Raw genomic sequence first — 230,686 nt, 5'->3', positions numbered from 1 at the left:
GCGTCCCAGCAACAGGATACGGTTACAGGACAAAGTGGCTTCCCCTTTGGGATTGTTCCCCTGACAGGTCAGATGCACCAGAACCAGGCCGGGCAACTAAACAGGGTAAATTGAAACGTTGCACCAGTGGCCAGTCATGGCAGACAACCAATGCCATCATGCCTTCCTGAGCAACCAGGTCGATAAACAGGCGAAAAAGTTGCTGTGCATTGTGGGGATCCAGTGCCGCGGTAGGCTCATCGGCCAGCACCAATGCAGGACGATGCAGAATGGCACGAGCAAAGGCGGTGCGCTGCCTTTCACCAAATGACAATTGCGCTGGCTGTTTGTGTAGCAGAGGTCCAAGTTTCAGCGCATCAACGACCCTGTTCAACATCGCTTTATCCGCTGACTTGCCCAGCAGCTGGCACGGAAGCTGGATGTTGTCCAGCACGCTGAGAAAGGGAAGCAGCCCGCCATTTTGCAGCACAAAGCCCAGATGGCGCGCGCGTATCTCAGCCAGTTCGGCTTGCTGGTTGTGAGTAAGTAAGGAAGCCACATCCAGCGGCGTTTCGCCATCCAGCATAAAACGCCCAATGCTGGCCGGGCGTAACAACAAGCCAATCGCTTCCAGCAGGGTGCTTTTGCCACAGCCACTTTCGCCGGTCACCGCCATGACCTGGCCTGGCCGCAGCCTCAACTGCGGCAGGTAGACAGGATGCGCGTGATCCCCTTCACCACGCACCACACACAGGTTGTCTATGTGTAGCATCAGGGCATCATTTCCAGTGGGACCGGATAGACGCGATCGCGTGGATCGCTACCTTTGGCCAGCTCCACCCAGCGGTCAACATCGGCATTGTATTTCTGGTAATAACGCAGCTTGGTGGAAAGCGTGCGGATGAATTTCTCCTGCGACAAGCCATCCCAGCTTTTCCAGGTCTCTTCATCAAGATTCAACACGTCACTCCGATAGGGCAGGTCTGCCAGGTATTCGCCTAACACGCCGAGATCGTTGATTTTGGCGTTATCCTGCTGCTTAAGCTGGTTCGGGTCGGCACCCATAGTGGCGGCAACGGAACGTAGACGCTCAAACATTTTATTCGGCGAAATCATGCCTTCATTAGCGGCTTGCAGGATCTGGCTCACCACATCACTTAAATCGCTCAGCTGCCCTTTGGTCAGCAGTACACGAACGTCAGTGGTGGGGATGTTTTGCTTGATGAGATCGCGATCGCTGATCCAGGCCTTAAACACCAGCGGAGCCTGAGTGTCGTTCTTTTTACCCAGCCAGGCCAGCTGCATGGCATGACCAATCAGGGCAGTATCCCCCAGCAATTTCTCTTCGGGCGTCTGCTTTTTGCCATCATCTTTAGAGTAGAGTGCGCTGCCGATGGCCGGATCGCCCATATAGGCCGCTTTGACCTGCTCGGTAATGGCACCTGCCAACGTATCAACCTGTTGCCCGAAGGTTTTCAGATCACCGGCATCAACGGATTGGTAGAGATTGGACTGCGTGCTGTCAAAGTTAGACAGGTCGCGGTACTGGCCTTCCGCCTTCGCATGGTCATTCTTGCCTGACGGGGTTTTCAGATGCAGGGTATAAATCGCAATCCCCTTGTTACCGGCTTCCAGGCGCAGCTGTTTCGCATCAAGCCCGGTAGACGAAAGTTTGTTGCTGCCATCAATGGCACCCGCGTCGGTGATCAATACGATGTAACGCGCGCCGAAAGGCGTCCAGTCGATGCTGTCGATTGCAGAAAGAACGCCGGAGTAAGCATCTTCATCAACCAAAGAGCTGGATACTTTGGCTTCTTTCAGGCCCGCGACTTTTTGCAGGAAATCATTGCCGTCCTTCACCTGGTTGGGGTCGGCAAAGATCTTCGAGGTGAACTCAAGGCCGGGTACGGCTTTGGTGTTGGAGCGGAAGGAAACCAGACCAAACTTAACCTGATCCTGCAAGTGTTCCTGTTTAATCTTGTCATAAATTTTGTTGACCGCTTCTTTGGTGCGATCGATATACGGACCCATCGAGATGGTGGAATCGATGACGAAAACGACCGAGGCATTAAAGCCTTTAAGCTGATTAACGTCATCGGCCTGTTTCGCGTTGGGGTCTGCCTTGCTGACAGAAGCGACGTTCAGTAAGCGTGTATAAAACCCACTCTCTGTCATGATCTCTTCGCCACTGAGGATCGGCAACAGGTAGAACTGCTTTTGCAGATCAACAAAGTATTCCGGCTCTTGCGCTAAAACACCGTCAGCATGGCCGTCGCGTTTGAGATGAGCGCGCAACGGCGCAACAATTGAGACGGGGTCCGGCGCAGAGAGAATATCATCCAGGCTTTTCTTGTCTTTGAAGAACACTAACCGGTCGCGGTTCGCCGGGTTGGTAAAGGCCAGGGTCAGCTGCATTTTCCAGTCAACGGTGCAGGACTGGGGTAACCAGCCAATGGTTTTGCCATAGCTATCTGGCCCCACTTTGACCCAGCTTTGGCCGTTCACATCCGCTTTTTGATAGACATAAAAGCTGCTAAATGCGGGTTGCAGTTGGCCCTTATCATCGCCAGCCGTCGTTGCCAGTTTGCAGCCTGGCGTCGTCAGAACCCTTTGAAATAAGGTTTTCTTGCCTTCCTGTAGCAGAGGTTTGTCTCCCTCTGCTGCCAACACCTGGCTGGTCAGAAGCAGGCAACATAACGGCAGGGCGAGCCGAAGAAAATGTCTGGTCATTATTTTCTCAGCTCCGCAAGGCGTTGTTTGGCTTTCTGATTTTCTGGATCGGTTTGCAGCACGGTTTCATACCAGTAAGCAGCGGTATCCGGGTCCGGGGTTTTGAAACATTCGCTTGGCTGGTGACCCTGAGGATCATATTCAGCGGCATAGGCGAGCGCGATCCTGGTATCACCACCCTGGGCACTGTGGGCGTACAGACGCTGGGCCACACCGCACTGCTTCGCCTGTTTGGCTGCCTCAATGATGGCCAGCAACTTGTCACTGTCGAGCTTCTGTTGTACGCAGTTTTGGACAAAATCAAGCTCGGTCTGACTTGTCAGGTTGGCGGGTGAACACGCGTTAGCATCTGCTTTGGCTGCCTCTGCCACTACCGGGGCTTCCGGTTGTTTCGCTGCCGCGGGTGGCGTGGCGTTGTCGCGTCCCATAAACCACCAGAGCGCGCCGGCGGCAATCAGCAGCACCAGCAGCACGGCGATGATGATCGGAACCAGAGAGGTGTTGCGTTTGGGCCGCGCGGCTGTGGGTGTGCGAATGGGTTCATCAGGCGTGGGTTCGGCCTCAGTCTCCGGAACGGTTTCAGGTGCGGTGTCCGGTGTATCCAACACGCTACTGCCACCGTAGTGGGCGGTTTGCCCACGGGCACCAGAAGAGAACAACTCATCGCGTGCCAACTGGAGTGTGGTGATCAGGGTTTTACCGGAGGCCAACTTAGCCTGAATTTGCACCTGACTGGGGCTGGTCAGCAGGGGGTCAAGGATGTCCGGGCCGATACGGAAGCCGCTGCCATTATTGAATGCATACCCGCCATTGATGGTAAACCAGTGTGGCTCCGGGCTCCAGTGGCCGTCAGGCTGTAAGTAATTCTGCTCGTTGTTGCACAACGTAAAGTTCAGATTGGCCAGCAAGGCGTCTTCGCCACGCAGGCGAATCATCAATTGTGCAAATCCCGGCTCTGAAGGTTGGCACGGTAAAATTTTAGCTAGCATGACGGGTTCTCTTGTTTCATTTGGCCGATGATCTGGCCCAGTTGCTGATTTTGTTCAATGGAGATATCACTGGTTGCGCTGTGGCCGGCGTTGTTCAACGTGAGCGCCATTAATGCCGAGAGCCAGTCGCCCAAATAGGCCATCCCCGGTTGAGGCGCGACCGCTGCCAGTTGCGGCAATTCATCGCGGGCAAGCGTGGCCTGGCGGGCAAACACTTTCTTTTTCTCGCCAACGTAGCTGTCAGGGATTTGCGCTTCGGGCAAAGAGAGGTAGCCAAACCAGGCAATAAAGTCTCGCAGCGCCAGTTGAGCACGTTGCGTCTGGCGTGCCAGCAACTGCTCCCGACGTGTTCCCGCCTGTTCCTGACCTGCCAGCGCGCGCTTGAGCGTACCTTCCAGGTCCAGACGTGTGGCTGCGGTAATCAACTCTTCACACAACAAATTGATGGTTTCACTGTTCAGCCCCAGTTGCTGCCAATACGTGGTTTGCTGCGACAGTTCTCTCAAATGCGCGACCCAGGCTTTAAAGGCCTGATGAGCGAATTCGTCATCCTGACCGATGCGTTCTGGCGTGGGTGCAATCGCGGAGGGTTGTTCCTCGACCGAATCCTGACCGAAAGGATTGCTGCCAAACGGGTTGCTCCCAAAGGGATTCGCAGCAAAGGTGTTTTGCGGACGCTCAACCTCGCTGACTTGCGGCACTTGATCCTGATCGCGAATGCTCAGATAGATATTGTTCAGCTCATGGGAAGGCAGATCTAAACGACTGATCATCTCCCCCAAACTCTGCGGGCTGGCGGTTAAGCCCTGCCACAGTTCTTTGGCAATGGCTTGTTTTTTTTCTAACTGGCCGTCGCCGTCATGCTGGTACCAGCGGCCAAGGCGTTTTTCTGCGGTTTCGATGCGACATTGTTTCAGTTGCTCACGCAGGCGATCTAATTTAAACGTCAGGTGGGCGACGCCACGCAGTGCCCCGGTCAGGCGAGAAACGCCGCCATCGTTGAGCTTGAGCATCTCCTGCCATGCCTCATTGGGTGCAGCAACATGGCGTTGGACATTTTGACGGGTGACAAAGGCGCGCCCCATAGTGTCGATGATGTCCTGGTAGCGATCGGTAATCGCCACCTCTTTCAGGCTCTCCTGCCCTGGGACATTTTCAAGCTTCAGGAACGGCGTATCTATGCCTGGTTTACGTACCAGGAAACAGTTATCAAAGGGTTTGCCCGGTGACCACTCTTTCAACCACTCATACTGGGCAAAACGTTCCAGCAGAGTCATATGTATCATGCCTTCCCAGGCTTCATTGAGCTGACTCTCCGTTTTCGTCAGATTGTCCTGGATGCGCACATCGCACATGGTAATGGCCCAGAACAGGCCAGCTTTACTTCTGGCACGTTCTTCAGCCGTTTTGCCTTGCGTCTTCTCGACCCAGCGGGTGAGAACCGGACCCACATCGGAGACGTCACTTTGTTTAGACGAGCTGGCACAGACCACCAGGGCATTCATCTCCTGATTATCGGTGTAGCGCTCAAACAGATAGGCGACTTTGCCGCGTAGCAACAGCTGCGATACCGGATTTTTACCCGACTGAGCCGCATCTTTCAGGGCGAGAAGTTTGAGGCGACCGCGATAACCGGGGAAGTCGAGTAAGTCGACCTGTTCCATCACGCTGTTTGGCGTGACCTCTGCCAGCGGGAAAATGAGCTCCGCGGTCAATGCCGCGAGCTCCGCTTGTGACAAGTGGGCGCTACCGGTTTGTTGGTTCTCTTGCCAGAAACGTATCTCGACCATGCGATCCTGGCTTGAACCGAGGCGATTCAGGCTGTCGACATTCATAATGCTGCCGTTGCTATGCTCGGTAAGCGTTTCTAATGGGGCAAACACCATTTTTGCGTGGTTAAGTTTTGCCAGCACATGGGCCAGGGAACGGTATGTTTCAGTGAGTTCCGGTTGTTCTCCCCACAGCAGAGAAAAAAGGTCTGCACGCTCATGGGGAGTAAGGGTGGGGGCGATTTTAAGCACCTGCGGCCACCAGGCATGCTCAAACTTTTCTACTGATTTTTTGAATGAATCTTTGAGGTAATCCCACAGGGCAACAACGTCCTCCCTGCTGACACCATTGTTGGCATCAGCCTGACCTGCGCGTTGCAGGAAAGGTCGCAGGCGTTCTTCGATGTGGTTTTCATCAAGCTGATAAGTCAGATTTTCATGGTTGAAGTCATTGAACCAGGTATTGGCGAGGATCTTGGCCAGGTCGATTTCACTGAACAGGCGCAAAGGAACCGGATAGCCCTGCGGGGCTTCGGGCGCGTATCGGGTAAAGCGCGTGACCAGACCGGTCGCCTCTTTCCCTCCACCAACCGGATTGACCTCTTTGATAAAGTCCACCACCCGGGTGCCATAGCGTGCTTTCAGTTCGCCATTGCTACCTGCGGCTACTGAAGAGATAAGATAAGACTTACCGGCCTGAGAGATGCCGAAGAAGCCTACCGTCATTGGCGTGCCAGAAACCTGAGAGAGGCTGTTCGCCAGATTACGGGTACGCAGCAAACTCAGATTCAGTTGGTCGGCTTCTGTGTCCAGGCGACGAGAGCCGGTGCGGACATTGTCCACCCAGCCCAGCGCATCCTGACAGCCCCGGGCGATAGCCGCCCATCCTTGTTGAAGAGTAGTTTGTTCGTTGTTCATTATTTTTTTACGCTCCCGCTATCGAGCCAGTGTCGGCTGTCAATGAGTCCTGTATCGGGCATGGTATTGAGTTCCAGCTCGACATCTTTCTTGCCGAAAGATCGGTCGGTGTTGCTGCTGACATCAGCAATGGTCAGACGATCGCTGATCAGCCCTAATTTTTGCGCAGCCTTACCTTTATCAATCGTCAACCTGACTTTGAGATACGGAGAGCCGCTGTCGATGGATTTCGCTTTAGAGAAATTTTCACGCCCAGACTCGGTGAACCGCAGCGTATATAAGGGGGATGCAGACCAGCGCTCTGCGTCCAACTGGCGATAACCCAGGCGCAGGTCGCCGCGCATCACGATGCTTGCGGTGGTTGCTTCACCCTCATCATTCATAAACACCGGCAGGATGATTTGTCCGTCTTCAGATTTGATATCACGGTAGATAACGTCGGCATCGTGGATCAGGTTATCCATATCTATGGTGCCGATATGGCGAATGGTGGAATACGGTTTCAACGCCGAGATACGGAAATGGAAGTTGGGAATACTGTGGTTCGCGCATAATTGCGACAGCATCGCACCCACCGAGGCGGTACTTTTGGGATCGTGAATATGACCGTTTTTATGGAACGGATACCAGGTGCCGGTCTGGTAACCATGCAACGCCAGAATGCGTCCTGGAGGTAACGGCAGGTTGCGACGGACAATCGCCTGAATCCCTGGCAGCTGCGACGGTCGCCCGGTCAGCAGCAGCAGGTCACACTGGTAACAGGACAACACTTCGCACAGCGCGGTCAGCACTTTGTCGATGTTGAATTTGCCTGAGCACATATCGGTGTGCATTTTCGTCAGCGTGATATTGAGGGCAATATCCGCGAGTTTGAAATCCTCTATGCCTCCCGCCTTTTTCACTTCACGACGTACAAAACTATCAACCTCGTCACTGATGCTGTTCGCGGGCAGTAATTCACCGACGCGCTGATTGATCAGCTGATAGGTTTGCTCATTCTGCGGATCATATTGCTCATAGCGGGCAAGGAGGTGCAGCGCCAGTGGCACAAACACTTGCAGGGTCAGTTGCTGGCGCAGAACCGCTTCGGCGGCACTGATATTTTGTGAACCGCACAGTTGGGACAGCAACGTATCTACCGAACGTACATTCGCTTCACGCAGCGCCAGCTCGAAAGCCGGTAATACGTACGACTGAATAACGTCGAGCAGAATGTCATCCCCGGCAATTTTGAAGCTATCGCGGAATCGCTGGTGGGGGATGATATGCACGTTGGCGCCACCGCCGGTCACGCCATTGCGATCCAGGCGGTAATCGGTGATAACCAGGTCTGTTGTGCCGCCGCCGATATCAATTGATGCAATGGTGAGGGTTTCCCGATCCTGACGGTCCGGGCGGCCAAGCGTATTGAAAAAGACTTCCGGATGACCGGCGAAGTTCTGATTGATCTCGGTGTACAGGTACACCAGTTGAGCACAGGACGCTTCATCCCACTCGACACGGATTTTTGGCAGTGGGATCTTGATGTTGCCCTTGCTGTGTTCTTCCTTCTCATCAATATAAGGATCATTCTCACCCGCATGCCAGCGCAGTGATTTCCATACCAGGCCCACGGCCTGACGCATTCTTCCATCAAGAATGCAGCGTTCCGCCATCGGCATACCCGGTGGGACCGTCAGGATGATGTGGCGAAGTTGACGCGGAAGACCGGCATGGCCTTCACGAATACGTTGCTCGGGACTGTTGATCTGGCTGATGGCTTGCGTTAACACTTCCGCCAACATAAAGGTCATCAGTGAGCTGCGGGAATAGCGTGGTGTGAACACCGGGATGCGATCCATCTCATCCTCGATGGTATGCAGGGCATCGCCTTTCTCATTAATTAAATTGGCAAAAGGAGCGGCAGTGGCAAGGGGATTGGTTTCCTGCAATGAGCTGCCGTTAAAGCGCCAGCCCTGACCATAAAATTTCTCATCCCAGAGATAGCGTTTAGGGCTGGAAAGCCCGGTAGAACCCTCGCTCCCCCGGCGGCGTGACGCTAAGCGACTGGCTTCACCCCCAATGCGGGCGATGGTTGGCCACTGGAAAGCATCGTGGCGACCGCTTCGCACGGAATAAAGGTCTTTGCCAAAAAAGGCCTGGGCGAACTCCACCTTACTTTCAAACGGGTCGATATAGATATGTTCAGGTGTGCTAAGGTCGCGCAGCTTCAGCACGTAGTTGTGCATCAGGCCGGATCCTGACTGCCCGTGATCTTCAATCAAAATGCCGCAGGTGCGGGAGTTACCCACATCAAGAATCAGATCGACCGGGATCGGTTTAATGGCGTTCACTTCACGATTGGCAATCACTTTAAACTGGGGTATCGCGATAGAGGCTGCCGTTTGGGTTTGCAGGCCCTCAAGCGGTTCTGCCATCAGGGACAGCAGGTTAAGGTAGTGCGCCAGCGGATACTGCTGGGCGATCTCTTCCTCTCGATCGTCAATATCCCGCCCTTTGCTGGCTTCATTAAAGACATCGACCAGCCAATCTTTGACCCACTCCTGGGTTAAGTACCAGTTGAGCGCGTAAGTGGCAGTGGCTACTGCAAAGGTCGCACCGGCATTCACATCTTCATGATTAGGGCTAAGATCCGCAGCCGATTGTTGTTTAGCCATGATGCGGGTATCAATCGCCAGCGTCATGCGGTGCGTGTGACCATCCAGGTCGACTTCAGGCAGTTTCACAAGGCGAAAACGCGCCCAGTTCAGCGGGCCTTCCTGGTAAATATTGGGCAAACTAAAACGGAACAGGGGCAGCGGCAACCAGACGCTGTCCAGCAGTTTCAGGCTCTGCTCAACAGGAATGTCGTACTGGCTTTTCGCCTTCTCAATTTTGTCTGGCGTCGGCTGATAGAAATGGTAATCACGCGGTTCGTTGTAAATCAGACGTGTCAGTACGCCGTTGGCGAGTTTGACAAATTCGCCCGTCCCGGCAGTCTGGCGTTTGAAGGTCAAACCGAAATCCATAAACTGAATTCCGGAGTCGCCGACCAGAGTGACCTGGCGATCAAAAGAAACAATTTCAGGCAACATAATCTATTCGTCCCTGTTAAGAATGGGTTTGCAGCATACGAATGGGGAAGGTTTTATCTCCCTCATTCTTGCCGACACAATCGGTGTGACCAGCCGCGGGCGCTTTGCACTCTATGGTTGGGCCAATAAAGTTTGAGTCATCGGTACACTTCATCTGCTCAGGATTTGTAATATTGAGCGCGCCTTGTTGCACATTGCCTTTAGCCGCACCGGTACAGGTGACGCCATTGGACTGACGGACGCTGACGGTGCCTTCGCCTTGTTTGAAGTTGTATTGCAACTGCAACGGACGGCCGGTGAGTTTGTCCTGGATTCCGCCGTTGACTCGCCACTGCCCGTTCAGAAACTGCGCAGGTCCATCAGGTAACGTACCAGGAAGCGTCAGTGGTTGACCCTGCACGGGTTGGACGGGGGGCACGCTATTGGGCGTGACCGCAGGATTTTGCGGCTCAACGTTTTGTGGTTCTGGCATCACGGGTGGTGTAGTTGTCGCGGCGGAATCAGGTGCTGGCAGCTCACGGGTGTCCGGCAGCGCCGGTGCATCTGATGTGGAGGTATCCGCCATCGGCGGCTCATCGACACCCCCTGTACCGGTTTGATTCACCTCAGCGCTGCTCGCCACTGCTCCACTGCTGGTCGCATCCGTACTCCCCGCAACAGGAGAGCCGGAGTTGGCTGAAGGATTGACCGCCACGTTTTGGCTGTTGTCCAGGTTGCCGACCGGTTCGCTATGGTTATTCTCAGCGGATAATTTCGGCAGTCCCGGCAGGGAAAGCGACGGAACGCAGCCACGCAGTAATCCCAGGATTAGCGCCAGAGCCAGCAGGGCGACCAGCAGCCAGAGTAACCATCGCCAGTTCCATTTCCGCCGTTGGGTGTGTGTCACCGTCTCAACGGTGTGAACAGCCGTTGGAGCCGCTTGCGCCAGTGGCTGGGTGAGGGGGGCGACGGCTTTTGGCTCGGGTACTGAGCTGGGTTGCAGCCAGTGCATCGGGTTGCTCTGCTCACCTGTTGGATGGACAAAACCCCAGAAGGTGATCACCAGCACGCCGTTAACCAGATAAAGAAAATCATCATCGGGGAAGTTAACGACGGATTTTAATAACTGAGCGAATACCCGCCGATCGCCGCCTGCACCGCTGTTCTCAGCGTTCAGCATCTGCTCACTCAACGCCTGAACCGCCATCTGGAATCCGGTGAACTGCTGACGTGCAGAGGCGCGCTCGCTTTCCGTGGCACTGCGCCAGGGAATGACATCGCCTGCAAAGCTGCTGTACCAATCTGTACGATCGCCACCTTGCTCATTTTGCGGGATGGCAAGATGGCGGGCTAAATCGCGCCCGGCATCAAGACGGTAAATAGCTTCACGGAGTTGAAAGGCCATCTTAAACACCGGATAACCCGTCTCCCCCAGCGCCTTAAAAGACGAGTTGTTTCCGGTACGTAACAGTGGTCCCTGAATCGAATTTCGCATTGTCTAAACCTTGTAGGGCTGTTAATTAACGCAAGTCAGATGACGGTGGCTAATTTTTGCTGGCGCCAGGCGTCCATTCAAAATTCCAGCCATAGTGCTTAGCCAGTGACTCCCGGTCCGGGAAGAAGCTGTTAAGCCGCTCAACTTTGAGGTCGCCATCGACGTTTTTTATTCGCGCGATTGCCGCAACTTCATTGCGTTCACCGCTATTGACCAAAGTGGTTGAGATAGGTGGCTGATTCGGCACAGAGAGCGTGATCGTGGCATCCAGTCCCTGCCAGTTATTCGCGCCGCCGTAAATGAAGCTGTAGATCAGTACCTCATCAATCTCCTGCCATTGGCTGCCGTTGATGAAGAGCCATTCGCCATCTTTGTTGCCGCCATCGCGCAGATCTTTTTGCAACAGCATGAAGGGGGCTTTTTCATAGTCACCCAGGTATTTACTGAGTGCCTCAACACCGGTATTCCTGCCATTTTTCAATTTAATGAACGCGGCAATATCCAGATCTACCGGTTGGTGATTCTGACCTTGCTGCCAGGTCAGATTGACTTTGATACGGCCGAAGTCGTTTGTTTTAGCGAGGCTGACGCTGGGATTATCCTGCGTTAACTCGGTCTTATTTGGCGAGGCTTCGCCAACTGCCGCAGGTGGCGTGTGTTGTACCGGAAGGGCAGCATCGGTGCGGTGGTGATAACAGAACCACCACCATGCGAGAGCAATCAGCAGCAATAATCCCAGCAGCAACCAGGGCAGGAATCTCCACCGCCTCGCTGGTGGTGGCACCTGAGTCAAGGGAGCCGGTACCGGGATGGCCCAATTGATTAATACCGGCTCGCCACCGACGCGATAACAATCCAGATCCTGTGAATGGGTGAGCAGCGTTTGCAATGCCTGAGCCGGTTGGGTTTCCCCACGCGCGGTAAGCTGGTCAATTAAGCCAGCGACCGTGTCCTGATACTGCTGACGCTTACGCTGAGTTTCGATTTGTTCGGTGTCGCTCAGTGCTGACAGCGGAGTGGCAAGACCTTGTCGCGCTGTCCACCACTCCAGATTCCCTTCGGCGCTTCGACGTGCAGTGGCATAAAGCAGCGCGAGGGAAGGCGGAAGATAACGGTGAATAATCGCAACCGTTTCTTCATAAATGGCGAGGGTGGCATCATCAATTTGCGCTGATCTTGTTAATCGTTGCATAGCCCGGATTCATGTTTGTCGTTATTAGCAGCAGATGCTGATTGGCCAGGTGGCGAGCATTAAATGCCGCCACTCAGGTGACGCATTATTGAAGTGCGTTAGCTTGCTCAAGCTCGGCGACGCGTGCTTTGGCTGCGGCAATTTTCTTTTCAATGACCGCGACTTCATCTGCGCTGTTGGCCTGCTGAGACTGACGCTGCAACGCTTCCAGTTGCTTAATTTCTTGCTGGCGTTGCTGATTATTGGCTTTGCTCGATTTGAGCTTTTTCAGCGTTTGAGCCAGATCAGATCGCGCCGCTTTCAACCTGGATTGTTCATCTGCCAATTTCTGGCTGGAGGCTTGTTCCCTGATTTGGGTATCCGCGAGATTTTGTTGGGCAATTTTATTGTCCCGCTGACTTTGCAGCACATGGCGCTCTTGCTCGTCGACTTTTTGTCTATATCCGCCAGAAGTTGTGCAGCTTAACTTGGTGAGAAAGCTGGGATCCTGAGCGTGCAAATCGCAATCCTGAGGAGATGTGGCACATCCGGCGAGTAACAGGGAAGTGACTAATACATAAATTCTCATAAGGGCGTCCATGAATTGAGCGTGCTGAACGAAATGTGTTCAGCAATAAATCTAAACAGGGCCGATAATAATATCGGCCCGTCATTATCAACCTAATGAAATAGCCTGGCGTTGGCTGTACAAGCCATTCGCTTCAGATTCCAGCGCGGTAATCTGGCCATTGAGTTCGCTATATTCGGTGTTCAGTTGTTTCAACTTGGCTTTATCTGCCGCTGTGCTGGTGGTTTGTCCCTGCAACGCGATCTTATAAGCAGCGCTTTTTTCTTTCATATTCTTAATTTTGTCTTTCATGACGCTGATATTGGCATCAACCTGAGACAGTTCTTTTTTGGCACTGGCTTTATCAAAGCCTGCTTTGTCTTTCTGAATGCTAATTTGGGTCAGGGTCGCGCTGTTATCACTGATCACCGCTTTCATCGCTGCGGTAGTTTTGGCGATATCTGCGGTATCTTTATTGATGTCTTTATCCATCGCTTGCAGTCGATCGGCGGTGGTGGCGTAATCTTTTTTCAGACTGTCCAGGTAATAGTTGGTCGCTACACCGGCAGCACAACCGGCAGCACCGCCCACAGCGGCACCCACCAACGCTTTTTTGCCATTTCCGGCCAGAGCCCCTGCCAGAGCACCAATGCCTGCACCCGCCAAAGCCCCCATGCCACAGCCCTGGGCTGCTGAACTGCTAAATAATTGGGATTGTTCGCCACTGGTCAGTCGGGGATCGGGTTTGGTGCTGGAGAGCAGGGAGCTTCCGGTATTAGCACAACCACCAAGCAGAAGGGAAAGAGAAACAAGCAGACAGGTAGTGCTACGTTTAAATTTATTCGACATCTTTTTTCCTTAAATGGTCGAATGGATCAGCGCTTAATGAGTGTGCTGTCCATAGACACTTTTGCTGTTAAAATTTTAAATCAGGATTTGACTGTCATCTGTTAAGGCAAATCCGTGGCGATACATCTCACAGGTGCAGATAAACCTATTTTCTGGAGTGTTCGCTCTTCTCTGAAACCAGATGAGATACGTCGCATCTATTTCCGGAGAGGTTATCGGCGTGTTTGTTGAGATCTTTAGTATCAGAGAAGAAATAGTCGTGTTGTTTTTTTCACCAAAACACAAGGAACAGTCCTAACCCAATATCCCAAAAAGAATTGCGTAGCCAGAGGTTGGAAAACCTCAATGCCAATCGGGAATATTCGTCGAAACAGATGCAAAAGCATCTTTAATTTTCATCGTTGCCGATAGGGATTTTTTTTGTATTTAACTTAAAAAGGAAAGTATTTCAAGACACGATTCATGCTTAATTTCCTTCAGAGGTCAGTGAAATCAACCTGATATGATTAGTATTGTATAGGCTGCACGAGTAGGTATGAAACAATATATTTCAATACAACTAAATTATACACTTTCCCACACCTTACACTTTCTTTACGCATTAACATGACATGTGAGGCTGGATTGCGCTGTTTTCCAGATGAATATTCTGATGTCAAGGTTGCACAGGGTTAGCAACGTGCTCAATTGGCATTAATTTTATCGCCAATAAGGACCGCTGGTCCGATGTCAGGTGTTACCGCAACAGTGTGTAAGCCTTTTATAAGCCCCGTTTTTATGTTCTCCTGTTTGTATTCATCGCAATAAGGACATCAGCATGAAAATCTACTGGTCACTCAGAAGCATCCCCGAGCTATCACAACTTTCTTCAAAAGAGTGTGGCAAACGCTGGAACGATATCTATACCTCAACCTTTCGGCACTGGGAAACATGGGTCGGGCTGCTACTTTGTGCACTGTTATCCGGCGCGGGCGCAAAATTATTGGGTTTCCCCGGAGTTATCGTCATGGGAGCGATTGGCGGCTTTGTTTATAGTCAAATTCTCATTCACGTTGCCCGCAAATATTACAGACATCGTTTGCTGGGTGAACCAGGCTGAGACTTTTAGAAAGTGGTCAACATCCGACAGGAACAACAGATAAAATCAGGGAGGTGTTATGAAGCATTATGTGATTGAATTCGTCTTTAGCGCGGTATGCTTTTCCGTGCTGTGGGGCATGGCCATGTGGTTTGCGCTGTGGAAAAAAGCAGGGATTTCATCCCGAAAAGCGGTCTGCATATCCCTCATTTCAGGCCCGCTTTACGCATCCGGAGTTTTTCTTCTGAGGTATATCAGGCATCTTTTTTGACGTAAATGCAGTATGGCTTCATTGACCTCATCTGACAGGGAAGTAATACCGACGTGTCATACGCGTTGTGTTGGATCGATGAAGCAGTTTGCTGGTTAACATTCATTCAATTTTTTTGAGTTCTTTCAGCAAATCCCTCAGCTTTTACTCACCCGTCGACAGGTCTATTCTCTCTCACATCGAGGCACAACGCCTCACCGATTAAACAAACTTCTGAGGGAATGACCATGAAATCTATCAAAACTTTCGTTGCAGTTGCGGCCCTGTCACTGATTTCTTTCGGCAGCTTTGCGCAGAGCATCACTGCTTCCGCTTCCACCCTGGATGGCGCAGAAGCCAAAATCGCTGCACAGGCCGCACAGCAGGGTGCACAGTATAAAATCACCGAAGCGAACACCAATAACCGTGTTCACATGACCGCAGAACTGTATAAATAACGGATGGTCGCACAGGGAAGTGCCGAGAGGGTCGCCACGAGGCGGCCTTTTTCGCATCCTTAGGCATGATCCCGGTGGTTGCTGGCACATGTGATCCTGGGCCGCGCTCCCGGTAATCTTCAATTTCGGACATCTGATGCCGAAGCTCAAACGCTGCCAGAGGTATCTCCCACCAGTTAGTTTCGGATCCATATTTTTGTTCAAGTGAACGCAGCAGATATTCAATATTCAATGGCAGCCCGCCGTAGCCATCGTATAGGGGAAAATGAAAGTCAGCGTCACAGCCTACTTCATAAGCGACAATTTTCGGCCAGCTGATTCGGGTATTAGAAATTGCTCCACTTTGAAAACCATGGGTGATTGAGTCTTCAATCGTCACGAGCTTATTCATGCTGATGCCATCAACACTGGCTAGCGAAACGGCGATCCCGAGCGTAGGGTCCGAGTCTGGTTGTCGGGTTTCAAGCTTAATCACAACATCAGAAGGGGTATCTTTATCACGTTGATTGTTAGTCACTTTACTTATCATGTTGCACTCCACTCAGAGGTATGTAATGAGAGAAATGATGTCTGAAAGCAAACGAATGGAACTGTTAACAATCGCTTTTGAAATTTTTTGGTATTATTAAAATGATATCTGGAAATTGTATTTATAAGCCATTGAACAAGATCATTTAAATAGACTTTCTGGTTTCTTAATTTTATTTTTTCATCAGTCACATTTTAAATTTATCATTAAGCAATCTTGACAATCTAATAACGCGCATCCAGATTAATCTGGTATCACCTGATAGTCTCTAAAGTTCCTGAATAATACTTATGATTTTTAATTGAATCTTAGGAGAGTATTTATGTCTGAAGCGACTGCCAAATCTGAAACTACAAGCCAAAAAGCTATCCCCGTTAAAAAGATAAAAATTTCACTTAAGGCTGCGACACCAACCCCGGTGACACCAGATGGCTTAAAATCAATGCTCGATAATATCGGGATGACATGTAAGTTTGCGGACAAGGAAAGACTACCTGCTTATATCAGTGAGGTTTCAGATAAGCTACCTGAGTCTGGGAAATGTAAGGCATATACAATTCTCAGGCAGGCAGAAGAAGGGGAGGTTGCATTAGAGGATGTGTATACTGAAAGATATACGAACTCAAGTGTAGGTAATTTTGAACCCACCATGTCAGGAAGTGGCTATAGCATTGAACTGGAAACCATTATATCTAAGAATAACTTCGCTAAGTTAAAGGAGAAATTTGGTGATGGTAAAAACAAATTTAATGGTGTCGAAGGTAAATCAACCTATCAAGAACGATATGGATCGATTGAGTCCGTAAAGTCGATGTTTGTAGAGGTTGGTACAAACGCCTCATCCATTCTGGTTGAAGGGCTGGATAAAGATGCCATTAAATCCGTTTTAAGTAATGCTATCTCACCGATGAAAGACAGCAATCTCCCAGACTATGAAAAAGAGCAGCGGCGAATCATTTTTCTCGTTGATGGCTATGATGAAGAGAGTGGAGAAGCCAATGCTATAGGCGTTCTGGCCATCGAGTGGACACTCTTTATTAAGGATTATAAGGAGAAGAAAAAGGCGAGCCAGTATGACACGACATTAAATATCACCATGCGGGCAGTTGTATTCGATTCTATGATTTTCATGGATTATTATAATTATCTCGTTAATGGAAAAGAGTTACCTGGTGAGACTATCGAGGAGGAAATTCCTGTTAAGGATAAAGTGGTGACTATCTTTACTAAGCTACCACCTGCGAATAGAGACACCTATGAACAATCCCTACCTATTGATGAAGATGAAGATGGCGCGGATGTCATCGTACTTTACAGTCCTGATCTCCAGACTGTTTGCAGCCTGAATAATACAAAGTCTGACGTTACCTCCAGTTACGCTAAATCGGTTATGACAGGATTTACTTTCAGCTCAACGCAGGAAATGTCTGCGACAGCATCTTTTGAAGCGGGCATCGTATTTGCTAAAGGGAGCTTTGAGGTCGGTTTCAGTCTAAGTTTTACTGAGGAATATACGAAGCAAACAACTGAGACTATTAGCTATGAATGTCCCCCGGGGAAAATAGCTTATATTTATCAGGGCTCCTTACTGGCTGCAAAACTACAGTATAACGGAGATGACCAGACATTCCGTTATCTTTCGACGAAAGCAAAATTCCTGACGGATATCTTTACGACCACTGGAGAGCCAATTGACGGAGAAGTAGTAATACGTGGTGGAAAATCAGCTGAAATCAACAGATAGCTTATTTTATTTTTCCTTCAGAGTCATAAGAGGTTATCCCTCTGGTTTTATACTGCCTTTTATATATTCCTCATGCATCAATGTTGGGCCAGTCAACTGGCCCTTTCATGTTCTGCTGACTTTCGAAGAGTACAAAACACTAACGGGCACACGCCGTAATATCCAGGACGCGTTGGTTATGCCTGGCGTGGCTGACATCGAATTTGAACCAGAACGTGCGAATATCGGATTCAGGGACGTGGATTTTTCATGAGACATTTGCTCGATACTAGCGTTATATCGGAACTTCGTAAGGTAAGAACACCCAGGATAGATCAACATGTCTCAAACTCGACAGATAAGGTTGAGGCGGGCGATATGTTTATATCCGCGATCACCATTATGGAGATTGAACAAAGTATTCTCCGGGCCTCAGGAAAGATACGTTCCAGGGGGCGATGCTTCGCCAGTGGTTTACACAAATGGTGTTGCGTGAGTTTACCGGGCGCGTACTGGCTTTTGATAAGGAAACGGCCATACACTGTGCCAGCAGCGTTCGGCAAATGATGCCATGATTGCCGCAACTGCATACCGGCACGACATGACTGTCGTTACCCGGCGTGTCAGGCGAATTGCGGTAGTACGGTGAAACAGTTTACCGATAAACATATATTCAATTTTTTTGAATTTTTTCAGCAAATCCCTCAGCTTTTACTCCCCCGCCGACAGGTCTATTCTTTCTCACATTGAGGCACAACGCCTCACCGATTAAATAAACTTCTGAGGAAATGACCATGAAATCTATCAAAACTTTCGTTGCAGTTGCCGCCCTGTCACTGGTTTCTTTCGGTAGCTTTGCGCAGAGCATCACTGCTTCCGCTTCTACCCTGGATGGTGCAGAAGCGAAAATCGCTGCACAGGCCGCACAGCAGGGTGCACAGTACAAAATCACCGAAGCGAACACCAATAACCGTGTTCACATGACCGCAGAACTGTACAAATAACGGATGGTCGCACAGGGACGTGCCGAGAGGGTCGCCGCAAGGCGGCTTTTTTCTCATTTGCTATACCATAAATTTAGTTAGTCAAGTTTGACCATCGCCAACAAAAACTGGCTCTGGATGTGAGTTGCATCTGCGTGACGGCACGTCATCTTCATCACGGGGCAGCGCTGATACAGAAGTATCTGCGATAGTGCCGGTCAATAATTAACCATCACTCTACAGCCCTGCCGGTTCACGGGAGGCTATGCACCCGGAATGTGGACAACCCGACAAAAAGATACCTCTTAATCTGCAAGCTAACATAAAGGCTGAATACAGATACGATCTGCTATGAGCGAGGAGCTTTGTATCCGTGCAGTTATGAACCGTAACAGGCAAGTTGTCTCAGTTTCTTGATAACGGATTCAGGATCAGCAGACGCATACTCCAGTACGCTCAACCAGATGATTTTATCTTCGTCGAATCCCTGATGGTAAAACTGATACCGAAGACCGGGAGCGCAAACGAGAAGGGTGGGATTTCGTTCTGCCAGTAAATTAATATCTGACTCGGTGTCGTCAGCGAAAACTGTCCATCCAGGGTCTAACCTGTCAAGTTCATTCTGAAGGGCTGCGATATACTTTTCGGGAAGTTTGTAGGGGAAAAAACCTCCCTGTAGAGGCGAACGACCTAACATAGGACTGGGGCGATGAATCATGTAAATGGCTTTGTTTGTCATAACACTCCCTGTTTGTGTCAGTAAATCAAACACTGACAGTTCTACGCTTCTTAAATATGTTCCTGCAACCGTAAATTGAGGATATTGCTGCGCGTCGCTGTCATGCTGCCTGCCGGCGGTGGCTGACAGGCAGGGTGTGGATTTCTCAGATATTGCCGGGGTGCTGGATCATCCGAAATTACTGCCGGATACACCAGGTCTCGGTGAACAGTATAGGGAGTCTGGAATCAGCTATATTTTTTCTTTTCCTTCCTTAATATCCTGTTTATGCGCGGCAGCCATTCCCGGAAATTGCTGGTCAGCGTGCGTGACTGGCGTTCAGTAGGCACCCGGCAAAGGAATAAGCGGCTCCGTGTAAAATGACAGTCTCCCGTTGCGTAAATTTCATACTGATTGTTATGCAGTTCCCATTCAATGTGCGTGAATGATGTGCCGGGGCAGCGGCTTAACCTTTCTTTATTAAACACATTAAGACCGCAGAGAAAACGGGTAAACGGATTTCTGAGACTGTCGGGATTAACTGTAAAGGAAGTGGAAAAATTGAATCCTTTACCGGGTATCTTAAGGTAACGGCGGTGACGTATGTTGATGAGGGTACGGTTGCGACATTTGACCAGTTAACCCCTGAAAAGCACGCCTATGAGATCCTCTCAATCCAGCCAGGCAAAGGCGGGAGCATTTATCTTTCTTTCCCCCATCCTTCTGGCGGCGGGGACGGTGGTGCCATTCAGATTTTACGTGATGGCAATGCGGTTTACGGTGAGGTCGGGAAAAATGGTGTTAAAAATATCGGATGCAGGGTGACCGCGCCCGGCAAGGTGGGTGATTTGCAGTAACAGACATCCTCTTTGACTTTCAGACTGATAAGGAAATACCTTGCCTGATTCATTCATGCGCGGAAGCGCCATTGATTCGTTGTCGATGTCTGGCTTCCGTCAGCAATCGGGGCTGACCGCTGAGGATATTCGCTTTAGTTTCGAAGAATATGCTCGCTAAACCGGTGGACCAGCGAACCAGGAAACGACCAGGAATATCAGCAGCACCGTACAGATAAGCCCGACATATAGTAGGAAGGCGTAGAACGCTAGCGTACTGCCACCAAACAGCATGGCACCACTGACACTCCATGCGCTCTCTTTACGAATACCACCGATAAAAGCACAGAGCAGCGCAATGATTGCCATTCCAATTCCGGCATTGTCGAGAAGGGCATCGATATCAGGCGTGGATCTTCTGTCAGTAACAGGGGGGGCTTCGCCTTTCAGACCGGCAATAATGCCCGTTTTAACGGCAGAGACTTTGTCAGCAACAATGTGTTCAAGTGTCTGCGTTGGTGAGGTGAAAGGGCCAACTGTAAAGTGAAAAGCGCTGAGCATCAGGGCTACAGCGCCTAGAATCATGCCCGCTGAACTCCACTTGTTTTGCGATAGTGTATTCATCAAACCTCCCTGTTATTGCATCATGTTGTTCAGGAAAATATCAATCTTTGCGGGTAGATAACAACATCATCCACCTGGCACCTCTAAAATGAATATCAAAAATTAATGAATTCGAAAAATGCCTCTCATTTTATGTTGCCATAAACTATAGGTGCATCTTTAGAATCATCAGAGGTTCCTGAAGAATGTTGATGCGATATAGCGCTAGCGCATTATTGACACTTCCTGAGTCATCTCTCATTAAGAGAGAGAATAACGCATATATTACCGCCTTTCCAATCCATAAAGAAAGCTTAATGATTTCGGGGTGGGCTCCAAATTTTAGTAGTGAAGTGAAAATGCAATCAGCGTAAGATGAATTTTCAAAATATTTACACAGGTATTTTCAATGAAAAGGATCTCGTTGGCTTTGCTGTTTTTCCCTATCGCCTCATGGGCTGCGTGTTTTGGCTCTGACGCATATCAGACCTGCAATGATAACTCTGGCAATACTTACCACGTACAGCGTTTTGGCAATACAACCAATGTTCAGGGTAGCAATCTGAGTACGGGCAATAACTGGAGCCAAAGTAGTACTTCATACGGTAATCAAACGGTAACTCACGGCACTGCTGCTAATGGCAACACCTGGAATAGTACGACAACCAGTTACGGCAATGGTAACTATTCGGTTCATGGCAGGGATGCAAACGGAAATTACTTTTCAAAGAACTGCAATCGATTTGGCTGCAATTAACCTCTCTCTGAATATTAAAAAATAACTCTATAACAATTTATCACTCAAGGAACTGAAGATGAAAAAGCTTTTAAGCTCTGCTGTTATTGTTTTTATGGCTGTTGGGCTCTCGGGGTGTGCAATAAGTCTGCCATTCAATAATCGTCTCGCATATTCATCAATCACCGATATGAAATCGGTACAGATTCAGGGAGAGAAACCCAGACTTTCTATCACATGGAACCCAGCTGACTTCCCGCAACGAATTGATATTCAGGGTTCAGATGGCTTTGTTGGTGGTGGTTCTCGTACTCGAGTACCAACGGGTGTTGCTCTGTCATCACGCATTGAAGAGGCAATTTCTACCTATGCCGACCTGGCTCCAAATGGTAAGAACCTGACGATTACCATACTTGAGGCTCATTCTGGATTTGAGTACTCGGCAGGTATGTTCAATATCACTCCGGCCATAGATGTTGGTAAAGTTACGTTGAATGCATCATTTAACCTGAATGGTAAGACCTGGACCCAGCAATTCTCTTCGTATAAGAAAGATCCCACTATTGGTGGGACCTCTGCAACAGGCATCCTTGAGAGTGCATGGGATGATGTGGCAGTACAAGTTGCTAAAAGCGTAGCCTCGCACATTAACAATTAATCAGCACGCCCTGAACCAAAAAAGTCAAAAAGAACCAGTTATGTATGGTTCAGGGCATATTATTATCTGTTATGTTTGTTATCATCCTGCGGGACTGAAGATGATGGCCATGACCGGCAAAGCTATCAATGCGATCTCACCCTGCGGAATTTTATGGAGTGACCCCGAGCCCGTAGACAAATCTGCCCTATAGTTTGGAGTGACCAGGATGACAGTGCCTTAACATCATGCTCGCAAAGTGATTAGGGCTACAGCGAAATCTCCCTTAAGGCTCTGCTTAGAGAAGATGGTGGCGCAGCAGTATTTTTTCTCAGATTTTATCCTTCGATTGGTGGCAGAGGGCTTCACCTTTACTTCTGAGTGAGGTTGTACTGGATTCGCATTGCGTTCTTCTGCATCTGAGTCACTGTGGCAGCTTTTTCATGCTGCCTGTGATTGTATGAAAATCAGATATAAAGTGGTTCCCGTATCAGACTGATTTCCTGATTATTAGGGGAAGAGTGTTACGGCCAACCAACGATTTGCTATAACGACAATCCATGATGTATTTTTCTTCTATGCTATTACACTGGCCTTGCTGCTGTGCTTACTCCGCTGAAGTGTATATCGACAGCGCGTGAAGCACTGAATAGTGCCGGCCAATGTGAATGTGGCAGTGTGTGATGTGGTTGTTATCCGGGATTCAGGAAGCAAACAGCATTAATGGCTTGGCACTTCATTTCCCTTAAACCGAGGATTTTTTAGCGAGATGAAATTATTTCGGGAGAGTTACATCAAACTGCAATATTAAAGATTCGCTTAGTCCGTTCCGAACTGTTTTTCAATCGGATTCATTTAAACAACTACAGCATGTAGGTACAGATAAGGATATTAAAGTGCAACCAACTCATGTTTCTGCAACCTCAGTACTAGCGATGCATAAATTTAAGAGTGAAGGGGGAGGGGAAAGAAATTTTTCTTCGTTTACTAACTCAAAAGATACGTTAAAATCGATTTGTTACAGTCAGCCACGAAACTCAGAACGCGAGAAAATAAATACAGTTTCCAGAAGTCTTGTGCAGGAACTATCGATTGTATCTACCGAACGTCGGTCAAAAATATTAAAACGTTCTCTGTCCACGATGGATCACTGTACCATAAACCTGAAACATACTATCAAAGAGATGCACATACCAGTTTCACCATTAAAAGCCATAGCATGCGACATGTTGAGACAGTTATCTTTTTCCTCTGATGAAGATAGACTTAAAGTAATAAACGAGGCACTTGCTGAGATGGACCGCCTCAACGATTGCCGTGATCCAGGTTATGAAAGTCAAAGCAGCAGCCCAATTATGACACCCGCATCAGAGGATTACCACGACGACTTCAAATATCCTGAGAGTTCAGATCCTGAAGTTGAAAGCAATGAACTGAATTCGCCGCCCAATCGAAACAGCCGTTTTCATGATCATGCCTGCACTCAAATTAGCTCACCCTCTTCACAGAGGATTTATCACTCCAGATTCAGTGATTGCGTTAAAAACAGGCTCAACGCTATTGCTGAACAATACAAGCCTCTTGCAGAAGAAAGTCTCACGACTGAATCAAATGACAAACCCGAGATGGTGCCTGACATGATAACTTCGGCAGTGAAGGACTCTTTAGCAGCATTCGAGCGAACCTGTACCAAACGTGAAGTACTTGATGAGCAGATGAGCGCTATCAAGGAAAAGCTTAAACAACTGCCAAATCGACGCAAACAGCTCGAATTGGATGTGAACTGTATTCAGGATAAACTTAGAAACATCCCTACAGACTTTTCCTTTTACGAGATAACGCACGTAGATATTGAAATGAAGGAAGTATTCGCGTCACACAGTAACGAATACTTCCAAGTTCATCATCGGAAAAGTGACGTATTCGTAAAGGAATAAAACTCGATAATATATTTTAATCAGGATTGTGTGGAAAGGTAATTATTACAGTTCATGACTATTGAAAAATCTTACCAGAATGGATATAGAAAAAATGAATAACTAATTTAAACATAGCTCTCCATGTGAGAACGTTGAATGCAGAGAGAGCTTGTTTGTTTTTTGGTCAAGCCTTGCTGAGTTTTATATGATTTTTCCGTGAAAAGTGTCGAACGTAGTTACTCTATAGGTCGTTATCGTGCAGCGCGGCGATCGCGGTTCGGACATAGCTATACTGCCCGACCCATGCCTGTGCGGCTTGAGAAGTGGCAACTTGGTGAAATGCCTGGTTAGCCAGAGACAGGTTGGGGTAACCGATTTTATTACGGTAATGACGATCAACTTTCAGGGTTGAACGGTTGAGTTGATCAAGCAGTTGCTTGGCCTCTTTGCGTTTACCCAGGAAGTGTTGCAGCCCGAATATCGCGAACATGGATTTTTCATGATCTCTGAACTGGTCAAAATCGGGCAACAGGCTTCCGGGACAGGGGTCGCGTGAAGGGGTATGAATACGAGGTTCGCCAAGTTGGGCGATAAACATCTACTCCGCCAGTTCCCTGCGCAGTTGATGGTTCACCACCAGACTGTGCTCAATAGCAAACTCATCTGGCGTCTGTGCACTACGATGTTATTTCGGGTCGACATTCAGTAACTGAGTTTTTTTATCACCATAAATCAACGCCGGAACGATCGCGGGTGAAAACGACGCCATGATGCGGGGAAGTGAGTGAATGGATATATCGCGGCGGGTGCGGCTTGCCTGATGGCACTTGACGGACACAACACCCGTTATCACAAGCGGAATCAGGGCGACCAGCAGAATGCCGGCTGTGTGATTCATGACGGAGAGGAATACAGACCAGCTGACCGTTTCAGCGTTGTTATGTGTGTCTGCCAGCAGGTCAATCCGCCAGGCGGCATGGGAATGGGAAAATGAGAAATCCGCCAGACTCCAAATCCAGTAGAGCAGGGTGGTGATGCATTCGATGGTTATCTGCCTGAAGAACAGTGCAGTGACCAAAAAAATGATCAACACACCCACTATTAAATGATAACGGCAAAATAGTGGGAAGAAACCATTGGTTGAATCACATGATAAGTCCAGAGAAGAATGCGTATTTAGTTACAACAAACATATATAGCATAGTTAATAGTCGGAACACTTCTGCGACCATAGTGCCCCACTCCCCCTAAAACCGTGCAAACATCTGACATGAGACCGTATGAACCCCCTTGAAGAGCATTCTGCCAGCCTAAAGGGCTGGATCTTAGTCACTTGAAAATATGTATGTTGTAATTAGAGTGTGACTGCTTTGCGATTACTTGGGCGCCCAGAGTTGGGCCGCTTACAGATGGACAGTCATCGTAATGATATTTTGCTGGTCGAGCAGATAGCCCCCCTGACCCGTCTGAGAAACAGCGACTGGATGACGCTGAAAAAGCAATTTGAAAAGTTTATGCCTGGCAAATGGAATAGCTGTTTCCATTTTCAAAGATGGTGGTGAGGAATCAATGAAAAAAGCGTCCACCTTAGAACAGGAACTTTGCTCTCATGGTGTTTATGGTGCAACTGAGTCTAAAGAAATTACTTTCTATCAGGGATATTCGGAATCATGCTGCCCATGGAGATCAAGTTAAAATGATGATCCAGGGAATTGCTGCATTTGTTGCAAGAAATCCTGTGTAATTTGTTAGAGGGTAAATTGACTGCATAAAATATAAAATCGTTTCTGAGAGAAAATTCACACAAGGCCCAAGATGAGAAGTGCGTTTCTAGTGCAAAGCTGAATCATTTATTTAACATAATAAGTATTTGAAGTATTTCATGTTGAACCTAAGCACAGATGACCGGGTTCAGACCAATCTGACCACCCCAACCCTACACTTCGCTGGTTGTTCAACCAAAGGTAGGGCAAGAAAGTTTCCTGTCGCGCTGCCTTCGCTATGCCCGAATGTCCATTTCGCGATAAAGATAGTCCAGCACGCGACATAAAGACACCCAGCAATTTAGTAACCTGGACGCATTCTCATTAACGAGTTTGCCCAATGAACAAATCCGCTGGATGTTATGTTGCCTTATTCCCGCTGCTGTTAGCAGGTTGTACATCAGGGCCTGAACAGCCCCCCATAACCACTTTACCCGTGAAACTCGACGGGCAAAGCGCGTCCATCCCTGATAAGTGGTGGACCCTCTATCACGATGCGGATCTGAATCACGCGGTTGAACAGGCGCTGACTAATAATCGCGATCTGCGTATGGCCGCTGCAAATCTCCGGGCAGCAAAAGCTGTGGTGGATGAAACGGATGCAGCGCGTCTTCCCACGACATCCCTGAATACTCAGGCCGGATACGGCAGTACTGCAAATGACCAGTTAGAAGCCGCTCTGGATCAATCCGATCATATCCGTACCGGTGCACGTTATGGCGTTGGTATCGATGTGCAGTGGGAAATCGATTTTTTTGGTCGCCTCCGTTCGATGCGCTATGCAGCCAACGCCGATGCGCTGGCGGTGATGGCAGAAGAGGAGGGCGCGCGCGTGCTGGTTGCAGCCGAAACCACCCGAGCCTGGCTCAGTGCCTGTAGTTACGCCCAGCGGATCGGTATCGCCCAGCGTTCTTTGCTGCTGGCAACACAGGGCCAGCAACTCGCCAGCCAATTGTATCAGTCCGGTGCAGGTGTTGAGCTGGATGTGATACGTGCTCAGAACCAGGTTGAACTGGCAGCAGCTGAGCTTCCTCCCTTACAGGCTGCGCGCCACAATGCCCTTGCTGAGCTTGCCGTATTAATGGGGCAATTGCCTGACAACCCACCTCAGGCGGCAATGCAGTGTCAGTCAACGCCCTCGCTGACAAGCATTGCGGTTCCTCATAGTGAGGGGATGACAATGCTAAGCCGACGCCCGGATGTCCTGAAGGCTCAGCAGGCGTTGATTGCGGCAACGGCTCGCATCGGCGTCGCTACTGCCGACTTCTACCCCCAAATATCGATTGGCGGCAGCGTGTTCAGCTCAGCCCATCAGCCAGATGGGTGGGATAAAAGCGGAGCGACCGTATGGAGTCTCGGTCCACTTATTTCCTGGTCATTCCCGAATGTGAGTGAGCAACGCGCACGTCTTGCTCAGGCGAATGCCCATGAGCAGTCTGCTCTGGCACATTTCGATGCCATCATTCTTGGTGCACTGAAAGATGTACAGCAAGGTATGACGAATTATAACGCGGCATTACAACAGAATGCCGCGTTAAAAAAGGCGGCGGCTGGCAGTCAGCATGCGTTAAAACTTGCGTCCATTGCCAGAAAAGAGGGCGCAGCGACCGCGCTGGAGTTGCTGGATGCACAACGCACTGACATCGCTATTCAGCACCAGTTAGCCAGCGCCGACACCCAACTGATCAATACACAGATCGCGCTGTTTAAATCGCTCGGGGGCGGCTGGCAGCAGGCTCCGTCCATACCCTTACCCGAGCCGCAGCGTAGGCCTGTTCCATCTCAGATCTCCCTTGTCGATAACAGAGAAATAAAACAATGACCAAGAATCCGCAGGTTGCTGAAAAGCAGGCCTTTACTCATCGCTATGCAAAACCCCGCCCCCGTACTCTGATGATCGCCATATTTCTGCTGATCATCGCACTGACATGGGGAATTTACTGGTGGACAACCGCCCGCTGGATGACCGATACCGATGATGCCTATGTGCGGGCCGATATTGTGACGCTTGCACCACGGGTCAGTGGTTATCTCGCGATCGTAGAGGTTCAGGATAATCAGCGTGTCAGCGCAGGACAGGTGCTGGCCCGCATTGACGATAATGAATATCAGGCGAAGGTCAGTCAGGCGGAAGCGGTCGTGAAGTCAGCAGAGGCGCAAAAGCGTCTCCGGCAGGCGCAGATTTTCAATCTGGATGTACGTCAGGCGCAGCAGAAAAATCGCGTTGATGAAGCGATGGCAACCGTCCATGCAGCAATGGCTGAATCCGCCCGTGCCGTGCAGGAAGCGCAGCGACAGCAGCGGCTGGTCAGTCAGCATGTCAGCAGTGAACAACTGCTGGAATCCGCTAACGCCCAGATGAAAAAAATGGTTGCCTCAGTTGTGCAGGCACAGGCTGCATTATCAATCACCCGACAGGAGAGCGGGGTGCTGGCGAGTGAGCGGCAGGCAGCCGTAGCCGAGCAGGACAATGCTGATGCGGCGTTGCGCCAGGCTCAGGCGCAACTGAATCTGGCGCGGATTGATTTAGCCAGTACTAATATCATCAGTCCGATTACCGGCACCATCGGACAGCGATCCATCAGAACCGGGCAATATGTTGAAACAGGGGCACCTTTACTCGCGGTGGTGCCTGACAATGTCTATGTGATTGCCAACTTCAAGGAAACCCAGCTTGATCACATGCACATTGGTCAGCCTGCGGAAATCAGCGTTGATGCCTATGGTGGCAGGCGCTTTCGTGGAACGGTGGACAGCTTCGCACCAGCTTCTGGCGCACAGTTCGCGCTGTTGCCGCCAGATAACGCGACGGGGAACTTCACCAAAATTGTCCAGCGTATGCCGGTGAAGATTCGGCTCTCAGAAGGACAGAACGGAGAAGATGTGATTCGTCCCGGGATGTCCGTTTTGGTGACCGTGGACACCCATCATGACTAAGCAACTGACCATAGAACCCACAAACTCCATTTCGCTTCGTACCTGGGTAGCCGTGCTGGGCAGCGTAGTGGGCTGTTTTATGGCGGGGATGAATGTGCATGTGACTAATGCTTCATTGCCAGATATACGCGGCTCACTGGGTGCGTCATTTGAAGAGGGGTCATGGATCACCACGGCTTATCTGGTCGCGGAAATCATCATCATCCCTGTCACAGGTTGGCTGGTATCAATTTTTTCGATGCGCAGAGTCCTGATGACCGGGACCACGGGCTTTGTGATCTTTTCGGTCCTCTGCTCAATGGCACCGAATATACAGACCATGATCGCCTCCCGCGCGTTACAGGGTGCCTTCGGTGGCGTTCTGATCCCGCTCTCTTTTCAACTTATTGTCAGTGAGTTGCCTGCCAGAAAACATGCGCTGGGCATGGCCCTGTTCGCCGTTGCCAACAATGTTGCTCAGGCTGCCGGGCCGTCACTGGGAGGCTGGCTGACAGACGTCTATTCCTGGCGGTGGATTTTCTATTTGCAGGTGCCACCGGGTCTGTTGTTGCTGGCGGCGATTGGCTGGTCGGTTAAACCCCAGCCACTGATGCTGGAAAAGTTACGGCAGGGAGACTGGTGGGGCATTATCACGATGGCGCTGGGGTTGTCCGCACTCCAGATCATGCTGGAAGAGGGCGAGCGTAACGACTGGTTTTCTTCTGCCTATATCATTAACTGTACGCTGCTGGCTGTGATCGGATTGCTGGGGTTTGTCTGGGTTGAACTCAGGAGTAAAACACCTTTTATCAACCTTCGTCTGTTGGGACGTTACAATTTTGGCATCGCCAGCCTGATGCAGTTCTGCTTTGGCGCCGTGGTATTTGGCGTGGTCTTTTTGGTGCCGAACTACTTCGCCGAGGTACAGGGATATAACGCCAGCCAGATCGGTATCATGATGATCCCCTATGGCATCATTCAGTTCATTATGTCTTTCGCCACACCGCATTTGATGCGCTGGACCAGTGCGCGAACCATCATCATCGTCGGATTTCTCATCACGGCTCTGGGATGCCTGATGAACATCCATCTTAATCCAGATTCGGCGGCCAATGTGATTGTGCCCTCGCTGGTAGTACGCGGCATCGGCCAGTCGCTGGTCGTCGTCGCGTTAGGGGTGATGGCGATTCAGGGGCTGGAAAAAGAACAGGTTGGATCTGCCTCGGGTCTGTTCTCCATGGTAAGAAATGTTGGCGGCGCGGTAGGGATCGCGCTCTCGAGTCAGATAGTGGTGGAGCGCGCCAGGTTTCATGCTGCACGACTCGGTGACACTGTCACGGATTTTTCTCAGGGCACCCAGGAAAACATGGTCGCGATGGTGAATCGGTTGTCTCACCAGCACATCAGTTACGCTACGGCGCTCTATGGAGAGGGTTTAACCCGATTACGTATGCAGGTGATGGCACTGATCAACCAGGAGATACAACGGAATGCGTTACTGATGGCGTACAGCGACGCTTTTTATCTCGCGGGGATCGCCATGTTGCTTTGCGTCATCACCGGGCTGGTACTGCGAAAAAGCAACGATTAAGAATAAAAAGCCGAAGGCGGCATGCCAAATTGACGTTTGAAAGCCGCCGCAAAAGCACTCTGGCTCTCATAGCCATGCTGTAACGCCACCTGTAAGACCGGCTGGCCCTGCGCCAGAGATTCCAGCGACAGCAGCAGTCTGGCCTGCTGCCGCCAGCGGCCAAATGTCACGCCGGTTTGTTTGTGGAACTGACGATGGAAAGTTTTGACTGTCATCGACAGCAGGTCAGCCCAGTCGTCAGCGGTTCTGGCATCAGAGGGTTCCGCAGAGAGCAACTGGCAAACTCGTAAAATGCGGGAATCCTGCGGCCAGGGAAGGTTGAAGGGTAAAACCGGTAATGTGCACAACTCATCAAGGATAAACCGCATCAGACGTGCGTCACGGCTATCTGGCAGGTAATCTCCTTCGACTCTGGTCGCCGCCAAAATCAACTCTCTCAGTAACGGAGACACTTCAATAACGCAGTCCTCGTCGGGAAGTCCCGGTATCGCATCGGGCAGCACAAAAATACTGCGCATCCTGGCCGCACCACGCATACGCACCGTGTGGCTGATACCTGCTTTTAACCAAACACCTCTGCTGGGCGGGACGACCCAGCGCCCTGCACTGGTCTCAATGACCAAGACCCCTTCAATCGCATACAGCAGTTGAGCGAGGTCATGACTGTGCGCAGGAATAACATGTCCATTTATGAAGTCTGCCGATACGGCCGTTACCGGCATCACACCCTGTTCAGGAAAAAAATGATTCATTGCATTATTAAGCACAGTTATTTGACTCAGTTTTATGCCACCCATTCCTCTGTGCTGACCAGACTAACAAAGGGGCCCGCCAGAGTCTGGTTATGATGGCGAATAATATTATCCGCCGTCAGGGCCGGATTATCGATCGTGGTATGTGCATCTGAAACCAGCACCACTTTAAACCCGGCATCAAATGCTGCACGACAGGTGGTATCCACACAAATCTCTGTTTTCATTCCGGCAATGACCAGTTGATCAATATTGCTTAGCTTAAGCTGTTGAAGCAGTACCGTATCACGGAAACAGTTAGGATATTTTTTGATAAATACGCTGTCCTGTTCAACATTGACGTTAAGTTCAGGTATCAGTTGCGTCAGGGGACTCTGCTCACTAAAAGGTGATCCATCCGGGCCAGTGTGGCGGGCAAAAAACAACGGAGTACCTGACGCTCTGGCTTTTTTGATCAGAAGTCTGATATTGGATAAAACTGAGCTGGCAGCATAGGGAATGTGTGGACCATGAAACAGTCCCTGTTGCATATCAATAATCAGTAATGCATTTTTCATGAAGTGTCTCCATTCAAACCGGCGATGAACGGAGTTTTTATCCCCGTCCAGAGCGGCGGGGTTTGAGATTCTGTCTGCTAGGGATTCGCCACAGAAACACTCACGCCGCCGCAGGTTGCGGTGGTAGTGGTGGATGTGGTGGTGACCATAATCAGATGCATTGTCTCACTCTTGGGTGGCGGTACTCATGACGAAACTAACATAAAGCTTCGAATAAAGTATACAGTGTGCTTACTTATGCAAAATTAATCGTACTGCGCATGTCTTGCTCAACAATTCGCACTCAGTGGTGTAGTTCGTTATTAACCCGGATGCAGGGCCAGAGAAATAGGATTAGAAACTTGTTGATGTGATGCAACAGTGATAGGTCTTGATTGAATAGACGGCAAAAAAGAAATGCAATGATGTGGGCTCTTCGCCCACATCACATCGACAGGCTATTTAGATGAGGAAGTCATCCAGAGATTTACCGCTGTCGATTGCCGCTTTAATCACAGCAGGCGTGCGGCCCTGGCCGGTCCAGTTCTTTTCCTGGCCATCTTCATCGGTATATTTGTACTTGGCCGGACGAGGTGCGCGTTTTGCGCGAGGTTTTCCTGCACTCTGCAAAGCACCCAGCAGTTCAGTAGGATCAATACCGTCTTCCAGCAACAGCTCACGATATTTAGCGAGTTTCTCAGCTTTCTCACGAACGGCGGCTTCTTCGGCATGACTTTCTTCACGGCGTTCTGCAACGACTACGCTTAATTTCTCAAGCATTTCTTCAAGATCAGCCAGAGCCAGATCTCGTGCCTGTGCACGGAGTGTACGAATGTTATTTATCGCTTTCAGTGATTCGTTCATGGACATCTCCAAAATCTGGTTTTGAATGTAAGAAGGTCGTTATCTGCATGACCTCAAATACTGCTTTAAATTGAGTATATACATACTGATCTTTCCAGTGAAGGGAATTTTCATGATGAAGCTATTATATTTTCAATTCTCTTACCCATTTTGTTAAGAGATGAGGTAACACCTTCTCTTAAATTTTCTCTTTAGACATAGGTTGTGCAGGTTATGTGAAAAAACGTAATCTTATCTTTAACTCTTGAAATCATCTCACGTTGAAGAATACGAAATGTAACTTCAGTCTGGCATTGTTCTGACAGGATTCACTGGAGCAAAAATCAGATCCAAAGGATCCCAGTAGCCAGAGTGACTTTCGGAAATTATGTGTGATGGAAGATCGCAACATCATGATACTGTATAAGAAAAGTATTCATCGAGGAGAAGCAATGCAAGACGAACTTCTTTATCAGAGGATCGGACAGATTATTTATAGCTGTGGACCCGCGAATGCCAGCGAGTTGTTTGTCAAAGCCAAACTGTTTTCTGCAACTGGAGCAGGGGAGTTCGAATTTGATTATCTGGATGACAGTGGCGAGCCGGACTGGTTCGAGCCTGATCATCTGGCTGTTACCGACTTATCCGAAGCGCTACGCGAACTTCAGCAGCATTCTGTCGAAAGCGGTATGCCTGATGGGACTGCGATTTGGTCCAAATGTGAAATAACCGTCAATGTTGCCGAAAAAAAGATCGACATCGTTTTTCAATATGAATAGATGGTTCAGAATCTATGGCAATAAAATATCGGTTTCGGCTATTGTTTGTCGGTTGAAACCTATGTGATTAATCCTATTTCACTTATTACAGGGAGATTTTTTTGCGCACTGCATCGATGACAAAAATCACGCGCAACAGTCGATGTTGGTCCAGTGCCTGTTTCATCGCAGCAAACGCAGAGTCACGCTGACTGCTGAAGGTACTCTGTTCCTGGAAGCGAAACGATATATCCCTGCCTTTAATAACTGACAATGTACTAAAAATGATTTTAATGGCTGTGGATTTTATTAAAGACAACTTTAATAAACTTTAGTTTTGTTTGAATCGTACTTCCGGAAAGTCCATAGTAACCACAAGCCAAGATGATGCACATCAGATAACCAATCCTGTCCATAATGACGGCTTCGGGGATAAATTTGACCGGATTAGATCGCCATGAAGTCGAGAAGCTTCTTATAATCAGGTTGACGTTGATTGTCGTTCCATCCGAGTCGCACAAGGAGAAGAGATGAAATTATTCAGCCACAGCTTCAATGACGGGGATGTCATCCCCGGAAAAAACAGCTTCGCGGTTTATGATGCACAGAGCCATGTACGTTTGTCTGATAACCAGAATCCGCATTTCGGCTGGTCAGATCTGCCTGCCGGAACACAGTCACTGGTATTGATTTGCCATGATTACGATGTCCCGACCAGCGGCGAAAACGTCAATCAGGAAGGCAAAGTTGTTCCGGCTTCACTGCCGCGAACCGATTTCTATCACTGGTCGCTGTTTGATATTCCGGCTACGCAGACAGAAATCGCTGAGGGTGCACAGTCAAACGGCATTACGGCCAAGGGCAAAACCGGGCCGCAAGCACCTGGTGGACTGAAACATGGCATCAACGACTATACCGCCTGGTTTGCCGGCGATGATGCTATGGGCGGGACTTACTATGGTTATGATGGCCCATGCCCCCCCTGGAATGATGAGATCGTGCATCATTATGTTTTCACATTATATGCACTGGCAGCGCCGACCCTGACAGTCGAAGGCGAACTGACTGGAGCGAACATCCTGCAAGCAGTGAAAAAGGGTCATGTCCTGGCTGAAGCCAAACTGACCGGGCTTTATAGCCTGAATCCAGACGTGAAGATTTAACGATACAAAATCAGGAAAAACCATGACCAGTGAAAGTGCATTGCCTGTTAAAGAGAGTCCAGTGCCTGGGTCTGGTTTTTCCCGTGACAGTCTTCGGCGGGCAAATTTAATCTCCGTTGCATGGCCAGAATTGAAGATTCAGCAGAAGGCGAGTTCATTTTTCTTTTATGAACCGACGCTGTTGCTGGTGCTTTCCGGCAGGATTGAGTTCTCCCACGTCGCAACTTCGTATGAACTGAACACACCAACGCTGCTGGGCGTGATCGACCAGGGGGTCGATGCGGACTATGTTAAGTACCCGGCAAACGATGCTTCCCCGTTTCGTTCCCTGTTTATTTCCCTGAATTCGGATGTGCTCGACGGTTTCTATCAACATTTTCCGCAATATCTCGCCGCTGCCAGAAAAAATGCGCAGATAACCACAGTGGAATTACTGAGCGATATTAAAGATTCAGTGCAAGATTTACTGGCAACGCTGCAAAACCCACTGATGAGTGATGAACGGGTTCGCCTGCGCATCTTTGACCTTCTTCTGGTACTGGCGGAACAACGTGTTCACTTCTTATTACCTCATCAGCAGGGAATTTTTCCACGTCTGAGCAAGCTGTTACGAGAAGCACCGGATAAAGGATGGACCGCCAGACTGGCCGGTGATGCACTGGCGATGAGTGAATCGACACTTCGCCGACGCTTGCGGCAGGAGGGCGTGCGGTTTGAACAGTTGCTTTTGGATATCCGGATGCACCATGCCCTTATGTTGATCCAAACTACCCACTGGAATCTTACCCAGGTTGCTGATGCATGCGGCTACAAATCGGTATCACGATTTACCGAACGATTCCGCTATCGCTTTGGCAATTCGCCAGCACAGCTGAGATAACTTCAGGTCAGTATCTGCCTTTCTTTTTTTCCATCATATCGACCATCGCACCTTCATGCGCATCAACATTACGGATGTAACGCATCAGGGTTTCAGGCTTTTTCCAGGTGCCTTCCTGCATGATCTGCGCTACCGGATAGCCGTTTTTAGTCATGTCCTGCGCAGCACCAACACGCGCACTGTGACCACTCCAGTTACGGTAGCGGTTTTTATTTGCCCTGACTGGCTCGATCTGACCCGCAACATCCCAGGCTTTTCTGAATATGTCCTCAACAGCAGGGCGACTTAATATTTGCTGTTCTGACGGAAGCGCTTTGTTAGAACGGTGAACCCGACAGAACAGAAATGCATCAGGCTCACTTAACAGGCCAGATGCCTTAAGCCATTCATCAATACGCTGGCTGGAATAGCTGCTCAGCGCTTTGATCAGTCCACCCGTCATGACGATAGTTTTTGTATGTGAAATGTCGAGAATGATCCGCCCATCTTCAGCCCTTGAGATATCGCGCACGCGGATGCGCGATATTTCACTGATACGGAGCAGAGTGCTGTAGGCGATATGCAGAAAGGCGAGGTTACGCAATTCCTGCAAGCGTTCAGAACCCGCCCAGCAATCATCGACCTTATCCAGATCAGCCAGTCTGAACGGTACGGCCTGACCTGCGCGCTCCCCGGACGTCACCGCCATGCGGTTTATCTTCTTCATTACACGATAAATCAGGGGTGAGACGTTCGGCGGTGTGACTCCGGCGTTACGGTGTAACATTGAGATCAACGAGGCATGGGTTGAAATGGTACTTGAGGCCCGTCCGGCCTGCTGTAGCCAGGAGAGATAGTCACGGAGATCGCTGGACAACATTGGCAAAAAGCTGCGTTGATTTTCTTGCGACCAGCGCCAGCATACTGCCATCACACTCATCAACTGTGACCAGGTGTTGGTTGAAAACGCATCTCTGTCCTGAACAAACTCTTTCAGTCGCGCTGAAATGTCACCGTCATCGGGGAAGTTGAGAGCCAGAGCGGTGTTCTGTACAAATTCCGTCATTATCGCGTGTTATTTGGTCGATTATTGAATTGATCGCGCTACGTAAATTCTGGGATAACGCGTGGGAAATTACCCTGCAAATTTTGCGTAGCGACGCCTGATTTATGAGCAGTTTTGTTGCTGATGCCAAAATACGATTGATGGCGGTTATCATACCCGGATCCTTTTAAGGATCCTAACTTTACATAACATCCATTATGTAAAGTTAGAGGGCTAAAATGAAAATGGCTCGTACTTGAAGCAGGGTGAACAGGATACGGCAGATGCCTGATGCATCTTAGTGTGAAGCGAAGTCAAATTGTTGATTGGCAAGCAGTCCTCAATAAAGGTATAAATACCAAAAGTTGGTTATCACTTTGCTTAGTGATTCTGCGTCGGTTTTTATAAGGAGCTTCTGTGGCGTTGTATAATATTTCAAACAAAGTTTTGACTCCCCTGGAGATAACAACATTTTCTAATGAAGGACTACAAGAGCGCTATGATTTACAGGAGGCAATTAAAAACAACATCGCCATACTCGCGCCTGATTGCCTTGTGATTGCCGAAGAATTTTCTGATTGGGAAGATAGCCGACGGAGAATCGACATTTTAGCTATTGATAAGCAGGCGAATCTGGTTGTGATAGAATTAAAGCGCGACGAGTTTGGCGCTCATATGGAGCTCCAGGCTTTAAGGTATGCTGCGATGATATCTACAATGAGTTTTTCTAAGGCCTGCGAATATTATCAAAACTTTCTTTCTAAAAACAATCTTGATATTGACGCTAAAGAAAAAATATTAGATTTTGTCGAGCTTCAAGAAACGCAATTAGCCGATTTCGGCAAAGACATAAGAATCATTCTGGCATCTGCTGGGTTTAGTAAAGAACTGACTACCACAGCTATTTGGTTAAGAGACAAAGGTGTTGATATTAGTTGTGTGAAAATCACACCCTATAGTTTTAAAGGTGAAGTTCTCATCAACGCAGAGCAGATCATTCCAGTTCCTGAGTTAAACGAATATCAAGTTAGATTCAGAGAGAAGCGTACAGAACAGATTGCCAGCGCTAAGAAGTCAGAAAAAGACTACTCAAGTTATAAATATAAGGGACTCACCCTGAATAAAAGAAATCTGGCTTTAGAAATTTTCACTGACTGGATAGAAAAAAATAATCCGGCCAACTTTGATGAGCTCCATATGAAATTATCTGGAGTCATAAAAAACCGTACTATTGCCTTAGCAGAACTTATCAGTGACGAGAGAAGAAACCGATATCATATAAATGACGATGACTTGATCGAGCTTGCATCTGGCGAGGTTGTGGCAATATCTAATCAGTGGGGCATAGGCAACATAGAACGAGTGTTAGACTTTTTCCGTAGGGATGGATTTATTGTAGAGAAAGTTGAAATCAATTAAAATCCATATGGCTCTAACTTTTTCACCATAAAGATATGGGGCAGGCCGTTGAAAAAATACCGGTGCCAGCCCCAGTGAGACAGCCAGGTGAGAAAGTTTCCCATGACTGCCCATAAATAACTATTTTCAGGGTAAAAAGCCCCCTGATAATACACGGTGAAATATGTATTATAATAACTCGCAGTTTTTGTCATTATAAAGCAATGCAGCTGAGTTTGTCAGGGCGCTACTGTATTTTGACCATGTCTGATTAGAGTCAATGCCTTCCGAAAATGCTTTCCGTGCTTGCTCTTGTTCGGCATTCCATAGTGCGCCTTTCACAAACTCATATGACGTGTGATAATCATTTAGAAGAGCACTCCAAATCATCGGGATCTTACCCGCTGCTTCTTTTGAAATATTCCCTGCATCAATACCCGCTAAAAATGCATCTGACTCTTTGCTAAAGTTTTTAGCAAGGACCTGCAATTTTTTACCGTCAACCCTTGCCTGGGCACCGAGTGCGACACATTCCGCAAGCCTGACTGCTCGCGTTGCATGCCCGGCTATCTCATCGGATTGAGCCTGTGTGTAGGTGATAACGCTGGCATGTACATAGGTTGAGATAAATAATGCTGGCAGAGAAAAAAGCGCGAAATAAGCCCGCCCAGAAATAAATTTCAAAATAAATCCTTAGTTACTGATTTTAATTAATAAAGTTGAACCTTATTCTATCTCTGAGCGAGTAGCGATGTCTATTACCATCGCATGATGTACATTATGACGGCACTGAATACCGATTAACACATTTAACTGCGTTAACATCAAGGAAACCGAAGCATCCCTGATGTTATTCCGTCCAGGTAGCAGCCAAACGTTATGGCCGCATCCAATATCCGATAAAAAACGTTTTTAACGGGTAATCCCCACATCCGTAATTGCTATCGGTTTTACCACACCATGATAAGTACGTTCGAGGGGAAGGAAGATCCGCAAATCATTTAACCATGCGATTGCTGATTTTTCCGGGCCATCCGAACCTGACTGCGTACATTCCACGCGCCAGTAGCTCCCGGTAAATGCAGCGTTAATCTTTGCAGCATCTCCACTGGATACGACGTCGCAGTCTCGCTCAATCCGCGTGACCTTTTCGCCGTCTTGCCCCTTGGTCAGCGTTAGCACATGATAATGCTGCCCCTTGAATAAAGGGAAACGTAACGTAGTTTCGATCCTTTGCGTGATGGACGGAAGAGGGCTGATGCTCATTGCCCCCTCCAGTTGAATGTCATTCGCGACCATAATGCGCTGCGCGAGAAAAACGTTGTAGTCCTCAAGCCGCCGTACCAGACCATTAGCCTGAACATCAGCGATTATTTTCACCGGCTTATCATCGGCCTGCGTTTCTGTCCATTTGAGTTGTCTGAAGCGAGGCTCCGCCCAGTTCGCAATCAGTGCAATCCCCTTCGACTCCACCTCCGGTGTCAGCGGAAACTTCATTATCCAGTTCGGATTATTATCCCTGAAGTCAGGAAGGATTGGTCCGCTGTATTTGGCAACCGTTTTATGCGGATGACTCTGGTATTTTCCTGATCCGGCATAGCGCTGGGGTTCGTCCATGCGGCACATTGTTTTGAATGATTCCACAACTGCCGGACTGTTAGTAAAGTCAGATGCACGCTTTTTCATTGCTTCACCGATCAAACTGTCGGTAACGAACCCGTGAGGATCCACATCTGTCGCCCCGATCACCGTGTCCTGGTCGGTTTTACAGTCGTAAACGTGGTATTCGACTTTAAGATCAAAAGGAGCATCGTAAGGCGGGTCGTAATCGATCTCATCGTAGCCGTAACCCAACCGGACAAGCAGCTTGTCCTTAACTTTGATGACATTCGCGACATCCACCAGCGAAGAGGCTTCCGGAATATCCTTACCGACATTATTTTTCTTTTCGCTGTAAACCCAGTCGCTGTTTTTAACTTTGATATCGCACAGGATTGCGGCTGCCTTTGCCTCATTACCGGTTATTTCCAGCGGCGGGGCATAGCGTCCATAACTTTTATCACCGTAAAAGCGATCACTCAGTTTGCCGTCTTTATTTAAGATATCGAGATACAATCGATAATATTTTTTATTCCCGCAGTCCACGGTATTCCAGCGTTCAACACTGGAACCATTATTCAGTTTCACCATCGTAACGTAGGTTAGGTGGTCATTCTGACGATAGAAATAAAGAGGATTAATAAAAACATTGCTGACATTCGGCGGCGGCAATTTTTCATCGCTGGCTTGTACCGCACTGACTGCACACAACGTTGTCAGTGCTGCCAGCAGCGTTATCGACTTTTTCATTTTTTACCCTGTTCTATTTTCCCATGATGCCTGTATGTTGGCCGCATCAAAGAAAGGATCGCACCTGGCTGGTGAAGGTTGTTACGCAGCTATCCATGAGTTTCTGCGTGACCTCATTTACTTTGGCATAATTATTTGCCTGCCACTGCGGGAGGGTGAATTGCGGCGTGGTTGCATCCGAGCTGCATTCGATTTGTTTGGATGTTGGGTGTCCCGCTGGATCGCTGACAGTACGTGTGAGTGTCGTCGTCATCACTAATTGATAATTGTCATCACCGCCTGCGAGATTTTTATAAATCAGCTTCCAGGTCAATGGCTTTATAATTAGCGGTTTATCGTATTTTTTGGCTGGTAGACGATCCATCTCGGCTTTAAGGACTTCGCTCACTCGCGGAGTCAGGTATGAAAGCGACGGATTCATAACACCAACGGCTTGTGTTCCTTTAAGTTGATCCTTGCTAAATCCCTGAATCTGGCCGCCGACAAATATCATTGAAACAAACTGAAGTGTTTTTAATGCCGTCGCTTTAGTGGTGTCACCTTGAGTGATATAACGCAATTGTGTGTCTGAGGGGCGACTGTAATCGGTTTCGAGGTCCTGCCAACCTTCAACAGTAAGCTGGGATTGGTTTTCTGAAGTAATTGTTTCAGTCTGGACACGCTTTTCAGTTGGAGGAAGGGGTTTTGAAGCACATCCGGTCAGCGTTAATGTTGTTGCCAATAGAGACAGAGTCAATTTTTTCGACATGTTTTCATCCATAAAAGTAACGGTTTGCTATGGGAGATAACATCGGCAAAAAGGCGGAAAACTTTATCTGCACTGCAAATTTTCTGTCGGCTGGATTAATGCATCAGGTAAATGAGGGGGAATTTCGCTGAGCTGTAACAACCATCAGGATACGTTATTCGGACCCCGATGCAGTTATAACAACGGAAAATATCAATCTTCATTCTGTTTATTGCTATCCCACAGCCACATCATCTGCGTGATAGCCTTGTTCAGCTCATCAAGGTTGGCACCATCGCGCGCCTGAATTGATATACCAAACAAAAAAGTACTGAACATTGCCGCTAATGCTTTCACATCGACGCTTTTGTTAAGCTGTCCCGTCACAACGCCACGCTCAATTGTTGCGACAACGCCTGCCCTGGTGCGATTACGCGAGCGCTCCAGCGGTTCAGCGACAGCAGTATTTTCAGCGGAGGGCGCGCTCATCGCCCCCAGACCTACCATGCAGCCGGATGGATGTCCTGGCTCACATTGCATTTCTGCTGAACGGCGTAACGTCGTTTCAAGGGCATCGCGAGCTGACAGGTTGTTATCCCATAAGAACTCGGTGACCTGAGCATAAGTGGCGATATAACGCTGCACGCACTCCCGGAATAGCGCTTCTTTCGATCCAAAAGCGGCATAGAAACTGGGCGCTGAGATGCCGTTGTTGATCCCCGCCTTCAGTTGGGCGAGTGAGGTTGATTCATAGCCATGCTGCCAGAAAAGAAACATGGCATCTTCAATCGCCTTATCTCTGTCAAACGTTCTTGGTCGGCCCATAGTCGCCATTGTTTTCTCCCGTCAGAATCTAACGACTAACATACTAATCGATACATATATCGTTGACAAAGATTTCCTCTCTGACTAATGTAGCGATCGATACACAAATCAACCCCATAAGTTGGCACCCGGTTATACCAGGTACAAATTTCCACACCAATATATATACCAATCGGTACATATCGCAACATTGAAGGACGTATGGAGAACGAGACTATCTTTACACAACCGAATGAGCGAGCAGCTCCGCAACCCCATTCAGAAACACAGAGGCTGCCAGTTTCAGCGTTACTTGCCCTGGCAATGACAGGTTTCATCTGCATCATTACTGAAACGTTGCCAGCCGGATTATTGCCGCAAATCGCGTCTGGCTTGAGTATCTCGAATTCCCTCGCAGGTCAGACCGTGACTGCTTATGCTCTTGGCTCACTATTGGCTGCGATACCGCTGACCATTGCCACGCAAAGCTGGCGACGCCGCAATGTGCTGCTGCTTGCCATTGCCGGTTTCTTTATTTTCAACTCGATTACCGCGTTGTCCTCACATTACTGGCTCACACTGATGGCTCGATTCTTTGCCGGGGTAGCGGCAGGGCTGTCATGGAGCCTGCTGGCCGGTTATGCGCGTCGTATGGTTGCCATCCACCAGCAGGGTAAAGCTATGGCGATTGCCATGGTCGGAACGCCAATCGCCCTTTCACTGGGCCTGCCATTGGGAACATGGCTTGGTGGGGTAATCGGCTGGAGAAGTGCCTTTGCCGGGATATCCGCCCTGACCGTTGTGCTGGTGATATGGGTGCTGACCAGCGTACCCGATTATCCGGGGCAGTCCCGCCATGAACGCCTGCCGCTGCTGCACGTACTGACCACCAAAGGGGTACGCCCGGTCCTCAGCGTCGTTATTACCTGGATGCTGGCGCACAACATTCTTTATACCTACATCGCACCGTTCCTTGATTTGGCGGGCCTCGCTTCACAGACAGATGTCATTCTGCTCACTTTTGGACTCGCGGCATTGCTGGCGATCGCGGTTACCGGGCGTCTGGTAGATCGCCATCTGCGTACCTGCGTGCTGGCTAGCCTTGCCATTTTTACGCTGGTTTCTGTGGTGTTTATGGCCTCTGCACAAGTACCGGCGGTGATTTATGCCGGTGTAGCGGTATGGGGATTCACTTTCGGTGGCGCAGCAACGCTGCTGCAAACCGCGTTGGCGGATAGCGCGGGCGAGGGCGCTGATCTTGCGCTCTCGATCAATGTGGTGGCCTGGAACGGCGCTATCGCAGCTGGCGGTCTTGTTGGCGGCATTTTGCTCAATAACTGGGGGGCACAGGTTTTCCCACCGGTGCTCATCCTGTTGCTGATCATCGCATTTCTTATCACATGGCGGGCGCGGGAACAGGGGTTCAGAGCAGGTGCGCGCCCAGGGCATTAGCCAGGAACCGTTGCGATATGCGAATGCATTTTCCGCGATGACAGCGCCATCGAAGCTTCTGCCACTGCGGTAATGGCAGACGTCGTGCAGTTTACGGATATTGCGCCGGTGCGTGTACGCGCCAGCCATATCTAATTCATCAGAGGACAACATCATGAACATTGGCATCATTGGGATGGGCGCGATGGGGAGTGCCATCGCGCGAAATTTAGTGGCTGCCGGACACCGGGTATATGCCTGGAGCCGCTCAGGCCGTGAGATTGAGGGCATCATAAACGTCAATGCGCCAGAAGAGGCGTTGCTGGGTGATGTCGCAATCACTCTTCTTTCTGACGATGCAGCAATCCAGCAAGTCATCATCGATGGCGACTTGCTTGCCGGAGCCAACCCAAATCTCGTGCATATTATTTCCTCAACCATATCGGTAAGTTTTTCACAGCAACTAGCCCTGGTTCATCAACAAGCCGGGATAAGTTATGTAGCAGCGCCGGTGTTGGGCCGGCCGGATGTCGCCGCACGCGGGGAGCTGAATGTCCTTGCTGCCGGTCTGCCGGATGCGTTGGACCGAGTGAGGCCGGTGCTGGACGTCATCAGCAAACGCGTATGGGAAATGGGAGAGAAACAAACGGCTGCACATGCAGCGAAGATCGCCTGCAACATGATGATCACTATGGCGATTGAAGCGATGGCGGAAGCCGTAGTGCTCACGGAATCCAATGGACTGGATCGAGCACAATTTTTTGATCTCATACTCAATACATTGTTTGGCGGCCGGAGCTATCAGGTCTATTCACGAAACATCATGGCAGAGGTTTATGAACCGGGGTTCAAAGCCAGTCTGGGCCTGAAAGACCTGGGACTCGCCAGAGAAGCCGCCGCAACATTGAGTGCAAAGCTGCCCATGCTGGCAGCAGTGAACGAGCAAATGGCCCGCGCTGTTCATGCTGACGGAGGTGACAAAGACTGGTCGATCATCGCGGATTATACCATTCGGTCGGCGAACAGACGCTGAGCAAAGAACTAACTTCCAGCATCTAAATAGAAGATATTGGCGTCTAAAATGTTGCATATATAACCTACAAGGTATAATCTTTTTATAGCTTGTGGGTTATAGGAGATTGATGGAATTGGCCTGGGAAATCATCACACGGACGTTATTTGATAACTGGTTTGAGGCTCAAGCTGACGATGTGCAGGAAGAGATTTTAGCCCACTTTGGCATTCTTGAGGAAGACGGTCCTAACCTGGGGCGCCCACAGGTTGACCAGCTTAACGGCTCAAATTATACCAATATGAAAGAACTGCGAGTACAGGTTGGTGGACACCCGTTCCGCTTGTTCTTTGCGTTCGATCCAACACGTAAGGCCATTATCTTATGCGCCGGTGATAAGAAGGGCCAGGTCGAAAAACTATTCTACAAACGAATGATTAAAATTGCAGATGCTGAGTACGCATCACATCTGAAATCACTAGAGGCAAAAGAAGATGGCGACGTATAAAAAATTGCTCGAAAAACGCTCACCTGAAAGCCAGGCGCGCATTGCTGCGAGAACTGCTGAAATTCGGCAGGAAATCACATTAGCGAAACTGCGCGAAGAATTAGAAGTATCACAAACTCAGCTTGCGGCCGCGCTGGGTATTAGCCAACCTTCGATAGTGAAGATTGAAAAGGTTGATAACGACCCTAAACTGTCAACTCTGAAACGTTACGTCGCTGCCCTGGGTGGTGAGTTGGCGCTTGATGTAACCTTACCAGATGGTAAGCGTATTGCGCTTAATCTGTAAAAACCACAGATGCCGCATCAAAAAGTGGGGCTTTTTATCCACTTCAACCAGGTGATGTATCATGACTTTTTGCACCATGACCTTCTCGTACAGCTAAGGCATAGCATGAGTACGCAAGGTTCCTGAGTTAAGACAGATTCAGGAAATCTTTTAACGTCAGCTGAAATCCAGCGGATATCTTCTCGATAGTCGCCAGCGTCGGACTCGATTCTCCTCGCTCGATCTGACCGAGCATTGATTTGCTGACCCCGGTCATTCTCTCTGTTTCACTCAAACTCCAGCCCTGCGCTTTTCTCAAATGTCGCAAGCGTTCAGAGATATAAATGTCAATCGAAGCCATTGTCACCTTCATCAATACTGGAGTTAATTTAATTCTGATTGATTTTTTTATATTCCAATGAAAGGATGCAAACAAGCAATTCTCGTAGCCAACAAAAATATAAGAACAGGCTATGACAAAAATAAGATATTCATATTATACAAGGCGGAGATCATGGAGCAAAAGAAGAATCCGGACATCACAAATGGTGATAAAACACTCGACCGCTTTGACATGGCAATACTCCGAATTTTACAGCGCGACAGCTCTATCGCTAATGTCACCCTGGCTGAGAAAATCAACCTCAGCCCTCCCGCTTGTCTGCGCCGTGTCGAACGGTTAAAAAAGCTCGGTTTTATAAAAAGCACTGTTGCATTACTCAACCCGGAAACATTAAATGCGGGTCTGGTGGTGATGATTGGCATTGTTCTTGATCGTTCCACTCCTGAATCCTTTAAAGATTTCGAAGGTGAAGCCGGTAAAATACGCGGCTGCATGGAATGCCATATGGTCAGCGGTGAGTTCGACTACATTATGTTAATTCGCACCGCAGATAACCAGAGCTTTAATAAACTCCACGCCGAGCAATTATTATTTCTTCCCGGTGTACGCCAGATCCGTTCATTTATTGGTTTGCGTGAGGTGTTTTCTACCACACAAATACCTTTATAAAACGGTCCTCATGCTTTTTTACGCGTCAGTAACGCAATACCCAGAGCAATCAGCAACGCGCCCGCCATCAGGGGTAATGTCAGTTCTTCGTGCAATGCAGGCACCGACACCAGCAGGCCGGTAATCGGCACCAACAACATCATTGATGAAAGGGTGACGCCGGATAACCACGTACTGGCGGCATTGACCGCACAAAAACAGAACGCCGTGGCGACCGGCCCCACAAATAAGGTGATTGCTAACAGCTCGCGGGAGTTATCGCCGCTCCAGTTGCCCTCAAACCCCCATGCCAGCGGCAGTAGCACCAGGGTAGCGAGCAGCATTTGCCACGGTGCCAGTTCAAAGGCATTGAGTCGGGAGCCAGTATGGCGCAAATGCAAAATGCAGATAGCCCAGCAAAGAGAAGCCAGCAACAACAGTCCGTTGGCGATAATTTGCCCGTGATCGTGCCAGTCGAGAGCTATTGGATTAAATAACACCACAATACCAATAATGCCAATTAACGCACCGGACAACTGGAGCGAGGATAATTTTTCTTTAAACAGAAATACTGAAGCTGGTACAACCCACAATGGCGTTGTGTAGGCCAAAACGGCAGATTTTCCGGCGGGCAGATAATTCATCGCAATACACCCCAGCGCAGTAAACGCCATCATCTGTAACAGGCCGACACTGAATATCACCGGCAACTCCCGACGACCAGGAATACGTATCCGTCCTGTCGATAACTGCAATAAAAAAAGGACGGCCGCACTGGAGGAAAAACGCAAAGTAGAAAACCACAGTGGCGTGATATGTGAAAGACCCGCTTTCATCACCGGCCAGTTACACCCCCATAAAATAATCGCAGTGACTAATAAAATTATGCCTTTCAACATCCCTTGGCGGGCACCGCTCGCATATTGGTAATTTTCAGTCATGTGAATATTCATTATTAATATGGGGGGGAATGGACAAAGAAATAGCATTGTTAGCCGCGTGCGTTCAATAGAAGGCAATGATGGATTCAGGGGTTCTGCATCACGTCAGCCTTGCGCAACAAAATCAGGGTAACTTGATGATTTTTAATCAAAAACCCAAAGGCAGGTCGATGACAACCCATTAGCGATGTTAATTTTATTTCGTCATAACGCTGAAAAATGTAACTTCCAGTCGCGATCATAAATATGAATGGATTTTTATTAAAAAATACGTGATTAAAACGAAATGTGAAAAACAAACACGATGCGATATTGTTATTTCGCAAACCAATATCAACTGCGCAGCATAATTTAAGGCGTGCGACTTCATTTATCCCGGAGAGAAGCTATGAATCTTGAAAAATTCCCCCGTTATCCTCTGACTTTTGGTCCATCGCCGATTACCCCACTGAAACGTCTGAGTGCGGAGTTAGGCGGTAAAGTAGAACTTTACGCCAAGCGCGAGGACTGCAACAGCGGTCTGGCCTTCGGTGGCAACAAAACCCGTAAAATGGAATATCTGATCCCGGAAGCACTGGCGCAGGGTTGTGACACGCTGGTTTCCATTGGTGGCGTGCAGTCCAACCAGACGCGCCAGGTTGCCGCTGTGGCCGCACATCTCGGGATGAAATGTGTTCTGGTGCAGGAGAACTGGGTGAACTATGCCGATGCCGTCTATGACCGCGTTGGCAATATCGAGCTGTCACGCATTATGGGTGCCGATGTGCGCCTTGATTCTGCCGGTTTCGATATCGGGATCCGCGAAAGCTGGAAACAGGCGATGGAAGAAGCGGCAGAAAATGGCGGCAAACCGTTCCCGATCCCGGCAGGATGTTCAGAACATCCCTACGGCGGTCTGGGCTTTGTCGGCTTTGCCGAAGAGGTTCGTCAGCAGGAGAAAGAGCTGGGCTTTAAATTTGATTACATCGTAGTCTGCTCGGTCACCGGCAGTACCCAGGCGGGCATGGTGGTGGGATTTGCCGCTGATGGCCGTTCACGTAATGTCATTGGTATTGATGCTTCAGCCAAACCCGAGAAGACCAAAGCCCAAATCCTGCGTATTGCGCAGAATACGGCTAATCTGGTCGAACTGGGTCGTGAAATCACCGAAGAGGACGTAGTGCTGGATACCCGTTACGGCGGCCCGGAATACGGCTTACCGAGCGAAGGCACGCTGGAAGCGATTCGCCTGTGCGCCCGTACCGAAGGGGTACTGACCGACCCGGTTTATGAAGGCAAATCCATGCAGGGCATGATTGATATGGTACGTAATGGCGAATTCCCGGAAGGTTCGAAAGTGCTCTATGCCCACCTGGGGGGTGCGCCAGCCCTGAGTGCTTACAGCTATATCTTCCGTAACGGTTAATCCCTCGGGATAATTCATTCGTCGCGGCACGATAAATCGCGCCGCGACGGATCTGACTCAACGAAACTGCAAATCAAACTCTTTCCGACACTGCTGATCCCGCTGCTGTAACTCTTCCCGCAGGAAAACAAAAAAAGCATCCAGCATCGCACTGCGCGGTTTTCCCATCTCACTTTGCAATTGCAGGCTGCGCTGGCTCAACTGGTCGCGGTTGATGGTCTTGATGATCAGGCCATCCTGCCGCGCCCGCGTCATTATCGAATAATGGCTGCTAACGCTGATGGCGCCGGGAGTTTGACAGACAAATTCGTACAGCGTGGAAAAGTGGTTACAGGTGAAGACGGGATCGATGAAGACATTATTCATACGGCAGGAGAGGTCGAAAAGCTGGCGAATGGTCGCTGACTGGTCTGGCAGCACCACGGGCCAGGCATTCAGGTCCGCCAGCTGAATATCCCGTTCCGCTAACGGATGATCGTCCTTCATAAAAATCAGTACCGGGGAGGGAAAAGACGCCAGCACTTCCACACCGGACTCAGGAGAGAGGATAAAACGGATAGCCAGATCGCACTCACCATTGCGCACCAGTTCCGGCACCTGCCTGCCGGTGCCGACCGTGAGGATAAAACTGACGCGGGGATGGAGCCGGCGAAACTTTGCCATCAGATTTGGTAGCAAGTTAAACGCCAGCCCATCAGTACACACCACCCGGATAGTGGTTTGAGCCACGGCTTTAATACCTTGCAGTTCAGCCACGGCCAACTCCATATCCGCCATGCTACGACGGACATGGTTTGCCAGAATATGTCCGGCATCATTAAGTTGCATCCCGCGTGGACTGCGTTCAAATAACGTCACCCCCAGCCGGGTTTCCAGCCGCTGGATATGCCGACTGATGGCGGAGATGGCGACAAACAGTTGCTGGCTGGCGGCGCTGATCGAGCCGGTGGTTGCAACCGCCATAAAGTAGCGAATCTCAGTGTTGTGCACAGGGCCTCCCTGATGTCAGCCTTGTCGATCGAGCATGACCTCCCGGCCCTGCTCAGCCAGATCCCAATACAAACCAGTCATGATTTGCAGCGCTTCGCAGGCCACATCGGCGAGCAAATGCTCATCGGGTGCATGCTGGGAACACGCCGGATACGAGTGGGGTAGCCACAACGTGGGCACATCAAACGTATCAAGAAAGCAGGCATTCGGTAAGCCACCGCCAAAATTTGGCAGCACTGCGGCTTCCTTGCCGATTGAACGGCGAATTGAGTCGAGACTCCAGCCGACCCAGAGATCGTCAGGATCAATACGCGTGGCTTTGAAACAGTTTACCGGCGCCACCACATCCACATCGTGAAAACCCTGCTGGCCAAGATGCTGGCGAATATGGTCGGCAAAGTTGTCCACATCACTGCCCGGAACATAACGCATATGGCAATGCGCCAGCGCGGTTGGTGGGATAGCATGTGCCGGTTTTTCGGGATTGCCGCTGGTGATTGCCAGCGTCTCCAGCGTATTCCAGCCATAGAGTTTTTCTGCCGCGCTTAAGCCCGGCTCTCCCCACTGCGGGGCAATCTGCGGATCGCCAGGGGCATTTCCCAACGCAAGGTCGCTCAGATGATGACGGATACTGGCGGATAACGGTGGTGGCAACAACGCAGGAAGCAAGATGCGACCATTGTCATCCACCAGACTGGCAATTGCATGGGCCAGGCGTATACCCGGATTACTGAGCAATCCGCCCCAGTTGCCGGAGTGATGCGCGCCATCACGTAATGTCACCCGCAAGGTAAAGTTGAATACGCCGCGTGAGCCGAGGAATAGAGTTGGACGTGACGCTGTCACGCGTGGACCATCTGAAGCGATAAACAGATCGGCGGCCAGCCAGTCACGATACTGCTGACAAACCGTTTCCAGACCCGGTGAACCGATCTCTTCCCCCATCTCCAGAATCATTTTGACGTTGTAGCCCAGCCGTCCGTTACGCGCCTTGAGTACTAACGCCAGCGCGGCCAGGTTGATGCTGTGCTGGCCTTTATTATCGGCCGTCCCGCGCCCATACCAGCGATTGCCCTCGACACTCAGTTCCCACGGATTAAGACCGCTGCGCCAGTTCTCTTCGTCTCCCGGCACCACATCGCCGTGTCCATAAGTCAGCAGGGTAAACGCCGCATCGGCTTCGAGACGACGCGCCAGCAGAAAAGGACTTTTCCCTGCTTCAGGATTGGCCACCACCTGACAACTGAACCCCAGTGCGGTGAGGTACGGGATCATCTCTTCATTGAGATAGGCCATCTGCTGTGGATGCTGACTCTCTGTCCGGTAGCTAACCCGGCGCGCCAGCGTTTCACGTAAGGCACCGGTGTGAAAATGGTCCAGCGCTGCCTGTAGCACGACTTCACGAGTGATCGTCATTATCCGTCAATTCCTTCTATTTCCGGGATACCGAGCCCCGGTTCCGGTGTCATTACCGAGGCCAACAACGCTCGGGTGTAGGGATGTTGCGGTTGGCTAAAAATCTGTTCCCGCGTTCCCTGTTCCACGATCTGGCCTTTGCGCATCACCGCAACATGATCAACCAGATGTTCCACCACCGACAGGTTGTGGCTGATAAACAGGTAAGTCAGGGAAAACTCCTGTTTCAGCGCCAGCAACAGATTGAGGATCTGCGCCTGCACCGAAACATCCAGCGCCGAAGTGGGTTCATCACAGATCAGAATCTCCGGACGCAGGATCAGCGCACGGGCAATGGCGACGCGTTGACGCTGACCACCGGAAAGTTGCCCCGGATACTGGCTGTGAGTACGTGAAGGCATGCCGACCAGATCCAGCATCTCCCGCACCTGCTTTTTGCGTTCATCCGGCGTGCCAATGTTGTGTAGCCGCAATGCCACTTCAACGACATCTGAGACGGTGCGACGCGGGTTAAGTGAAGACCAGGGGTCCTGAAAAATGGGTTGAATACGCGCACTCAATTTACGCCGATCGGCGGCATCAACCTCGCGTCCCTCAATCAGTACGTTGCCAGTGGTGGGCGGCAGCAGACCCAGTAGCATTTTTGCCAGCGTACTTTTACCGCAGCCGGATTCTCCCACCAGTCCCAGCGTTTCCCCGCGCCGGATACGCAGCGAGACATTGTCTACCGCCCGGATCTCCGCAGGGGACTTAAACAACCCGCGATTCAGGCGAAAAGTCCGGCTCAGCGCGCAAAGTTCCAGGGCGATATCCTCATTGCCGGCAATATGTGGCCGTGTCAGCTTGCTCATAGCGCCTCCCTGATGGTCAAAGGACGAATGCAGCGCACCTGATGCTGTGCATTGAGCGGTTGATAAGGCGGATTCTCGTTACATGCCTCCTGGCACTGGCTACAACGGTTGCGAAACGCACAACCCTGTTGAGGACCGGTAAGATTAGGCACCACGCCAGGAATGGTAGGCAGAGGCTGCCCCGGCTGCGTGCGGCCCGCAACCGGAATACACTCCAGCAACCCACGGGTATACGGATGGTGCGGCTGACGGAACAGTTCATTGACCGGAGCGGTTTCCACCACCTGCCCGGCGTACATCACCGCCACGCGATCGGCGATACGCGCCACCACGCCCAGATCGTGGGTAATGAAGATCACCGCCATGCCCATTTCCTGTTGCAACTCGCGCAGCAAGCGCAGGATCTGTGCCTGAATGGTGACATCCAACGCGGTGGTCGGTTCATCGGCAATGATCAGTTCAGGTTCACACATCAGCGACATCGCGATCATGATGCGTTGCCGCAGGCCACCAGAAAGTTGGTGCGGATACTGTTTCAGTCGATCTGCCGCCTGCGGAATGCCGACGCGCTCCATCAGGTACACCGCGCGTTCCCGCGCCTGCGCACGCGACACCTTACGATGTGCCAGCAGGGTTTCACATAACTGTTCGCCGAGCGTCCAGGATGGATTCAATGATGTCATCGGTTCCTGGAATATCATCGACATACTGTTGCCGCGCATCGCCGCTCGTTCACGGCGGCTAAGTGCGAGCAGGTCGTTTCCCTTAAAGCGCAGGCTGTCGGCCTGGCGTCGGGCATTGCGCGGCAGCAGATCCATCATCGCCAGTGAGGTCATGGATTTACCACAGCCGGATTCCCCCACCAGGCACAGCATTTCGCCACGATTTACGCTGAAATCGATGCCGCGCACGGCATGCAGCGTGCCACGCGGCGTCTGGAGATCCACCCGCAGATTTTTCACTTCAAGCAGAGGTGCGTCAGTCTGGTTCATGTCATTTCCCTCTTAGTTGCGACCGTCGAGTGCTGTGATATCGCGCAGACCATCACCCACCAGGTTGATACTCAATACCAACAACGCCAGTGCCACACCGGGGATCACAATCACCCAGGGCTGAAAGAACATATATGCCTTGCCTTCTGCGACCATCAGCCCCCAGGACGGCATGGGCGGTTGTACGCCAAGCCCCAGAAACGACAGGGTAGCTTCCAGTAAAATGGCGTGGGCAATTTCGAGCGTCACCACCACCGTCAGCGGTCCGAGCAGATTCGGCAGAATTTCGCGCAGCATGATAAACAGCGAAGATGCGCCCAGCGTTCGCGCTGCTGCGATGAATTCGGCCTCACGCAGTTGCCGGGTGACAGAACGGGAGACAATCAGAAAGCGATCCCACAACAGCAGGCCAAGCAGCATAATCACCACCTTGACCGAACCCCCAATCAGCGAGGCCAGCGCCAGCGCCACCAGGATCACCGGCATCGCCAGCCGCACCGTCAGCAGGTAGCTGACTACCGCATCAACCCGCCCACCAAAGTAACCGGCCAGCACACCGAGCGTGACGCCGATCAGCGCTGAGATCATCACCGATACCAGACCAATCAGCAGAGATACCCGAGCGCCATACAACAGGCGGCTGAGATAGTCGCGCCCGAGTTTGTCGGTGCCCAGCAGGTGCGTCCATTCGCCTTTCTCAAACCATACCGGCGGCACCAGGCGTCTGCTGACGTCCTGCGCAAAGGGATCGTGTGGGCTGATTAACGGAGCCAGCAACGCCAGCAGAACGATGGTGCCAAGAATCACCACGCCCAGCGTCATGCTGTGATGACCGAAGACACGGCGACACAGGCGCTGCCAGGCCGTTGGTTCCGGCAACAGGCCGGTTTCCGGGCTAATGACGTTTTTCATGGTTCCTGCCATAGTCGTTTTCATTGAGGTTCCTTATTTGCTGCGCAAACGGGGATCGAGCACGGCATTAAGCACATCCGCCAGGAACGTCAGCCCGATATAGAAGATGGCGATGATCAACACGATGGCCTGCACCACCGGGAAGTCGTTGCGCGAGATGGAGTCCCAGGCCAGTTGCCCCAGCCCCTGCAACGAGAACACCGATTCAATCACCACCGAACCGCCCAGCATAAAACCGAGCTCCACCGTTGCCAGCGCCACGACCGGGATAATGGCGTTACGCAGCCCATGCTTGACCACCACCTTAAAGGCACTCAATCCTTTGGCATGGGCGGTGCGGATATAATCCGCACCCAGCACATCCAGCATGCCGGAGCGTGTCAGGCGCATCAGCGACGGCATGGCGTAATATCCCAGTGCCACTGCTGGCAACACAAAATGTTGCCAGCTACCGTTACCGGCTACCGGCAGCCATTTCAGCCCTACGGCGAAAATCAGGATCAACACCAGAGCGAACCAGAAGTTGGGGATCGCCTGGCCCAGCACCGAGATAAACATCGCGCAGCGGTCTACCCAACTGTCGCGAAACACCGCCGCCACCACACCAAGAGGGATCGCCACCACCAGCGCCAGCAGCAGCGCCACACCGCCCAACTGGAGCGTAATGGGCATACGCTGACCGACCAGCTCCATCACGGTGTTTTCGAAGTAGAACGAACGACCAAAATCGAGGTGCAACGCCGACCAGAACCAGTGTGAAAACTGCACCAGCAGCGGCTGGTCCAGCCCGTTCTGTACGCGGATCTGCGCCACGGTTTCCGCGCTGGCATCCGGTCCAGCAATGGCTATCGCCAGGTCACCCGAAAGATGCAGCAGGGCGAAACTGACGACCGCCACGGTAAACAGCACCGCCAGCGCCACCAGCAGCCGATTTAAGATAAAGCGCACCATAACTCGGCTCCTTATTTCCAGCTGGATTGGGCAAAGCGCGGCAATTCATCCGGCCAGTCCTGGAAGTTCAGATCGGCATTGAAGGCGTAGTGGGTTGAGTAGGAAAACATCGGTGCAATGTAAGCCTGGGCAGAGATACGCCCCAGCGCCTCGCCATATTCTTCATTGCGCTGTTTGACATCGACCGTGGCATCGGCTTTTTTCAGCATTGCGGTCAGCGTGGCATCTTTCCAGATATCGCTGCCTTTGCCACCGAAGTAGGGGGTGGTAAACGCCGAGGTATCATTGATCGAGAACGATCCCCAGGTGTTAAAGGCCATCGGCGCCTGGCCGGAGCTGAGGGCAGTCGCCATCACCGGATACTGCACAAAATGGAGGCGGGCGCGGATACCGACTTTGCGCAGATCGCCAATAATCGCTTCCGCATAATCACGTTCGCGATAGGCCCACAGGTCGGTGTCAAAACCGTTGGCATAGCCCGCCTCTGCCAGCAGTTGCTTCGCTTTGGCAGGATCGTAATTGTACTTGATAACTTTGCTGTCGTTGCAGGCGACCTGGGTGCGGAAACAGGCGGTGTACACTGGCTTGCTGCCACCACGTACCAGGTTATCGACAATGCCCTGACGGTTAATAGCGTAATTGATGGCCTGGCGTACGCGCAGATCTTTCAGCGGCGCCGCTTCGGGGCCGGTGGCATTGGTGTTCAGTGCAAGGAAACCGATGCGCATGGTCTCGCCACTTTTCACCGCGATATTCGGCATGGCCGAAAGCGGCTCCACCTGGTCGGCGGCCACACGCCAGATCCAGTCCACCTGGCCGGTCATCAGCTGGGCGACACGCGCTTCCGGGTCGCGGATCACCACAAACTGCACCTTGCCGATGTGCGGCTGTCCTTGTGGACTCTCTTTGAAGTAGTCGGGGTTTTTCACCATATCAACGCCCTGGCCGGGGATGACTTTCACGATCTTGTAGGGGCCGGTGCCGATTGGGGCTTTACTGAAACCTTCCAGTTTCACCTGCTGGAAATATTTGGCCGGGTAGATTGGCGTAGGGCCGGATAGATACTCCAGCGCCGCCGGGAAGGGTTGTTTCAGGTGCAAACGAACGGTGAAGTCATCGACTTTCTCAACATGATCGATCCAGTCAACACTTTGCGGCACCACGGAGGCGGTATTTGGACCCGCGATTTTCTCGAAGGTGTAGACCACATCATCGGCACTGAAGGGATCGCCATTGTGGAATTTAACGTCTTTGCGCAGATGAATTAATAACGCAGTCGGGGATTCCCATTTCCAGTCAGATGCCAGTTCCGGTTTATATTCACCGGTTTTCGGGTCGCGATAAATAAGCGTGTCCCACACCATATGCGCCAGAATAACGCCTTCGCGCAGATTGTTATGATAAGGACTGATATTTTCCACTTCGTTATCAGAGGCATAAACCAGCGTGTCGTTCTGTTTACCTGCATAGCTGTAAGAAGCGCAGCACAACAATAATGCGGTTAAAGCATACTTGTGAATCTGTCTTGTCTTGTAACGAGCCATACCGTTCTCCAGCGATCAATGAAAAGTTGACAACAAAAGCAGATGGCACTGATGTAGCAAGAGCAGCGCCAATGCCGGAATATTGTCATTACCGATTTTCGATAACCGATTTCTCAAAATGAGAAACACGAGAGCAGGCAGACGTCACAGCGAGATAATTAAGGTTAAGTGGGAGGGAATATCAGCCAGCCAGGGAACGCCGCGTTATCGTAGTACCATCCATTGGGCGTTACGATGGTGCAGGAAAGTTTCACCCTGCACTTTTTGTGTGAAGGTTATTTGTGCAAACCGCATTCTGTTTTTGTGAAAGCTGGCAACGAGCACAACAGGTTGTAGCCCGTCACCCGCGTTAATCCAGGTTAGCCTTGCGCATCGGCATTTGATCAATGGTCGAGAGCAAGATCTCTGAACTTATTGGTCGGGTGTCACGCAGTTTCATTCCGCCATCTTTACCGACCAACACCACCTCAAACCCCTCTGGCTGGAGCTGCGAACGCAACTGACCTTGCTTTGTTGGCGCGGTATCAGTGAGCACGATGACATCACGTTCGGCCAGGGCAGTCTGGGCCTTTTCCAGCATTGCCATCTGCTTCAGGTAACTTGCATCTTGCGTTGAGGGGGCAAAAATCACCACCGGACGCGAATGCCAGCGGTATTGACTCAGGTCGGCAGTATCGGGAGGCAAAGTGCGAAACAGGCTACTCTCTGCCGCATGGGCAGCACTGCACAACACGAGAAGCAGTGCTGCAAGCAGCAAACTTTTGCCAGGATGCCATTGAGCGGGGAAGCAGGCAGTAATCATGATGATCTCCTCTAAGCCGACGGGCGCAAAGCCACCCTATCAAGGTTAGAGGAAACTGATCCGACCGTGCGGGTCTTCACCTTTTTTTACCAACAGGACCAGATAATCCTGAGACAGTCGTTTAACCTGCCGCGAGTTCGTTGAGAAAATCCTGTGTCGTCACCTGGCGGCAATAACCTTTGATAGCATTGAGGGAGTTTTGCTGACGTTCTGGCGTCAGTGTCGCGCAGGCATCGGTCACTAATGTCACCAGATAGCCCAGATCGCAGGCATCACGTACCGCGCTTTCAATGCATTGATCGGTAAGAAAACCCGCAATCACCAGATAACGTGTGCCAAGGTTACGCAACACATAATCAATATTGGTGGAGATAAACACGCTGGAAGAGGTTTTCGACAGAACGATTTCATCATCCGCTGGTGCGATAGCTTCCAGCACCTGGGCGTCCCACGAATCACGCGGCACGTTAAAGCCGGTGATTTTGTAGTCGAGACTGCGGTCACGTCCATCTTTGGTCAGACTTTCAATCACGGTGTACATCACTTCAACCTGACTGGCACGACACGCCGCCTGGACTTTTTGCATATTCGCGATGGTTTCACGTTCAATAATATCAAAGAAATAACCAAACTTCTCGTGTTGCTCGACTGTAGACATCCCGACATATTCACCACCATCACGGCGGGCGTTGTAGTTCTGCACATCGACAAATAACAACGTCGCGGCTTGTTTCTCAATCGGGATATTACGACTGGAGGGATTAAACATGAATTACGCCTCTTTTTTATATTGCTGACGGGTAAGCACATTCCAGCTGTCGGTAAAAATGGGGGCTAAATCCTCAGCCCACGCCAGTTGTCCTGCTGGCTGCGCAATCAAATCCTGGCGGATTTCAATTTCCACATAAGGCAGACCATTTTTATTGGCATGCTGCGGTACGGCGTAGTCGGTTTCATCGGAAACGGAATAGGGTTGGTTATCTCCCACGCACCAGCGCTGGGTGTTGTGCAATTGTTCCAGCACCGTCAGGGCATAGTCGGCCTGATGCTGATACAGAACGCCAACCTGCCAGGGCCGCTGCTCACCGTGAAACACCGGGGTGAAGCTGTGCATTGCCAGGATGCACGTCGGGATACCGTGCTGCTTGCGCTCGGCCAGTATCGTGCGGATGGCATCATGATACGGGGTGAAAATGTCGTCCCGTCGCTGGTCACGATCCTGCTGACTCAGATTGATATTGCCCGGAATGGGGGTGGCTTCCGACACCACCGGGATCGAGCTGGGAATGCCAGGCAGGCGGTTGCAGTCGATCACCAGGCGGGAATAGCGCTGATGCACCAACGGGGCATTCAGCAAGCGGCTCAGGTGCCGGGAAACCGCCAGTACGCCAATATCCCAGCCAATATGTCGGTCGATCTCATGCTGAGGTAAACCCAGATCGCCGAGCTGACGCGGAATGCGTTTTCCACCGTGGTCACACAGGATCAAAAAAGGGGAATCGCCTGTCCGGTTCTCCACCATCACCGGAGCGGGTTCATCGGAAAAAAGGAGTGGGACGCTCACGTCTTCAATTACCTCATTTAGATTTTGCATTCAAAGATAGGGGGCCAAGCGCTTCCCATTGCTGCAAGCGCTGCACGGTTTTATCGCCCTGACTTTCCATAATGCTGGCGATAATGGCATCGATCAGCACAATACCGGCGGCATAACCATCAAACAGCCACGGGGTTTCCACATGGATGGCCAGCACCACTTTAGCCAGAGAAGCGATGGGAGAGAGTTGGGTATCCGTTACCGCAATGAGCGTGGCGCCTCGCGCCACAATCTCCTGCGCCAGCTGATACATGTCCTGCTGGTAGCGGCGAAAATCAAACAGCACGAACACGTCGTTTTTATTGACGTCGATGATCTGCTGAATCCGGTCATGATGGTTTTCGGCAAGCACATCCACGCCGCGTCTTACCTGTTGCAGGTTGCGGCCAAAATACATCGCCAGTGATTGACTGATACGGCCACCGCCGAGGATCACATGATGTTCTTTGGCACCGATTAGCCGGGTGGCCTCGGCGATTTCGTATTCCGCGATGTCACGTAATGAACACTGGATTGCCAGCGTCGAAGATTTAATCGCCGCTTCCATCAGGGCCGACGCGCTTTCTGTCGTCACCCAGTTATCCAGACGTTGTAACGGGCCTTTGGCCTGTTCAGAGATCTCATCACGCAACGCCTGCTGAAAATCAACGAAGCCACCAAAGCCCAGGCGGCGGGCAAAGCGCACCACGGAAGGCAGGCTGACGCCAGCGCGATCTGCCAGCATCTGCACCGAACCTAAGCCCGCACCGGGATAGTCGGCCAGCATGGCCCTGGCAATTTTACGCTCCGCCGGACTCAGCTCCGCCATATTGTCTTTTATCTGTTGTGCCAGCACCCGGCTCTCCTTCACTCCACTTCAGGCAAATCACAGTGCCACAAGCGCTGCGTCTGAACCATACGAATTTAATATATATTACATATATTGATTTTTAATCGATCTTGTAACATACATAAAAAAATAGCAAGGGGCGTATCTCAAACCAACTATGACGGGAGTTCTCGGTTTAATGGGCAAGCAATCCGTAATCATCGACGAAGAATCCATTGATTTACAGAGTGAAAGTGAAAGGCTCAGGGCACTCGGTGTCACGACCTTGTTTGCTTCACTGGTGGATTCCGCTGGCGTTATCCGTGGCAAATCCGTTCCGGTTAACCGACTGAAAACGCTCTGTCAGTCAGGGGTGGGGGCATCACCCTCCTGGGCATTATTCTGCGCCGATAATGCCATCTCCTGGATCCCGGCATTCTCGGCGGTTGGCGATCATCGCCTGCGTGCCGACCTCGCCGCGCTGGTGACATTACCGGATGGTTTTTGCTGGGCGCCGGTTGATGTGTTTGAACAGGAAGGGGAGCACGCTGCCTGGTGTAGCCGCCATTTTCTACGCCGACAGGTTGCGGCCTTGCAACAGCAGGGCATTGAAACCCTCGCAGCCGGTGAGCTTGAGTTCTTTTTGTTACCAGAACAGGACGATCAGCAGGATAACGAATGGCACGCCTACGGTATGGGCGGGCTGCTGGCACATGAAGCGATGGTCAATGATCTCGTCAAAACTCTTGAAGAAGCCGGTGTCGGCCTTGAGCAATTTCATGCCGAATATGGCACTCGCCAGTTTGAATTGTCACTGGCCCCGGCCAATCCGGTTACGGCCATCGATCGCCTGGTGCTGACCCGTATTTTGCTGGGCCGCATCGCACGTCAACACAAGTTGCGGATCAGTTTCTCTCCAAGGCCGTTTGAGCATGATGCTGGTAACGGCGCACATCTGCACTTCTCCTTTACCCGTGAGGGCCAGCCGCTGCTGGCAGGCGGTACCGGTAGCTACGGTATCACCGATGCGGGAGGCAGCCTGCTGGCCGGGATTGTTCGGCATCTGCCGGAACTGGTGGCGTTATTGGCCCCGTCAGTGCTGTCCGCCGATCGCCTGCAACCCGGGCACTGGTCAGGCGCGTATGCCTGCTGGGGACTGGAAAACCGGGAAGCCGCGGTGCGTTACTGTGCGGCAAATCAGGGCAACCCGTATGGCGCGCACCTTGAAGTGAAGTGTATCGATCCTTCCGCCAACCCCTATATCGCCTGTGGCGCAGTGCTGGGGATGGCGCTGGCGGGACTGAACGCCGCGCTGCCGCTGCCACAACCTACACAAGCGGCCCCTGCCGATCTCTCTGAAGCGCAACGCCATGAGCAACATATCCATCGACTGATCACCTCCCACAGCGATGCCTTAACGCGTCTCGCACAAAGTCCGTTGGCGCAATCGATGTTGCCGCCGGAATTGCTGGGGGCACTGATCGCTGTGCGTCAGCACGAACAGGATACCTGGGGACATATGCCGTTAAAGACCATCACGGAAAAATTCCGCTTTGCATGGTCGGTTTAAGCCTTACCAATACCGGGGAAACCCATAACACATCTCGCTAATCAATCACGTCGTATGAGGGTGATGAAGATGAACCATGCACCAAATAAAAAGCGAAGTTTAAAACTGTGGGAAGCGCTGGCGCTCTCGCTGGGGATGGTGGGACCGACGCTGGCTATGTCGGGCAATGCGCAGGGATTGATCGACTCAGTAGGCAAAGCGCTGCCGATTGTGTTTGTGCTCGGTCTGATCGGGGTCGCGTTAATTGCTTATGGTTTTATCCGTTTGACGCGTTTTTATAATCACGCCGGAAGCGCATACGGCCTGGTGGGAAAAACCATCGGCCCGCGTGCCGGGTTCTTTTCCGGTTTCGCCATTATGGGCACCTATCTGTTCTTCTCGATTGCCACGCTGGCGGCACTGGGCGCATTTACCAACGCCTTTCTGGCCGCATTATTCCCCACGTCAGGTTTTCAGATCCCGTGGATTGTCACCGCGGCGGTCGGGGTGATATTTAGCTGGATCCTGAATTCGCGAGATGGACAGACCGTGGCCCGCGTGCTGATGGTGATTGAGGGCGTCGGGATTGTATTGATGTTAATTCTGGCGGCGGTGATTGTCGTGCACCAGCCTGCGACCGGCACAGAACATGCCTCATTGTTTAGTCTGAATGGCGTTAGTTTTCAGGCGGTGATGGCGGGCGTGGTCGCTGCTTTCCTCTCCTGGGCCGGTTTTGAGGCCTGTGCCACCCTGGGTGAAGAGACGGAAAATCCCAAACGCAATATCCCGCTGGCCCTGCTGGGTTCTATCCTGCTGACCGGGGTGTTGTTTGTCGGCATGATGTATGTGCAGACACTCGGTTTTGGTACCAGCGAATCGGGTTTAACTGCCTTCAAAAACTCAGCGAACTCGCTGGGGACGCTGTCGCAAACTTACGTCGGCACCGCATTCTCATCAGCGATGTTGTTTACCGCCATGATGTCGGCCTTCGCGGCGAATTTATCGGCCGCGGCCACCTCCAGCCGTCTGCTGTTTGCCCTCGCCCGCGATGGGTTCGGCCCGGCATGCTTCGCGCAGGTGTCAGAAAAAAATCATCAACCTCGTAACGCCTTAACGCTGGTACTGGTAGTCAGCCTGCTGATCGATGTCGTGGCCTGGCTGAGCGGTAAACCGGCGATGGGCACCGGCAACAGCGCGATTGATGCGTACTTCTACTTTGCGATCATCGGCTCAGTTTGCCTGATGATCACCTATCTGATGATTGAAGTTGGGGTGATCAATTTTATCACCCGCATGAGCCAGAACATCCCGAAATGGGAACTGATCCTGCCGCTACTCGGCATCGTCATTATGGTGGTGTCGTTGTATTACAACGTGGTAGGGCAGGAAGAACTGTTTAGCCCGGCACTGGTGGCGTTTTACTGGTGCATTGCCGGGATGATCATTATCATCTCCGCGCCAAAACTGGTGCGCAATATCGGGCTTTCTCTGGCGTCAGAGTTTGTTACGCCTGCGGAAACGGTGACAACCGCCACCACACAGAAGGAGTGGGTATGAGTCAGGACATTTTTCCACCCGAAGCCGCCGCGCTGTATCAACGCGACGCCCAGTCAGTCGCCGGTATCGAGAAGTTACGCTTTTTTCCGTTAGCGATTACCTCCGGGCAGGGATGTTGGCTGACTGAAGCCGGTGGCCGAAAGTTACTCGACCTGTCAGCCACCTGGACCGCATCCGGTTTGGGGCATGGACACCCGGCGATTACGGCTGCCATCACCCAGGCAGCACAGAATCCAGCCGGAGCGGGGGGATTGTCTGCCGTTCATCCGGATTCGGTTGGGCTGGCGGAGGAGTTGCTGGCGATCACCCCCGGCAGTGGCGATCGCTGTGTCTATCTCGGCCATGCCGGTAGCGATGCCAATGATGTGGCGCTGCGCGCCTGCCGACTCGCCAGCGGCAAACGTAAAGTGGTGGCGTTTGCGCATGGCTATCACGGCGGCATCGGGCTGGCAATGAAGGTGTCCGGCGTACATATCTCGGCAGGCAACGCTGCCGATCCTGACCTCTATCTCGCCACCTATCCCAATCCTTTCCGCAGCGATGGTGCAGGCGCAGCGGCAGTCAGTGCCAGCCTGCTGGAAGTTAAAGAACAACTCGATAAAGGCGATGTCGCCTGTGTCATCGTCGAACCGATTCTGTCGGATGGCGGCATGGTGGTGCCACCAAAAGGCTTTTTATCGGGGTTACATCGGTTGTGCATTAACGCGGGTGTGCCGCTGATTTGCGATGAAGTAAAAATGGGACTGGGACGACCAGGACTGATGCATGCCTTCCAGCATGAGAACATCACCCCGGAAATCGTCACCTTTGGCAAAGTGATCGGTGGCGGTTTACCGCTCTCTGCTACCGTGGGGCCAAAAGAGATCCTCGGCGGTCCCGCTGCGCATGCATTGCTGACCACGGCGGGCAATCCGATTTGTACTGCGGTGGGCCGCTCCGTGTTGCGTGTGCTGCAAAGCGAAGAACTGCCACAGCGGGCGGCGCAGGCCGGACGCTATTTTATGCAACTGCTGCGCGAGCTGGCGCAGGATATCCCGGAGATCGGTGATGTCCGTGGACATGGCCTGGCAATCGGAGTCGAGTTAGTCGTTCCGGACGGCAGCAAAAAACCGGACCGTGCGCTGGCGCAAAAAGTCGTGTACCAGGCATGGAAAGAGGGACTGGTGGTGTACTACGTCGGGGGGAATGTGTTGGAAATTACGCCGCCGTTAATCATCAATCAGGATGAGATGGCCTATGCGGTCGAAAAACTCTCGCTCGCCATACGCCATGCCCCGCAGGTTACGCGTGAAGAAATCCAGGCGTATGCGGGTTGGTAACGAATCTCGCATTGAGATGATCTCGCCAGCCGGTCTGGCGAGATCGTCTTCAGGAAAAAAGATGTCTGGCTACTCGACGTCCAGCACTTCACCAATTTTATAAAAGTGTTTTCCCGCGATGTAATGCAAACTTCGCCACTCATCCCCAGCCGATTCAAACAACCAGTGCCCATCCTGGAAAATACGGCTATCGGCCCATGCCGCTTTGACTTCGCCGATAAACAGATCGTGATCGCGTTGATTCGCTTCCAGCGGAATCAGTTCGCAATACAACCAGGCGGAGCAGCCGCTGACAAAAGGTTGATCAATCCCCTTAACATAAAAACACTCGACATCGCTGTGAGAAAGCTTGTCCTGCTCGCTGGCTTTTGAATGGGTCCCGAGGTAGTGCACCATTTCCGCCTGTTTGGCATTCGGAACCTGAATAACAAACTTGTTGCTCTTCTCAATTAACTGGCGGGTATAGGCGGATTTATCCAGCACCACCGTCAGTTTGGCTGGGGTGAAATCCAGACCACAAACCCAGGACGCCGCCATAACGTTTTCAATGCCATCATGGCTGGCGGATACCAGTGTTGCAGGCCCATGATTTATCAGGCGGTAAGCCTTTTCTAGCTCGACTGAGGTGAAATAGGGGTTCATTGCATCTTCCTGTCACTGTTGGCGGAAAAAATAAGGTCACGACCTGCGTCATTTTACCTTTTCCCCTCGTAAAACAGCAGATCAAAAGCGTTAGCTTGCCTCTCCATGACATGCGATGACATAAGTCTGGAACAATTGATAACCCCTGCCGACGCGGCTTTTTTATATTCTCCTCCCCGTGAATTTCCTCACATCCCTTTACGCTTTCTTTAACGGTTAATCGAGGTAACAAATGAAAAAGTTTCTGATTCTGGTGGCAGGTTTGGTCTTTATGAGCGCGGCCAACGCCGCACCGACCGCCGCATTCGCACAACTGATGCAAAATCGCTTCAATGCAGCGAACACCAATCATGATGACAAGTTAACCCTGGCTGAAGCGCAGGCCGGCATGCCCCGCGTTGCGCAGCATTTTTCTGAAATAGATACGGCGAAAAAAGGCTATATCACCTTCGCACAACTCAGCGCATTTATGGCTGCGAAAAAATAACCTGGCTGATGAACGTGCTATCCATGAAGATACTTAGTGTGGCATGCCAATTCGGGCTGCTGGTGATGGCGGGCTGTGCACTGGCGGGGTGCAAGCCACAGCAAAACGCTCACCCGCAACCCGTTCCCGCCGTGTCGGTGAGTGTGCCGCAAAAACTCACGTTTGATCCGTCAACCACCGTCACGGGCACGCTGAGTGCTTCTGAGCAGGTGCAGATTGTGGCGCGTGTCGCCGCGACACTGCAATCTGTTAACTTCAGGGACGGCGATATCGTTCATGCTGGTCAGGTGTTGTTCACCCTGGACTCTTCCACCTTGCAGGCGCAGCTTAATTCGGACCAGGCCACGCTGGTGAATAATCAGCGTGAAACGGACCGGGACCAGGCGCTCTATCCGTCACATGTTATTTCTCTGTCAGACTTGCAAAACGCACAGACGGCCCGCGATCAGGCACAGGCGCAACGGGACATTGCGCAAATTAACCTCGGCTATACGCGGATTACCGCCCCGTTTACCGGGCGCATCGGGCGACGCACTGTCGATGTGGGTAATCTGGTCGGCAGCAGCGGTAACACCGTGTTAGCCACACTGAATAAAATCGACCCGCTGTATGTCACTTTCAGCCTGAACCAGTCAGACGCAACGCGTTTCGGCATTATCGCGGCACGCAGCGATGCGGTGGAACATCAGCCGGTGGATATCCAGGTTCCCGGTCTGAATGAGCCGCTGCATACCACCATCGATTTTGTCGATAACCAGCTCGACAGCGCCAGCGGCAATATCACCCTGCGGGCGACCCTGCACCAGCCGCCGGTTAACCTGCTGCCGGGCATGTTTGTCCAGGTCACTCTGCATGCGGCAACGCCGGACAGCCCGTGGCAGCTCCCGGTGACGGCCGTGAAGGACGGCAGCATTTTCCCGGTGTCCCCGGATGGCACGGTCAGCCAGCTCAGGATTAACACCGCTCCCGGCAGTGATGAACATGTCATTTTGCTCAGTGCAAATAACGCCACACAACGCGTCCTGACCTATGCTCGCCCGGATCTGGTCGGCAAAAAAGTCAACGTCAGCAACGAGGCGCAAAGCCAGCATGATTAAGTTCTTTCTCGACCGGCCGGTTTTTGCCAACGTGCTGTCATTGATCATCCTGATCCTCGGCGCTGTGGCTTTGTGGGCGTTGCCGGTAGCGCAATATCCCGCCATTACGCCGCCAGTTGTTCAGGTGGTGACCCACTATCCCGGTGCGAACGCGCAAACCTTGCAGGATCAGGTGGCGTTTCCTATCGAGCAGCAGGTAAATGGGGTCGAGAACATGCTGTATATGAAATCGACCACCGGCAATGATGGCACCTACACCCTGAATATCACCTTTGCCATCGGCACCGACAGCAATCAGGCACAGATCCTGGTGCAGAACCGTGTTCAGGCGGCGCTTTCCCAGTTACCGGATGCGGTGCAGCAGCAGGGGGTGACGGTACGTAAAAGATCGACGGCAATTTTGCAGTTGTACAGCCTGCAATCTTCTGACCCAAACCAGGGCACGTTGTTTTTAAGCAACTATGCCACTAACCATTTGCGCGACTCACTCGCGCGTATCCCCGGCGTAGGGGATGTCACGGTCTTCGGCACCGGAGATTACAGCATTCGCATCTGGTTGGATGCCGCGCGTATGCAGCAATACGGCCTGGTGCCGGATGACGTGATTAACGCCATCAAAGCGCAAAACCGCAGCGTCAGCGCCGGGCAACTGGGCGCGCCACCCGCCAACAATGGTCAACAGATGCAGCTGACGCTTAACGTCAATGGCCTGCTGAGCGATGCCAGCCAGTTCAATCAGATCGTTATCAAAAGCAGCACCGAGGACGGCGGCAGACTGGTGCGTTTACAGGATGTGGGCCATGCCGAGCTGGGTTCATCCAGCTATGCGCAGTTTTTCACGATGGACGGTAAACCTGCGGCAGGGATTGCCATTTCGCAACTCCCGGATGCTAACGCGCTGGAGGTCGGCAACGCAGTTGCGGCGGAGATGCAGAAATTGTCTGCCCGGATGCCAGCAGGCATGCATTATGCGCTGCCTTTTGACACCACCACCTTTATCAAGAGTTCGGTCAATGATGTCTACAGCACGCTGCTGATTGCCGGGCTGTTGGTGTTACTGGTGATCGTGGTTTTCTTACAAAACTGGCGTGCCGTGCTGGTGCCTGCCACCACCGTGCCGGTCACCCTTATCGGAACATTCGGTGCCATCTATCTGATGAGGTTTTCCATCAATCTGCTGACGCTTTTTGCCATCGTGCTGGCGATTGGTATCGTTATTGATGATGCAATCGTGGTGGTCGAAGGGGTGAGTCATCATATCGAACAGGGATATGCCCCTCGCGAGGCGACGCTACGTGCCATGCGTCAACTGCTGCCGCCGATCATCTCCATCACGCTGGTGCTGGTCGCCGTGTATCTTCCGGCCAGCTTCTTACCCGGCCTCAGCGGCCAGATGTATCGTCAGTTTGCGCTGGTGATCGCCGTGACCACCTTACTCAGCGCCCTCAATGCCCTGACGTTAAAACCGGTACAAAGCGCGCAGTGGCTGCGACCCGCTAACAGTGGCAGCAAACCCTGGATTTACCGCAAGTTCAATCAGGTGTTCGCGTGGCTGGAAAACGCCTATCTCAACGGCATTCGCCGCTTGATCCGCCACAGCAAAGCGGCGTTTATCGGCGGTCTGCTGGTCATCGCGCTGACACTGGCGGCTTTTTTCAGCATCCCGACCGGATTTATTCCGCTGGAAGACCAGGGCTATCTGCTGGTGTCGCTGCAACTACCGGACGCCGCCTCGCTGGAACAAACCGCCAGCGTGACCCAGCGGGTAGAGCAGGTGCTGGGGCAGCAACCGGGGGTGGATCATGCCGTCGTGATTGGCGGACTTTCACCGCTCGACAACAATGCGTCCTTGTCCAACGCGGCATTGATTTACGTCACCCTGAAACCGTGGAATCAGCGTGGCAGACACCAGGATCTGCGTTCTATTTACAGCAACCTGAATAAACAACTGGCGAAAATTCCCGATACCAATGCGCTGGTGATTGTGCCGCCGCCGATCCAGGGCGTAGGTAACGGGGGCGGTATGCAGATGGTGCTGAGCGAAACTAACGGACAACGTGACTATCAGCATTTGCAGCAGGTAAGTGACAATTTTGTCCGGCAGGCGATGGCACTGCCTCAAGTGTCGCGGATGTTCAGTACACTGCGTGCGAACGTACCGCAGATCAATGTCACGCTGGACAGAGCGCGCGCAGCAGCGATGGGCGTCTCACCGGGTGATGCCTTCGATGCCATGCAACAATATCTCGGGGCCAGCTATGTCAATCAAATCACCCGTGAAAACCATAGCGTGAAAGTGTATGTTCAGGCGCAGTCTGACCAGCGCCGCCTGCAACAACAAATCTCCGCCCTGACGGTAAAAAATGCCAGCGGCGAGCCGGTTTCGCTGGCAACCCTGGTCAGTTTCACCCCGACAGAAGGGCCAGCGGTGGCTTCTTTATATAATCTTAATCCGTCGGCCACCCTCAATGGTATGCCCGCTCAGGGTTACAGTACCGGTGCGGCGATGCAGGCAGTGAGCGCGCTGGCAAAAGCCACACTGCCGCCGGATATCAGCCTGTCGTGGACCGATATGTCGTATCAGGAAAACGTCGCCGGGAACCGTATCTATCTTGCGTTCGCCATGTCACTGCTGCTGGTTTATCTGGTGCTGGCTGCACAATATGAAAGCTACTGGTTGCCCGTCAGCGTGATCCTCGGTGTCCCGCTTGCATTATCAGGTACGGCGATCACATTGTTAGCGCTGAATATCGCTAACAATCTGTATACGCAGATTGGCGTGCTGCTGCTGGCCGGGCTTGCTGCCAAAAATGCGATCCTGATTGTCGAATATGCCCGCCAGCAACGTCTGGCCGGTAGCAGCATCATCGATGCGGCACTGACGGCAGCCAGGACGCGTTTCCGCCCGATTATTATGACTTCGCTGGCCTTTACGCTGGGCGTTATACCGCTGATATTCTCCAGCGCCGCCAGCGCCAGTGCCAGAAAATCGCTGGGGATTACCGTTTTTTCCGGGATGTTGTCAGCGACATTGCTTGCCATCCTGTTGGTCCCTTGTTTTTATGTCGTTTTGCAACGTGCACAAGAGGCCTGGCAAGCGCGCCGGAAGCCTGTTCATCAGGGGTGAATGACCTATGAGTGACGCGAAAACCGAGCACAAGGCAAAGAAAATACTGGTCCTTGACGATGAAAATGAACTGCGCAGCATGCTGCAACGCTATTTGCGCGATCAGGGATTTGACGTCAGGACGGCAGAAAATGGCGCCCGGCTCGACCGTCTTTTGCAACGTGAACCCTTTGATCTGCTGGTGCTTGACCTGATGATGGAACCGGAAGATGGCCTGTCCGTTTGCCGTCGCCTGCGGGCAGCAAACTTCACGTTGCCCATCCTGATGTTAACGGCGCGCGGCGATCCGGTAGACCGGGTGATCGGTCTGGAAACCGGTGCTGATGACTATCTCGCCAAGCCTTTTCTGCCGCAGGAGTTGGTGGCACGCATCAAAGCGATCTTCCGGCGTCAGGCGTTGCAGCAGGGTGAAACACCCGCAGGTTCGGGGGCGGTCTGCTTTGGCCCTTACCGTCTTGATATCACGCGGCAGACGCTGTACCGCGAAGATCAGTTGCTGGCGTTGAATTCTGCCGAAATGAATTTACTGATTGCGCTGGCCACCACACCTAACCGGCCCGTCAGCCGCGAGAACCTGCTGAGCCGCGCCAGAGGGCGCGAATATGCAGCGCTGGACAGAAGCGTGGATGTGCAGATGTTACGCCTGCGCCAGCAACTTGAGGCGCAGCCTTCCGAACCTCGCTGGTTGAAGACCGTGTGGGGGATGGGTTACATGCTGATCGTAGATAGCGAAACGTGAAAAAATTCTGGCCCCGCTCACTGCTGGCACGCAACAGTGTTCTGCTGATATTGCTGGTGACGTTGACGCAAATCACCACGTTCACGGTGTTTCTGGTTTTTATCCAGAAGCCCAGGGTGAATGATGCCGCCTCGCTCATTGCCTCGCAGATCATCATGCTCGATAAGCTGCTGGCAACGGTACCGGCCACGGATCGCGATCGTTATGCCCAGGCGGTGGGGGGCGTCCTTCAACCACCAGCACATCTGATCGAAATCCCCACGCTGGGGCTGGCGGGTTTCTATCGCCGTTATTATCTCAAAGTCTTTCTTGATAGCCTGCACCAGCAACTTCCGCCCGGCATACCGCTGCGCTGGGAACAGGCCCCCGAAAAAAAATTATGGGTGGAGGTACAGATCGCCGGTCAGCCATATTGGGTGGCGCTGGCGGTTGAACCGTCGAACCACCTTTCCAGCCTGATCAGTGCGATTCTGCTGTCAGTGGGGCTGGCCTTGCTGGCATTGCTGACGGCCTATGGCCTGCAACGGCGCATCAACCGCCCGCTGACCTCCCTGGCGCAGGCTGCCACAGATGTAGGGAAGGGAGGATGGCCGCGCCCGTTATCGCCGGAAGGACCGAGCGAAATCAGGACGGTCAGCCTGACATTTAACCGCATGCTGGATGGTCTGGCCGAGATGGAAAATGCCCGCGCGCAGATGCTGGCCGGAATTTCTCACGACCTGCGCACTCCGCTGACCAAATTGCGGCTGGCGATGGCAATCGGCGGGCAGGGAAGCGCTAACCCGGATGATGTTGGCCGGTACTTCGAGGATGTGGATACTATTCTCCAGCAATTCATTGATTATGCCCGCGGCAGCGCCACTGAGCTGAGTCAGCCTGGCGACATTAATCAGATGATTACCGAACTGAATTATGATTTTACCGGCCTGGGCCAACACTTTACCCTGTCCCTGACGCCGCTCCCGGTGTGCTATTTTCGTCCCGTCAGCATGATGCGGCTGCTGACAAACCTGATGCAAAACGCCGCCAAATATGGTCGGACCGGACTCGAAGTTGCCAGTTGGCGGGAAGGTGATGTCGCAAAGATTGCGGTACAGGATCGTGGTCCCGGCGTTACAGAGGAAGAATTGTTGCTGATTACTAAACCATTCCACCGGGGTAAAGGCGCGGCTGCCCGGCACAACGGTTCGGGCCTGGGATTGGCTATCGCACGCCAGATCGCCCAGCAACATGGCGGGGACCTCAGTGTCAGCCAGCGGGCCGACGGGGGATTGTCGGTGATGGTGACGCTGCCTTTGGTTGAGGGAGGAAAACTCGTTGTGTCAAATTCAGTTCGGCATTAATACGTTAGCGACATTGAAAGGAATGACATTGCACGACAATCACGCCAAAAAACTCTACCGCAGAGTCAACACCACTACGCGCCATCATTCGAACAATCCCGGTGCGGAATACCGTCATGGCAGACACAGAAAAAAGCTTGCAGATGATCTGTTACCTCAACGTGAATCTATGCGCGGTAAACAGCAACGTGGCCTGGACTACACGCCATTGTTTAACTTTCTGATGAGTAAAGTGGGTCAACAGTGGGATGATGTTTTCAGTGAAGCCAACAGCCGACTCGACAGGCCCGATCCCATTTTCTGGATGGTGGCGTTGCATGAGCATCAACAGCAGGACTATGTCCGGTGTGGGGATTTCGCCTTTTTTCCGGGTCTCTATGTAGACGAGAACAGAATCCTTCAACAGGTTAATCCGCACATTACAGCAGAGGATATTCCCGTGACATGCCGATGCTGTACCCACACGTTTGTTGGAGTACCATTGGTATGGCGTGATGAGCCGACCAGTGATTGAAGCAACCATCAGGCACTAACCCGTACCTGGCGTTTCTACAGGGAATCATGCGCAAACTGCCCAGTTGAGTTAAACAGAAAGCTAAAGGAACATATGCCGTTTTTTATGACCACGGAAGGTAGCAAAAAATGATGACATCCTCATATCCTAAATTATTTTCCCTCACACTCATTGTGTTGGGATGCATCTTTGGCTTTTTCACCTGGCAATATGAGATTGATCGGGAGACGTTCCTGAGACCATTGACTATCAGGAACATGCTGTTATCCAGTTTATTATTAGCCGTGCCATTGCTCTTTGCGATGATTAAATGGGGAACAGGTGCCAAACCACATACAGCGAAGGATTATATTAAATTGTATTCCGGTGTGGTTCTTCTTCTTTGCATGGTCAGTTATTTTCTGCTCACCACACTGACGTGGTTACTACCAGGACAAATCAGCACTTACTCCACCCCTTATGAGTATGATTCCGCTGGACGCCATAGCTGTTCAGGCGCTCGCCTGTACGATCCTGATTTGGAAGAAAAAATCAAAGTGTGTTATCCGGCAGGTAATGTGTATGGCGGCAACGTCATTACCATCACTAAACGAAGCAACGCATTGGGCATGACTGTCATTCATGCCGTAACGAAAAGATAAAACATGCTGTTGGCTGACGATAATTCAGCAATGTAAGACGGAGACGTAATCATACCGGCAAAAATATTGAATAGCGCCGCCAAAAGTTATGCCATATCAAAACAAACGCCCCGTTCACAACACGCATCACAACTCGGTGAACGGCAGATCAATTCACCTTCGGCATGCAGACAGCGCTGGCGATAGAAAAACTTTTTCCAGCGCATATTTTTATCATTCATTACCACCAACTCAGGAAAGCAGTCACTCATCAGTTGGCGTAATTCCGCGCGGGAACTCAGGCCGAGGTCTTCCCAGAGATGGTTAAACGCCAGCGCAACGCTGGCAATAATGCAATGCATAGGATCAGCGTCAGGATGCATGTACTCTGCCAGCCATAACGCCAGTTGTTGCTGCTCATCCCGGCGTGTCGCCATTAGTTCACTCATCAGTTGATGACGCCTCAGCGCATCCGCTGAAACGGGCCGTTGCCGGGCAGGATAGGGCAACCGTGTCCATTGCTGCGGTGAAAGCCCCATCATCAGGGCATAGCTGCCGCAGCCCTGAGCATAGAGAGACATTAACCGGTGAAGCCAGCGATGCTGAGGCGTCATGCAACCCCCTTATTTCGTCTGTCTGCGGAGACTATTCGGGTTCGATAATCTTGCCACCAGCGAGTCAATGCTGCCGTTACTGGCTGCCAGGCATCGTCGACACAAGGCTGAATACCGAGCGCTTCCAGTTTTTGCCAGGGCGTATAACCCATACGTACGCAGAACACCGCTTGTACATCGGCGAGTAGATCAAAAATCGCCGTCATCCGCTCTTCATTGTCCTGTTCGGTGTCGCAATTGTCGTTACCGTGACAATATTTAGGCGTGAAACGCTGATTCACCAGCACCACACCTGCGGCAGAGAGACTGTAAATATAAAAACGGTCGGCATGACCAAAATGGCTGTCAATCACGTCTCCACGTTGCGAAGCCACGGCCACCAGGCAAGCGTCTTCATCGTCCGATTCCCCCTGGGTCGCAATACTGGCGTGCAGCCTGGCACGCTGGAACAGTACCGGCAGCCAGGGTTGCGGTGACGGCTCAGGTTCCGGTATCCGGGCAAACTGTTGGCTACGATCTTCCCCCAGCATACCAATCGCATCCGCGCGGCACTGATGACAGTGGGTCATCTGCGGCATGATCTCACCACAGCGCTGCCTGACTGCCGCGATCATGGCGGCATCAGGTTCCGCTTGTCCGTTCAGGCCAAACACCGTGCCATGTTCAGGTCGGGCAATCAGCGGCATGATGTTATGGATAAACGCACCGCTGGCTTGCAGCAACTGACTGACATCGGGTAACGCCTGATCGTTAATTCCCGGAATCAACACCGAATTGATTTTTACCAATACGCCCTTCGCGGTGAGCCGACGCACGCCTTCCAGTTGACGGGCAACCAGAATCTCACCCGCTTCACGCCCGCTGTAACGCTCACCCTCCAGCCACAGCCAGGCATAAATTTGCGCGGCGATGTCGGGATCAAGGGTGTTAATGGTGACGGTGACATGGTCTACGCCAAGCGCCACCAGACGATCCACCGCATCAGGCAGCATCAAACCATTGGTGGAGAGGCATAATTTCAGGTCAGGAAACGCCTCCCGCACGCGTTCGAGGGTGCTAAAGGTACGATGCATATTTGCCAGCGGATCACCCGGACCGGCGATGCCCACCACTGATAATTGTGGGATCGCCGTCGCGACCTGACGGACTTTGGCAACAGCTTGTTCCGGCGTCAGCAAGGTCGAGGAGACACCGGGCCGTGACTCGTTACTGCAATCAAACTTGCGATTGCAGTAGTTGCATTGCAGGTTACAGGCGGGTGCCACCGGCAAGTGCATACGGGCAAACCGGTGGTGCCCACTGCGTGAGTAGCAGGGGTGTGACGCCACTTTCCCCGCGACCAAATCATCCAGCATTTCGCGAGTGGGTGCCTGACAGGCAGAAGAGGAGCAGGAAGTCATAACGTTACCTTGATAAGATCGACTGAACTTCCTGCTGCAAGTTATGTACCGTTTGCCATTTTTATAACCAACTGAAATAAAACAATTTTCATTCTATTTTTCGCGCTGGGTTTTGTCAGAATCACCACCTGTAGCTGACAATGTGCTGATCATCACAATTCGCGTCAGAGACGCGGCATGGTGATATCCATGGTCTGAATACGGTAGGCTACCTGGCGCGGCGTCATTCCCAGTAACCGGGCCGCTTTGGCCTGCACCCATCCGGCTTTTTCCAGCGCAGCGATCAACCGCTGTCGCTCATCAAGATTCTGATCCAGCCAGCTGTCTTCTCGCGGTGCGCTGACCGGCAGTGGTTTTGGCACCGTTTCCCGATGGTTAAACAGAATGACTTCACGATCAATTAACCCGCTATCCGACATCACCGCCGAACGCTCCAGGCAGTTTTCCAGCTCACGTACATTGCCCGGCCAGTTGTAACTCAGCAGCAGACGGATTGCGCCTTCGCTGATCCGCAGGGTGCGATGCTGGTTTTGCCCGATTTTGCGCACCAGAAAATGTGCCAGCTCAGGGATATCGTCCTGACGTTCGCGTAGCGGCGGGAGCGCAACCGGCATTACATTCAGGCGGTAATAAAGATCTTCACGAAAATTCCCGTTGCGGACCTCTTCCTCCAGATTACGGTTGGTCGCAGCAATAATTCGCACGTTGACCCGCAGGGTTTCATCCCCCCCGACCCGTTCCATTTCGCCTTCCTGCAAGATCCGAAGTAGTTTGGCCTGAAAAGACGCGCTGCTCTCGCCAATCTCATCGAGAAAAAGCGTGCCGCCATCAGCCAGTTCGAATCGTCCTTTCCGCTGCCGCACCGCGCCGGTGAACGCCCCTTTTTCATGACCAAACAGCTCGCTCTCCAGCAAGGTATCGGGTAAAGCCGCACAGTTAAACTTCACAAACGGAAAAGTGGAGCGCGGAGAATTGTGATGAATGGCATTGGCAATCAACTCTTTACCCGTCCCGCTTTCGCCACGCACCAGCACGGTGGTATCCCAGCGCGACACCTGGCGGATAATCTCCAGTGTCTGCTGCATCGCGGGGCTTTTTCCCACCATATTTTCGAAGCCAAAGTTATGGGCGGGAACGCAGTTGTACCCCTTGACTGGCGGCATCGTCGCCGGGCGCGCAACGGTCGGTACCGGTGATGACATCAGGCGTACCGTCTGTGCCACCAGATTGGCAACGGTTTCAAGAAAGCGGGTGCAGGAAGGAAGGCGTGATTCAGCCTGCGCCATCGGCTGTGCAGCCAAAACACCCATCGGCCTCGCATCTGGCCCCATCATAGGCACAGCAATAAACGGCAGGTTGTAGTCGTACAACCCCAGTCGATCAAGGAAACGCGGGTCATCTGCCAGGCGTGGCAAAACCAGCGATTGTCCCTGAGACAGCACCGTGCCCACCAGCCCTTCTCCGGCACGATAACGGATTTTCAGGCCATCATTCAGTTGCTGCAAATCGGCTTCTGGCAGTGCTTCGATATTCAGTTGCTCCTGCTGACTGTCGTGCAGGCAAATCATGCCATGCTGCATAAAGGCATCGTTTTGCAGTACGGACAACACCTCCTGGAGTGTCCGATGCCGATCGGTTGAACGACTCAGCACCACGCTAAGACGTTGCATCGCGGTAAATTGCTGAGACAGGTCAAAGCGCCAGACCCGGTTGTCGGATGCAGATTGCTGGGTCATTTGGCACCTCCGGTCAGTGAGGCAAATAACGGAAATCGCAGGGTGAGACAGGACCCGCCTTCGGGCGGCGACGTGAGTTCAATGGCCCCCCGATGATGTGCAACCAGGGTCTGGATCAGCCGTAGTTCCATCCCTTTTCCTGGGGCATTTAAAGCAGTTGCGGTGTGGGTGTAGTGGACATACTTCAACGGGAGGTTGTCGCATAAGTAGAAGGCCAGCCAGCCATTTTCTTCATGGGCATAAAGCTGGGTTTCCAGCGCAAAATGGGGGATTTCAGCGGCGAGATCCAGAGTCCGATCCAGCCATAAACTTAGACAGGCCAGTACCTGAGTTCGTTGACCAAAACACACCAGTTCGGGGGCGTCTTGCGTCACCTGTAAGCGATCTCCCTGCTGATAACGGGTGTGGTAGAGTGCGCGCAGATCGGCCAAAAAATCGGTCAGGGGCCACAGGGTAGATTGCTCAAGATCAAGGGAGGGGCGGCAGCGTTGCAGGCGAGCCATAGCTTCTTCACCTTCATGCCAGGCAGAATTAAGCGCAACGTTGCTGTTGTCGCCATTCAGGCGTCGGGCGGCTGCCAGCATATTAATCGGACAGTTTAGCTGGATCAGTGCCGCATCGAGTGAATCCCGAATTGCCGCCAGCAATTTGCCGGTGGTCATGTGTTGTTTCAGTCGATCCAGTCGTCCCTGTTCTTGCTGTTGCTGCTGCTGGGTATAATCGGTAATCACCACCAGGGTGCGGGAGAGACTGTTATCAATAAAATAACGGCTAACTTCTTCACTGACGCCGGGCAGTGTCCAGCATGTCACCCTCAGCCAGCGCTCCGCACCACACAGCATCACGGGAATGACTTCACCCTCGGCGAACGCTTTTTTCCGTGAAGAAAAATCCAGCTCAGTCAGTAACTCTTTGCCGCCACAATCAGCGCATAAGGTTTTGTAGGTCAGGTTATCCATGATGACCTGGTCCTGCTCATCCACCACGACAACGGCAGCCGGGATATTGTTCAGCACTGCTTCGGTCAGCGTCATTTGATTACGCAGGCGTTGTTCCAGCGCGTAACCTGTACTGATATCACGTTGCATTGCCAGATAGTGTTCCAGCTCGCCTCCGGCATTCATAACCGGAGTGATATCGATCTCGACCAGAAACAAACTGCCATCACGACGGCGGTTGATGAGTTGCCCGCGCCAGGGCTGACGCAGGCGCAAGGTGCGCCACATATCCTCATAAATCATGCGCGGTGTTTGCTTACTGGCAAGCAGGCGCGGGTTCTGTTGCAATAATTCTTCCAGCGGATAACCCGTCTGACGGCAGAATGCCGGGTTGGCGTAAATAATTCGGGCTTCAGCATCAGTTAAAGAGATGGCAACGGGTGCCTCTTCAACAATGGTCATAAACAGGCCGGGATGTTGCTGAGAAAGCCCTCGTGCAATGGCTTGCGGTTCAGCGGCATCCATCATCATATTCTCAGTCATCACATCCTCCGGAACTCAGGTTCATTTGTGTCGCAGTTATGACAATTTGTCCCACCTGTCGACATTGGCCGCCGTGGTGGCTACCTGCCATATAACCATGCAAACAGTAAGCCTTATGCGGCAGTGACTCGCCTTAACCTTGATCCAGATCGGTTTTACCCGTACATCTCGCGCAAAATCGCTCAGTAAGGCTCCTGAACTCACTGAAATCGCGCTGAGAGTGCGTCACTTCTGGTGCGCCTTGATGCAAAACTGTGCAGCCAGATACCTGGCACAGCATTCGCAACAGCAATGAGGAGTGATTCTTTTATTCCACAGGAGGGCGGCATGGCGAACGTTGGTATTTTTTTCGGCACTGATACGGGCAAAACCCGCAAGATCGCTAAGATGATCCACAAAAAGTTGGGGGAGGTGGCAGATGCACCGGTCAATATCAATCGCATCTCTCTGGAGACTTTTCTTTCCTATCCGGTTTTGCTGCTGGGCACACCCACCCTCGGCGATGGTCAATTACCTGGCCTCAATGCGGGCTGTGAAAATGCCTCGTGGGGGGAGTTTATGGCCGAGCTTAACGGGGCCAGTCTGGCGGGTAAAACCGTTGCCTTATTCGGGTTGGGCGATCAGAAAGGTTACCCCGATAACTTTGTCAGCGGGATGCGCCCGTTGTACGACGCACTGAAAAACTGCGGCGCACAGCTTATCGGGCAATGGCCAAATCAGGGATATGAATTCACCCGCTCAGCGTCACTGGAAGAAGGCGCTTTCGTTGGACTGGTTCTGGACCAGGATAATCAGTATGACCTTACCGAGGAGCGACTGGATGCCTGGCTGGAGAGTCTCAGGCCAGCAATTGTAGAGTAAGCTGGTTTGCAATAACGCGTAGCGGCGCGATTTATCGCGCTGTTTTCTGTGTTGTTAACCCCACGCGATACATCGCGCCGCTACGGAGTCTGTCAGTTTTACCCACCGTTACACCCTGGCAGCTTTAGCCATTGTCGCAGCCATTGCTGCTGGTTTTGACGAGTTAATATCGTTCGCACTTGCGTCAGCGCAGCGTTCTGTTCCATAGGGGCAGGTGGACGAATCATTTCGCACCACAGCAAATGCCAGCCGAGTTGAGTTTCAATCGGATGGCTCACGCCATTCGGTTTCATCGCAAACAACACGCTTTCCAGTTCAGGAAACAGCAAACCCCGGCTGATCCAGCCCATACGGCCGCCCTCCAGCGCGCTGGGGCAATGAGACCAGCGTTGCGCCAGTGAATTAAAGTGCTGCCGGGAGGTGATGATTTGCTGGCGTAGCTGCTGAATTTGTTGATACATGGCCGGGCGATCATTGTCCGTTGTCAGTAGCAGGTGCCAGCACAAACGCTGCTCCGGGCGCATAAATTTGTCCTGGTGTTGTCGGTACCAGGCCAGCACCTGCAACTCATCGGGTGCAGGGGCCTGTTCTGCCACGCGCGCCAGTTGAATTTCCATGCGCGCATGATGCTGGATGATTGACGTCCGTTCAGCGTCAGAAAAAACCTGTTCAGCCAACAGGGGACTGAGTGACGTTGTCACGCTGATAAGATGCTTTTCCGGGATAGGATCATTACCCGCCGCTCCGGCTAGCGCACACTCCATCTTTCGCTGGCGTTGCCAGAGCCGGTGAAACTCCGCCTGTTGGCTGACGGATAGCGCTTCCGGTGAGCACTGCCAGCGAGATTGCGCCAGTTGTTGCCGGGAAAAACGTTCCCACAGTTCAGGCATGGCGGTTATTCCTCCAGCAATTTGATGGCGCTGGCAGGGACCTGGAACCAGCGTTCACCAAACATAACGGTATAGATTTCACCATTCTCCCCCTGGTCGGTGCGTTCAATGCGGCCACGCGCCCCCGACCGCACCGCAACTTTCCCCTCCACCGTCAGGGTATGACGACAAATAACGCTGTCGCCATACTGAAAATGCCCGGCATGCCAGGCCGCCGCTGCGCTGATAATCTCTTGTTCGCGACAACCGACAATCATGTCACTGGTGAGAAAGTGGACCTGATAAATGATCTGGTCCAGCAAAAAAGTCCCGCATGAACGCACAAAGCCGGTACTACCGCGACGAACCAGTAACTCACCCGTCGCATAACCGTACATGGTGCCGTCATTACGGATGGCGCGGATTACCCTGACCTCATCGCCTAAGGCGAATTTTGTTCTCATGCCTGACTCCCTTGCGTGTAGTGCAGATAACTTTCAGCCAATAAGCGTCGGGCCAGCAGCCAGGGCGCACGCGGTTCAGCCTCGAGATGATTTTGCAACGGCACGTTGTCACGTATCTTGCGGTGAAATTCGCGCAACACCGGCAGGCAGCAAGGCTTCAACAGCGTGGCATCGTAATCGACAGCAAAAAACGCAAAAAAGGATTCCGCCGTGTCCAGCGCATCAACGCCGGGAATCTGATAAAACCATTGCATATTAGATCCTTAGCGTTGATGCAGATTCACCACGCAACTGGTCATAAAGGGCGATCAACTCGTAATCCTGCGGGATGCGTTTCCAGCTTTCGGCAAAGCGACGGATCGCCGCCAGCAACAGATCAATCTGTAGCGTGTCGAGGGTATATCCCATTTTGCTGAATACTCCATCTACCGCCTGCCGCCCGGAGTGTTTACCCAGCACCAGCCGATATTCCCGCCCCACCAGCGCCGGATCGATGGCCTGATAACTCTCGCGATCGCGCAGCAGGGCGGCGACATGCACGCCGGATTCATGGGTGAACACCTGATCGCCCACCAACGGGCGCTGCACGTCAATGGTACGTTGCGCGGCGGTAGCGACCTGCTGGCACAGCGCAGGAAGCAAACGAAAATCGACGCCGCAGTCCTGCCCCATGCAACGGCTGAGACCGAGCGCAACGGTCTCCAGCGCAGCATTACCCGCGCGTTCACCCAATCCCAGCACCGTGGTGTTCACACTGGTTGCGCCAGCCTGAACGGCGGCTAGCGTATTGGCCGTTGCCAGACCCAAATCATCGTGCGCATGCATTTCAATTTCTGACGGCCAGACGCTACGCAACGCGGAGATACGGGCTGCGGTGGTGAAGGGATCAAGTACACCAAGGGTATCGGCAAAGCGTAACCGTTGTGCGCCGGCTTCCCGCGCCGCCTCCGCCACCAAGCGCAGATCGTTGTCACTGGAGCGGGAGGCATCTTCACATCCCACACAAACCTTCATCCCCAGCGAGCGCGACAACACAATAAGGTTGGCAAGCCGCTCCAGCAGCACCGGCAGTGCCTCGCGTAATTTGTACTGCCGCAGCTTCTCGGAGGTGGGCAGGGAGATATCGACCCAGTCCATCCCCAGCTCTGCGCTCTGACGAATCTCGTCACCGCTCATCCGACACCAGGTCATCAAGATGGCAGCGGGCAGATGGCGGCGTACCAGTTGGATACGAGTGCGTTCCTCCTCGCCCATAGCCGGGGTGCCCACTTCCATTGCCGTGATACCGGCATCAAATAATGCTTCTGCGATAGCAATTTTTTCACTGGCGCGAAACGCAACGCCGGGACTCTGCTCACCGTCCCGCAGGGTGGTATCGTTGATCAACACCGTAGACATCGCTGTCACTCCTTAACCATAAGTGGGCATAAAAGCGGCTTGTTCCGGGGCGGGTTTACCGTCCTGCCAGTAAGGCGACAGCAAGCGCAGGCGGGCGATAATCGCGGGCAGTGTCTGGATGACGTACTCAATCTCTTTTTCCCGCGTGTAACGAGATAACGAGAAACGGATGCTGCCGTGCGCAGCCGTGTAGGGAATATTCATTGCCCGCATCACATGCGAGGGTTCCAGCGATCCCGAGGTGCAGGCGCTACCGCTGGATGCCGCAATCCCGGCCTGATTCAGCAGCAACAAAATGGCTTCCCCTTCGATATATTCAAACGCCAGATTGACGGTGCCAGGCACGCGTGGCGACTTGCCACCCATCACCCTGACGGAGGGAACGTGCGCGACCACGCTTTCCTGAAGGAGATCCCGTAGCCGGGAGAGGGTACTCATCCCTGGCAGGTGCACCTGCGCCAGCTCGCACGCCATACCCATACCCACGATGCCGGCAATGTTTTCCGTACCAGCACGGCGTCCCCGTTCCTGGTGACCACCGCGTAGCAACGGTCGGAAGCGCGTGCCGCGCCGCAGATAAAGGCAGCCTACCCCTTTCGGACCGTGCAGTTTGTGGGCAGAGCAGGAGAGCATGTCGATGTTCGTTTGCCGGACATTGAGAGGGATTTTGCCGACCGCCTGCACCGCATCGCAGTGAAACAACGCACCAGACTCATGTGCCAGCGTTGCCATCTCCTCCACCGGAAACATCACCCCGGTTTCGTTATTGGCCCACATGACACTCACCAGTGCCACCCGCTGACTCAACGCTTGTCGGTACTGCGCCATATCGATGGCACCCTCGCTGTCGACCGCCAGCCGATGAATCAGGTAACCCTGACGTTCGAGATATTCGCACACCTCCAGCGTGGCCGGATGTTCGACCGCGGTGGTAATGATTTCCCGTCTCTCCGGCTGCGCTTCGACTGCGCTATGGATCGCGGTGGAGGTGGCTTCGGTGGCGCAGGAGGTAAAGATAATTTCACTGCTGTGTTCCGCCCCCAGCAGCGCCGCCACCTGTTGATGTGCGCGTTCTAATGCGGCCCGCGACGGCGTGCCGAAGTCGTGGATCGAGGAGGGATTACCGTAATAGTCAGTTAAGAACGGCATCATCGCTTCAAGCACCATCGGATCAATACGGGTGGTGGCGTTGTTATCCAGATAAACCTGTTTCATTTGCGTATTCCCCTATCGTTAACGACGGTCTAAGCCGCGACCACTTCCATATAACAACCGGTGCGTTCCATCAGCTTTTGCTGCAACCAGGCGAGGGTCATATCGGTCATCATGCAGCCGCTGCAACTGCCGGTCAGGCTGACGGTGACGGTGTGATTGGCAACATTGACCAGTGACATATCACCGCCATCGGCCTGAATATGGGGACGCAACTCGGTAATGGTTTCCATCACCTCCTGCCAGTGCGGATCTTTAGCGGTGCTAAGCGGGGCGGTGACTTCGGGAGCGCTGGCGAGAATAGCGGCGAGCGCCAGCTCGATTTTTTCATGGCAGGAAGTACAGCCTCCGCCCGCTTTGGTGTAGTTAATCACCTCCTCAAGCGTGGTCAGGCCGTTACTGAGCACGGCACGGCGAATGTGTCCCTCATCAACGCCGAAGCATTTGCAAATCAGCGCGCCTTCCTCGTGGTCATCGTCGAGTGTCAGGCCGCGATAATTGGCAATCGCCGCATGGAGGGCTTCCTGGCCCATCACCGAACAATGCATTTTTTGCGGCGGCAGGCCATCGAGGTAGTCAGCGATTTGTTGATTAGTGACCAGCTCCGCTTCAGCAAGGGTGCGGCCAATAATCAGCTCGGTCAGGGCCGACGAAGAGGCAATGGCGCTGCCGCAACCAAAGGTCTGAAATCCGGCTTCCAGGATGGTTTCATTTTCCGGGTCAACCCGTAGCATCAGTCGCAGGGCATCGCCACAGCTCAGGGATCCCACGTCGCCAATCGCGTTAGCTTCATCCACCACTCGGGCATTGCGGGGATTGAAGAAATGGTCTTTCACCTTCTCAGAATAATTCCACATGCTTTCAGCTCCCAGGACTATGACGGAAAGCGCTTTGGCGCATTTCCCCGCGTAATAAATAGCGGGATATCACTAGCAAGCAAAAGCAGTACCAGAAATTAAAATCGTTAATATTCAGTTTGATAGATGATTAAATGGCAAAAAAACCGCGATCAGTGTCGCGGTTAAATGTGGGGTTTGTCACAGTTGTGTCAGAGAAACGACTAGCGGAGGTTTTTATCATCCCATTCCTTTTCCTCCAGCAGTCGGGCGAAGCGTTCGGGATCACGCATCTTTTTGCGTTGCTCTTTGTCGTACCAGTAGTGATGTATTTCCTGGAGCAATTCCCCAATGGTGGTGGTCGCCGGCACACGCACGGCGCGCACGCCAATTTGCAGCAGTTGGCGAAACACCCTTTCGCCGATTGCCACACAATACAGGGTGACACAATCTTCCAGCGCGTTGATGCGGCAGCTGATTTTCTCCTCCAGATGACCTGAAAATACCGAAAAGTCGGCCACCCGTAACAGCATGACTTCATGTTCCTTTACGCCATACACCACCAGACGTGGGGTCGCGCCAAAATGCTGGTCAACATGAAGACAATCCGAACTGGCGAAGGCCACTTTCATCGGCCACTCCTCAGCGCAGACCGTACTGAACTGCCGGTTAATGTGGTACATGCTGTGCTCCCGGAGCAAATTGCTGACGTAAGAGTGAGTGCCAGGGCGTAAGGGAATGGTGGTGCTGGCTCATCACATTCGCCAGCTCAAATAGGCTGTCGCGCATTCCCATATAACCCTGCCGCACCCGACGAAACTCGCCCAGCCGGTCATAAATGGGAAAACCGGCGCGAATCAGGGATAAACCTGCGTGCTGTGCCAGATCGACCGCATGCGAGTTCGCCACCAACAGGTTGGCCGGGGTGAGACGCAGCAGATCCTGCATATCCTCCAGGTCACCGATCACCACCTTTTCTACCGGCAAACGGGATAATCCTTTCTGGCTGACCGGGGCAATAATCGGACCGGGCACCATGCCCTGGCTGGCAGCAAAATCACACCACGCCGCCAGCAAATCGCCTTCCGCGGCCATCGCTATCGGCACCCCCTGCAACCACATATGACAGTCGATCATCGCATCCTGAAGCTGCCCGCGCTGCCGTTCAATCCAGCCTGGTACGTTGCGACCGGAGATCAACTTCAGTTGATTGATAAATTGATCGCAGAAATCCAGCGTCATCAGATGCGGCAGGGCGATCACCTCACCACGGCAGCGTCTTCCCAGCAGCGAAGCAGCATGCGACAGAGAGACACCGATGGCGAAGGTGCACAAGCTCTGTCCCATCTGTTCTATCTGCGACAGGGACGTGCCCCCCTGTGTCACCGGAGAAAAGTCGCCGCTCGCCAGATGTCCATCCAGCGATAATGACAGATCCGGCACCATCACGGGCTGCAAGCCAAACGCCTCGACATAGCTGCGCAGCAACTCCGCATCGCCGGGGGTGATCAGATGGCTCAACAGCAGGTTGACGCGTCGGTTCCTCCCCGCAGGCAGCGGAGTTTCCGGTATCCATTGCTCAATCATGCTTTCCACCACGGCACTGAAACCATTCTCCAGCGAGCCATAAAAGTCGGGGGTGTTGACGGTTAATAGCGCCACCCCTTTATGGCGTGGAGAGGCCTCGCGAAACTGACGTACCACGCGGGAAATATCGCTACCCTGCGCCTCCGACAACCCGGTGCTGAGTAGCACGATAGCTTTCGGGTTATTGCGCTGACACAGCGTGTTGAGCGCCGTCATGATATTGTCGTCGGCCCCCATAATGGTCGACGTCGGGTCCATCGCGGTGGATTGCAGTGGGATCGGGTCGTGAAAATGTTGAATAAAAAACACCTTGGCAAAGGCGCAGCACCCCTGCGCACCATGTACCAGCGGGATACAGTGTTCAAACCCCATGCTGGCAAGGATGGCCCCCAGCGGCTGTCCACTTTTGATCGGGCTGACGGCCAACGGTTTTTTCGAACGAATAATCTCTGCCATAACCTGCTCCTGTGATTAATGCCACGGTGCGCGCGCATGAGTTTGTGCCCATATCGGGCTTTCCAGCGTCTGGCACAGTTGCTCGGCCAGCGTGACAATGCCCCGATATCCCGCATAGGCATGCTCACGTTCCTGATTGATATCGAGGAACGGCAGCCGTGCTTTATAGGCGGTATACATGTTGCGCCCACCGGCGATCATCATGTCCGCCTGGTAGCGATACACCACATCGAGCAAGGTGCGGGCGTTACCTTCATCCAGCATCAAAGCATCGTCGCCCATCAGCTCGCGGATACGTTGTTTATCCTCTTCGGTGGATTTACGCGTACCGGTGGCAACCACGGTCATACCCAGATCCTGTAACGCCGACACCACCGACCAGGATTTCACGCCACCGGTATAAAGCAGCGCTTTGCGCCCACGCAGGCGCTCTCGGAAGGGGGCCAGAGCCTGATTAGCCACCTGTTCTTCACGCTCAATCACCGCGTCGGTACGCCGCATCAGGTCGTGATCTTCGGTTAACGCGGCCAACTGCCGCAGGGATTCCGAAGTGGCACGCACACCGTAGAAACTGCCTTCAAACCACGGGATGCCATAGCGTTGTTCGAGGGCGCGCGCCACGTTGATTAACGCGCGGGAGCACACCAGCATGTTGACCTGCGCACGATGCAACGTCTGGATTTCGGCGAAACGTCCATCACCGGACAGGGTACCCAGCACGCGAATGCCCAGTTCATCCAGCAACGGCTGGATATGCCAGAACTCCCCGGCGATATTGTATTCACCGATCAAACCAATATCGTGACGATGTTCCGGCAGAAAAGGGGAATCTTCGGGCCACGGGGCCGGTTCACGCCCACCAATCACCTGTTTGACCATCATCTCCCCGGCCAGCCGATTACCGAGGTTTTTGCTGCCATAAAAACCGGCAACATCAATGGCGATCACCGGCACGCCGGTGGCGGTTGCCGCCGCCCGGCACACCGCCTCGATATCGTCACCCTCCATCGCCGGGACACAGGTGTTATAGATAAATACCGCCGCCGGATGGTAACGATTGACGATATGCCGCACCGCGTGAAATAAGCGGCGCTCCCCATTCCCCATGATCACATCCTGTTCATTTAAATCGGTGGTCAGGCCCAGCCGGTTAATCAGCGCCCCCGAGCTGAAACTGCCGCGATTATCCCAGGAACTGCCGGTGCAACCGATTGGGCCATGAACCAGATGCGCCACATCGGCAATCGGTAGCAGCGTGATTTGTGCGCCATCAAAGGCGCAACCTCCCGCCGTCGCGCCGGGTTTTGGCGCGCTACAACCGGACTTTTGTTTGTGGTTATGCTCACAGGCAGGCTCATCCAGCAGCGCCAGTATCTCGTTCCCCTTCATAGTGACCTCATTGACAGATTGGGTTACCTTGCCTGTTGCAAATCGCAGACCAGCTAATGCGCATTGATTTTTAAGAAGAAAATGTTGTCGTTTTTACGACAAAGCAGACAATGACGACAGGGACCCCACAAGACACACTGTGCCTTGTGAGGCAGAGGGCGGATCAGAACACGCGACTTTCTAACGGATTGGCACGGTCGAGTCGTTTCGCCAGCCACGGCGGTAATCGTCCGGCAAGCAGCGTTTTGATGTTGTCGCACTGGGACGAGATCGCCAGTCCGGGTGCCACTTTCATCGGGTGGATGTTGTGACGGATCAACCGGGCTGCTGCTGGTCCGCCAATCGCTTCACAAAACAATAACTGGCAGTCATCCAGTAACTTCGCCCGAACTTCATTTGGCTCATCCTCCTGCGGCGCAGAAGGATAACGGCGCAAGCTGTGCAGCCAGCACCCCTCATCGTCAAAGCCGTAAATAAAGAACAACCGCCCCTGACCAAAATGGCCATTGATCATCAGACCGTCCTGCGAACAAAAGGCTACGCGCAACTGGGGTTTCCGCTGCGGGAAGGTTTCAATATGCAGATGCCAGGGCAATTCCCCGCGCAGACAGGATCGAATCCGCGACCAGCGTCCCGGTGACATCATCACCTCCTGACCAGGAAAGTTGGCTTCGAGCTGACGCTGAGTGAAAGCCGCGAGGCGGGCAGGGGTCAGCGCTTCATCCAAATCGTGGGTCAGCCAGGCCATGATCTGCGCAGGTTGTAACTCCGGCAGGCATTGAAACAGCGCCAGCATACGCCAGAAAAGTACATCGTTATCAGACATCATCTCCCCTCCTGCATTTGTGCATCGCGGCTGGCGCGCAGGCTCACCGGGAAGTTCGGACGTCCCGGCTGCTCGCTGACGTAGTAGCAACGCCCCCCCTCCAGCAAAATCGCTCCGCCCCAGCGTTCCGGCGTATCATGTTCAACCTGCGTCACTTTGGCCTCCAGATCCTGCTTGGCGATATAACAATACAAGTCGGCACCACGTTGTCGAAAAATCACCATTGGCATCATGTCCTCCTGTGGCCCCGCTCCGGCGGGGCGCATGATGGTTAACGGATAAGGTCAAAGCCGTAATCGGTTTTGCCGAGTTTGATGGTGTCTTTGTCCACTTTCTCCAGCACGGCGTTCACCAGCGTGGTGAGCATGCTCATGGCACCTTCGTAGCCCCAGGTGGTCTGGCGATGCAGGTGGTGGCGATCGAACAACGGGAAACCAAGGCGAATGAGCGGCACCTCAAATTGCTCGCCTTTTGCCAGGGTGTCGCGCTGGATGAATTTGGCGTAGGAGTTACCAATCATAAAATCCGGCTGACGCGTAAACATCAGTGAGCGGAAATGCCACAGGTCGCAGTTGATGAACACTTCACTTTCTTTGCCATAGGGTGACGCTTCCAGCATCTTTTTCATGGCTTTCTGCCAGCGCTTGTTGCCGTTGTGACACAACACCACCGTTGGCTCACAGCCCAGCTCCAGCAGAAAACGTGTTAAGCCCATAACGAAATCCGGGTCGCCATACAGCCCGAATTTTTTACCGTGCAGCCAGGAGTGGGAATCCAGCATCATATCCACCAGGCGGCCACGTTCCAGCGCCAGCGCAGCGGGGATGGGTTTGCCGGTGAGCTGGCTGATGGTCATCAGTAGGTCGTCGGTCGCAGCCAACCCCATTGGCACCTGCACCTCAGTCGCCGGCTGATTCCACATCTCCTGTACCACTTTTTTGCTTTTCACCAGTTGCCACGGTTGCAGCAGTAGGGTGTCGATGGCATCGGGAGCCTCACGCATCTCCTGCTGCGTGGTGCCTCCGGCGTACATGTGATAGTGACCATCTGCCGGCGTATCCAGCACCTCAGAGGGATCAGACAGCAGGCTACAGGGCACCGCCATTTCCGCCATCATGCGCTTCAATACACGGTAATTGCCCAGATAAGTTTCGAAGCCAGTCACCATATTCAGGCGGGGAATTTTGCCGGGTTGCGCCTGGTGATCGGCCGTGAAGGTTTTGGCAAAACCCTCAAACATATTGTCCCAGCCGGTGATATGGCTGCCGATAAAGCTCGGTGTATGTGCGAACGGCACCGGCAGGCTGGCATCGACAAAACCATCTTTCTTGGCGTTGGCGATAAACGCCTGTAAATCATCGCCAATCACCTCTGCCATGCAGGTGGTGGAGACGGCGATGATGTCCGGTTTATACAGGGTGCTGGCATTTTGCAGCCCGGTATTCATATTGTTATTGCCACCGAATACCGCCGCATCCTCGGTCATCGAGTCTGACACGCAGGCCACCGGCTCCTTAAAATGACGGTTAAAATAGGTGCGAAAATAGGCCACGCATCCCTGAGAACCGTGCACGTAGGGCAGGGTGTTGGCAAACCCCAGCGAGCAGAGCACCGCGCCCAACGGTTGGCAGGCTTTGGCCGGATCAATGGTCAGCGCTTCACGTTTGAAATTCAGGGCTTCATATTCGGCAGTCGTCGTCCACTGGAATACCTCCTGCACCCGTGCCTGATCCCAGGCTTCTTCCTGAGATCGTTTGCCACTGAACAGTTTCTGGTACTCATCCTGTTCAAATAAGGGATGACAATTATGAATTTTATCAACAGTCTGGCTCATGTTTTTCTCCTCCCGCGCCACAAATCTGTGAACTGACGGGATTGCATAAGAGATGTCAGGCGGACTTCAACCAGGGCGCGGTAAGCTGGCCCCAGGCGGGATTGTTTAACGTCATATCCATATCACGGGCAAAAATGGCGAAGCCGTCATAGCCATGATAGGGGCCGGAGTAGTCCCAGGAGTGCATCTGGCGGAACGGCACGCCCATCTTCTGGAAGATGTATTTTTCCTTGATACCCGAGCCGATCAGGTCCGGCTTGAGCGCTTTGACAAAGGCTTCCAGCTCATAACTGCTGGCATCATCGAATAACAATGTGCCTTCCTTCAGTTCCGGCAGAGTCCGGTCGTAGTCGTCGTTATGACCGAACTCGTAACCGGCGGCGATGATCTCCATGCCCAGATCTTCATAAGCACCAATCAGATGGCGTGGGCGCAGCCCACCCATGTAAAGCAGCACTTTGCGGCCTTCCAGACGTGGGCGATATTTCGCGATGATGGCGTCGTTTTGCGCCTGGTAGCGGGCAATCACCGCCTCGGCATTGGCACGAATGTGGTCATCAAACTGATCGGCGATTTTACGCAGCGACTCCGCCACTTTGGTTGGCCCGAAGAAGTTATATTCCATCCACGGAATGCCGTGCTTCTCCTCCATATGGCGTGAGATGTAGTTCATTGAACGGTAGCAGTGCACCAGGTTGAGCTTCACAAACGGGGTGTTTTCCATTTCGACCAGCGTGCCGTCGCCTGACCACTGCGCCACCACCCGCAACCCCATCTCCTCCAGCAAGATACGGGAGGCCCAGGCATCACCGCCGATGTTGTAGTCACCGATGATCGCCACATCATAGGGTGTGGTTGCAAAAGGTTGCCCTTCACGGTTGTCCAGCACCCAGTCACGGATCACATCATTGGCGATATGGTGCCCCAGCGACTGAGATACGCCACGAAAGCCTTCGCAACGTACCGGCACCACCGGTTTGTTGATGGCGGTGCTACTGGCTTTGGCGACGGCAGAGATATCGTCGCCAATCAGCCCAACCGGGCACTCCGACTGAATGCTGATCCCTTTGGTCAGCGGAAACAGTTCCTCCATCTCCGCAATCAGTTTGGTGAGTTTTTTATCCCCACCAAACACGATGTCGCGTTCCTGAAAATCGGAGGTGAAGTTAAGGGTGACAAAACTGTCGACACCGCTGATGCCGGTGAAATAGTTGCGGCGTCCGGCGCGTGAATATTGACCGCAACCTACCGGGCCGTGCGAGATGTGGGCCATATCTTTGATCGGCCCAAACACCACCCCTTTGGAACCGGCATAGGCACAACCACGCACCGTCATCACGCCCGGTTGTGATTTGCGGTTAGAGATGATGCATTTTCCGACACTCTCCATCTCCGGGTCGGTCACCATCATGTGTTTACGGCGTTCCTTGCGCGTTTTCTCCGGGTAGATCTCCAGCACTTCCTGGATGATCTCCAGATTGCGATCGGCTGTTGCATTGCTCATGGGCGCATCCTGTTAGTTGGCGTTTTCTTCCGCTGCGGTTTTGCCGATGATGCTGGTGTCTTCCGCATCCATAATGCCGAACTCCATCAGCAGCTCTTCCAGTTCATCCATAGTGCAGGGGGTGGGGACCACCATCATGGTGTTGTTGACGATTTTGCTCGCCAGGGTGCGATACTCATTGGCCTGTTTACAGGTGGGGTCGTACTCAATCACCGTCATCCGGCGGATCTCGGCGCGCTGGACGATATTGTCGCGAGGAACGAAGTGGATCATCTGGGTGCCGAGTTTCTCCGCCAGCGCGATGATCAGCTCATCTTCGCGGTCGGTCTGACGTGAGTTACAAATCAACCCGCCGAGCCGCACTTTGCCGGATTTAGCGTATTTCACGATCCCTTTGGAGATATTGTTGGCGGCATACATCGCCATCATTTCACCGGAGCAGACGATGTAGATCTCCTGCGCTTTGTTTTCACGGATAGGCATGGCAAAACCACCGCACACCACGTCCCCCAACACGTCATAGAAAACGAAGTCGAGATCGGGCACGTAGGCACCTTCTTCTTCAAGGAAATTGATAGCCGTGATCACGCCTCGACCGGCACAGCCAACGCCTGGCTCCGGGCCACCGGATTCGGCACAGCGCACGTCGCCATAACCAATTTGCAGCACATCTTCCAGCTCCAGGTCTTCCACGGAACCGACTTCTGCGGCCATTTCCATAATGGTGTTTTGAGCTTTGGCATGCAGGATCAAACGGGTGGAGTCCGCTTTGGGATCACAGCCAACAATCATTACTTTCTTACCCATCTCCGCCAGTGCGGCGACCAGGTTTTGTGTCGTGGTGGATTTGCCGATACCACCTTTGCCGTAGATGGCACATTGACGCATGGTCATCGTATGTCTCCTGTTGGTTTGGTGTGTTTGCTCAGGAATCTGTGCAGGGAACATACCAGCCGTGCCAGGATGGCTAATGCATTGATAAATATAGGCATGTTGTTTTCGTGTCGCTGCCGGGCATAACAAAGAAGAAACAATCGCCAGACCAATTGTTGGAAACAGCACAATTCCGGCGTGGCCGGTTAATTTGTCGGCTGTACAACAGGTTGTCGGGTTGGCTGTGTTGTTCCGCGCAATACATCCCGCACCGTGCAACATGCAACCAATTCATCTCATTGTTTTTATTCGTTTAATATAAACTGGCACAGGCTGTGCTTCGGGCAAGGTCACGACGATTTTCGAGGAAACAGACATGTCCGGAACGATGAAAACGATGGATGGCAACGCGGCGGCGGCCTGGATCTCCTATGCCTTTACCGATGTGGCGGCGATTTACCCCATCACCCCCTCCACGCCTATGGCGGAAAATGTTGATGAGTGGGCGGCTGCCGGGAAAAAGAACCTGTTTGGTCAACCGGTGCGGGTGATGGAGATGCAGTCGGAAGCGGGTGCTGCGGGCGCGGTACACGGGGCGCTACAGGCGGGGGCATTAACCACCACCTATACCGCTTCCCAGGGGTTACTGCTGATGACCCCCAATCTCTACAAAATCGCCGGTGAACTGTTACCTGGCGTGTTTCATGTCAGTGCCAGGGCGCTGGCAACCAATTCGTTAAATATCTTTGGCGACCACCAGGATGTCATGGCTGTACGCCAGACCGGCTGTGCGATGCTGGCAGAAAGTAATGTGCAGCAGGTGATGGATTTGTCTGCGGTGGCCCATCTGGCCGCCATCAAAGGGCGCGTGCCTTTTATTAACTTCTTTGACGGTTTCCGCACTTCGCACGAAATCCAGAAGATTGAGGTGCTGGAATACGATGCGCTGGCACCGCTGCTGGATACCGACGCGCTGGACCGGTTTCGCCGGAATGCCCTCAACCCCGATCATCCGGTTATCCGCGGCACAGCCCAGAACCCGGATATCTATTTTCAGGAACGCGAGGCCGCCAACGGTTTCTATGCCGCATTGCCGGAGATTGTCGAAAGCTATATGGCGGAGATCGCCGCCATCACTGGCCGGGAATACCATCTGTTCGATTATTACGGTGCGGAGGATGCCGAGCAGATGATTGTTGCCATGGGGTCGGTATGCGACACCATTCAGGATGTGGTTGACGCCCTGCTCGACAGCGGCGGGAAGGTTGGGGTGCTGATGGTCCATCTGTTTCGGCCATTCTCGTTAGCGCATTTTTTTGCCCGCATTCCTGCCAGCGTAAAACGTATCGCGGTGCTGGATAGGACCAAAGAGCCGGGCGCCCAAGCCGAACCGCTGTGTCTGGATGTGAGAAATGCCTTTTACCAACGTGCTAATCCGCCGCTGATCGTCGGTGGGCGTTACGCCCTCGGTGGTAAAGATGTCCTGCCATCACATATCGTCTCAGTTTTTGAAAATCTGACAAAACCGCAGCCTAAAGATGGCTTTACCCTGGGGATCTTTGATGATGTCACCCATACCTCCCTGCCGGTGCCCGTTCAGGAGGTGCAAGTCTCTACCGAAGGCATCACCGCCTGTAAATTCTGGGGATTAGGTTCGGACGGTACCGTAAGCGCCAACAAAAGCGCGATTAAAATCATCGGGGATAACACCCCGATGTACGCGCAGGCGTATTTCGCCTATGACTCGAAGAAATCGGGCGGGATTACCGTGTCTCATCTGCGCTTTGGTCAACGTCCGATCAATGCCCCGTACCTGATCCATCGCGCCGATTTTATCTCCTGTTCGCAGCAATCTTATGTCGACAAATACGACCTGCTGGAAGGATTGAATCCTGGCGGCACCTTTCTGCTTAACTGCACCTGGTTTGGCGAGGAACTGGAGGCGAAACTCCCCGCCAGTATGAAACGCTACATCGCGCGTAACGGGATTCGATTTTACACCCTGAACGCCGTGGACATTGCCCGCCGCCTGGGGCTGGGAGGGCGTTTCAATATGCTGATGCAGGCGGCGTTTTTTAAACTGACCGGGATCATCGCCCCAGCAACAGCCGCCGCCTATTTAAAACAGGCAGTTGAGAAATCCTACGGTAGCAAAGGACAAAACGTGGTCGACATGAATAATGCGGCCATTGACTTGGGGATGGAAGCATTGCAGGAAGTGATGGTGCCCGAACGTTGGGCAACCGGAGAAGATCATCCCGCCGTCGCGCAGTTGGTGCCTGATTTTATCAATGACATTCTTGAGCCGATGAATCGCCAGTGTGGCGATAAATTACCGGTCAGTGCCTTCGCCGGTCGCGAAGATGGCACCTTTCCCACCGGTACGTCGGCCTGGGAGAAACGCGGCATCGCACGGGATGTACCGGTGTGGCAGCCTGAGGGTTGTACCCAATGTAATCAATGTGCGTTTATCTGCCCCCATGCCGCCGTGCGTCCGGCACTGCTGACCAATGAGGAACGCTATTTCGCGATGCCGGAGCTGTTAAGTAAACCCGCGCAAGGCGCCACCGATTATGAATATCACCTGGCGATCTCGCCGCTGGACTGCTCTGGCTGCGGAAACTGCGTCGATATCTGCCCCTCCAGGGGCAAGGCGCTCAGTATGCAGCCGTTGGAAAGTCAGCGACATATGAGCACGGTGTGGGACTATGCACTGGGGCTGGCCCCAAAACCCAATCCATTTGGCAAAACCTCGGTAAAAGGCAGCCAGTTCGAAACCCCGCTGCTGGAGTTTTCCGGTGCCTGCGCCGGATGTGGTGAAACCCCTTATGCGCGGCTGGTGACACAACTGTTTGGCGACCGAATGATGATCGCCAACGCCACCGGTTGTTCATCCATCTGGGGAGCCAGTGCCCCCTCCATTCCCTGGACCACCAACCATAAAGGGCAGGGACCGGCATGGGCGAATTCGCTGTTTGAGGATAACGCCGAATTTGGCCTTGGTATGATGTTGGGCGGTCGGGCAGTGCGCGAACAACTCGCCCATTATGCAACCGAAGCCCTGAAACGCCCGCTCAGTGCTGAGCTGAATCAGGCATTGCAGCAATGGTTGACGCTGAAAGATCAGGGCAACGGTACGCGAGAACGTGGTGAGCTTCTGAGTACGCTGCTGGCGGAAGAAAAGGGCGATGATGACTTGCTCAATCGCCTTTATCAAAATCAGGACTACTTCGCCAAACGCTCGCAGTGGATCTTTGGTGGCGATGGTTGGGCCTATGATATTGGATTTGGTGGCTTAGACCATGTGCTGGCTTCAGGCGAGGATGTGAATGTACTGGTTTATGATACCGAAGTTTATTCCAATACCGGCGGTCAATCCTCGAAATCGACACCGGCTGCGGCTATTGCCAAATTTGCAGCGCAAGGCAAACGCACCCGTAAAAAAGACCTGGGTATGATGGCGCTCAGTTACGGCAACGTCTATGTCGCGCAGATTGCTATGGGGGCCGATAAAGCTCAGACGTTGCGGGCCATTGCCGAAGCGGAAGCATGGCCCGGTCCTTCCCTGGTCATAGCCTATGCGGCGTGCATCAACCACGGGCTAAAAGCAGGCATGGGATGCAGCCATCGCGAAGCGAAGCGTGCGGTCGACGCTGGCTACTGGCATCTGTGGCGTTATAACCCGCAGTTGGCAGAGAAAGGCAAGAATCCGTTCATCCTGGATTCGGAGGAACCGGAAGAGAGTTTCCGCGACTTTTTATTGGGCGAGGTGCGCTATGCTTCGCTGCGTCGGACAGCGCCAGATATTGTGGATCAATTGTTCGAACAGACGGAACAGGATGCAAAACAACGCTTTGAGCAGTACAGGCGCATGGCGGGTGAGTAATTTATATCTTAAGGAAAAGAAGGCTTGAGCAGCGCAGGACACGCGCTGCTCGCTCATGTCCTTGCCATCTTCAAAATTATTCCTGCTTATTGTTCTGGGGCGCAAGGGAGAGTTTGAATGTTCCTGCTGACGCAGCATGTGTTCTCTTCAACGCTAACGCTTGTGCTGCATCTAACTTACCAGGTGTTTGGGCTTAGCAGGGCAACATCATTAGTGCTTAATATGCTGACGGTCCTGCTCAGTAAGACCGGTCATTTTCATGACAGATGCCCAGTCAAAACCGCTTTCAAGCATATTGCGGGCGATTTCCAGCCGGGTATCGCGCTCAGCGATTTGCTTGCCTTTTTGTAGGCCTTTCTGCTCACCTTTTTGCTCAAGTTGTTGTGCAATGGTCATAAGTTCATTCTCATGCTGTGGCAAACGTTGGGCCAGTTCGCGAATAAAACCTTCTGCATCTGGCGGGGAAAAACTGAAATGTATACCCGCTATTCAGAGACTTCAACATTCTTCATTGACTCAGAAGCCGCAGGCATGCCCCAAATGGCTAAGAATAATTTTCTTTTCTGAAATATAGGACGCCTGTCTTCTTTAACATTATATGCTTTTAATTCTCTTTCCATGTCTTTATTTCCCATCAATAATGTTAAAAACAAGTTAAATTGCACAGCGCCCGCCTTTTATATCGCCAAATCCACAGGCATCCCTCGCTCTAAAACGGTATTTTATGAGCAGAACATGCAGCAATTTGGTTATTATTTTCTACTATCGATTTATTCACCTGTTGCTATCGTTGAGCATTGTTATTTTTTCTTCTTTAAAGAGAGCGCTGCGTTAATGGAAGAGATCGTTATTGTAGAACCGGCATTTTTCAACCAGTTTCAATGTGTGGGTAGTGCCTGCCCGGACCATTGCTGCAAAGGATGGGATATTGAGTTCGATGAACCAACGGTAAATCGATACATGCAGAGCGAAGCAATTGAAATTCGTCACATTGCAGTTGAAAATATTATTACCACTAAAGAGAGCCAGAGTCGTTGGGGAAAAATAAAATTAACAAGTAATGGTAACTGTACTTTTCTTGATGAAGATCGCTTGTGCAAAGTGCATAAGTCACTTGGGGAAAAAGCGCTCAGCACCACCTGTGCGATCTATCCACGTCTTTACGCCAGCTATAAATATGAAATCAGAAGTAACCTGACCTTATCGTGCCCGGAGGCGGCAAAAAGACTGTTAACAACGCCGGGCGCGATGCTCTACAGCGAAAAAATCAAGCCAAGTCCCGAGGCGTTGGATGCACCAGACATTAGCGAGCACGATCGTCTGCTCAATCTGATGTGCACCAACATTATGCTAACCTGCGGTTCAGACATCGAGGCGGGCTTTTACGGTATCATCTTGTTATTCTTTTATCGTGATAAACTGGCAAAAGACAATGAGCCGGAAGGAAATATTTTAAATTATTTCGAGGATATCCAGACGGCGATTCATAACGATCAAATTAGAAAAAACATTGATGAATTAAATCCGAATTATCAGCTACAATCCGAACTCCTTTCTCGACTGCAAACATACCTTGGTGAAAAAAATGAAGGTCGTGGGTGGTCCACCCTACGATTTTATTCGCAAAAACTGCATGATTTGCAAAGCAACAATTCCGCAGACACAATGCAGCGAATAAATACAATCTGGCAAGATAAAGCACGCCCCTGGTTCCAGGAACGCCCCCATCTGCTTAGTAACTATATCCAGTATCGTATGTATGAGGATTTTTTCCCACAGAAGAATGGAAGAGAGTTTTTCACCAACCTTTATTTGATGATATCGGAATGGTTATTACTAAAGTGGCTAATTGCTGCAAGTATTGCGCTGAATGATAACTTCACTGAAGATGACGTGATTAATATTGTCTATAGCTATCACAGTATCGCAAGACATGACAAAAATGCAGAGGATGCATTTTTGACTGAAATTGGCAGGATAACGTTTAACGATAATCTTTCATTGGCTTATCTGTTGAAGTGATGGTATTCCCCGAGGCGGATGATCATCCAGGCCGCAGACATCATCTTAACGACCTCTGACTAACCAGTAATAAATGTAAAAGGATTGTTGTCCTGAGTTGATTCGCTAAAATGTGGCATCTCGTCCATCAACAGGGAGTCATCCGTGGCAGATTTTGAGCGACCTAAGTCACTGACAGCGGTGGTAACCGATCACGTTCGTAAGCTGATAGTTCATGGCGATATTCCGTTGGGTGCAGCCATTAGCGAACGCACGGTTGCCGCTGAGTTGAATGTCTCAAAAACACCGGTTCGTGAAGCGCTTGCCCAACTCAGTAACGAAGGGCTTGTTACGATCAAGCCGCAATCAGGCGTGCGGGTGTTTACACTGAGCGCCAGAGAAGTCCGCGAAATCTGTGCTTTCAGACAGGTTCTTGAAACCGCGGCACTCACTCTGGCTATGCAGCAGAATGCAAAAGGGCTGGCTGATGCACTGGATGCAGTGGTGAAACAAATGGATGTCGCTCAGAGTGAGGGGGATTTTCGCCGTTATCTGGAGCTGGATAATGATTTCCACCAGCGCTTTTTTGATTTCTGTGACAACGCTTACCTGACCAACTCTTATGTGCGTTATGCAGCGAAGATTGCGGCGCTACGTACCCATCTGTCTGCAAAACCTCAGCACACATCCCTTTCTTATCAGGAACATGGTGACATTGTTGCCGCCATCAGAAATGATGCGCACGCAGAAGTTCTGACCATTCTCGAACGCCATTTAGGCCGTACCCGCGAAACCTATGAAATCGGCGTTGAAGACATTGCCGCCGCCGACGCGGCTTCCCTGACGACGTCCTCCTGATCTTCTGAGCCAGGGATACCTGGCCCATTCCTGCGTAATCACTAAAAAACCAATCCTGGTCACATTTTTTTAACTTTTCTTTGACTGGTATACCAGATCTCAGTTAGTTTTTTTCAAAACCGGCTGCTAATGCAGGTCACGAAAACTACTCAATCTGGTTAAAGGAGCGTCTGATGAGTCGAAGATTTAAGGTGGTTATTACTGATTACGATTACGGCGACATCGCCATTGAAGAAGAGATCCTCAATGCCGCAGGTGCGGATGTTATTGGTTTACAGGCGAAATCTGAGGATGACCTGGTTGAAGCTGCGCGTGATTGCGACGCCATCATGAATCAGTACGCCCGTGTCGGCGCAAAGGTGATCTCCGCCATGACACAATGCAAGGTGATTGCCCGCTACGGTGTCGGTGTCGATATTGTCGATGTGGACGCCGCCACCAATCGCAACATATTGGTAACAAATGTGCGGGATTACTGCACCGAGGAAGTCGCCGATCATGCCATCAGCATGTGGCTGGCTCTGGCCCGTAACCTGTTTGCTTACAATACCGCCACACATCAGGGCATCTGGCAGTGGCAATCCGGCGCACCTGTCTATCGCCTGCGTGGACAAACGATGGGGATTGTTTCATTTGGCCGCATTGGCCAGGCAATCGCCGAACGCGCTCGCGCCTTTGGCGTGAATGTCATCGTCTACGATCCTTACATCGATCCGGCATTAGCACAGCAACATCAGGTGAAACTGGTCAACAAAGCAACGCTCATCACACAATCCGACATTTTCATGATGCAGGTACCGATGACCACGGATACCCGTCATTTCCTTAGCGAAGCAGAATTCAAAGCCATGAAGCGTCGGGCGTTAATCATTAATACCGGACGTGGCCCCACTATCGATAATCAGGCGTTGTACCGCGCACTGCATGAAGGCTGGATCACCGGTGCAGCACTGGACGATCCCGAAGAGGAACCGGCAAAACGCGCGCAATGGAATCCTGCGGACAACCCGATTTTCTCTCTGCCAAATGTCATCGTGACACCCCATTCGGCCTACTACTCCGAAGAATCAATTCGTGCCGCACGCCAGTTGGCGGCCACTGAAGTCGCCAGCGTGCTGACAGGCAAAACACCTCGATTCCCGGTTAATGGCGAAGCCCTTGCGCTTCGCAGCAAAGGAGCAAATGACCATGCTGAAGCAATTTAATGATTTCACCCGCCAGCCAGAGCTGTTGGCTCAGTTTGACGCTTTATTGCAGAGCTATTCCATTGCTGCGGTTTTTGCCGATGTGCAGTATCGCACTGGCGTGATGGACAGCGGCATTAAACCTGCATTCCGCGCCAAAGTCTGTGGACAGGCCATTACCGTGCAGCTCTCTAAAGGCGACCTGGTTGATCCATTGAAAGCACTGGAGATGGGACAACCTGGTGATGTGATCGTGGTGGATGCCGGCGGTGACGGTAATACCTCCGTTTGCGGAGGGCTGATGGGGGGCCTGGCGCAGAATCGTGGGATTCGCGCCATGATCATTGACGGGGCCGGGCGCGACACCGATGAACTGGAAGATATTAACTGGCCAATCTGGAGCCGGGCGATCACCCCTCGCGGTACCCACACCATGTTTTCCGGGCGTAAAGAAGAACTGTCCATCAACGTTCCCATCGCGGTCGGCGGTCAGTTAGTAAAACCTGGCGATTTTATCGTGGCTGACCTGATGGGGGTGGTGGTGATCCCCCAGGAAAATGCGCAAGACGTTTTAAATCTGGCGAAAGAACAGGTTGAGCGTGAACAGGCCACGCGCGAATGGGTGAAGCAGGGCAAAACCGTTGAAGACCTGCTGGCAGAGTTTGGCCGTATCTGACCGTTTGCTCTGCACCCAGGGTGCAGAGCATGTGAACCCGGAGATAAAGATGAGCAACACTGCGGAATTTGGACTCTGTGACTGGGGCACCTCAAGCTTTCGACTGTGGCTGGTGGACGGGCAGGGCAAAACCCTGAGTGAAGTGCGTACCCACCAGGGGTTAGGCAGTATGGCCGACCGGTCGTTTTCACGCGTGCTGGAGCAGCATCTGGCGGAACTTGGCGCATCAACCGACCTGCCGGTATTGATTTGTGGGATGGCGGGCTCCCGCCAGGGCTGGCAGGACGCCGGTTACAGCACGGTCCCGCTGACGGTGAACGAGCTTCTGTTGTCACCGATCAGAATTGCTGGCGAAAGAGACATCCGCATCTTGCCAGGCGTGTGCCAACGTTCACCGGCTTACGATGTCATGCGTGGCGAGGAAACCATGTTGTTGGGTGCAGTGCGATCAGGCCAGCTTAAGAACGGATTGATCGTGATGCCCGGCACTCACAGCAAATGGGTAACGCTGGAGGATGCGGTTGTCACCGGTTTTAGCACGTTTATGACCGGGGAACTGTTCAGCCTGATGAGCACGCATTCTATCCTGCGCCACGCGGTCGCCGATGCTGTCGGTGAAATTGATGAACACTCTCCGGCGTTTATCGCGGCAGTGAAGCTGATGTTAAGTGGGGGATCACTCACTCAACAGTTGTTCACTGTTCGCTCAACCACCTTACTGAGTGACTGCACCCCGGCAGCAAGCGCCTCGCGCTTATCGGGATTGTTGATTGGTGCAGAGATAGCGGCATGCTATCAACAGACGTCGCAGCGCCATGTAATGTTAATTGCATCAGGCTCCCTCACCGCGCTTTATCGCCAGGCTTTAACGCTGGCGGGCTTTGCTGTCACCCTGGTGGATGCTGACGAAGCGGTACGCGCCGGGCTGTTCCAGAGCGCACAAACCCTGTGGCAGCGGCAGGAGGAGCAACATCATGTCTGAATTAAATTTATCAGGTGCTAAACGGGGGCTTATCGCCATACTGCGGGGTGTTAAACCCGACGAAGTGGTGGATATTGGCTATGCGTTGGTCGAGGCGGGAATCGAGATCATTGAGGTTCCCCTGAACTCCCCGCAACCGTTTGAAGCCATATCACGGCTGATAAAAACATTACCTTCGGACATTCTCATCGGTGCTGGCACGGTGCTGGACCCACATGATGTCGACCGACTGGCTGACTGTGGTGGCGGCATCGTCGTCAGTCCCAACGTCGATAAGGCCGTCATTGAGCAAACCCGTTCACGGGGCATGTTATCTCTGCCGGGCGTGTTTACAGCGACCGAGGCTTTTACGGCGATTGCCGCAGGAGCCAGCGGCCTTAAGTTCTTTCCGGCATCGGTGATGGGGGCCAGTGGTATCAATGCGCTGCGCGCAGTTCTACCTTCCGACATCCCATTGGGCGCGGTTGGCGGGATAGAGGCTGGACAGTTTATTGATTATCACCAAGCCGGTATTCATTTTTTCGGGCTTGGTAGCAATCTGTATAAAGCCGGAGATAACGCACGAACGGTTTCGCAAAGAGCAATAAATCTGGTGCACGCCTGGGACGCCATAAAAAACCAATAACTATTTTCCCGTAATAAAACGGCTACGGCATAAAGAACGTAGCCTTATTCTCTCTACCCTACAGGAGAAAATAAATGTCTGGATTTACTCTGTCAAAACAAAGCTCGACCATGAAACCTCCCGGGCGGCAACGCTGGGGAGTGCTAGGGTTACTGTGCCTGCTGGCGATCATTAATAATATTGACCGCCTGACGCTTTCTATCGCAGCGCCGGTAATGCAAACTGAAATGCATATCACCGCTACGGATATCGGCCTGCTGGGAAGCGCCTTTGCTTTAGCTTATGCATTTGGTCAATTACCTTCCGGCTGGTTTGTCGATCGTTTCAGCCCGCGTATCCTGTTGGGCGCGTCCGTGATCATCTGGAGTGCCGCGACAGTCGCGATGGGTATGTCCTATACGCTTACTGGATTTATACTGGCCCGTATCTGGCTCGGTCTGGCTGAAGCCCCCTCCTTACCAGCCACGAATAAAATTGTTACCCGCTGGTTCCCAAAAAAGGAGCAGGGCATCGCCAATGCCAGCTGGGATGCTGCACTTAAAGTAGGACCGGCCTTCTTTACCTTTTTACTGATCTGGATCGTTTCAGAAATTGGCTGGCGTGAAATGTATTTCATTGCCGGTGGGGCAGGGATTATTGCCGCAGTGATATTTTTTGCCTTCTATCGGGATATTGAGAAACATAAGTCCCTGACAAAAGAAGAACGCGAATATATTCAGCATGATGCCACCCCCATAATTACAAAAAATAATTTACCCTGGAGGGAATTATTCAAACATCAAACGATGTGGGGCATGATGGCGGGTTTCTTTTGTAATATGTGGGTTTATCAGATTTTCCTGGTCTTTATCCCACTTTATATTATTAACCAGTTTGGGATTAAATTTTCCTCTTTAGGACTGGTCGCCAGCGTCCCGTGGATTGGTGCGATCATCGGTGATCTCGTGAGCGGTGTGATTTCAGGTAAGCTCTCCGAACGTTCCGGCTGGAGCACACTTAAAGCCAAGAAGGTCACCATCATTGGTGCGCTGGTGTTACAGGCTATCGTCCTGGCGCTACTGCCATTTAATGGCATGTTCGGTGAAGGTGCAGGCCTGACTGTCGCGGTGATCTTAATGGCGTTTGCACTCGGTTTTAATGGTGGCGTAGTCGCGCATGCCTGGTCGATTCCAGCCGAAGTCACGGCCCCTGGCACCGTAGCCTCTGTCGCCGCAGTGCAGAATTTCGGTGGCTTCCTCGGTGCGACAGTTTCACCGCTGGTCGCTGGCGCGATTGTCGATGCTACTCACAGTTTTACGCTGGTGTTTCTGATTTCCGCGGTTGTCTCAGTGCTTGGCGCAGGTATTTATTTCTGGTTTGTCGGTAAGCCGGTTATCCGCGAAGAAAAATCCTCATCCCTTATGGCACAAGCTACGCAGGAGTAATCTGAGATGAAAATTACTGAAGTAGAAACCTATATCCTGAAGAGCAAACTGGATCGGCCATTTGCCTACTCACAAGGTTGGGTGCAGGGACGATCCACCGTGCTGGTACGCATTGCCACCGACGAAGGCATTGAGGGGTGGGGTGAGACGTTCAGTGTTGGCTTGCAGCCTCCTGAAATCGCTGCCGCCGCCATCAACAGCGCCCTGAAGCCATTGATCATCGGTAAAGATCCGCGCAATACAGAAGTCTTGTGGCATGACATGTATGTCAAAACGCGAGATTACGGCCGTAAGGGGGTGGTGCTGGGGGCCATCAGCGCAGTTGATATTGCGTTGTGGGACATCTGCGGTAAAGCGGCGGGAATGCCGCTATGGCAACTGCTTGGCGGCGCGTTTCGTGAGCGCGTGCAATGTTATGCGACAGGTTTTTTCCGCACGGAAGGGCGCGGCCAGACGGATGCTATGGCCAGTGAGGCGATACGCCACAGTGAGGCTGGTTTTTCCCTGATGAAGGTGAAGCTGGGCTTTGGTGTTGATGATGACGTAAAAGTGATGTCTGCGATCAGGGAAGCCGTTGGTGAACGCAGCAAATTTATGGTCGATGTTAACCACGGCTACGGTGCCAATGATGCCATTCGCCTTGGACGCGCCCTGGCCGATTACGATTTGCTGTGGATGGAAGAGCCGGTTATTCCTGAAGATTATGTTGCTTACCGCCGGGTAAGGGATGCGCTGGATATTCCCATCGCGGGTGGTGAAGCGGAGTTTTCATTGTTTGGCTTCCGTGATCTCATTGCATCTCAGGCCATTGATATTGCTCAACCGGATATCTGCCTGGCGGGTGGGGTGACTGCATTACGTCATATTAACGTGTTAGCCACGGCAGGCGGCGTTCAGGTCAACCCTCATGTCTGGGGCACTGCGGTGGGCCAATACGCTTCTTTGCATCTGATCGCGTCAACCCCGGTCACCCACTATGCGCTCTATGCCAGCCAACCGCTTTTCGAATACGACACATCATCACATCCGTTCCGCACCGCGCTGGTCGAGAATCCGCTTGAACATGAACAGGGTTGGTTAACGTTGCCGCAAGAGCCTGGGTTGGGCTTCACGATTAATCGTGAGTTTTTAAAAGAGAACGCTCTGACTGCTAACATATTCTGAAGTAACACTCCTGAAATCTGGGCAGAACAGGTAGCCTGCCCAGTTCGGGAATGTCATTAAGAAACAGTGGCTTTGAAGCCTCTTAATCGGCTCAGTTGGCACCTTTTAAAGGGGCTGGCTTATAACTTGTATTCATACGTGAAGCTGTGGAGGGCGCAACGGCCAGAGCACGGGCTAGCTCTCTGATGCCGATATCGAGATCCTCCATAATATCGGAAATAATTTCACCCGCGTGTGGGGGGTTATGCATAGTCATCAGTGATAATCCTCATAATTCAGAAGTTACGGGTAGGGAATGGTGACGCAGACTGGCCGTGATAGAGGGACAGGTAATTTAACATAACTATCATTTTGCGCACTTTTATATCTCATTGATAAGTATTTATTTTTTATCAATTGATACTTGCGTGACCGATTTGAATAACTTGTACAGCCTCTCAGCTTAGCCTTATGGCACAGACAGCTTCGCGCAAGTATCCCCGGATAAGGGTTTCATCCAAGCTGATGACAGAGTAGTCTCTTGGCCGACTCTGAATGATGCCCGCTTTGATAAGAATGACTTGCTGCTCGTTCTAACAACTAAAAATAGTGCAAACAGGACAACTATGGATTCTCCACTTATTTCACCATCAGCCATGAACAAAACTCCGTCTCTGAATCGTGCCCGGCGTGCTGCCTGGGGTAGCTTTGCCGGTGCGGTGGTTGACTGGTATGACTTCTTGCTTTACGGCATCACTGCCGCCCTGGTCTTTAACCATGAATTCTTTCCACAGATTAGCCCAGCGATGGGAACACTCGCTGCATTCGCCACCTTTGGTGTCGGCTTTCTGTTCCGGCCGTTGGGCGGGATAATCTTCGGCCATTTTGGAGATCGTCTGGGCCGTAAACGCATGTTGATGATGACGGTCTGGATGATGGGTATTTCCACCGCCCTTATCGGCCTGTTGCCCACCTTTTCCAGCATTGGCTGGTATGCACCGGTGTTGCTGGTCACATTGCGAGCCATACAGGGCTTTGCCGTTGGTGGAGAATGGGGAGGTGCAGCGTTGCTGTCAGTAGAAAGTGCACCTGAGCGGAAAAAAGCCTTTTACAGCAGTGGTGTTCAGGTCGGCTACGGCGTGGGACTTTTACTCTCCACCGGACTGGTTTCACTCATCAGTCATTTAACATCGGACCAGCAATTTCTGAGCTGGGGTTGGCGCATCCCTTTCTTATGCAGCACGATCCTTGTGCTTGCCGCGCTGTGGATACGAAAAGGCATGGAAGAATCCACTGAATTTGAGCGCCAGCAGAAAGCAGATGTATCAAAGAAATCTCGCATACCTGTCATGGAGGCGCTGGTGCGTCATCCGGGTGCGTTTTTAAAGATTATCGCACTGCGTCTGTGTGAATTACTGACAATGTATATCGTTACCGCGTTCGCACTGAGTTATTCCACACAGAATCTAGGCTTGCCACGCGAACTGTTCCTTAATATCGGTCTGCTGGTCGGTGGCCTAAGCTGTCTTACCATCCCCTGCTTTGCCCATTTAGCGGATCGCTTCGGTCGTCATCGCATTTACATCATCGGTGCGGTGATCGGTATGTTGAGTGCCTTTCCTTTCTTTATGGCACTGGAGGCAAAATCTCTCGTCTGGATAATATTCTTCTCAATTATGCTGGCGAATATTGCGCATGATATGGTCGTCTGTGTCCAGCAACCCATGTTTACTGAAATGTTTGGTGCAGGTTATCGCTACAGCGGCGCAGGGGTGGGTTATCAGGTCGCCAGCGTAGTTGGCGGTGGTTTTACGCCGTTTATTGCGGCCTCTTTAGTCACCCTGTCAGGTGGCCAATGGCATAGCGTGGCAATTTACCTTCTGGCTGGCTGCCTGCTCTCCGCAGGCACCGCGTTGTTTATGAAAAAATCTCACTAACTGCGCTTGATGAGTGGGCAGCCATCGGGCTCCCACTTTGCGCCACCGGTTTTTCAACGGGTTCCTGACTAAACTCGAAGCTGAGGGTAAAGTTGTGGTGGTGATTTTCCACCATGCCCCCTTCTTCCCTGGAACAATATGGCAATTCGTTAACGTGTTATAAACCGCACCGGCATACTGCGAATCCCGGTATGTTTATTTTAGCTCCAACGACAACTATCGACTTTTGCCAGTTCAGATATTTAAGCCCTTTCTTTTCTCTCAATCTCACAGATACAGATTCGTTAATTGATAATGACTATTATTATCAATTAATGATAAAATATTGCTCATGCCTGAGATTGCTGAATACACACATGAACGAGACAAAAATCCTAATAATCGAAGATGATATTGATATAAACCAATCACTTGCTTCGTTTCTCAAAACGCAGGGCTATCATGTGGAAACATGTCCTTCAGCTGAAGTTGGGCATGAGTGGATGAAGAAAAATAGCACTGACTTGATTCTACTTGACCTGATGTTACCTGGAGAGAACGGCTTTGAATTCTTCCGTAAAGTCCGCACCGAAGGAGGTCCAGCTGTCATCATGCTAACGGCTCTGGAAGATCCTGCTGACAATATTCTTGGTCTGGAACTTGGCGCAGACGACTACGTTACTAAACCCTTTGATTTACATGTTCTCCTCGCCAGGATTCGTTCCGTATTACGCCGATCGACTTCTCATGATGTCTCTCAACCAAAATTAACAACAGAAATGACATTTCAGTTTTCTGCATACACCTTTTACCCCTTGAGACGCTATCTTCGCGGTCCTGGGGGACTCCGCAAATCCTTGACCGCGAACGAAACAAACTTATTGGTCGTGTTGTGTCAGAACGTCAACAAATTGCTTTCTCGCGAAAATCTGCTGGAGTTAACTCGGGCGGATGACTGTTCACCATCAACACGTACCATCGACATTCTGATTAGCCGTTTAAGAAAAAAACTTGCTGATGACCAGGTAAAAGATGAGTTAATCCAGACATTCAGAAATGGTGGCTATATGTTCAGACCAGAAGTTAATACGCTGTGATGAAAAAATTCTTTTCCACTACGTTAGGCCATATTCTGATTATTATTTCATGCTCGACTGTCATTACCTTTATGGTTTTATGCACACTGCTATTCATCCCGAAAGGGCCACCCGGCCCTCCCTGGCCATGGCAAACAACATATCGTATTAGTAGTATTGTTAATATATTGCGTGAAGTTGAGCCTGCACAGCAGAATGCAATATTGCAGGCAGCACAACGAGCCGATGGGATGAAAATGCGTTGGGTAACACAACAACCTGTAAGTTGCACAACTCAGACATTCAATACCTGGGATCTGGCAAGATCACTAGCCAGTGAATTAAAAGGGGGAAACCATATTGACGTTTTTTCCTGTAACTCTCAGAACCCCCGCCAGGATATACAGGTCATCATAAATATGGGTAATGGTTATCTTGAAGTGATGGTGGATAACATTGGCAGAGAACCTACGCGATTTACCTTTCCAACCTTCTGCGCAATATTGTTTCTTCTGACGGGAATTGCGGTTATGTCAATTTGGGCAATTGGCCGAATTATTAGCCCACTGCGCGAACTCTCAATAAAAGCAGACGCATTCAGTCGCGATATGACGGTTATACCGGTGAAAGAGGAAGGCCCTCTCGAAATTCGCAGAGTCGCCCACACTTTCAATCTCATGCAGGAGCGCATCTCAAGTTACATGCAAAGCCGTAGCCATATGCTGGCAGCTATCAGTCATGATCTGCGTACTCCCCTCACCCGAATGCGACTTGGTATCGATACCTGGCCACCGGAAATTGCAAAAGAAAAACTCATCAAGGACATAGATCTGATGACCAAACTGATCGGGGCGGCTCTTTCTTTCATTCGCACGGGTTCGGATGGAGAAAAACCAGAACGGCTGGATTTGGATGCCTTACTGACAACCCTTTGCGATGAATATGAAGATGGCGGAACATGCATACAATACATTGGTACATCAACCCTGGAATTATTTTGCAAACCAGAAGCTATTCAACGGGCTATCGTCAACCTTATTGAAAATGCAGCAGCACACGCAGACCAAATAGCGATTTATACCAGGCAGGCCGGTGATCAAATCATTATTGAGATCATGGATAACGGCCCAGGCATCCCTCCCGACATGCTAGAGAAAGTCAAAGAACCATTCTTTCATCTCAATTCGGCAAGAAATGAGCGAAAAGGAAATGCCGGATTAGGTCTTTCAATCGTCAATGAAATTGTTCAATTGCATGGCGGTGTATTCGAATTGATGAACCGTAACCCTCACGGACTTAACGCGCGTGTAACCCTCCCTAAATCATTGCATGCCCGTACGGAATACGGGCACGCATCATCTTAGTTCAGGGCAATACGCACAACATCATCAGGTAGAATAGTAGGTTTATCATGAGCAGAGTCCTGCTTGACACTTACATAGAGTGCATCACCTGATGTTGATAATGCAAAACTATTAGGGTGTGCTGGAAGCCGTAAAGTTGACAGCACCTCATAGTTTCTGCCATCAATTATGCTGACAGTCCCATCGTTACGGTGGGCTGCGAAGATCTCATTACGCTGTGAATTGAAAAGAACACCGATAGACTCAGGTACATTGATCCGATGAATAACTTTACCATTGGTCGTGTCCACAACCAAAATCTCGGCTGCTTTATTATCTGACACAAATGCGCGATGCCCTTTCTTATCGAGAGAAATATTCATCAGCAAATGTTCCTGGTCATCTGCGACAATTTTCGTTCTGGAGAGGATGCTATTGTTCTGGCTGTCGATTGTGATGAACTCTCCATCACCGTTACTGGTATAAAGGCGGTGATTATCATTATCTATTGCCAATCCGGTGTTGAGTTTACCCAATCCGTGCAGTGTCTGTTTCACCACTAAACTGCCACCATCAACCACCCATAGCACACTATCTTTGCGGTTAACACCACTGACATAAACGGTATTGGTTTGTTCATCCACCGCCAGCTCTCGCGGTGCAGGTGGCCGGTTATCGTCGTGAATCTTCATCTCACCCGCAGGTTTCGTTCCACGAGCTTGCGCATTCTGACGACGCGGCTCTGTGGGTTTACCTTTCGTTTCTGCTCTTTGCATCTGCGGTACCAGGCTAACAATACCTTTGACCTTTCCTGTATCAATATCAACAGCGATAAGACATCCATCTATACTTCCACCAAAATATGCGGTGTGCGTTTTATTGTTTATTGCTGCGCCAAAAGGCTTTTTACCTGTTTCGATCGTGTGAATCACATTCAGTGTTTTGGCATCAAGTTCATATACCAGCCCCCCTTCAACATTTCTGTCCTGAGTGGTGGCAACCAAAATGGATTGATGATCATTGTTGTAGACCATTTCATATGCACCTACATCAACCGGTTTTCTTGACACCTGGATGTCTGCAAAACCCGGAGTTGCCATACTCGCCAATAATACGGCAAATAGTGTTTTTAAGGTATAGTGCCCTTTTTTCAACTTCACCATCATTAAGTCCTTAATTTTTCATCTTAGTTATTAACCGGGAGACTCTTTTCTGATTCAGGCGTATTAGATACCTGATACGCCCTGCTGTAGAATCAGAAATTGTAGGTCAGGCTAACGTTGTAACGTCTTCCATCCTGATTATCGCCATAGGTATCACTATCTATGTATTTATCAAACAGGTTTGAAACGCTGGTATTTAACTTAATCTTCGGTGTAAGTTGGAAATTAACCCCTAAATCAACAACGGTGTAGGAATAGAATCCTGCTGTTTCAGTTGACCTGGAATTCCCTGCATAGTGCTCAGACGTTTTGCCACGATAATAAACACGCAACCACGGACTGATATTCTGTGAGAAGTCATAATCCAGACGTGCACTTACCAGATGCTTAGGTTGCTGATTAAGCGGCTGGCCTGCAAACTCTCCCGACTCCTGCTTGGTTTCAGTATAGGTGTAAGAAGTATTTAGATGCAGATTAGACAGAATATCCCATGCAAATGTGGATTCAACCCCACGCATCATTGCCTTACTCACATTATAGTAAGACGAGACAAAGTCATATTTTTCGCCATTATAATCGCAGGTATAAGTTCCGGCATCTCCGGTGCATAGCGTTTCAAGTTCAATTTTGTTTCTGAACTTACTGTAGAATCCGGTGACGCCGACTTTCACTCTGCCGCTGTCCCAGTTAATTCCCAGCTCATAGTTAGTACTGGTTTCCGGCTTAAGATCAGGATTACCAATACTTACCCCATCTCGTTGACCGGAACCGGCAGAGTCAGCCCAGTTTGACGCTGACTGGCGTAAAGTGGGGTTTTTATAACCACCAGATATACCGCCCTTTAACGTCCATTGCGGGGCGATAGTCCATACGCCATAAAGTTTTGGTGTAACGTGTGAACCGTATTTTTCATTTTCATCCAGACGAAGTGACGGGATCACATCAAATGGGTCAACTACATTCCATCGGTCCTCAGCAGTCAGCGCCCAGCTATTACGGTCCAGTTTTGAAGTTGGATCACCACTCTCAACTTTAAGCACATTGTTGGCATCATGGATGGTCTCGTTCAGGAATGAACCCCCAAATGAAAACGTATGATTGTCCCCAAGATAAAGTTTCTCAAGCGTGTTTAACGTGGTGTTTCTGCCAGTGATGCTACTGCTGGAATTGGTTGAGTCCTGAATTTGAGCATAAGAATTAGTCTCAAGGATTCCATAATACCCTTTATGGCTCAGCGTATAGTTTGTTCGAGTGTAGGTATGGTTAGTCGTACCACCAGAAGTTTTCGGTGTGGCCAGTGTTTCCTGTAAAGCTCGGGTCACATCAAAGTCAAAAATATTGTCGAGATTTGGCGTCCAGGTAAATCCCACCCCTCCATTCAGAAGTTTACGTTTTGCTGCCCCACCATCATAGTCATCTTCATTTCTCTGCTGAAAAGTGCCATCGACTTTCATACTCAGCGTATCTTCAATCAATGGACCTGCTAAATGGGCGCTGGTTTGATTAATGTCACCAGAGCGGCTGTGTTCCTGGATAGTTGTTCCTGCGGTAATCGAACCGTGCCATTCTTTTCTGTTCGCTTTTTTAGTGATGATATTGATAACACCACCTATTGCATCGGAACCATAAAGGGAAGATGCAGGGCCACGGATCACCTCAATATGATCAATGGCTTCGATACCCGGCAAAAATTGATATCCCGTTGTCGTTGTTTCATCGACGGTTTCTCGCATATCAACCTTTTTTCCATCAACCAGAATCAAGGTGTAATCGCTTGCCATGCCACGCATGGTTATTTCTTCAGAGCCGACGCTTCCTGTTACAAAAACCCCTGGGACGTCTCTCAGCACATCCAGCACCGTATAATATGGCTTGGAATGTATGGTTTTATTGCTAATGACGGTGACAGAGGCGGCAGCTTTGGTCACATCCTCATCGAATCCAGATGCCGTCACGACCATTGTGTTCTGGTCTTTACCATTAAGGTTATTAGCAGTTGAATCATATGAAAAATCATCGGCATGGACATTATTCATCGTCAAAATGGACAATGTTACTGCAAGAGATAATGAAGAGAGCCGCGGCAATCCCTGTGCATACTTGATAGACATTTCTTTTTTCTCGTCGTTTAATTGAACATATTCAGAACACGGGCGTGCAACCAAATAACGCAATTAAATGCGAATGGTATCAATACGGTCATTTATTATGAGAGCCTGCAAAGCAGGCTCAAATTTTATTGATTTTTATTTTGAATGACGAAACACAACCAATTACTTGAACAACAATGGAAGGAAGTTACGCAGTGAAACACGGATATTACGCCCATCATGAATCTCACCCGGTTCAACGATGGCCTGATATTTAATTCCACGCTCACTCAGAAACGTTTTCATCAGTTCGAAAGTTTGGATCAGAGGTTCATCGCTTCCAACACTCATAAAGACCAACTTCATATTTGCGTCTGAATTCAGTTCAGGAATATATGCTCCTAACTTTTTCATGTCAGGTACGCGGTTCAGATCAGGCCCAGTGTAATGGTCATAATGCAGCTTGCTTTCAATCTGCACACCTACACCCGGCCAGGTCGGGAAGCCGCCGCTGAAAGTACCAATCGAGGCAAATACATTCGGATTACGTGCTCCAGCCATAAAGCCTTGTGCACCAGGAGAGGAGAAACCGCCGATTGCACGATGCTCTCGGTCCGCCAATGTACGGAATGATTTATCCACGAAGGGGACGATGTTATCTACAATCGCCTGAGATGCTTCTACATATTTTTCAGATGTCTGGTTTCCTCCACCATGGAAACTGGAGTTCCCCAGCGAACTTCCTCCTGGCGCATCCGGGTCGAGAACAACCACAATCATCGGTTGGATACGTTTATCTGCAATCATGTTATCAAGCAAGTTGAAGATGAAAGAGTCTTCATTCGCCCGAGAACCATCATGTGCGCCGCCTAACGTGAGATATAAAACCGGGTAGCGCTCTGATGAATTGAAATAGCCTGGTGGGGTATAGATGGTAAAACGCTTCTGACTGTCCATATACGGCACAGACGTGTAAGTAACACTGCCTTTAGAAGCGGAATTTGCCACGAAGTCGTCAGCTTTTGCACCAGGAATAGCAAATTCATTGTTTGCCAGCCCGGTTCGAGGAGACTTACGGCCAAACTCAGGCATCGCTTTAACACCATCAACGATAAACTGGTAATTCCAGATATCGGAAGCCAGAGGCCCCACAGTGGTGGTCCACACGCCATCAGCGCCTTTAGTCATAGCAACCCGACTATCCCCTTTCGCTCCACCAGGCCAGCCACCCTGCACTTCTACTTTAGAAGCTTCCGGCGCACGAATGCTAAAAACCACTTTATTATCAGGTAAGACCTTAAAAGGCTGAGGCGGTTGAACCCATTTATGTTGCCCGCCTTTACCCCCATCATGAACCTGAGCATGAGGATCATTAGCTGGCTGAGGCAAGTCAGCAAACGCCTGATGGCACAAAACTGCCGAGATCATAACCGCAAGAGAACGCAAAACAATGCCACGTACTTTTGTCTGATTCATACCATGTCCATATTAGAAGTTATAAACCGCACTAATTATCAGGAATTTATTTAGATAAGCAGAAGATAAGAAGCCGATACTCAAAGACCCGAAAGTAGAATTACTCTCCATGCAGGATAATATTTGGAGTTATGGTGCCATTGACCATCCCTTCTTATTCGCGGCTAAGATAGCAGATATGAACAGACATGCAATTGCTTATGAAAATCATTATCACTATACAATATTATCGCAAGATAATGATATTTGAGTGATTTTTCAACGAAAAGATAATTTATGTGGCCATACTTAAATAACAAAAATATTGTGACTTAATTTGCAAACCTTTAAAGGAATATGTTTCACAAATGAAACAATGCAACGAATTCCTTAATTTTATCTGGTGTTAATTGCGCTGCTGGATTACTCGGGTTCTACAAGGCAATGTAAAAAATTTGTCTTTTCTCAATCAGAGGGAACGGTTGAACTTTTATCCTTTTGCAAGTAACCGGGACTATACGAATCCACCACTGGCGGTGCGCTGCGTCGCTTCTTGTTCATTAGCGTCATGCACAGTACCGCCAGTGGGCCATAGACTCGCTGTAATAAAGAAAAAATAAATTCCGCCGGGAAAACTCATCGCGATTGAACAGATCTACACGGTCAAAAAACAATTAGCCCCCTACTCCCTTTTTAGGACGTTAGCGAAGAACAGTGGATTCCGTTTATTCCCCAACCTGGGAAACGTTATTACTTTGCTATTGACTATCGCGTACGCGAAATATCGGAAAATTATTTCATCCCAATCAAACTCAGTCGAGAGATGTTGTGAGCACATTCCCACAACTGCCACAGCCTAACTGGGACGTTACCAAGCGTTGTCGGCATATAATCAAGGTTGAATAAAGTTTTGTCTGTCTAACCGCGTGAGATTCTGTGACGTTGCCAGCTTTGCATAGTTTTATCCGCATTGCTATCAAAGCTGGGCGTTTTTAACAGAACAATATATGAGTCATCAGAAGGTGTTAATAGTCACACTTCTCTCTTGCACCGAGGACAGTTTTGCCAGTTGTAGTAAACTCATTACCATTCCAGGTTATGTAGTCAGAATTACATACTTCGTTTTCTACCCATTTTACCGACACAGAGTTATCTTTAACCCCGTACCGTAACTGAAGCATATAGTATTCTTCCCCACCATAAGGAAAACTGAAGACCTGCCCTGTCGCTACGTCCCCCACAAATGAAAAGTTGCAACTGGTGCCGCACCCGACAGTCACTATGGCATAGTGGCCCGCAAAATTTGGTCCAGTCTTCATTTCGTTGGTAATTTTTGTCTTAAATCTGGCGTATTGACTGTCTCTTCCGTTGAAATCCGGGAGGTGGATTGTTCCCCGATAAACTTGATTCATTGGAAGCCTGGAGCCGGTCTCTGCATGTGCTTGTGTAGATGAAATGCATAGCAAAGCTGAAGCTAAAAGAATGGAAGCGGTTCTCATTTTTATATCCTGCCAGGTTATCATCCCGATAAAAGTTTGCTTTAACATATTGTAAGCGCATCCATTTTAACCATAGGCCGTGGTTCTGTCTCGAATTTTTATGCGAATAAAGCACTAATATTAGGGAGGCACGGCTGAGGATATAAATAAGGGCAGTTCTAACTGTCCTTATTTTTATATACTAACTCACTTCAGTACCCTTTGAATCAATGAATTTTCTGTGTCCGCCAAAGCTCTTTTTACGTAAACATTTAAGCGTGCCTTTACCCAAATCATGCCTGTCAACTCCACCTTATTCCGGCACGACCGTAAGCACAGGTTAATCGCCATTGGCGTTATTTAATGCTCCTGCCGGGAGTCGTGCCAGAACAGACGCCATTCAACCGAGAGCGATACCTGTCAGTGGTTCGAAGCTGGCGATACGCTGGAGTGGCTCATCTGAGTTCAGTTTGTACTGCCATAAATTACCGCCCAGGTCAGTAATCCAAATCACTCCACGAGGATGATCTATGGCTAATCCGATACCTTCGTCCAAACCCGTAGCAAGGATACGATGATCGGTAAATTCGCCGTTTTGCACCGAAGCACAGTTTAACGTGTTTCCCCCTTGCAGCTTGTCTCCCCTGTCTGTCCAGTACATCAGGTTATTGTGGAAATCGAACTCCAGATCTATCGGTTCCGGTAAGTTTTCCATTACAGGCTTAATATCCTGCCGTGTTGATGCCGTTTTTCCTTCAGGGAGAGCGAGTGATGCACGCATAATGCGCCCCTTCCCACCTTTTGACGGTCCTTTCTGGGTCCAGTAGATAAAATCATTTTTCAGATCAATCGCGATCCCAACACAATGCCGCGTATAGTCTCTGGCATCTTTGGGAAACAGCCCCGTCTGAATCAGTACCGTCAGATTTGAGCCATCATCATTTGAGCGAAGAACGCGCATTCCTTCTCGATCGCACCAGTAAAGATGACCATTATCGCTGTCGTGGAGAAGCTGCTTACCCGTAACAAACACCCCATTTTCAACCAGGCGCTTACGGCCAGAACCGTCCAGGTTCGCGGTTTCAACACTGCCATCGGCCTGGAAAAATTCCAACGTATCAGGCTCTTTGTGCTCCCCCATATTTGTCCAATAAATCCGCTTATTTATAACATCTATGGCAATGCCATCGGGATGGGATCCTAAGCCGGAAACAACTGAAGTGCGTTCCCCGGTTTCAGGATTAAATTCAATGATGTCGCCTGAAAGCGGCTGTAGCAGGAAAAGACTGCCTGTACTCATGAAACCCCCACTCAATTTATACTGAAATGTTCGAACGCCGTTGTACCCCACTCGGTGAAAAACTCACTGCGGAATCAGTAACCGGCAACGTAGAGGTAATTCTGACACAACTGGCTTGCAGGCTCACCGCTCTTGCTAAATCTGGCAGCAGGGAAGTGAAGAAGCGTAATACATAGATGTGCTGACAACATAAGCCGCACAACACACAAAATGTTACACCTCCTTAAGAAAAGATCACATTAAATGTAATTTGTGAAATTTTACCGTCAGTTTTGTGATACAGGTTAAGTTTTTATATCCCTATAATTATTGAGAGATTGAATTTATGTCACCACGCCTGTGGCTGGCAGCATTCAGTCATAACAATAGAATCACACATGGCAGGTCATTTATTTATGGTTGAGCAATCAAGTCGTGTTTCGCGCAGGCGTTTGTTGCAGGGAATGGGTGCACTGGCTGCACTGACGGTTATTCCCGCATTCCCTTCCTATGCCAGCGCCCCCGAAGACAGTAGTTTCACAAAATTATCCACCCTGCTAACCGGTAAATCACAATTACCGGAAAACTTTACCAGGGTCCTTCTTGCCGCATTCTCCAGAATTGACAGCAGTTTCAGCAGTAAAACGTCCAGACTTCAGCAGTGGATTGACCAACACGCAGTGAGCGCCAATGAAATGAGCAGCAAGCTGGCAGCCGATCCCTCAGTAGCCGATTTAGCCCACCTCCCTACCGACATTTTGACTGGTTGGTATCTCGGGGTCGTCGGCAAAGGAGACAACGCCATTTGCGTGGCTTATATCGAAGCGCTCGCGAATCAGGTTGTGGCCGACAAGCTCAAACCACCGACCTACGCTTACGGCGCTTATGGCAGTTGGGCTGCAAAGCCGCTCTAACCCCTGGGTTCAATCTATCCATTGAGATTAAGTAACTAATATGTCTGAAACTATTACTACTGATATTGTCGTTATCGGTTCCGGGGTCGTGGGCGCATTAACCGCCCGTAAGCTGGCGCTGGCGGGACGCCAGGTTCTGATGCTGGAGGCTGGCCCGCGTATTGAACGAGACACCATTGTCAGCAATTTCCGTCATTCTGCCCGTAAGGACGATTTCATCGCTCCCTACCCAAATTCAAAAATCGCCCCGTTTCCGGATTACAAACCTGAAGATAACGGTTATCTCGACCAGACGGGTCCAAAGGACTATAAACCCGAATATCTGCGCGTTGTCGGTGGGACCAGCTGGCACTGGGCAGCCCAGGCATGGCGATTGGTGCCGGCTGATTTTCGCCTGAAAACTCAGTATGGCGTTGGACGCGACTGGCCGATCAGTTATGACGATCTCGAACCGTATTATTACGAGGCCGAACTCCTCTGGGGCGTATCAGGCCCGCCAGAAATGGCGAAATATTCACCCAGAAAACAGCCATTTCCGATGCCTCCCGTCACCAAATCGTGGCTTGAGCAGCGAATTACCGACCGCCTGGCACCGAAATATGAAGTGCTGACGAATACCACCGGGCGTAACTCACTGCCTTATGATGGTCGTCCTCAATGCTGTGGTAACAATAACTGCATGCCAATCTGTCCGATTGATGCGCAATATCACGGTGGCATTGCGGCGGATGCCGCTGAAAAAGCGGGTGTCAAACTGCTGCCACAGGCGGTGGTTTACAAACTGGAGCAGGACGGGAAAGGTAAGATCACGGCCGTTCACTATTACGACTGGAACAAACAATCTCACCGGGTAGAAGCGGAGATCGTCGTACTGGCGGCAAATGCGGTTGAAACACCCAAAATATTGTTCATGTCTGCCGATGCGAAAAACCCTCATGGTCTGTGCAATAACTATGACCAACTGGGACGTAATTTGATGGACCATCCATCAAACTCCGTCACCTTTTTCGCTGATGAACCCCTCTGGCCCGGACGCGGCCCCATGAGTCCCTCTTCTATCCAGCAGTTGCGTGATGGTGCTTTCCGTTCTGAATCCGCCGCGTTTCGTATTGATATTTCCAACTCATCGCGGGTCGCCGGCGTCACTGCGGGTGCAATTAAAGAAGGTCTTACCGGTCAGGCACTGGATGACGCTATCCGGTTTCGCGCCTCCCATGAACTGAGTTTTAAGAACGTGTTAGAACAATTGCCCGATCCTAACAACCGTACCATGCTGAGTACCACGAAAAAGGATGCGTTGGGTTTACCCACCCCGGCATTCTCCTATTCATTCGACAGTTACGTTGAAAAAGGGATGCAGCACTCCTTAGCGGTGTACGCCGATATTGCCAAAATGCTGGGTGCCACCAATGTGCGTTACTCCACGCCGGGCGTGTATAGCAATAACCAACACATTACCGGCACGCTGGCGATGGGTTTTGATGAAAAGACCTCAGTCACTGACCATCATGGCAAAGCCTGGGAATACGACAATCTCTACATGGTATCGACGGGTGTCATGCCAACCGTTGCTACCGCAAACTCAACCCTCACCGCTTGCGCGCTCGGATTACGTACTGCCGACGCCATTCTTGGCAAAATTTAAGGAGAGCCGTAAATGAAAAAGACGCTTTCTTTAAGTCTGACAGGCGTGGCGCTGGCACTCTCCTTGAGTGCAGCAGCTAAGGCTGATGAGTCGGCATCCGCTGCACTTATCGCCAAAGGGCAGTATCTGGCCACCGCAGGAGATTGTGGTGCCTGTCATACTGCGCCGGGTGGCAAACCCTTTGCCGGTGGATTATCACTCCAGACGCCGCTCGGTAGTATCTACAGCACCAACATCACACCGTCGAAAACAGCAGGTATCGGTGATTACAGCCTGACTGATTTTGAAAAAGCGGTACGTCATGGGGTACGCAAAGATGGCGCAAACCTCTATCCAGCCATGCCTTACACCTCGTACTCGAAGGTTACTGATGAGGATATGAAGGCGCTGTACGCGTATTTCATGCAGGGTGTCCAACCCGTCGATGACAAAGGGCCGCAAACCGATCTGCCCTTCCCCTTCAATATTCGCCTGTCGATGGCAGGATGGAATTTGTTGTTTGCAGACGATAAACCGTTTACGCCGGATAACAGCAAATCGGCTGAATGGAATCGGGGCGCGTATCTGGTTGAGGGGTTAGCCCATTGCTCCACTTGCCATACACCACGCAACGCCCTGATGGCTGAAGAGTCGGGTAAGGCGCTGGCCGGTGCATCTCTCGGTACCTGGTTTGCACCTAACATTACCTCGGATGTCCATGCAGGTATTGGTAGTTGGTCAAATCAGGCATTGTCTGCTTATCTCACTACCGGTAATTCAGGGGAAGGATCGCAGGCAGGTGGCCCGATGCTGGAAGCCATCAACAAAAGCTTCAGTCACCTGACGCCCAGCGATATCAAAGCCATTACCGCATATTTGCGCGATGTACCCGCACAGCAAATCAATCCAACGGCAACGCAAACGCAGATAACCCCGGCAAAGCAGGTGAATGAGCTGGACCTGTTATCGGGCAATGCTTCCGAAGGCGCAAACCTGTATAACAGCCACTGCGCCAGTTGCCATCAGCTGTCGGGAGAAGGACGTAACGGACTCCCTGCCCTGGCTGGCAACGCGGCACTTCGACGCCCGGTGGCGGATAACGCTGTCATGGCAGTGCTGGATGGTCTGGTACCCGACCACGGACAAGCGATGCCAGCTTTCTCCCGGCATATGAACGACCAACAGGTTGCCACGTTGGTTAACTATCTGTTCGATAATTTTGGCGATGCCCGTGTTCAGACCACACCCGAGCGCGTGAAAGAGTTAAGAGCAGGCGGCAAACCTTCGCCGCTATTAGCCGTGGCGAAAGGCGGTATGGTCGCTGGTGGTGTTATTGTCCTGGCGATTCTTCTGTTTTTCGTACGCAGACGACAACGAAAGTAGGGTAAATATCAGGCGATGGTATCTGCCATCGCCTGATGTGTTCTGATAACTACCTACTGAGTTTACTCAAATGAGTAAATGAGCATTTACGGATGAAGTCACCCGCAGATTTTACCGCCGTGAAGTGTAGGCTGACCTACCGCGATAGTGACCGCGAAATTATTGCGCAAAGCCTCTTCCTCTTTCAGCGAAACAGCCTTACCACACCTGACATATTGTCCGCGCCCTGTCCGGCGTCAATAGCTCGCTGGAATACCGCGCGCGCACCATTCAGTGTCGGGGCATCCTGACCAGATGCAGTGGACTGCAAAATGTATCCGAAGTCTTTTTCAATCAATTCTGAGGGGAACTGCGGGGTATAATTTTCGCTCATCATTAACCCGGAAATACCGCCAGCCAGCGGACTCCAGCATGACGTGCCGGAAACCGCATTCAGTACGCGGGCCACATCAGCCCCCTCCTGATTAAGGATGCCAATGATCTCAGCAATTGCGGTGACCTGAACGCCCATCAGGGCATTGGTGGCCAGTTTGGTCAGTGCCGCTGAACCGTGCGCACCGGTGTGGTAAACCACAGACCCCATCTGGAGAAGCACAGGCTGGATTTTTTTGATCACATCCTGTTCTCCGCCAGCAAACCAGACCAGGGTTCCTGCTTCAGCCTGAGGCCGTGAGCCTGATACCGGTGCTTCAACGAAGTGCCTGGTGTGCGCAGCCATTTCTGCGGCAAGCGTCTTAATCCAGCCCGGCGTGAGAGTACTGCTCTCTATAGCAATTGAATGCGGTTGCATACCGGCAAGCGCACCGTGCTCGGCATCAAGCCAGACCTCATGTGAGGCATCATCATCGCGCACCATTGATAAAACCACATCAGCACTGGCTACTGCTTCACGCGGCGTTTTGCCGATGATAGCCCCGGCAGAAGCCAGTTCCTTAACAGCCGCCGGCGTGCGGTTCCAGACAGTCAACACATGCCCGGCTTTCAGCAGATTAGACGCCATACGGCTTCCCATCGCGCCCAACCCGATAACGGTGATATTTGCCATTGTCAGTTCCTGTTTTTTCCAGACGGCCACTCAGGCCAGATAATTACTGTTTGGCTTGTTCCGCAGCCTGGACCAGACCTGTCAGCCAAAGTTGGTGAGCGTTGAGCATAGGATTAGGTAATGTGTTGTGCAGTTGTTGAGCAGGAACACCAATCTGGCTTTCTTCTGTCAGGATGCGCAGGCGCCCCCCCGGAAGATTCTCCAGTAACCAGGCGTGATGAACATCGAGATGATGCTGGGCATCACCTTCTACCCAGCCATGCCAGGCGATGCGTGCTGGCCCACCATTAACGGATGGCTGAAACTCAGTGACCTCAGACTCAACCGGGAAACCAAATGTGGTGAATTTAAAACGGGTTCCCATATGTAGTTCTGTTTCACCTTTCTTATGAAAAATGATGTTTGCTGCGTTTTTGTAGTAGGTCGGCCATTCAGACGCATGAGTGAGCAAAGGCCAGACATCATTGATAGTGAGTCCCTTAACGACCACTTCATTAGAAACATAGTTATCTGTGGTGCCCGGGGTAAACTTTTTGGGCCATACAATGACAGGGCCGTATCCCTCAGTCTGCATCTGCGGAGATACCTGTTGCTGTGCGGCATGACTTCCCACGGCGAAAAGTGAAGCAGAACTCAGGAGGGCAGCCAGTAGTGTTTTTTTCATTTCTTAATCCAGTCAGTGTGTCGATGAATCAATGGTGGCAGCACTTAAGAAATAAAGAAAATTATGATTTATGATTTTTGATATCAACTTCTATGATATCAAAAATCAGCGGATGGTTATGATCTGGCAACACCTTCATCACAGGGTCGAGCTCAGCCGTACTGAAAATCCGACCCTGACAGATACAACTCATTTCATGACTCAGGATTAAGGATGTCTTCAACCTGCTGCGATGACAGGTCTACACCAAAGAATTGGCTATAAAAATCATGCGTTTCCTTAGCCATATCGATATCAGCAAATCGCGTCGGGTAAAGGGTTTTCGCCAGCCATAAGATCTGTATTGCCTCTTCACTGGTTTCCCTGCACCACCAGAACATCCCCTGTGGATTGACATACACCCGGTGCTGTTTTACCGCAGACACAGCCTGCCACGCGGGAGAATGCATGATTTCATCGGCATCGCGTCTGTTCATGGCAACAATTGCCTCAGGATTACTGGCGATGACTTTCTCCAGCGGGACTTCACCCATGTTGTTCCGTTTTACGCCAAACCAATGTTCTGCCACGTTGCGCGCGCCAGCTAAATCCATCCAGTCCTGGTTGAGAGAAGGACGACCACTGGTCGTTAGTGGGCTTCCCATGCTGTGATAAAGTGTTACCTGTTCACTTTCCGGCAGCCCTTTCAGTCGTTGCTTTATCAGCGCGATATTGCGGTCAAAATAGTGCTGATAACGATCGTTAATAACCTGTGCCGATGGCCCCAGTGCCTGCGCCGTCAGTGATACCCGCTCACGCAAGGCATCCATAGAATTCGCTTTCAGCTCCAGCGTCTTAACACCGGCCTGAGATAACAGTTCGGGTTGTGACAAATGCATATTGGTGGGAATGATCAGTAGCTGAGCATTGAGTGCGATAACCTGCTCAGGATTGATTTCATGCGCACTGTTCACACCAATGACCGGTACTTTTTCGATGCCTGGATAGATCTGGCGAAACAAAGGAATGCGTTTGGCAATTTCTGAGGTGCCAACAATATTGGGTCCATAACCCAGCATGGCAATAATGGTATTTTGTGCAGGCCAGGGAGACGCGACACGAATATCGCTGTGCGTCTCATTTGCAGCATTACCATACAACGGCCAGGCTAACAGGGCGGCGAATAAAACCGTCGTTAATCGACGAATAAAGTTTTCCATAAAATCCCGGTGCCTCCTGGCGGGAGACACCGCTCCAAATATTAGAAATCGAAAGTGACTGAAGCGCGAACTTCACGGCCGTTGCCGACAAAGGCACTTGCCGAGCTGCCACTCCCGTCGGTATCACCCGGGAAAATAGACGCCCAGTAGTGTTCATTCGTCACGTTATTTACTGCAACGCGCAGTGTGGTGGGGATATTTCCAACCATCGTGGTGTAGCGGGTACCGAGATCCAGGGTGGTATAACTGTCTGCCCATGTGGTATTCAGATCATTACCTGCACGCTTGCCGGTATAATGCACATTGGCGCTGTATACCAGTTCTGGCATGGAAGGCAGGTTGTATTCCACCAGCACATTCCCCTGAACTTTCGGCACGCCGACCACCCGTTTATTACTGGTGTCTTCCGAAACGGTGTTTTTCAATTTCGGATCAAGGAAAGTGACGCCGCTATAGATATTCAGCCCGTCAAACACATTTCCGCTGGCGGTGAGTTCGAGTCCTTTATTGAGTTGATCACCCTGCTCTTTGTAAACCATGTCAGAAGGGTCAACGTAAGCAAAGGGACGTTTCAGGCGAAACAGCGCGGCACCCAGATTCAACCCCTGAACCTGCGCTTTCAGCCCAATTTCATATTGCTCGCTGCGGTAAGGGTCGAGTGTCTGCCCCTCATTTTTAATGCCTTCACCTGTTGCCGCCGTGCCACCCTGTTCAAGCGAGTCGGCATAGCTGATATATGCCATCAAGGCTGGGGTGATCGAATACATCAACGCGACATTCGGGCTTAAGCCATCCTGGCTAACCACCCCGGTTTTCTGGCCCGCATTACTGTAGTTGCTGGTCTCCAGCCAACTCTGGCTGAGATAGAACATCGCTGACCACTGTGGATTGAAGGTGACGGTATCGCCAACGGTGATATTTTGTTGCGTGGTCACACTCGATTTATAACGCGCACCATCAGTGATAATTTTGCCATCACCCGGTTCCTGCATAGCCGACGGATCATAATAGTTAGTCGTTCCCAGACTATAACGTTGGGTACTGCCTTTAGCGGTCCAGATAGACCATACATATCCTCCCGTGGAGAAGGCCAGGTCATGACCGATACTGCCCGTATCGACGTGTCCGTTCAGCGTCAGCGTATTGCTTAATACTCTGAATCGCCCCGCTGCCGCAGAATCAGAAAGGGAGCGACTGAGTGTCCCCGAATTATCGGTAATCGTGTTAGATACGGTGCGCATTGCCCGGTCAGCCTGCTGGAAGCCAACCCCGGCATTCACTGACCAGTTACTGTTCAGGTAATGAATCAGGTGGGTGCTGATGGTGTCAGTGGTCAGGTCATTACCTGACGTCGGCAACGTATAGTTTTTATTATTCGGATTAGGTGCTTTCGGCAGATTTATGCTCTCACCATAGCTGAAGCCACCAACATAACCTTTTTGTATAAATTCATAATGGCTGGCATCAAGTTGCAACTGCGTCCCCGGTCGGATATTCCAGTCAAACGCGACTGCGACCAGTTTGCGGCGTAACGTGCTGTCCTTCACGTTACCCTCACCCTCTTCATTAAGAAGATTCACCCGGTAGCCAAACTTATCGTCATCGCCAAAATGCCCCCCCAGGTCGACGTGACCACTGTAAGCATTGCGGCTTTGATACCCCAAAGTAACCCGATGCAGGGGTTGTTCAGTGGGACGTTTGGCAACAAAATTAAACTGACCCGCCGGGCTGGCGGGGCCATAAAGTGCCCCCGTCAAACTGTTCAGTACATCAAGTCGCTCTAACATCTCTACCGGAAATGCGGTGGTTGAAACGATATTGAGACCATCAAGACGGCTGTTTGCCACCACGCTACCCTGCATCCCCCGGCTTTGTGGCCGCCCAACGTCCATGCCACCGCGTGCCTGCATCTGCGTACTGGGTGAATATTTCAATAATTCGCTGACGCTTTTCGCCTGCTGATTATCAATCATCTGGTGAGTAACGGTCGTGGTCGAGTACGGCGTTTCAGTCCATGACTTGTTGCCAATGGGACCCAGGTTGACATCCGGCGTGGTAAACCCTGCCCCACCCTGACTGTCTGAATAAATGTCCCCCGAGGGCACTGCGTTAACCACCATCTGCTCATCATGGGTGGGTTCTTTTGCCGACGTGCTTTTATCTTTTGTCGCAACAGGCTCATTCGTTACTGCTGCACCGACCATCCCAGGCAAACCGGCGAGTAGTATCGCGATTAATCTCTTGTTCATATCATTGCGTTATATAGTTATTTATATTACGAAAAAGGAGCAAGGAGAATACATCTGCAATTAATGATTAGCAATTATTAAAAACATTGAAAAAATGCAACAGGAGTAATCACTCACAGTAAATAACAAGATCTAAACAGGACGTTTATATGTATTTACTATATGATTCCGGGCGTAAACTTAGATGGTTGCATATCATTATATTTTCTTTCATTCGCGAAAATAAAAATACAAATCAATGAGTTAAGAAAGTTGCATTGATGGGGCGATAATAATTAAACTCCAGGAAGACCAATGGAGTGATATAAATCACATAAAACACACATTAATTTCGACAGTTGAAAACACGCCATACACAGACATGTTCTGCATATTTAACCTTCACAGGTGACTAAAATCGCCATCAGACATTAACATTTTTTCTATTTACTCGTGCGGTAAAATTTCGACAGGAAATATTCCATTGTTCTGATGGCTGCGCAGAGCATTCGCTCTTCTTTATCTGACCTCTTTAACCTGTAACCACCACCGTATCCAGCGAACGAAGGGCAAAATCAATCATGGCGATAAGCTCTTCTCTGGATGATCCATCACGCGCCTGCAAGGAAATCGCCTGGGTTATGCCATAAAAAAACGCCGCCATTTGCCCAATATCGGTTTCTGCGGGAATGTCGCCGTCATGACGTCCACGTTCAATACGGGCGGTAATCGCCTCAACAATCTTGTGCCGTGCCTGCTTAAGGTACAGCCTTGCCTGTTCATTTCCCGGCAGGCAATTCACTACCCCGAGGATCAGCATACATCCGCCCGGTTGATGGGCGAGCGCAGCCTCAATGCTGGTCAGGAACATATTACGCAGCGCCTGCCGCAGCGTTGGCGGCGTCTCCAGCGCCAGCCGCGACCCTTCTCCGACTGTCACCAGGTAATGATCCACCGCCTCACAAAATGCGGCTTCTTTGGACCCAAATGCAGCGTAAAAACTGGGCGGGTTAATGCCTGCTGCGGCAGTTAAATCAGAGAGTTGCGCACCTTCGTAGCCGCGAATCCAAAAAACCTCCATCATCGCCTGCAAAGCCGCTTGCCTGTCAAAACTGCGGGGTCTTCCGCGAGAAGTCATAGCACACCATTTCTGTAAATATCACTACAAAATTATTGACTGCATCATCCAGCCGGGTTAGAACCAATTATATATTTTTGACTACAGAATAGAAGGCGCATGATGTCTGAGCGACAACCGGTTGAGGTTATTGAGGAATTTTTGCAACGTGCGGCAACATCGCCAGATGTTTCCACCATTGCTGAGCTGGTCAGCGAGGAGGTTGACTGGTTCGTGGCGGGAGATGTGGCGGTTGTGCCGTGGATTGGCCGCAAGCACGGCAAAGCCGGTGCCGTCGAGTTTTATCGGCAGATCCGCGAGCAGATTAGCTCGGAACACTTCGAAGTCGGCGAGATGTTGGTGCTGGGTGGCAGAGTAATGATCCCCGGCAGGCTGGCCTCCCGGGTGAACAAAACCGGAAAACTGATCGAGAGCGAGTTCGTGCTTGATTTTACGGTGACTGATGGCCTGATTACGCGTTTTCGGCTGTTTGAAGACAGTTACGCTGTCGCACAGGCCTGTGTCTGAAACGCTGGTTAAGCTGACGGTTAACTTTTTTGCGGCGATTCACTGCTGTTCTCGCCACGTATCGCCTTTAACCCAGCCAGAGAAAAAAGTTTGAAATGCGCAGTCAGCGCTTGCGTCTGCATCGCGACAATTTCCTGCACCGGACCAGGTATACGGTTCCCGGCCACCATCAGCATCATGCAGGGTGCCACGACACTGAGCATACAGGGAAGCAGGCGGGGATCATCCTCTGTAAGACCGGCTGCCTGCGCAACAATCCGCCTGACTGACTGAATTTTTCCTGCACCTTCTGAGTTGATAAAATCACCGAGTTGTACCGAAGGAGACAACAGTTCTCGTGCAAATACGCGTCCGTGCCAGTCATCCGGATTGCTGAGTTTCGCCAGAAACGTTTCCAGAAATACACCCAGTTTATCTTCAGCGGGAAGGTCTGATGCTGCTAACTGAGCAAGCTGATCACCATCCAGGTAATGATGATGAGCCAGTGTCAGCACAGCCAGATATAGCCCATCTCTACCGCCAAAGTGATAGTTGATCGCTGCCAGATCAACATTGGCTTTTTTGGCGACCTCTTTGTTAGTGGTCTGAGCAAACCCCTTCTCAGCAATCAATTCCCCTGCTGCCTCCAGAATGCTCTCGCGGGTGATATCTCCATCGCTGCGTCGTGCTCTGCCCATTATTCAAAATGCCCGGATAAGTTATTTATGATCATAAGGGGTTTATTATCACACAATTAAAGTTTAAATTAAATTTAAACTAAGCATCAGGGAGCATCAGGACGCAATGCCTATGAACAAAAAAATCATCGCGGGAGGGATCGTGGCGGCTCTCATCGTTGTCGCAGGCGCTTTCTGGTTGTTTGGCAGAAACAACCAGAATACGGGTCAACTGACACTGTATGGCAATGTCGACATCCGTCAGGTTTCACTGGCATTTGAGAATAATGGCCGGATCAGTACGGTTACCGTTGATGAAGGCGACCACGTCAAAGCCGGGCAGATTCTGGCTACGCTGGATACCAAAGCGCTGGAAATTCAGGAACAACAGGCTGTGGCGCAGTTGGATGTTCAAAAGCAGACCGTTCGTGAACAGCAGGCGGGCGCGCGTCCGGAAGAAATCGCACAGGCGAAAGCGCAACTGGCATCCGCTCAGGCACAACTGCAAAAAGCCACTGAGGATATCACCCGGATCCAGCGGATTTCAGCCACCACGGGTGGTAAAGGTATCAGCAAGCAGGAACTGGATATGGCCAGAAGTTCCCTGCTCATTGCACAGGCGAGTGTGAAAGAGCGACAGGCTAACCTCACGTTAATGGAAAAAGGAGTTCGAAAAGAACAGCGTGAGGCATCGGTCGCTCAGGTCCGCGCCACACAGGCCCAGCTGGCACTGATGCAGTACCACATTTCACAGGCCGAGTTACGTTCTCCTGTCGATGCTGTGGTACGCGCCCGTCTTCAGGAGCCGGGTGACATGACCGGACCTCAGAAAGCCGTCTTCACTCTGGCAATGAGTGAACCTAAATGGGTTCGGGTATGGTTGAGCCAAAATGATCTTGGCCGGGTGAGGTCAGGCATGACCGCCCAGATCAGGACAGACTCCTTTCCTGATAACCCCGTGCAGGGCTAAGTCGGCTTTATCTCTTCTGTCGCCGAATTCACCCCAAAATCGGTTCAAACCGAGGAGCTACGAACCAATCTGGTATACGAAGTGCGAATTGTTGCTGAAGACCCGAATGATGTATTGCGTATGGGACAGCCTGCAACGGTCACTATCAACACTCAACCAGAGAAACAACATGATGCCACTCACTGATCGTCAGGACGTGGTGGTGGCTCAAGATTTAGTGCGCGAGTTTCCTGCCCCTGGGAAAAATATGCCAGACCTGCGAGCGCTGGATGGACTCACGCTGAGGATTCGTGCCGGTGAGGTGACGGCGCTCGTCGGGCCGGATGGTGCTGGTAAAACCACCTTTCAACGACTGATCGCCGGACTGTATACCCCCACATCGGGTACCCTGACAGTTCTGGGGACCGATGTGGTTGCTGACCCGCAATCTGTGCAAAACCGCATCAGTTATATGCCGCAACGATTTGGTCTTTATGAGGATCTGAGCGTGCAGGAGAATCTTGACCTGTATGCTGACTTGCATGGTGTCCCAGCCGGGGAAAGGCAGTCACGTTTTGCCCGTTTGCTGGCTATCACTGACCTTGAACGTTTCACCGCTCGCCCGGCAGGAAAGCTGTCTGGCGGTATGAAACAGAAACTGGGTCTGGCCTGTACCCTGGTGCGCTCCCCGGATTTGTTATTGTTGGATGAACCCAGTGTCGGGGTTGATCCGCTTTCCCGTCGCGATTTATGGAAGATTATTGAGCAACTTGTCCAGGATGAAAATCTGAGCGTTATCATCAGCACAGCTTACATGGATGAAGCTGAACGATGTGCTCAGGTTTACATTTTGGATCAAGGTAAAATTCTCGCCTCTGGCACACCAGACGAGCTTCGACAGGTCGCCAAGGCAGCACATGGCAGGCAATTCCGGCATCCGGAATCAAATCACGTACATTGCAGGCACATTTACTTGAACAACGGGAAAAGATTGCTGACGCCGTCCCTAAAGGGGATGCCGTAAGGTTTATTTGTCAGTCCCCTGAAGACACATCGACCCCTGCCGGGATAAACGCCACACCACGCGAACCTGAGCTTGAAGACGGCTTCATGCTGTTGCTGCATCGTGCACAGCTGAAGGAACAACCCTCAACATTCTCTGCCCCGGTGAAGCCAGAAATGGTGTCATCCCGTGATTCCGCAGATGACAACGATAACCCTGTCATCCTTGTAAAGGATCTGGTCCGTAAGTTTGGTGATTTTACTGCGGTTGCCAGCACCTCTTTTGGGGTAAAACGTGGGGAGATTTTCGGTCTTCTCGGACCGAACGGCGCTGGAAAGACCACCACCTTTCGGATGCTGTGTGGACTGCTGCCTGCGACCAGTGGTCAGCTGGAAGTCGCCGGAATGAATCTGCGAACCGCAAGAGCAAAAGCGCGTGCCCGCATTGGCTATGTGTCGCAAAAGTTTGCTCTGTACGGCAATCTCAGCGTCAGGGAAAACCTGACATTCTTTGGCGGTGCTTATGGCTTGTCCGGGGACATGTTAACTCGACAAATTGAAGCCTCTCTTAAACAGTTCAAACTCAATCCTGATGCTATCAGTGGTGAATTGCCGGGTGGGTTTAAACAACGTTTGTCCATGGCTGTCGCATTACTGCATCAACCCGAAATCGTCTTTCTTGATGAACCAACCAGTGGTATCGATCCGCTGGCCAGACGCCTTTTCTGGTACACCATCGGGGAGCTGGCAGATAAGGGGATCACCATCATTGTCACCACTCACTTTATGGAAGAAGCCGAGTATTGCGACCGCATAGCGATTCAGGATGCAGGAAAAATGCTGGCACTGGGTACCCCAGGAGAAGTACGACAGTTTGCCGGGTTGCATCACGATGTCGATATGAATACGGCATTTATTGCGATTGTCGAGAATGCTCGAGCCAACGCCATAGGGAGAGGGTCATCACATGCATGACTCCACATTCTTTCATCGTCTTATCTCGCTGACACGGAAAGAGACACGCCAGTTGGTTCGTGATAAAAGCAATCTGGCCGTGGGTTTCCTGTTACCCGTGGTGCTAATTCTTTTATTTGGTTACGGTATTTCTTTCGACCTTGCCAATGCCCGTGTTGCTGTCGTTCAGGAACAACATACTCCGCAAAGCCATCAGGTGATTAGCGCATTGCAGGGAAGTCGCTATCTGTCAGTGCAGGAGTATCCAAACTTCGTTACGGCACAGAGGGCGCTGCAACAGGGGAAAACGGATGCCATTGTCCGTATTCCTTCAGATTATGCGCAGAGTAGTAGCGTCGGCACAGGACAGTTGCAGGTAATCCTGAATGGGGCGGTGACCAGCGTCGCATCTGCCGCTCAGAGTTACATTACCGGGGCACTGGCCGTGCAGTCTGCCGTTGAATCAGACAGGCAAAATACCCCCTCGGTGGTGGGTTCTGTTTCCATCGAGCAGCGTATGTGGTTTAACGAAGCCAGCAACAGCACCTGGTTCATCGTTCCTGGGATCATTGTCCTGATTCTGACGCTCATTGGTGCCTTTCTTACCGGGTTACTGATAGCCAGGGAGCGAGAACGGGGAACGCTTGAAGCGTTGTTTGTCACCCCGGTTCGCCCACTGGAACTTGTACTCGCCAAACTTGCCCCGTATATGGTGATAGGCACGGTTGACCTGATGATGTGCCTTCTGGCTGCACATTATCTTTTCGACGTCCCCATCCGTGGCTCTCTGTTCGCTATCATCATCGCCTCTTTGCTCTACCTGCTGGTGGCACTGGGTATGGGGCTGGCAATTTCTGGGTTTGCGCCGAGTCAGTTCATGGCAAGTCAGGTGGCACTGATTGCGAGCTTTATGCCAGCCATGATGCTGTCAGGATTTGTCTTTGATCTTCGCAATTTGCCGCTGGCAATCCAGGTAGTCAGTCAGATCCTGCCTGCCACACATTTCATGTCTCTGATAAAAACGCTTTTCCTGGGGGGGAATGACTGGCCATTGTTTTTCCGCCAGTGCGGCATTCTTTTGCTTTACGCAGTGCTGCTTATTAACGCTTCGCGGATCTCACTTCGTAAACGGTTGAGATAAAAAGATGACGAATTCATTAATACAGTGGCTGCGACATATCAGCTTTCTGATAAGAAAAGAAATGCTGACGATCATCAAAGAACCCGCCAACCGGGTGATCCTGATTGCGCCGGCATTTTTGCAGGCCGTACTCTTCGGTTATGCCGCAACCTATGATGTCAATCATGTTGACTACGCCGTCCTGGATCAAAGCAGAAGTCAGTCTTCCATCGAGATTCTGTCGCATCTTGATGGCACCGGTGTTTTTAACCGTACGGCGACCCTGACTTCATCTGCCCAGATAGCGCAGACTGTCATGGACGGTAAAGCGCTTATGGTACTGACTTTCCCACCCGACTTTGAGGATAAACTCAACCAGGGCTTAGCCTCCCCCATGCAGGTAATTTTGGATGGGCGTAACTCTTCAACGGCCGGGGCCGCAGCAAGTTATATCTCTGCGGTAGTCACTGGCTTCAATCAGAGAAGTGCTGGCCCTTCTGCCATGAACGTCGTGGTCAGAGCCTGGTATAACCCAAATTTTGAGTCTCGCTGGGGAATAATGCCTACTCTGATTGCGGCACTCAGCATGATTCAAACCCTGTTACTTTCTGCTCTGTCTGTCGCCAGAGAACGGGAACAGGGAACATTTGATCAACTGCTTGTAACCCCTTTTACACCCATGCAGCTACTGGTTGGCAAAGCCATACCGCCAGTATTGGTGGGCCTGGTACAGTCGACGATAATTTTACTGATCATTCTGTTCTGGTTCCGGATACCGATGAACGGCTCGTTTCTGGTGCTCTACACCGGCCTGTTGTGCTTCAACATTGCTGCGGTTGGTCTGGGGCTGTCGATTTCGGCTGTTTCCATCAATATGCAACAGGCGATGCTTTACACCTTCTTGCTGATTATGCCGCTCATGCTGCTTTCCGGGCTGCTTACTCCAGTACAAACCATGCCTGACCTGCTCAATACCCTCACCTATGCCAACCCCTTGCGCTTTGCCATCGATCTGGTGCGCCGGGTCTATCTCGAGGGAGCCGGATTCGCTGATATCGCCTTTGATTTTATCCCAATGCTTGCCCTGGCTGTTGTCACTATGCCGCTGGCTGCATGGTTGTTTCGTAACCGACTGTACTGATGCAGGAATGAAGATGAATCTCAGTGTTTCCCACTTAAATCGTCCTGGGTTGTCCGTCGTGGCAACGTTGCTGGCGATGATACTCGTTAGCGGTTGTACCGTTGGTCCTGATTTCAAAAAACCACAGCAGAAAGCTCCGGCTGACTGGACAAGCTGGCGTAGTGCTGATCCTGCGTTGCTTAATGTTCCCGGTGCCGCTGCGGTAGCGGATAACCAGTGGTGGAAAAGATACGATGACCCCACGCTCAATGTGCTGGTTGAAAAGGCCTTAACTGCCAGTCCTGATATCAGAACAGCCGCGCTTCGGTTTGCCAGCGCACGCGCACAGCAACACATCACGTCGTCGCAACAAACGCCAAATGTCAATGCGACAGCCAGTATCACCCGCAATCAGCAAAGCGAAAACAGCCCTTCGACCAGAGCGTTAAAAGAGGTTCTGCCAAATCCGGATGAGCTCATCACGCTGATGACCGATCCCTACAACTGGTATCAGGGAGGACTGGATTTTAGTTGGGAAATTGACTTCTGGGGGCACGTCCGTCGCGCCATTGAGGCTTCCGAAGCTGACAGCGCCGCGCAGCAGGCCCAGCTTGAATTTGCCAGATTGAGTATTGTTGGTGACGTGGTTAACAGTTACTGGACTTTGCGGGGTGTGCAGCAGCAAATCAGCCTGGCAAAAGATGATGAGAGAGCACTTGATGAACGTCTGTCGTTGATTCGAGCACGAACGTTGGGTGGTGCACAGGATAATACGGATCTTGAACGGCAACGCAGTGAACTGGCAGCGACGCGGGCAAATCTTATTGAATTACAGGCACAGGAGGGGGTGACGACAAATCAGCTTCTTCTGCTGCTGAATGAACGTCCTGGTGCATTGAAAACGTTGCTGCAATTCAAACCTGGCAGCTTACAGGCGGGTAATCTGCCGCCTTTACAGTTAGGTATCCCCTCCGAGGTCGCGTCAAACCGACCTGACATCAAAGCTGCGGAAGCACATCTTCATGCTGCCACGGCCAGAATTGGCGTGGCTGAAGCAGAGCTTTACCCCAGTATCACGATCGGTGCTCAAATTGGTATGGATACCTACAGTGCGGGTAATTTCGGTGAATGGGGCAGCCGCAGTTGGTCCGTTGGCCCAAGCCTCAATTTACCGATTTTCGATCGAGGACGACGTAAAGCGACTGTCGTATTGCGGGAGACTGATCAGCAACAGGCCGCTGTCGATTATCAGAAAACTGTCCTGAGAGCGTGGCAGGAAATTGATGACGCTTTAAGCCGTTATAGCGCAGCCCAACAAAAACTCGCTGAACAACAAACGCGGGCTGAGAGTTCTGCTCAGGCTCTGGCCCTGATTGAGGCACGCTATAACGGCGGATTAACCAGTTTTATTAATGTCCTGGATGCCCAACGTAGCGATATTCAGGCACGTCAGGCATTGGCAATGAGCCAGCGGGATCTTAAGACGGCATGGGCGGCGGTGAATCGTGCTGTGGGTAACTATCCACGTTAATTCACACCAGCAAATTGTTTTTCAGTGGGAAATCGTGAGGATTTCCCGCTCTGATAACCCCTCTGAACGAAGGTGGTAGCCATGAATCTCAAACACAGATTATCTAAGCCCTGAAGCAGGTGAATATGCGGATAGACCGTAAGATTCTGGAGGTTACCGACCGGCGGCCGACCACACATCTTGCCGCAGAACATCTCGGCATTCCGCCCCGGAAAATCTCCAATAATGAGTGGCCCTGCCAGTAGAAAAATTACGAAATTGAAAATTAAACCATATAAATCATATATTTATAATATTTTTTCTTCAAGAGTTGAATCACCTCCTGATATTCGCCTCCCTTCTTTGTAATATTTTCTTCCTTTTATGAACACCGATCATCTTCGAAATTGAGAGAATTAACATAAACAATGAAAATATAAAAACCCATAAATCGAACATATCACATTCCAAAAAATCGATGTCTATTTATATAAATACATTTAACTGTTGAAATCAAAGCCCTTTCAGTTAAATGGTTCTTAATGTTAAGCTTTCTTTTGCAATAGGATAAGTTATTTTTTATAGTAGAACGGCTTTTATTTGTTATCACTGATATCATCTCACCTTTAACGCCACACGATTGAAGATAAATGATATCCATATTTACCTTGGATATTTTTTTTACCGTCGTATTTCTAAATCTGACCGAGCTGTATACGTATCCAATCAAGTCATCAATAGATGTTCGCAACGAGATAAAGTGGATGCCCTCTAAAAATTCGAAACTATCCTCTTCAGAAGTCAGTATGAAGACCACTGAATTCTCGCCGTAAACCTCACGAAGTTTCAAAGCATCATCAACCTTACGCTCAAAGTCACTTGATGCACAATCTAACATTATTAGAGTGGTATCTTTTAATCTGCTTACCAACCCGTTCAGGAACAAATTTGCAAGCCCGGTATATGTAAAATGGCAATCAGTATAAAATATTACAGTAGCATTATTTAGATAGATAGCCCTTACGCTTCTTAGCGGCACAACACACCTCAAAATTTTTATAAAAAAACACCATCCCTAATCAGATATTTCACTGAGGGTCATTTGCGTCCATAACAAACCTGGAGCTTTCAACCTTAAAAAATAAAGATAATTTTCGAAATCCTTACACTTTAATCATAACAATATGACCACTGTGGTATTATCACTCATTGGAGAGTGGCTTTAAGAAAATATCAAAATCGCGCGCATCCAACGATCACTCCCTAAAATGAGCCCAACGCATAATATCAATCATAAAACCAGTTAAAATACCAAAAATTAAGATTACTACGCAACACCTAACATCCTCATAAGGCTTATGAATTGAATTAATGTGTTCTTGCCGCATAATAATAGGTTAGGACTAATACTAACTAAAAATTGTAATAATCTTGCTCTTTAAGATCTCCAATACCATTGAATCAAGAAAATAAAATCAAAAATAAAATAGTTTAAATTTTATTTTGTTAGCATATTCACAGAAAACTAAAACTTAAGATAATTGAGAAACCATTCCGTTACTATCACATTGAAAACTCCATCTGAATTACTCCATATGAATACCTTCATACTCCCTTGTTCTATAGGCTTTTTATGAGAAATTTTCATAGAGGCTATGAATGAAACATCATTGACAGGGCATGTCTATTTAGTAAAATTACTATGTAACATTATGTTTAAATTGAACTTTCAATAAATCCATCCTTTTGCCACTCATCCGCGTTTCTTCAAACACCCGGGGATTAATATCATGACCAGATGTGAAAAAATCATTCGTGATATCGAAGAGTGGATTGAGATGAACATTAACTCAGCAATAAAAATAGATGATCTGGCCAGGCGAACAGGTTTATCAAAGTGGTACTTCCAAAGAATGTTTTACCGTGTTAAAAATGAAAGTATTGCCAGCTACATTAGAGATTTGAAGCTGTTAAAGGCCGCGCAAGACCTCGCTTTTAGTGAAGAGAACATCACTTCCATTTATAGTAAGTATGGGTTTAAATCCCAGGCATCCTTCACACGATCATTCACTAAAAAATACATGCACCCGCCATTGAAATTTAGGTGCTTGTGTAAAAATAACCCAGAGATAGAGTATCTCTCAGCAAACATAAAACCCATTGAGAAATTGGATAATGAGAGTGGGAATCTACTGTACTCGATCAGACATGGGTAACGATATCGGATAGCTTTTCATGTCACATGCTCTTTAAAAATCACAATTCAAACGCATCCATAGCATCATCCAAAACCTCATCACTCAACCCAATCAATTAAATGCATTTCAAACCCTAAAAAAATAAAGGCAATTCGAAAAAAACATTGAATTGCCTGTGGCCAGCCAAGTGGATGCTTAAAATTATACCTACTCAGAACCTCGGTTTAACGTGCACTATCTTGTGTTTTCTCAGGTTACATTTCGTGCGCGTTGGATAGCTTGCATATAAATTGTAAAGGCTTTTTCCATATCTGGATTTTCTTTGACTACTGCTGGCCCCGTCGGCAAAAGTTTAGTAAAGAAAGCATCACGCTCACTATCGGTTAGCGTAATAATGTTCCCACCTTTTTTAACCCATTTGCTCTTCGCGTCGTTAACATCGTCAATTGAGAACTGACGTACAGAGGCGGTAGCTTCCTGCCCAGATTGAACGATAATCTCCTGTAATTCCTTAGAGAGATCGCTAAACCAGTCAGCTGATACAGCAGCCATCGAAGAAATGACCCCGTGATTTGTCTCAATGAAATGCTTCGCACCGTCTGAAAATGACAAACTTTCCATTACAGGAATGCAACTCATCACGGCATCCAGGGTTCCCTGCTGCAATGCAGGTAACACTTCTGACGGTGGCATCGGCAGTGGAGCCCCACCCATCGCCTTGATCTGTGCCTGCTGTATTTTGGCAGGAAGAACACGTACTTTCTTACCAACAAACTGTTCAGGGGTTCTGATTTCTTCTCGGGCACAAAATGCTGAAGGGCCGGACAGGAACATACCCAAACCTTTCAAACCTTTGGACTCACCCAGGCTGAAGAGATAATTGTTTAACTGCTGGTCAGCCAACGTGCGGGCGATATGCTCCATGCCGTCAAACTTACCCGGCGCAGACAAGACACTGAAGGCCTCATTTATACCACTCAGAAATTCAGGAGGAGCAACAACCCCCTGTATCGTAGACATCTGGGTTTGTTCAATCAGTCGGGTTGTCGATCCCAATTGGCTGGCTGGAAAAATTTCAACCTTGAGCTGGCCCTGAGCCTTACTTTCAGCAATCCGGGCAAAATTAATCATCCACTGATGCTGCGAATCATTAATGGTTGATGTGCCAATTTTCATTACTGTGGCGTTTTTCGCAAACGCTTTCAGTGGCAGAACGCTCAACGCCATACCCGCCGATAACGCTTTTAAAAATGTTCTTCTTTGCATCTTTTTACCCCTGCCTTACAAGTCTGCGATTCTTGAGCCATTTGGTACTACTGTTTAAGAAATCTTCCCTCTGATTATTACCAGACAGAAATCGTATGACAATCGATTATTGACAGATTGTCATACGATTTGTCAATATCGATTCAAGACAGACAAGAGGTAAATCCAATAATGAAAGTTGCAATAATCAATATCGACACCATCGCTACCGGCGACCTGCATAACCCACTCACTGATGGTGGCAACATCATCATGAAAGACGGCAAAATCATTTCCATTGACACAACCAGCAGCTGGGATGATGCCGATGTTGTTATCGATGCCGATGGCATGATGGCAGCACCTGGCTTAATTGATAGTCATGTTCACATCACCTTCGGCGACTACACTCCGCGGCAGAAAACCGTTGGCTTTTTGGAAAGTTATGTTCATGGCGGAGTGACGACCGCAATTTCTGCTTCCGAGGTACATACTCCAGGAAGACCGAAAGATCCTGAGGGAGTTAAAGCACTGGCTGTAGCAGCACGTAAATGCTTCGAGCACTACCGTCCTGGCGGTATGCGTGTTCATGCGGGTTCATTAATTCTGGAGCCGGGACTTACCCGTGCCGATCTTGAGCAGGTCAGGCAACTCGGTGTCTGGATGGTTAAAGCGGGTTTTGGTGCATTTTCTCATCCAGACGAGTATGCACCTTTGGTCAAAATTGCCCGTGAGCTTGGTATGGTATCTATGGTTCACACCGGGGGATCGTCAATTCCCGGATCGAGTGGTATATGGGCAGAAAATCTTTTGGCCATTAATCCTGATGTGTCCTATCACGTTAATGGTGGCCCCACTGCAATACCTGAAGCAGGCTTCGCGCGACTTGTTTACGAATCTGACATCGCGCTTCAACTCTGCACTGCTGGCAATCTCCGCACTTCGTTTCTTGTCACCAGACAATTAATCGAAAAGGGAGACCTGCATCGTCTGCTTATCGCCACGGACACGCCCACCGGGAGTGGCATTATGCCGCTTGGAATCTGGTATACCATCTCTTACCTGGCATCTCTTGGTGTTCTGCCAGCAGAGATAGGTATTGCTGCGGCTACCGGAAACAACGCCCGAGTATATGGTCTGAACAATGGCATCCTGGCACCAGGTAAAGATGCCGATGTTATTTTGATTGATGCATGTGCAGGTGGGTCACAGAACGATGCGCTTTCAGGGCTGACGAATGGTGATGTACCGGCCATTGGTGCTGTGATTACTGATGGCATCCCACGTTTTGTTGGCAGAAGCAGGAACACCCCAGCCACAATCCGGCAGGCTAAAGTCATTAAATCTACTCTCGTGCAGACGTTTTCGTCTGATTCACATTGATTATGGAGAGTGACATATGCAGCCTTCTTCCGAGAATGTTTTATCAGCAGAAGAAAGTGGATTACGCCACTTTGTGATCCGTCTGGGGAATGCAATAAGCACCTTTTGTACCCAATTGTGTGGCCTGTCAATGGCCATCATCGTCTTGATATGTACCTCAAATGTCATTGGGCGTTACTTTTTTCAGCACGCTTTTTCATGGGCTGAAGAAGCAATGGTTTACTGCATGATTTTCGTTATTTTCTTTGCTTCGGCCGCAGTGACCTGGCGTGGACAGCATTTAAGCCTGAACTTACTCATGCCACGCTTTCCTGTTAAGGTTCAGAAAGTCATTTCGATCATCATTAGTCTTGCCGCTATTGCACTTTTGCTTTCTCTGGCATGGGTGTCTTTTGACGTTGTGGGACGTTTTTACCGGTTTGGCCAGGTTTCTGACTCCTTGCGAATCCCTATGTGGATCCCCCAGGGCTTTGTTCCCTGTGGTCTGGTATTGATTGCTCTGATGATGCTGCTGCGTTTAATCGCCTTTGATCCTGTCAGCAAAGAAAACGAGTTTAATGGCGAGGAGCATAAACTATGACTGAATTAATTTTTGTATTGGTACCGCTGGTTCTGATCTGCCTGGGTGTCCCGATCTTTCTGGTGCTTTTCTCAATCTCAATTCTGGGGATATTCCAGCTTGATCTTGCGTCATTGAAAGTTATCCAATCAACCATGTTTGGTGGGCTCGACAATTTTACGTTGTTGGCTATCCCATTGTTCATTCTGGCCGGTGACATTATGGCGCAAGGCGGTATAGCTAAACGCCTTATTGCTTTCATCATGACTTTAGTCGGTGGTATCCCCGGATCAATGGGTGTTGCGGCTATTGGTAGCGCATCAGCATTTGGTGCCATGTCTGGATCATCTGTTGCCTGTGTTGCAGCGATTGGGAAGCTGACAATTCCCGCGATGGAACAACAGGGATATGGCAAGAAATTCGCGACAAGCCTTATCGCCGCTACAGGGGTGATTGACATCATCATCCCCCCTTCAATATCCATTATTGTCTATGCGATCACCGCCCAAGTTTCAGTAACAAAACTGTTTACGGCCGGTATCGTTCCCGGAATCATCATTGCCATTTTTCTTGCCTGTTATGTCATGGTGCGTGCGGGTTCGATGAATATTGCTCGCACGACACGTAGCCGTTTTAGTGAAATCGCAAAAGCCGCACGCTCCGCCGTCTGGGCCATGATGGCACCGGTTATTATTATTGGTGGAATTTACGGTGGCGTATTTACACCAACAGAAGCCGCCGGCATTGCCTGTGCCTATGCCGCATTCATCTCTGTTTATATTTATAAAGAGCTAAATTGGGTAGGGGTATGGCGCATCTGCGTTCATTCGACCATTCTCGTCGCACAAATCATGCTGCTTGTCGCTGCATCTACCGTATTTGGCTGGGTTATAACTACTTCCGGCATGCCTCAGGAACTGGTTAGCCTGGTTGCAGCTATGCATCTTGAGAACTGGCAATTACTCTTATTAATTAATGTGTTGCTTTTGTTTGTTGGTAGTATTCTCGAACCGTCCCCCGCGATCCTGATCCTGACACCGCTGATGGCCCCGTTAATCGTTAGTACAGGTATTGATCCGATACACTTTGGCATCATTGTCACCATTAACCTCGCAATTGGCATGTTCCTTCCACCTTTTGGTATCAACCTTTTTGCTGCCAATGCTTTGTTTAAAGTGCCGATGCCACAACTCTACCGGGGTGTATTACCCTTCCTGGTTATCTATCTGATAGTTCTGGTGATGATAACTTACATCCCTCAGCTAACAACCGTTCCAGTCAGTTGGTTAAGCTAACTCTGAACCAAAAAAAACCGGCATATCTGCCGGTTTTTATTTTGGTGAATCAAGGCCTGGTCAGTTGCCGGTGCGAAATCTCATTGGCGTACAGGGATATTCCCAACGCAGGTGCTGCATGTCTTGGTAAATCTTCCGTTTGAGCGAGGAACGACTTAACGAGGGCGATGGAACGACGATCATATCCAGCGACCAGTCCGGCAACCTTCTCCACCTCAGTCTGCAACTCGTCAAGTTTGACAACTCGCGCAGCAAGGCCAAACTGTACGGCCTCAGCACCACTCAAAACACGTCCAGTAAAGATCAAATCACCCAGGATATGACGTGACAAAACATAACGATAGTGACTCAGAACGATCGTGGGTGGAATACCATGAGGAATCTCAGGGAAACTGACTTCAGCTTCTTCAGCAATCAAAACAATGTCAGCGCGAGAAGCAAGTGATAACGCTGCTCCTTCACACTGACCATGAATTGCTGTAATGGTTACGGCGCGGCAATTTTGCACGGCCTCATTGAGAGACTGAATCAGACTGAACTCGGCAACAATATCCGCAGGATCAGCAGACTGTTGTGCAGGACGTTGTCGTCCGAGGGAAAACAGCGAGCCTTCAGCTTTCAAAATGATTACCGCCGGCCCCCCCTTAAGCGGATCTGCGGAACGGTACTCGTCCAACAGAGAATGGACCATCTCAGGTGAGAGGCGATTATCGGCCTCAGGGCGGTTGAGGCTGAGGGTAAGGATGTCCCCTTTCATGCTGCGAATCAGGGTCATAGCATCTCCTTAGCAATGGAATTCATTCAAAATATTATCAGCAACAGTAATTCGAGCATCAGCATTTCGGGCCAGTTCGAGTTTGGCACTTTCAAGCTCGGCCGCTGTTTTCACTGACTGTTCGCTTTCCATCCAGCTGCGAGCAAAGATGTAGACGAATGCATTACGTGCATAACGCTCTCTGCCGTATGCATTCAAGCGGTCCTCGACAGAACCCTCTGAAGACAGCAGATATTTAGCCAGTACCCAGGCATCTTCTACGGCCATAGCGGCTCCGGCAGTGAGATGAGGTGGAACGACATGCGCTGCATCTCCACCAATGACAACTCTGCCTTTATTCCAGGGGTAAGGCACAATAAATGGCTCAAGAGCCCCATAAACAATCGGGCTGCTCACAGTTAATGACTCAGCAATATCCGCTACGTATCCGCCAAACTGGGAAAGGCGTTCTTTCATAAGAAGATGCATTTCATCCTGGGCAAACATTCTTGCTGGGTCTTCGGGGCGAATATTAAACAGGTACATTTTATCCTGCGAGATAGGTATCGCCCCCACTTTTCCGCCCACGCCTTGCAGAAACTCCATACCTGTAACTTCTGATGGACGCGGTACTTGCACACGCCAGGCACCGATTCCCGAAGGCATTGGACCGAACATGTCCCCAACAATATGTTGACGGGTGCTCGAACGGATGCCATCAAATCCAGCAACAACATCAAAGGTCTCGCAGCTGCCATCGGACAGGATGACCTCACTGCCATGTTGCCCATTGAAGCTCTGAATTTCTGTATTAAAGCGAAACTTGACTCCCGCCTTTTGTGCACGCTGATACAAGATATCGTGTAATGTTTTACGCGACAGAGCACAGAATGCCGGTAGCCCCTGTCCGCCCATACGGAAACGATGCTCAACGATTAACTGTCTCTGAGGATCAAAAATCGACATATGGTTATAAGAGAAGCCAGCATCCAGAATCTCTTCGATCAACCCAAATTCCTGATACACGCGTAAAGCGTTAGTCGGCTGTCCAAGTCCAACACCAGGCACATTAAAATCGGGGCGTTTTTCAATTAATGTGGTTTCCACACCACGAGTTGATAACGCAAGAGCCAGGCTCAATCCGCCAATACCGCCACCGGCAATGAGAACTTTTTTTACTGTGTTCATTACATCTAACCTCTTTTGTCCTGCGCCCAGTCAACAATCCACTTAGCCAGTGAAAACAACCTGGCATCCTGACGATGCCCACTAATCATTTGCAAACCTAATGGCATACCCTGGTCCTGGAGTAAAGGCAGGCTAAGGGCTGGTGCCCCCAGGTAAGATGCAGGAATATTAAATGAAGGATCTCCCGTGGTAGAAAAATCGAGAGGAGCAGCGGAAACGGCACCTAATGTCAGAATGCAATCATAGGCATTCATCACGTCATGTAACCTCGCTCTCGCGCTATCACGTTCACTTAAGGCGGCCGCATAATCTGCCTGAGTCATAGCATCGCCTTTATCCAGCCGCATTTTCATCGCCTGTGAGATACCGATATTGTCAGGATGATTATATGTATTGAGTGGCCAACGCATTTCCCACTCCAGGACTCGCCAGGTTTTATCAAAGGCGCCAGCAATCGCTTTTTCCAAACCAGCAACCAATGAACAGCTGGTGGCATCAACCACAGAAATGCCGGCTGCGCTTAATTTATGCAGAATCTGTGAGAATGTGGCTTTCACTTCATCGCTCGCTCGCAGCCATCCATCAGTCAATAACACCGCAACGCGAGTCGGTCGATCGGCACTCACTGGTACATCCGGGCCCAGCACGCCAACATGACCCGGGTCACCGCCAGCACGAGTCGCGATCTGACGCGTACTTATCCAAATGTCGTCAAGATGCCCACCAATAATACCGACACAACTTTGGCTCAAATAATCGTAAGCCCCACTTCGATTAAGACCGCCCCAGGTAGGTTTATAACCAAACGCACCGTTGTAGCTGGCGGGTCGCAATGTTGAACCGACAACCTGTGATGCCAGAGCTAAAGGCACCATCGCAGCGCCAACAGCAGCTGCCGAACCTGAAGAAGAACCACCAGGTGTACGATTTAGATCGTGGGGATTTTTTGTGGGGTAAAACAGCTCAGTGGAAGCAAATTCTGTGGTAACCGTTTTGCCGATAACGATTGCGCCAGCAGCACGCATCGCTGCAACACTGGCTGCATCACGGAATGTATGTTGTGTTTCGAGCTCAGGAATTCCCTGCCCGGTCGGAAACTCCTGAGTTTCGATGATATCTTTAACGCCAATAACCATACCGTCGAGCAGAGATAATGGCGCATTTTTTCGCCAGCGCTTTTCCGCTTCCTGGACCTGTATTCTGGCGCGTTCGATATCGAGGTGAACAAAGGCCCGAACCTCAGGCTCTTTCATCGCAATGGTGTCAACACAAGCGTCGAAAAGACGAACCGGTGAATCATCGCCTGCTAAAAAAGCGTCGGCATGTGAAACATAAGCAGAAACATTACTCATCACTAACCATCCTCATTCCCCTACAGATAATGGATGCACTTCATCAGCGCATCCCGAAAACTCAACCCTTTATTTTACGAGCCATCACTTCTTCATGGGTCAAGCCACCAACACGCCAGTTGAGACGCTTGCCTGAGGAGGCACAAAAGATAAGAGCAACTTCATCGGCTTGCGGGCATCCGGCGATACTGACCGTCATACCATCATAATGCGAACGAACGTAGACATCGTCTTTATGATTCATAGGGATATCAATTTTATCCCCCGGAACTGCCAGCTTTTGAAATGACGAAATCCAGGCATCAGCACCGCCAATCGCTTCCCGGATGGGGTTAGCAAACGCGGTCGTTAACAGCGCATTAGCGTGCTCAGCTTCACCACCTGAACCTACCAATCCACCTTTGCCGTAACCTTCAATAGGAAAGCCATTCATCACTTCGAGGAGTTTCTGACCCATAAGTTTGCCAATTTCAGGACTCACTTCGATTAAAGAGGAAAGATCAGCCCCTTTTGAATGACATAACGGGTTTTTGATAACAAACACCACCGCAGCCTTACGTAAGGGTTTCTCGACCTTAACAGCACCTTCAGCATAAATATCATCAACTTGCGTATAAATACGACGAATTTCGATTTCCATTGTTTTCCTCAGATTGTATGACGATCTGACACATCTATATCATATTGTCTGTCAATCTTGCAATCCGGGTAGCTGATCGTTGACAATAGTTAATCGCTGGGAATTTAACGAAGTGAACAGGATAATGACGCCAGAGATTGAAGCACCGGAGAAACGTGACGGAATGAAAAAACTGAATATCATGATCGACAAAGACAGCATACGGATGCAGGTCGCTCGTGCTTTGCGGCAGGCCATTATTTCTGGCGAACTCCTTCCTGGGCAGAAGTTAATTGAAGCGGAATTATGTGAAGCTCTGGAGATTTCCCGCCCATCATTACGTGAAGCGCTCAGAACACTGGAAAGCGAACGTCTGGTACATTTCATTCCCAATCGTGGAAGTTTTGTCGCTGAACTGGCATGGAAGGACGCAGAGGAGATTTACGCCACGCGAATGATTCTTGAGCCAGAGATTGCTGCTCAGGCATGTAAATGTAAGGATGAAGGATTACGTGAGCAATTTAGTGTTGCTCTCAATCAGTTCGCCAGTGCAGTGAAAAGCAGCGATAAACTGGGCCAGGTACTTACCACAACACAATTTTATATGGCCCTGGCTGAGATGGCGGAAAACAGGATAGTCAAAGATATCCTCGATGGTCTTAATGCACGTATCAGTGTACTGAGGGCCAGATCAATGTCGAACCCTGAACGTTCAAACCATTCTCTTGATGAAATGTTGGCAATTCATCAAGCCGTAATTGCAGGAAATGAGAGTGAAGCCCGGTCAGCCGCCGCGATCCACATTCGTAATGCTTGCGAAGCGGCTCGGATTGCAATGACAGATTCTGTACGTTAACAAACATAAAACACGTTCGCGTTGTTTAGCGAGTTACGCTAATTGACAGGAAGTTTACCCAGAGGCTTATCTCTGGGTAAATGTTATTCTATAAGCATGCTACTCAAAAATAATATCTCTTATGCCCTGTCAGCAACCAACATTGATTTTCTTGATACTCGCCTAAACTCATCAGCAGGAAGTGGAGTGAAGAAGTAAAATCCTTGAAAGGTTGTACAACCAAATTTTAACATCATCGCCCATTGCTCAGCAGTTTCTATTCCCTCAGCAAGAACCTCAATGTTCAGTTCATGTCCCATCCTTGATATATTTTTTGCAATGACCTCACCTTTGCTTGACTCAGTTGCTGCCGCAACAAAGCTTCTGTCTATCTTTATTTGCTCAAGAGGCAAGCGCCGTAAGTAACTTAAGGAGGAAAACCCAGTTCCAAAGTCGTCAAGAGAAAAGCGAAATCCTGCATTTGATAAGGCATTCATTTTTTCAACAACAACATCAATATCAGAGGCAAAAACGCTTTCAGTTATTTCGAACTTAACTTTTCGGGATGGTATGTTTGCGATTGAGGATTGATGGAGTATTTTTTGTACGAAATCAGGCTGCATAAAGTGGTCAACCGTGATGTTGATTGACATGGTAATATGTTTAGTAGCAGGATCTGTTTGCCAAAATGCAAGTTCGCGAAAAGCCTGTGTGATAACCCAATTACCAATAACTGGCATCATACCCGATTCCTGTGCACAGGGTATGAATTCAGATGGAGATATCATTCCCCGTTCAGGACTTTTCCAACGTATTAATGCTTCAGCACCGGTCAGTTCACCACAACAGTTTACAATTGGTTGATAAAAAAGAACAAATTCATTATTGTATAACGCATTTTGGATTGATCTCGTTTTTTCGTTACGACGAGAGAAATCAATATGCATAACAGCTATACCACCACATAGCATAAGTGTTGAGACAATAGCATTCATCCAGGTACTAAATACCTGGATATTTTTAGGCATTGGTTGAGAAAAGTTAAAAACAAGATTGGAACTACTGAAAATAACAAATGCAACTAAACTAATTCCAATTGCAGCCATTTGAAACAAAGAGCGGTAACGTTGCAGATTTATATATCCAACCAGTGCAATAACAATTAGATAAAGATGTGTTGACCTCTGCGTACCTTCTTGTGGAACATCGAATATTAAACAAAAAGAAATTATATATGCGATAAATACAAACTGGGAAAGCATCAAACCTTCAGGGAAAAAACCTTTAACAGCTATACGCCAGCAAGGAAGTAAAGCAAGGCCCAGTATGATCTCTGATTGTGCCAAACTCCACTCTTGTAATACAGCATAGACGAAAAGCCAAACTAACATTAGAGCGAAGCCAGTGAAAGATGCGACTCTACAGAGAAAAAGCAGATGCTCTTCTCTCAAAGAAAGCATAGTGCGATGATGAGGCATGATGCAGGCACTCCTATTACTTACTATATTTTATTATCAAAAAACATAATGCAACGAGGATGATCTTTCTCACATCAAATCAGACATATGATAATTCATTGTTATCTTATGGCGTAGATTACAATATTAGGACAGCATATTTATTATTCCGCATATTACATATGCAATTTTTTGGGTAATGCATAGCCCGACAATCATATCATCATAAAATATTAATTCTTTACCACTTTTAGCTCAAATTCCGAAGGATCAACTATCTCTTCCAATTTTCCAATTTGGAACATATCACCATTAGCAACAGTTACGCTGATTGTTGTCTCAGGGAAACGAAGATTTTTCACTAAGTGAACCTTTACAGGCTTTCCCTTACCATTAATGTCCATTATCCATCCTACGAAGCCACTTGAAAATCTTGCAAGACTACCAATAGGATAAAAACCATAAGTCTGAATGTACCTGAATAAAATTCTCTTATCGTACTTTTGAATTGTTTCATACAAACTTCGGTATGCTTCGATTGGCGTGCGATGAGGTATGCCATTTCGTGCATGAGTGAGCTTATCTATTGCTTTAATAACAGATAAGGTTTTAACAGTATCAGTAAGATTTTGAGAAGTTTTTCTCTGTGGATACCCTGTACCATTGATGTTTTCGTTGGCATTTTCTATTACATCTCTACAGATATAGCTTAGCTCCCATCCTGAAGCATCAATTCTGTTCAGAAGTGTTTCAACATGACCTTTTAAGATATTCTTCTGGATATCATTCATATTGAGTTTTAGCGAGGGTAACTTTTCACTGACTAATAAGGGTTTTCCCATTGTGTGCAAAAGAGCACCCAGCACAATTTCGCGAATTTGCAGATCATGGGGGTTTTTAATCAATAGCATATCCGCCAGAATTGCAGACACGCGAATAGCATGCCTTAACCAATCAGGCTCATCCCGCAAAAATGATAAGGCAAACAGTAATAACTTTCTGTCTTCCCTAATCATATGAATTAGCGTGTCGGTACAATCATAAAAAAGCTGATGATGTAACTGATTGCGTGACTTTAGATACATCAAACCTACATGTAATCGATGCGCTAATTCAAGAACACCACGTTGCATAGGGGATTGTCGATTTTTTTTATCCCGCTCCATGATTTCACGATGAAGCATTGATTTTTCTTTTTGTCCCGATACAAACAGTGGTGAAGGAAAGATTGCCCTTCCAGTTATACCCGTTCGGAACGCAATCTCCCTTTCAGACTCGTTAACAAAATATACTAGCCGCTCCGATTGTGGAGGCGACATGTTTATAAATTGAATGCCTATCACAGCATATCCATTACTTCCAAACGGTCTGATATATCGTATGGTTCCTTCAGCATAAAAACTTTGGCCATCAGGAAACTCTATTGTGACACCAGGAATGTCTTTCCCATCGTGTACAGCAATACTCTCAGCTATATCAACCTCAACCATGCAACCACCAGTAGAGAGGTTTCTCAATCGACCGGGAACATTGAGAAGATATTGATAAATTTCAATGCTGACGCGAGCTTGCATTCCGAGAATAAAAGGGACTCGTACCGCTCCCCTTTCATCTTCAGTAAAGACGGAATTTGGTAACTGACATTCGAGCCGGTATAACATCGTATCCGTTTTTAATAACTTTGCAGAGACTTTACTGAGAGTATATGTCTCACGCTCCAGATGGTCATGACCTTTCTCCGCCTCGAGATCAAAGCTCAAACCGCCATCCTTGAGATACTCAGCAATATCGGAACCAGAATACTCAACTTCAAGTATCATACGGTTAGCATCCGCATTAATTTCTGTCACTTCAGCTTTCAAAACATAAGGTATACCTCCCTTATATACAGACATCTCGTGAGGATGCTGAAGCAGTGAGTTAATGACACTCGCGGGGGGTATTGAGTAATGTTCCGCCATTCTAATTACCTATAACAAATATTAAACTTTGACAGTTAAACTTCGTAGCAAATGCCTTTGTTGGTGACGGGCATCTGTTCATTGATTTTCAAAAGTCTTTCTTGAAACCAGGTCTGTACATAAATGTTTATGAATTGATAAAGAGCTAATTCAGTTCATCAGGCCTGTAACTTTGCTACCATAGATACTCATAAAGTCTATGGGACTCTAAATTTAATTATCAAAAATAACCTGAGGTTACAATCCCCATAAGCTACCCTGTTAATGAGAAACTCACTAATAAAAGAGCTTTGAACTGGAGAGGTGACTATATTATGGAATAATAAACTTGAGTAAAAATTTGATGCAGGATGATGTGTGAGTTTTTGAATAGATTTCAGCGATCACTTTTTTAGCTTTCAATAGACAAAAACTATTAATAGTAGATGGTTGAGGAAGTTATACGATGCTCAAGTGTTAAGTCATCGCACACTTAAAAGAATAATAATTCGTTTTTGTAAGTAATTCCGGGCTGATAAATTTCTAAGAGGCAATTCGTTGGAAGGAAATTCATCTCAATTTAACGAAATAGCAACATGATTTTTTTTACATTCTGTGCTCATTAATCAGTCACACTCAATACATAAAACCGATCAAGCAAAGAGCACAAAATGAAAATGATCTCTTCGCATATCCCACACGAGTCTAAATTGAACTCGTTGACTCATCTTTGTCATTGTAAAATGGTCCACCGGCATACGGGGGGGAACAGCCATCAGATAAGCATCGAGACCTACAACGCTTGCCAGACTTATCACGTCATCTGCTACCACCACACCATTTTATAGCAGAGCGTCATGAGCCGGGATCGCCGCCCCTGACGCATCAGGATTGTCAATCAGCACAGAATCAATACCTGGCATGCGTTTGCTTTACAAATTGACAAGAAGCCATCTTAAAAAATCTCAATTTCAAAAGAAAAACACTATTACCCAACAGGTGCAAGCCGGGTAAATAATCAAAGAAAGTTAGATTGCAATGTAAATCTTGTAATGATCTCAATGGGCAGAAAAGTATGTGCTGAAATACTCTTATTCCTCTGAAGCGCACTTAATTTATCTATCGTTGTTCTCAATAACTGAACCATATCCTGCGACAGGATATAATCAATCTTTTCTTCCAGTATTAGTTTCTCTGTGACTTTATTGACTTCATGCGTAATTAATATCGGCCTGATGGCGCTTTTGTATTCATCAAGTGCAGCCGCAAGCCCCGCATTACCACCAGCAACGTTATACACCGCTCTGATGTTGGGATCATGACGCAAAAGTTGTATTGCCGCATCATAAGTCTGCTGGGTATTGTCATTACCGGAGACAACCTCAGAGACAACGACTGACGGGAAGGTCTTGCGAATTTGCGCTCTGAATCCAATCTCACGATCATCGTGGCAGCTATAGGAGAGCGTTCCGACGATCACGGCGACATTAGCATTGTTGCAATGCTGTAAATGTCTGCCGAGTATAAAGCCCGCAGCCTGACCTGCAGCGCGATTATTGATCCCGACATACGCGTCCCGGACATCAGGATCGAGGTCGCTGACCAGTGCAACGATGTGTTTACCTTCCTGCCTCAGCTTCTGGACCGCAGCATTAATTACCGGGGTATTTTTTGCCACAACGGCAATGCCATCTGCATGTTTGGCATGCTGATACATCAGGCTAACAACTTCATCGTCATCAACATCAGAGCAACTCGAGATCTTCAGCGTTATTCCACGGGAATCCATCTCATCCTGCAACTTCTCTCCCGCGAACTTCACAGACTCGTTGTACTCCTCTCCAGCCTGAACCACGACCGAAAAAGATGAATTCTGCTTCACCAGCCCGGTATGAACACCACCCGCAGCCTGAACAAGTAATGACGAATAAGCGCGTTGAACGGCCTCGACTGTTTTGGGGTTAACCCCCGGTCGATTATTGAGGACACGGTCTATGGTTGCTCTGCTCAACTGCGTAGCAGCAACCAGCTCTTTCATCGTGGGTTTACGGTTCATAAACAATAACCTGCCTTCAACGTTCCATGATGATGGTGATGTTAACTCACTCACGCCTCCAAGTCTCCGCAAAAACCACATGAGTCATAATGACTCTTTTATAGGATCATTTTGTTGAGGTAATGATACATATTTGTATCATTTTGTTCTCTTTATGATCTAAAATCCATCAACCGACTCATTTGATAATGATTATCATGATCAGGCGGTATAGGGCTGACGTTCGGCCTCATTCAATATCTTAAGTGGACATATTTGAAATGAGAAAAACAGGATGGTTCCCCCCTCTCATTGGGGCGGTGGTTGCTCTGGCAGGGATCTTACTGACAGCAGGAGGTGGTTATCTTGCGGTGTTGGGAGGATCCTGGTTTTACCTCTTCACTGGCCTTGTCTGGCTTTTAACCGGTTACCTTCTGGTACGTAAACAATTTTTCGCCTGGACATTGACCCTGTTGATGACGTTGATTGCCATTGCATGGGCGATCTGGGAAACAGGTACAGATTTCTGGCAATTTCTGCCGCGCGTTATTGTTTTCATCGCCTTTGGCGTACTTGTCTCGCTGTGCATCCCCCAGCTACGCCGGAAAGATGGCACTCAGCCTGTAGGCTGCAAAGCTTCATTAGCGGTAAGCGGCGTTTACGCTGCCGGATTTGTAGCTCTGATCGCAGGTATGTTTGTTCCTCACGCTCAGGTTGAGGCATCTGGCGAAAACGCCAAAGTTGTTCATCCGGATGCAGGTAAGATGGATGGTAATGACTGGCCGGCATGGGGCAGAAACCTCGGCGGTGACAAATATGCGCAGTTTGACCAAATCAACAAAACCAATGTTAAGGACCTGAAACTCGCCTGGACCTACCGCACTGGCGACCTGGCAATTGATGGCTCAGAGTATCAGGTTACCCCCCTCAAAATTGAGGATACGATGTACCTGTGCACCCCGCTCAATAAAGTTATCGCACTGGATCCCACGACGGGTAAAGAGCGCTGGCGCTTCGACCCTAAAATGAAGGTGACGGACAGTAACAAGGGCTGGAAACGCTGCCGCGGCGTGAGCTATGTTGACCTCTCTGCCGATACGTCCTCAAACACGCCAGCCACACCTGGTGCATCTGCTGTAGCGCCCGCCACACTGAATGAATGCCGCAAGCGTATCGTAAGCACCACCAACGATGGCCGACTGTTCGAACTGGATGCTGCAACCGGCAAACTTTGCGCGACTTTTGGTAACCAGGGCTATGTCGATTTGACCGCGGGTATCGGTTCAAGTCCTGAGGGCGGTTCCTATTACCTGACCTCCGCACCGCTTGTCGCTGACGGCGTGATCATGATTGGCGGTAAGCTAAATGACAACATGTCTACCGGCGAACCTTCAGGTGTGGTGCGTGGTTTTGATGTTCGTACCGGCAAGATTCTCTGGGCCTTTGATCCGGCACGCCCTGACAACAGCACACCGCTACCACCAGGAGAAAATTATGCACCAGAGTCACCTAACTTCTGGGGTACAGCCTCCTATGATCCGAAGCTTGGCCTGGCATATTTCCCAACCGGTAACCAGACGCCAGATTTCTGGACCGGCAACCGCCATCCCTATTCAGATGAATTTAACGACGCAATCATCGCAATTGAGTTAAAAACCGGCAAGTTGCGTTGGCATTTCCGCACGGCTAATCAGGATCAGTTTGACTACGATGTTTCGTCACAGCCCATCCTGTACGACATGCCAAATAAAGATGGCACGACAACACCGGTCGTTATTCAGCTAACAAAACGTGGACAGATTTTTATCCTCGATCGTCGTAATGGCAAACCTGTCGCGCCAGTGGAATACCGTAAAGTCCCCACCGATGCGATGCCCGGTATGAAAGTGGCAGATACCCAACCTTATTCTTCAATTTCAGTCGGCGTCCAGCCGTTGAAAGAGGGAGATATGTGGGGAGCGACACTTTTCGATCAACTCTATTGCCGCATCGAATTTAAGAAAATGCGCTGGGAAGGCGAGTGGACGCCGCTTTCAGATAAACAACGCACCCTGATCTGGCCGGGTTATTACGGTGGATTTAACTGGGGTGGCGGCGCTCTGGATGCCTCAACTGGCACGCTGATCGTCAACGATATTCGTATGGCGATGTGGGGGCAGTTCATCAAGCGCGAGGAAGCGGCTAAACATGGCCTGGTGCCCTCCACCGAAGGTGAATATTCTGAGCAGAAAGGCACGCCCTGGGGCGTGGAACGTTCAATGTTCCTCTCGCCGCTCGGTACGCCATGCTTCAAACCGCCTTTTGGCAGCATGACGGCTATCGATTTGGCTACCGGAAAAACCAAGTGGCAGGTGCCAATGGGCAGTATCCAGGATGCACCTATCCACGGCATCTTCCCGGGAGAGGGTGTCGTGCCACACCTTTATATCCCGATCGGCATGCCTACGCTGGGCGGCCCATTGGTCACTGGCGGTGGACTGACATTCTTCCACGGCTCGCTGGATTACTATGTACGCGCGCTGGACAACGATACGGGTAAAGAGCTCTGGCGCTCACGTCTGCCTGTCGGCGGTCAGGGTGTACCCATGAGTTACATCGGCAAGGATGGTAAGCAGTATATCGTGGTGGTGGATGGTGGTGCGACCCGCACCGGTACCAACAAAAATCGCGGTGATTACGTTATGGCTTACGCGTTGCCATAACGCAAAGACAATGCCCGGCAGTGCCGGGCATTCCTTCACAGGTTAAATGTTTTTTGGATAAACCTTCGCGCTCTGGTGACCGTCACTTCTGGTGGTTCCAGTGAGGGATCCTGTTCAGCTTCAACCACCATCCAACCCTGATAGCCGCTGGATTTAACGAATTGCGCAAGTGGCGCGAAATCGACATCGCCATCACCCGGCACGGTAAACATCCCCTTTCTTACTCCATCGTTAAAGCTGAGGTCATGCTGGCGAACCTGCTGCAAAATATCCTGTCGGATATCTTTAAGATGAATATGGTTGATACGATCACCAAATTCTTCCAGCAAATGGGTGTAATCAAATCCTGCGGAGAAGGCATGTCCGGTGTCCAGCAGTAACCCAACCGATGCGCCTGTGGCGGCCATGACTGATCTCACTTCATCCAGCGTCTCAGCCACCATCATCAAGTGATGGTGATAAGCCAAACCAAGCCCGTAACGCGCCTTGAGCGCATCAGCAAAAGCCGTCAGTTTGTCGCCATACGCCTCGAACTGGGCGGATGTTAAGCGCAGTCTTCCGCTCATACCAATATCGAGCGCATGTTCAGGCATATGACCGCATTCGCCATAAACCATGACCTTCACTCCCGTATCTTTCAGTAACGAGGCGAAGGCCCCAACAGCAGCGAGTTCCTCATCAACGCTACGTTCAGCAAGAAATCCACTGTGCCAACCCGAAGCATGCGCTAACCGGTATTTTTGCAGGAGCAGTGCCAGATCTGATGCATTTTTGGGGAAAAGACGACTCATCTCTACGCCGTCATAACCCGCCGCTGCTGCGCCATTGAGGCATATTTCAGCCGTAGCCTCTTTGCCAAATTCCTCAATAACCTCATTTGCCCAGGATAACGGGCTGATTGCAATTTGAACAGGCTGCTTATTTATGTGGGTCATAGCATTTTTTCTCACAATAGAAAGCACACCCGGATGAATTAACCCGGATGCGCTCTGAAGTTGCTTGAGTAATTAAGCGGCGTATTGCTTAAGAGACTGGCAAAGTGCCGTGGTGAGTTCGCTGCTGTCTTTTTCCCATAACGCAGGGCTGATTAATTCAACCGACCAGGCACCATTGAAACCTGTCGCCTTCACGGCCTGTGACCAACGCGTTAAATCTATTTCACCCTCGCCCGGCATACAGGAGCGCAGGATGGTTTCATCCCAGGTGTCGCCTTCATTTTTGGGGACGCGACCATCGCAGAAATGCACGCCGAAAATATGATCTTTATTCATCCGGCTAACCTCTTCAGGCGTACAACCTGCGGCATAGAAGTGCCAGAAATCAACAACGATCCCTACATTTTTCTTACCGACACGCTCAATAACCTCAAGACCTTGCTTTAAGGTTCTGAATTTTGTAAATGCCGGTAATTCAATCATATAGCGTATGCCGTGGCGCTCACCAATAGTGGCTATTGCTGCGATATTGTCAGTCATGATGTCCATAATTTCAGCATCAGACAGATGATCAATACCCTTCCTTGGCAGCACCATGACGGTATCAGTGCCAATCTCCACCGCTTCGCGGGTAATTTTTTCTGCCTCTTCAAGCAGTGCAATCCGGTCGTTTGTTGTAAAACGCTCAATATGGTCCAGAGCACTTAAAAATGAAACAGTTAATCCGGCGTCTTTAATCTTTTTCTTTAACTCTGCTGTTGTACCACCATTTTCCAGATATCTGACAAATTTTGGATAAAAAACCTCCAGGGAATTAAAACCTGCTTCTTTAGCTAACCGTATGTCAGTAATAAGATTTCCGTGCATTGTTGAAATGCCATGCAGAGATGTAATCATGATATTACCTCTTATGTTCAGGGACAGAGTGGAGACAACCAGGTGCTGCGACTGCTCTGGGTATGAGGAGTTTTAACCGCAGTCTCACCTGATATGTTGAGTAAGCTCAGGCTGATACTACTAAAACGTATATTTTAAAAAATACACAAATGGCATTTTCATTTCTCATATGTGAAGGCGATCATAAAATTGACACATAAATGATCATTTGAGTTGCGATTCGAAGAGGTAAACATGATCACTAATGCATCATTTGCATCTCTCGCGAGATGTCTCATGTTGCGGGGTGGGCAGCACAGCGAACGGCAATCGAGCTATCACAGTTGATTCCTGGTGGGCTGCAAACCAGGAATGGTGAATCGGGGGTTATCTCATGTCATACGAAAAAAAATTTAATGCGGGCTACGTCTACCTCATATGTTGTTGCGCATCGCTGGGAGGACTGATGTTCGGTTATTCAACTGCGGTCATCTCTGGTGCCCTGTCACCGGTAAAAGTGCATTTTGCTCTCTCACCTGCCGAAGTGGGCTGGGCAGTCTCCAGCATTATCGCCGGTGCGACTGTTGGCGCATTGCTGGCGGGTTCCATTGCGGAGAAGATCGGTCGCAAAGCCTCGTTGTGCATCTCATCCATCGTGTTTATCTGCACTTCCCTGCTCTGTTCCCTGACGAACTCATTCGACATGTTTTGGTTCGGCCGTCTGCTATGTGGATTTGCTGTTGGCGTCGCCGGAACAGTGGCTCCGATGTACATGTCGGAAGTTGCCCCAACATCTATCAGAGCGCGGTGCTCAGGTCTGTTTAACCTGGCAATGGTCGTGGGGGTGCTGGGGGTCTTTATCGTGAACTATGCAATCGCCCGAGGAATGGAAGATAGCTGGATGCAGGATGTCGGTTGGCGATGGATGATGGGATCTCAGTTAGTCCCCTCGGTTCTGATGCTGCTGCTCAGTGTTATCATGCCAGAGTCTCCGCAATGGAGTCTGCGCCACAACCGACACCAGCACGCCATCAAACTGTATAACCGCATCTACCCTGAATTTAATACCACAGAAGCACAGCAAATCTTCTCCGCGCAGCAGGCACGCAATGCCGGCGCGAAAGTCAAAGGCATGACGCCAGACACACCCGTATTGCGCTTCATTCTGGCGGTTGGGGTTTTGATCGCCGTGCTACAACAATTTACCGGCATTAACGTGATGAACTATTACGCGCCACTCGTACTTGAGCAGGGTTCAACCAGTAAGGATGCGGTGCTTTTTCAGACGATTTTTATTGCCGTGGCAAATGGTATCGGTGGCTTTATTGGCATGAATCTGTTTGATCGTTTTGGTCGTCTTCCGGTGATGAAAATCGGCACGGTTGGCGCCACATGTGGACTTCTGATTGCTTCATGGGGTCTGTATACCCACGACTCAGGCTATTTGACGGTGTTTGGCATCCTGTTATTTATGGTGTGCTTCGCCATGGGATGGGGGGCAGGTGCATGGGTGCTTATTTCAGAGATATTCCCGGAAAAAATCCGTAACCTGGGAATGAGTCTGGCAGTGAGTCTGATGTGGGTCGCGAATTTCGTGATCACCCTACTGTTCCCCATCGTCAATGATAATGCCTGGCTGCAAAGCCACTTTAATGGTGCATTCTCCATGTGGTTGTTCGTCGGTTTCAACGTCGTCTGTTATGTCTTCCTGGTGAAATTCGTGCCAGAAACCAGGGGGGTCTCACTGGAGGATATTGAAAAAGTCGCCTTAGCCAAAATGCGCGGAGGACACGAACGCATGAAAATCCCGACGATTTGAGAATACCTCCACCACCACAATTAATCTAAATAGCAGGAAATGAGAAAGTTAGATCCCGTTGCCGGACTGGTAAAACAGAAAACGATCTGATTTCATAACAATGATGAGCTTTCTTTCATCATATCGTCGAGCTGAAATCAGCAACATGGAGAGCAATATGGGGATTCAACGCGTTCGCAGCTTCCTGCAAACACACGCACCAGAAATTACCGTGACCGAATTGGAAGCACCGACCGCAACCGTGATTCAGGCTGCCGAAGCATTTGGCGTTGAACATGGACAAATCGCAAAATCGTTGTCCTTCCGGGTTAATGACCAGGTCGTGCTGGTGGTTATGGCGGGCGATCGGCGACTGGATAACCGAAAATACAAAGAATTTTTTGGTGTCAAAGCGCGCATGCTGGCAGCGGATGAGGTGGAGATGCAAACGGGCTTTGCTCCGGGCGGCGTCTGCCCATTCGGCATCAACCCGGAAGTTAACATTTACTGTGATGAAAGCCTGCTCAGTTATCCTGAAGTGCTGCCTGCGGGCGGCAATGCACGCTCAGGGGTGCGTATCTCACCCGAAAAGTTGGCCAGCATTACCGGGGCCAAATGGGTGAGCCTGAGTGTTGATGTAAACCAGAAATTGCTCGGGTAAGGGTAAAATCATTTTAATTGTTTGTAGCTTTAATCTCAGTACCCGACAGAATCAACGCTATCTGGAACGGATTTCTTTAGAAATCCGTCAATCTGGCCATGAGATGCCCTCACGCTTTGTTCAGTTTGCCGCCAGCCACTCTGCCTGATCAATTTATGAAATTTATACGCTGTTGGCATTTTCCCGCCGATCCGCCGCGTTTTGCCCCTATCCGGTGATACATCCGTCACAGTATAAATGGAACTCATACCCTGAAAAGCGAAAGCCACCTGCTTTCCAGTGCCGCTTAAAGATACCCTGACCGAAGGATAAATAAACCTCTACGATACGATCAGATTTTGGGAGCCTCGAATGACAAACCATTTAGCCGAGCCATGTCATGATATTGCACACCTGGCACATGTTGAGATGTTCTCAAATAAATTTGAGGAAAGCCTGGATTTCTTTGTCAACGTGTATGGTCTCACTGTCTCTGCGCAGGATGAGAACCATGCCTGGCTCAGGGCATGGGATGACTACGAATTCCATACCCTGAAACTGACGCGCCACTCAACGACAGGTGTGGGCCATATCGCCTACCGCGCCAGTTCAGAGGCCGCGTTGATGCGACGGGTGGCGGCGATCGAGGCCAGTAAATATGATGTTATTGGCTGGATTGATGATGAACCTGGACATGGACGTGCTTTTCGCTTCTCAGATCCCTTCGGACACGTATTTGAAATCTATTACGACACGGTACGTTATCAGGCAGATGCGGCTGAGCGCCCTTCATTAAAAAACTTAGCGCAACGCTATCATGGCCGCGGCGCTTGCCCACGTCGTCTCGATCATCTCAACCTGCTGGCAGCCGATGTGAGCGAGTTTAAAACCTTTATGGAAACCTGCCTCGGCTCGCGTGTCACCGAAATGATTCAGCTTGATAACGGACGCATCGGCGGTTGCTGGTTCACGATCAATAATAAAACATACGATCTGGCCTGCACCGAAGAGCATGGTGGGGGTAATGCTCGTCTTCATCATGTCACCTATGCGACAGATACCCGTGAAGATATTTTGCGTGCCGCGGATATCTTTCTCGAAAATGGTGTACATATCGAAACCGGACCGCATAAGCATGCCATTCAGGGCACATTCTTCTTATACGTATGGGAACCTGCTGGCAACCGTGTTGAGCTGGCAAATTCTGGGGCACGGCTGATTCTGGCTCCTGACTGGCAGACAGTCGTCTGGACGGAAACCGAGCGTAAAAAAGGACAGGCATGGGGCCTGAAGACGATCGAAACTTTCCATACTCATGGCACACCGCCAACGCCGAAACAACTGGAAGAGTGACAGGCTTGTGCTGCGCTGCTACCAAGGCTGCTGTGGTTAAAAATCGACCATGCCGAGAATTTTTGATGCGAAGGCACGGAAGGTTTTAGGTTTGAAATTTTAGCTATTGGGAATCTTTTAACACCCAACAAAATATCATCGGGTCTTGCCCTGAAGTCATGGCCTCCGAGCCATCAGGGCAATTCCAATAAAATAATTCACTCGCAAGATTTCACACCTCAAAAAAATCAACCTTGCCACCCACGAGGTGATACATGCTGCCAACAATTTTAATCTTTTTCTCGTCTTCCAGACTTTTCAGCACCGAGCTATTTTTTCGAATATTTAAAATCGTCATTTCGACATTTTGCCTGGCAACCGCATCAACAAAATCGTAATTACTGCCTTTACGCTCACCACTGTATTTTGTTTTTTCAATTGCGGGTTTAATTTCATCGAGCAACCCCGTCAGATTGCCTAACTCTGCATTATCAATTGCGCCCCGAACCGCACCACAGCTGGTGTGGCCCATAACCAGTACTAACTTCGCTCCGGCAACTGCACAAGCAAATTCCATACTACCCAAAATGTCCCGGTTGCTGATATTGCCCGCAACGCGAGCATTAAACGTCTCCCCTATCCCGGCATCCAGCAAAATCTCAGCCGGTGCGCGCGAGTCAATGCAACTGAGGATCACTGCTGCCGGATACTGGCCTGCTGCGCTGCTGCGTTTCTGCGCCAGATAATCATGTTTTGCAGGACGGTTTTCCCTGAAACGGGCATTGCCCTGCCTGAAATGCTCAATAACCTGATCAGGCGTCATCGCATCGCGTTCTGCTTTGCTAAGCGATGCGGCCAGGCTGATAGTGGGCACTAATAAACCTGCCAGTCCAGTGATCGAGAGAGCGGATACAGCAAGGGTATGTTTCAATAATATCCGACGTGATGATTGATTCAGGGGGTTATGGCTCATCATGTACTCCTTGCAAGGTTGAAATGTATCATTTCAGGCAAGCCTGACTCATCCTCTCGCAGAGGGAGTCACCACTTCATACCTGATTTACACGGCGTTATTCGGTCTGGTTTCGGGAATAAATAGCCTCAATGCTGTTAATGCCCGGTGAAATTAAAAATGTCGACATCCAATGATATATCAGCCTGGCATAAATTGCGCTTTCATCACCTGTTAAAATAAAATCAAATAATGCAGTGGCATTTTCTTGCGTTGTTTCCCTGAAAATAGGTTTACCTGGTTACACTGAGTTTGCCACTACCATTATTTGTGCATTTACTTATTTTTCAGGCATATGATTATCGCCCTGACTTAGAGATAAATATAAAATCAGTACCAATGCAGAGTTGGGGGTAGGACAATTTATCTGAGGGAAATTTATTTAAAGCGAACCGCTAACGAAAGCTTTTCATCGGCTTGCTGATTGAGATTATACCCAGCATAAGACGTTGTGCGGGAGCATTGTTTATAGCTCCGGACAGCATACCATTACCGAAAAAGGTTCTGCCAAATGAACCTTTTTCGGTCCAGACCGCTCAACGTCGTCCTCCAGCCCCTTACATTTGCTTCAATAAGTGTTGAATACGCTCAGCAGTCAGCGTGAGATGACGATACATGGCCTGCGAAGCCGCCTCCGCATCTCCTGCTATAACGGCATCACATATCGCAATATGTTCAGGTAACGTGGTGAGGAAAGGCTCCTGCAATTGTGAGGCGATGGTATTCTGACACCACTCAATCTGGCTCCACATCTCCTGCATCATCCGGGTTAATCGGGCATTGTCGCAATATTGTAATGCCAGTTTATGGATCAGCAGATCTACTGCTGGCAGCGATTGCTCAACGTTCTGTTGATGCAGTTGTTCCCCCGCCTGGAGATAGAGGGCGCGCGTTTGCTCGGCCTCTGCACGCGGAATATTGGGCGTCGCCAGGCGAATGGTGGCACTCTCCAGCGCAATACGCACATCAAACAACTCTTTGACATCTCTGGCATTCAGCGTTGCCACAAACACACCGCGACGAGGGAAGATCTCCATTAACCCCAACGCTTCTAATTTTCGCGCCGCATCGCGTACCGGTGTGATACTGATGTTCCATTGTGTCGCGTAGTAACCGAGATCAACACGCTGTCCGGGGGTTAATCGGCCAGAGATAATCTCCTGACTCAGTGCATCGACAATTTGATTGCCGAGCGTTTCCAGAGAAATCGCGGGAAGCGCATCAGTTTGCGTTTTTGTCATTATCGTCATCCAATACATCGCTCGTTAAGCAGCTTACCGTCAAACCGGCTGAAATCTTATATATCAGTCTACGTAGCGATTCTGGGTGAAACAAGTCCACCCATTTTCTGTTACGCGCGGTCGTGGTGGATATGGCTATACACCGACACCGCGATAAGAATAACAAAGCCGTTGATCGCATTTTGCACATAGGGCGAAATCAGCAGGATATTCATTAAATTACTCAGCGCAGCCAGTAGCAGAACACCCGAAATCGCATGTTTGATGCCACCAAAGCCGCCAGACAAACTGATGCCGCCCACCACCAGCGAGGCGATGGTGGTCATCAGCATATCCCCGCCCGACGCGGCGGCAATATACCCGGTACGACTCAGGAACATGAAGCCCGCCACCCCAGCCGCCAGCCCGCTCAGCATGTACACGCACAGCCGCACGTTGTTCACGGCCACACCAGAGTAATGGCTGGCACGCGCATTCGCGCCGATAGCGTAAAGTTTTCTGCCAAAACGGGTGCGATTCAGCATCCACCAGGTTATCAGCGTCATGGCGATAAACAGATAAATGGGTGCAGGTAGCCCAAGCCAAATGCTATTGCCGAAGTGGGTGAAAAAAGGATCAGGGTAATAAATCGGCGCACCGCCGGTGGTAAGCAGAATGATGCCTCCCAGCAGCAATGTGCTGGCCAGTGTGGCAATGAACGCAGGAATATGCAGCCGCGTGACCATCAGCCCGTTCAGCAAACCAAACAGTAAGGCCGTCAGAAATCCGGCGATAATCGCTGGCCATAAACCGATATAAGGCAAGCCGCCCAGCAGCATCATCGATTGTTGTTCCGAGCCGGCTCCGCCCATGATCACCGCTGATAGGATCAAAATGCCGACCATAGAGAGATCCAGGCCGCCAGAGATCACCACCAATGATTGTCCCAGAACCAGCACACCCACAATCGATGCCTGGTAAGCAATGGTGATTAAGTTATCGGGCCGGATAAAAACGCCCCCGGATACCGCAGTCGCCAGGATGATAAAAGCGATCAATACCACCACCGTGCCGTTGTCTTGCCAGAAGGCCGGATTACGCAGATTCAGGCCCGTTTTCGCCGTTTGCGTTGTCATCATCTTCTCCTACACCTTTTCTGCACGCATGACCGTTGCGCCGACCACGGTGATAATGACCAGCGCTTTCACAATGTCCTGATAGAAGGGATCGAGGCTCGCCAGGTTCATCACATTGGCGATGGTTTGATAAATAATCACCCCCATCATCGCCTTGAGGATATTGCCTTCACCACCAAACAAGCGTGTCCCACCGATGACGATCGCCGCGATTGAATCCAGCTCCCAGCCCTGTCCCACATGGGGAACCCCGGATGAAGTGCGCACCACCAGCATCAGCCCAGCCAGCGCGGAGAGCGCACCGGCCAGGGTGTAAACAATGATTTTATGGGTTCGCACACCGATCCCCGCCAGACTGGCGGCACGTTCATTGCCACCAATGGCATACAGATTTCGGCCAAACCGCAGTGACCGCAGCATCCAGTAAAGTAAGCACGCCGCTATCAGCCAGGTCAGCACCGGCAGGGAAAGCACGGAAAAACTGAATTTGTAAGCGGCCAGTTTAGCCATCGGCACCGCAACGCTTTTCTCCGACACCACGAATGCCAGACCGCGCGCAATACCCATTACGCTCAGGGTGGCAATCATTGGCGGCACACGGCCCCATGTGACAGCAATACCACTGAGCAGACCCAACGCTGCGCCAGCCAGGCAGCCTGACATCATACCCAACCCGGTTGAAACCGGAACCGTGCTGGCAAAGATCACCGAGGAGAGCGCCAGAATGGCCGCGACGGAAAGATCGAAACCGCCGACCAGCACCACCAGAAACTGGGCGCACGCCAGAATGCCGAGTATCGACGCCTGGTTGAGAATGTTACTGAGGTTGATACTGGTGAGAAAAACCGGCGAGATGATCGAAGCCACAATCGCCATTGCCACCCAGATAAACACCAGCGCCCAGGCAGAAAACAACTTCCTGAGCAGACTTTCGCCGGGGAGACGTTCCAGGGTCAGCGTCTCCTTTTTGTTAAAGGTCGTCGAATTCATGCTTCCTCCGGTTGCGGCATGCTGGTAGCAGCCACCGCAAAAGACATAATCTCTTCCTGACTGGTTTCCGCGGTGTTGAGTAGCGCCGTCTGACGACCTTGCGCAATCACCAGGACGCGGTCGGAAATGCCCAGTACCTCGGGTAATTCAGAGGACACCACCACCACGGTGACGCCGGTTTGCGCCAGTTCGTCAATCAGACGGTAGATTTCGGCTTTGGCATTCACATCTACCCCGCGCGTCGGCTCGTCCAGCAATAACACCTTCACACCGGCTGCCAGCCATTTACCGATGACGATTTTTTGCTGATTACCGCCTGATAAGCTCCCCGCCTTCGCCTGTCCTGAAGGGGCTTTAATGGCTAACTGCTTGATAAGGCGATCGCTGACCGCGCGCATTTGGCTGCGGCTGAAATGCAGGACATTGCCCAACCGATTGATGATGGGATAGATAAGGTTGTCGTTGATGGCGCGGTTGAGGACAAGACCACTTTCGCGGCGCTCCTCGGGCACCAGTCCCAGGCCCAGCCGGACCGCGTCCCGTGGATGACGTATATTTACCGGCTTACCGTCGATGGCAATGCTGCCCTTATCCGCCTTACGCAGGCCAAACAGGGTTTCGAGCAGCTCACTGCGTCCGGCACCAATAATCCCCGCGATAGCCAGCACTTCGCCTTTATTAACGCTGAAGTTTATCTCTGCAAATTCGCCGTGGCGCCCCAGCCCGGTGACCTGTAATCCGACCTCCGCCGTTTTACGGGAACCTCGGGGAAACTGCTCGGCCAGCGGTCGTCCAACCATCGCTTTAATGATGTCGCTGTGACTGAGCGCGGCAACATCGGCCGTCAAAATGTAGTGTCCGTCGCGCAGCACGGTGAGACGGTCGCCAATTGCGGTCAGCTCTTCCAGCCGGTGAGAGATATAAACAATCCCCAATCCCTGTTGCCGCAACTTACGTAACAGCACAAACAGGTTCGCGACCTCGTTGTCGGTGAGCGAAGCGGTTGGCTCATCGAGGATCAGGATACGGTTATTATGGCTGAGCGCTTTGGCAATCTGCACCAGTTGCTGCTGGGCCGGAGCCAGGCGATCCACCCGCGTATCGGGGGACACGTTAAGGTCAAAATTGCTCAGCAGTTTCCGGGTGTTGTCGCGTAAGGCGGCATGATCAACGCGCCCCATACTCAGCATCGGTTCATGGCCGATATAGATGTTTTCCGCCACGCTCATGGCAGGGATCAGATCCAGCTCCTGCCAGACAATACCAATGCCGTGATCGAGCCGGGTTTTGGCATCCAGAACGGTAGGTTTCTCGTCAATAAAGATGGTGCCACTGTCCGGTTGTGTTGCGCCGGTCAGAACGCGCATCAGCGTCGATTTACCCGCGCCGTTCTCGCCCACCAGACAATGGATCTCGCCCGCTAAAACGTCAAAATCGATTCCACTTAACGCTTTCACGCCAGGATAGGTCTTTTTTATAGCTTCAAGTCTGGCCAGTGGTTGCATGTGAGGTTGCATAGTGCAGTTCCAGGTGTTGTCGCCAATGAGAAAAGCAGGCAGCCCATTTGGCTACCTGCCATTAACGGGGTCAGCAGCAGCCGACACCCATTGCCTTCAACTCCTGAATACGCAGCGGTAAACGCGCCCGATGTTGATCGGTATCGCGCTGGAAAATCTCTTTAGGCACGTATTGCGTCTTCGGTTCAATCGGTTTGCCCGCACGGAACAGCTTGAAGACCTCCAGCGCTTTTTCGCCAAAGAACGGCGGCGTTTGTACGCTAAAACGCGCCTCACCGTTGATCATGGCTTGCAGGCCATCCACCGTGCCATCTTTGCCCCACAGATAGCCCAGTAACTCGTTTCGGCCTGCCGCTTTGATGGCCTGGATACCGCCAATCATCATGTCATCACTGTCAAACACGATGCCGTCAATTTTGCCTTTCGGGAAAGCCTGGAACAGGTCTTCCACACACTTGCGCCCGGGTTCTCGCGAATAAAGTCCGTCGCAGCTGGCGACGAATTTAATATCGGGATACTTGCTCAGGACGTTATCCAGCCCTTTTTGTTCGTCAACCACCGGCGATGCGCCTTTGTTGCCGGTGATATGCAGCAAGTTGCCTTTGGGTGCGCCGTTCTTCTCGGTCAATCCTTTCACCACGTCTTTCGCCACCAGCTCACCGGTATCGACAAAATTGGTGGTGAGGAGCGCGAGCCACTTGCCTTTACCGGGTTCTCCGGGAAGTGCCCTGTCCACCACAATCAATGGCACATCTGCCTTGGTGGCCATATCCGGCACCGGTGCCAGCGGCTCATACTCGATAGGGGCCACGATTAACAACGCCGGTTTGCGCGCCAGCAAATCTTCAATATCGGAGATCTGTTTGGCGGGATCGGAATTTGCGTTGGTCCAGACAAAGTCGTAACCCGCATCCTTGAAGGTTTTTTCCATATCTTTGGTGTCCATGACGCGCCATTCGTTTTCCATACCAGCCTGGGAAAACGCCACCAGTTCTTTTGCCCAACTGGCAGCAGAAGCTGAAAGCAGGGCGAGCGTCATTGCGCCAGCGAGGGCGTATGTTGTTGTATTTTTCATTTTGACTTCCTCGGGTGTAGGGTAGGTTTGGTGTTGGGAAGTTGTTCTCAGGTCATCAAGAATCCACCGGTGACATTTAATGCCTGACCGGTCATCGCACTGGCGGCGTCGCTGGTGAGAAACATCATGGCGGCCGTCACTTCATCAGCAGTGACAAAGCGCTTCATCGGGGCCGCATCCTCCCAGGCTTTACGCATGTCACTCAGACTCTTACCTTCGGCTTCGGCCTGACGCACCATCACGTCTTCAATGCGATCACCTTCAATTGGCCCTGGACAGACAGCGTTGACGCGGATGTGGTCATTGACCAACTCCAGTGCGAGCGTTTGATTCAGCCCCAGCAGTGCCCATTTTGAACAGACGTAGTCGGCACGATAAGGTAATCCCCGGCGAGCCACATTAGAGGCGGTGATACCAATAGCCCCACCACCGCTGGCTCGCATATGCGGGATTACCGCCTGCGTCACCAGCATGGTGCCGGTAAGATTGATATCCAGCGTTTCACGCCATTGTGCCAACGGCATGTTTTCCACCAGATTGTAATGCCCGTTAAAACCGGCATTGTTAATCAGCACATCAATACGTCCTTCAAAGAATGCGGCCGCCTGTTGCACTGCGTCCTGAACGGCAGCCTGGTCACGAACATCGGCCTGAAACGCCACGGCTTTCTGACCCAGTGCCTGCACTTTTGCCACGGAATCACTGGCATCGGCAAAATCGATAATGGCAATGCTGGCCCCTTCGCGCGCATAGGAGGTGGCGATAACCTGACCCAACCCGGCGGCGGCACCGGTGATAAGCACGTTTTTTCCCTGATATCTCATGGTTTATCTCCTCAATATGAAAACTGGCTAAGAATGTCGTTGCGCACCGTGACGCCCAGTCCTGGCGCATCAGGCACGGCCAGACAACCATCAACCAGCTCAAAACGCTGGTGAAGCAGGTCATCACGCAACGGGTTATGTTTACGATCGAACTCAATCACGGGCTGATTTAGTAGAGGGAGTCCATTCGCGGTAAACGGGAAAGGCGGAATAATTGCGACAGCCTGCAACGCGGCAGCGACGGCGATACCTGAACCCCACACATGCGGCACGGTGGCTACGCCCCAACTGTTAGCCAGCGCCAGGATTTGCGTAAAGGCGGTGAAGCCGCCGCAGACGGCCAGATCGGGTTGAACAATGTCCACACAACCACCCGCGATAAAATCACGGAAGCCATAACGGGTGAACTCACACTCTCCACCTGCTACCGCAATCGGGTTTTCAGCGCGTACCTTGCGGTAACCGTCGCGATCCTCGGGCACCACGGGTTCTTCAAAAAACAAGACCCCCAGTTCCTGCATCATCCGTCCCATATGCACGGCGGTCGCCGCGTTGTAGGCGTGATTAGCATCCACCAGCAAACCAATATGCGGGCCAACCGCTTCTCTGATGGTACGCAGCCGGGCAATGTCATCTTCCAGCGATAGCAACCCAATCTTGACCTTCAGCAAACCGAATCCGGCATTGGCATAGCCTGCGGCCTCAGCCTGCAAGGAGGTTAAAATTGAGGGCAAATCATGGAAACTTTCCGGGTAATAACACCCGGTGGCGTAGGCGGTGATTTTGTCGCGAAAGCGCCCACCCAGTAATTTCCACACCGGCAACCCTGCCGCCTGCCCGGCGATATCCCACAACGCGATATCAATGGCAGAAAGCGCTTCTATATAGGTGCCTCGCTGACCGAAATCCCGTGAAAAGGCGTACAACTCCTCCCAGATACGAACCGGCTCGCAGGGATCGCGCCCGAGGATCCGTGGGGTGAAAACGTGGTCAACCACTGCGGCGACCGGTTGCGCTGGCCCATATTGTCCCCCTTCACCCCAGCCGACCAGCCCGGTATCGGTTTCGATCCGCACCAGATAGCTGTTTCTTTCCGGAAAGGCCGCCTGCGATGAATAGAACGTTTTATCGCCCAGCGGCACACGCAAAAGATGAGACGTCACTGATGTTATTTTCATTGATAAGTTACTCATGAAGGAAAGTGGCAGAACGCTGCACGGTGCAGCGCGTTAACGATGAAACCGGTGTTCTCGCTGCCCCCGGACGCCAGGCCTGAAAGCAAAGACACTGCCAGCGAAGGGCTGCTGCTGGCGCTGATCCTCGGTTAGCCCCCACCAGGCGGAGGTAATAAACAACACATCCCGCTGGGGGCCACCGAATGTCAGGCAGGTCGGGTTGTCGACCGGGAGAGAGACAATGCGATCGATGGCACCGTCCGGCGAATAACGCACGATACGCGCCCCACCCCATTGCGCATTCCACAAGTACCCTTCTTCATCCACCACTGATCCATCAGCCAGACCAGGCTGTTCGGCAAGGTCGGCAAACAGGCGTGGTTCACCGACTTCACCGGTGTCCGGGTTATAGGGATAGGCGTTGATGGTGCCCTCCGGCATATCGGTGAAATACAGGGTGTTACCATCGGGGCTCCAGCAAAGTGAGTTTGCGCATGACACATGTGGCAAACACAGGCTGACCTGGTTGTTGCCTTCCCAGCGCCAAAGCGCGGAATGCGGCAACTGTGGTGAGCCTTCATGCATCCCGCCGCAGAGAAAACGTCCGGCGGGATCCACCCGACCATCATTGAGCCGGGTGTCAGGCACGGCAGACTCAACATCCGCGCACCATTCAACCGCGCCAGTAGCGGTATCCATCATCCCAAACCCTTTTTCCAGCGCCAGCGCAATCCCCGGTCCTTCACATAACGCAATGGCCCCAACCCGCTGTTGCATGGCAAAGATACGTGGAGATGTCTGCTGTCCGGGCGCCCAGCACCACACTTCACGGGCATGAATATTCGTCCACCAAAGCTGGTTGGTTCGGTCATCCCAGAGGATGCTTTCACCCAACACGTTTTGGCAGTCGAGAATGACTTGAGGTGACTCGGTAAGTTGCATCGCTAAATTATCCGATCAGGTGACATGTTAGATATAGTAAGTATCAAATCTGATATATCAGGCAAGTCAATTTGTGAACAACTTGTGATAAATGTGATCGTGATGGCGATTTTTTATGCGGGGAACAGCAAGGTGGTCAGATGCTCAGGAGGGGGCGAAACCGGTGAAATGTGCTTCAGTCGCAGAACGCCCCTCTCATACCGGGAAAAATTATACGATGAGAGAGGACGCTTTCAATTTTTGGCTATGTCAGTGCCATGAGTGAGAGATTTACCGTTTCTGATCTTTCACATCAGAAAGTTTTGCAACCAGGCGCTTACCCAGTTCAAGTGCAGATGCCGGGTTTTGACCCGTAATCAACTCCCTGTCTTCCACAACATGACTTTGCCATTTTTGCGGAGCAGAGATAAATATTGCCCCGGCATTGGTCAGTGCTGTCTGCGGGGTAAATTTCATTTTTCCCCCCTCAAGCACCGCGGCACTGGCATCTTCTTCCGCGTTAGTGAATGAAGTCATCCGATATCCGGAATAAATCCAGCCGTGCGCTTTTACCCCCGAATGCTTTTCCAGGCGCTGAAGGTAACTATTCGCCTCCGGTAATGCGGAAATAAGTGCGACAGGTCCATGACAGAGCAGCACGGTCGGTTTACCCGCCTGATGGAAAGCACGTAACATCTTACCCATTTCCGGGCTGCCAGGCAGATCCTGCATTGGCGCATGACCGCCAGGAACAAATACAGCATCGAAGTGGCTATAACCAATCTGCTCAACCCGGGATAAGCTGATCACAGGCGAGTGCACCGGATCGGTCAGCTTAAGACTGTCGAGCAGCTTGAGGTGTGTCTCCAGTGCCTTTTCATCCCCGCCAAAATCTTTCGCATTGACGGAGACTTTGTCCATAGTTGGCGCTTTCCCTAAGGGCGTTGCAAATGTCAAAGTATCCCCGGCGTCAAGCAGCAGTTTGACCGGCTGCATTAGCTCATTAAGAAAGAACCCCGTCGGATGAATTTTTCCACCTTGCAGTTCAAGCTGATCTGTATCTGAAAGCACGACAAGGACATGAGCAGCAGAAGCCCAGGAACTGGCCGTGGTTAATGCCACAGCCAGCAGCATTTTCTTCATCATAACGATTAAATCTCAGTTACCCTTCAAGGCGTTGAGAATCGCCTTGCCCACACCTGTTGCCGATTGCGGGTTCTGGCCTGTAATCAGGTTTCCGTCCACAACAACTTTTTCGTGCCAGTTCGGCACACCGTGATGATGTGCACCACGCTGTTTCAAAGCAGATTCCAGCAGGAAAGGAACCGTATCCGCCATGCCGACTTCCTGCTCTTCGGTATCGGTAAAGGCCGCCACATTTTTACCTGCTACAAGGTACGAGCCATCGCTGAGTTTCACATTCACCAGAGCAGCCGGGCCATGACAAACGGCGGCTACGATCTGGCCATTCTCATACATCTCTTTTGTAATATGTTTAACCGCGTTGCTATCCGGGAAGTCCCACATCACACCATGACCGCCAACGTACATGATGGCGCTATATTTGCTGCTGTCCGCTTTATCCAGGGCGAGAGTGTTGCGGATATTCTCCCGGAATGCCGGGTTTTCCCAGTAATGTTTATTGATTTTGTCTTCGAGGTCGATGCCATAAACCGGCGGTTCTCCCCCCAGGATCGAAGCAAACTCGGTGGCGATCCCGGCCTCATCAAGCACATGAAGTGGGTGGGTTAATTCAGGCAGGTAGAATCCGGAATCGTCGTGGCCTTTTCCCAGATCTTTGTGGCTGGTCAAAACAAATAATACGGGTTTAATAGCTGACATGGTTTACTCCATTACGTCATTAATTCATTTAAATCGGTGTGATATCAGGTTACAGCTTAATAGTCGTCGCACCACTGAAGGTGGGATAATCTGTATATCCCTGCTCCGTTCCGCCATAATAATATTTATGGTCGGGTTCACTCACTGGCCAGCCATGACGATAACGTTCAACCAAATCGGGATTGGAGATGTATTTCGCACCGAATGCAGCCAGATCAATAATATTATTATTAATCATCTCGTTGGCTTTATTCAGGTCCATACCCCCCGCAAGGATTAATGTTCCATTATAAGCCTGACGGAATTTTTCAAGAAAACCATCGGGCATCGCAGGTGCGCCACGGCTGGCTTGATCCATAATATGGATATAGGCGATATTGCGATGACTGAGTTCATGCGCCAGTGCCAAAAACGTTTCTTCTTCTTCGGCAAAATCCCCCAGCTCATGCAAACGCCCAAAGGGTGACAGCCGGATACCCACGCGGTCAGCACCGATTTTGGCTATACAGGCGTCAACAACTTCAAGCGCAAATCGCAGGCGGTTCTCCAGCGTGTCAGAACCATAACGATCCTGGCGGTCATTCACCGCACCATTCAGAAACTGCTCAACCAAATAACCATTTGCACCGTGAATTTCAACACCATCAAATCCAGCTTTTGCTGCGTTGACAGCGGCGTTGGCGAAATCCTTAACCACCCGTTTCACCTCTTCTGTGGTGAGTGCATGGGGTTTGCTGGCAATAACAAAATCCGGCTCTCCGGCCTCATTAAATCCAAAGGCCGAACTCCTCGCCGCCTGGACCGCCGTAGAGCTGACAGGGGGCTGACCATTCTTCTGAAGAGAAGTATGACTGATGCGACCGACATGCCAGATTTGCGTAAAAATCAGGCTGCCACCGTCATGAACACGCTGCGTAACCTGTTGCCAGCCGGCAATTTGCTCATCGTTCCAGATACCGGGACAATCGACAAAGCCATTCCCCTCCTGGGAGATCGGCGTTCCTTCCGTCACAATCAATCCAGCATCGGTGCGTTGTGCATAGTAACGTGCTGTCGCTTCGGTCGGGATATTGCCCGGCGCACGAGCGCGGGTCATGGGAGCCATGACCGCCCGGTTTTTTAGGGTATTCCCCGCTAACTGGTAGCCATCAAAAAGAGTTGTCATTAGTGTTTCCATCTTCTGAGTTGGAAAGACCAGGAGAATAGCGAGAGTTTGCTATATGTAAAACATCGTATTCTCTATAACGACTATATTGATAACTTATATCAGAACGGGGATTTTCGACTACACGCCAGAAACCAGGTGGGGTTCAGACGTCAGGGATAAGATATTCGGCCTTTGGCCAACCTCAAACAATAAGGCGCGAATCCACTGATGGGCCACATCGCGGTGAGAACGTTCATGCCAGGCCATCGTAAGATTGAACCCCGGCACGTCTAACGGTAACTCAAACCGGGCAAGAAAGTCATAAGCACAGGTCAGGCGGTAAGGGACAACAGCAATCATATCCGTCGTACGTAACACCTCGGGTAGCACGACATAGCTGTTTACCGCCATACCGATCCGGCGGTGGTATCCTTTTTCAACCAACCGCTGATCAATGTCATCCTGGAATTGCCCGGTCGAAGACACGATGACATGTTCAGGTTCGCAGAAATCATCCAGTGTCAGCGCGTTTTTGGTGGCGACCGGATGATCCGCTCGCATCATGCAGACATAGCGTTCCTGATATAATGTTCTGAAATGTAGCTCCTCTGGGGTTGCATCATGTCTGACGAGCGCAAGGTCGATATCACCCCGCTCAAACTGACCGGACATGCGTTCTGCATCAACCGGAATGACAGCCAGGCGAATGCCTGGTGCGCGCTTTTTCAATACTGACATAAAGGGTAAAACCACGGCTTTCAACGCGTAATCTGTTGCTGCAACGGTGATATCCATTTTCGCGGTGTCGGTATCGAACTCTGCGGGCTGCGATAAAAGCGCGATATTCGACAGAATCTGACTGACAGGCAAAGCGAGTTCCATCGCTCTGTTGGTGGGGATCATTCCCCGTTGCCCCCTGACAAAAAGCGGGTCGCCGAAGTATTCACGTAACCTTGTCAGCATCAGGCTCACCGCAGGCTGCGAAAGCGATAACTGTTCTGCCGCCCGTGTCACACTGCGCTGTTCCAGCAGCGCGTTCAGGGCTTTGAGAAGATTAAAATCTAACGCCTGCAAATCCTGTTTCATTTTTTACCAGCATGGATGAATGTTTAGAAATGAGCGGAGAATACCCATTTGACGCTGTGAGGAAGCATAACCTGGGAAAAAAGAATATTGCATCATAAATATTGAGTCAGGTTAGATTGATCCGCAGAGGAGATGCGCTTCCTGAACAAAAAAAATGGGCCAGTGAATATCACTGACCCATTAACGTTTGCAATTACCTGCTAAGTCTATTTTGATAAATTAACTTATCTGGCGCAGTTTTCCTCTGCGACGGAAATAAACAACAAGGGCAATAACGATCAGCGCGCCCACTCCGCCACCCGCGATCAGCAAATAACCCGGGATAACGGTGACATTATTGTCACGCAAGGTTTTCACCGCAGCACCGTCAACATTATCTCCGCCGTTGCCGTATTGATTGCGCACATAGTTGGTTAACGTGGCGATCTGTGCATCGGTAAGATTGTCACCGAATCCCGGCATGACAATGTGATCCCCTGCCCCATTCTCACGGTCTATCCCATGCAGTATCACCTGCACCAGATTGTTCGGCTTATCGGAACCAACAACACTGTTTTGCGACAATGAGGGGTAGTATCTATTTTCGCCAATACCCTGCCCGGCAGTACCGTGGCAGCTCGCACAGTTACCGTTATATAACACTGCACCAGAAGGCGAAGCATCATCAATCGGCATACCACGCACATCCTGTGTGATATTGCTTTGTGCGTCCTGACCGGCAGCCGAGCGGTTGCGGGAGGATGTCTGCTGTGCCGGCACACTTTTGATATAGGTCGCCAGCGCGCTCATATCTTCCGGGGTCAGGAAACGCAAGCTGTGCGAGATAACATCCGCCATACCGCCGCCCGTGGTAGCCTTGCCGGGCAGTGCCCCGGTACGTAGATATTGCATCAGATCGTCATGGCTCCAGTTGCCAATACCCGACACTTTATCTGATGAGATGTTAAACGCCTCCCAGCCATCGACCATCGCCCCGGCGTAGGCTTTGTTACTCAGTCCCATTGCGAGGTTACGGGGTGTATGGCACTCCTCACAATGTCCAAGCGCCGTAGCGACGTATTTCCCGCGGTTCCATTCGGCAGATTGCTGCGGATCGTCTTCAAAAGGCTTGTAGTGGAAATTGATTAAATTCCACCCCTTGAGCGCCAGACGCTGGTTATACGGGAAGCCCATTTCGTTTTCCGGCGGATTATGGTTAACCCCCTGGATCGACATAAAATACGCATACATCGCATGAATATCAGCGTCAGTCAGCTTCGAGTATGACGTGTAAGGCATTGCCGGATAGAGGTTTTTCCCGTCGGCACGGATCCCGTGTTTCAGTGCATTGCTGAACTGTTGTTCCGTCCAGCGACCAATACCGGTGCTTTTGTCCGGGGTGATATTCGAAGAGTAAATCACGCCAAACGGGGTTTTGAACGCTAACCCACCGGCAAACGTCGTCCCACCGGGTGCGGTATGGCATACCTCACAGTCAGACGCTTTGCTGAGATATTCGCCCTGCCGGATTAAATCCTGCGGCGCGCCAGCGGCAAAACTTGCAGAACAGAAAAACAGGCCAGCCAGAGGAGCCATCAGTAACGATGCTCTGAGTGATAAGCGCATCATACGTGTTTACACTCCTCGATCAGTTTATCCGCCAGTCTCATCGCCAGAGCGGAGAGTGTCAGCGTACAGTTGACGGTGCCGGCGCTTGCCATCACACCACTGGAAGCGACAAACAGATTCTGGTGATCGTGTGTACGTAAATCCGCATCAACGACTGAATCATTTGCATCATTGCCCATGATCAGCGTCCCCATAATATGGTTGTTATTGAAATACTTATCATCGTGGCGAACTTCTGTGCCACCAAACAGGCTGGCAATGTGATCGAAGTGCTGATGCGCGACATCACGGGCTTTATTGATGTAATCGTTGATAAAATAATGCACGCCCGGTTTTGGAATACCGAGGGCATCTTTTCTGTCCTCAACCGCCACAATTCGGTTATTTCGGTCTGGCAGAATGTCGAAAAAGGTATTCACTGCGACCCAACGCGATGCATAGTCGCGCACCATAGCGGGCAGCTCTTTACCTGAGATTCCCTTGCTTAACAGATAATTACTGACGGCCAGCGTCGGAGAGTAGTTACCCAGGTTAATCTTCATGGCGGAGTATTCAGAACGGAACGCACCGTCGCGCAGATTGTTAATGCAGCTAAGACGCATCGGGCCACGTCCCGGCCACATCGGCTCTTTGCTGAGGAAGTAAACGGAAGTGCCCGGATGGTCCATCAGGTGACGTCCGACGTTATCGGTGGTGTTGCCGATACCGTTCGGGTACTTATCACTTTTGGAGATCAGCATCAATTTTGGGGTTTCGATGGCATTGGCGGCCAGCACGAAAATTTTCCCGGTGACGCGGAAGCTTTCACCGTTCGGATCTTTGTACAGCACCGAGGTGATATTGCCCTTTTCATCGTGCTCGATTTTATAAACCACCGCGTTCGGCACCAACAGCGAGCCAGCACGTTCTGCTTTACGCAAAGCCGTCTCGCCGGTGTATTGCGCTTCAATCGGGCAGATGGGCATGCAGTTACTGTTACCGCAGCAGGCAGGACGGCCATCAAACGGTTGGGTGTTACGCGCAGCCGGTTCGGTGATCAGGTGATAGCCATTCTGATCGACCACCTTCTTGAAGGCCTTGTCAAAGTCAGACAACGGCAGCGGGGGCTGCGGATAAGGTTTACTGCGCGGGGATCCGGTATCGTCGGGACCACCAACGCCCATCTCAACTTCTGACTCGTAGTAATAGGGTTCCAGATCATCGTAGCTGATTGGCCAGTCGCGCCCGACACCATAAAGTGTTTTGAGCTTCATATCATTGGGCAATAAACGCCATGCCTGAGCCGACCAGTGCCAGGTGGTACCGCCCGCGACACGCAGGTATCCCGCCTTGTAAGGCTCCGGACCATACTGAATAAAATAGTCGTTATCTTGAGGTGAATATTGCGGGTGAGGTGCATGTTGCGTCGGTGGATAAGGTGACTGAAAATCGCCTTTGAACGGAGAATTACGGTAGTTTTCTACGATTTTCCATCTTTCGATACGCGGACCCGCTTCCAGCATCAGGGTATCAATCCCCGCTTTCTGTAACTTTTGGGCGATCTGAGAGCCAGCAATCCCCGAGCCAACGATGACGACGGTGGCTGAATGCGTTGTTTTCATCAATTATTCTCTTACAGGCTTTTAATGACAGGCGGCTTGGCCCAGTAATGCGGTTCACCTCTGGCGTAGGTCGGGAGTACCACAACATCGGCAATGGGGGTGTACATCAGCGCATATTCATACGCGACCACTTTCGCCTCTTTCCCGCTACCCACAATCCCTAATTGCCAGGCGCGTAAAATATCGGTGAACAACGTCTGGGTATTCTGATCAACACCCTGTAAAGCCTTTTGCATATCAACAGAACGCATGTCTGCATTCAGAATTTTATTAAGTGTCACTAACTGGTTTTTTAATTCTGCATTGCGACTTTGCATCAAGGTAAAAATGCGCTGCCCAAGTGCGTTATCCAGTTCGGGATAGCCGCAAATAATCTCAGAGACGGTCATAAAAGCGGTAAAAACGGGGTTTGAACGCATGCCAGCATCTATTGCCCAGGCCATCTGTCCGGGAAGTAAACTGCTGGTTGCACCGAGTACCGTGGTTGTTGCCAAAAGCTTGATGAATCGCCTTCTTCCCGCGGGACTGACATCAGTCGACATACTCATATTAATTTGCCTTGCTTAAATTTTTAGACTTGCCTTTTTGCATCTATTGAATATTGTAATGTGCTGTAGGAGCAGCAATAAATGTCCAGATTCAGAACAAACAACTGAAAAACAGACACTTAAAGTTACATTGCTTTGATTTGGTTATTGCATTGTTTTCATCCCACAACGTCGGTCAGGCAGATCCATTCATGCAAAATGGTCCCCTTAGTCTTGATGTGGGTAGTATTATGATTTGATAAAAAAATGTGATCCAGATAACTACAATGTTAATTTGATAAGCAAATGCTTATGAGAAAAAGATGGCTGATACGTTAAAAAGATTAGAATATTTCACCTGTCTCGCCGAAATTGAACATTATGGCAAGGCAGCTGAGAAGCTTGGAATTGCTCAATCAGCACTCAGTCAGCAAATAAAAGCACTTGAGCTGGAAGTGGGATTTCGCCTGTTTCAACCGGCCGGAAGGGGGATATGTCTCTCTGCGGCGGGCAGACATTATCACCAGAGCGTTATTGAGTTACTTGAGAATCACAAACTTGCCATTGAAAAGGCCAAAAAAGCCGCATCCGGAGAGATGGGAAAGGTCACGATAAGTCATGTGGGGACGGCACTGCTGGATGAGAAGTTTCTCAATCTTTTAAAAGACTTCCGTAGTCATTATCCGGCGATCGAAATACAACTGATCGAACTCGCCATGCCAGAGCAACTTACCTTGCTTCGTAAGCAAAAAGTGGATTTGGCAATCATTCGTGGGCCTTATCCTTTATTACCGGAAGGAACGCTCAATTGCACATTCTCGGCGCAAAGGCTTTGTGTGGCGATGTCACCTAATCATCCCCTCGCCTCACGACAATCATTGTCAATGAAGGATCTGGCAAACGAATCCTTTGTGAGTTATCAGGAACCGGATATTCAGGGCATAAGCGGCTCGTTAATCCAACTTTCCCATCAGGCCGGATTTAATCCAAAAATAGAATGGCGAGTATCAGCGGTAAATAATAGCCTTGGCCTGGTCAATGCGTGGATGGCCGTCAGCCTGGTGCCGGAAAACATTATTTCCTATAGTATTGGGAATGTGGTCTTCCGCCCGCTGGAAGATGCTAACGCATTGACTCAGCTAATTTTTGTCTGGAATCATGATCAAACCAATCCTGTGCAGAAGTTAATGACTGATTTTTTCAGAAACTACTCGACAAAATAATACTCTGCCACGAAATGGCCAGTTCTAGCCCAATGGTTCCCGGATAACAGGAGGCTAAACATACTGGCCATATCAGCCTGTCAACCGCTGAGTACGTTATCCACAATATGATTCAAACTGCCATCATCAATAAAACGGCGCACATCGGCAAGGTCCGGGTACATTTCACGATCACTGACGCGGAAGGTGACTTTAGTTCTTATCAATTCCCACGCAGCCGCTGTCGCTTTTCCCGGACGCAACGGTTTATGGAAATCCAGCGCCTGTGCCGCGCAGAGCAATTCTACACTCAATAAATCCGCCAGATTTTCAATCGCAGTCTGCACCTTACGCGCTGCCAACGCGCCTTGAGAAATATGATCTTCCTGCCCGGCCACTGTGGACAGGGTATGCACGGAGGCTGGTGCGGCAAGCGCACGATTCTCCGCCGAGAGCGCAGCAGCAATACAAGGTGAGATGGAAAATGCAGACCCTCCGCCCTCACGGCCCGAGAGAAATGCAGGCAATCCGCTCAGGTGCTGATTCACAAGCCGGTCACTTCTGGCCTGAGAAATCGTTGATAATGTGGCAACCGCAATCGCCAGATTATCCAGAGCCAGCGCAACCGGTGCCCCGTGTCCATTGCCCCCAGGTAACGCGACCAACTCATCATCTTCCACAATGAAAATAGGATTGTCCGTCAGTGAATTGAGCTCGGTAGTCAGCACTTTCCTGCAATACGTGATTGCATCCCGAACTGCGCCGTGGACCTGAGGAATACAGCGTAAACTCAGTGCATCCTGTAGACGGTAATGCCGATGTGCATCAAGAATTTCACTGTCGGCTAAAAGCTTCAGAAGCCGATCCGCGGTTTCCAGTTGGCCGGGATGCGGGCGAAAACGGTGCAGTCGGGGATCGAATCCACTTACATTTCCGCGCATAGATTCTAAACTCATTGCCCCCGCAAGGTCGGCAAGCGCGATCAGCGCTTCGCATCGCACCAACGCGATAGAACCGAGTCCGGTAATCTCATAGGTGCCGCTGATTAATGCATGTCCTTCCCTTGGGCCGGGTTCGAGAATCGTAATACCCGCGCGTTGCATGGCTTCAGCGCCCGATAGCCATTCACCCTCAAACCATGACTCTCCATAACCAAAGACACTCAGTCCGATATGTGCTGTCGCGATCAGATAGCCCACAGATCCACCTAATGGTGCCCGCGGTGTCACGCCTTTGTTTAACATGGCGGCCATTGTTTCCAGCAATTCGGGTGAAACACCGCTCGCACCTTTCAGCATGGCGACAATAATCGTGGCCATAATGGCGCGAACATTCCAGCTATCCAGTGGGGTGCCCACGCCGCTGGCATGACTGCGTAACATGTTGAGTTGTGTTTGTCTGATTTCTTCGGGAGAAAGTTTGACACTGTACAGGTCACCAACGCCGGTCGTCAGGCCATATATGGGAACGCCACTGGTAATTGCATCCTGCATTAGCTGCTGCGTTTTTCTCATATTTTCCAGAGAACATGGGTCAAGCATCACTTTTGCACCGGCGGCAATGGCAACAATATCCTCAACCGTACACCCTTGCTCACTGAGAGTTATCGTCTCTTTCTTCTTCAGCACAGCATGCATGAAATCTTTCATTTTTTTATCCAAAAATATGCAGGTGGAGAATCGCGCTCCCCACCTGCGGCGGCATTAATTTAATTTGTGTGCTTTGAGCCAGTCAGAAGCAATAACATCGTAATCATCATGATTATCGAGACGCGCATTCATCGCAATCAGATCCTGTGTCGTTAATGCCTGTGAGATGGCATTCAACGTGTCAGTTACCGTGCTATTGACCTTAGCCGAAGAAATAAGAGGGACAACGTTCTGCACCGGATTTAAATTCTGCGTGTCGTTAAGAGAAACTAAATTTCTGGTCTTAATCGAGGGATCGGTTGAGAATACACAGGCAACATTAACCTGACCGTTCACCAGCGCCGATAATGTCAGTGGGCCACAAACATCCAGCGTTTTATAGGATTTGAACTCAAGACCATAGACAGATTTCAGTCCCGGCAACCCTTCGGGACGAGTTTTCCATTCAGCCGGGCCGCCCAGTGTCATACTTTGACTGTGCGTTTTCAGGTCACCAATATCTTTCAGCTTAAACTTTTCCGCTGTTTTTTCGGTCACTGCCAGTGTCACCACGTCCTGCGCTTGCGACGGTGTCAGCATGGTGATGCCTTTGGGCAGCGCTTTTACAAGGTCACCGGCCACCTGCTCGGTCGTTTTGGCCTGTGATTTTTTATCAAAATATTGCAGCGCGGCACCGGTGTACTCAGGCATAAGATTGACCGACCCGTCAATCAGCGCGGGCATATAGACTTCGCGACTCCCAATATTCATTTTTCTTTCTACATGAATATTTTTTGCCGCCAGTGCATCCGCATAAATAGTTGCCAGGACCTGGCTCTCAGGGAAGTCTGCTGAACCAATAATAATCGTTTCTGACGCTTCTGCTGCATGGGTGACCTGGCAAAAAGCGAGCGATAACAGAGATGCCGCAAATAAATGACTCAATTTCATTTAAGTTAACTCCGGTTGCGTGTAAGAATAGATGGAACGGAAGATTTTTGTGATGTTTCACGCCGTAAAATACCGGGCGAAACCACTACCCTGATTAATAATGAAAATATAAAGTCAACTAATAACGCTAAAACAGCCACTAACAATGCACCTGCGATCATTTGCTGGTAATCACTCTGCGCACGCCCATCAATAATCAATCGTCCTAAGCCACCTAAAGAAACATAAGCAGCAATGGTCGCCGTAGAGATGATCTGTAGCGTCGCACTTCGAATACCGGAGATAATTAAAGGTAACGCACAAGGTAATTCCACCGTTAACAGTAAACGCCACGGGGAATAGCCCATTCCTCTGGCCGCATCAATAACGGTACGGTCGATGCTGGTGATACCAGACCATACTCCGAGCATAATTGATGGTAACGCCAGTACGATTAAGACAATCAGGCTGGGTATAATGAAAGCCAAATCCGAGGTGAAAACCGGGCCTAAGATAATCACCAGAATAATGATCAGACCAAAAGACGGTAAAGCCCTGAGCGCGTTCGCGCACCCTATCAACACGCGTTCACCTTTCCCGGTGTGCCCGCAATAACAACCAATCGGAAAAGCCACCAGCAATGTGCACACCAGAGCAACCGCACTGTAAAGCAGATGCTGCCAAATCAGGAGCAGCAAGCCGTCATCTCCCAGCCAGTGTGAACTGTCCGCAAACCATGCAATCATGATTTTCTCCTTGCCGGTTGCCATACCACCAGCTTGTGCGTGCCATACACCACCAGGCTGTCGAGCAACAACGCCAGCAGGACACACAAAACTACACCCGCGATGATCGGCGTCAGGAACTGTAGCTGAAACCCTTGTGTAAACAGGCTGCCAAGCTGCGGCGTTCCCACCAGGGCAGCAATCGATACAATGCTCACGTTCGAGACCACCGCGACCCGAAATCCAGCGGCGATGACGGGGATCGCAACAGGCAGGTCGATCGTGAGAAACTGGTGGAAGGGCTTGTATCCTAATGCGATGGCAGCCTGGCGGGTGTCTGGTGATACGGAATCCAGCCCATCACATACCGTGCGCACCAGCAGTGCAAAGGCATAAATAACCAGAGCGACCATCACATTAACCGTATCCAGAATGCGCGTGCCCAGAATACCGGGGAGTAAAATGAATAATGCGAGGGAAGGAATGGTATATAACAACCCAAACAGGTTAAGCAGCACCGCTTTCAGACGGGGTAGCCGCTGAATCAGTCCACCAGCCGGGAGCGCCAGTGCCAGGCCGATGAGCACCGGTAACACCGATAACCAAAGATGCCAGAGAAACAACTGGGCTATCTGGTCACTTTGCCGTAAAAGCCAGTCAAATCTCATAGCCCCACCGCCTTGTTGCTGGCGCGCAGAACGTCCAGAACATCATCAAACCCCAGCGTTCCCAGCAGTTGCTGCTCGTCATCAACAATGACACCTCGCTGGCAGGGTGAACTGAGTACCGCATCTGTCAGCTGACGCAAGTTGCCGGAAAGAGGCGAAAAAGTGCTCCCCAGATTGATGTCACTGAGTTCAATCGTTGGCTCAGTGGCCAGTTCCAGATCAAACCAACCCAGTGGTTTATTCTGCCCAGTAACCAGTACCCAGCGTCCCTGAGCCACCGCTCTGGCCCGTGTGACGCTTTCACCCAGATTAACGGTCGGTTCGGTTTGCAGGGGTAATTGAGGCTGCAATGGGCTAAAGGTTAAACGACGATACCCGCGATCCCTGCCGATAAAATCGGCGACAAACGGACTCTTCGGTGAGGTCAGGAGTTCAGCCGGTGAGGCAACCTGTGCCAGCCGTCCTCCCGGCATGAGAACGGCAACCTGATCACCCAACTTCATCGCTTCATCAATATCATGCGTGACCATGATAATGGTTTTGCCAATCTCCCTTTGCAGACGCAAAAACTCATCCTGGAGCTGCTCGCGCACAACGGGGTCAACCGCGCTAAAGGGTTCATCCATCAGCATAAACTCAGGATCGGACGCCAGCGCGCGGGCAACCCCGACCCGCTGTTGCTGCCCACCGGAAAGTTGCCAGGGATAGCGATTGGCCAGCGATGCAGACAGGCCCACACGTTCCAGCAATTCCATGGCCGTTTTACGCGCGGCGTGGCGCGTTGCACCATTAAGCATGGCGGTCACTGCAATGTTATCAACGATGTTTTTATGCGGGAAAAGTCCGGCATTTTGAATGACGTAACCAATCTTTCTTCTTAATTTGACGACATCCAATTCGTCAATCGACTGATCATTAAGTAAAATTTTCCCCGATGAATGCTCAATCAAACGATTGATCATGCGCAATGTTGTCGTCTTTCCGCATCCCGAGGGACCGACAAGAATAGTCAACTTCCCCGTTGGTGCCGTGAAAGAGAGCCGGTCCACAACCAGGGTTCCATCTTCATAATGTTTTGTGACGTTCTCGAACGAAATCATGATTAGCCCACTGCCTTATTTTTTGAGCAGCCCCTCATCTCATGCTGACGAGGGGCACCGTCTGATATTCAGGAAACGTTGCGTACCGATGGCTCGAATCCCTGCCTGTCAAATGCGATGGCAGAATCCAGCAGCACACTGATGCCACGAGCCAGTTGCTCCTGCGACGTCCATTCCTCCGGGCAGTGGCTTTTCCCCAGTAAACTGGGGACAAAAAGCATTGCTGCGGGTGCGAGCGTCGCCAGGAAGGCGCTGTCATGCCCTGCACCACTGGGCATGACGCGGGACAACCATCCCCGTTGCTGAGATGACTGCTGGATCAACGACATCAACTGAGCGTCACAGAGGGTGGGTTGTGTATCCGTAAGGATGACGAAATCCTGTAATGAAACGCCGAACTCCTGCGTGACCTGCCCGGCCATGTTGCTGAGCGCATTGGCAAAATCTTCCATGACCTGATGGCTGTCAGAACGAATATCGAACACCAGCCGCACTTCGCCGGGCACGACATTACTGGCGTTGGGAGAGGAGAATATTTGCCCGCAGGTAACGGTGAGATGATGCTCGCCTGCGGCTGAAATCGCGCGGGCAAGGTTATCTGCCCGTTGAATCGTATTGGCCGCGGCAACCAGGGCGTCCTGACGCATATGCATTGGCGTAGTCCCTGCGTGTGCCGCCTGGCCCGCCAGCGTTAGCGACAGGCGTAGAATCCCGACAATGCCACTGACAATCCCAATATCTTCATGATGTTGTTCCAGGATCTGTCCCTGCTCAATATGCAACTCGAAGCTGGCTTTGATGTCCTTTCTGATGCTGAGTTGGTCAGGTTTTCCGCCCACTCTGCGAATTGCATCTCGTAACAACTCACCGGTTTCAGGATGAGGCGTTTCCAGCAGGGCCTCATGCAGAAAGCCACTGATCCCTCGGCTACCAACGCAGGAAATGCCCCATTCACTGGGTTCTTCAGCCAGATAATCAATGATCTCTATGCTATGGCGAGGACGATAATTGGCGTCATTCATCGCGGCAATGCATTCCAGACCGGCAATGACCCCAGCAATACCATCAAATCGGCCGCCACCCGGAACCGTATCGCTGTGAGAACCCATCACCAGGGTTCCGGCATCAGGATCCGTGCCGTTGATGCGGCCAATCAGATTACCTGCGCTATCAATGTGTGTATCCAGACCCAACATTTCCATTTGCTGCGTTAACCAACTTCTGCCCGCCAGAAAGCGCTCGCTGAATGAGCGCCGGGTGTAGGGTTGTGCAGGATCGGTATACTGGCTCAGCGTCAGCAGCCACTGCCACATACGAGAATCATTGATCAGCATTTTTCCGCCACCTCACGGCGACAATGTGGAGAAACGAACTGGCCATTCCCCGGCTCAGCCGTCACGACGTTGTCGGCATAAATCCATTCACCTCTCAGCATGGTGCGTTCAACGCGATAATATATTTCGCGCCCGTCATAGGGTGACCACGGAGAGAAGTTATTGCCACTTTCAGCGGCTGAGTAGATATAGGGATCGCGTTTAATGATGATCAGATCGGCATCTTTGCCAGATTCCAGCGCACCTTTACAATTATCCAACCGGAACAGCCGGGCGGCGTTGTAGCTGAGGACTTTGGCCAGATGATGAAAAGCGATATTGCGCTGTTCAGCACCGGTCAGTGCCAGGGTTACCAGTAATTCCAGACCCGACGCACCGGAAGCATTTTCGAACATATTCGCAGAGTTTTTACGCTCCAGTGACCAACTTACGTGGTCGGTCGAAAGGACCGTAATATTCCCTTTTTCAAGGTGCTGCCACAGCGCTTCACGTTCTGCCCTTTGCCGCACCGGGGGATTAATTTTTGCTTTCCCCACCAGCCGGGCCACATCCTCTTCTTCACTCAAGGTTAAATAATGCAGGCAGGTTTCAACCGTCACGTCGTAGCCCAGATCGCGGTAGCTTTTGCATAATTCAATACCACGACCATTAGAACAATGGACAATATGCGCACGGCATCCCGTTTCTGCGCCTAATTCATACACTTCCGCACTGGCAATATTTTCAGTGTAACGCGGTCGTGAAAGATTATGCGCCCGGTAATCGGTGATATTTTCCTGTTTTAATTTTTCAATAAGGTATTTTACGGATTCATCGTTCTCATTATGCACGCCAGCAATCAAGCCAAGTTTAGATATTTCACTAAAACATTCATATAACATATGCGGAGCAATACGTGGAAAACGCTGGGCATCGGTACCAAAACTTGAGAATTTGAAGCCTATCGCACCAGCCTGGGCCATGGCTTCCAGGTGCTGCCTCCCTTCTTCTGGATGAACAGTGCCATACAACGCAAAATCAACTCTTACCTGCTCTTCTGCCTCTTTTCTCTTGAGGTTGAACAACGCTTCATTACAAATGAGACGCCCGGCATCATAAGGCATATCAACAATCGTGGTCACACCACCAGCGGCAGCCGCCTTGGTTGACCAGATAAAATCCTCATTGCCTTTCTGGCTACGACTATGAACTTGAGCATCAATCGCACCCGGAAAAATATAACTGCCACGGTAGTCGATGAGATCATTGGTTTGGGGCAATGATTGCCCCCTTTCACCTACCGCAACCACCAGGCCATTGCTGATCGCGACAAAGCCATCTTCAATAATTTTATCGGAAAGAACCACAGTACCTAAAATGATTTTTTCACATGCAAAGTCATTCAAAGACATATTCATCTTACCTGTAGTAAATTAAATAAACATCACTCCCTGCACCTCGGACAAGATATTGCAGTGGAAGATTATAAGTAATCGGGCAACCTGAAGGTTCAATAACCCGCTCTGGCTAATTCCTCATAAAAAGATCATGGAAATTCGCAGGAACATTTATTCTTTAACATTCTGACATCGCCTTAATATCTGTGGTGGCGTGAACGCGGTGATTTCTGGCAATCGCGAAATATAACGCTCAATCTCAACCAACAAAGAATTACAACTCGGCCCCTGAGAAAGTCGGGAACTTCCCTTGTCCTGTGTCAGTACATTGGGATTACCCTGTTTATCCAGACACTCCCCATCCTGATATGAAGGATCAAACCAGGCACCTGTCGGGAGTTGCGCCACCCCCGGCATCATGGCATCACTGAGTTTTACACCGGCCAGGCACTGCCCACGGGAGTTAAAAATCCGCACAACATCACCCGCAACAATCCCTCTGTGCTGCGCATCCAGCGGATGCATCAACAGCCGGTTTCTTCCGTGGATTTTTGCTGACTGGCTCACCTTGCCGTGGTCATATTGACTGTGCAATTTATCCGCTGGCTGCGGCGACAACAGATGAATCGGATAGGTGCGCGCCAGCGGCGACCCCAACCACTCCTCGGGTTCCCGCCAGACCGCATGCCCAGGACACTCCGTATAGCCATAATCGGCAACCGATTGTGAATAGAGTTCAATACGTCCTGATGCTGTCATCAGGGGGCAACGCGCAGGATCTGCCCTGAAATCCTCCAGAAGATTGTAATGGCTTGCAGGCTGGGCAAAGGTCACCACCTCTTCCTGCCAGAACTGGTCAAACGGCGGCAGAAGGGGATTCCTTTTACGGGATTGTTCATACAAATCCTCCACCCACTCCTCAGCGGTCCGGCCCAGGGTAAAGTTTTCTTCTATGCCGAGCTGCTGCGCAATAGATTGAAAAATATGATAATCATCACGCGCTTCCCTGAAGGCAGGGAGCGCTTTTTTCATGGCAACAATCGTGTTATCACGATTTACCAGCGCGATGTCATTGCGTTCAAATGACGTCGTGACGGGCAGGATAATATCGCCATGCCGCGCGGTAGCGTTCCAGAACGGCTCCTGAACAATGATGGTTTCCGGCTGTTGCCACGCCTTAACCAGCCGATTGAGATCCTGATGGTGGTGAAAAGGATTGCCACCGGCCCAGTACACCAGTCGGATGTCCGGATAACGCCGGGTCATGCCGTTGAAGTCATACTCATCACCCGGAGCCAGAAGCATGTCTGCCAGACGCGCAACCGGGATGCTTTCAGCAACCGGATTTTTACCCTGAGGCAGACTGGGCCAACGATAACCCAGCTCATTCTGTCCGACGCCATTCAGACAGGCATAACCAAAGCCGAATCCCCCCCCTGGCAGCCCAATATCACCGGATAGCGCTGCCAGGGTGACAGCCGCCCAGTAAGGTTGCTCGCCGAACTCTGCTCGCTGAATCGCCCAATTAACCATCACCATCGTACGGTGCGAGGCGATCAGATCGGCCAGTTCTCTAATTTTTACTTCCGGGATCTGGCAGATAGCCGCCGCCCATGCGGCGTCTTTCACAATGCCATCGTTATCACCCCGCAAATAAGCTGAAATCTGCTCAAATCCGACGGTGCATCGCTCGATAAACGCCTTATCGTAACGTTGCTGCTGAATCAGCTCGAAGCACAATGCCAGGAGTAATGCGCTATCCGTGGTGGGTCGCAGCGGTAACCACTCAGAAGGGATGTTCTCAGGCATATCATCGCGACAGGGGGAGAGATTAATAAAACGCACGCCCTGCTCCACAGCACGTTGCAGGGATGCATTGTGCAGATGTCTGCCAACGCCACCCCCCTGAATCTGACTGTTACGCCCTGGTAGACCGCCAAACGCCAGCACCAGCTCACCGTGACTGGCGATCTGTTCCCAGGTGGTGTAGTGGCTGACCAGACCATATTGGTTGCCAATGATATACGGCAGCACCACTTCACCCGCCGCTGACGAATAGGTGTTCTCAGAACTCGTGTACCCGCCGATCAGATTCAGAAAGCGATGAATCTGGCTTTGCGCATGGTGAAAACGCCCTGCGCTTGCCCAGCCATAGGAACCCGCATAAATAGCCTGATTCCCATATTGTTGCCGTACCCGATCCAGTTCGGCTGCCACAATCCCCAGCGCCTCATCCCAGGAAACCTCAATAAACGCATCTCTGCCGCGCGGGGTAGCTTCTCTGGATGTCTTATCCAGCCACCCTTTACGAATCAAAGGACGGGCGATACGCACCGGCCCGTCGATCGCCCCTGGCAGTGATTGACCAATTGGTGAAGGTTCCGGGTCTTCCGCCCACGGTTTAACCGCAACGAGGGCCGAATTCTCAATATGAAGCTCGTAAATACCCCAGTGGGTTGAAGTCAGGATTTTACGTTCTGGCGAGAGTGACATGACCGTTAATCCTTAAACTGCGCAGAGATACCCAGCCCCGACTCGCGGGCAAGGTCTACCGCAGTTTCATACCCGGCACTGGCGTGACGCAGAATACCGATGCCGGTATCATTATCCATCACCCGCGATAACCGCTCCGCCGCATCCTGATCCCCGGTTGCTACCGTGGTCACTCCTGCCGAGACCCCCCAGTTACCTAAAGAGTGAACGGCCACCAGATCGGCACCTGACCCGCAGTTCAGTAAGGCATTCAGGATTGGCCAGTCGGCAATCGCATCCGAACCGTCAGACATATTTTCAGTTTCACGGTGCGGCAAGGTGGCAGATCCAGAATCAAGATGATCACGCGTGAAGGCAATCGGTCCAATCTTACCCTCCGCCACCAGTTGATTGACGGCCAGCGCCAGTTTCTTGCGTTCGCCATATCCCATCCAGCCGATACGCGCTGGCAGGCCGGTGAACTGAACGTTATCTCTGGCGGTTTTTATCCAGTCGACAATCCGCTGATTGCCCGGAAACAATTCCAGCACCAGATCATCAATTTTATAAATGTCCTGAGGATCGCCACTTACTGCAATCCAACGGAAGGGGCCAATCCCCTGACAGAAAAGTGGACGGATAAACATTTCAATAAACGAACGAATTTCAAAGGCCGCACTGACCCCGGCTTCACTCGCATATTTTCGGAGATTATTCCCGTACTCAAAAACGATGGCTCCACGTTCCTGCAACGTCAGCATCGCTGAAACATGCTGCCTGATGGTTGCGTAGGACAAAGCCTTCAGTTTTTCAGGATCCGATTGGCGTAAGCTCACGACGTCTTCTTTTGTCACGCCAAGCGGGAAATAGCCGTTTACCGGTTCAGCAATCGTCTGATCGGTGACGATATCCGGTGTCAGACCGCGTTCAACCAGCACCGTTAAAACTTCAGCAATATTTCCAACCAGCCCAACAGAGATGCCTTTACCCGCACGTTGAGCATTGGCGCACAGAGCAAGCGCTTCATCCAGCTCATATGTCAGGACCTGGCAATAACCGCTGTCCAGCCGACGCTGGATTTTGTTTTCGTCAACCTCAACCACCAGGGTGGCCGCACCGGCGAGCTGTCCGGCAAGGGGTTGCGCACCACTCATGCCGCCACATCCTCCTGTAACAATCAGCCGCCCCGCCAGACTGCCCGAGAAATGTTCACGCGCCGCAGACATGAATGTCTCATAGGTGCCCTGCAAAATGCCCTGGCTACCAATATATTGCCAGGCGGCAGCCGTCATCCCCGGCATAACGGTGAGTCCCGCCCGCTCAAGCTTGCGATAATCATCGTCACCCGCCCATCCGCCAACCACATTGCCGTTAGCCATTAACACGACAGGCGTGGTGTTTTGTGATGGAAAAATCCCCACAGGTTTACCCGATTGCATCACCAGAGTCTGGTTGCTTTCGAGACGCTTAAGCGCATCGACCGTCTGGTCAAAACTCACCCAGTCTCGTGCCGCTTTCGCCCAGGCCATGTAGATCACCAGTTGATCGGGGTTCTCAGCATTCTCAAGATTATTTTCCAGCATTCTGAGAATGGCTTCCTGGCGCCATCCTTTACACCGGAGTTCGCTACCCCGCTGGGCAGTAATCTTACGTGACATAATTAATATCCTGAACAATCGAAAAAGTTAACCCATTAACTACCTGATGAAAAAGTAATGACGCAGAATAAGCATCAGGCGTTCACAATATTTTCGTAACCAGGGATATCTTTAAAATCTTTCAACCAGCGCTGGATCGATGGCCACTCATCTAATACATATCCACCTTCTTCAGCCATCGAAATATAAGGATAGAGGCTAAAATCGGCCACACTCAGGCTTTCACCCGCAATCCAGGTATTCTTTTCGAGACACTTATCTACATGGGTAAGGGCGGGCTTACCTAATTCCATATAATGAGAAATAATATCCTGGTGCTTTTCACGTTGATTGATCATGGTATAAAAGCGTGGGTACGCCAAAAAGCGCAGCAAATCCGCTTGTTCGAAGAACAACCATGCATTGATTTTGCACCGTAATACGGGATCGGCAGGTAATAAAGAAGTGCCCTCGGCAAAATAGAGCAGTATGGCGTTAGACTCATTCAGGAAGCGTCCGTCTGCAAGCTCCACAGCGGGAATGCGAGCAAAGGGGTTAATTTTTTTAAAGGCGTCTTCTTTATGCTTTCCTTCGGCCAGATTAAGCGTTTCCCTTACATAAGGGATCTGTAAGAAGTTCAGCATCAATCTAATTTTCCATGCATTGCCTGAAAGTTTGCTGTCATACAACTTGATCATAAAACGCCCTATTAATTCGATTTGATATAAGAATAAAGTTCAACACCAAGTCCCTGTTCTATTTCTGTAAATACAACCGGGTCAATAGCACCTTTGCCAAGCGGAAACTGAGTATGATGCGCAATAATAATGCTGACTTCCTGTCCTTCCGACATCGTTGAAATAGCAATCGGGTCACCCGTACGAGCATCAACTGAACCAATCATGTCTGGAAAAGTCGCCACGCGAGTCCCTTCTTTATCCGCCGTCATAAATTCGTTATAGACACCCAGACTGAGAGTTTCACTGCCATTACTGACCGTGACATAACCGATGTCGAATCCGTCTTTATAAACCACATCATTTTTTATTACTCTGCCGCTGATAATCACTTCGCCTCCCATAAATGAGGCTGCTGCCGTGGCACGGTTCAGACCCGGCTCCGCTGACAACATGGCTTCTCCCAGCTCAATTTGAAATGAAATAGCACCAGAAGCACCATTTTCTGCAATAAAATCAGGTTTATATGGCCCTCTGGCGGAGGCAACCAGTCCCCCGCTTATTGTGGCGCAATGTCGCATCACCTGGGATGTTTTAACCAAATTCCCTTCCGCGACCACGGAGATTTTTGATCCTGTTGAGGCATATCCTGCCTGAGCAACCTGCACAATTGAAATATCCGGTCGGGATGCTAACCCCATCCCACCCATTTTCACTGTCGGGTGACCACGACCATTTGCCGCTGCATCAATATAGGGGACATCTAATGCCGCGGCGACAAGCCAGCCATTAAATCCCGGTACATGTCCACACATGATACCGACAGGTTTACTACCGAGTTTTTCAATTAATGACTCTGCGGCACTAATATGATCTTTTAACACCAATTCAGGTTTTGCAAAACCTGGCGCACCCACTGATGTCGAAATTAACACATACCCTTCATCGTCTATTTCATCAAGTTTTGCAAGACGGATGGTGTTAAGACCGAGTGCCACTTCAGCAGCCAAATCGTGTTTCTCTAACGAGTTATTAACACCACTTCCACCGGCGGAGAGCAGCAAGCCACCATACATTGCCGGGAGGACATCTTTAACACTAAGGTCTCTCATTTATCAATCACCATGACAGTACAATTTATTAATAAGCTTATTTAAAAATAAAATAAGTCGATATTTATAGTTAGCTGCAAGCAAAATGCCAGTTAACAAAACCGTTTTTGTTCGCGTTTTTACCCTGTATTACCTAAATAACTCGATCAAATAACGTGCATTGGCACCATTTTAGTGCACCAGCATGGATCGCAACATAATTTTTATCCTGGATATGTAAAACAGGAGGGATTGAAGTCATTCCAGAGATGCATTACATCTAATGCACAATTTACTTATCCCGCTACGCCATTCATTACACATTTTAAGGAGAGAATAATGAAAGATGCCACGCTTGCCATTCATGCCGGATTTCAGTGCGACCCCGTCACAAAAAGTGTCGCGGTTCCTATTTATCAAAACGTGGCTTATGAGTTTGACAGTGCACAGCATGCCGCCGATCTGTTTAATCTGGAAGTACCGGGTAACATTTACAGCCGCATAATGAACCCGACAAATGATGTGCTGGAGAAACGAATGGCAGCCCTCGAGGGAGGGATTGCCGCTTTGGTATTATCTTCAGGGAGTGCCGCTATTACCGCTGCAATATTGGCGCTCGCTCGCTCAGGGGACAACATCGTTGCAACACCGCAATTGTACGGCGGTACCTATACGCTTTTAGCCCATATGTTACCGGGGCTGGGGATAAAGGTGACTTTTGCCGAAAATGACACACCCGAGGCAATTGAAAAGGCGATCGACCAAAATACTAAAATCGTTTTCTGTGAAAGTATTGGTAATCCAGCGGGTAACATTATCGACATTGCCGGTCTGGCAGAGGTTGCGCATCGGCACCACATCCCATTGATGGTGGATAACACCGTCGCCTCACCCGTTTTATGCAAGCCTATCCAGCATGGTGCAGACATCGTGGTCCACTCATTGACCAAATATGTTGGAGGACATGGTAACTCACTGGGTGGCGTCATCGTCGATGCGGGAAAATTTCCCTGGCATTTGCATCCGGAAAAATTCGCTTGCCTCACCTCACCTGAACCTGCTTATCATGGTGTTGTTTACACAGAAACTTTTGGTGATGCGGCCTTTATCGCCAGAGCGCGCACCGTTCCCCTCAGAAATACAGGCGCGGCATTATCTCCAATGAATGCATTTCTTATCCTCCAGGGCCTGGAGACGCTGACTTTACGTATGAAGGCGCATGTAGAAAACACCCTCAAGGTCGCTGAATTTCTTCAAAACCATCCCGCCGTTTCATGGGTCAATTATGCGGGGTTGCCCGGTCATCGCCATCACGAGCTCGCGATTAAGTATATGCAGGGCCGCCCGTCAGGCATATTGTCCTTTGGGTTAAAAGGGGGATTTGCCGCAGGAGAGGCATTTTATGATGCACTCAAACTGTTTAAGCGCCTGGTAAACATTGGTGATGCACGTTCACTCGCCTGTCATCCGGCATCGACAACCCACCGGCAACTGAACGACGCCGAGTTGCTCGCTGCGGGTGTTTCACCGGAAATGATCCGTCTGTCTGTCGGAATAGAAGATATTGAAGATATCCTGAATGACCTGATTCAGGCTTTGGAACACACCGCTTAAGGCATATAAGCCCAGTTATCAATACCAGGAAAAGACATGTCGCTTTCTGAACTTGCCAGAGACCTTAAATTATCCAAATCAACAGTGTCACGGGCACTCAACGGCTACAGCGATGTGGCTTATGATACGCGACAGCGCGTCATGCAACGGGCGATTGAACTGGGCTACATACCGAATCCCGTAGCAAGAAGACTGAAGGGCGGACGAACAAACATGATTGGCGTGGTTCTCCCCCCTCCGCTGATGAATGGCATGTTGGTGGAGCCTTTCTATTCTTCAATGCTCGGCACACTGGTGTTTGAGCTCCAGGCCGCCGGGCTGAAGCTGCTGATCACCAATCAATATAGCAACGAAAGTGATGAGGATGTCCGCAGCTATCAGGATATGGTGCAGCAGAATTTGGTTGATGCCATTCTGATCCTGAGAACCCGCGTTAATGATCCGCGCGTCGAGTATGCGCAAAATAACAACCTGTCATTTATCACGTTTGGCCGGACACAGTCACAGCAACCCTATGCATGGGTCGATGTCGATCACTTCGATGCCTTTTATCAGGCCACTGCCCGACAGATTGCCCGCGGCCATAAGCACATTGCCTTTATAAATACCTCCACTGAGTTCAATTATGCCCGGTTGCGGCATGAAGGATACCGGCAATGTTTGCAGGATCATCAGCTTATCTATCGTAACGAATGGCAGATGATGGGAGGACTGACCGAAATGGACGGGTATGTACTTGCCAGCCGTTTGTTGAAAGTTCAGCCACGGCCCACGGCAATTGTCTGTGCCACAGATGATATTGCGATTGGGGCGATGGCTGCCTGTCGTCTCATGGGTTTACAGCCGGGAAAAGACATCTCCCTGATTGGTTACGGTAATACGCCGGGGGCGACTTATGCCAGCCCGCCCCTTACCACGATGGATCCCTTTCCTAAAGAGAATGGTAAACAGTTGGGGATGTTTTTTAGCCGCCATCTGTATCAGCGAAGTGAGTCAGAATTTCACCACTTACAAAAAGCGATGCTGATCATTCGGGAATCAGATTAAATTTTCCATTTTGGTCGTAGTCGCGTGTAAGTTCAGCCATCATCCGCTGCTCTTTTCGGCCAATAACGACGAACTCACACCCTTCTGAGTTAACGTGAGTTCGTCACGATGTTGATGATGACTACGAATGAAGTGACTCAATCACTCTCAAACCCGCCACGCGATTAGATAAACGCCCGATCCCGCTGATTTCAACTTCGATAGTGTCACCCTCCTGCATAAATAACGGTGGGGTTCTTTTTTTACCCACACCGCCGGGTGACCCGGTAATAATCACATCCCCTGGGTTGAGCGGGCTGAAGCGGGAAATATAAGCAATCAGCTCCGCAACCGAACGCACCATGTTTTGCGTGGAATCATGCTGTACCCGTTGCCCGTTCAACCAGGTGTTGATGGATAGCGTCTGCGGATTTTCAATCTCATCGCGGGTGACCATCCAGGGGCCAAATGCGCCGGTTCTCTGCCAGTTTTTACCTGACGTAAACCAGGTGTACTGCATATCCCGCACAGAACCATCCATAAAACAGCTATAACCTGCCACATATTGCAACGCGTTATCGCAGCTTACGTTACTGGCGTGCTTGCCAATAATCACCGCCAGCTCACCTTCATAATCAAATTCATTACTGCTTTCCGGTTTGCACAGCTCCGCGCTGTGCGCCGTTAGCGAATCAGGGAAACGGACAAACAACGTCGGCGCATCAATGGTTTGTTCAAACTCGATACGTTTATCCTGATAGTTCATCCCCACGCAGAATATTTTATCCGGATTGTCGATCACGGGCAGAAAGGTGATTTCGTCCAGTGAGAACGTCGGAAATTGCTCACCCACAGGGAGAATATCGCTTAAAAAATCACTCATTAGCGCAGACTTTAAATCCGGGTAATGACCGCCTAAATCAACCACCTGATCATTTTGATGATATCCCCACGTTCGTTTTCCGGTGTTGGGATGAATAAAACTCAGTAGTTTCATATAAACCCTCAGCCATCAGGCTATTTAATGAATTTGACCTGTTGGTTAATCTCTTCAATCACCGGTAGCTTGCGCTGATTATAAACCTGCTTATTCCCTTCAATCAGGTTGTTACCTTCGGTATCGATAGAGATGATTAACGGGCCAAACTCTTTAACCCGGCATACCCACAATGTCTCCGGCATTCCTAAATCCCGCCACTGGGCATCCTCAATTTCTTCTACGCAGGTTGCGGCCAAGACCGCGCACCCACCAGGGAAGATGGCGTGTACCGCTTTATGCTGACGGCAACCTTCTTCAGTATTTGGCCCCATACCGCCTTTGCCAACAATCAGCTTCACCCCGGTTCGTTCGATAAACTCTTTTTCGAATTTCTCCATGCGCATGCTGGTCGTCGGTCCAATCGAGATCATCTGGAACTGGTTATCCCCCTGCTCGACGACGATTGGGCCAGCATGGAAAATAGCCAGACCACGCAAATCCACCGGGAGCTCACGCCCCAATTCAATCAGGCGGCGATGCGCCACGTCACGGCACGTCACCAGGGTTCCGGTCAGATAAACCACTTCACCCGGTTTCAGCGCCAGTAAGTCTTCATCTTTAATCGGTGTTGTCAGGATTTTTTTCACAGTACCGCCCCCTTGTGAGACAGAATTTCATACGACAAATCGGCAGAGAAACGGATAGCTCCACGGCGGTGCGCCCAGCAGCCGGTAGACACCGCCACCCCGATGGTGGAGGGATGGCGCGCCGACGATTCAATATTGACGCCCATCACCGAAGCATTGCCGCCCAAGCCCTGCGGCCCCAGTCCCACCTGATTGAGGCCCGATTCGAGGAGTTCCTCCATTTTCGCCGCATCCGCATTGGGATGGCGTGAATCGACCGGGCGCAGGATGGCTTTTTTCGACAACCGTGCCGCCGTCTCAACCGAGGTGGATACCCCGACCCCCACCAGTAACGGCGGGCAGGCGTTGACGCCATAGGAGGTGATCACATCGAACACAAACTGGTTAACGCCTTCATAGCCCTGACCTGGCATCAGCACCTTAGCCGCGCCAGGTAACGAGCAGCCACCACCGGCCATATACACTTCAATGGTGCAACCGTCGTCATCGGGAATGATCTCCCAGTCCAGCCAGGGCACACGCGAGCCGGTATTGGTGCCGGTGTTCTTCTCGACAAAAGTTTCCACCGCGTTATGGCGTAAAGGCGCCTTGCGTGTGGCTTCCAGCGTGGCATTGCGCAGCACGTCTTCAAGTTCGCCGAGGTAAGGGAAACGTGCACCCGCCGTAATGAAGTACTGGATCACGCCGGTGTCCTGGCAGGAGGGGCGATCCAGTTCATCGGCGCGTTTCTGGTTTTCAAACATCGAGTCATAAACAGCGCAGGCTAATGGGGCAGTCTCCTGCTCGCGCAGCGCTTCCAGTTTTTTCATCACGTCCGTTGGCAGACGTTTACCGACGTAGCCCGTAAATCGGGTCATTATGTCCGTCAAGTTTTCAACAGCAGTTAATGTGCTCACAAGGGTTCTCCAGCATTAAATCAGGCAAGGGAATTGTTCACCGCTTCCCGTTTGCGGTTAATTTGAATAGAGAGGGTCAGGATGGCCGACAGCAATAACATTCCCGCCACGCAATACATCGCCAGAGAGAAGCTGCCGGTGGTTTCTTTTAGCCAGCCAATGATCGCCGGACCGGCAAAACCACCCAGATTGCCGATTGAGTTGATTGCCGCCAGTCCGGCGGCCGCCGCCGGGCCTTTCAGGAACAGCGACGGAATGCTCCACAGGGGAGGCTTGCAGGAAGAGATGCCGACACTGGCCATCACCAGCGCCACCACCGCCAGCGTTAAGCTGTGCACCGAACCGGCCAGAATGAAACCGACGCACGCCAGCAAACAGGCAGACACCACATGCCAGGTACGTTCATGGGTTTTGTCGGAGTGTTTTGCCCAGCTGATCATCGCAATTACCGACAGCGCAGCCGGTAACGCATTAATAAAACCGGTTTGCAGGGTGGTCAGGCCAAAGGATTTCAGGAACTGCGGCGACCAGATATTCAGAGAATACAGCCCGGCTGAGGTGCCAAAATAGACGATAGCCAGCGTCAATACCCGGATATCAGAGAGTCCTTTCCACAGGCTGGTTTTTTCACCCGGTGCTTTATTCTTGCCTTCCTGCTCAAGGGTGCTAATTAACCATGCCGTCTCGCTCTTATTCAGCCAGCTGTTTTTTTCCGGACGGTCATTCAGATAGAAGAAGGTAAAAATACCGAGGATGACAGCGGCAATGGCGTCCAGCAGAAACATCAACTGCCAACCTTTCAGACCCAGGGCGCCGTGCATGCTGAGAATGGTGGCGGCTAACGGCGAACCCAACATCGCCGAGATAGGCGCTGCCGCCATAAAAAAGGCAATCACTTGAGCACGGCGTTTAATTGGAAACCAGGTACTGAGATAGAGGATGATACCGGAGAAGAAACCCGCTTCCGCCACCCCCAGCAGAAAACGCAACAGATAGAATCCGCTGGCGCTTTTGACAAACATCATGCAGGCAGCAATCACCCCCCAGCTGATCATAATGCGCGCCAGCCAGATACGTGGGCCAACTTTTTGCAAAATAACATTTGAGGGAACATCGGTAATAAAATAACCCACAAAAAACAGCCCAGCGCCAAGACCAAAAACCGATGAAGAAAATCCTAAATCCTGATTCATGGTTAATGCCGCAAAGCCAATATTTATTCGATCAAAAAAAGCAATAAAATAGGCAAACATAACAAAAGGGACGATGCGCCACGTTATTTTTCGTAACGTGATACGTTCAATATCATTATTCATATTTTCCAGCCTTTTAAGTATTATCAGGGGTGCGTTTTGGACTGATGTTTACATTGCGCAGGGAAAACTATAATGAATTAAGCTCAGGCAATCATTGCGCCCTGGTTATATAAATAATTCACACAATCCACAGAAAAAATCCACCAGGTCCTTTTGATTGACCTGGATCACTTAATTCAGCTGATAATGATTTATTTTTACAGCGAGACAAACTTAATTACACGATTAAGAAACAATTGACCGAAAAACCAATATACAGAAATGTGATCGAATTCAAATTGTTGCCAGGCGGGAGGGGGATGCAAACAGGATGGAATAACAGTGATTCTCATTACTTCAATACTTTTGCAGACGAGCAACACCCCGTCTGCACCCGCAAAACATCACAACTTTCCGGTAAGTTCGCTCTTGTGATCGGTTAATAACTTCAACATATCCCTTAAATATTCATCTTCGTTGCCCTTCTGCCAGGCAATACTCAACGGCAAACCTTTAATATGTTCATCTAATTGCAGGTCGATATAGGCGACATTCTCGCTGTTCATGTTGCGATAGGACGCTGGCACCACCGCCAGGCCAAGACCGGCTGCCACCAGGCTTAAAATGGTCTGTTTTTCTTCAGCAAATTGCGCAATCACCGGCGTGTGTCTCGCCAGTTTGTAGATGCTCATGGTCAGGTCATGGCTATGTGGGCGAGTACGTCTTTCCGGGATAATCATCGCTTCATGTTTAAAATCATCTAATGAAACTTCGTTACGTTCAGCCAGCGGGTGGCTCGCCGGTACTGCCAGGACACAACTTTCGCGCGTAATAAAACGTACGGAAATGGATGCATCAATGATTTGTGGCGCGCGAAAAAAAATCATATCCAGCCAGCCTGATTTTAATTTCGGCAGCAGGTTGATGGTTTTATCTTCAATAATATGAATATCCGTGTTGGGGTGCGTCGGAACAAAGCGATTGAGTAACGCCGGGACTAATCCGCGTGCCGCACTGTCAATCGCACCAATCCTTAAGGTGCGACGCTCATCTTTTAACCCACCTTTAAATCGTAGTGCCAGCGCATCAAATTGATCGATTAGTTTGTTAGCTTCGTCAAAAAAAATCGCGCCCTCCGCGGTGAGCGAAACATTACGTGTTGATCGATTTAAAAGTCGGACGCCCAGATCCTCTTCGAGTAATCGAATGAAGCGAGAAAGTGACGCAGGCATCATTTCCATTCTTTGGGCTGCGCGACCGAAATGTAACTCTTTGCCCACGGCGACAAAACAACGCAATTGATTTATATCCACATTTTCCTCGCCAAAGCATTATTCAAATAATTTATATAATCGTACATTAATGATCTGCTAATCCAAAACTGCATACTGAACTTGATTACAAAAAAATAACACACCCCTACACAATCTGGAGCACTTTAATATGAATAATCACCTCGAAAAAAGGGTGATGCGTAAAGTGACGTTGCGCATTGTCCCTTTCATCATGCTGCTCTACTTCATCGCATTTCTCGATCGCGTAAACATTGGTTTTGCCGCATTAACCATGAATCAGGATTTAGGTTTCTCCCCCACCGTATTTGGGCTGGGTGCTGGGATCTTTTTCCTCGGCTATTTTCTCTTCGAAGTCCCATCCAATTTAATACTGCATAAGGTGGGCGCCCGCATCTGGATCGCCCGCGTGATGATCACCTGGGGTCTGGTGTCTGGCTGCATGGCATTTGTCCAAGGCACCACCAGCTTCTACGTGCTGCGCTTCCTGCTCGGTGTCGCGGAAGCAGGTTTCTTCCCCGGCATCATTCTGTATCTCAGTTTCTGGTTCCCGGCGGCGAAACGCGCCCAGGTCACGGCGATCTTTATGGCGGCGGCCCCCCTCTCCACCGCGCTGGGATCACCGATTTCTGCCGCATTGCTCGAGATGCACGGCCTGATGGGCTTCGCCGGTTGGCAGTGGATGTTTGTGCTGGAAGCCATTCCTGCCGTGGTGTTTGGCATCGTGGTGCTGTTCTTCCTGACCGACCGCCCGGCGAAAGCCAAATGGTTGACCGATGAAGAGCGTGAGTGGCTACAAAATACCATGCAGGCCGAAGAACTGGCGCGTGTAGCAAAACAGAGTCACACCAGCGCCTGGCGCGGGCTGGCTGATAAGCGTGTGTTAGCGCTGGCGCTGGTTTATTTCGGCACCTCGGCTGGCCTTTACACTCTTGGGATCTGGTCGCCGCAAATCATCCATAGCTTCGGTGCAACATCGCTGGAAATTGGTTTCCTGAATGCCTTCCCGGCGGTGATTGGCGTTATCGCCATGATTCTGTGGGCGCGCCATTCCGACCGCAAAAACGAACGCAGCTGGCATGTGATTGGTGCCTGCCTGCTCGCGGCGGCCGGGCTGATTTACGCCGGTAATGTCAGCACCCTGCTGACGGTGATTCTCGCACTGACCTTAGTGACGGTCGGCATCAGCGCCTCTAAACCCCCGCTGTGGAGCATGCCAACGCTGTTTCTCAGTGGCCCGGCCGCTGCCGCCGGTATCGCCACCATCAACTCGATTGGCAACCTGGGTGGATTCGTCGGTCCGATGATGATCGGCGTGATCCGCCAACAAACCGGCAGCTACACCTGGGGGCTTTACTTCGTTGCGGGCTTGCTTGCCCTGTCGGCCCTGATTGTTTTGATTCTGTCTGCCCAGGCGAATAAACCGCAGACAGTCGATATTCCACATCCTCATACACATTGATTTAACAGGAGAAATAACATGCGTAACTACTCAATTGCCGCTATCCCTGCGGACGGTATCGGCCCTGAAGTGATCTCTGCCGGTGTTGAGGTGCTCCATGCGCTGGAACGCCAGAATCCACAGCTGAAATTTGATATCGAAACTTTTGACTGGGGTTCGGATTACTACAAAAAACACGGTGTGATGATGCCGGAAGACGGCCTGCAAACGCTGAAGAAATTCGACGCGATTTACTTCGGTGCCGTGGGCGCGCCAGATGTGCCGGATCACATCACGCTGTGGGGCCTGCGCCTGCCGATCTGCCAGGGTTTTGACCAGTACGCTAACGTACGTCCGACCAAAATCCTGCCGGGCGTCACCTCGCCGCTGCGTAATCGCGGTCCTGGCGACCTGGATTGGGTGATCGTGCGTGAAAACTCGGAAGGCGAATATTCCGGTAACGGCGGTCGTGCACACCGTGGTCTGCCTGAAGAGGTTGGGACTGAAGTGGCAATCTTCACCCGTGTGGGTGTGACCCGCATCATGCGTTATGCCTTTAAACTGGCGCAGTCTCGCCCGCGTAAACTGCTGACCGTGGTAACAAAATCCAACGCCCAACGTCACGGTATGGTGATGTGGGATGAGATCGCCGCAGAAGTGGCACAGGAGTTCCCGGATGTGAAATGGGACAAGATGCTGGTCGATGCCATGACACATCGCATGACCGTGCATCCGCAGAGCCTGGACACCATCGTCGCGACTAACCTGCATGCCGATATCCTCTCCGACCTCGCCGGTGCGCTGGCGGGCAGCCTGGGTGTCGCCCCAACCGCCAATATCGATCCTGAGCATCGTTTCCCGTCCATGTTCGAACCGATCCACGGTTCAGCCTTTGATATCACCGGCAAAGGCATCGCGAACCCGATCGCCACCTTCTGGACTGCGGTGCAAATGCTGGAACATCTCGGCGAACATGATGCCGCTGCGCTGGTGATGGAAGGTATCGAGTATGCCTGCACCAAAGGCATTCTGACGCCGGACGTCGGCGGTACGGCAAAAACCGCGGATGTGACCAAAGCCGTGGTTGAATTTATCACCTCGAAGGCCACCGTAGCTGAGACCGCATAACGATGAGAAATGAACAGGCCGCAGAGATTCTGCAAGATATCTTTCAGCGTGCTGTTGACAGTGCCCGTCCCGGGCCTGTCATTCCCCCGGCACTGCCTGAAAAACCGAAAGGCCGTTGTGTGGTGATTGGCGCGGGTAAAGCCTCTGCCGCAATGGCCGCAGCGGTAGACGCGGCCTGGCCAGATGTGGATGTCAGTGGCGTCGTGGTGACTCGCTATGGTCACGCCGTCCCTGCCGGTCGCATTCGTATTCTGGAAGCGGCCCATCCGGTGTCCGATGCCATGAGCGAAACCGCCGCGATGTTGATCGTGGAGTCGCTGCGTGGACTGACCCCGGATGATCTGGTGCTGGCGTTGATTTCCGGTGGTGGTTCGGCGCTGATGGCACTCCCTGCTCCGGGGCTGACCCTGGCTGATAAGCAGGCGATTACCCGCGCGTTGTTGCACAGCGGTGCCAATATCAGGGAGATGAATCTGGTGCGTCGCCATCTGTCAGCGGTTAAAGGGGGCAAACTGGCGCTGCTGGCACAACCGGCACGGCTGGTTTCTCTGATTATCAGTGATGTTCCGGGTGACAACCCAACCGACGTGGCCTCTGGTCCAACGGTTGCCGATAGCAGTACTCCGGGGGATGCGCTGAAGGTGCTGGAACGCTATGGCATTCCCATCGCAGAGCCGGTGCGTTATGTGCTGACTCATCCCCAGCAAGTACCACCGCAGACCGGATATGCTGAAACCAGGCTGATTGCTACCCCGGCATTAGCCCTTGCAGCTGCCGCCGCAGAGGTACGTAAGCTTGGCTTAACTCCGTTGATCCTCGGTGACGCCATCGAAGGCGAGAGCCGTCAGGTTGCTGTCGTGATGGCGGGTATCGCCCGATCGGTGAAACAGTATGGTCATCCCGTTAAAGGGCCAGCGGTGTTGCTGTCAGGGGGCGAAACCACCGTCACGGTGACCAATGGCCGCGCGGGTAAAGGTGGGCGTAATACTGAATTTCTGCTCAGTCTGGCCTGTGCTTTACAGGGGGAAGCCGGTATCTGGGCGATTGCCGGTGATACGGATGGTATCGACGGTACGGAAGATGCAGCCGGTGCCATGATCTCGCCGGACACGCTGAAACGCGGGAAGCTGAATGGTCTGAATGCCGCCACGTATCTGGATGGACATGACAGCTACAGTTATTTCCACTCCATTGGCGACCTGGTGATGACCGGTCCCACCCTCACCAACGTGAATGATATTCGCGCCATATTAATTGCCTGACCCTCCTTAACAGCTTTCCCGGACATCCGGGAAAGCTGTTATTTCTGTAATCACCAGCGTGATTTATTAAATATTGTGAGAGCAAAAAAAAGCCAATTGTTAACACCGTTATCTCGGATGGCTGGATAACTAATGAACTAAAACATTTCACAGGGTTGTGAAGATAAAACAAAGTGTAAATGTACCATAAGGTACATTAAAGTTTTTTCTTATAAATCATATAACAAGGACGAGATGGATTATTTAAATAGTTTATATAAACCAGATAACGTGATCATGTGCTACCAATGCGCCTATGATGCGCCGTTACAAAATGGCAACAGGATTTCTAAGGCTATTTAAATATTAACGTCGATTCGTTAACAGTAATGAAGCGTTGTATTCCCACCAGGCAAGTGAATGATTTTCGCACGATAACGAGAAACTGAAAGCAAATGGCAAATGAACCCTGTCGTATTGGAAGGCGTCCTTTTATTATTGGGTCGCTGATTGGCATCGCCTCACTCGGGATGAAAGGCGGTGTGAGTAGTGTTTTTGCCGCCGTTCCCTCCACTGCGGACGAGCTAAAACAATATCAACCGGTATTTTTCACCGCAGAAGAGTGGCAATTTATGCTGGCCGCCTGTGACCGCCTGATCCCGTCGGATAGAGAAGGTCCGGGGGCATTAGATACCCATGTTCCGGTCTTTATTGATAAGCAGATGCTGACCCCTTATGGCAAGGGTGAAGACTGGTATATGGAAGGTCCGTTCGACAGCCATGCCAGCCTGCTGTTCGGCTATCAGATGCCCTTCCCGTTACAGGTGCTGTACCGCAAAGGCATTTCACTGACCAATCAATACTCGCGCATCAAATACAATCAAAATTTCTGCGACCTGCCAGCCAGAATGAAAGATGCGGTGTTAACCGATCTGCAAAAGAATGTCGCCGATTTTTCCCAGTTTGGCGAAGCCGACCTGAATGCCGGTTATTTCTTTACCCGACTGCTGGAAAATACCAAAGAAGGCTATCTGGCCGATCCGCAGTACGGCGGGAATAAGAATATGGCGGCATGGAAGATGATTAATTTCCCCGGTGCACGCGCCAGTTTCCCGCAATGGATAAAGATCCATAACGTTAAATATCCCCTTGGCCCGGTCTCTCTCAGCGGCGAGCAAGCCTGATTCTTCCTGGAAAATAAATGAAAAAGATCAATGACGCCGTCGATGTCATCATCGTCGGTTTAGGTTGGGCTGGCTCGATTATGGGTATTGAGCTGGCGCAGGCCGGATTAAAAGTGCGCGCGCTGGAGCGTGGAGAAGACCGCCTGAACAGCGATTATGCTTATCCCAAACCGGCTGATGAACTGGCCTTTACCAAACGCCATAAAATCATGCAAAGCCCGCATGATGCGGCTTTTACCATTCGTCACAACGCCTCAGAAACCGCCTTGCCCATGCGTGAATTGGGTGCCTTCCGTCTGGGCGATGGCGTGGGTGGTGCGGGTCTGCACTGGACCGGGATGATCACCCGTCCAACGCCTGTCGACCTTAAAATGAAAACTTACGCCGACGAACACTTCAAACGAGGTGAACTGGATGAAGAACTGCGTATCGCCGATTTCCCGGTCAGCTGGGAAGAGATCGAGCCGCATATGGATTTCTTCGATAAAGTGTGTGGCTCCTCCGGCGAGACGGGCAACCTGCGAGGCGTGATCCAGCAGGGCGGCGATCCTTTTGAGGGTGCGCGCTCCAACCCCTTCCCCAATAAACCGCTGGAAGATAGCCTTAACGCAACCCTGTTTCGTCAGGCCACCCAGGAGATGGGACTTCACCCGTACTCCATGCCTTCGGCGGCGGTTTCTGTACCTTATACCAACCCTTATGGTCAGCAGATTGCCCCCTGTAACTACTGCGGCTTTTGTCAGTTCTACTCATGCCTGAACTATTCAAAGGCATCGCCGCAAACTGCCATCCTCGACCGACTGAAGCAGTTTAAAAACTTCGACTATAAAACCCGCGCCAACGTGATTCGCGTGGAAAAACATGCCGATGGTAAAACAGCGACGGGTGTGACTTACATTGATGAAAATGGCGACGAGGTGTTCCAGCCCGCCAGCATCGTAATTCTGTCTACCTTTGGCCTGAACAATGTTCGCCTGTTACTGAACTCCTCAATCGGCAAGCCTTACAACCCCATTACGGAAGAAGGTGTGATTGGTCGTAACTACACCCACCAGTATGGCGGCGGATTTACCCTGTTCTTCGATAATCTTGAGTTCAACCCGTTCGCCACGGCAGGACCGACCGGCACCGTCATCAGCGACTACGGCACCGGCAATGTTGAGACGGCCCAGCTTGGTTTTATTGGTGGAGCCAAGATCTACAGTTCACAACCGACCGGTACGCCGATGGGAGCCGCAATAAAGAAAGGCGCGCCATCATGGGGCAGTGGCTGGAAAAAAGCGCTGAAAGAAAGTTATGGCCATTCGATGGGCGTGAAGCTTGAAGGCAGCAATATGGCAACGCGCGGTAACTACCTCGATCTCGACCCGGTATATAAAGATCGTTTTGGTATGCCACTGCTGCGTGTGACTTACGATTACGTGCAAAACGATCTGCGTATGTTGCAGTACATGAAAGAGAAGATGGAGGCGATTACCAAACACCTCAATCCAACGCAGTACTCGCATAACATTCTGAAGATGGACAGCCATTTCGCCAGCTCGCCAAACTATGTCAACACGCATAACGCCGGTGGCGCGATTATGGGCGATAACCCTCGCACCTCTGCGCTTAACCGTTATCTGCAAAGCTGGGACGTTCACAACCTTTTCGTGATGGGGGCTAATGCCTTCCCGCAAAACTTCTATGCCAACCCCTCGGCGATGGTTGCCGGACTGGCGTACTGGTCAGCAAAAGCGATTCGCGAACAGTATCTGAAAAACCCCGGCCCATTGGTGCAGGTATAAGGAGATAACCATGAAACTGCAACTTCGTTATCTGCTGATGGCGGGCCTGGTGAGCACAGCCGCGCAGGCGGCAGACAATCAGGATGCTGCGTTGATTGCCAAAGGGGAATATCTGGCGCGCGCCGGGGATTGCACCGCCTGCCACTCCATTGCCGGTGGAAAAGAGTTTGGTGGTGGCCTGGCGATTGCCAGCCCGATGGGGGTGATCTACTCCACCAACATTTCTCCTGATCCCGAAGCCGGTATCGGCAAGTACACCGAACAGGAGTTTGCTGACGCGGTGCGCAAAGGTATTCGTCGCGATGGTAAGCATCTCTATCCGGCGATGCCCTACCCGGATTATCGTGGGATTACCGATGAAGATATTCATGCGTTGTATGTCTATTTTATGAAAGGCGTAAAACCGGTAGCTGAAAAAGCACCGGAAACGTCGTTAATGTTCCCTTTCAGCCAGCGCTGGGGCATGTGGTTCTGGAATGTTGCCTTCACAGAGGATAAGCCGTTTGCACCGCGCCACTCGGTGCCTGACGATATCAATCGCGGTAAATATCTGGTGGAAACACTCGGGCACTGCGGCAGTTGCCATACCCCCAGGGGCATCGGCATGCAGGAGAAGGCACTGAATGAATCCAGCGACAAGTATCTCGCCGGTGGGGAGTTAAATGGCTGGCCTGTGCCTGCACTGCGCGGTATGCCAACCTGGAGTATCCAGAACATTACCGATTACCTCGCTACAGGCCGTAATGACTTTGCCTCCGTGGGCGGAGAAATGACCGGTGTCGTTGAGCACAGTATGCAGCATATGAATGATCAGGACCTGCACGCGATCGCGGCGTATCTCAAGTCATTGCCTGCTGATACCCCGGTGATCAATCGCCGCGCCGATGCAGAGCAGGAGACGAAGAAAACCGCTGATTACCTGACCCAGGGACATAATCTGAATGCCGGGCAGATGCTGTACATGAACAACTGTGAAGCCTGCCACTGGACCGACGGCAACGGGGCCAAAGGAATATTCCCGCGCCTGAACGGGGGTGATGTGGTGGTCGCGGATAACCCAACCGGGTTAATCAACATCATCCTGCAAGGGGCACAGACCCCTTCGACACCGAAAGCACCGTCTGTGATGGCGATGCCGGGCTTTGCTTCCCGACTGAGTGATGAACAGGTGGCGCAACTGGCAACATTTGTGCGTAGTGGCTGGAGTAACAACGCACCGGCTGTCACGCCAAAAGAGGTGACAAAAGTACGGGAAAGTCTGGCTAAACCTTAATGTAATCCGCGTAGCGGTGCGATTTATCGCGCAATTCCGTGCATGTTGCCGGAAAAAACGCGCGATAAATCGCGCCGCTACGTTTTTTTACTCGCCTTTAATCACGCGCAATCCGCCATATGACTGGCAGACCGGCATCATTTCCAACGTGTTGATATTCACATGCGCAGGTAGATTGCTGACCCACCAAATGGCTTCAGTGATATCTTCCGGCAACAGGGGTTGCGTATTGGCATACGTCTGATCAACGCGCCCGGCATCTCCCTTGAACCGCACGCTGGAGAACTCTGTCCCACCGACCAGTCCCGGTTCGATATTGGTAACACGTACTGCGGTACCTGCTAAATCGGTACGTAAATTCAGGCTGAACTGCCGCACGAAAGCTTTTGACGCGCCATAGACGTTGCCGCCCGCATAAGGCCAGCTGCCCGCCGTCGAGCCGAGATTGATAATATGGCCGCGATTGCGTGCAACCATCCCCGGTAAAACCACCCTTGTCACATGCACCAGACCTTTGATGTTGACGTCAATCATCCGGTTCCAGTCGTCCATGCTGGCCTGCTGAGCAGGCTCCAGCCCCAAAGCCAGCCCGGCGTTATTAATCAGTACATCAATATCACGCCAGTTCAGCGGCAGTTGTTCCAGCAGGCTATCAACCGCCAGTGAATCACTGACATCCAGCTTGAAGGTGAAAATGTTGTCTCCGGCAATGGCTTTAAGATCATCAAGACGTTCCTGCCGCCGCCCGGTGGCGATCACCCGATGTCCATGTTGCGCATAACGCAGCGCCAAATCCCAGCCGAATCCGGCCGTGGCTCCGGTAATAAGAATAAGCATGATAACTATCCTTGTAATTAAAGATCTTTAAATAAAATACCGCCGCGAGACTTGTGTTCTTTATCCGTTTCAATCAGCGAAATAACAATGTGTTCCTCTTTAACCGGTAATGCGTCTTTCACTGCCTGATAAATTCCATCCATCAGTTTTTTCTTTTGGTCAGCTGTACGGCCACTCACCATGTGCACAATAATTTCTGGCATCTTTTCACCTTATTTCTTTGGCATAATAAACTGACCGATCAGACCTGCTGATGCCAGAACATGACCTTTCAGTTGCGACATGACAGCCTCTCTTGCCAGGCCTTTTTGCAGCGCATCAGGAGCATAATCGGTAGCTATTAAGGTGAAGTTATAGTTGTGAATATCACCATTCACCGGAGGGCAAGGACCGGAATAACCCTGAACATTCTTCCCATTGGTGCCAGGGGTATAGCCAACAACTCCGGTCAGATCCCCTTTAGCAAATTGGTGACGACTGCTGTCGATGCCGTAACCAAGGAAATGGGTCATGCCCAGGCCGTTGGCCCCTTGTGGATCTTCAATCAGCAGCACATAACTTTTGGTGTTGGCCGGTGCGCCACTCCAGCTCAGCTGCGGTGAAACGTTTTGCCCAGGACACTGGCCACCGCCGCCCATCGCAACCGGTAATTTCCCTGCATTGTGGAACTGGGTTGAGTGCAGCGTAAAGGGCGCAGCCAACGCCCCGGCAGAACATAACATCAGGCCTGCAAATAATCCTGTATGAACGCGTGATAACACGGCTTTCTCCTTTCTTCTGAATTATAAATCGATGCTTTTAATATCGGGTACGGCAGCAAGTGACAGATCGGTATCTGCAATGAGACGTATAAATATGATTTAAATCACTGTACCGCTGCGGTTAAAAAATCGGCGGGTGCGATTTTCCAGTTTGTGGTTTGACGCTCTTTGCAACGTTTCCACATTGATCGCCGATCGACAGACATCCCAGTTGTTGCCCTCGGGATAGCAGGCCAGAACCGAAAAATCATGGCTGCTCTGCAACAGGCGCTGACCTGTCCCTGCCGGTAAAAAAATCACATCACCAACCCTGGCTGGCACCACCTCGCCGTTATCACCACCAATCTGCAACTGACCATTACCTGCCGCCACGACAAAAATCACATGTGTGTTGCTGTGGAAATGCTGATAGGCGAAGGGTTTTCCCTGCCATTGCTGCGTCCATCCGGCCTTAGTCAACCCGCCCGCAGTAGTCTCAGGCTGTGTCGTACGGAAATGCATAACGGGTAAGGCGGGATTATTCGGCACCCATCCATCAACTGACAGACGCCATTGATTGACCAACTGCAATGGCATTGCGGTTGAACTGTCTGCGGCCTGCACGGCGAGAGAGGGTAAAAACAAAGCCAGTAGCGCCGAGTGCTGCAAAAAGTTGCGTCGGGTGAAGTGAGCCATATCCCTTCCTGAAATATCGTGGTCTGCCAGTACCGGAACAGATTGCAAAATCAGCCATCCGGTTTCATTATCATGCCTAGATAAACTAGGTATCAAGGCAGCCTAAGTCAAGCTAAGATAACGGCGAAGTTTGTATCTATCTTTGTAAGCGGAAAATGACCATGAGAAGCAGTGCTGACGACAATCTGAAGAGCCATATTGAAATGGTCATACTTGCCGCGCTGGAGCGTGGCCCCAGTCATGGCTACGCATTAATTGAATTGATCCACCAGCTGACGGATGGCGTCCTCTCCTTCCAGGAAGGGACTGTCTACCCCCTTCTGCACCGCATGGAACAGCGTGGCCTGATTGGCGCAGAGTGGGAGATCGCACCATCCAAACGGAAACGTCGCGTTTATCAACTGACCAAAGAAGGTCAGCAGGAGTTGGTGAGAAAACGCGAAGCCTGGGATAGCTACTCCCTGGCTGTCTCCTCTTTATTACAGAGGTCATAATGTCCACGCTGACTGAACTGCCAGAACCTGCGCAACGCTATCTGCTGGAGCTAAAGCATGAACTCAGTTTTGAGCAGAAATATGCAGACAACATCTGTCTGGAGATCAGTGAGCATTTCTATGAAGCGGTGGAATGCAGCCACGATACGCCAGAAAAAGCGGCCCTGCGCGTGACGCAACGTTTTGGTTCCCCGCAAAACCTGGCCGCTGAATTTGCTGTGGTATTAATCACGCGCAAACTGCGCAACACCTTGTTTATCAATCTCGGCATCATTATCGCCATCGTGTTTGCCGTGTTTACCTGCCTGACCAATCACCACGGTGGGCCTGCGGTGATCACCGCCGCACTGAGCGGTTGTGTCACCTGGGCGGGTCTGCTGGCAATTCATCGCAATCAACTCGAAGGGGTTCGCCTCTATCACTGGCTGTGTACCCCGATGATCGCCTGCCAGACGACGTCATGCGCCCTGCTGCTGGCGCTGCTGTGGAATATTTTTAGCTCCCCCAACAGCTCCCTTTACTACCATTCTTTCGAATCGGCGGCGGTGGTGATCCTCGCCGCACGTATGCTTCATTTGAAATTACGCAGCCGCAGTATGTGCGCGCTGTGGAAGAAAACCGCACAGCATTAACGTGTCTCCAGAGGGACTTTACGCCCAGGGGGCGGGAAGGCTTCGTCCATGACGTTAAGGTCTGCTGGTTGTAGTTGCACGCTTAGCGCGGCGGCATTCTCTTTGATGTGTGCCGCCTCCCCTGACTCCGGTATAGCGATCATATTGCCATTACGGATCACCCAGGCGAGAAGAATGGTGGAGGGACCGGTTTGATATTTGGCCGCCAACTGAGTGATCAACGGATGGCGCAGCAGAGATGCCCCTTCACCACCCAGCGGGGAGTAGGCCATCATCGGCATATGATGCTGGTTACACCAGGGGATCAAATCAAACTCAATGCCACGGCTCGCCGGATTATAGAAAATCTGATTGGTTGCACAGCGATCGCCATTCTCGGTAGCGAACAGATCCTCCATATCGCTGACATCAAAATTGGAGACGCCCCACGCTTTGATTTTCCCCTGCTGCTTCAGCTTTTCAAAACCTGACACCGCTTCAGACAGCATACTGCTGAAACGCCAGTGCAGCAGGTAAAGGTCGAGGCATTCGGTGTTGAGTCGCTTCAGGCTGTCGTTACAGCTACGCTCCATCATCAGACGATTAGCGTGATAAGGATAGATCTTTGACACCAGATACACCTTATCGCGCAAACCATCGATCGCTTTGCCGATCAGTGATTCAGAACGGCCATCACCGTACATTTCGGCGGTGTCGATCACCTTCAGCCCACTATCAATACCGGCGCGTAACGCATTAATTTCCGCCTGTGCGCTGTGCCTGCCCTGGCCCAGATGCCAGCTCCCCATACCAATAGCGGGAACTGTCTGACCGTTAAGAGTGACTGTTTTCATGCAATGTCTCTTTGAGGGGATAAAAGGTTTTCTCTTCAAGCTGTATCTGTTTGCGGCCCAGCCACTGACTGTTAACCAGCCAGATCAGCGAAAGGGGTAAGGCCAACCACAGCAGCATGCCGCCACTCATGCCCACCGCATTCATAGCCGCCCAGCTCCATGCGCCCACCTGGTCACCGGTACGATAGACAGCGGTATCGATCACGTTTTTCGCTTTGTATTTGTCTTCGCGTTTTAACACCGTGAACAGCACTTCGCGCGCCGGGCGCGCCAGGGCAAAATTACTGGCGCGTCTGAGCACCGAGAACATCACAATCGAAGCGGCCACCGGCCAGATCGACAGGCTGGCAAATCCCAGCAGCGTGATAACTGGCAACAGACCGAGCACCAACTTAGTGCCATAACGCGCCATCAGGCGGCTGGTGATAAATAACTGCGTCACCAGCGTCAGCACATTGACCACCAGATCAAGGGTGGCAAAAAAGGCGGTACGATCGCTGTCATGTTGAAAAAGGTGGTGTACCAGGTCGGCCTGGCGGAAATAGATCAATGTCGAGGTGACCGAGTAGAGCAACATATACAGGCAGATGTTCAGCAAATACGGCGATTGCGCGATACGCACAATGCCTGAGAACACCCCACCGCCAAGCGGTTGCGTCTGGACTGCGCCATCATTGGCTTCATCCGCCAGATGCGTCACGTTGTTCAGCCGCTTGACGCAGACAACAGCGCATTCCAGCAGCACCGCTGCCAGCACGAACAGACCGATGGTATTGAAACGATGTACCAGCAACGCGGTAGTCGCCGATCCGACGATCGCCCCCAACGTGGCCCCGGCAGCCATCATGGCAAACAGCCTGCTGGCACGCTCACGCGAAAAGATATCGGCAACCAGTGACCAGAACACCGACACGACATAAAGGTTAAAAACCGAAAGCCAGACGAAAAACACTCTCCCCAGCCATACCTGGGCATCCACCGGCAGATAAAACTTCAGCACGGCAAAAATCAGTAAATGGCTGATAAAAAAGCGATACACCAAAGGAATGAGCTTTTTGCGCGGAAGTTTACGCGAGAGCGCCGCAAACGGCAGATTAAGGGCCAGCATCGCCAATAGCGTGGCAGAGAACAGCCATTGGAGATTGTGCATCCCACCATCAATACCAAAGGTGTCGCGGATCGGGCGCAGGACATAATAGGCAGATAATACGCAGAAGATGTAGATCATACAGACCAACAGCGCGCTCACTTCCTCTGCTTTGACGGGTGTCAGACGTAACCAGAAAGGCACCTTTGACTGACGGACAGGTTCAGTCGGCTGATTGCCCATAACGACTCCTGGATAAATAATGATTCCATGTCATCAGGTATCAAGCCGGATGACCCACTTACCTAGATAATCTAGGTAAGTGGGTTTTCACTGTCAAGGAATTGTGACCTGCTTCACAGCAGGTCGTTTAACTGGAGGGAAACTCAGACCTTGTCAGGCAAGGCATATGCGATGACTTCATCGCCTTCCGGCGTCATCATGCCGTGATGGCCACCCGCCATAATGAGCAGGAATTGTTGACCGTTGACCTCATAAGTCATTGGCGTTGCCTGACCACCCGCTGGCAGTTCATCTTTCCACAACGTTTTGCCCGTCTTCACGTCTATCGCACGCAGGTAATCATCAGTGGTTGCCCCCACGAACGCCAGGCCGCTTTGTGTGGTTAACACACCACCGTTATTCGGCAAACCGATTTGCAACGGCAACATGGAGTGCAGCCCCCAGGGACCGTTACGTTCTGCGGTGCCCAGTGGGCGATCCCACAGCGTTTTACCCGTTGCCAAATCGATGGCTTTAATCATGCCAAACGGCGGCTGTTTACAGATCACACCGATATTGGATACCCAACCGGTGTTAACATCCTGACCGTAAGGCAGACCAGCCTGCGGACGATTACGTCCCGGTGGTGGGTTCTTGTAACGCGGGTCACCCAGCCAGAACACGCCCATCTCGTCATCTTTGGCACGCGGCACCAGACGCGAATAGCTGGGAAGATCGTTGTAGTTGGAGATAATGACGCCATTGTGCACATCAACCGAGATGCTGCCCCAGTCAGATCCGCCGTTGTTACCCGGGTATTCAATCCACGGTTTATCCGCGCTCGGTGGCGTAAAGATGCCCTGATAGTTCGCTTCACGATACTGGATACGACACACCAGTTGATCGATAGGCGACACGCCCCACATCATTTTTTCTGTCAGATCGGGTTTCTGCGTGTGGCTATACAGCGAGCGTGGCTGGGTTTTCGCCCGTTCTTCTGGCTCCACTCCGCCCTGCGGTGCCGGTTGCTCCTCAACCTTGTGCAGAGGTTGACCGGTGCGACGATCCAGCACCCAGAGATCACCCTGCTTGGTGGTTTCAATCAGCGCCGGTACCAGACCCTGGTCGGTGGGGAAATCCACCAGGCTTGGTTGCGCAGGGGTATCGTAGTCCCAGACATCGTTATGCACGAACTGATACACCCAACGCGGTTTACCGGTGGTGACATCCAGCGCGGTAATCGAGGAGCTGTATTTACGCTCTTCCGGGGTACGGGTGGAGCTGTAGTAATCTCCCGCCGAGTTGGCCATTGGCAGATACACCAGCCCTAACTTTTCATCAGCCACCGCCGTAGACCACATATTCGGCGTGCCGAGTGAATAGGTTTTACCCGGCGACGGTGTGGTGGTGATATCCGGTTGTTCCATATCCCACGCGAAGCGCAACTGACCGGTGACGGCATCATAACCGCGCACCACACCAGAAGGTGCGTGGCGGAGCTGGCCGTCCATCACCTGCTGACCTGTGACCACCACGCCTTTCACGACCGTCGGTGCCGCTGTGACGGAAACGATACCCGCAGGCCATTTGCCCATGCCATCCATCAGATCGACAAAGCCGTGATGACCAAAGTCCTGGCACAGTTCACCGGTACGGGCATCCACCGCTGCCAGTTTGGCATCCAGGGTACCCACGATAATGCGCTGCGAGCAGGCCTGGTCGGCAGGGACGACAGGGTTTTCATAGTAAGCCACGCCGCGACAGGCCGAGTTGGGCGGGGAGGATTCTGCCGGGGTTTTAGGATCGAACATCCATTTCTGTTTACCGGTAGCGGCATCGATCGCGAACACTTTATGGCGGATGGTACAGCCATACACCACATCACCAATTTTAATCGGGGTCAGCTCGTTACCAAAATTCGGCGTATGTGCTTCACCGGTGTGATACACCCAGACGCGTTTCAACTGGCTGACGTTTTGCGGGGTGATCTGCGTTAGCGCAGAGAAGCGCTGTGCCCCCTGACCACCTCCATAGGTCGGCCAGTCCTGCGCGGCTGGCGTGGTGACATTGTCAAAATAATCCCCAACCGGCGTAGTCGCCGCTTCAACCGGATAGGGCTTCTGCGCCAGCGGGATGGCAATTGCCAGGCCCACCACTGTCACCACCAGCAAGCCCACCCCATAACGTCGATAAGCGCGTGATCCATCAGCGCGGCGGGCTGGCATCAGCACCACAGTAATGATCAGGAATAGCAGGGCCAGATCGAGGCGCGGTACCAGCGCCCACCCGTCAAGGCCCGATTCCCATAGTGACCACACCAGCGTGGCAATAAAGCTTACCAGGTACAGATACATCCCGCTCGCACGACGTAATACCGCCAGTAAACCCGCAACGATCCACACTACCCCCATCACCAGGTAGTAGGGACTGCCAGAGAGTCGAACCAGTTTAAAACCCGGTATGGCAAGAACGGCACCAGTGAGAATCAGCAAAACGCCAAATCCCAGCATGCACCATCCTCGCCAGCCTGAGATCCTGGTATTTCCTTCAAGTGATGAATTCATGAGTAAGCTCAATGAGTAAGTTGATTACAGGCTGGTGGTGCGGAATCTTGCAGACGCGAGAAGTAAGAATTTATGCCACCAGCACACTTACATGTCTGCAACATGAAAAGATTGTTGTTGTAACATTTGGCAGCATGCCTTTATAATCTAGGTATACAGGGACAGGGCTGTCAATATGTTTTTCAGACAAATAATAGACATAACCACATGATTAATTTGGTTTTTATTGGAATTTTTTGTGGGAGTGTTCAATGTGATAACCGTTCGGCTGATATGAATTTTCATCCGAACAATTGACCATCCGGTACATTAAATCCATTAGGCCGTGAGCGAATTCTCCAATCGCTTGGTTTTGCTGCTGAGCTTTCGTAGGTTAAGGCGTTTCAAGGTAAGAGATGAATATCATTCTTCATGCTGGAAATGTGATATGGGCAAACCGGGTCAGTTCTTTAGCGATCGGCCCTAATCCATAGCAATAAAATGGATAGAGAGATGATGTCGAGTAGGGATATTATTTCACTTGGTCTTAGCGCTCTTTTTGCGAGAGTGCTTAAGAGCTTACATCTATAAGCATTATGTGCAGCTACAATTCATAGTATTTTTCCATAACCCTACACTTTTCTTTCGTCAGTCAGCAATTAATACGCAAAAAACCATCAGTTCACAGATTTATGATAGGACGGCCCTCGTTAATCCATTGTTCAACCTCTCTCATGCCCAACCGATAGCGTGCAAAATTATGAATTTGCAATACGCGGAGTTCATCAACCAATAATGATTTGAATTTTTCTTTCTCATCATCATTTATTCCCAGCGATGTGAGTACTGATTCAATATCTCGTCTTTCTACAACAATAGCCCGTATTGCGATATTAAGGTCTTCCCTATGGAGTAATCTGAACGGATCCGGAACCCCCATAGAATCCAAAGTGACACGATATCTTTTTATCGAACGCCTGTACAAATGTACAAATAAATCAATAGCAAGTGTCACATCCTGCTTTTCATAAACACCCATCATTGCATAAGCATAATCAGTTACATCAGCATCGAGAAATGATAATGGGGCACTATTATAAATCATCAGTGGAATATTAGCTGCAAGTCGACTGGTTCTTTTATTTCCATCTTCAAATGGCTGGAGATAAGCCATGTTAACCCAGAGAAAAAAAGCCGCCTCAACTGGATTTTTTATTATACGTGCTTTAGCGATAATTATGTCAAACATTTCCTGAAGAATCAGAGGGGCTTGTAGAGGTGTATATGTTGTACCGCTAATATTCACAATTTTTGTTCTTATGGTACCCAACCCTTCAGAATCAGACAGAAGATCATGCATTAAAATAGAGTGTAAATTGCTAATTACCGGTGCAGTAAGCCCATAATCAGGAACCGCATCTACCAGGAACTCAATTGCCTGTTTATGGTTAAGCAGCATAACTGCATCAAGGTCACCGCCTTCAGTTCCACTTTTAAAAAGTTCTTCTGTCGCTAGTAACGAATACTTATTTCCCTCTAGTTTCGATGAAGACCATGCCAAATCTATCAGTAATTGCTCAAGAACTTTACGAGCGTAGGTACCAGCAGGTTGTTGCCCACCCATCTGTCCTTCCAGTCTCAAGGTTTCCGCAAGGGCTGCTGGCAGTAAAGAGGATTGATTTGGAATATAATCATCAACAAACTCTCTCGCATAACCAGTAATGTCTCTTGCGGAGAGTGGAGCCTGAAGATAACTAAGTAATTCTGAAGATTTGGATGGCTGTTCAAGCCCCGCATTTGCGTTATCTTGCAAGTTAACAGGCCGTAAATCTACATCAGTTCTGTACCGGGTTCCCCTACCTGTTCCTACCTTTATTAGGCGGCCTTCTTTAAGCAGAGTATCAACATGACGTTTAACGGTTGATTTGCCAATTTTTAGTGACAGCGCGAGTTCACCGGAACTGAGAGGTATGTTACTGACAGCCACAGCTACCAAAATCTCATTTTTCAAATCCATTGTTTCTCCAGTTGCCGCTAAATGACATCAGCTTTGCTGACACACCTTTCCTGCAGATAGGTTTACGGCCCGATATATAAAATTTACGGGCCATCGATATTGTTTTCGGTCCATTACAGCAGAATTTACGGCCCATCAGTAGCCTTTTCGGCCCATCATGACAATATTTACGGCCCACAAGCCTCTTTATCGGCCCACCTCCACTACATTTACGGCCCACAATGACGTACATATCCTGCTTCATACCGTCACTGTTGGCGCTTATCGGCATAAGGCAGGACCAGTAAACCGTCTATATCCGATTTGATAATTACACCTTTTGTTGTTTAAACAACCACGCCCGTGCGGCATTGATATAGAAGAATTTGCGTGCAGAGGCCATATGATCAACACCTTTGAAGGTCAAAAACGTAATGTTCCCGCCTTGATCCAGATAATGATTAACCTGCTCCGTTAATGCCTGCTGATTGTTAACCGGGAAAATCAGTGTCGGGTCCAGCAATTCACTCGGGCGAGTCACCTTCGCGCCACCCTGCTCCCACACGGGCACACATTTTTCATTCCACGGCGTGGCTTTGTTGTCGTCAGACCCGGTAATGATCAGCAATTTCTGGTTCGCCAGGGTCGCAACATCTTTGGGGCGCTGTTGCCCGGCAATGATGAGTCCGGCGGCGAAGGTCTCCGGGTGTTTCGCCATCAGCCACAGCGATGTCATGGCACCCATAGACCATCCGGTGCAGTACACCCGCGATGCATCAATTTTCAGCACCTTGTCGGCACGATCTTCGAGATTCGGATTACCGTAGTCCCAGGTGTTACTGAGCAGGGATTGCACCAGCCGCCAGGTATTCTCCACATCACTGGTGTGCTCCCAGTAATCGTTCATGGTGGTGCGCTCGTAACGCGGTGTGATAACCACACATTCATGTAAGTCCTGCTCTTCCGGCATGCTCCAGATCGACGCAATACATTGCTCAGTCAGCGTCTGGGCGCAGGTGCCATCATAGCTGGTGCCGGAGTGCGTAATGGCCAGTACCAGTGGATATGCCTTGTTCTCACCACCCGATTTGAGAAATGATTTCGGCAGATAAATGCTGTATTCAAGCCACGCCGATCGGCTGTCATCCCACCACCAGTGATGCTGCTCCCACTCATCAACGCCCCGAATAACAACGTTGTTGCCGCGCGCAGCGGCATTGCTCCACGGCGTATTGCTGGCGGCATAGACATGACCGGCGAGGGTCTTGACGTTCTTAACCTGCGTCAGCGATACGATATCGCTGTCCTGGGTCGGCAGGCTAAGGTCCGTATCATGAGCGAATTCGACAATCACATAACGTCCGGTTACGCTGGATTGTCCTGCCAGCAACGCGGGTTCGGCATGGGTGTAAATTGATGTGATGGCGCGTGGTAAGGGCTTAGCCTGCGTGGCATTTTTGTCGGGTTCGTTGGGCATACCGGCAAAGAATCCCTCGGCTGCCGGTATTACCCCCGCTTTAAACGTTGTGAGTGCCAGGCTGGTTGGATCGATATCTGCGTCATATTCAGCGGCAATGCCGTAAATCTTCTCCCCACCCCCCGTGACTTCGCAAAGTGCAAAAATACGTTGTAAACCAGGGCCTTTTTTCACGCCATCGTCCTTGCTCGTCGCATTTGCCGATGCCGCCATAAATCCATTTTTATCTGCCGCCACCGCCTCACGGGATATCCCTGCCGCAGAGATAGCTCCGGCCAGCGCGGTTCCGGCCACCATGAAAGTTCTTCGCGACATATTTGTCATATTTTATCTTCCTGAATGCAGGTTGCGCGTCATGCAGGTAACGCCCGCATCTGCTTTAACTGTTTAATAATGGCCTGGGCTGCCACTTCACCGGCGCCAGGTGCAAAAGGTGAAGAGCGAGCTTCATAGGTAAAACGGTCGTAGCTGTCGCTGTCCGGGAGATATTTGGCCGCACCATCCACCATGGTCATCACAAAGGTCTGTGCGAAAGGGGATTCGGCACGAATATGTACACCGAGGCTGGCAGAAAACTCCGGCTGGACACCGACTAATACGCTGTCTCCCCATTGCATCATCACCACTGGCAGGCTGCTGACACCGCTGACCTGATAATCAAATGTCTTAACGGGACCGGTTGGCGCGTGCCGGGGGGGGAAGTTTTGCGATTTGACGGTAATGTTCTGCCGTTCGACTCTGAAGATGCCACTTGGCTGAGGGCTGATACCATCAGCGATTCGAATAACTTCGTCCCCCAGCCGCTGTCCGAATGAATCCAGCAACGCGAAACCTTTTTCGTGAATATCGATACGATCGGTGCTGCCATCTTTATGCACAACATGACGACTGGCCTGGAGATAAGGCACCTGATCCCCGGCACAGCCCACGAGATAAAACGCCACCGTGCCACTGCCGTAATGGTTTTCGACATAACGACAGGTCGCTCCCGCCAGATCCGCACTGACCAGGCGGCCCCCGGTTGCTCTTTGGGATGCATCCATCACCGCCGGTTGCACGGCATAGTTGATCAGAATCGCCAGCGGATGGCCGTCTGCCGTATTCAGACTTATCAGCCCCACATGGGGATCGCTATAACCCGCATCGTCAGCGCCAAGCCACCAGCCCGCAGGGGCATTGATATTACGATTGACGCCGATTCTGCTCAGGCCATTACCGATACCCGGTTGTACGGGTTGTAAGGAACTGACCGCCTGTGTTGCTGCGCTACGCACGGCATTCTCAAAGGCGGCGAGCACCGCTGCTGAGGCCCCGGTAAAAATATGCGGTGTTGAGAAGGAGTGACTGGCGTTGATGATGGTGTTCGCAGCGGTGACACCGCTGACCTCTGACAGGATAGACTTGAACCGGACAATGACATCCTGTGTCAGTGAAGTCAGGTCCACTACGACAATGGCCTGACGCTGGCCATCCTGCTCCAGCAGCAATACACGGGTAGCCAGTGGATCGTGTTCACCGACAAAATCATCCAGCGGATATAACCCGGTCAGAACCACATTTGCCCGTCCCACGCCCGCCTTAAGCCGATGGTTTTTGCCGGACAGGAAAGCGGAAAAGCCCGGCGTCAACATCGCGGCAGCCCCCAGTCCTACACCGGCCTGAAGGAAATGTCGTCGGGTAAACATCGACATTATCCGACCTTCACTGCCAGTTCAGTTCCACGCTTGATGGGCAACGTAACCGAGATGAATCCGTTGTCCGGATTACGGATAAACGCCAGGAAATCAGGTTCCGCGTTATCATTCAGCACGTAACCCCCCACCCGTAACTGCGGCGCCATGATTTCAATGACCTGTCTTGCCAGCGTCGGACCATCTGCCAGTGGCCAGCCATCAATCAGGACAAAATCGACCGGACCGCCGAGATCTTTTAACGTTTCGCGTGCATCACCGATACGGATATCCACGTAACTCTCCAGCCCGGCGGCAGCCAGATTGCGCTGTGCGGTTGCTGCTTTCGCCGCCACCAGTTCGGCACCAATGACCTCCCCCCCGCCGTTGTCGCGCATTGCGGCCGCAAAATAGAGGGCTGACATTCCAACCGAAGTGGCAAAGTCCACCACCTTTTTTGCCTTCATTGCCCGGCATAACAGATAAATAAGGTCGCCCTGCTCGGGATGAATCGAGAAGCCATAATCGGCAAACATTTCCGGGTCCGGTGCGCCCGGCCCGGCAAATGCGGCCGCATCCGGATGCTTCCTTCGTGCATTCATCTGCGCGATCACCTTTAAAATCTGCGGATCACGGATGGCGGAGGAGGTGTGAGTAAACGGTTCCGTTTTCATGGATGTTCTCCAGGGTTACGTTAAAATCTGCCTTTGCTGAAAAATATCCTGTACCTTTTTATGGTACTTATCAAGTACCATAATTGTGACGAAGATTAACGGAACCCACAGTTAACATGAAAAGTAGTGACTCACTGCCTACTCGCGGTCGCCCCAGAACCCAGGATGCCGCCAGCCGACGTCAGGTCATCATTGAAAGTGCCTATCGCGCCTTCGTTGAATTGGGTTTTGCCAATACCAGCACGGCAGAAGTGGCCCGGCGGGCAAAAGTTTCGAAACGTACGCTGTATGAGGTATTCAGAGATAAACAGGCCTTGTTTGCCGCAGTGATCAGCGAGCATCGCCATCTGTTGCTTGATTTGCCCAGACCCGAGGATGAACAGTGCGCGCTGGACGAGTGTCTGTTTCGAATTTTTCGCCTCGACGTCAGCGAAGAACAATCTCTGGAGCGTGAAGCGATCCTGCGGTTGATGACGCGCGAATCAATCCTGTTCCCTGAGCTTTCCGATTATCTCTATGAAACCCGGGCGGTAAGTTCCAGGGAAATGCTCATGGACTGGTTACAGAGCACCGCCAGCGAGAAAAATTTGCCGTTGGATGATGTGGCGGTCTATGCCGGAATGTTGATGGATGTGGTCTTCGGCGCACTTATGCCACACCGGCGTGTAGCAGACTTCAGAGAAAAACAGGCGATCGCAGAACATATAAAAAAACGCATCCAGATTACGTTACGCGGTATGGGTTGGTTGCCCGCCTGATGTTACGTAACGGAGCAGTTCATCCTTTAATGAACCATCTGGTTTTGTTAAGGTGGTTTTTCTGACCCTGGAGATAACAATGCGTAAGCTAACTGAACAAAAAAGAAAAGAGATCCTTGACGCGGCTTCCTCCGTTTTTCTTGAACAAGGATATGAACGGGCTTCGATGGATGGCGTTGCAAAAACCGCCGGTTGTTCAAAAGCCACCCTTTACAATTACTTCAACTCGAAAGAAAGCCTGTTTGAGGCGGTCGTCAGAACCTTCAGTACCAACTATCTCACCCGTGCTGCTGATGAGCTGTACAGTGCGGATAATCAATCTCTTAGCCTCGCGGATAAACTACAGCAGTTCGGTGAGAGGATGCTGGGCGTCATGACGTCCGACTGGAAGGCCATGCAACTTTACCGCATGGTCGTTGGCGAAGCCGGCCATTCCGATATCGGAGAGCTTTTTTATGAATCCGGTGTACGGGAAAGCATGAACGCACTGACGCAGGTGATGGAAAAATACATGGAAAGCGGGGAATTATCCCGTAGCAACCCAGGGCTAAGAGCAAAGCAGTTTTCGGCCCTGGTTAAGGCTGAAGCAGATGAACTCTTTCTGCGACGCCAGATGCCGGTGTATACGGATAAAGAAGTTGCCACAATGGTTGAAAATGCCGTGCAGGTATTTCTGCAAGGGACCGCCCTGAACGTCAGATAAGGGATGTAAGTCTGTCAACAAGTCATGATTCGATTGACAGACCACAGATTATAATTAAACTAAACGGTACAGTTCATTAATGGGGGTTATCTTATGTTGCACCGTGTTCTGTTATTGGCAGGTATTACTTTCGGCTCGCTGCTGCTCAGCGGGTGTGTTTCTCTCTTTTAAGGAAATAAAATGCGTTTCATTCTCCCCCTGTTTACCAGCGCGGCGGTCATTCTTCTTACTGCCTGTTTGTCTGTCGGTAGTCATATTTGATCGGATGTTGCCCGCACCTGGCGGGCAACATCATCGCGTCCAACCGTTACAATGTCACACCAACCAGCATCAGCGCGATGAGAATACTGATGGCCACCGCCACCAGTGTTTCCGCAACAAGCAGGGTAATCAGGGAATTCTGGCGCGCTCCCCAGGCCCCGGATACATATTGCCTGCCACGCTGCGCTCTGAATCGTCTGATATAGATGACATCTCTGATGTTACTCCCCACCCGCCACCACATGATAATGACAGTGGTGACAAGTACACACAGCATGCTCCAGTCCCTGAATGTCATTTCTTCCGTTAAGGTCATAAACTTGTCTCTCATCTGGATGGTTCTCCTGAGTTAAGAAATATCACTCACCCTTATGGGCAGCACGCAAAGACCGAAACCCTGGCTGTGATTCACCAGAACGTTACTTCTCTCAACTTAAGGACTGTCAGAACACCGACTACCAGCACCACCACGATCTCAACCATCAGCAAAACAATGAGGGGTAGCAGACGGGCCCCCCAGACCCGGGAGGCATAATAATTGCCCCGCTTTATGCCTAATCGACGGATATACCGAATCTCTCTGACATTGCTGCCTGCTCGCCAGAGAATCAGGATGGATACCGTTATCATTGCCACATCTATGACCCACTCCCTGTACGTCATTTCCCCGGCGACTATCAGCAGTCTGCTAACCATCAGAATTATTTTTATCCCCGGCTAACAGCTGCGTACTTTTCGATAAATACCTCTGTTCTGCGGCGCACTTCGCAACGCAACTCGAAATTCGTCCAGCATGATTCGGCCAGCAGAATGCTCAACTCATTCAGCTGCGAAAGATAAAAACGCACCACTTCTTCAGTTGGCCGGTAACGCAGTTCGCCTCGCAGCATGGCTGCGTCCATTACCCCGCGCACATAATCCACCGCGTGCCGATAAGAAGAGGGATTGCCTGAATGCTGCAAAGCCCTGCTCTCGCTTTTTTTCATCATGAGCATCATCCGGGTGAGTTTCCTCCTGACAGGCAGGCCGATATAGCGGAACGGCAGTTCGCAATGGAATCCTGACTCGGCAATTTCTTGCGAAGTGCTAAGGTGCTCTGGAGCATTAACGTGCTGTTTTGTGCTTGAAGAACAGATAGTTAAATACCGACCAACGGGATGCGACTGGATATTCAGCATATGGCCTCCGCAATGAAAAATACCGAAATGAACTGAAACATATTCTTGACTTAGGCATGTTAATCGATCTTAACTATACCGTACAGTTCATTTAAAGAAATTTTTGGAGAGCCTGGATATGAAGCAATTGTTCCGCCCATTTTGTTGTACCGTGACTCTGGCCGCCGCTATCGCTGTTGTCGGTTGCGCTGACACCTCCCCAGTAAAGTATTCTGGGATTGAATCTTCATCACGGATGACGCCAAATACGTCAGAGGATAGCGATCGTATACCTTTCCGTTATGCGGCCCCGGTAAACTGGAACAAATATCGCAGCATCACGTTAGAACCTGTGCAGATCTATGGTGGAAGTGACGCACAATTTAACGATCTTTCTCCGGATGATCGGCGCAAGCTCGCCGACTATATGCAGAAAAAATTTAGCGAAGTGCTGGCAGAAAAGTTTGTCGTAGATGCTGCTACAGGAACGTCCCCCTCCCTCCGGCTTAAACTGACGCTAACCGGTGCGGATACGACACCGCAGGTTGTTGGTACCTTTACGAAATTCGATCTGGCTGGTGGACCTTACAACATTGTTCAGTCTGTACGGGGCGGTCGCGGGCTGATGAGCGGATACGTTAACTATGCAGTCGAGATAAAGGATGCCGAGACGAACGAACTTCTGCTGGCCTACGTCACTGAACAGTATCCGAATGCAATGAACGTCGGTGCCACCTTTGGCTCGTTGAGTGCCGCTGAAACCGGGATAGACAAAGGGGCTGAACAGCTTTTAGAAAAACTCCATTAACAAATTAATGGCGTGTTGTGCGTGGAGTTGAGTCCACTGTCAACATCCCTGTTCTCACGGTATGTGGAGTTTACGTTGTGCTAATGCTCCACGTACCGCTTTAAGACGCTACGGTGATCAATCGTGCATTGCTTTGCTGTATATGCGCAGCCGTGCAATTAAGGCCTGAGTTGCCTGGGAAGATTTTCCGGCTTGTGAACAAACCAGCGCAAATTCACGACATACAGGAGGAAGCAATGGCACCACGCACAAGCCACGCCGATCTTCCGGAAGGGTTGATTCAGGGACCAAAGCTACGCCCATCCCCTCGCGCACCATCTTGCTGGCACTGATCCAATCTCGTACCGTCATGCGTATGTCTGAAAGCTGCAAACCCGCTTGCTCCATCAAGCTTCTCCCGTTTACAGCGCAGCCACCGGTAGCGAGGATAAAGGGTTGAGAGGCCAGTTCCCCAAGCGTAATACCTTGTGCTCTTACACGGCGTGCTTGCAAGTGACTGGCTGGAAAGACCGCGACCCAGGCATCCTGCCCTATTACCATTTCCGCACGGCCAGAATCAGGGTTCATGACGATCCCCAACTCGACAGTGCTTTCAGCCACCCACTCCTCCACCTCTTCGTCTGTCCCCTCCAACACGACAACTTCAATACCAGGATGCAGGCGCCTGAAATCCCGCAACAACCCGGGTAGTAGCGTTGACGTGACCGAGGGAAAACTGGCCAGGCGAATGCGTCCAGTGCTTAAACCGCGATTGTTATCGGCCAGCGCCCGGATCGCCTCCAGCTGAACCAGCATATTCCTTGCGTGCTCAACCACCAGCTCGCCCAATGCGGTAACGGTGATCTGCCGTCGCTCACGGGTAAAAACCTGGAACCCAAGTGATGATTCCAACTGAGCGATAGCCTGGCTGGCACCAGACTGAGTCATTCCCACATCCTCTGCGGCACGCGAGATATTGCTGGCATCGGCGACAGCAACCAGTAGCCGCCAGTGCAATAGATTCATCATGATGATCAGTAGCTCAACTAATACTTCATTAATTAACTATTAATTTTACAGAATATCTCAACTCAATCACAGTGACTGCAAGTGCAGGTAGTGCACTGCGAAACTGTTTTCAATATTTATGGAGATATCATGAAGTTATATTACGCCCCAAACACCTGTTCGCTTTCACCCCATATAGTGCTGCGCGAACTTGAGCTTGAATTTGAGCTAATCCGAGTGGACAACAAAAGTAAGCTGACCGCAGATGGTCAAGACTATCTCACCATTAACCCCAAGGGTTATGTCGCTGCGCTGGAACTGGAAAATGGGCAGATACTTACAGAAGGTCCGGCTATTGTGCAGTATCTGGCTGACCTTAAACCTGAGCGTGAGCTGGCACCGCCCGCAGGCAGTTGGGAGCGGCTACGATTACAGGAATGGTTGAACTTCATCGCCACTGAAATTCACGCTGGCTCGGCACCGTTGTTCAATACCACGCTACCCGAGACCACCAAAGATATCTTCCGTGAAAAGCTGTTCAAACGGTTCGATTTCCTGCAAGACACTCTCGCAGGAAGAACCTGTCTGACAGGCTCATCGTTCAGCATTGCCGATGCTTACCTTTTCACCGTGCTGGGCTGGTGTAAATGGTTCTCCATCGAACTTCATAACTGGCCTGCGCTATTGGCCTATCAGGCCTCTGTTACTTTGCGGCCTGCGGTGCAGGCTGCATTACGCGCTGAAGCCCCAAATTAAAGGCCCGTGAATCTTTTCCGTGCGTCTGAGCTGAATCTAGTTTCCAAGCCCGAGGTTACATTGGAACCACGATGAAGCCTGCCGGAAGACTTGCAAAGGACAGGTGAGATCGTCAGTTGTTGTTGATGACCACTGTGGGGAGTAACGCGTGTTCTTCAGGATAACCACTATGGAGAGTAACGACCGTTTCAGGGATGACTGCTATGGAGAGAATTACCAGAATTGTGCGATATCACCCGTGTTTTGATTTTTGCAGTAAACATCCACTTGATAAGGAAATCCTCATTGTTAGTAAACACTAACATCACGTATATAAAGGCCTCGCAGGTTAGTAACTACCAGGGGGGTTGTGAAAATGGAGGCCTGAAAACATCAATGCCTTCTCTCTATAGTGGTCATTACTGGCAAGTTGGAAGTCTTCTTTCTCTCTACAGCGGTTTCTTTTCAGAAGTGCCAAATGACCACTATGGTGTGTGCAGATGACTGCTATAGCGAGTTGTGATCGGGGATCTATTGAGTGGCTGAAATACAAAAGACCGCTGTAGTGAGTAAAACTCACTACAGCGTTAGGGGAATGTTGAGCGCATGACAGCTGACGGACTATTCAGCTTTTTTGGTCTTCCTGATGGTTTCCAGGATGGCCAACTCCTCATCAGAAAGCATCACCATCTTCCCTGCCGACTCTTCCCTGGTCTTCTTCACCGTCGTTTTTGCCCTCACCTTCTTCTTAACCGGGACGATATCGATCTCATTATCGAGATCGTCTTCTCCGAGTTCTGGCAGGCTCAGCGGGATGTTTGCTGGTCTGAGTTTGGGCTGTCGATAATGAATGGAGAAGTAAACGGTGCTGGCACGCTTAAACTCGGTGTAATCGAGGTAGCCAATCTCCTTGAGCTGCTCCATCGCCTTTCTGACGGTCGCGTATTGGGTGTTTGGTCGCGAAGTCAGGTTTAAGCGCGCCTGCAAGCGCTGCATTGACACAGGAGCAGGATCCGGGGGCAAACTCTCGATAAAGGTGTAAAGCGCCTGAGCTGACTCTTTGCGGGCTAATTCGTTAATTGCGCGAAGCTGAAGCAGTACCTTACGATCGAACTGATACAGTTCGAAGATCTTGGGATCCGCCTGCAAAGTGACAGTGTCATTTTTTACGCTGTATTTCGCTGACTGGACGAGATGCGTAACGTAATACTCCCCTTCTTTATTGGTGAAGTGGATGGTATTCGTCGCGATACGCGTCAAAGAGGCTTCCAGGCGTGTTCTGAGCTTAGCGGAAGAGCGAAGTGACGGGATCCCGCAGAGTTTGGCAAAATCGACGAAAGGCAGCGTGACACTGTCTCCCAGCACTTTGTACTTGGCAAACGCATGAATAATGCCAACCCATGCTTTGAAATCGTTGTCCATATCAAGACGCGCGCCAGTGATCTTGATATTTTCATACCCTTCGGCTTTAACGATCGTCAGTTGCTTCAGCTCATCAGTGACATCCATAGTGGATAACTGATTTTTTCTGCCATTCGCGGTGGATTTGAGGGTCGGAACGAACAGTCCCAGCCTCATTAATGCAACCGGCTGAACAGTGTTATTACTGTTCGGCGTGAGGTGAACAACCTCTCCAGTTCGTTTATCCGTTTCACTGAAAGCCTCAGCTATCAGTTTGTTTTCTTGTTCTTTTTTCGGCATTTGAAAAATCCGTGATCTGAACAAGCGATGATCGCCGTTACTCGATATTTCGGATACTAGCACTCACTACAGCGGTTATTCTACTCACTACAGCAGTTTAATTGCTCTCCATAGTAGTCATTTGACTCATCACAGCAGTCTTATTCTCTCTCTATAGTAGTCATTGTGTGAGATAATTTGTTATAAATCATTATATTGACGATAATCGAAAACGATCAAACTGCTGCGCTATCTAACGGATCGTTTATTGGATCCAGATTGAGGATGATTTTAGAGGACTATTTTTATGTTTTTGGCCTGTGTATAACTCAATGAAATCAAATTACAGAGAACTCAGGCAGTCCGTTGATAACAGTAAGGACGCAGCTTAGCGCGGATTTTAGGCATTTTGACTTATAAACAACCAAATCAAACAGTTACTCACTACAGCAGTCATCGCTTGCTCAACATAGCAGTCATCAGTACTCTCTTTAGCAGTCAATTAACTCAACACAGCAGTCTTTCCTCTCCCTACAGCAGTCATCAACATCTATCCAGGCCATGTCTGACAAGGGTTTCAGGGGGTATGGGATCTGTTTAGGATCTAACTGGGATCATATTAGGATCGAATAATTGGATCTGTCCTGTGGATAATGAGGAAAAAGCGTCTCTGCACTGGCATGCATTTGTGTTCTGTCTGGCGGCCAGTTCATCGAAAACTATCTGCTGGTTCAATGATGGGATGACCTATCCGCTTTGGCCATACAACATCGAAAGTACATCTCATCAGACTCAACAGCAACATCACTAATGACCACTGTAGTGAGTGTCTGACTACTATAGAGAGTAATGGAAAACTGATTCTCATCTGCGATTCAAACCACCAACAGCAGCAGAGCACTCCAATCCCTACCCGTTCTCGCCATTCCCCGTTAATGAAGACCACTGTAGTGAGTAAAGTTACTCTCTATAGTAGTCATATGATTCTCGGTTTTGATCTGATAACTCTGGACTTGATCGAATTGTTTTCAGGTACTGAGTGAACACCTTTCCCTGTCTGATGAGATCAGCACAGGATGATGATGTAGTACGCATTCATTTTCACCATACATATCCGCTGGACTCACCGCAGTTCACAACCTTACCACTACGCTGGATGAATCTCTTCGCCGTCACCTGGTAGAACTTAGGTTGCCGAATCTTAGACGCTGACATCACCAGGTCAGTATGGAATTAACGACCGCGTGCTTATGACCTTCTATGGCAGTGCAGCCGTCAATTCGCGTTCTGTTGTCATGTGCTTGCCACACTTAACGTGTTTCTTCTGGTTACTCTTCCCGTATTTATGCTTTCACTACACGAATTTCACTCAGTTCATCGCAATGAAGCCTTAGTCACATGTTTGATTACCACAGCTCTGAGCTGCACTACGCTCTTTCGCACAGAGACGTATTTTCCGCTAGCCACGAATCAATTTTATAAATTGAGGTTACTGCTGATTCTGCTGTTGACCAGCTCCCCCCCCCTGGCTCTCATCCTCAGAAAAGCAGGATGATTGTTTCAGGCTCATCTTTTATGGGTCCCAATTGATGTAATGGTTGTGTAAAAACACAAATGAGTAAATGTGTATTGTATTTTCAGATAATGAACAACAAGTTACTTCCTGTGATGTAAAATTCGGTTCACACTCAACTACTCAACTACTCAACTACTCAACTACTCAACTACTCAACTACTCATTTGAGTATGACTATTCAATCTAACCTCGTAATGCCGCTGTGATCATTTTGTATTCCATCTTCGTGATGAGGCATCACTGGACACACATATGTATGGTGGATAGATGGTTGCAGTGTGAAAATTGGGAATTATCATGATTGAGTAAGTGAGTAAGTGAGTAAGTGAGTAAGTGAGTAAGTGAGTAAGGTTTTGTGTAAATACTTATCGTAATGAAAGCCCGATACTACGATTTCGAGCTGATTTTGCATCCACGCGATAGCAAAAGGTTTGATGAAGGGGACGTATTGCATGTGAGATACAAGAAAATCCATGTCCACACACGCGAAAATCAGAGAGCTGCGGAGAGTATTAGTAGACTATCAGCGAATCTGGGAGAAAAGAATTACCTTGTAGGAATAGCCTCATTTGAGTAAATCAACATAGGCTCATGTGAGTAAATACTCATTTTGTCATTTGAGTAAAAGCTCACCCCACAGGAGTAACGAATAACGGGTTGGACCGAGCATACACATGGAAACTCACTTACTCAAATAAGTATTTATTCATTTGAGCATTAACTCATTTACATATATGAGCATTGTGGCAGTCTCAAAAGCTCAAAAGCTCAAAAGCTCAAAAGCTCAAAAGCTCAAAAGCTCAAAAGCTCAAAAGCTCA

The 230,686-nt window shown here is 50.7% G+C and carries 200 protein-coding genes and 4 pseudogenes (1 of these 204 cut by a window edge); 78 read left to right on the top strand and 126 right to left on the bottom strand.

The features are described from left to right. From L579_RS09465 to L579_RS09420, 10 genes are all read right to left on the bottom strand, one after another. Positions 1–33, bottom strand: the beginning of a protein-coding gene (locus tag L579_RS09465) for an ABC transporter permease (protein ID WP_021184030.1). The gene continues 1,182 nt to the left of window position 1, outside the view; the window shows 33 of its 1,215 coding nt (coding positions 1–33); the start codon lies at positions 31–33; the stop codon falls past the left edge of the window. Next, positions 23–751 (bottom strand): ABC transporter ATP-binding protein, encoded by a 729-nt coding sequence (locus tag L579_RS09460; RefSeq protein ID WP_021184029.1) that lies wholly within the window; start codon positions 749–751, stop codon positions 23–25. The genes L579_RS09465 and L579_RS09460 overlap by 11 nt, the downstream gene beginning before the upstream one ends. After that, entirely contained in the window at positions 751–2,709 is a 1,959-nt protein-coding gene (locus tag L579_RS09455) for a vWA domain-containing protein (protein ID WP_021184028.1), read from the bottom strand. Before L579_RS09455 ends, L579_RS09460 begins: the two co-directional genes overlap by 1 nt. Next, the gene (locus tag L579_RS09450; RefSeq protein WP_036626168.1) at positions 2,709–3,698 is read right to left on the bottom strand and encodes a hypothetical protein; all 990 of its coding nucleotides are present in this window, start codon (positions 3,696–3,698) and stop codon (positions 2,709–2,711) included. The genes L579_RS09455 and L579_RS09450 overlap by 1 nt, the downstream gene beginning before the upstream one ends. Continuing rightward, a complete protein-coding gene (locus L579_RS09445; protein WP_021184026.1) occupies positions 3,692–6,385 on the bottom strand; it encodes a virulence factor SrfC family protein in 2,694 nt (897 codons plus the stop codon). Before L579_RS09445 ends, L579_RS09450 begins: the two co-directional genes overlap by 7 nt. Further along, the gene (locus L579_RS09440; protein WP_021184025.1) at positions 6,385–9,459 is read right to left on the bottom strand and encodes a virulence factor SrfB; all 3,075 of its coding nucleotides are present in this window, start codon (positions 9,457–9,459) and stop codon (positions 6,385–6,387) included. Before L579_RS09440 ends, L579_RS09445 begins: the two co-directional genes overlap by 1 nt. Before the next feature lie 16 nt (positions 9,460–9,475). Continuing rightward, positions 9,476–10,933 (bottom strand): SrfA family protein, encoded by a 1,458-nt coding sequence (locus tag L579_RS09435; RefSeq protein WP_036626154.1) that lies wholly within the window; start codon positions 10,931–10,933, stop codon positions 9,476–9,478. Between the two features lie 49 nt (positions 10,934–10,982). Further along, positions 10,983–12,125: a tellurium resistance protein TerA gene (locus L579_RS09430; RefSeq protein ID WP_021184023.1), complete on the bottom strand. Its 1,143-nt coding sequence runs from the start codon at positions 12,123–12,125 to the stop codon at positions 10,983–10,985. An 85-nt stretch (positions 12,126–12,210) separates the two neighbouring features. Continuing rightward, on the bottom strand, positions 12,211–12,693 hold the full coding sequence (locus L579_RS09425; protein ID WP_036626139.1) for a hypothetical protein: 483 nt from the start codon (positions 12,691–12,693) through the stop codon (positions 12,211–12,213). Positions 12,694–12,780: 87 nt separating this feature from the next. After that, positions 12,781–13,521, bottom strand: coding sequence for a hypothetical protein (locus L579_RS09420; protein ID WP_021184021.1), 741 nt, complete (start codon positions 13,519–13,521; stop codon positions 12,781–12,783). Between the two features lie 817 nt (positions 13,522–14,338). Between L579_RS09420 and L579_RS23275 the strand changes: the two genes are divergently transcribed. The 3 genes from L579_RS23275 to L579_RS09410 all read left to right on the top strand — a co-directional run bounded on the left by L579_RS23275 (position 14,339) and on the right by L579_RS09410 (position 15,307). Beyond that, positions 14,339–14,620 (top strand): hypothetical protein, encoded by a 282-nt coding sequence (locus L579_RS23275; RefSeq protein WP_071783572.1) that lies wholly within the window; start codon positions 14,339–14,341, stop codon positions 14,618–14,620. 58 nt (positions 14,621–14,678) lie between these two features. Then, complete coding sequence (locus L579_RS09415; RefSeq protein WP_036626135.1) at positions 14,679–14,870, top strand: DUF6404 family protein; 192 nt, start codon at positions 14,679–14,681, stop codon at positions 14,868–14,870. A 227-nt stretch (positions 14,871–15,097) separates the two neighbouring features. Continuing rightward, positions 15,098–15,307 (top strand): YdgH/BhsA/McbA-like domain containing protein, encoded by a 210-nt coding sequence (locus L579_RS09410; protein WP_013512655.1) that lies wholly within the window; start codon positions 15,098–15,100, stop codon positions 15,305–15,307. Here the strand turns inward: L579_RS09410 and L579_RS23775 are convergent. Continuing rightward, on the bottom strand, positions 15,252–15,836 hold the full coding sequence (locus L579_RS23775; RefSeq protein WP_152521880.1) for a hypothetical protein: 585 nt from the start codon (positions 15,834–15,836) through the stop codon (positions 15,252–15,254). The two genes, L579_RS09410 and L579_RS23775, sit on opposite strands and share 56 nt — an antisense overlap. A 322-nt stretch (positions 15,837–16,158) precedes the next feature. Here L579_RS23775 and L579_RS09405 point away from each other — a divergent pair, with 322 nt between their 5' ends. Both L579_RS09405 and L579_RS09395 read left to right on the top strand, forming a co-directional pair. Beyond that, complete coding sequence (locus L579_RS09405; protein WP_021184020.1) at positions 16,159–17,580, top strand: hypothetical protein; 1,422 nt, start codon at positions 16,159–16,161, stop codon at positions 17,578–17,580. Between the two features lie 773 nt (positions 17,581–18,353). Then, a complete protein-coding gene (locus tag L579_RS09395; RefSeq protein ID WP_013512484.1) occupies positions 18,354–18,563 on the top strand; it encodes a YdgH/BhsA/McbA-like domain containing protein in 210 nt (69 codons plus the stop codon). 358 nt (positions 18,564–18,921) lie between these two features. Here L579_RS09395 and L579_RS09390 read toward each other — a convergent pair whose 3' ends face one another. After that, the gene (locus L579_RS09390; protein WP_036626129.1) at positions 18,922–19,281 is read right to left on the bottom strand and encodes a hypothetical protein; all 360 of its coding nucleotides are present in this window, start codon (positions 19,279–19,281) and stop codon (positions 18,922–18,924) included. A 575-nt stretch (positions 19,282–19,856) separates the two neighbouring features. Between L579_RS09390 and L579_RS09385 the strand changes: the two genes are divergently transcribed. After that, entirely contained in the window at positions 19,857–20,117 is a 261-nt protein-coding gene (locus tag L579_RS09385) for a hypothetical protein (RefSeq protein ID WP_021184018.1), read from the top strand. A gap of 156 nt (positions 20,118–20,273) precedes the next feature. Here L579_RS09385 and L579_RS09380 read toward each other — a convergent pair whose 3' ends face one another. Further along, entirely contained in the window at positions 20,274–20,720 is a 447-nt protein-coding gene (locus tag L579_RS09380; protein ID WP_036626124.1) for a hypothetical protein, read from the bottom strand. A 794-nt stretch (positions 20,721–21,514) separates the two neighbouring features. Between L579_RS09380 and L579_RS09375 the strand changes: the two genes are divergently transcribed. After that, positions 21,515–22,093: a hypothetical protein gene (locus tag L579_RS09375; protein WP_036626121.1), complete on the top strand. Its 579-nt coding sequence runs from the start codon at positions 21,515–21,517 to the stop codon at positions 22,091–22,093. A gap of 875 nt (positions 22,094–22,968) precedes the next feature. Continuing rightward, on the top strand, positions 22,969–24,009 hold the full coding sequence (locus L579_RS09370; protein ID WP_021184015.1) for a hypothetical protein: 1,041 nt from the start codon (positions 22,969–22,971) through the stop codon (positions 24,007–24,009). A 223-nt stretch (positions 24,010–24,232) separates the two neighbouring features. On the opposite strand, the gene L579_RS24020 is transcribed toward L579_RS09370, so the two are convergent. Together L579_RS24020 and L579_RS24015 are read right to left on the bottom strand one after the other, a co-directional pair. Further along, entirely contained in the window at positions 24,233–24,589 is a 357-nt protein-coding gene (locus L579_RS24020) for a secretion/conjugation apparatus DotM-related subunit (protein ID WP_021184014.1), read from the bottom strand. Positions 24,590–24,676: 87 nt separating this feature from the next. Beyond that, positions 24,677–25,069, bottom strand: a complete 393-nt coding sequence (locus tag L579_RS24015) for a hypothetical protein (RefSeq protein ID WP_200864663.1) — start codon at positions 25,067–25,069, stop codon at positions 24,677–24,679. A 301-nt stretch (positions 25,070–25,370) separates the two neighbouring features. Here L579_RS24015 and L579_RS23250 point away from each other — a divergent pair. The 4 genes and pseudogenes from L579_RS23250 to L579_RS09350 form a co-directional block, all read left to right on the top strand. Next, positions 25,371–25,502, top strand: a pseudogene (locus L579_RS23250) (resolvase); the annotation flags it as partial. 592 nt (positions 25,503–26,094) lie between these two features. Further along, positions 26,095–27,576, top strand: coding sequence for a TolC family protein (locus L579_RS09360; protein ID WP_051337959.1), 1,482 nt, complete (start codon positions 26,095–26,097; stop codon positions 27,574–27,576). Continuing rightward, positions 27,573–28,691, top strand: a complete 1,119-nt coding sequence (locus L579_RS09355; protein ID WP_021184010.1) for an HlyD family secretion protein — start codon at positions 27,573–27,575, stop codon at positions 28,689–28,691. Before L579_RS09360 ends, L579_RS09355 begins: the two co-directional genes overlap by 4 nt. After that, a complete protein-coding gene (locus tag L579_RS09350; RefSeq protein WP_021184009.1) occupies positions 28,684–30,261 on the top strand; it encodes a DHA2 family efflux MFS transporter permease subunit in 1,578 nt (525 codons plus the stop codon). The genes L579_RS09355 and L579_RS09350 overlap by 8 nt, the downstream gene beginning before the upstream one ends. Here the strand turns inward: L579_RS09350 and L579_RS09345 are convergent. The 3 genes from L579_RS09345 to L579_RS09335 all read right to left on the bottom strand — a co-directional run bounded on the left by L579_RS09345 (position 30,258) and on the right by L579_RS09335 (position 32,413). Then, on the bottom strand, positions 30,258–31,058 hold the full coding sequence (locus L579_RS09345; RefSeq protein WP_235056578.1) for an AraC family transcriptional regulator: 801 nt from the start codon (positions 31,056–31,058) through the stop codon (positions 30,258–30,260). The genes L579_RS09350 and L579_RS09345 overlap by 4 nt on opposite strands. Continuing rightward, positions 31,046–31,570, bottom strand: a complete 525-nt coding sequence (locus tag L579_RS09340) for a cysteine hydrolase family protein (protein ID WP_021184007.1) — start codon at positions 31,568–31,570, stop codon at positions 31,046–31,048. Before L579_RS09340 ends, L579_RS09345 begins: the two co-directional genes overlap by 13 nt. A gap of 441 nt (positions 31,571–32,011) precedes the next feature. Next, complete coding sequence (locus tag L579_RS09335) at positions 32,012–32,413, bottom strand: H-NS family histone-like protein (protein ID WP_021184006.1); 402 nt, start codon at positions 32,411–32,413, stop codon at positions 32,012–32,014. Between the two features lie 431 nt (positions 32,414–32,844). Between L579_RS09335 and L579_RS09330 the strand changes: the two genes are divergently transcribed. The 3 genes from L579_RS09330 (at position 32,845) to L579_RS09315 (ending at position 35,193) form a co-directional block, all read left to right on the top strand. Then, positions 32,845–33,171: a hypothetical protein gene (locus L579_RS09330; protein WP_021184005.1), complete on the top strand. Its 327-nt coding sequence runs from the start codon at positions 32,845–32,847 to the stop codon at positions 33,169–33,171. Positions 33,172–33,680: 509 nt separating this feature from the next. Further along, entirely contained in the window at positions 33,681–34,313 is a 633-nt protein-coding gene (locus L579_RS09320) for a YbhB/YbcL family Raf kinase inhibitor-like protein (protein ID WP_021184003.1), read from the top strand. 22 nt (positions 34,314–34,335) lie between these two features. Continuing rightward, positions 34,336–35,193 carry a helix-turn-helix transcriptional regulator gene (locus L579_RS09315; RefSeq protein ID WP_021184002.1) on the top strand — a complete coding sequence of 286 codons (858 nt, stop codon included), beginning with the start codon at positions 34,336–34,338 and terminating at the stop codon, positions 35,191–35,193. Positions 35,194–35,200: 7 nt separating this feature from the next. Here L579_RS09315 and L579_RS09310 read toward each other — a convergent pair whose 3' ends face one another. After that, positions 35,201–36,238, bottom strand: coding sequence for a tyrosine-type recombinase/integrase (locus tag L579_RS09310; protein ID WP_021184001.1), 1,038 nt, complete (start codon positions 36,236–36,238; stop codon positions 35,201–35,203). 396 nt (positions 36,239–36,634) lie between these two features. On the opposite strand from L579_RS09310, the gene L579_RS09305 reads away from it, so the two are divergent. Continuing rightward, on the top strand, positions 36,635–37,636 hold the full coding sequence (locus L579_RS09305) for a hypothetical protein (RefSeq protein WP_021184000.1): 1,002 nt from the start codon (positions 36,635–36,637) through the stop codon (positions 37,634–37,636). A 168-nt stretch (positions 37,637–37,804) separates the two neighbouring features. On the opposite strand, the gene L579_RS09300 is transcribed toward L579_RS09305, so the two are convergent. The 4 genes from L579_RS09300 to L579_RS09285 form a co-directional block, all read right to left on the bottom strand. Further along, a complete protein-coding gene (locus L579_RS09300) occupies positions 37,805–38,299 on the bottom strand; it encodes a hypothetical protein (protein WP_036626085.1) in 495 nt (164 codons plus the stop codon). 228 nt (positions 38,300–38,527) lie between these two features. Continuing rightward, entirely contained in the window at positions 38,528–39,964 is a 1,437-nt protein-coding gene (locus L579_RS09295; RefSeq protein ID WP_021183999.1) for a hypothetical protein, read from the bottom strand. Positions 39,965–40,010: 46 nt separating this feature from the next. Continuing rightward, positions 40,011–40,712, bottom strand: coding sequence for a hypothetical protein (locus L579_RS09290; protein ID WP_036626080.1), 702 nt, complete (start codon positions 40,710–40,712; stop codon positions 40,011–40,013). Positions 40,713–40,904: 192 nt separating this feature from the next. Then, complete coding sequence (locus L579_RS09285) at positions 40,905–41,525, bottom strand: TetR/AcrR family transcriptional regulator (RefSeq protein ID WP_021183997.1); 621 nt, start codon at positions 41,523–41,525, stop codon at positions 40,905–40,907. 294 nt (positions 41,526–41,819) lie between these two features. On the opposite strand from L579_RS09285, the gene L579_RS09280 reads away from it, so the two are divergent. From L579_RS09280 to L579_RS09265, 4 genes are all read left to right on the top strand, one after another. Next, positions 41,820–42,947: an MFS transporter gene (locus L579_RS09280; protein ID WP_021183996.1), complete on the top strand. Its 1,128-nt coding sequence runs from the start codon at positions 41,820–41,822 to the stop codon at positions 42,945–42,947. A 154-nt stretch (positions 42,948–43,101) separates the two neighbouring features. Beyond that, a complete protein-coding gene (locus tag L579_RS09275; RefSeq protein ID WP_021183995.1) occupies positions 43,102–43,959 on the top strand; it encodes an NAD(P)-dependent oxidoreductase in 858 nt (285 codons plus the stop codon). Positions 43,960–44,068: 109 nt separating this feature from the next. Continuing rightward, positions 44,069–44,446 (top strand): type II toxin-antitoxin system RelE/ParE family toxin, encoded by a 378-nt coding sequence (locus L579_RS09270; protein WP_021183994.1) that lies wholly within the window; start codon positions 44,069–44,071, stop codon positions 44,444–44,446. Then, positions 44,433–44,732: a helix-turn-helix domain-containing protein gene (locus L579_RS09265; protein WP_021183993.1), complete on the top strand. Its 300-nt coding sequence runs from the start codon at positions 44,433–44,435 to the stop codon at positions 44,730–44,732. Before L579_RS09270 ends, L579_RS09265 begins: the two co-directional genes overlap by 14 nt. Positions 44,733–44,859: 127 nt before the next feature. Here L579_RS09265 and L579_RS09260 read toward each other — a convergent pair whose 3' ends face one another. Then, positions 44,860–45,072, bottom strand: coding sequence for a helix-turn-helix domain-containing protein (locus L579_RS09260; protein ID WP_051337958.1), 213 nt, complete (start codon positions 45,070–45,072; stop codon positions 44,860–44,862). Positions 45,073–45,225: 153 nt separating this feature from the next. Between L579_RS09260 and L579_RS09255 the strand changes: the two genes are divergently transcribed. After that, positions 45,226–45,723, top strand: coding sequence for an Lrp/AsnC family transcriptional regulator (locus L579_RS09255; RefSeq protein ID WP_021183990.1), 498 nt, complete (start codon positions 45,226–45,228; stop codon positions 45,721–45,723). 8 nt (positions 45,724–45,731) lie between these two features. Here the strand turns inward: L579_RS09255 and L579_RS09250 are convergent, their stop codons facing one another. Further along, positions 45,732–46,643 carry a DMT family transporter gene (locus L579_RS09250; RefSeq protein WP_021183989.1) on the bottom strand — a complete coding sequence of 304 codons (912 nt, stop codon included), beginning with the start codon at positions 46,641–46,643 and terminating at the stop codon, positions 45,732–45,734. 388 nt (positions 46,644–47,031) lie between these two features. Between L579_RS09250 and L579_RS09245 the strand changes: the two genes are divergently transcribed. After that, entirely contained in the window at positions 47,032–48,048 is a 1,017-nt protein-coding gene (locus L579_RS09245; protein WP_021183987.1) for a 1-aminocyclopropane-1-carboxylate deaminase, read from the top strand. Between the two features lie 57 nt (positions 48,049–48,105). Here L579_RS09245 and L579_RS09240 read toward each other — a convergent pair whose 3' ends face one another. The 11 genes from L579_RS09240 to L579_RS09190 form a co-directional block, all read right to left on the bottom strand. Continuing rightward, positions 48,106–49,038: a LysR family transcriptional regulator gene (locus L579_RS09240; RefSeq protein ID WP_021183986.1), complete on the bottom strand. Its 933-nt coding sequence runs from the start codon at positions 49,036–49,038 to the stop codon at positions 48,106–48,108. A gap of 15 nt (positions 49,039–49,053) precedes the next feature. Beyond that, positions 49,054–50,448 carry a M20 family metallopeptidase gene (locus tag L579_RS09235; protein ID WP_036626249.1) on the bottom strand — a complete coding sequence of 465 codons (1,395 nt, stop codon included), beginning with the start codon at positions 50,446–50,448 and terminating at the stop codon, positions 49,054–49,056. Positions 50,449–50,453: 5 nt separating this feature from the next. Continuing rightward, a complete protein-coding gene (locus L579_RS09230; RefSeq protein ID WP_021183984.1) occupies positions 50,454–51,305 on the bottom strand; it encodes an ATP-binding cassette domain-containing protein in 852 nt (283 codons plus the stop codon). Then, positions 51,302–52,297 (bottom strand): ABC transporter ATP-binding protein, encoded by a 996-nt coding sequence (locus L579_RS09225; protein ID WP_021183983.1) that lies wholly within the window; start codon positions 52,295–52,297, stop codon positions 51,302–51,304. The genes L579_RS09230 and L579_RS09225 overlap by 4 nt, the downstream gene beginning before the upstream one ends. A 12-nt stretch (positions 52,298–52,309) precedes the next feature. Then, positions 52,310–53,233 carry an ABC transporter permease gene (locus L579_RS09220; protein ID WP_021183982.1) on the bottom strand — a complete coding sequence of 308 codons (924 nt, stop codon included), beginning with the start codon at positions 53,231–53,233 and terminating at the stop codon, positions 52,310–52,312. Between the two features lie 9 nt (positions 53,234–53,242). Then, positions 53,243–54,160: an ABC transporter permease gene (locus tag L579_RS09215; RefSeq protein ID WP_021183981.1), complete on the bottom strand. Its 918-nt coding sequence runs from the start codon at positions 54,158–54,160 to the stop codon at positions 53,243–53,245. Between the two features lie 11 nt (positions 54,161–54,171). Further along, positions 54,172–55,704, bottom strand: coding sequence for an ABC transporter substrate-binding protein (locus tag L579_RS09210; RefSeq protein WP_021183980.1), 1,533 nt, complete (start codon positions 55,702–55,704; stop codon positions 54,172–54,174). 349 nt (positions 55,705–56,053) lie between these two features. Beyond that, positions 56,054–56,506 carry a DUF4174 domain-containing protein gene (locus L579_RS09205; protein ID WP_021183979.1) on the bottom strand — a complete coding sequence of 151 codons (453 nt, stop codon included), beginning with the start codon at positions 56,504–56,506 and terminating at the stop codon, positions 56,054–56,056. A gap of 121 nt (positions 56,507–56,627) precedes the next feature. After that, the gene (locus L579_RS09200; RefSeq protein WP_021183978.1) at positions 56,628–57,275 is read right to left on the bottom strand and encodes an isochorismatase family cysteine hydrolase; all 648 of its coding nucleotides are present in this window, start codon (positions 57,273–57,275) and stop codon (positions 56,628–56,630) included. Between the two features lie 3 nt (positions 57,276–57,278). Beyond that, positions 57,279–58,100: an N-formylglutamate amidohydrolase gene (locus L579_RS09195; RefSeq protein ID WP_051337956.1), complete on the bottom strand. Its 822-nt coding sequence runs from the start codon at positions 58,098–58,100 to the stop codon at positions 57,279–57,281. After that, on the bottom strand, positions 58,084–58,935 hold the full coding sequence (locus L579_RS09190; RefSeq protein WP_021183976.1) for a MurR/RpiR family transcriptional regulator: 852 nt from the start codon (positions 58,933–58,935) through the stop codon (positions 58,084–58,086). The genes L579_RS09195 and L579_RS09190 overlap by 17 nt, the downstream gene beginning before the upstream one ends. Positions 58,936–59,107: 172 nt before the next feature. Between L579_RS09190 and L579_RS09185 the strand changes: the two genes are divergently transcribed. From L579_RS09185 to L579_RS09175, 3 genes are all read left to right on the top strand, one after another. Then, positions 59,108–60,478 carry a glutamine synthetase family protein gene (locus L579_RS09185; RefSeq protein ID WP_021183975.1) on the top strand — a complete coding sequence of 457 codons (1,371 nt, stop codon included), beginning with the start codon at positions 59,108–59,110 and terminating at the stop codon, positions 60,476–60,478. 69 nt (positions 60,479–60,547) lie between these two features. Further along, entirely contained in the window at positions 60,548–62,014 is a 1,467-nt protein-coding gene (locus L579_RS09180) for an APC family permease (protein WP_021183974.1), read from the top strand. Further along, positions 62,011–63,333, top strand: a complete 1,323-nt coding sequence (locus L579_RS09175; RefSeq protein ID WP_021183973.1) for an aspartate aminotransferase family protein — start codon at positions 62,011–62,013, stop codon at positions 63,331–63,333. The genes L579_RS09180 and L579_RS09175 overlap by 4 nt, the downstream gene beginning before the upstream one ends. 69 nt (positions 63,334–63,402) lie before the next feature. Here L579_RS09175 and L579_RS09170 read toward each other — a convergent pair whose 3' ends face one another. Beyond that, positions 63,403–63,975, bottom strand: coding sequence for a flavin reductase family protein (locus tag L579_RS09170; RefSeq protein ID WP_021183972.1), 573 nt, complete (start codon positions 63,973–63,975; stop codon positions 63,403–63,405). 232 nt (positions 63,976–64,207) lie between these two features. On the opposite strand from L579_RS09170, the gene L579_RS09165 reads away from it, so the two are divergent. The 7 genes from L579_RS09165 to L579_RS09135 all read left to right on the top strand — a co-directional run bounded on the left by L579_RS09165 (position 64,208) and on the right by L579_RS09135 (position 71,923). Continuing rightward, positions 64,208–64,462 (top strand): hypothetical protein, encoded by a 255-nt coding sequence (locus L579_RS09165; RefSeq protein ID WP_021183971.1) that lies wholly within the window; start codon positions 64,208–64,210, stop codon positions 64,460–64,462. 23 nt (positions 64,463–64,485) lie between these two features. Next, the gene (locus L579_RS09160; protein WP_161628639.1) at positions 64,486–65,559 is read left to right on the top strand and encodes an efflux RND transporter periplasmic adaptor subunit; all 1,074 of its coding nucleotides are present in this window, start codon (positions 64,486–64,488) and stop codon (positions 65,557–65,559) included. Continuing rightward, positions 65,552–68,686 carry an efflux RND transporter permease subunit gene (locus L579_RS09155; protein WP_021183969.1) on the top strand — a complete coding sequence of 1,045 codons (3,135 nt, stop codon included), beginning with the start codon at positions 65,552–65,554 and terminating at the stop codon, positions 68,684–68,686. The genes L579_RS09160 and L579_RS09155 overlap by 8 nt, the downstream gene beginning before the upstream one ends. Positions 68,687–68,693: 7 nt before the next feature. Next, the gene (locus L579_RS09150) at positions 68,694–69,425 is read left to right on the top strand and encodes a response regulator (protein WP_021183968.1); all 732 of its coding nucleotides are present in this window, start codon (positions 68,694–68,696) and stop codon (positions 69,423–69,425) included. Further along, positions 69,422–70,768, top strand: a complete 1,347-nt coding sequence (locus L579_RS09145; RefSeq protein WP_021183967.1) for an ATP-binding protein — start codon at positions 69,422–69,424, stop codon at positions 70,766–70,768. Before L579_RS09150 ends, L579_RS09145 begins: the two co-directional genes overlap by 4 nt. 22 nt (positions 70,769–70,790) lie before the next feature. After that, the gene (locus tag L579_RS23245) at positions 70,791–71,282 is read left to right on the top strand and encodes a hypothetical protein (protein WP_071783575.1); all 492 of its coding nucleotides are present in this window, start codon (positions 70,791–70,793) and stop codon (positions 71,280–71,282) included. Between the two features lie 128 nt (positions 71,283–71,410). After that, positions 71,411–71,923: a hypothetical protein gene (locus tag L579_RS09135; RefSeq protein ID WP_036626053.1), complete on the top strand. Its 513-nt coding sequence runs from the start codon at positions 71,411–71,413 to the stop codon at positions 71,921–71,923. Between the two features lie 86 nt (positions 71,924–72,009). On the opposite strand, the gene L579_RS09130 is transcribed toward L579_RS09135, so the two are convergent. The 4 genes from L579_RS09130 to nifL form a co-directional block, all read right to left on the bottom strand. After that, positions 72,010–72,516: a nitrogen fixation protein NifQ gene (locus L579_RS09130; RefSeq protein ID WP_036626052.1), complete on the bottom strand. Its 507-nt coding sequence runs from the start codon at positions 72,514–72,516 to the stop codon at positions 72,010–72,012. Beyond that, positions 72,513–73,916, bottom strand: a complete 1,404-nt coding sequence (nifB, locus tag L579_RS09125) for a nitrogenase cofactor biosynthesis protein NifB (protein WP_021183963.1) — start codon at positions 73,914–73,916, stop codon at positions 72,513–72,515. Before nifB ends, L579_RS09130 begins: the two co-directional genes overlap by 4 nt. A gap of 164 nt (positions 73,917–74,080) precedes the next feature. Continuing rightward, positions 74,081–75,652, bottom strand: a complete 1,572-nt coding sequence (nifA, locus tag L579_RS09120; RefSeq protein WP_021183962.1) for a nif-specific transcriptional activator NifA — start codon at positions 75,650–75,652, stop codon at positions 74,081–74,083. Then, on the bottom strand, positions 75,649–77,133 hold the full coding sequence (gene nifL / locus L579_RS09115; protein ID WP_021183961.1) for a nitrogen fixation negative regulator NifL: 1,485 nt from the start codon (positions 77,131–77,133) through the stop codon (positions 75,649–75,651). Before nifL ends, nifA begins: the two co-directional genes overlap by 4 nt. A gap of 327 nt (positions 77,134–77,460) precedes the next feature. Between nifL and L579_RS09110 the strand changes: the two genes are divergently transcribed. Further along, the gene (locus L579_RS09110) at positions 77,461–77,994 is read left to right on the top strand and encodes a flavodoxin (protein WP_021183960.1); all 534 of its coding nucleotides are present in this window, start codon (positions 77,461–77,463) and stop codon (positions 77,992–77,994) included. Between the two features lie 98 nt (positions 77,995–78,092). Here the strand turns inward: L579_RS09110 and nifM are convergent, their stop codons facing one another. The 14 genes from nifM to nifH all read right to left on the bottom strand — a co-directional run bounded on the left by nifM (position 78,093) and on the right by nifH (position 91,263). Continuing rightward, entirely contained in the window at positions 78,093–78,884 is a 792-nt protein-coding gene (gene nifM, locus L579_RS09105; protein WP_021183959.1) for a nitrogen fixation protein NifM, read from the bottom strand. Positions 78,885–78,889: 5 nt separating this feature from the next. Further along, positions 78,890–79,327: a nitrogen fixation protein NifZ gene (locus L579_RS09100; protein WP_021183958.1), complete on the bottom strand. Its 438-nt coding sequence runs from the start codon at positions 79,325–79,327 to the stop codon at positions 78,890–78,892. Further along, positions 79,324–79,581, bottom strand: a complete 258-nt coding sequence (locus L579_RS09095) for a nitrogenase-stabilizing/protective protein NifW (RefSeq protein WP_021183957.1) — start codon at positions 79,579–79,581, stop codon at positions 79,324–79,326. The genes L579_RS09100 and L579_RS09095 overlap by 4 nt, the downstream gene beginning before the upstream one ends. Before the next feature lies 1 nt (position 79,582). Continuing rightward, entirely contained in the window at positions 79,583–80,725 is a 1,143-nt protein-coding gene (gene nifV / locus L579_RS09090; RefSeq protein WP_021183956.1) for a homocitrate synthase, read from the bottom strand. Positions 80,726–80,737: 12 nt separating this feature from the next. Next, positions 80,738–81,940, bottom strand: a complete 1,203-nt coding sequence (gene nifS / locus L579_RS09085) for a cysteine desulfurase NifS (protein ID WP_021183955.1) — start codon at positions 81,938–81,940, stop codon at positions 80,738–80,740. 29 nt (positions 81,941–81,969) lie between these two features. Then, on the bottom strand, positions 81,970–82,794 hold the full coding sequence (nifU, locus tag L579_RS09080) for a Fe-S cluster assembly protein NifU (RefSeq protein ID WP_021183954.1): 825 nt from the start codon (positions 82,792–82,794) through the stop codon (positions 81,970–81,972). Positions 82,795–82,997: 203 nt separating this feature from the next. Continuing rightward, complete coding sequence (locus L579_RS09075) at positions 82,998–83,456, bottom strand: NifB/NifX family molybdenum-iron cluster-binding protein (RefSeq protein WP_036626047.1); 459 nt, start codon at positions 83,454–83,456, stop codon at positions 82,998–83,000. Beyond that, positions 83,443–84,816 (bottom strand): nitrogenase iron-molybdenum cofactor biosynthesis protein NifN, encoded by a 1,374-nt coding sequence (gene nifN / locus L579_RS09070; protein WP_021183952.1) that lies wholly within the window; start codon positions 84,814–84,816, stop codon positions 83,443–83,445. Before nifN ends, L579_RS09075 begins: the two co-directional genes overlap by 14 nt. Before the next feature lie 15 nt (positions 84,817–84,831). Then, entirely contained in the window at positions 84,832–86,205 is a 1,374-nt protein-coding gene (gene nifE / locus L579_RS09065) for a nitrogenase iron-molybdenum cofactor biosynthesis protein NifE (protein WP_021183951.1), read from the bottom strand. 163 nt (positions 86,206–86,368) lie between these two features. After that, positions 86,369–87,031 carry a NifB/NifX family molybdenum-iron cluster-binding protein gene (locus L579_RS09060; protein ID WP_036626236.1) on the bottom strand — a complete coding sequence of 221 codons (663 nt, stop codon included), beginning with the start codon at positions 87,029–87,031 and terminating at the stop codon, positions 86,369–86,371. Then, positions 87,031–87,261, bottom strand: coding sequence for a putative nitrogen fixation protein NifT (nifT, locus tag L579_RS09055; protein ID WP_036626044.1), 231 nt, complete (start codon positions 87,259–87,261; stop codon positions 87,031–87,033). The genes L579_RS09060 and nifT overlap by 1 nt, the downstream gene beginning before the upstream one ends. A 41-nt stretch (positions 87,262–87,302) precedes the next feature. Continuing rightward, positions 87,303–88,865 carry a nitrogenase molybdenum-iron protein subunit beta gene (nifK, locus tag L579_RS09050; protein WP_021183948.1) on the bottom strand — a complete coding sequence of 521 codons (1,563 nt, stop codon included), beginning with the start codon at positions 88,863–88,865 and terminating at the stop codon, positions 87,303–87,305. A 55-nt stretch (positions 88,866–88,920) separates the two neighbouring features. Then, positions 88,921–90,369 carry a nitrogenase molybdenum-iron protein alpha chain gene (gene nifD, locus L579_RS09045; protein ID WP_021183947.1) on the bottom strand — a complete coding sequence of 483 codons (1,449 nt, stop codon included), beginning with the start codon at positions 90,367–90,369 and terminating at the stop codon, positions 88,921–88,923. A gap of 12 nt (positions 90,370–90,381) precedes the next feature. Then, positions 90,382–91,263, bottom strand: a complete 882-nt coding sequence (gene nifH, locus L579_RS09040) for a nitrogenase iron protein (protein WP_021183946.1) — start codon at positions 91,261–91,263, stop codon at positions 90,382–90,384. Between the two features lie 355 nt (positions 91,264–91,618). On the opposite strand from nifH, the gene nifJ reads away from it, so the two are divergent. Continuing rightward, positions 91,619–95,128, top strand: a complete 3,510-nt coding sequence (gene nifJ, locus L579_RS09035; protein ID WP_021183945.1) for a pyruvate:ferredoxin (flavodoxin) oxidoreductase — start codon at positions 91,619–91,621, stop codon at positions 95,126–95,128. Positions 95,129–95,338: 210 nt separating this feature from the next. Here the strand turns inward: nifJ and L579_RS23950 are convergent. Both L579_RS23950 and L579_RS23945 read right to left on the bottom strand, forming a co-directional pair. Next, a pseudogene (locus tag L579_RS23950) lies at positions 95,339–95,584 on the bottom strand (ISNCY family transposase); the annotation flags it as partial. Between the two features lie 29 nt (positions 95,585–95,613). After that, on the bottom strand, positions 95,614–95,793 hold the full coding sequence (locus L579_RS23945) for a hypothetical protein (protein ID WP_036626040.1): 180 nt from the start codon (positions 95,791–95,793) through the stop codon (positions 95,614–95,616). Positions 95,794–95,863: 70 nt separating this feature from the next. Between L579_RS23945 and fliB the strand changes: the two genes are divergently transcribed. The 8 genes from fliB (at position 95,864) to L579_RS08985 (ending at position 104,042) form a co-directional block, all read left to right on the top strand. Continuing rightward, entirely contained in the window at positions 95,864–97,150 is a 1,287-nt protein-coding gene (gene fliB / locus L579_RS09020; protein ID WP_051337955.1) for a flagellin lysine-N-methylase, read from the top strand. Positions 97,151–97,294: 144 nt separating this feature from the next. Then, positions 97,295–97,987: a GntR family transcriptional regulator gene (locus tag L579_RS09015; RefSeq protein WP_021183942.1), complete on the top strand. Its 693-nt coding sequence runs from the start codon at positions 97,295–97,297 to the stop codon at positions 97,985–97,987. A gap of 173 nt (positions 97,988–98,160) precedes the next feature. Continuing rightward, the gene (locus L579_RS09010; protein ID WP_021183941.1) at positions 98,161–99,192 is read left to right on the top strand and encodes a C-terminal binding protein; all 1,032 of its coding nucleotides are present in this window, start codon (positions 98,161–98,163) and stop codon (positions 99,190–99,192) included. Continuing rightward, positions 99,176–99,847 carry an RraA family protein gene (locus L579_RS09005; RefSeq protein ID WP_021183940.1) on the top strand — a complete coding sequence of 224 codons (672 nt, stop codon included), beginning with the start codon at positions 99,176–99,178 and terminating at the stop codon, positions 99,845–99,847. The genes L579_RS09010 and L579_RS09005 overlap by 17 nt, the downstream gene beginning before the upstream one ends. A 49-nt stretch (positions 99,848–99,896) precedes the next feature. Further along, positions 99,897–100,829, top strand: a complete 933-nt coding sequence (locus L579_RS09000) for a 2-dehydro-3-deoxygalactonokinase (RefSeq protein ID WP_021183939.1) — start codon at positions 99,897–99,899, stop codon at positions 100,827–100,829. Then, the gene (locus L579_RS08995) at positions 100,822–101,454 is read left to right on the top strand and encodes a 2-dehydro-3-deoxy-6-phosphogalactonate aldolase (RefSeq protein WP_021183938.1); all 633 of its coding nucleotides are present in this window, start codon (positions 100,822–100,824) and stop codon (positions 101,452–101,454) included. The genes L579_RS09000 and L579_RS08995 overlap by 8 nt, the downstream gene beginning before the upstream one ends. A gap of 74 nt (positions 101,455–101,528) precedes the next feature. Further along, entirely contained in the window at positions 101,529–102,878 is a 1,350-nt protein-coding gene (locus L579_RS08990; protein WP_021183937.1) for an MFS transporter, read from the top strand. Positions 102,879–102,884: 6 nt separating this feature from the next. Further along, positions 102,885–104,042, top strand: coding sequence for a mandelate racemase/muconate lactonizing enzyme family protein (locus L579_RS08985; RefSeq protein WP_021183936.1), 1,158 nt, complete (start codon positions 102,885–102,887; stop codon positions 104,040–104,042). A 133-nt stretch (positions 104,043–104,175) separates the two neighbouring features. Here the strand turns inward: L579_RS08985 and L579_RS24160 are convergent. Continuing rightward, positions 104,176–104,298, bottom strand: a pseudogene (locus L579_RS24160) (transcriptional regulator); the annotation flags it as partial. Between the two features lie 349 nt (positions 104,299–104,647). Between L579_RS24160 and shiA the strand changes: the two are divergent. From shiA to L579_RS08970, 3 genes are all read left to right on the top strand, one after another. After that, complete coding sequence (shiA, locus tag L579_RS08980; protein ID WP_021183935.1) at positions 104,648–105,958, top strand: shikimate transporter; 1,311 nt, start codon at positions 104,648–104,650, stop codon at positions 105,956–105,958. Positions 105,959–106,314: 356 nt separating this feature from the next. Further along, positions 106,315–107,034 carry a response regulator transcription factor gene (locus tag L579_RS08975; RefSeq protein ID WP_036626033.1) on the top strand — a complete coding sequence of 240 codons (720 nt, stop codon included), beginning with the start codon at positions 106,315–106,317 and terminating at the stop codon, positions 107,032–107,034. Next, positions 107,034–108,377 carry an ATP-binding protein gene (locus L579_RS08970; RefSeq protein WP_021183932.1) on the top strand — a complete coding sequence of 448 codons (1,344 nt, stop codon included), beginning with the start codon at positions 107,034–107,036 and terminating at the stop codon, positions 108,375–108,377. Before L579_RS08975 ends, L579_RS08970 begins: the two co-directional genes overlap by 1 nt. Here L579_RS08970 and L579_RS08965 read toward each other — a convergent pair. From L579_RS08965 to L579_RS08945, 5 genes are all read right to left on the bottom strand, one after another. Next, positions 108,374–109,519 carry a YncE family protein gene (locus tag L579_RS08965; RefSeq protein WP_021183931.1) on the bottom strand — a complete coding sequence of 382 codons (1,146 nt, stop codon included), beginning with the start codon at positions 109,517–109,519 and terminating at the stop codon, positions 108,374–108,376. The genes L579_RS08970 and L579_RS08965 overlap by 4 nt on opposite strands. A gap of 92 nt (positions 109,520–109,611) precedes the next feature. After that, positions 109,612–111,630, bottom strand: coding sequence for a TonB-dependent receptor domain-containing protein (locus L579_RS08960; protein ID WP_036626031.1), 2,019 nt, complete (start codon positions 111,628–111,630; stop codon positions 109,612–109,614). 162 nt (positions 111,631–111,792) lie between these two features. Next, entirely contained in the window at positions 111,793–113,085 is a 1,293-nt protein-coding gene (locus L579_RS08955) for an esterase (RefSeq protein WP_021183929.1), read from the bottom strand. A gap of 1,004 nt (positions 113,086–114,089) precedes the next feature. Then, positions 114,090–114,611 (bottom strand): hypothetical protein, encoded by a 522-nt coding sequence (locus L579_RS08950; protein ID WP_036626028.1) that lies wholly within the window; start codon positions 114,609–114,611, stop codon positions 114,090–114,092. Between the two features lie 331 nt (positions 114,612–114,942). Further along, entirely contained in the window at positions 114,943–115,842 is a 900-nt protein-coding gene (locus L579_RS08945) for a hypothetical protein (RefSeq protein ID WP_021183928.1), read from the bottom strand. Between the two features lie 377 nt (positions 115,843–116,219). On the opposite strand from L579_RS08945, the gene L579_RS08940 reads away from it, so the two are divergent. Genes L579_RS08940 through L579_RS08930 form a run of 3 tightly spaced genes read left to right on the top strand, consistent with a single transcriptional unit; the run spans position 116,220 to position 119,742 of the window. Beyond that, a complete protein-coding gene (locus L579_RS08940) occupies positions 116,220–116,735 on the top strand; it encodes a sorbitol dehydrogenase family protein (RefSeq protein WP_200864662.1) in 516 nt (171 codons plus the stop codon). A gap of 40 nt (positions 116,736–116,775) precedes the next feature. Next, positions 116,776–118,380: a GMC family oxidoreductase gene (locus L579_RS08935; protein ID WP_021183926.1), complete on the top strand. Its 1,605-nt coding sequence runs from the start codon at positions 116,776–116,778 to the stop codon at positions 118,378–118,380. Positions 118,381–118,392: 12 nt separating this feature from the next. Continuing rightward, the gene (locus L579_RS08930; protein ID WP_021183925.1) at positions 118,393–119,742 is read left to right on the top strand and encodes a cytochrome c; all 1,350 of its coding nucleotides are present in this window, start codon (positions 118,393–118,395) and stop codon (positions 119,740–119,742) included. Between the two features lie 184 nt (positions 119,743–119,926). Here L579_RS08930 and L579_RS08925 read toward each other — a convergent pair whose 3' ends face one another. The 5 genes from L579_RS08925 to L579_RS08905 all read right to left on the bottom strand — a co-directional run bounded on the left by L579_RS08925 (position 119,927) and on the right by L579_RS08905 (position 125,962). Continuing rightward, a complete protein-coding gene (locus tag L579_RS08925) occupies positions 119,927–120,817 on the bottom strand; it encodes an NAD(P)-dependent oxidoreductase (RefSeq protein ID WP_255341960.1) in 891 nt (296 codons plus the stop codon). A 13-nt stretch (positions 120,818–120,830) separates the two neighbouring features. Continuing rightward, positions 120,831–121,361, bottom strand: coding sequence for a polyketide cyclase (locus L579_RS08920; protein WP_036626223.1), 531 nt, complete (start codon positions 121,359–121,361; stop codon positions 120,831–120,833). 284 nt (positions 121,362–121,645) lie between these two features. Further along, complete coding sequence (locus L579_RS08915) at positions 121,646–122,650, bottom strand: ABC transporter substrate-binding protein (protein WP_021183922.1); 1,005 nt, start codon at positions 122,648–122,650, stop codon at positions 121,646–121,648. 41 nt (positions 122,651–122,691) lie between these two features. Then, the gene (locus L579_RS08910; protein ID WP_036626024.1) at positions 122,692–124,899 is read right to left on the bottom strand and encodes a TonB-dependent receptor; all 2,208 of its coding nucleotides are present in this window, start codon (positions 124,897–124,899) and stop codon (positions 122,692–122,694) included. Positions 124,900–125,410: 511 nt separating this feature from the next. After that, the gene (locus L579_RS08905; protein WP_235056577.1) at positions 125,411–125,962 is read right to left on the bottom strand and encodes a TetR/AcrR family transcriptional regulator; all 552 of its coding nucleotides are present in this window, start codon (positions 125,960–125,962) and stop codon (positions 125,411–125,413) included. A 153-nt stretch (positions 125,963–126,115) separates the two neighbouring features. Here L579_RS08905 and L579_RS08900 point away from each other — a divergent pair, with 153 nt between their 5' ends. Then, a complete protein-coding gene (locus L579_RS08900; RefSeq protein WP_235056576.1) occupies positions 126,116–126,523 on the top strand; it encodes a nuclear transport factor 2 family protein in 408 nt (135 codons plus the stop codon). Between the two features lie 20 nt (positions 126,524–126,543). Here L579_RS08900 and L579_RS08895 read toward each other — a convergent pair whose 3' ends face one another. Next, positions 126,544–127,200: a TetR/AcrR family transcriptional regulator gene (locus tag L579_RS08895; RefSeq protein ID WP_021183918.1), complete on the bottom strand. Its 657-nt coding sequence runs from the start codon at positions 127,198–127,200 to the stop codon at positions 126,544–126,546. 112 nt (positions 127,201–127,312) lie between these two features. Between L579_RS08895 and L579_RS08890 the strand changes: the two genes are divergently transcribed. The 6 genes and pseudogenes from L579_RS08890 to L579_RS08865 all read left to right on the top strand — a co-directional run bounded on the left by L579_RS08890 (position 127,313) and on the right by L579_RS08865 (position 136,050). Continuing rightward, the gene (locus L579_RS08890; RefSeq protein ID WP_235056575.1) at positions 127,313–128,149 is read left to right on the top strand and encodes an HlyD family efflux transporter periplasmic adaptor subunit; all 837 of its coding nucleotides are present in this window, start codon (positions 127,313–127,315) and stop codon (positions 128,147–128,149) included. 169 nt (positions 128,150–128,318) lie between these two features. After that, positions 128,319–130,105: pseudogene (locus tag L579_RS24335) on the top strand (ATP-binding cassette domain-containing protein). After that, positions 130,098–131,225 (top strand): ABC transporter permease, encoded by a 1,128-nt coding sequence (locus L579_RS08880; protein ID WP_021183916.1) that lies wholly within the window; start codon positions 130,098–130,100, stop codon positions 131,223–131,225. Before L579_RS24335 ends, L579_RS08880 begins: the two are co-directional and overlap by 8 nt. A 4-nt stretch (positions 131,226–131,229) precedes the next feature. After that, positions 131,230–132,345, top strand: a complete 1,116-nt coding sequence (locus tag L579_RS08875) for an ABC transporter permease (RefSeq protein WP_021183915.1) — start codon at positions 131,230–131,232, stop codon at positions 132,343–132,345. 13 nt (positions 132,346–132,358) lie between these two features. After that, complete coding sequence (locus tag L579_RS08870) at positions 132,359–133,855, top strand: efflux transporter outer membrane subunit (RefSeq protein ID WP_021183914.1); 1,497 nt, start codon at positions 132,359–132,361, stop codon at positions 133,853–133,855. Between the two features lie 1,769 nt (positions 133,856–135,624). Continuing rightward, positions 135,625–136,050 carry a helix-turn-helix domain-containing protein gene (locus L579_RS08865; protein WP_071783569.1) on the top strand — a complete coding sequence of 142 codons (426 nt, stop codon included), beginning with the start codon at positions 135,625–135,627 and terminating at the stop codon, positions 136,048–136,050. Between the two features lie 231 nt (positions 136,051–136,281). Here the strand turns inward: L579_RS08865 and L579_RS08860 are convergent, their stop codons facing one another. Continuing rightward, on the bottom strand, positions 136,282–137,298 hold the full coding sequence (locus L579_RS08860) for a TRAP transporter substrate-binding protein (protein ID WP_021183913.1): 1,017 nt from the start codon (positions 137,296–137,298) through the stop codon (positions 136,282–136,284). A gap of 171 nt (positions 137,299–137,469) precedes the next feature. Here L579_RS08860 and L579_RS08855 point away from each other — a divergent pair, with 171 nt between their 5' ends. The 3 genes from L579_RS08855 to L579_RS08845 are packed head-to-tail and all read left to right on the top strand — an operon-like array spanning position 137,470 to position 140,514. Beyond that, entirely contained in the window at positions 137,470–138,660 is a 1,191-nt protein-coding gene (locus tag L579_RS08855; RefSeq protein ID WP_021183912.1) for an amidohydrolase family protein, read from the top strand. Positions 138,661–138,676: 16 nt separating this feature from the next. Beyond that, positions 138,677–139,240: a TRAP transporter small permease gene (locus L579_RS08850; protein WP_036626020.1), complete on the top strand. Its 564-nt coding sequence runs from the start codon at positions 138,677–138,679 to the stop codon at positions 139,238–139,240. Continuing rightward, positions 139,237–140,514: a TRAP transporter large permease gene (locus tag L579_RS08845; protein ID WP_021183910.1), complete on the top strand. Its 1,278-nt coding sequence runs from the start codon at positions 139,237–139,239 to the stop codon at positions 140,512–140,514. Before L579_RS08850 ends, L579_RS08845 begins: the two co-directional genes overlap by 4 nt. Positions 140,515–140,563: 49 nt before the next feature. Here L579_RS08845 and L579_RS08840 read toward each other — a convergent pair whose 3' ends face one another. The 4 genes from L579_RS08840 to L579_RS08825 form a co-directional block, all read right to left on the bottom strand. Then, positions 140,564–141,289 (bottom strand): enoyl-CoA hydratase/isomerase family protein, encoded by a 726-nt coding sequence (locus L579_RS08840; protein ID WP_021183909.1) that lies wholly within the window; start codon positions 141,287–141,289, stop codon positions 140,564–140,566. A gap of 9 nt (positions 141,290–141,298) precedes the next feature. Continuing rightward, entirely contained in the window at positions 141,299–142,456 is a 1,158-nt protein-coding gene (locus tag L579_RS08835; RefSeq protein ID WP_021183908.1) for an FAD-dependent monooxygenase, read from the bottom strand. A 5-nt stretch (positions 142,457–142,461) separates the two neighbouring features. Continuing rightward, entirely contained in the window at positions 142,462–143,808 is a 1,347-nt protein-coding gene (locus L579_RS08830; RefSeq protein WP_021183907.1) for an amidase, read from the bottom strand. A gap of 61 nt (positions 143,809–143,869) precedes the next feature. After that, positions 143,870–144,448: an amino acid synthesis family protein gene (locus tag L579_RS08825; RefSeq protein ID WP_021183906.1), complete on the bottom strand. Its 579-nt coding sequence runs from the start codon at positions 144,446–144,448 to the stop codon at positions 143,870–143,872. A 124-nt stretch (positions 144,449–144,572) separates the two neighbouring features. Here L579_RS08825 and L579_RS08820 point away from each other — a divergent pair, with 124 nt between their 5' ends. Next, positions 144,573–145,283 carry a GntR family transcriptional regulator gene (locus tag L579_RS08820; RefSeq protein ID WP_021183905.1) on the top strand — a complete coding sequence of 237 codons (711 nt, stop codon included), beginning with the start codon at positions 144,573–144,575 and terminating at the stop codon, positions 145,281–145,283. Between the two features lie 119 nt (positions 145,284–145,402). On the opposite strand, the gene L579_RS23240 is transcribed toward L579_RS08820, so the two are convergent. The 3 genes from L579_RS23240 to L579_RS08805 all read right to left on the bottom strand — a co-directional run bounded on the left by L579_RS23240 (position 145,403) and on the right by L579_RS08805 (position 150,715). Further along, positions 145,403–146,740, bottom strand: coding sequence for a putative bifunctional diguanylate cyclase/phosphodiesterase (locus tag L579_RS23240; protein ID WP_021183904.1), 1,338 nt, complete (start codon positions 146,738–146,740; stop codon positions 145,403–145,405). Positions 146,741–146,952: 212 nt separating this feature from the next. After that, complete coding sequence (locus L579_RS08810) at positions 146,953–148,614, bottom strand: PilZ domain-containing protein (protein ID WP_081692771.1); 1,662 nt, start codon at positions 148,612–148,614, stop codon at positions 146,953–146,955. Between the two features lie 1,063 nt (positions 148,615–149,677). Beyond that, positions 149,678–150,715 carry a LacI family DNA-binding transcriptional regulator gene (locus L579_RS08805; RefSeq protein WP_036626016.1) on the bottom strand — a complete coding sequence of 346 codons (1,038 nt, stop codon included), beginning with the start codon at positions 150,713–150,715 and terminating at the stop codon, positions 149,678–149,680. A 260-nt stretch (positions 150,716–150,975) separates the two neighbouring features. Between L579_RS08805 and L579_RS08800 the strand changes: the two genes are divergently transcribed. After that, positions 150,976–153,396: a membrane-bound PQQ-dependent dehydrogenase, glucose/quinate/shikimate family gene (locus tag L579_RS08800; protein WP_021183901.1), complete on the top strand. Its 2,421-nt coding sequence runs from the start codon at positions 150,976–150,978 to the stop codon at positions 153,394–153,396. A 35-nt stretch (positions 153,397–153,431) separates the two neighbouring features. Here the strand turns inward: L579_RS08800 and iolE are convergent, their stop codons facing one another. Further along, positions 153,432–154,331: a myo-inosose-2 dehydratase gene (iolE, locus tag L579_RS08795; RefSeq protein WP_036626013.1), complete on the bottom strand. Its 900-nt coding sequence runs from the start codon at positions 154,329–154,331 to the stop codon at positions 153,432–153,434. A gap of 72 nt (positions 154,332–154,403) precedes the next feature. Continuing rightward, the gene (locus L579_RS08790) at positions 154,404–155,228 is read right to left on the bottom strand and encodes a sugar phosphate isomerase/epimerase family protein (RefSeq protein WP_036626010.1); all 825 of its coding nucleotides are present in this window, start codon (positions 155,226–155,228) and stop codon (positions 154,404–154,406) included. A 373-nt stretch (positions 155,229–155,601) separates the two neighbouring features. On the opposite strand from L579_RS08790, the gene L579_RS08785 reads away from it, so the two are divergent. The 3 genes from L579_RS08785 (at position 155,602) to L579_RS08775 (ending at position 158,998) form a co-directional block, all read left to right on the top strand. Beyond that, positions 155,602–157,026, top strand: coding sequence for a sugar porter family MFS transporter (locus L579_RS08785; RefSeq protein ID WP_036626008.1), 1,425 nt, complete (start codon positions 155,602–155,604; stop codon positions 157,024–157,026). Between the two features lie 157 nt (positions 157,027–157,183). Further along, complete coding sequence (locus tag L579_RS08780; RefSeq protein WP_021183897.1) at positions 157,184–157,666, top strand: YbaK/EbsC family protein; 483 nt, start codon at positions 157,184–157,186, stop codon at positions 157,664–157,666. Positions 157,667–158,017: 351 nt separating this feature from the next. Continuing rightward, positions 158,018–158,998, top strand: coding sequence for a VOC family protein (locus L579_RS08775; RefSeq protein ID WP_021183896.1), 981 nt, complete (start codon positions 158,018–158,020; stop codon positions 158,996–158,998). A gap of 211 nt (positions 158,999–159,209) precedes the next feature. Here the strand turns inward: L579_RS08775 and L579_RS08770 are convergent, their stop codons facing one another. The 16 genes from L579_RS08770 to L579_RS08695 all read right to left on the bottom strand — a co-directional run bounded on the left by L579_RS08770 (position 159,210) and on the right by L579_RS08695 (position 176,679). After that, on the bottom strand, positions 159,210–159,950 hold the full coding sequence (locus L579_RS08770; protein ID WP_036626005.1) for a carbonic anhydrase: 741 nt from the start codon (positions 159,948–159,950) through the stop codon (positions 159,210–159,212). Between the two features lie 596 nt (positions 159,951–160,546). Beyond that, positions 160,547–161,230: a GntR family transcriptional regulator gene (locus tag L579_RS23015; protein ID WP_051337952.1), complete on the bottom strand. Its 684-nt coding sequence runs from the start codon at positions 161,228–161,230 to the stop codon at positions 160,547–160,549. A 110-nt stretch (positions 161,231–161,340) separates the two neighbouring features. Then, positions 161,341–162,348, bottom strand: a complete 1,008-nt coding sequence (locus tag L579_RS08760) for an ABC transporter permease (protein WP_021183893.1) — start codon at positions 162,346–162,348, stop codon at positions 161,341–161,343. Between the two features lie 6 nt (positions 162,349–162,354). After that, positions 162,355–163,335, bottom strand: a complete 981-nt coding sequence (locus L579_RS08755; protein WP_021183892.1) for an ABC transporter permease — start codon at positions 163,333–163,335, stop codon at positions 162,355–162,357. After that, the gene (locus L579_RS08750; protein ID WP_021183891.1) at positions 163,332–164,852 is read right to left on the bottom strand and encodes a sugar ABC transporter ATP-binding protein; all 1,521 of its coding nucleotides are present in this window, start codon (positions 164,850–164,852) and stop codon (positions 163,332–163,334) included. Before L579_RS08750 ends, L579_RS08755 begins: the two co-directional genes overlap by 4 nt. Positions 164,853–164,922: 70 nt before the next feature. Then, positions 164,923–165,927: an ABC transporter substrate-binding protein gene (locus L579_RS08745; RefSeq protein ID WP_021183890.1), complete on the bottom strand. Its 1,005-nt coding sequence runs from the start codon at positions 165,925–165,927 to the stop codon at positions 164,923–164,925. A 47-nt stretch (positions 165,928–165,974) separates the two neighbouring features. Beyond that, positions 165,975–166,751 (bottom strand): SDR family NAD(P)-dependent oxidoreductase, encoded by a 777-nt coding sequence (locus tag L579_RS08740; protein WP_021183889.1) that lies wholly within the window; start codon positions 166,749–166,751, stop codon positions 165,975–165,977. A gap of 11 nt (positions 166,752–166,762) precedes the next feature. Then, positions 166,763–167,929 (bottom strand): mandelate racemase/muconate lactonizing enzyme family protein, encoded by a 1,167-nt coding sequence (locus L579_RS08735; protein ID WP_021183888.1) that lies wholly within the window; start codon positions 167,927–167,929, stop codon positions 166,763–166,765. A 51-nt stretch (positions 167,930–167,980) separates the two neighbouring features. After that, positions 167,981–168,868, bottom strand: coding sequence for an SMP-30/gluconolactonase/LRE family protein (locus L579_RS08730; RefSeq protein WP_036625999.1), 888 nt, complete (start codon positions 168,866–168,868; stop codon positions 167,981–167,983). A 270-nt stretch (positions 168,869–169,138) separates the two neighbouring features. After that, entirely contained in the window at positions 169,139–169,993 is an 855-nt protein-coding gene (locus L579_RS08725) for a type 1 glutamine amidotransferase domain-containing protein (RefSeq protein ID WP_021183886.1), read from the bottom strand. A 12-nt stretch (positions 169,994–170,005) separates the two neighbouring features. Beyond that, a complete protein-coding gene (locus tag L579_RS08720) occupies positions 170,006–170,689 on the bottom strand; it encodes a type 1 glutamine amidotransferase domain-containing protein (protein ID WP_021183885.1) in 684 nt (227 codons plus the stop codon). Positions 170,690–170,738: 49 nt separating this feature from the next. Continuing rightward, positions 170,739–171,854: an alkene reductase gene (locus L579_RS08715; RefSeq protein WP_036625993.1), complete on the bottom strand. Its 1,116-nt coding sequence runs from the start codon at positions 171,852–171,854 to the stop codon at positions 170,739–170,741. A gap of 120 nt (positions 171,855–171,974) precedes the next feature. After that, entirely contained in the window at positions 171,975–172,922 is a 948-nt protein-coding gene (locus L579_RS08710; protein WP_021183883.1) for a LysR family transcriptional regulator, read from the bottom strand. Between the two features lie 219 nt (positions 172,923–173,141). Beyond that, positions 173,142–174,530 carry a c-type cytochrome gene (locus L579_RS08705; protein ID WP_021183882.1) on the bottom strand — a complete coding sequence of 463 codons (1,389 nt, stop codon included), beginning with the start codon at positions 174,528–174,530 and terminating at the stop codon, positions 173,142–173,144. Then, the gene (locus L579_RS08700) at positions 174,527–176,131 is read right to left on the bottom strand and encodes a GMC family oxidoreductase (RefSeq protein ID WP_021183881.1); all 1,605 of its coding nucleotides are present in this window, start codon (positions 176,129–176,131) and stop codon (positions 174,527–174,529) included. Before L579_RS08700 ends, L579_RS08705 begins: the two co-directional genes overlap by 4 nt. 11 nt (positions 176,132–176,142) lie before the next feature. Continuing rightward, positions 176,143–176,679 carry a sugar dehydrogenase complex small subunit gene (locus L579_RS08695; RefSeq protein WP_036625989.1) on the bottom strand — a complete coding sequence of 179 codons (537 nt, stop codon included), beginning with the start codon at positions 176,677–176,679 and terminating at the stop codon, positions 176,143–176,145. Positions 176,680–176,981: 302 nt separating this feature from the next. Here L579_RS08695 and L579_RS08690 point away from each other — a divergent pair, with 302 nt between their 5' ends. Then, positions 176,982–177,881 (top strand): LysR substrate-binding domain-containing protein, encoded by a 900-nt coding sequence (locus L579_RS08690; protein ID WP_021183879.1) that lies wholly within the window; start codon positions 176,982–176,984, stop codon positions 177,879–177,881. An 80-nt stretch (positions 177,882–177,961) separates the two neighbouring features. Here L579_RS08690 and hutH read toward each other — a convergent pair whose 3' ends face one another. The 11 genes from hutH to L579_RS08635 all read right to left on the bottom strand — a co-directional run bounded on the left by hutH (position 177,962) and on the right by L579_RS08635 (position 191,519). Further along, positions 177,962–179,497 (bottom strand): HAL/PAL/TAL family ammonia-lyase, encoded by a 1,536-nt coding sequence (gene hutH / locus L579_RS08685; protein WP_036625986.1) that lies wholly within the window; start codon positions 179,495–179,497, stop codon positions 177,962–177,964. Positions 179,498–179,563: 66 nt separating this feature from the next. Further along, a complete protein-coding gene (locus L579_RS08680; RefSeq protein ID WP_021183877.1) occupies positions 179,564–180,439 on the bottom strand; it encodes an ABC transporter substrate-binding protein in 876 nt (291 codons plus the stop codon). A gap of 5 nt (positions 180,440–180,444) precedes the next feature. Then, positions 180,445–181,164, bottom strand: a complete 720-nt coding sequence (locus L579_RS08675) for an ABC transporter permease (RefSeq protein WP_021183876.1) — start codon at positions 181,162–181,164, stop codon at positions 180,445–180,447. After that, a complete protein-coding gene (locus L579_RS08670; RefSeq protein WP_021183875.1) occupies positions 181,161–181,811 on the bottom strand; it encodes an ABC transporter permease in 651 nt (216 codons plus the stop codon). The genes L579_RS08675 and L579_RS08670 overlap by 4 nt, the downstream gene beginning before the upstream one ends. Then, positions 181,808–182,911: an ABC transporter ATP-binding protein gene (locus L579_RS08665; protein ID WP_036625982.1), complete on the bottom strand. Its 1,104-nt coding sequence runs from the start codon at positions 182,909–182,911 to the stop codon at positions 181,808–181,810. The genes L579_RS08670 and L579_RS08665 overlap by 4 nt, the downstream gene beginning before the upstream one ends. 68 nt (positions 182,912–182,979) lie before the next feature. Further along, the gene (locus L579_RS08660) at positions 182,980–184,245 is read right to left on the bottom strand and encodes a Zn-dependent hydrolase (RefSeq protein ID WP_021183873.1); all 1,266 of its coding nucleotides are present in this window, start codon (positions 184,243–184,245) and stop codon (positions 182,980–182,982) included. Next, the gene (locus tag L579_RS08655; RefSeq protein WP_021183872.1) at positions 184,239–185,636 is read right to left on the bottom strand and encodes a dihydroorotase; all 1,398 of its coding nucleotides are present in this window, start codon (positions 185,634–185,636) and stop codon (positions 184,239–184,241) included. Before L579_RS08655 ends, L579_RS08660 begins: the two co-directional genes overlap by 7 nt. 156 nt (positions 185,637–185,792) lie before the next feature. After that, on the bottom strand, positions 185,793–188,114 hold the full coding sequence (locus L579_RS08650; RefSeq protein WP_021183871.1) for a molybdopterin-dependent oxidoreductase: 2,322 nt from the start codon (positions 188,112–188,114) through the stop codon (positions 185,793–185,795). A gap of 5 nt (positions 188,115–188,119) precedes the next feature. Next, positions 188,120–189,751, bottom strand: a complete 1,632-nt coding sequence (locus L579_RS08645; protein WP_036625978.1) for a urocanate hydratase — start codon at positions 189,749–189,751, stop codon at positions 188,120–188,122. Positions 189,752–189,825: 74 nt separating this feature from the next. Further along, positions 189,826–190,428 (bottom strand): glutathione S-transferase family protein, encoded by a 603-nt coding sequence (locus tag L579_RS08640; RefSeq protein WP_021183869.1) that lies wholly within the window; start codon positions 190,426–190,428, stop codon positions 189,826–189,828. 11 nt (positions 190,429–190,439) lie between these two features. Further along, positions 190,440–191,519, bottom strand: a complete 1,080-nt coding sequence (locus L579_RS08635) for an S-methyl thiohydantoin desulfurase domain-containing protein (protein WP_081692769.1) — start codon at positions 191,517–191,519, stop codon at positions 190,440–190,442. A 318-nt stretch (positions 191,520–191,837) separates the two neighbouring features. Here L579_RS08635 and L579_RS08630 point away from each other — a divergent pair, with 318 nt between their 5' ends. Both L579_RS08630 and L579_RS08625 read left to right on the top strand, forming a co-directional pair. After that, complete coding sequence (locus L579_RS08630) at positions 191,838–193,112, top strand: O-acetylhomoserine aminocarboxypropyltransferase/cysteine synthase family protein (protein ID WP_021183867.1); 1,275 nt, start codon at positions 191,838–191,840, stop codon at positions 193,110–193,112. Positions 193,113–193,148: 36 nt separating this feature from the next. Continuing rightward, positions 193,149–194,159, top strand: a complete 1,011-nt coding sequence (locus L579_RS08625; RefSeq protein WP_036625976.1) for a substrate-binding domain-containing protein — start codon at positions 193,149–193,151, stop codon at positions 194,157–194,159. A 121-nt stretch (positions 194,160–194,280) separates the two neighbouring features. Here L579_RS08625 and L579_RS08620 read toward each other — a convergent pair whose 3' ends face one another. The 5 genes from L579_RS08620 to L579_RS08600 form a co-directional block, all read right to left on the bottom strand. After that, the gene (locus tag L579_RS08620) at positions 194,281–195,135 is read right to left on the bottom strand and encodes a fumarylacetoacetate hydrolase family protein (protein ID WP_021183865.1); all 855 of its coding nucleotides are present in this window, start codon (positions 195,133–195,135) and stop codon (positions 194,281–194,283) included. A 20-nt stretch (positions 195,136–195,155) separates the two neighbouring features. Beyond that, on the bottom strand, positions 195,156–195,764 hold the full coding sequence (gene ttdB / locus L579_RS08615) for a L(+)-tartrate dehydratase subunit beta (RefSeq protein WP_021183864.1): 609 nt from the start codon (positions 195,762–195,764) through the stop codon (positions 195,156–195,158). Then, entirely contained in the window at positions 195,761–196,660 is a 900-nt protein-coding gene (gene ttdA / locus L579_RS08610) for a L(+)-tartrate dehydratase subunit alpha (protein WP_071783568.1), read from the bottom strand. Before ttdA ends, ttdB begins: the two co-directional genes overlap by 4 nt. A gap of 20 nt (positions 196,661–196,680) precedes the next feature. Beyond that, entirely contained in the window at positions 196,681–197,976 is a 1,296-nt protein-coding gene (locus L579_RS08605) for an MFS transporter (RefSeq protein ID WP_021183862.1), read from the bottom strand. Between the two features lie 383 nt (positions 197,977–198,359). Further along, positions 198,360–199,268, bottom strand: a complete 909-nt coding sequence (locus L579_RS08600; protein ID WP_021183861.1) for a LysR family transcriptional regulator — start codon at positions 199,266–199,268, stop codon at positions 198,360–198,362. A 130-nt stretch (positions 199,269–199,398) separates the two neighbouring features. On the opposite strand from L579_RS08600, the gene L579_RS08595 reads away from it, so the two are divergent. The 6 genes from L579_RS08595 to L579_RS08570 all read left to right on the top strand — a co-directional run bounded on the left by L579_RS08595 (position 199,399) and on the right by L579_RS08570 (position 207,301). Then, positions 199,399–200,709 (top strand): MFS transporter, encoded by a 1,311-nt coding sequence (locus tag L579_RS08595; RefSeq protein WP_021183860.1) that lies wholly within the window; start codon positions 199,399–199,401, stop codon positions 200,707–200,709. A gap of 18 nt (positions 200,710–200,727) precedes the next feature. Next, positions 200,728–201,816 carry a tartrate dehydrogenase gene (locus L579_RS08590; RefSeq protein WP_021183859.1) on the top strand — a complete coding sequence of 363 codons (1,089 nt, stop codon included), beginning with the start codon at positions 200,728–200,730 and terminating at the stop codon, positions 201,814–201,816. Positions 201,817–201,818: 2 nt separating this feature from the next. Continuing rightward, complete coding sequence (locus L579_RS08585) at positions 201,819–203,078, top strand: glycerate kinase type-2 family protein (RefSeq protein ID WP_021183858.1); 1,260 nt, start codon at positions 201,819–201,821, stop codon at positions 203,076–203,078. A 434-nt stretch (positions 203,079–203,512) separates the two neighbouring features. Then, positions 203,513–204,241, top strand: coding sequence for a gluconate 2-dehydrogenase subunit 3 family protein (locus tag L579_RS08580; protein WP_021183857.1), 729 nt, complete (start codon positions 203,513–203,515; stop codon positions 204,239–204,241). A 17-nt stretch (positions 204,242–204,258) separates the two neighbouring features. After that, positions 204,259–206,028 (top strand): GMC family oxidoreductase, encoded by a 1,770-nt coding sequence (locus tag L579_RS08575; protein WP_021183856.1) that lies wholly within the window; start codon positions 204,259–204,261, stop codon positions 206,026–206,028. A gap of 10 nt (positions 206,029–206,038) precedes the next feature. After that, entirely contained in the window at positions 206,039–207,301 is a 1,263-nt protein-coding gene (locus L579_RS08570; protein ID WP_021183855.1) for a c-type cytochrome, read from the top strand. An 87-nt stretch (positions 207,302–207,388) separates the two neighbouring features. Here the strand turns inward: L579_RS08570 and ydfG are convergent, their stop codons facing one another. From ydfG to L579_RS08550, 4 genes are all read right to left on the bottom strand, one after another. After that, entirely contained in the window at positions 207,389–208,138 is a 750-nt protein-coding gene (gene ydfG / locus L579_RS08565) for a bifunctional NADP-dependent 3-hydroxy acid dehydrogenase/3-hydroxypropionate dehydrogenase YdfG (protein WP_021183854.1), read from the bottom strand. Between the two features lie 17 nt (positions 208,139–208,155). After that, a complete protein-coding gene (locus L579_RS08560; protein ID WP_021183853.1) occupies positions 208,156–208,341 on the bottom strand; it encodes a tautomerase family protein in 186 nt (61 codons plus the stop codon). A gap of 9 nt (positions 208,342–208,350) precedes the next feature. Further along, positions 208,351–208,899, bottom strand: coding sequence for a YbhB/YbcL family Raf kinase inhibitor-like protein (locus L579_RS08555; protein WP_021183852.1), 549 nt, complete (start codon positions 208,897–208,899; stop codon positions 208,351–208,353). 99 nt (positions 208,900–208,998) lie between these two features. Next, positions 208,999–209,574, bottom strand: a complete 576-nt coding sequence (locus L579_RS08550; RefSeq protein ID WP_021183851.1) for a cupin domain-containing protein — start codon at positions 209,572–209,574, stop codon at positions 208,999–209,001. Positions 209,575–209,735: 161 nt separating this feature from the next. Here L579_RS08550 and L579_RS08545 point away from each other — a divergent pair, with 161 nt between their 5' ends. Both L579_RS08545 and L579_RS08540 read left to right on the top strand, forming a co-directional pair. Beyond that, the gene (locus L579_RS08545) at positions 209,736–210,068 is read left to right on the top strand and encodes a helix-turn-helix transcriptional regulator (protein WP_013512403.1); all 333 of its coding nucleotides are present in this window, start codon (positions 209,736–209,738) and stop codon (positions 210,066–210,068) included. Further along, positions 210,068–210,700, top strand: coding sequence for a hypothetical protein (locus L579_RS08540; protein WP_021183850.1), 633 nt, complete (start codon positions 210,068–210,070; stop codon positions 210,698–210,700). The genes L579_RS08545 and L579_RS08540 overlap by 1 nt, the downstream gene beginning before the upstream one ends. Here L579_RS08540 and L579_RS08535 read toward each other — a convergent pair. The 7 genes from L579_RS08535 to L579_RS08505 form a co-directional block, all read right to left on the bottom strand. Continuing rightward, the gene (locus L579_RS08535; protein ID WP_021183849.1) at positions 210,697–211,533 is read right to left on the bottom strand and encodes an aldo/keto reductase; all 837 of its coding nucleotides are present in this window, start codon (positions 211,531–211,533) and stop codon (positions 210,697–210,699) included. The genes L579_RS08540 and L579_RS08535 overlap by 4 nt on opposite strands. Beyond that, positions 211,514–212,863 carry an NTP/NDP exchange transporter gene (locus L579_RS08530; RefSeq protein ID WP_021183848.1) on the bottom strand — a complete coding sequence of 450 codons (1,350 nt, stop codon included), beginning with the start codon at positions 212,861–212,863 and terminating at the stop codon, positions 211,514–211,516. The genes L579_RS08535 and L579_RS08530 overlap by 20 nt, the downstream gene beginning before the upstream one ends. A gap of 143 nt (positions 212,864–213,006) precedes the next feature. Further along, positions 213,007–215,352, bottom strand: a complete 2,346-nt coding sequence (locus L579_RS08525; RefSeq protein WP_021183847.1) for a membrane-bound PQQ-dependent dehydrogenase, glucose/quinate/shikimate family — start codon at positions 215,350–215,352, stop codon at positions 213,007–213,009. Between the two features lie 715 nt (positions 215,353–216,067). Continuing rightward, positions 216,068–217,402: a Fic family protein gene (locus L579_RS08520; RefSeq protein WP_021183846.1), complete on the bottom strand. Its 1,335-nt coding sequence runs from the start codon at positions 217,400–217,402 to the stop codon at positions 216,068–216,070. 310 nt (positions 217,403–217,712) lie between these two features. Then, positions 217,713–219,155, bottom strand: a complete 1,443-nt coding sequence (locus L579_RS08515; RefSeq protein WP_021183845.1) for a prolyl oligopeptidase family serine peptidase — start codon at positions 219,153–219,155, stop codon at positions 217,713–217,715. 56 nt (positions 219,156–219,211) lie between these two features. Further along, the gene (locus L579_RS08510; protein WP_021183844.1) at positions 219,212–220,549 is read right to left on the bottom strand and encodes a hypothetical protein; all 1,338 of its coding nucleotides are present in this window, start codon (positions 220,547–220,549) and stop codon (positions 219,212–219,214) included. Further along, positions 220,549–221,202, bottom strand: a complete 654-nt coding sequence (locus L579_RS08505; protein ID WP_021183843.1) for an O-methyltransferase — start codon at positions 221,200–221,202, stop codon at positions 220,549–220,551. The genes L579_RS08510 and L579_RS08505 overlap by 1 nt, the downstream gene beginning before the upstream one ends. Before the next feature lie 116 nt (positions 221,203–221,318). On the opposite strand from L579_RS08505, the gene L579_RS08500 reads away from it, so the two are divergent. Both L579_RS08500 and L579_RS08495 read left to right on the top strand, forming a co-directional pair. After that, complete coding sequence (locus L579_RS08500) at positions 221,319–221,960, top strand: TetR/AcrR family transcriptional regulator (protein WP_021183842.1); 642 nt, start codon at positions 221,319–221,321, stop codon at positions 221,958–221,960. 79 nt (positions 221,961–222,039) lie between these two features. Next, complete coding sequence (locus tag L579_RS08495) at positions 222,040–222,663, top strand: TetR/AcrR family transcriptional regulator (protein WP_021183841.1); 624 nt, start codon at positions 222,040–222,042, stop codon at positions 222,661–222,663. A 307-nt stretch (positions 222,664–222,970) separates the two neighbouring features. Here the strand turns inward: L579_RS08495 and L579_RS08490 are convergent, their stop codons facing one another. Continuing rightward, entirely contained in the window at positions 222,971–223,255 is a 285-nt protein-coding gene (locus tag L579_RS08490; protein ID WP_036625956.1) for a hypothetical protein, read from the bottom strand. Positions 223,256–223,631: 376 nt separating this feature from the next. Continuing rightward, positions 223,632–224,102 (bottom strand): hypothetical protein, encoded by a 471-nt coding sequence (locus L579_RS23755; RefSeq protein ID WP_152521876.1) that lies wholly within the window; start codon positions 224,100–224,102, stop codon positions 223,632–223,634. Positions 224,103–224,220: 118 nt separating this feature from the next. Between L579_RS23755 and L579_RS08475 the strand changes: the two genes are divergently transcribed. Next, positions 224,221–224,889 carry a DUF3313 domain-containing protein gene (locus L579_RS08475; RefSeq protein ID WP_051337950.1) on the top strand — a complete coding sequence of 223 codons (669 nt, stop codon included), beginning with the start codon at positions 224,221–224,223 and terminating at the stop codon, positions 224,887–224,889. 117 nt (positions 224,890–225,006) lie between these two features. Here the strand turns inward: L579_RS08475 and L579_RS08470 are convergent, their stop codons facing one another. Next, a complete protein-coding gene (locus tag L579_RS08470) occupies positions 225,007–225,897 on the bottom strand; it encodes a LysR family transcriptional regulator (protein ID WP_021183837.1) in 891 nt (296 codons plus the stop codon). Between the two features lie 129 nt (positions 225,898–226,026). Between L579_RS08470 and gstA the strand changes: the two genes are divergently transcribed. Next, on the top strand, positions 226,027–226,632 hold the full coding sequence (gene gstA / locus L579_RS08465) for a glutathione transferase GstA (protein WP_036625946.1): 606 nt from the start codon (positions 226,027–226,029) through the stop codon (positions 226,630–226,632). Positions 226,633–227,232: 600 nt separating this feature from the next. On the opposite strand, the gene L579_RS08460 is transcribed toward gstA, so the two are convergent. Then, positions 227,233–228,312, bottom strand: a complete 1,080-nt coding sequence (locus L579_RS08460; protein ID WP_021183835.1) for a RepB family plasmid replication initiator protein — start codon at positions 228,310–228,312, stop codon at positions 227,233–227,235. Positions 228,313–230,686: the final 2,374 nt, after the last annotated feature.

Origin of the sequence: Pantoea sp. AS-PWVM4 (assembly GCF_000468095.1) — a bacterium.
In the GTDB taxonomy this organism is placed as follows: Bacteria; Pseudomonadota; Gammaproteobacteria; order Enterobacterales; family Enterobacteriaceae; genus Pantoea; species Pantoea phytobeneficialis.
This window is presented reverse-complemented; position numbering and strand designations above follow the sequence as displayed.

What these genes read in the sequence shown, in the direction of transcription:
- L579_RS09460 (WP_021184029.1), bottom strand. Translation starts at nt 751, where the DNA reads ATGCTACACATAGACAACCTGTGTGTGGTGCGTGGTGAAGGGGATCAC.
- L579_RS09455 (WP_021184028.1), bottom strand. Translation starts at nt 2,709, where the DNA reads ATGACCAGACATTTTCTTCGGCTCGCCCTGCCGTTATGTTGCCTGCTT.
- L579_RS09450 (WP_036626168.1), bottom strand. Translation starts at nt 3,698, where the DNA reads ATGCTAGCTAAAATTTTACCGTGCCAACCTTCAGAGCCGGGATTTGCA.
- L579_RS09445 (WP_021184026.1), bottom strand. Translation starts at nt 6,385, where the DNA reads ATGAACAACGAACAAACTACTCTTCAACAAGGATGGGCGGCTATCGCC.
- L579_RS09440 (WP_021184025.1), bottom strand. Translation starts at nt 9,459, where the DNA reads ATGTTGCCTGAAATTGTTTCTTTTGATCGCCAGGTCACTCTGGTCGGC.
- L579_RS09435 (WP_036626154.1), bottom strand. Translation starts at nt 10,933, where the DNA reads ATGCGAAATTCGATTCAGGGACCACTGTTACGTACCGGAAACAACTCG.
- L579_RS09430 (WP_021184023.1), bottom strand. Translation starts at nt 12,125, where the DNA reads ATGCAACGATTAACAAGATCAGCGCAAATTGATGATGCCACCCTCGCC.
- L579_RS09425 (WP_036626139.1), bottom strand. Translation starts at nt 12,693, where the DNA reads ATGAGAATTTATGTATTAGTCACTTCCCTGTTACTCGCCGGATGTGCC.
- L579_RS09420 (WP_021184021.1), bottom strand. Translation starts at nt 13,521, where the DNA reads ATGTCGAATAAATTTAAACGTAGCACTACCTGTCTGCTTGTTTCTCTT.
- L579_RS23275 (WP_071783572.1), top strand. Translation starts at nt 14,339, where the DNA reads ATGAAAATCTACTGGTCACTCAGAAGCATCCCCGAGCTATCACAACTT.
- L579_RS09415 (WP_036626135.1), top strand. Translation starts at nt 14,679, where the DNA reads ATGAAGCATTATGTGATTGAATTCGTCTTTAGCGCGGTATGCTTTTCC.
- L579_RS09410 (WP_013512655.1), top strand. Translation starts at nt 15,098, where the DNA reads ATGAAATCTATCAAAACTTTCGTTGCAGTTGCGGCCCTGTCACTGATT.
- L579_RS23775 (WP_152521880.1), bottom strand. Translation starts at nt 15,836, where the DNA reads ATGATAAGTAAAGTGACTAACAATCAACGTGATAAAGATACCCCTTCT.
- L579_RS09405 (WP_021184020.1), top strand. Translation starts at nt 16,159, where the DNA reads ATGTCTGAAGCGACTGCCAAATCTGAAACTACAAGCCAAAAAGCTATC.
- L579_RS09395 (WP_013512484.1), top strand. Translation starts at nt 18,354, where the DNA reads ATGAAATCTATCAAAACTTTCGTTGCAGTTGCCGCCCTGTCACTGGTT.
- L579_RS09390 (WP_036626129.1), bottom strand. Translation starts at nt 19,281, where the DNA reads ATGACAAACAAAGCCATTTACATGATTCATCGCCCCAGTCCTATGTTA.
- L579_RS09380 (WP_036626124.1), bottom strand. Translation starts at nt 20,720, where the DNA reads ATGAATACACTATCGCAAAACAAGTGGAGTTCAGCGGGCATGATTCTA.
- L579_RS09375 (WP_036626121.1), top strand. Translation starts at nt 21,515, where the DNA reads ATGAAAAAGCTTTTAAGCTCTGCTGTTATTGTTTTTATGGCTGTTGGG.
- L579_RS24020 (WP_021184014.1), bottom strand. Translation starts at nt 24,589, where the DNA reads ATGTTTATCGCCCAACTTGGCGAACCTCGTATTCATACCCCTTCACGC.
- L579_RS09360 (WP_051337959.1), top strand. Translation starts at nt 26,095, where the DNA reads ATGAACAAATCCGCTGGATGTTATGTTGCCTTATTCCCGCTGCTGTTA.
- L579_RS09355 (WP_021184010.1), top strand. Translation starts at nt 27,573, where the DNA reads ATGACCAAGAATCCGCAGGTTGCTGAAAAGCAGGCCTTTACTCATCGC.
- L579_RS09350 (WP_021184009.1), top strand. Translation starts at nt 28,684, where the DNA reads ATGACTAAGCAACTGACCATAGAACCCACAAACTCCATTTCGCTTCGT.
- L579_RS09345 (WP_235056578.1), bottom strand. Translation starts at nt 31,058, where the DNA reads ATGGGTGGCATAAAACTGAGTCAAATAACTGTGCTTAATAATGCAATG.
- L579_RS09340 (WP_021184007.1), bottom strand. Translation starts at nt 31,570, where the DNA reads ATGAAAAATGCATTACTGATTATTGATATGCAACAGGGACTGTTTCAT.
- L579_RS09335 (WP_021184006.1), bottom strand. Translation starts at nt 32,413, where the DNA reads ATGAACGAATCACTGAAAGCGATAAATAACATTCGTACACTCCGTGCA.
- L579_RS09330 (WP_021184005.1), top strand. Translation starts at nt 32,845, where the DNA reads ATGCAAGACGAACTTCTTTATCAGAGGATCGGACAGATTATTTATAGC.
- L579_RS09320 (WP_021184003.1), top strand. Translation starts at nt 33,681, where the DNA reads ATGAAATTATTCAGCCACAGCTTCAATGACGGGGATGTCATCCCCGGA.
- L579_RS09315 (WP_021184002.1), top strand. Translation starts at nt 34,336, where the DNA reads ATGACCAGTGAAAGTGCATTGCCTGTTAAAGAGAGTCCAGTGCCTGGG.
- L579_RS09310 (WP_021184001.1), bottom strand. Translation starts at nt 36,238, where the DNA reads ATGACGGAATTTGTACAGAACACCGCTCTGGCTCTCAACTTCCCCGAT.
- L579_RS09295 (WP_021183999.1), bottom strand. Translation starts at nt 39,964, where the DNA reads ATGAAAAAGTCGATAACGCTGCTGGCAGCACTGACAACGTTGTGTGCA.
- L579_RS09290 (WP_036626080.1), bottom strand. Translation starts at nt 40,712, where the DNA reads ATGTCGAAAAAATTGACTCTGTCTCTATTGGCAACAACATTAACGCTG.
- L579_RS09285 (WP_021183997.1), bottom strand. Translation starts at nt 41,525, where the DNA reads ATGGCGACTATGGGCCGACCAAGAACGTTTGACAGAGATAAGGCGATT.
- L579_RS09280 (WP_021183996.1), top strand. Translation starts at nt 41,820, where the DNA reads ATGACAGGTTTCATCTGCATCATTACTGAAACGTTGCCAGCCGGATTA.
- L579_RS09275 (WP_021183995.1), top strand. Translation starts at nt 43,102, where the DNA reads ATGAACATTGGCATCATTGGGATGGGCGCGATGGGGAGTGCCATCGCG.
- L579_RS09270 (WP_021183994.1), top strand. Translation starts at nt 44,069, where the DNA reads ATGGAATTGGCCTGGGAAATCATCACACGGACGTTATTTGATAACTGG.
- L579_RS09265 (WP_021183993.1), top strand. Translation starts at nt 44,433, where the DNA reads ATGGCGACGTATAAAAAATTGCTCGAAAAACGCTCACCTGAAAGCCAG.
- L579_RS09260 (WP_051337958.1), bottom strand. Translation starts at nt 45,072, where the DNA reads ATGGCTTCGATTGACATTTATATCTCTGAACGCTTGCGACATTTGAGA.
- L579_RS09255 (WP_021183990.1), top strand. Translation starts at nt 45,226, where the DNA reads ATGGAGCAAAAGAAGAATCCGGACATCACAAATGGTGATAAAACACTC.
- L579_RS09250 (WP_021183989.1), bottom strand. Translation starts at nt 46,643, where the DNA reads ATGACTGAAAATTACCAATATGCGAGCGGTGCCCGCCAAGGGATGTTG.
- L579_RS09245 (WP_021183987.1), top strand. Translation starts at nt 47,032, where the DNA reads ATGAATCTTGAAAAATTCCCCCGTTATCCTCTGACTTTTGGTCCATCG.
- L579_RS09230 (WP_021183984.1), bottom strand. Translation starts at nt 51,305, where the DNA reads ATGAGCAAGCTGACACGGCCACATATTGCCGGCAATGAGGATATCGCC.
- L579_RS09225 (WP_021183983.1), bottom strand. Translation starts at nt 52,297, where the DNA reads ATGAACCAGACTGACGCACCTCTGCTTGAAGTGAAAAATCTGCGGGTG.
- L579_RS09220 (WP_021183982.1), bottom strand. Translation starts at nt 53,233, where the DNA reads ATGAAAACGACTATGGCAGGAACCATGAAAAACGTCATTAGCCCGGAA.
- L579_RS09215 (WP_021183981.1), bottom strand. Translation starts at nt 54,160, where the DNA reads ATGGTGCGCTTTATCTTAAATCGGCTGCTGGTGGCGCTGGCGGTGCTG.
- L579_RS09210 (WP_021183980.1), bottom strand. Translation starts at nt 55,704, where the DNA reads ATGGCTCGTTACAAGACAAGACAGATTCACAAGTATGCTTTAACCGCA.
- L579_RS09205 (WP_021183979.1), bottom strand. Translation starts at nt 56,506, where the DNA reads ATGATTACTGCCTGCTTCCCCGCTCAATGGCATCCTGGCAAAAGTTTG.
- L579_RS09200 (WP_021183978.1), bottom strand. Translation starts at nt 57,275, where the DNA reads ATGTTTAATCCCTCCAGTCGTAATATCCCGATTGAGAAACAAGCCGCG.
- L579_RS09195 (WP_051337956.1), bottom strand. Translation starts at nt 58,100, where the DNA reads ATGCAAAATCTAAATGAGGTAATTGAAGACGTGAGCGTCCCACTCCTT.
- L579_RS09185 (WP_021183975.1), top strand. Translation starts at nt 59,108, where the DNA reads ATGGGCAAGCAATCCGTAATCATCGACGAAGAATCCATTGATTTACAG.
- L579_RS09180 (WP_021183974.1), top strand. Translation starts at nt 60,548, where the DNA reads ATGAACCATGCACCAAATAAAAAGCGAAGTTTAAAACTGTGGGAAGCG.
- L579_RS09175 (WP_021183973.1), top strand. Translation starts at nt 62,011, where the DNA reads ATGAGTCAGGACATTTTTCCACCCGAAGCCGCCGCGCTGTATCAACGC.
- L579_RS09170 (WP_021183972.1), bottom strand. Translation starts at nt 63,975, where the DNA reads ATGAACCCCTATTTCACCTCAGTCGAGCTAGAAAAGGCTTACCGCCTG.
- L579_RS09165 (WP_021183971.1), top strand. Translation starts at nt 64,208, where the DNA reads ATGAAAAAGTTTCTGATTCTGGTGGCAGGTTTGGTCTTTATGAGCGCG.
- L579_RS09160 (WP_161628639.1), top strand. Translation starts at nt 64,486, where the DNA reads ATGAAGATACTTAGTGTGGCATGCCAATTCGGGCTGCTGGTGATGGCG.
- L579_RS09155 (WP_021183969.1), top strand. Translation starts at nt 65,552, where the DNA reads ATGATTAAGTTCTTTCTCGACCGGCCGGTTTTTGCCAACGTGCTGTCA.
- L579_RS09150 (WP_021183968.1), top strand. Translation starts at nt 68,694, where the DNA reads ATGAGTGACGCGAAAACCGAGCACAAGGCAAAGAAAATACTGGTCCTT.
- L579_RS23245 (WP_071783575.1), top strand. Translation starts at nt 70,791, where the DNA reads ATGACATTGCACGACAATCACGCCAAAAAACTCTACCGCAGAGTCAAC.
- L579_RS09135 (WP_036626053.1), top strand. Translation starts at nt 71,411, where the DNA reads ATGATGACATCCTCATATCCTAAATTATTTTCCCTCACACTCATTGTG.
- L579_RS09130 (WP_036626052.1), bottom strand. Translation starts at nt 72,516, where the DNA reads ATGACGCCTCAGCATCGCTGGCTTCACCGGTTAATGTCTCTCTATGCT.
- nifB (WP_021183963.1), bottom strand. Translation starts at nt 73,916, where the DNA reads ATGACTTCCTGCTCCTCTTCTGCCTGTCAGGCACCCACTCGCGAAATG.
- nifA (WP_021183962.1), bottom strand. Translation starts at nt 75,652, where the DNA reads ATGACCCAGCAATCTGCATCCGACAACCGGGTCTGGCGCTTTGACCTG.
- nifL (WP_021183961.1), bottom strand. Translation starts at nt 77,133, where the DNA reads ATGACTGAGAATATGATGATGGATGCCGCTGAACCGCAAGCCATTGCA.
- L579_RS09110 (WP_021183960.1), top strand. Translation starts at nt 77,461, where the DNA reads ATGGCGAACGTTGGTATTTTTTTCGGCACTGATACGGGCAAAACCCGC.
- nifM (WP_021183959.1), bottom strand. Translation starts at nt 78,884, where the DNA reads ATGCCTGAACTGTGGGAACGTTTTTCCCGGCAACAACTGGCGCAATCT.
- L579_RS09100 (WP_021183958.1), bottom strand. Translation starts at nt 79,327, where the DNA reads ATGAGAACAAAATTCGCCTTAGGCGATGAGGTCAGGGTAATCCGCGCC.
- L579_RS09095 (WP_021183957.1), bottom strand. Translation starts at nt 79,581, where the DNA reads ATGCAATGGTTTTATCAGATTCCCGGCGTTGATGCGCTGGACACGGCG.
- nifV (WP_021183956.1), bottom strand. Translation starts at nt 80,725, where the DNA reads ATGTCTACGGTGTTGATCAACGATACCACCCTGCGGGACGGTGAGCAG.
- nifS (WP_021183955.1), bottom strand. Translation starts at nt 81,940, where the DNA reads ATGAAACAGGTTTATCTGGATAACAACGCCACCACCCGTATTGATCCG.
- nifU (WP_021183954.1), bottom strand. Translation starts at nt 82,794, where the DNA reads ATGTGGAATTATTCTGAGAAGGTGAAAGACCATTTCTTCAATCCCCGC.
- L579_RS09075 (WP_036626047.1), bottom strand. Translation starts at nt 83,456, where the DNA reads ATGTACCACATTAACCGGCAGTTCAGTACGGTCTGCGCTGAGGAGTGG.
- nifN (WP_021183952.1), bottom strand. Translation starts at nt 84,816, where the DNA reads ATGGCAGAGATTATTCGTTCGAAAAAACCGTTGGCCGTCAGCCCGATC.
- nifE (WP_021183951.1), bottom strand. Translation starts at nt 86,205, where the DNA reads ATGAAGGGGAACGAGATACTGGCGCTGCTGGATGAGCCTGCCTGTGAG.
- L579_RS09060 (WP_036626236.1), bottom strand. Translation starts at nt 87,031, where the DNA reads ATGTCTGATAACGATGTACTTTTCTGGCGTATGCTGGCGCTGTTTCAA.
- nifT (WP_036626044.1), bottom strand. Translation starts at nt 87,261, where the DNA reads ATGCCAATGGTGATTTTTCGACAACGTGGTGCCGACTTGTATTGTTAT.
- nifK (WP_021183948.1), bottom strand. Translation starts at nt 88,865, where the DNA reads ATGAGCCAGACTGTTGATAAAATTCATAATTGTCATCCCTTATTTGAA.
- nifD (WP_021183947.1), bottom strand. Translation starts at nt 90,369, where the DNA reads ATGAGCAATGCAACAGCCGATCGCAATCTGGAGATCATCCAGGAAGTG.
- nifH (WP_021183946.1), bottom strand. Translation starts at nt 91,263, where the DNA reads ATGACCATGCGTCAATGTGCCATCTACGGCAAAGGTGGTATCGGCAAA.
- nifJ (WP_021183945.1), top strand. Translation starts at nt 91,619, where the DNA reads ATGTCCGGAACGATGAAAACGATGGATGGCAACGCGGCGGCGGCCTGG.
- fliB (WP_051337955.1), top strand. Translation starts at nt 95,864, where the DNA reads ATGCAGCAATTTGGTTATTATTTTCTACTATCGATTTATTCACCTGTT.
- L579_RS09010 (WP_021183941.1), top strand. Translation starts at nt 98,161, where the DNA reads ATGAGTCGAAGATTTAAGGTGGTTATTACTGATTACGATTACGGCGAC.
- L579_RS09005 (WP_021183940.1), top strand. Translation starts at nt 99,176, where the DNA reads ATGCTGAAGCAATTTAATGATTTCACCCGCCAGCCAGAGCTGTTGGCT.
- L579_RS09000 (WP_021183939.1), top strand. Translation starts at nt 99,897, where the DNA reads ATGAGCAACACTGCGGAATTTGGACTCTGTGACTGGGGCACCTCAAGC.
- L579_RS08995 (WP_021183938.1), top strand. Translation starts at nt 100,822, where the DNA reads ATGTCTGAATTAAATTTATCAGGTGCTAAACGGGGGCTTATCGCCATA.
- L579_RS08990 (WP_021183937.1), top strand. Translation starts at nt 101,529, where the DNA reads ATGTCTGGATTTACTCTGTCAAAACAAAGCTCGACCATGAAACCTCCC.
- L579_RS08985 (WP_021183936.1), top strand. Translation starts at nt 102,885, where the DNA reads ATGAAAATTACTGAAGTAGAAACCTATATCCTGAAGAGCAAACTGGAT.
- shiA (WP_021183935.1), top strand. Translation starts at nt 104,648, where the DNA reads ATGGATTCTCCACTTATTTCACCATCAGCCATGAACAAAACTCCGTCT.
- L579_RS08975 (WP_036626033.1), top strand. Translation starts at nt 106,315, where the DNA reads ATGAACGAGACAAAAATCCTAATAATCGAAGATGATATTGATATAAAC.
- L579_RS08970 (WP_021183932.1), top strand. Translation starts at nt 107,034, where the DNA reads ATGAAAAAATTCTTTTCCACTACGTTAGGCCATATTCTGATTATTATT.
- L579_RS08965 (WP_021183931.1), bottom strand. Translation starts at nt 109,519, where the DNA reads ATGGTGAAGTTGAAAAAAGGGCACTATACCTTAAAAACACTATTTGCC.
- L579_RS08960 (WP_036626031.1), bottom strand. Translation starts at nt 111,630, where the DNA reads ATGTCTATCAAGTATGCACAGGGATTGCCGCGGCTCTCTTCATTATCT.
- L579_RS08955 (WP_021183929.1), bottom strand. Translation starts at nt 113,085, where the DNA reads ATGAATCAGACAAAAGTACGTGGCATTGTTTTGCGTTCTCTTGCGGTT.
- L579_RS08950 (WP_036626028.1), bottom strand. Translation starts at nt 114,611, where the DNA reads ATGTTAAAGCAAACTTTTATCGGGATGATAACCTGGCAGGATATAAAA.
- L579_RS08945 (WP_021183928.1), bottom strand. Translation starts at nt 115,842, where the DNA reads ATGAGTACAGGCAGTCTTTTCCTGCTACAGCCGCTTTCAGGCGACATC.
- L579_RS08940 (WP_200864662.1), top strand. Translation starts at nt 116,220, where the DNA reads ATGGCAGGTCATTTATTTATGGTTGAGCAATCAAGTCGTGTTTCGCGC.
- L579_RS08935 (WP_021183926.1), top strand. Translation starts at nt 116,776, where the DNA reads ATGTCTGAAACTATTACTACTGATATTGTCGTTATCGGTTCCGGGGTC.
- L579_RS08930 (WP_021183925.1), top strand. Translation starts at nt 118,393, where the DNA reads ATGAAAAAGACGCTTTCTTTAAGTCTGACAGGCGTGGCGCTGGCACTC.
- L579_RS08920 (WP_036626223.1), bottom strand. Translation starts at nt 121,361, where the DNA reads ATGCAGACTGAGGGATACGGCCCTGTCATTGTATGGCCCAAAAAGTTT.
- L579_RS08915 (WP_021183922.1), bottom strand. Translation starts at nt 122,650, where the DNA reads ATGGAAAACTTTATTCGTCGATTAACGACGGTTTTATTCGCCGCCCTG.
- L579_RS08910 (WP_036626024.1), bottom strand. Translation starts at nt 124,899, where the DNA reads ATGAACAAGAGATTAATCGCGATACTACTCGCCGGTTTGCCTGGGATG.
- L579_RS08905 (WP_235056577.1), bottom strand. Translation starts at nt 125,962, where the DNA reads ATGATGGAGGTTTTTTGGATTCGCGGCTACGAAGGTGCGCAACTCTCT.
- L579_RS08900 (WP_235056576.1), top strand. Translation starts at nt 126,116, where the DNA reads ATGATGTCTGAGCGACAACCGGTTGAGGTTATTGAGGAATTTTTGCAA.
- L579_RS08895 (WP_021183918.1), bottom strand. Translation starts at nt 127,200, where the DNA reads ATGGGCAGAGCACGACGCAGCGATGGAGATATCACCCGCGAGAGCATT.
- L579_RS08890 (WP_235056575.1), top strand. Translation starts at nt 127,313, where the DNA reads ATGAACAAAAAAATCATCGCGGGAGGGATCGTGGCGGCTCTCATCGTT.
- L579_RS08880 (WP_021183916.1), top strand. Translation starts at nt 130,098, where the DNA reads ATGCATGACTCCACATTCTTTCATCGTCTTATCTCGCTGACACGGAAA.
- L579_RS08875 (WP_021183915.1), top strand. Translation starts at nt 131,230, where the DNA reads ATGACGAATTCATTAATACAGTGGCTGCGACATATCAGCTTTCTGATA.
- L579_RS08870 (WP_021183914.1), top strand. Translation starts at nt 132,359, where the DNA reads ATGAATCTCAGTGTTTCCCACTTAAATCGTCCTGGGTTGTCCGTCGTG.
- L579_RS08865 (WP_071783569.1), top strand. Translation starts at nt 135,625, where the DNA reads ATGACCAGATGTGAAAAAATCATTCGTGATATCGAAGAGTGGATTGAG.
- L579_RS08860 (WP_021183913.1), bottom strand. Translation starts at nt 137,298, where the DNA reads ATGCAAAGAAGAACATTTTTAAAAGCGTTATCGGCGGGTATGGCGTTG.
- L579_RS08855 (WP_021183912.1), top strand. Translation starts at nt 137,470, where the DNA reads ATGAAAGTTGCAATAATCAATATCGACACCATCGCTACCGGCGACCTG.
- L579_RS08850 (WP_036626020.1), top strand. Translation starts at nt 138,677, where the DNA reads ATGCAGCCTTCTTCCGAGAATGTTTTATCAGCAGAAGAAAGTGGATTA.
- L579_RS08845 (WP_021183910.1), top strand. Translation starts at nt 139,237, where the DNA reads ATGACTGAATTAATTTTTGTATTGGTACCGCTGGTTCTGATCTGCCTG.
- L579_RS08840 (WP_021183909.1), bottom strand. Translation starts at nt 141,289, where the DNA reads ATGACCCTGATTCGCAGCATGAAAGGGGACATCCTTACCCTCAGCCTC.
- L579_RS08835 (WP_021183908.1), bottom strand. Translation starts at nt 142,456, where the DNA reads ATGAACACAGTAAAAAAAGTTCTCATTGCCGGTGGCGGTATTGGCGGA.
- L579_RS08830 (WP_021183907.1), bottom strand. Translation starts at nt 143,808, where the DNA reads ATGAGTAATGTTTCTGCTTATGTTTCACATGCCGACGCTTTTTTAGCA.
- L579_RS08825 (WP_021183906.1), bottom strand. Translation starts at nt 144,448, where the DNA reads ATGGAAATCGAAATTCGTCGTATTTATACGCAAGTTGATGATATTTAT.
- L579_RS08820 (WP_021183905.1), top strand. Translation starts at nt 144,573, where the DNA reads ATGACGCCAGAGATTGAAGCACCGGAGAAACGTGACGGAATGAAAAAA.
- L579_RS23240 (WP_021183904.1), bottom strand. Translation starts at nt 146,740, where the DNA reads ATGCCTCATCATCGCACTATGCTTTCTTTGAGAGAAGAGCATCTGCTT.
- L579_RS08810 (WP_081692771.1), bottom strand. Translation starts at nt 148,614, where the DNA reads ATGTCTGTATATAAGGGAGGTATACCTTATGTTTTGAAAGCTGAAGTG.
- L579_RS08805 (WP_036626016.1), bottom strand. Translation starts at nt 150,715, where the DNA reads ATGAACCGTAAACCCACGATGAAAGAGCTGGTTGCTGCTACGCAGTTG.
- L579_RS08800 (WP_021183901.1), top strand. Translation starts at nt 150,976, where the DNA reads ATGAGAAAAACAGGATGGTTCCCCCCTCTCATTGGGGCGGTGGTTGCT.
- iolE (WP_036626013.1), bottom strand. Translation starts at nt 154,331, where the DNA reads ATGACCCACATAAATAAGCAGCCTGTTCAAATTGCAATCAGCCCGTTA.
- L579_RS08790 (WP_036626010.1), bottom strand. Translation starts at nt 155,228, where the DNA reads ATGATTACATCTCTGCATGGCATTTCAACAATGCACGGAAATCTTATT.
- L579_RS08785 (WP_036626008.1), top strand. Translation starts at nt 155,602, where the DNA reads ATGTCATACGAAAAAAAATTTAATGCGGGCTACGTCTACCTCATATGT.
- L579_RS08780 (WP_021183897.1), top strand. Translation starts at nt 157,184, where the DNA reads ATGGGGATTCAACGCGTTCGCAGCTTCCTGCAAACACACGCACCAGAA.
- L579_RS08775 (WP_021183896.1), top strand. Translation starts at nt 158,018, where the DNA reads ATGACAAACCATTTAGCCGAGCCATGTCATGATATTGCACACCTGGCA.
- L579_RS08770 (WP_036626005.1), bottom strand. Translation starts at nt 159,950, where the DNA reads ATGAGCCATAACCCCCTGAATCAATCATCACGTCGGATATTATTGAAA.
- L579_RS23015 (WP_051337952.1), bottom strand. Translation starts at nt 161,230, where the DNA reads ATGACAAAAACGCAAACTGATGCGCTTCCCGCGATTTCTCTGGAAACG.
- L579_RS08760 (WP_021183893.1), bottom strand. Translation starts at nt 162,348, where the DNA reads ATGATGACAACGCAAACGGCGAAAACGGGCCTGAATCTGCGTAATCCG.
- L579_RS08755 (WP_021183892.1), bottom strand. Translation starts at nt 163,335, where the DNA reads ATGAATTCGACGACCTTTAACAAAAAGGAGACGCTGACCCTGGAACGT.
- L579_RS08750 (WP_021183891.1), bottom strand. Translation starts at nt 164,852, where the DNA reads ATGCAACCTCACATGCAACCACTGGCCAGACTTGAAGCTATAAAAAAG.
- L579_RS08745 (WP_021183890.1), bottom strand. Translation starts at nt 165,927, where the DNA reads ATGAAAAATACAACAACATACGCCCTCGCTGGCGCAATGACGCTCGCC.
- L579_RS08740 (WP_021183889.1), bottom strand. Translation starts at nt 166,751, where the DNA reads ATGAGATATCAGGGAAAAAACGTGCTTATCACCGGTGCCGCCGCCGGG.
- L579_RS08735 (WP_021183888.1), bottom strand. Translation starts at nt 167,929, where the DNA reads ATGAAAATAACATCAGTGACGTCTCATCTTTTGCGTGTGCCGCTGGGC.
- L579_RS08730 (WP_036625999.1), bottom strand. Translation starts at nt 168,868, where the DNA reads ATGCAACTTACCGAGTCACCTCAAGTCATTCTCGACTGCCAAAACGTG.
- L579_RS08725 (WP_021183886.1), bottom strand. Translation starts at nt 169,993, where the DNA reads ATGATGAAGAAAATGCTGCTGGCTGTGGCATTAACCACGGCCAGTTCC.
- L579_RS08720 (WP_021183885.1), bottom strand. Translation starts at nt 170,689, where the DNA reads ATGTCAGCTATTAAACCCGTATTATTTGTTTTGACCAGCCACAAAGAT.
- L579_RS08715 (WP_036625993.1), bottom strand. Translation starts at nt 171,854, where the DNA reads ATGACAACTCTTTTTGATGGCTACCAGTTAGCGGGGAATACCCTAAAA.
- L579_RS08710 (WP_021183883.1), bottom strand. Translation starts at nt 172,922, where the DNA reads ATGAAACAGGATTTGCAGGCGTTAGATTTTAATCTTCTCAAAGCCCTG.
- L579_RS08705 (WP_021183882.1), bottom strand. Translation starts at nt 174,530, where the DNA reads ATGATGCGCTTATCACTCAGAGCATCGTTACTGATGGCTCCTCTGGCT.
- L579_RS08700 (WP_021183881.1), bottom strand. Translation starts at nt 176,131, where the DNA reads ATGAAAACAACGCATTCAGCCACCGTCGTCATCGTTGGCTCGGGGATT.
- L579_RS08695 (WP_036625989.1), bottom strand. Translation starts at nt 176,679, where the DNA reads ATGAGTATGTCGACTGATGTCAGTCCCGCGGGAAGAAGGCGATTCATC.
- L579_RS08690 (WP_021183879.1), top strand. Translation starts at nt 176,982, where the DNA reads ATGGCTGATACGTTAAAAAGATTAGAATATTTCACCTGTCTCGCCGAA.
- hutH (WP_036625986.1), bottom strand. Translation starts at nt 179,497, where the DNA reads ATGCATGCTGTGCTGAAGAAGAAAGAGACGATAACTCTCAGTGAGCAA.
- L579_RS08680 (WP_021183877.1), bottom strand. Translation starts at nt 180,439, where the DNA reads ATGAAATTGAGTCATTTATTTGCGGCATCTCTGTTATCGCTCGCTTTT.
- L579_RS08675 (WP_021183876.1), bottom strand. Translation starts at nt 181,164, where the DNA reads ATGATTGCATGGTTTGCGGACAGTTCACACTGGCTGGGAGATGACGGC.
- L579_RS08670 (WP_021183875.1), bottom strand. Translation starts at nt 181,811, where the DNA reads ATGAGATTTGACTGGCTTTTACGGCAAAGTGACCAGATAGCCCAGTTG.
- L579_RS08665 (WP_036625982.1), bottom strand. Translation starts at nt 182,911, where the DNA reads ATGATTTCGTTCGAGAACGTCACAAAACATTATGAAGATGGAACCCTG.
- L579_RS08660 (WP_021183873.1), bottom strand. Translation starts at nt 184,245, where the DNA reads ATGCTGATCAATGATTCTCGTATGTGGCAGTGGCTGCTGACGCTGAGC.
- L579_RS08655 (WP_021183872.1), bottom strand. Translation starts at nt 185,636, where the DNA reads ATGTCTTTGAATGACTTTGCATGTGAAAAAATCATTTTAGGTACTGTG.
- L579_RS08650 (WP_021183871.1), bottom strand. Translation starts at nt 188,114, where the DNA reads ATGTCACTCTCGCCAGAACGTAAAATCCTGACTTCAACCCACTGGGGT.
- L579_RS08645 (WP_036625978.1), bottom strand. Translation starts at nt 189,751, where the DNA reads ATGTCACGTAAGATTACTGCCCAGCGGGGTAGCGAACTCCGGTGTAAA.
- L579_RS08640 (WP_021183869.1), bottom strand. Translation starts at nt 190,428, where the DNA reads ATGATCAAGTTGTATGACAGCAAACTTTCAGGCAATGCATGGAAAATT.
- L579_RS08635 (WP_081692769.1), bottom strand. Translation starts at nt 191,519, where the DNA reads ATGAGAGACCTTAGTGTTAAAGATGTCCTCCCGGCAATGTATGGTGGC.
- L579_RS08630 (WP_021183867.1), top strand. Translation starts at nt 191,838, where the DNA reads ATGAAAGATGCCACGCTTGCCATTCATGCCGGATTTCAGTGCGACCCC.
- L579_RS08625 (WP_036625976.1), top strand. Translation starts at nt 193,149, where the DNA reads ATGTCGCTTTCTGAACTTGCCAGAGACCTTAAATTATCCAAATCAACA.
- L579_RS08620 (WP_021183865.1), bottom strand. Translation starts at nt 195,135, where the DNA reads ATGAAACTACTGAGTTTTATTCATCCCAACACCGGAAAACGAACGTGG.
- L579_RS08605 (WP_021183862.1), bottom strand. Translation starts at nt 197,976, where the DNA reads ATGAATAATGATATTGAACGTATCACGTTACGAAAAATAACGTGGCGC.
- L579_RS08595 (WP_021183860.1), top strand. Translation starts at nt 199,399, where the DNA reads ATGAATAATCACCTCGAAAAAAGGGTGATGCGTAAAGTGACGTTGCGC.
- L579_RS08590 (WP_021183859.1), top strand. Translation starts at nt 200,728, where the DNA reads ATGCGTAACTACTCAATTGCCGCTATCCCTGCGGACGGTATCGGCCCT.
- L579_RS08585 (WP_021183858.1), top strand. Translation starts at nt 201,819, where the DNA reads ATGAGAAATGAACAGGCCGCAGAGATTCTGCAAGATATCTTTCAGCGT.
- L579_RS08580 (WP_021183857.1), top strand. Translation starts at nt 203,513, where the DNA reads ATGGCAAATGAACCCTGTCGTATTGGAAGGCGTCCTTTTATTATTGGG.
- L579_RS08575 (WP_021183856.1), top strand. Translation starts at nt 204,259, where the DNA reads ATGAAAAAGATCAATGACGCCGTCGATGTCATCATCGTCGGTTTAGGT.
- L579_RS08570 (WP_021183855.1), top strand. Translation starts at nt 206,039, where the DNA reads ATGAAACTGCAACTTCGTTATCTGCTGATGGCGGGCCTGGTGAGCACA.
- ydfG (WP_021183854.1), bottom strand. Translation starts at nt 208,138, where the DNA reads ATGCTTATTCTTATTACCGGAGCCACGGCCGGATTCGGCTGGGATTTG.
- L579_RS08560 (WP_021183853.1), bottom strand. Translation starts at nt 208,341, where the DNA reads ATGCCAGAAATTATTGTGCACATGGTGAGTGGCCGTACAGCTGACCAA.
- L579_RS08550 (WP_021183851.1), bottom strand. Translation starts at nt 209,574, where the DNA reads ATGGCTCACTTCACCCGACGCAACTTTTTGCAGCACTCGGCGCTACTG.
- L579_RS08545 (WP_013512403.1), top strand. Translation starts at nt 209,736, where the DNA reads ATGAGAAGCAGTGCTGACGACAATCTGAAGAGCCATATTGAAATGGTC.
- L579_RS08540 (WP_021183850.1), top strand. Translation starts at nt 210,068, where the DNA reads ATGTCCACGCTGACTGAACTGCCAGAACCTGCGCAACGCTATCTGCTG.
- L579_RS08535 (WP_021183849.1), bottom strand. Translation starts at nt 211,533, where the DNA reads ATGAAAACAGTCACTCTTAACGGTCAGACAGTTCCCGCTATTGGTATG.
- L579_RS08530 (WP_021183848.1), bottom strand. Translation starts at nt 212,863, where the DNA reads ATGGGCAATCAGCCGACTGAACCTGTCCGTCAGTCAAAGGTGCCTTTC.
- L579_RS08525 (WP_021183847.1), bottom strand. Translation starts at nt 215,352, where the DNA reads ATGCTGGGATTTGGCGTTTTGCTGATTCTCACTGGTGCCGTTCTTGCC.
- L579_RS08520 (WP_021183846.1), bottom strand. Translation starts at nt 217,402, where the DNA reads ATGGATTTGAAAAATGAGATTTTGGTAGCTGTGGCTGTCAGTAACATA.
- L579_RS08515 (WP_021183845.1), bottom strand. Translation starts at nt 219,155, where the DNA reads ATGGTGGCCGGAACCGCGCTGGCCGGAGCTATCTCTGCGGCAGGGATA.
- L579_RS08510 (WP_021183844.1), bottom strand. Translation starts at nt 220,549, where the DNA reads ATGTCGATGTTTACCCGACGACATTTCCTTCAGGCCGGTGTAGGACTG.
- L579_RS08505 (WP_021183843.1), bottom strand. Translation starts at nt 221,202, where the DNA reads ATGAAAACGGAACCGTTTACTCACACCTCCTCCGCCATCCGTGATCCG.
- L579_RS08500 (WP_021183842.1), top strand. Translation starts at nt 221,319, where the DNA reads ATGAAAAGTAGTGACTCACTGCCTACTCGCGGTCGCCCCAGAACCCAG.
- L579_RS08495 (WP_021183841.1), top strand. Translation starts at nt 222,040, where the DNA reads ATGCGTAAGCTAACTGAACAAAAAAGAAAAGAGATCCTTGACGCGGCT.
- L579_RS08490 (WP_036625956.1), bottom strand. Translation starts at nt 223,255, where the DNA reads ATGAGAGACAAGTTTATGACCTTAACGGAAGAAATGACATTCAGGGAC.
- L579_RS23755 (WP_152521876.1), bottom strand. Translation starts at nt 224,102, where the DNA reads ATGCTGAATATCCAGTCGCATCCCGTTGGTCGGTATTTAACTATCTGT.
- L579_RS08475 (WP_051337950.1), top strand. Translation starts at nt 224,221, where the DNA reads ATGAAGCAATTGTTCCGCCCATTTTGTTGTACCGTGACTCTGGCCGCC.
- L579_RS08470 (WP_021183837.1), bottom strand. Translation starts at nt 225,897, where the DNA reads ATGATGAATCTATTGCACTGGCGGCTACTGGTTGCTGTCGCCGATGCC.
- gstA (WP_036625946.1), top strand. Translation starts at nt 226,027, where the DNA reads ATGAAGTTATATTACGCCCCAAACACCTGTTCGCTTTCACCCCATATA.
- L579_RS08460 (WP_021183835.1), bottom strand. Translation starts at nt 228,312, where the DNA reads ATGCCGAAAAAAGAACAAGAAAACAAACTGATAGCTGAGGCTTTCAGT.